A 230,686-nucleotide genomic window follows, 5' to 3' on the forward strand; every position below is an offset into this window, starting at 1 on the left:
GATCCAGATGTCCAGGTTGTTGACCAGCTGCTTCGTCGCGCCGTCCTGTGCGTAATTGCGCAGCAGACGCTCGGCGGACTCGACCGCCACCAGCGGCGGCACCCACTCGCGTGCGTGCTCCTGGGCATAGGCGAGCACGCCGGGCTTGGAGCCGTCCCGCGTCTTGCCGATGCGGATGGCGTAGACCGGGTGCGGGTCGCGGGAGACCGAATCCGGAGCGGACAGGCCGTCGGTGAGCGTGACCGAGCCCGGTGCCACGATGCCGGCGCCGGCGTTGCCGCGGTACGTGTACGCAGTGACGAGAGCGGATGCCTCGACCGATGCGTTGATCGCGGCGGCGACCTGCGCAGCAGTGCTCGTGACCGCGCCGCCTGCGCCGGTTGCGAGCGAGACCGCGACGGCCGAACCGGTCACCGCGACCGACAGGGGCTGGTCCGGGAGGCCGGCACTGGTCAGCGTGACCGTGATGCCGTTTCCGCCTTCGTGCCCCCACGCCGTCGAATCCACGCCGATGCGGTTCGCGTTCGCTGTACCGAGCACGCCCTGCGCGAGGCGCCGGTAGCCGTTCGTCAGGTACGGCAGCTGCACGATCTCCGAGATCTCCGGGAACTCTGCCGCGAGCGCGTGAATGCGGTCGTAGAGCTCGGTCGGGGTCAGATACGAGGTGATGAAGTCCGTCTGGTAATTCGGGCCGAACTCGCTGCCGTCTTCGTCGGTGGGCAGCCAGTCCGAGACCTTCGCCACGGCGACGTCGCCCGTCGGGCTGACGATGCGGACGGAGTCGGGTCGCGTGGTCACCACGGCGGCGCCGCGGTGGTAGAGGTAGACGCCGGCGTCGACGAAGCGGCTGATGCTCTGGGTGCCTCCGCTGCCGAGCTCCGTGCCCGGGCCGCTGTCGCGCTCGACGACGAGCGGTGCGCTGCTCGTCTGTCCGTTGGCCCACTTGGCCTCGACCGACAGGTAGGCGACGCCGAAGGACGTGTAGTAGTCGGCGCGGATGATCTTGACGTCCGAGACCGCCGATGCCTCCGCGGCGGCCGCGAACTCCTGGTTCTCGGCGACGGCGGCATTGCGGGTCGCCTCGCGTTCGGCGAGGACCTCGGTGGTGTCGCCCTCCTCGTGCACCGTGTCGCCGATGGTGAAACCGCGCGCTTGCAGTGCGGCGGCTTCGGTCGGGCTCACGACCGCGTGCGCGGTGAGCGTGCCGTCTTCGTTGACATGGGCGGCGTGGTCGAGGTCGACGCCGGTCGCCACCAGCCGATCGAGCGCGGTGTGGTCCTCGAGCGCGACTTCGACGACGCTGACGTCTTCGTCGGCCGAGCGATCGATGGGCGGAAGCGTGTCGGATCCGGCGGCGGGGCCGATCGGCGACAGCGCGGTGGCGAAGAGCCCGAGGATCACGGCGGTGACCGCTGCGCCTCCGAGGACTCTTCTTCGATGGTTGGACGGCATCTTTACCCCTTCGTCGGCGCGCAGGTGTGGTGCGCGGCGGTCCCCGGAGCGGTGCGGTGTGAAACGTTGCATCACTCCGACTGCGACGCCCCGGAGTTCGCGGTTGCGAGCGGGGACGGCGCGTGTCCACTGTCTAGCGTCTGCCGCGCGGCGCGGTCAAGGGAAATCTGGGAAGCGCTCACCGAACTGCCCACTCCGGACACGGTGGACCGCGCAGATTGTGTCGAGGAGGAGGGGCGTGACACGGCATCCTGTTGTGAAGATCTCGGTGCCGGCCGGGACTCAGGTGGTCGCCGTGGGATACGGGCCCCGTCTCCTCCCCAGGGCGGGTGGCGAGCTCCGGCATCCCCCGTTCGCGGCGCAACGCCCGCACTGTCGGCGACATCGGGCAGGGTGGAGACCGTGACAGCCACCACCACGACCCGCACCGAGGCCCTCGAGGTGCTGCGCGCGCTCGTCGGGCGTGACGACGCCGACTTCCACGACGGGCAGTACGAGGCGATCGAGGCCCTCGTCGACGACCGCCGGCGGGCACTCGTGGTGCAGCGCACCGGGTGGGGCAAGTCGGCGGTCTACTTCGTGGCGACGCTGCTGCTGCGTCGCCGCGGCGCCGGGCCCACGGTGCTCGTCTCGCCGCTGCTCGCGCTCATGCGCGATCAGATCGCGGCCGCCGCCCGGGCAGGGGTGCGCGCGGTGAAGATCGACTCCACCAACGCGCACGAGTGGAGCGACGTGCTCGCCCAGCTCGACCGGGACGAGGTGGATGTGCTGCTCGTGTCGCCCGAGCGGCTCAACAACCCGTCGTTCCGCGACGAGCAGCTGCCGCAGCTCGTCGCGCGGATCGGACTGCTCGTCGTCGACGAGGCCCACTGCATCAGCGACTGGGGCCACGACTTCCGCCCTGACTACCGGCGCCTGCGCGACCTCATCGCGCGCATGCCCGCCGGCGTACCGGTGCTCGCGACGACGGCGACGGCGAACAGCCGCGTCGTGTCGGACGTCGCCGAGCAGCTCGACGCCGGCAGCGCCGAAGGACGGGGGACGGATGCCGCGGCATCCGAAGTCCTCACCATCCGGGGGCCGCTCGCGCGAGCCTCGCTGCGGCTCGGGGTGCTGCGACTGCCGAATTCTCCGAGCAGGCTCGCATGGCTCATCAGCCACCTCGGCGACCTGCCCGGCTCGGGCATCATCTACACGCTGACGGTCGCCGCGGCCAACGACACCGCGCGCCTGCTCCGCGACCGCGGCTACGACGTGCGGGCCTACACCGGGCAGACCGACACCGACGAGCGCGAGGAGTCCGAGGCGCTCCTGAAAGACAACCGCGTCAAGGCGCTCGTGGCGACCAGCGCGCTCGGGATGGGGTTCGACAAGCCCGATCTCGGCTTCGTGGTGCACCTGGGGGCGCCGTCGTCGCCGGTGTCGTACTACCAGCAGGTCGGTCGCGCGGGGCGCGCCACCGCGTCGGCCGACGTGCTGCTGCTCCCCGGCGTCGAGGACCGCGACATCTGGCAGTACTTCGCCACGGCGTCCATGCCCGACCGTGAACGCGCGGAGCGCGTGCTCTCCGCGCTCGCCGCAGCGGGCGGGCCGATGTCGACGCCGGCGCTGGAAGCCGTGGTCGACATCCGCCGCACGCCGCTCGAGCTCCTGTTGAAGGTGCTCGACGTCGACGGTGCCGTCGCGCGCGTGCGCGGCGGGTGGATCGCGACCGGCGACCCGTGGACCTATGACGACGAGCGGTATCGCCGCATCGCGGCCGAGCGCGTCGCCGAGCAGCAGCACATGATCGAGTACGAAGAGACGTCGGGCTGCCGCATGGAGTTCCTGCAGCGCTCGCTCGACGACGACACGGCCGCGCCCTGCGGGCGGTGCGACAACTGCGCGGGCGCCTGGTTCCCGACCGAGATCGCCGCCGGAGCGACGGATGCTGCCACCGCCGCCCTCGACCGCGTCGGCGTGCCGATCGAGCCGCGGCGGCAGTGGCCGACCGGTGCCGATCGGCTGGGGGTGCCGGTCAAGGGCCGCATCTCCGCCGAGGAGCAGGCGGGCGAGGGCCGTGCGCTTGCGCGGCTCACGGACCTCGGCTGGGGCGGCGTGCTCCGGGAGCTGTTCGCCGCAGGTGCCGCCGACGCACTGGTGCCGCCGAATGTGCTGGCCGCGTGCGTGCGCGTGCTCGCAGAATGGGGCTGGGAGAGTCGGCCGGTCGCCGTCGTCGCGATGCCGTCCCGTGCGAAGCCGCAGCTAGTCGACTCCCTGGCGCGGGGCATCGCCCAGATCGGCCGACTGCCGTTCCTCGGTTCCCTCGACCCCGTCGACGGCGGGCCCACCGGCCAGCCGGGCGGCAACAGCGCGTTCCGGCTGGCCGGCGTGTGGGACCGGTTCTCGGCCGCGGGTCTCGACATCCCCGCCGGTCCGGTCCTCCTCGTGGACGACCGGGTCGACAGCGGCTGGACCCTCACGATCGCCGCGCGGGAGATCCGCCGCGCCGGGGCGGCCGCCGTGCTGCCGTTCGCCTTGGCGCTGCGCGGCTGACGCCGCGCGCTCAGGCGCCGGTCGGAGGCTTCGGCCGGGGCCGGCGCACGATGAGGTAGGTCACCGCCCCCGCGACGAGCAGCACCAGCAGCACGACCCACGGCACCCAGTCGATCGGCGACGCGGCGCTGTCGCCCGCGTCCGCGGTGGGCGACGGGGAGGCGGAAGTCGGCGACGGCGACGGCGAAGCGGTGGCGCTCGGCGTCGGTGCGGATGTCGCGGTGGGTTCCTGCCCGGGCGTCGTCGTGGGCTCGGGTACCACCGTGGGCGCAGGCTCCGCCACGGTGGGATCGGGGGTCGGCTCGGCCGTGGGCGCCGGCTCGGTGGTCGGCTCCGGTGCCGCGGTCGGCTCGGGCTCCGTCGTCGGCTCCGGCTCCGCAGTCGGCTCGGGCGTCGGCTCGGCGGTGGGGGCGGGGGAGCGTGTCGGCAGGATCGGCGTCCGCGTGGGAAGCGCCGTGGGCAGGCTCGTGGGCACGTCCGTCGGCAGCGCGGTCGGGAGAGGGATCCCGCCGTTGCCGCAGCCTGCCAAGACGGTGAGCGTCGCGGCGACGGCGATCGCCGCGAGCACTCGGGCGGTGCGGGCGCCCCTCGGCAGCCGCGATTCGCGTGTCCCACGGGGATGCGGCATCCGATTCCTCCACTGGTCTCCTGGCCGCATGCTAGGCCCGCGTGGCTGTGCCACCGGGCATTCGCACCGAGACACACCGAACGCCCCATCGAGGCTCGCCCGCCGGCATGGCTCGACCTCGTGTGACGTCGCGTGACGCCGTGTCGCGGCGTGTGTCGTCAGGGCGTTTCGCCGTTCGCGTGCGCCGACCAGCATGACCACATGCCTTCCCCACTCATCTCGCCGACCGAGCTGGCCGACCTCATCCGCAGCGGGACCCCGCCGCGGATCCTCGACGTGCGCTGGCGTCTCGACCGACCCGAGGGCCGCCCGGAGTACCTCGACGGGCATCTGCCGGGAGCGGTGTACGTCGACCTCGACCACGAGCTGGCCCGCCGAGGCGACCCCCGTGAGGGCCGGCACCCGCTGCCGTCGCGCACGCAGCTCGAGGCGGCGGCGCGGCGCTGGGGCATCCGCGACGGCGACACGGTCGTCGCCTATGACGACGTGCACTCGGTGGCCGCGGCGCGCGCGTGGTGGGTGCTCACCCGCTCCGGAGTGGCCGACGTGCGTGTGCTCGACGGAGGCCTGCGCGGCTGGCTCGCCGAACGGCTGCCGCTCGAAACGGGCGATGTGCTGCCGAGGCCGCCGGGCGACGTCGTGCTCGGGGAGGTCACCGACGGCATCGCCGACATCGACGGCGTGGAGGAGTGGCCCGACCACGGCCTGCTCCTCGACGTGCGCGCACCGGAACGGTATCGAGGAGACAGTGAGCCGCTCGATCCGGTGGGCGGTCACATCCCGGGTGCCGTCAACCTCCCGACCACCGTCCACCTGACGGCCGGCAGATTCCGCGCGCCGGATGAGATCCGCGCCGAATTCGCCGCCGCCGGCGTGGCGGACGGCGTGGCGGTCGCGGCCTACTGCGGCTCCGGCATCGCGGCGACGCACACCGCCCTGGCGGGTGCGCTCGCCGGCATCGACGTCGTCGTCTACCCGGGCTCGTGGAGCCAGTGGTCGCGCTCGCGCGGGCGTCTCGCCGCCGTCGGCCCGGCACCGTCGCTGGACGTGGTGCCGGTATGACCGAGCCGCTCATAGTCGGCGCCATGGTGCGCACCCTCGGCGCCTACCCGTCGGGCTGGCGCCACCCGGGAGCGCACAAGGATCCTCAGACGGATGCCGCGATCCTCCGCGAGGTCGCACGCCTGGCCGAAGACGCCGAGCTGGACTACCTGTTCTTCGGGGACTGGCTCGCGACCGGTCCCGACCTGGAGTTCCGCGACCCCTACCTGCTGGCGCGCATCGACCCGGTGAGCGCGGTGCTCTCCCTGGCGGCCGTCACCGAGCGCATCGGGCTCATCGCCACGGTGAACTCGACGTACGCCGACCCCTACGCCACCGCGCGGGCCACGGCATCCCTCGACCTCCTCAGCGGTGGTCGCGCGGGCGTGAATCTCGTCACCGGCGCCGAGCCGCGGGCGGCCGCCAACCACGGACGCGACGCGCACGCCGACAACGAGACGCGCTACGACCGCGCCGAGGAGTTCGTGCGGGCGCTCCGGCTGCTCTGGGAGTCCTGGGATGCCGATGCCTGGGTCGCCGACTCTGCCAGCGGTGAGCTCATCGATGCCCGTGGACTGCACCCGGCCAGCTTCGCCGGTACCCAGGTGCGCGTCGAGGGTCCGCTCAACGTCGCGCGTCCGCCGCAGTCGCACCCGCCGATCGTGCACGCCGGCACCTCGCCCCGCTCGCGTGCGCTCGCGGCGACCGAGGCCGACCTCGCGCTCATCGCGGCGGGCGACCCGGCGGTCGCTGCGGCGACCCGCGCCGAGCTGCGGGCGCTGGCGGCGGCGGCCGGCCGCGATCCCGACGACCTGAAGGTGATCGTGCCGGTGCTGCCGGTGGTGGCCGAGACGGATGCCGCAGCCCGCGCGATCGTCGACCGGCTCCTGCTGCTCGTGCCCATCGACGACGGGGTGTCTTCCCACGCCAGGCGTGCGGGGTTCCCGGCGAACCGCTCGCTGGCGTCGTTCCTCGACGTCGCCGGCATCGAGCCGGGCGACGGCGTGCGAGCGGCATCCGTCGACGACGCCGTGTCGCCGTCGACCGCCGCCCGCTTCGCCGAGCCCGCGGCGCGCACCCTCGAGACGGTGCGCGCCCGGACGGGGCGCGACCTCGGCGGCGCGCACCCGGTGACGTGGCGGCACCTCATCGCCGCCCATGCGGTGCCTGCGAACTTCGTCGTCGGCGGGCCCGCGACGGTCGCCGACCATTTCGAACTGTGGCGCGACGCGGGAGCCGCCGACGGCTTCAACGTGCTGTCGGCGTTCCAGCCGGCGCAGTTCGAAGCATTCACCGGGCTCGCCGTGCCGGAGCTGCGCCGCCGCGGGCTCATCGGCCGCACCGGCGCGACCCTGCGGGAGCGCCTGGGGCTGGCTGCCCCGCGGCTCCTCCGTGCCCCCGAGCCCGTCGCCTCCGGTCGCTGAGCGAGCGAGGATCCTCCACCGGTCGTTGAGCGAGCGAGGGACGAGCGAGACGAAACGCCTCGAGCCCTGCGGGAACCCCGAGGCGTTTCGTCTCGCTTCGCTCGCTCAACGACCGGGTGGGGCGTTTCTTCTCGCTTCGCTCGCTCAACGACCGGGGGCGTTTCGTCTCGCTCCTCCCGCTCGACGACCCGCGGGAAGCGGGCCCCTTGTTACCTCGTGTGAACGACCGTGACCCCCGCTTGCGTCCGGTGAACGGCCGTAACAGCCCGACCGTCGGGAGCTGGAGCCGGGTCCCTAGCGTGGCCAGCACCCCTTGACCGCACCCGAAGCCCACAGGAGAACCCATGTCCCTTCCCGCATCGCGAATCGCCGCCGGTGCCGCCGCACTGCTCGTCGCCGCGGCATCCCTCGTGGCCTGCGCCTCGTCGCAACCCGCCACCCAGGACGCGGCCGCCGCCTCCGGCGATCCGGTCACCGGGGGCGCTCTCACGTACCTCGAGCACCAGACCTACACGAATCTCTACCCGCCGCAGGCCGGCTTCTACCCGAACGGCGGCATCGTGAACAACATCGCCGCGCGCCTGACGTGGCAGAACCCCGAGACGCTCGAGATCGAGCCGTGGGTGGCCGACGAGTGGACGGTGAACGGCGACGCCACCGAGTACACCTTCGAGCTGCGCGACGGGGTCACCTTCTCTGACGGCACGCCGGTCGACGCGGCCGCCGTCGCCAAGAACTTCGACACCTACGGCCTCGGCAACCCCGCGCTCGGCCTGACGATCTCGGAGGCGATCAACAACTACGCCTCCAGCGAGGTCGTCGACGCCGACACCGTGACGTTCCGCTTCTCGGCTCCGGCTCCGGGGTTCCTGCAGGCGACGTCGACCATCAACTCCGGGCTGCTCTCGCCGGCGACGCTCGACCGCTCGCTCGAGGAGCTCGGCGCCGGCAACGCCGTCGACATCGTCGGCTCGGGTCCGTTCGTCATCACCGACGAGAAGCTCGGGACCGAGCTCACGCTCGAGGCCCGCGAGGACTACGACTGGGCGCCGCCGAGCTTCGAGCACCAGGGCCGCGCGTACCTCGACGAGATCCACCTCATCGTCACGCCCGAAGACAGCGTGCGCATCGGCTCGCTCCTGTCGGGTCAGGCCGACTACATCCGGTACGTGCAGGCGTTCGATGAGGCGAGGGTCGAGTCGTCGGGCTTCGACCTGTATGCGCCGCAGACCCGCGGGGTGAACAACGCACTGAGCCTGCGCTTCACGAACCCGCTGCTGAGCGACATCCGGGTGCGTCAGGCCCTCGTCGCCGGCGTCGACAGCCAGGAGGTCGTCGACACGATCTTCACCGAGAACTACCCGCGCGCCACCTCGGCGCTGAGCTCGACGGCCCTCGGCTACAAGGACGAGTCCGACTCGTTCGCGTACGATCCGGAGAAGGCCGAAGAGCTGCTCGACGACGCGGGCTGGGAGCCCGGCGCCGACGGCATCCGCGAGAAGGACGGCCAGCGCCTCTCGCTGGACGTCTACGAGGCCAAGCCGCAGCCCCTGTCGAAGCAGACGCTCGAGCTCGTCTCGCAGCAGCTGAAGAAGATCGGCGTCGAGCTGAACGTGAAGTCGGCGGATGCCGGCACCTACGCCGAAGACATCAAGGATCCGCTCAAGACCCCGCTGTACCACTCGATGGTCGGGCGCGCCGACCTCGACGTCATCAAGAGCCAGTACTACACGAAGAACCGCAACACGCTGCTGTCGGACGACGCCGAGCTCGACCGCCTGCTCGAGGCCGTCGCCTCGACGCCCGACCCCGACGAGCGCGTCGCGGCGTCGCAGGCCGTGCAGGACTATCTCGCCGAGCAGGCGTACGTCATCCCGCTGTTCGAGGAGCCGCAGGTGTACGGCGCTGCACCGCACGTGCAGGGCATCGAGTTCGAGTCGGTCGCGCGTCCGCTGTTCTACGACGTGTGGCTCGACGAGAAGCAGTAGGACGCAGGAGCCGAACCCATGAGCTACGCGCTCCGACGCGCCGGGCAGGCCGCGATCGTGCTGATCGCGGCCTTCACGGCCACCTTCATCCTGCTGCAGCTGCTGCCCGGCGACGCGATCCTGATCAAGTACGACAACCCCGAGCTCGGCCTCACGCCCGAGCAGATCGAGTCGATCCGCGTCGCCTACGGCGCCGACTCGCCGTGGTGGGAGCAGTACTGGGTGACCCTGACCGGTTACGCCCAGGGCGACCTCGGGTACTCGACGCAGTACGGCACGGGTGTGCTCCAGCTCATCGGCGAGGCTCTCCCGCCGACTGCGGCGCTGGCGACGCTCGGGTTCGCCCTCGCCGCGGTGATCGCCTTCGCGATCGCGTTCCTGTCCACGCTGTCGCCGTTCGCGTGGCTCCGGCAGGCGCTCCAGGCGCTGCCCGGAGTGTTCGTGGCGGTGCCGGTGTTCTGGCTCGGCATCCTGCTCATCCAGGTGTTCTCGTTCGGCCTCGGCTGGGTGCCCATCGTCGGGGCCGACCCCGTCGCGGGCCTGATCCTCCCGGTGATCACGCTCGCGGTGCCCATCTCGGCGCCGCTGGCGCAGATCCTGGTGCGGAGCATCGACGACGTGCAGCTCCAGCCGTTCGTGACCGTGGTGCGCGCCAAGGGCGCCTCGCCGTCATGGGTTCTGTGGCGGTCGGTCGCCCGCAACGCGCTGCTGCCGACGCTGACCATCGCCGGCGTGCTGTTCGGCGAGCTCATCGGCGGGGCGGTCGTCACCGAGACGGTGTTCGGGCGACCGGGGATCGGCCGGGTGACCGAGCAGGCCGTCGCGAACCAGGACATCCCGGTGCTCCAGGGCATCGTCGTGCTGGCCGCGCTGACGTTCGTCGTCGTGAACCTCGTGGTCGACCTGCTGTACCCGGTGCTCGACCCGCGGCTGCGCAGCGGCACGCGCACCAGCCGCACCGCATCCACCCCCGCGCTGCAGGAGGCGACCGCATGAGCACGCAGATCTCTCCTTCCCCGATTCCGGATGCCGCGACCGCCGCGATCGCGCGGGACGAGGCATCCGGTACCGTCATCGACCCGGTCGCCCGCGACGCGGGAGCACTGGACGCACTCCCGGAGCGGCGATCGTCGGCTGCCCGGCTGTTCGCCCGCGGACGGCGTCCGTCGTGGACGCTCGTCGCCGCGATCGCCGTCATCGCGATCGCGGTGCTGTGGGCGGTCGTGCCGTGGCTGTTCACGTCCTACGACCCCATCGACGGCGTCCCGGCCGAGAAGCTGCTGCCGCCGAGCGCCGCGCACTGGTTCGGCACCGACGCCATCGGGCGCGATCTCTACGCCCGCGTCGTCTACGGCGCGATCCACTCGCTCTCAGGAGCGCTCATCGCGGTCACCGTCGGGCTGGCGGCGGGCACCGTCATCGGCGTCCTCGCGGGATCGGTCGGCGGGTGGATCGACGACGTGCTGATGCGTCTCGTCGACGTGCTGCTGTCGATCCCGGGGCTTCTGCTGATGCTGTCGATCATCATCCTGCTGGGCTTCGGCACGGTCAACGCGGCCATCGCGGTCGGCGTCGTGAGCGTCGCGTCGTTCGCCCGGCTGTCGCGCTCGGAGGTGGTGCGCGTGCGGCGCACGGACTACGTCGAGGCGGCGTTCGGCAGCGGCGGCACTTTCGCCGCCGTGCTGGGCCGACACGTGCTGCCCAACTCGCTGACCGCCGTGGTCGGCCTCGCCGCCCTGCAGTTCGGCAGCGCGATCCTCGCGATCTCGACCCTGGGCTTCCTCGGGTACGGGGCGCCGCCTCCGACGCCCGAGTGGGGTCTGCTCATCGCCGAGGGGCGCAACTACGTCGCGACCGCGTGGTGGCTGACCACGCTGCCGGGACTCGTCGTGCTCGTGGTGGTGCTGAGCGCCAACCGCATCAGCCAGTCGATCGGAAGGGGAACGCGATGAGCGTGCTCGACGTGCAGGGCCTCCGGGTGTCCTACGAATCCCGCGCCGGCCGCCGAGAAGTCGTCCACGGCGTGGACGTCACGGTCGGCGAGGGCGAGGTCGTCGCACTCGTCGGCGAATCGGGCTCCGGCAAGTCGACGACCGCGCACGCCCTCATCGGCCTGCTGCCCGAGGGCGGTCGTGTCGACGGCGGCTCGGTCGCGATCGGCGGCGTCGAGATCACCGCGTGGGGCCAGAAGCGGCTGCGATCCGTGCGCGGGGCGCAGGTCGGCCTCGTGCCGCAGGATCCGGCGTCGTCCCTCGACCCGGTGCGTCCGATCGGCGTGCAGGTGGGCGAGATCCTGCGCCTTCATGGAACACGGGATGCCGCGACCCGCCGTGCCCGCGTGCTCGAGCTGCTCGACCGGGTCGGTCTCGACGACCCCGCCCTGCGGGCGAGGCAGTACCCGCACGAGCTCTCGGGCGGCATGCGCCAGCGGGTGCTCATCGCCACCGCGATCGCACTGCGACCGCGCCTCATCATCGCCGACGAGCCCACCAGCGCTCTCGACGTGACGGTGCAGCGGCGGATCCTCGACCTCATCGACGACCTGCGCCGCGAAGAGGGCACGTCGGTGCTCCTGGTCACCCACGACCTGGGCGTGGCGGCCGACCGCGCGCAGCGCATCGTCGTGCTCAACCAGGGCCGGGTCGTCGAGCAGGGGCCGAGCAGCGGCATCCTGTCGTCCCCGTCCGATCCGTACACGCGGCAGCTGCTGGCCGACGCGCCCGCCCTGGCGACGCAGGGCTTCCGACGGCCGGCGCCGCCGCTCTTCCTGCGGGATGCCGCGGCCGCCGCCGGCGAGAACCCCTATGCGATCGCCGCCGTGGGGCTCGTGAAGGAGTTCGCCGTGCATGGCCGAGGCAGGGAGGCGTTCCGGGCGGTGGACGACGTGTCGTTCCAGGTGCGCCGCGGCACGACGCACGCGCTGGTGGGGGAATCCGGGTCGGGCAAGACCACCACCGCGCGACTCGTCACGAGATTCCTGCAGCCGGACGCGGGACGCATCGAGCTCGCCGGCCCCACCGGGGAGCTCGCCGACATCGCGGGCCTCCGCGGCGAAGCCCTGCGCCGCCTGCGGCAGCGGATCCAGCTCGTCTACCAGAACCCGTTCTCGTCGCTCGATCCGCGGCAGAGCGTCGCGCAGATCGTGGCCGAGCCGCTGCAAAACTTCCGCGCGGGCAGCCGCGCCGCACGCACGGCGCGCGCCGCCGAGCTCATCGACCGGGTCGCCCTCCCCGCCGACGTGCTCGAGCGGTCGCCGCGCGAGCTTTCGGGCGGGCAGCGCCAGCGCGTCGCGATCGCCCGGGCGCTGGCCATCCGGCCCGACGTGGTCGTGCTCGACGAGGCGGTGTCGGCGCTCGACGTGACCGTGCAGGCGCGGATCCTCGAACTGCTCGAGTCGCTCCAGCACGAGCTGGGCCTCACGTACCTGTTCATCTCGCACGATCTCGCCGTGGTGCGCCGCATCAGCCATTCGGTGTCGGTCATGCGCCGCGGCCGGATCGTCGAGGCCGGCAGCACCGAGGACATCTTCACCGCCCCCACCCACGACTACACGCGCGAGCTGCTGGCAGCCGTGCCCGGACGATCGGAGGTCGCCGCATGAGCGTGCCGTCACTCGCCTTCTTCACCCGCCTGCTCGACGCCGCCGCGCCCGGCCTGATCGACGGGGCGCCCGCCGCCGAGAGGTACCGCCTCGCGACCGACCAGATCCGGCACGCCGAGCGGTTCGGCATCGGGCGCGCGTGGGTGGCGCAGCACCACTTCCGTGCTGCCGAGGGCGGGCTGCCGGCGCCGTTCGTCTTCCTCGCGCACGTGGCAGCGGCGACGAGTGAGATCCGCCTCGGCACCGGCGTCGTCACGCTGCCCCTCGAAGACCCGATCCGGGTCGCCGAAGACGCCGTCGTCGCCGACCTGCTCTCGGGCGGGCGCATCGACCTCGGTCTCGGCAGCGGCGGGACGCCGTCGTCGTTCGTGCCGTTCGGGCAGGATGTCGCCGCCAAGGCCGTCGTCTACGACGAGAAGCTGGACGTGCTGCTCGACGCGCTCGCCGGTCGCGAGATCGGCGGTGGCAACACGCTGTACCCCGATCCGTCGGAGGTGATCCCCACCGCCACGTCCCGCGCGCCGCTGGGTGCGCGCGTATGGCAGGCGACCTTCTCGCCGGCGGGCGGCACGCGGGCCGGACGCCACGGTCACGGCCTCCTGCTGTCGCGCACCCAGCCCCGATCCGCCGAGGCGCCGGACGCGACGCTCGCCGAGCTGCAGCATCCGATCATCGACGCCTACGTCGACGCGCTGCCGGCGGGCGTCGCACCCCGGGTCACGGCATCCCGCACCGTCTTCGTCGCCGACGACCGCGCCGACGCGCTGCGGTTCGCCGAGCGGGGACTGCGCCGGGCCGCCGAGGGCCTGCGCCGGTCGGGCCACCGCCTCCCGGACGACACGCTCGACGAGCTCATCGCCGCGACCGACACCCACCTCGGAACCCCCGAGGAGGTGGTGGCCTCGCTCGCCACCGACTCCACCCTCGCCCGCGCGACAGAGGTCGCGTTCCAGGTGCACTCGGTGGATGCCCCGCACGACTTCGTGCTGCGCTCCATCGAGCTCTTCGCCACGGACGTCGCGCCCGCACTCGGCTGGGGTGCGCGCGACCGCTCCTTCGAACCACTCGGCCGTCTCGGAAAGGAGACCCCATGACCACCGCGACCATCGACGTCGTCGACGAGCTCGTCGGCGTGCAGGAGGGCGACGCGCTCGACGAGCTGCGCCGCCGGCGCCCCGTCACCCGTGAGCAGCTGCAGGCGAGCCACGACGCGCTCTTCGCCCCGGTCGACGACACGGCGTTCCCCGTGGCGGACCGCCTGCTCGTCGCCGCGTTCGCGACCCGCTCGACCGCCGACGACGCCACGGCACGCTTCTACGCGGATGCCGCGCGCCGCGCCGACGCCGGAAGGGCCGCCGTCGTGCTGGCCGAGGCATCCGCCGCAGCGACCGCCGGACCCTTCGGCGCGTACCGCGAGGAGGGCCTGCGCGCGGAGAGCAGCGATGGCCGCCGCTACGCGCCGGGCGCCGACGTCCGCGACGCGCTGGGCGACCGCGTGACCGCCGCGCTCGTCCATGCGCACCTGCTCACCTTCCGGCCGCGGGAGGCGGACGACGCCGACCAGCACCGGCTGCTCGAAGCCGGCTGGAGTCCCGACGGCATCGTCACGCTGTCGCAGCTGGTGTCGTTCCTCGCCTTCCAGCAGCGCGTGGCCGCCGGGCTCCGCGCCATCCGCTCATCCCAGGAGGTCTCCGCATGACCGGCACGTCCACCGCAGCCGCCGTCCTCGTCCACGACGAGGCCCACCCGCACGGGTTCACGCGGGCGGAGGTGGGCTGGCTGCCATGGCTCGAGCCCCTGCCGGTCGACGAACTCACCGAGCGTCACTACGACGGGCTCGTCGACCGCCAGCGCGCCGGCAGCGACTACTTCCGGCTGCTGGCGCGCGATCCCGAGATCCTGCGCGCACGCACGCTCGTCGACAAGGACATCTTCTACAACACCGCCGAGGGCCTGCCGCGCGCGGAGCGCGAACTCGCCGCGACCGCGGCGTCCCGGGTGAACGGCTGCGTCTTCTGCGCCTCGGTGCACGCGCGCTTCGCGGCGCACCACTCGAAGGCGCCCGAGCAGGTCGATCTGCTCCTCGCGGACGGCGTCGGCGCCGAGCTCGGCGAGCGGTGGAACGCGATCGTGGCCGCCGCGGCCGCACTCACCGCGACGCCGCTCGCGTTCGACCCGGCCCATGTCGAGCGGCTGCGCGCTGCCGGCCTCGACGAGCTCGAGATCGCCGACGTCGTGCACGGCGCCGCCTTCTTCAACTGGGCGAACCGGCTCATGCTGTCGATCGGGCGGCCGGTCGCGCCGCCCCACGAAGGCGCGTGATGAGTCGTCCGCTGAGGGTCGTCGGCGTCTCGGGCTCTCTCCACGAGCCGAGCCGCACGACGGAGCTCGTGCGCGCGATCCTCGCCGAGGTCGGCTTCCGCATCGAGATCGAGTCGACGCTGATCGAGATCGCGGCGCTCGGGCCCGGCTTCGCCGGTGCGCTGCGCCGCGACCAGGTCGCTCCCGCGGTGGAGGAGGCGCTGCAGCTGATCGAGTCGGCCGACTTCCTCGTGGTGGCTTCGCCCGTCTACCGGGCGTCGTTCACCGGGCTGTTCAAGCACCTGTTCGACTTCGTGGGCCAGTACGACCTCGTGGGCACGCCGGTGCTGCTCGCCGCAACGGGCGGCGGCGAACGCCATGCGCTGATCATCGAACACCAGCTGCGACCGCTGTTCGGCTTCTTCCAGGCGCTCACGCTGCCGATCGGCGTGTACGCGTCGAGCAGCGACTTCGCGAACGACGGCGTGACCTCGCCCGAGATCAGCCGCCGCGTGGTGCAGGCCGTCGACCGGTCCCTGCCGCTCGTCGAGCACGCCACGCTCGTCCGCAGGTCGGAGTACGTCACGACCTGGTGACCGGGATGGCAGGCGGCGGCGTCGAGGACATTCCTCGACGCCGCCACGGTGAGCGTCTAGACTGGCGCCCGTGTTGACCTGTCGGTGTTGTCGCCCCTGCTGCTGAAGCGTTCGCTTCGCGCAGGCCCCCGCGACCCCGACAACCTCCGCGCTCCTGCGCGGCAACACCACAGGAACTCATCGTGCACTACGCCCAGAGCGTCGCCGACCTCGTCGGCAACACCCCCCTCGTCCAGCTGACCCGAGTCACCGAGGGCATCGCCGCGACGGTGCTCGCGAAGGTCGAGTACTTCAATCCCGGCGGTTCCGCCAAGGACCGCATCGCGCGCCGCATCATCGACGCCGCCGAGCGCGACGGGAAGCTCATGCCCGGCGGCACGATCGTCGAGCCCACGAGCGGCAACACCGGCGTGGGGCTCGCCCTCGTCGCGGTGCAGCGCGGGTATCGCATGATCTTCGTCGTGCCCGACAAGTTCGCGGGTGCGAAGGTCGACGTGCTGCGGGCCTACGGCGCCGAGGTCGTGGTGACCGACACGAGCGTGCCGCCCGAAGACCCCCGCTCGTACTACAGCGTCTCCGACCGGCTCGTCCGCGAGATTCCGGGGGCGTTCAAGCCGAACCAGTTCGCGAACCCGAACGGGCCGCTGAGCCACTACGAGACGACGGGGCCGGAGATCTGGCGCGACACCGACGGCCGGGTGACGCACTTCGTCGCGGGCATCGGCACCGGCGGCACGATCACCGGCACGGGCCGCTACCTGCACGAGGTGTCGGGCGGCGCGGTGCGCGTGATCGGCGCCGACCCCGAGGGGTCCATCTACTCGGGCGGTCCGCTGCACGGATACCTCGTCGAGGGCGTCGGCGAGGACTTCTGGCCCGACAGCTATGACCCGGAGGTGCCCGACGAGATCCACCGCGTCGGTGACGCGGAGACCTTCGAGATGAGCCGTCGCCTCGCGCGCGAAGAAGGCCTGCTGGTGGGCGGATCGAGCGGGATGGCGGTCGTCGCGGCGCTGCGGACGGCCCGCGATCTACCCGCCGACGCGGTGGTCGTCGTGCTGCTGCCCGACCATGGGCGCGGCTACCTCAACCGCTTCTACGACGACGACTGGATGCGTGACCACGGCTTCGAGGTGAGCCGCGCCGAACCTCCGGTCGTTGAGCGAGCGAGGAACGAGCGAGACGAAACGCCTGCACCCGGCGCACACTCCGGCGCCGAGGCTCCCGTGGAGGTCCCGGTCGTTGAGCGAGCGCCCTTCGACGGGCTCAGGGACCGCGAGCGAGACGAATCGCCTGCGCGCGGCGCACACCTGGGCCCCGAGGCATCCGGAACCATTCCCGACGAAGGAGCACCCGCATGACCGAGCCCACGCACGACCACGGTTTCGAGACCCGCGCGGTGCACGCCGGGCAGGCGTTCGACCCGACCACCGGGGCCGTGATCCCGCCGGTGCACTTTTCCACCACGTACGCGCAGGACGGCATCGGCGGGCTCCGCGAGGGCTACGAGTACGGCCGCAGCGGCAACCCGACCCGCACGGCGCTCGAGACGCAGCTCGCCGCGCTCGAGGGGGGTGCGCACGCGCTGTCGTTCGCGTCGGGACTCGCCGCCGAGGACGCACTGCTGCGCGCGGCGCTCGAGCCGGGCGACGAGGTGCTGCTCGGCAGCGACGTCTACGGCGGCACGTATCGCCTCATCGCCCGTGTGCTGGGCGGGTGGGGCATCGGCGTGCGCGTCGTCGACATGAGCGACCTCGACGCCGTGCGCGCGGCCCTCGAGGAGCGCCCGGCGCGCATCGTGTGGGTCGAGACGCCGAGCAACCCGCTGCTGCGCATCACCGACATCGCGGGCCTCGCGCGGCTCGGGCACGACGCCGGCGCGCTCGTCGTCGTCGACAACACGTTCGCGTCGCCCGCTCTGCAGCAGCCGCTCGCCTTCGGCGCCGACGTGGTGGTGCACTCGACGACCAAGTACCTCGGCGGGCATTCCGACGTCGTCGGCGGCGCCCTGGTGCTGAACGACGAGGCCCTCTACGGTGAGGCGAAGTTCCTGCAGTTCGCCGTCGGCGCAGTCTCGGGCCCGCTCGACGCGTGGCTGACGACGCGCGGCATCAAGACGCTCGCCCTTCGCATGCAGCGTCACAGCGAGAACGCCCAGGCCGTGGCGGAGTTCTTGTCCTCGCACGACCGCGTCGCCCGGGTGTACTACCCCGGCCTGCCGTCGCATCCCGGGCACGAGCTCGCCGCCGCGCAGATGAGCCGCTTCGGCGGGATCGTCTCGGTGGCGTTGGCGGATGCCGCAGCCGCTCGCCGCTTCGCCGAATCGACGCGGCTGTTCCAGCTCGCCGAGTCGCTCGGCGGGGTCGAGTCGCTCATGAACTACCCGGACGAGATGACGCACGCGTCGGTCCGCGGCACAGAGCTCGCCGTCCCGCCCGAGGTGGTGCGACTGTCGGTCGGCATCGAGTCGGCCGCCGACCTCCTCGCCGACCTCGACCAGGCCCTCGCCGGCCTCTGACCCACGGTCGCGCGCGGCACCCGCGGCGCCCGTAGCCACCCGTTCACTTGCGCTATATGTACGCGAAACGGCGGGCGCGGCGTACGTATAGCGCAAGTGAACACGAGGGGAGAGCCGCGCGGGGGCCGGTGGCACGCGGGGTCCTAGGCTCGGGGGCATGACCGCGAGCCCCGGCATCCGTTCGTCCGTCCTCGCGGAGCCGCTGCGCATCGGCGCGGTCACGGTGCCGAACCGCATCATGCAGACGGCGCACTCGAAGCAGTACTCCGACCGCGTCGAGTCCGACCGCGAGACGGCGTACTACGTGCGCCGGGTGCGCGGCGGGTGCGGGCTGTTCGTCGCCGGCAACCACTTCGTGCATCCGACCGGGTCGATCCGCGGATTCGAGGACGCCTACCGCGCCGAGGGCGTCGCCGCGTCGAAGCGGATGACGGATGCCGTGCACGAGGCGGGCGCGAAGATCTTCGTCCAGCTCAACCACCACGGCGCGCAGGCCCAGCCCGACGGGCCCGACGGTCCGCGTGCGGTGTACGCCCCGTCGCGCGTGCTCTCGCCGTCGACCGCGCACGCCACCCGCGAGATGGACCGCGCCGACATCGCGGCGCTCGTCGAGGGCTGGGCGCTGTCGGCCGAGAACGCGCGGAACGGCGGGTTCGACGGCGTCGAGATCCACATGGCGCACGGCTATCTGCTGCACCAGTTCCTCTCGCCGCTCTACAACGCCCGTACGGATGAATATGGCGCCGGCGAGGACGGCGGCGACCTCGAGGGACGCACGCGGTTCCCGCGCGAGGTGCTGCGCGCGGTGCGGGAGCGGGTGGGCGACGACTTCACCGTGGGTATCCGCATCGTCGCGAACGAATTCCACCCCGACGGCATCGACGGCGCCGGCATGCGCGAGATCATCGCGCGGCTGCGGGCCGAGGCGCGCATCGACTTCCTCGACCTCGCCGCCGGCGGCTACCACAACGTCCACTACATCTTCCCGTCCTCGCCGATGCCCTACGCGTGGCTCCGCGACGACGTGGCGGCGGTGAAGGCCGCGAACCCCGATGTGCCGGTGTTCGGCGTCGGCGCCGCGCGCTCGGTCGAAGAGGCGGAAGAGGTCGTCGCCTCGGGCATCGCCGACATGGTGGCGCTCACCCGTGCGCAGATCGCCGACCCCGACCTCGGCCGCAAGCTGATCGGGCTCGAGCCGGTCGACGGCGCCGAGCGCGGCATCCGTCACTGCATCCGGCTGAATCAGGGATGCCTCGGCCGGGGCAGTCGGGGACTCGCGATGTCGTGCACGGTGAACCCGCTCGCCGGACGCGAGCTCGAACGCGGCGAGCGGCCGCGCGCGGCGTCGTCGCAGCGGTGGATCGTGGTCGGGGGCGGACCGGCCGGCATGCGCGCCGCCGTCGAGCTCGCGACCGACGGCCACGCCGTGACCCTGATCGAACGGGCGCAGGAGCTCGGCGGCCAGCTGCGGCTCGCTCGCCGCGTGACGGGGCGCGAGAGCGTCGGCCTGCTCGTCGACGACCTCGCGCGGGACCTCGCCGCGGCGGGCGTCGAGGTGCGTCTCGGCGTCGATGTCACCGCCGAGACGCTGCGCAGCGAAGCGGCGGACGGCATCGTGGTCGCCACCGGCGCCGTGGCACCGGCGAGCACGTCGCTCGCGCTGGGCGGCGCGTACGCCGGCGGTTTCCCCGCCGCGGGCACCATCGACGCCTTCGCCGCGGTGTCGCCGGAGGCGGGCAGGGCGCCGCTCGGACGGCGGATCGCGATCGTGGATGCCGACGGCACGGCGTACGCCGCCGGGGTCGTGCTGACGCTCCTCGAGCGCGTCGACGAGCTCGAGCTCATCACGCCCTTCGAGACGGTGTTCCCGCACATCGGCGCCGGGTACGACCGTCCCCTGCTGCTCGAGCGCCTGGGGGCGCACGGCGGCTTCCGGCGACGCCCGGCACACCGGGTGGAGGCGATCGAGCCCGGCGCGGTGACGGTGCGCGACACGCTCACCGGTGCCGTCGAGATGATCCCGGGCGTCGACGCCGTGGTCGCGATCGAGCCGCGAGCGGCGGTCGGCATCCCGGGGCTCACGGCGGACACTCTCCCCGCGCCTCTTCCGGGCGTCGCCGGCGCTGCGCCTGGAGCCTCCGGGCGCGTCGGCGCAGCCGCGCCGCGGGTCGTCGTGATCGGCGACGCCTTCGCCCCCCGCACCATCGACGCGGCGATCTTCGAAGCGGTCGAGCTCGCCTACGACGTCGCAGGGCTGGCGGTCCTCCGCGGCTGATCTTCCGTGGCCTCCATTCGTTCTCACGCCTGCGAACTCCGAGGGGTTCACTTGCGCTGAACGTACACGGATCGCACCGGGGCGCGTACGTTCAGCGCAAGTGAAGCGATTCACCGCACGGCGGTCGGGAGGCGGCCTTGCCAAGGCGGCGCGCCGCGGAGGCGGAGCCGCGGAGGCGGAGCCGCGGAGGCGGAGCCGGAGGCGGCGTCGTGAGGGCGGTGGCTACGCTGGGGCCGTGGACCCCGTCACCGCAACACTCGTCATCCTGGTGCTGGCGGTGATCGCGTTCGTGAGCAACCGCGTGCCGATCGGGATCGTCGCCATCGGCGTCGCGCTGGCGCTCTACTTCACGGGCGTGCTGACGCTGCCCCAGGCGCTCGCGGGGTTCGGCGATCCGACCGTGGTGTTCATCGCCGCGCTGTTCGTGGTGAGCGAATCGCTGGATGCGACCGGCGTCACCGCGTGGGCAGGGCAGAAGGTGATCGGCCGCGCCGGCACGAAGCGCACCACGCTCGTCCTCGTGACCGCCCTGCTGGTGGCGGGGCTGACGGCGCTCATCAGCATCAACGGCGCCGTCGCGGCGCTGCTCCCGCTCGTCGTCGTGGTCGCAGCCCGTGCGGGCATCGCCTCGTCGAAACTGCTGATGCCGCTCGCCTTCGCGGCCTCCGCGGGCTCGCTCCTGCTGCTCACCGGAACCCCGGTCAACATCATCGTGTCGGAGTTCGCCGCCGGCGCCGGGGGACGGGAGTTCGGGTTCTTCGAGTTCGCGCTCGTCGGCATCCCGGTGCTGCTCGGCACCCTCGTGATCCTGCTGCTCGGCGGCCGGCTGGTGCCGGAGCGGAAGGGCGCGATCATGCCCGTCGACCTGGTGCGGCACGCGCGCATGCTGCGTCAGCAGTATTCGCTGACGCTCGACACCGGCATGCTCCTCGGCCCGAACACCGGAGTGACCGAGGTCGTGGTGGCGCCGCGCTCGCCGCTGATCGGCACGCGCGTCTGCGCGGGCATGACGACGCCCGACGGCGACCTCGTCGTGCTGGCGGCGCGGCGCGGCGACGAGCACCTCAAGGGCACCGAGTTCATCGTCCAGTCCGGCGATGCCCTGCTGCTCCAGGGAGCGTGGGATGACCTGACCCGGCGGACGCAGGACCCCTCGGTGCTGGTGGTCGACGACCCGGCACAGCTGCGTCGGTCGGTGCCCCTCGGGCGCGGCGCGAAGCGGGCGATCGGCATCCTGCTCGCGATGATCGTGCTGCTCGCCACGGGGCTCGTGCCGCCGGCGGTCGCCGCACTGCTCGCGGCGTGCGCCCTCGTCCTCTCCCGCACGGTCACGGTGACGGCGGCGTATCACGCGATCTCGTGGACGACCGTCGTGCTCATCGCGGGGATGATCCCGCTGTCGACGGCCTTCATCAGCACCGGCACGGCCGACCTCGTGGCCGACGGCATGCTGTCCATGCTCGGCGGCGCCGGTCCCCATGTCGCACTGCTCGCCCTGTGCGGGATCACCGTCGTGCTCGGCCAGCTGATCAGCAACACGGCGACGGTGCTCATCGTTGCGCCGATCGCCATCTCGGTCGCACGGGCACTCGATGTGTCGGTGCAGCCCTTCATGATGGCGCTCGCCGTCGCCGGTGCTGCTGCGTTCCTGACGCCGATCGCGACGCCCGCGAACCTCATGGTGATGGAGCCGGCGGGGTACCGGTTCGGCGACTACTGGAAGCTCGGGCTGCCGCTCGCGCTGTTCTTCCTCGCCGTCGCCGTCTTCTACGTTCCGCTCGTCTGGCCGTTCTGACCGGTACGTCCTGTCTTGCGGGGTGCCGTTCTCGGCGACTCGCCAAGACCCGCCATCACGAGGCGCACTCCATGGCGATTCGCCAGAACCCGTCGGCGAGGGCGGCGCGCCGGACGGAACGCTCGGCCGTGACAGTCGCCAAGGATCACCATTTCCCGGGCACATTTCTGGCGACTCGCCAAAAGGCGCGCGGGGTGGTGCGCGACGCCCCGGTGGTTCGGGTCCACCGGGGCGTCGCGGGTTCTCAGGCGGCCGACCAGCCGCCGTCGCTGGCGAGGTTCTGGCCGTTGACGTTGACGCCGTCGTCGCTCAGCAGGAACGTGATCGAGGCAGCGAGGCGATCCGGGGTCACCGGAGCCACCATGACCGCCATGCCGGTGCGCACGCGGTCGGCACCCAGCGGCGAGTTGAACTTCGCCTCGATGTTGGTGATCACCGCGCCGGGAGCGACGGCGTTGACACGGATGCCGCTCGGTCCGTACATGAAGGCGCTCGACTTCGTGAGGCCGACGACGGCGTGCTTCGATGCGGTGTACGCTGCCCCGGCGGCCGAGCCGCGGAGGGATGCCTCGGACGAGATGTTCACGATCGAGCCGCTGCCCTGCGCGAGCATCGCCGGGATGACGGCGCGCATGAGCTTCATCGTGCCGGTGACGTTCACGCGGAACACGCGATCCCAGACGGCGTCGGTGACATCGCCGACCGGGGTCATGTCGTCCATGATCCCGGCGATGTTGGCGAGGGCGTCGATCCTGTCGCCGGCCGCCTCGATGATGCGGGCGACGCCCTCATCGTCGGTGATGTCGGCGGTGAGCGCGACGACGTCCGCTCCGGCGTGCGCGGCGACGAACTCGTCGAGGCGCTCCTGGCTGACGTCGACCGCGATCACGCGACCGCCTTCCCGCGCCACGCGCGAGGCGGTGGCGCGGCCGATGCCGGAACCGGCGCCGGTGACGATGACGGTCTGACCCGTGAAGCGACCCGAGGTGATCTTCTCGACCCACTCCGTCTTCGGGGTCTCGTCGGCGGGCTCGGCCGCGACGGCGTCGGGGTTGACCTGTGCGATCAGCGCATCGAGGGCCGCCTGCGGGAAGGCGCCGCCGCTCATGGCGACGAGGTTCGCGAGGGGGAGCGAGGCGATCGGCGCGAGTGCGTCGGCGCTCTGACCGCCCTGGGCGAGGAGGCCGCGCAGTGCGGCGCCGCCGGCCGGGTCGTCGAGCCAGGTCTGGATGGTGGACGCTCCGGTGAGCGGAGCGGTGGTGGTGCTCATGGCGTGTTCATTCCCTTTCTTCATGCAGTGTGGGCGGGCTGCGGGTCCGGGGCGGAGGAACCTTCGGGGCGGCTCCTACCGGACGGCATTGTCCGGTACTAGGCTACACCCGTGCCCAGCACCGCATCCCCCCGTGCGCATCCCCGCCAGAATCGTGGCCCCGCCGCCGCGGCCGACAACCGTCGCGCGCTCATCGCCGCCGCCCGCGAGGTCTACGCCGAAGGCGGACTCGGCGCGCCGTTCAGCGCCGTCGCCAAGCGCGCCGGCGTCGGGCAGGGAAGCCTGTACCGCCACTTCCCCGACCGCACGGCCCTGGCCGTCGCCGTCTTCGAAGACAACGTCCGCGACCTGGAGGAGTACACCTCCGACCCCGAACGCACCATCGACGACCTGTTCGGCCGCCTGGTCGACCAGGCGGTCGTCTCGACGGCGTTCATCGAGCTCCTCACCGCCGATCTGACCGACCCGCGGGTGGCCGTCCTGGGTGCCCGCTTCCAGGCCCTGGTGGAGCGCCTCGTCACCCGCGACCGCGCATCGGGCCGCCTCGGATCCCACATCGAGACCGACGACGTCACGCTCGCGGCGGGCATGCTGGCGACCGAGCTCGCCCGCGCAGATCCCGCACAGCGCCCTGTCGTCGCACGGCGGGCCCGCGCGCTTTTCGCCGCGGCATTCGCGCCGCGATGATCCGGCAGTAGGCTCCTGCCATGGGACGGTTCATCTACGACACGAACGCGAACTCGGTCGACATCGACGACCGCACCCTGGCACATCTGCGCATCGTGGTGATGAACAAGCTCCGCCGCTCCGAGCCGTTCATGTTCGACGTCGAGATCGGCGACGGCAGCGGCCGGCGGAGCTTCTGGATCCACCCCTCGGTGCCGATCCAGTTCCACTTCTTCGGCAGCCGTCAGCCGCGCATCAACCGCAAGTGGGTCGAGGAGCTCATGCTCGCCGCCAGCGGGCCGAGCGGGCTCACGATCCTTCCCGAACCGACCGAGGACGAAGAGCCCGCCCCGCCGGAGACGTCGTAACGGCCGGGCCGGCGCCGAGCGGAGCTCTCGCCCCGGGAGGGTCCTCGGCCGCGACGGGAGGCCGCGGCGCAGCGACGGCTACCCGTTGACGTCGTCGGCCGTGACCTCGGTGCCGCCGACGGTGAGGCGGTCGACGTCGATGTGATCGACGTCGACCTTGCCGAGCGAGAGGTCTGCCCCGTCTCCGAGGCCGGCTGCGGCATCCGGCACCTCCACCGGGCCGGTGTCGAAGTGCTCGGCGACGAGCAGGATGCCGCCGGTCGAGCTGGCCGAGTTCGCGAGCTCCTCGATCCAGTCGCGGCTGAGCTGCGTGGGCTCGGGATCGTCGAAGACGAACCGGAGCGGAATCGACGGGTGCAGCCAGATCGTGCTGCGCCCGCGAGGCTGGTCGTCGGGGTGGGTCCACGAGACGGTGAAGCTCTCATCGCGTCGCAGCTTGGTCGCTATGACGACTTTGAGGTGCGCCAGCGCGCGGTCTTCGATGTGAATCGGCATCGCGCCGCCGCCGTAGTAGATCGTTCCCACGCGCCAACAATAACCCGCGGCGGCGCATGTTACCGCCTCAGAGTCGCGTCCACGCCTCCGTGAGCACGCTGCGGAGGATCTGCTCGATCTCGTCGAACTCCTTCGGCCCGATGGTGAGCGGCGGCGCGAGCTGGATCACGGGATCGCCGCGGTCGTCGGCGCGGCAGTACAGACCGGCGTCGAAGAGACCCTTCGACAGGAACCCGCGCAGGAGCCGTTCGGACTCGTCGTCGTCGAAGGTCTCCTTCGTCGCCTTGTCTTTGACGAGCTCGATCCCGAAGAAGTAGCCGTCGCCGCGCACGTCGCCGACGATCGGCAGGTCGTTGAGCTTCTCGAGGGTGGACCGGAACACCGGCGAGTACTCGCGCACCCGCTCGTTGAGCCCCTCCTCCTCGAAGATGTCGAGGTTCTCGAGCGCGACGGCGGCCGAGACCGGATGCCCGCCGAAGGTGTAGCCGTGGTAGAAAGCGCGGTCGCCGTGGGCGAAGGGCTCGTAGATGCGGTCGCTCACGATGGTCGCGCCGATCGGGGAGTACCCGCTGGTCATCGCCTTCGCGCAGGTGATCATGTCGGGCACGTACCCGTAGGCGTCGCACGCGAACATGTGGCCGACACGTCCGAACGCGCAGATGACCTCGTCCGACACGAGCAGCACGTCGTACTTGTCGCAGATCTGGCGGACCCGCTGGAAGTACCCCGGAGGCGGCGGGAAGCAGCCGCCGGAGTTCTGCACCGGCTCGAGGAAGACGGCTGCGACGGTGTCGGGCCCCTCGAACTGGATCATCTCCTCGATGCGGTCGGCCGCCCACACGCCGAAGGCCTCGAGGTCGGCCGAGGGGGCGCCCATGTCGGCGGCCCGGTAGAAGTTGGTGTTCGGCACCCGGAAGCCGCCGGGGGTGACCGGCTCGAACATCTCCTTCATCGCCGGGATGCCCGTGATCGCGAGGGCGCCCTGAGGGGTGCCGTGATACGCGACAGACCGCGAGATCACCTTGTGCTTGGTGGGCTTGCCCTGGATCCTCCAGTAGTACTTCGCGAGCTTGAACGCGGTCTCGACGGCTTCGCCGCCGCCGGTCGAGAAGAACACCTTGTTGAGGTCGCCGGGGGCGTAGTCGGCGAGGCGGTCGGCCAGCTCGATGGCCGCCGGGTGCGCGTACGACCAGATGGGGAAGAACGCCAGCTGCTCGGCCTGCTTGGCGGCCACCTCTGCCAGTCGCCGGCGACCGTGTCCCGCCGCGACGACGAACAGGCCCGACAGGCCGTCGATGTACTGCTTGCCCTGCGAGTCCCAGATGTGGTGCCCCTCGCCCTTGACGATGATCGGCACCCCCGGGCCTTCGGTCATCACCGACTGGCGGGCGAAGTGCATCCAGAGGTGGTCTTTCGCCATCTGCTGCAGCTCCGACTCACTCCTCGCGGCGCGGTCGCTCCGCGCGGGGCGATCGGCGGGAGCCTGGCTGGTGGTCACGGACTGCGCGGTGGTGGACATGGAGGGCCTTCCGTCGGACGTGCTCCCACGCTACTCGCGTGCCCTGCGCGCCCGGTCGCGACGTTTCGTCCGGTTCGGATGCCGCGGCCGCCGGTCCGTCCGGATCCCGTGGCCCCGCGGCATCCGCTCTTCTCTGTAGCTCCGAGGTCTTCACCCCGTCGCTCAACAGGTCAACCGCGACTCCACAGGAGGTTGGAACGGTTCAACCTCCTGCGGAAGCGCGGTTGACCTATCGGGATCGGGTCGGGCGCGGAATCCGGGGACGCCGGGAGCGCTCAGGTGGAGCCGCGGGCGATGAGCTGTGTCGGGAGGACGATCGGCGAGGGCGGCAGCGCGACCCCGGCGGCGGCGTCGGTGAGCGCGGTGACGGCGGCCGCCGCCATCTCGCGGATCGGCTGGCGGACGGTCGTGAGGGGAGGGGTGAGCCAGCGTGCGCCGCGCAGGTCGTCGAATCCGACGACGAGCACGTCGTCGGGAATGCGCCGCCCGGTGGCCGCGGCGGCGGCGTACACGCCCGCGGCCATCTCGTCGGAGCAGGCGAAGACGCCGAGCCGTTCGCCGGGACGCAGACCGCGCAGCATGGGCAGGGCGGCCTCGCGGGCCGAGGCTCCGCCCCAGTCGGCCTGCACCGCCGTCAGGTCGGCGTCCGGGCGGACGAGGCGCAGCGCCTCGCGGAAGCCGGTGTTGCGCGCGCGACCGTACCGATACGGCGGCGACCCGAGCACGACCGCGAATCGCGTGGCCCCGCGTTCGACGAGGTGCATCGCCGCGGCGGCGGCGCCCTCGCGGTCGGTCGTGCGCACGCTCGTGAGACCGCGCGACGTCTCGGCCTGCGGATCCATGAGCACCACCGGGATCTCGGCGTCGTTCAGCGCCGCCAGCTGCGACGCGGTCGGCGAGATGAGCCCGAGCACCACTCCCGCCGATCCGCGCCGGCGGATCCGCATGGGCCAGTCGTCGTCGGGGGTGTCGCGCTCCTCGGTCAGCACGAGGTCGTAGCCGGCGGCGGCCGCGGCGCTGCGCGCGCCCGCGGTCACCTCGTCGGAGTAGGCGTTGTGGAACCAGCCGAGCACCAGGTCGACCAGGCGCGCCGACCCCGGCGGGCGTCCGCCCACGGCGGGGTCGCGGGTGTACCCCAGCGCGCGGGCGGCGGCCAGCACCCGGCGCCGGGTCGCGGGCGCGAGGTCGCCCCGACCCGACAGCGCGCGCGACGCCGTCGCGACGCTGACGCCGGCCGCCATCGCGACCGCGGCGAGGCTCACGCGCGCAGACACGGCACCACCTTCGCGCAGCACGAGGTTTTGCGCAACATTCTCGCAACGCCGTGTCCGCGGTGGCATCGTCTGTGGCTGGAAAGGGCACACCCGATGACGACGACGACATCGCCGCTGCGGATCGCACTGATCGGCACCGGCTTCATGGGCCGCATGCACACCCACGCCTGGCGCACCGCGCCGCGCTTCTTCGACCTGCCGCTGTCGGCGCAGCCGGTGCTGCTCGTCGGCCACCGCGCCGACGCGACCGCCGAGGCGGCTGCGCGCGGGGAGTGGCCGGAGCACACCGTGGACTGGCGTGAGGCCGTCGAGCGCGACGACATCGACGCGATCGACATCTGCACCCCCGGCGACACGCACGCCGAGATCGCGCTCGCCGCGCTGGCCGCCGGCAAGCACGTCCTGTGCGAGAAGCCCCTCGCGAACACGGTCGCCGAGGCGCAGGAGATGACGGATGCCGCGGCCGCGGCATCCGCTCGCTCCGGCGTCGTGGCCATGTGCGGCTTCAGCTACCGCCGCACGCCCGCGCTCGCCCTCGCCCGCCGGCTCATCGAGGAGGGACGCGTCGGCGAGATCCGCCACGTGCGCGCGCAGTACCTGCAGGACTGGCTGAGCGACCCCGACGCGCCGCACACCTGGCGACTCGACCGCGACCGGGCGGGGTCCGGTGCGCTGGGCGACATCGGGGCGCACAGCATCGACACCGCGCAGTGGCTCACCGGCCAGGACATCTCGGCGGTCTCGGCCACCGTCCGCACCTTCGTCACGTCGCGGCCGCGCCGCTCGGCGGTGGAGGGGCTCGGGGGCGTCGCCGCCGACACCGCCGACCGGCTGCCGGTCACCGTCGACGACGCCGCCGCCTTCACCGCCCGCTTCGACGGCGGCGCCCTCGGCGTCTTCGAGGCCACCCGCATGGCGACCGGCCGGCGAAATGCGAACCGCATCGAGATCAACGGCGACCGGGGCGCGATCGCGTTCGACTTCGAGCGCATGAACGAGCTCGAGGTGTACGACGCCGCCGACGACGACGCGCAGGGCTTCCGGCGCGTGCAGGTCACCGAGGCGCGGCATCCGTATGCCGGAGCCTGGTGGCCCGCCGGGCACGGACTGGGCTACGAGCACCTCTTCACGCACCAGGCGGTCGACTTCGTCCGCGCCGTTGCCGGCGAGATCCCGGTCTCGCCCACGTTCGCCGATGCGACGCAGGTGCAGCGCGTGCTGGCCGCGGTCGAGCGGAGCGCCGCCCAGGACAGCGTCCTCACGACGGTCGCCGAGCCCGGTCGTTGAGCGAGCTCGCGAGTCGAAACGCAGACACGAAACGCGCCGCACGCTGCGTCGACGGAGAGTCCAGGGCGTTTCGTCTCGCTTCGCGCGCTCAACGACCGGAGACGGCCCCTCGCATCGAACCAGAACCACACCCCACCGAAGGGAACCCCTCATGACCCGCACCGCCCTCGTCGTCCGTGGCGGATGGGACGGCCATCACCCGGTCGAGGCGACCGAGCTGTTCCTGCCGTTCCTCCGCGAGAGCGGCTTCGACGTCACGATCGAAGACGACCCCCAGGTGTACGCCGACGCCGATCGCATGGCCGCCACCGACCTCGTGCTGCAGTCCGTCACGATGTCGCAGGCGTCGAACGAGGCCGTGCGCGGGCTCCGCGACGCCGTGGCCGCCGGCACCGGGCTCGCCGGCTGGCACGGCGGCATCGCCGACTCGTTCCGTGCCAGCTCGGACTACCTCCAGCTCGTCGGCGGCCAGTTCGCCACCCACCCGTCGAAGCACCCCGACGAGGTCCACGGCGACCAGTCCGACAACTACCTCGACTACACCGTCGAGCTCACCGACCTCGGCCGCACGCACGAGATCATGGCCGGCATCGACGACTTCCGGCTGACCACCGAGCAGTACTGGGTACTGCACGACGATCTCATCGACGTGCTCGCGACGACGACCCACCCGGTGCAGCCCTACCACCCGTGGCACCGCCCGATCGTCTCGCCCGCAGTGTGGACGCGCGAGTGGGGTCAGGGCCGCGTGTTCGTGTCGACGCCCGGGCACAGCCTCGACGTGCTGCAGGACCCGAACGTCCGCACCATCATCGAGCGCGGACTGCTGTGGGCAGCACGATGACGCGCGGCGAGATGACGCTCGGCACGGGGCGCGCCGGCACAGCGCGTGACGTGGGCATCGTCGGGCTCGGGCACATCTCGGGTCAGTACCTCGAGACGCTCCAGGCGGCCACGGGGGTGCGCATCGTGGCCGTGGCCGACCTCGACGCCTCGCGCGCGCGGGCTGCGGCCGAGCGCATCCCGGGATCCCGGGCGCTCACCACCGACGAGCTCCTCGCCGATCCCGGCGTCGGCACGGTCCTCAACCTCACCATCCCCGCCGCGCACGCCGAGGTGGCGCTCGCCGCCATCGCGCACGGCAAGGACGTCTACGGCGAGAAGCCACTGGCGGCGACGTTCGCGGACGCTGCGCGGGTGACGGATGCCGCAGCCGCCGCGGGCGTCCGCGTCGGGAGCGCGCCCGACACCGTGCTCGGCACCGGCGTGCAGACCGCACGCGCGGCGATCGACGACGGGCGGATCGGGCGGCCGGTGTCGGCATCCGCGATGTGGATCTCGGCGGGCCACGAGTCGTGGCATCCGCATCCCGACTTCTACTACCGCGAAGGCGGCGGACCGCTCCTCGACATGGGCCCGTACTACGTCACCTCGCTCGTGCAGCTGCTCGGGCCCGTCGAGGCGGTGTCGGGCGCCGCGTCACGCTCGCGCGACGTGCGCGTGATCGGCACCGGGCCGCGGGCGGGGGAGCGCATCGGCGTCGACGTCGACACCCACCTCACCGGCATCCTGCATCACGCATCCGGAGCGATCTCGACCGTGACCATGAGCTTCGACGGCGTCCGCTCGACCGCGGCGCCCATCGAGGTGCACGGCGTCGAGGGGTCGCTGATCGTGCCCGACCCCAACATGTTCGAGGGTGACGTGCAGCTGCACGGCACCGGCGGGAGCGGCGCGTGGGAGACCCTCGAGCCGTCGGCGGGCTACGCGGACTCCGGCCGCGGCATCGGCCTGCTCGACTTCGTCGCCGGTCACGGGCGGGCCAGCGGGGCGATCGCGCTGCACGTGCTCGAGATCATGACGGCGCTCTCGGACTCGGCCGCGTCCGGCGCCCGCGTTCCGCTGCGCACCACCGCTGAGCGCCCGTCGCTCGTAACTCTCATCCCCGCATCCGACTGGAGAAATCTGTGACCACGGCCCGCGCCGTCATCGACCTCGACGTCCCCGGTGACGTCATCAGCCGTCACCTCTACGGCCACTTCGCCGAGCACCTCGGCCGCTGCATCTACGGCGGCTTCTGGGTCGGCGAGGATTCCGAGATCCCGAACGTGCGCGGCATCCGCTCGGATGTCGTCGAGGCGCTGCGGGCGCTCGGCGTGCCGAACCTCCGCTGGCCGGGCGGCTGCTTCGCCGACGAGTACCACTGGCGCGACGGCATCGGCCCGCGCGAGAGCCGTCCGCAGATGATCAACTCGCACTGGGGCGACGTGGTCGAGAACAACCACTTCGGCACGCACGAGTTCATGGACCTGTGCGAGATGCTCGGCGCCGACGCCTACGTGAACGGCAACGTCGGCAGCGGCACCGTGCGTGAGATGAGCGAATGGGTCGAGTACCTGACGCGCGCCGGCGACAGCCCCATGGCACGCCTGCGCCGCGAGAACGGCCGCGACGAGCCGTGGAAGGTGCCGTTCTGGGGCATCGGCAACGAGGCGTGGGGCTGCGGCGGCAACATGACCGCCGAGCAGTACGCGCTCGAGGCGCGCCGCTACGGCACCTTCTGCCGCAATCACGGCGGCAACGAGCTCTACCGCATCGCCGCCGGCGCGTCCGACGACGACATCACGTGGACGCGCGCGCTCATGGAATCGCTCGGATGCCTCACCTGCGGCTCGCAGCCGGAGCCGGTGTTCCAGGGCGTCTCGTTCCACTACTACTCTCACGCCGGTGCGGGCATCAACACCGAGCCGGCCACGTCGTTCACCGCCGACCAGTACTACGGCACGATGCGCAAGGCGATCGACGTCGAGCGCGTCATCCGCCGGCACGAGGCCGTGATGGACTCGTACGACCCCGACCGCAAGGTGGGTCTCATCCTCGACGAGTGGGGCACCTGGTGGAACGTCGAGCCGGGCACCAACCCCGGCTTCCTGTTCCAGCAGAACACCGTGCGCGACGCGCTGGTCGCCGCCGTGCACTTCGACGCGTTCCACCGTCACGCCGGGCGTCTCAAGATGGCGAACATCGCGCAGACCCTCAACGTGCTGCAGGCGATGATCCTCACCGACGACGACGGCGCCATGGTGCTCACCCCGACCTACCACGTGTTCGAGATGAACCGCGGGCACCACGACGCGACCGCCCTGGCCGCGCACGTGCTGTCGTCGCCGGCCGCGGCGGACGGTGTGCCGGGCCTCTCGGTCTCGGCCTCGACCCGTGACGGGTCGGCGCTGCTGTCGCTGTCGAACCTGTCGCTGGATTCGGCGTTGGACGTGCGTGTGGACCTGCGCGGACGCTCGGCCTCGGTGCGTCGCGCCCGGGTGCTCACCGGTACGGATGCCGCAGCCCACAACACTCCCGAGACGCCCGACGCCGTCGCGCCCGCCTCGCTCGAGGCGTCCGTCGACGCCGGGGTGCTGACCGTGTCGCTGCCGCCGCACTCCTTCGCGACCGTGGAGCTCGACCTGGCGTAGCCGCCGGCTCCGAGGCGTTTCGTCTCGGTCGCTGGCGCTCCCTCGCTCAACGACCGGGACCTTCCTCCCGGTCGTTGAGCGAGCGAGGAACGAGCGAGACGAAACGCCTGCAGCGCGGCGACGTGGCCGGGTCCGGCCACGGCGGGCTCGGCGACCCCTGAGCTGAGGTGCCGCGCCGGGCCGCGGCATCCGCTCGTGCGCTTCCGCGTTCAACGGGTCAACCGCGCTTCCACAGGAGGTTGGATCGATTCAGCCTCCTGTGGAGGGCCGGTTGACCTGTTGAACAGCACGACGGCACGAAGAAGGCCCCGCGGCGCACTGCCGCGGGGCCTTCTTCGCATCCGGCTCAGTGCACGGGCACGGCGTCGACGCCGGTCCGCACCGTCGCCGTCGCCACCCTCGGGTCGGCTGCGGAGACGACATGGACGTCGCCGGTCAGCTCGACCTGTACCTCGTCGTCGCGCACGGCGCACGAGGGGCCGACCCACAGATCGATCGAGCCGGGCTCGACGATGCGGCGACCCTCGCGTCCGGTGAAGGCCAGGCGCGCGGCCGGCACGGCGAAGCTCACCGACACGGACTCGCCCGGCTCCAGCGACACCCGCTGATACGCCAGCAGCTGCGCGACCGGCCGCGTCACCGACGCCACCCGGTCCCGCGCGTACAGCTGCACGACGTCCGTTCCGGGCCGGTCGCCGGTGTTGGCGATGACGACCGTGACATCCAGGATGCCGTCGGTCGCGGCATCCGTCGCCGTCAGCGATCCGCGCTCGAACGTGGTGTACGTCAGACCATGCCCGAACGGCAGGGCGGGGGTGTTGTCGGCGCTCGTGATCTCGGTGGGTCCGCCGAGCACCGGGTGCAGGTACGTGTACGGCTGCGCGCCCGCCGACCGGGGGAGCGACACCGGCAGGCGGCCCGACGGCTGCGTGCGGCCGGACAGGATCCGCGCGATGGCCGGGCCGCCCTCCTCGCCGGGGAAGAAGGCCTGCACGACCGCGCTCGCCGCGCCCGGGCCCTCGAGCATCCAGCCGATCGCATACGGGCGACCTGAGACGACCACGACGGTCGTCGGCGTGCCGGTGGCGATGACCGCCTCGACGAGGCGGCGCTGGACGCCGGGCAGCTCGAGGTCGTCGACGTCGTTGCCCTCGCCGACGGTGCCGCGGCCGAACAGCCCGGCGCGGTCTCCGACCACGACGATCGCGACCTCGGCGGCGGCCGCCGCCTCGACCGCGGCGGCGATCCCGCTGGTGTCGGGATCCTCGACCTCGCACCCGTGCTCCACCACGATGTCCGCGCCGGCGAACTGCGCCCGCAGCGCCTCGGCGATGGTCGGCATCTCGAACCCGAGCGGCGTGCCCGGGTGGTGTGCGAGCACGTGGTTCGCGAACGAGTAGCACCCCATCAGCGATTCGGCCGAGTCGGCGTTGGGGCCGATCAGCGCGATCCGCGCGGGAGCCGCGAGCGGCAGCACGCCGTCGTTGGTCAGCAGGACGACCGACTCCTCGGCCGCGCGCCGGGCGAGCGCCCGCAGCGCGGGATCGTCGAGATCCACCTCGGTGGGCGGCGTCTCGAAGTCGGCGTCGAGCAGGCCGAGCCGCTCCTTCTGCGCGAGCACGCGCAGCACGGCGCGGTCGACGAGCTCCACCTCATCGGGATGCGCGGCGAGCCGGACGTGCAGCGGCGCCGCGAACGCGTCGGCGGTCGGCAGTTCGACGTCGATCCCCGCGCGGAGCGCCAGCACGGCCGCTTCGCCCAAGTCGCCGGCGACGCCGTGCAGCGAGTGCAGGAACGCCACCGAGAAGTAGTCGGCGACGACGGTGCCCTCGAACCCCCACTCCTCACGCAGCAGGTCGGTCAGCAGGGTCGGGTCGGAAGCCACCGGGACTCCGTCGATCTCGGCGTACGAGTTCATGACCGACTGCACCCCGCCGTCGCGGATCGCCATCTCGAACGGCGGCAGCACGACGTCCTGCAGCCGCCGCCGGCCCATCTGCACCGGCGCGTGGTTGCGGCCCGCCTGCGACGCCGAGTACCCGGCGAAGTGCTTGAGGGTCGCATCGACGCCGGCCGACTGCAGCCCGCGCACGTAGGCGGTGCCGATCGTGCCGACGACGTACGGATCCTCGGCGATGCACTCGTCGACGCGTCCCCAGCGGGCGTCGGTCACGACGTCGAGCACGGGAGCGAGCCCTTGATGGATGCCGAGCTCGGCCATCGACCGGCCGATCGCCGCGCCGATCTCCTCGGTGAGGTCCGGGTCGAAGGCCGCGCCCCAGGCCAGGGGCGTCGGGAACGTCGCGGCCTTCCACGCCGCCAGACCGGTCAGGCACTCCTCGTGCACGATCGCCGGGATGCCCAGCCGGGTCCCGGTGCGCAGGCGCCGCTGCTCGGTCCAGAGCCACTCCGCCCGCGCGATCGGCTCCACGGGGCGCGTGCCGTACACGCGGGTGAGGTGACCGAGCCCGTGGGCTGTCGCCTCCTCGTAGGGTCCGGAGTTGCCGCGCTCACCCGCCATCGGGGCGACGACCTCGCCGCCCTTGTCGACCCAGTAGCCGACCAGCTGCGCGATCTTCTCATCCAGCGTCATCTGCGCGTGGAGGGACTGCACCCGCGGCGAGACCGCGGGCATGACGACGTCGCTCATCCCTTGACCGCCCCCGTCAGGCCGCCCACGATACGCCGCTCGAACAGGCTGAAGAACACCAGTGCGGGCAGCATCGACAGGGACGTGAACGCGAGCACCTTCGCGGTGTCCACCGAGTATTGCGACGAGAACGCCTGGACACCCAGGGGGAGGGTGAACTGGGCCTCGTCGTTCAGGATGAACAGCGGCAGGAGATAGCCGTTCCAGCTTCCGATGAAGGCGAGGATGCCGACGGTGATGACACCGGGCACCGCGAGCGGGAGCACCATCCGCCAGAAGAACGACAGGCGGCCGCATCCGTCGATATAGGCGGCCTCCTGGATCTCGTCGGGGATCGCCCGCAGGAACGGGACGAGGATGATGATCGTCGTCGGCAGCGCGAAGGCGATCTGCGGCAGGATGACGCCGGGCAGGGTGTTCATCAGACCGAGGTTGCGCACCACGATGTACAGCGGCGTGATCGCGACCGTGATCGGGAACATCAGGCCCGCGGCGAACAGCGCGTACAGCGCCCCGCGGCCGGCGAAGCTGTAGCGGGCGATCACGTAGCTCGCCATGAGTCCGAGGGCGACCGCGCCGACGGTCGTCGCGAGCGCGACCATCGTCGAGTTCGCCACCTCGGTCCAGAACAGTCCGCTGGTGAGCACGTCGACGTAGTTCTGCGGGTTCCAGCTCACCGGAAGGCCCGACGGATCCACCGTGATCTCGGAGTTCGTGCGGAAGCCGCCGATGATGATGTAGAGCACCGGTCCGAGCATCAGCGCGATGATGACCAGCGCGATGAAATACACCGCCGGGCTCCCCCAGGGGAGCTTGTTGACATCGCGACGGCGCCCGGGCACCGTGTCGCGGAGCGTGATGGTCCGGGTGCTCATCGAGTCCGTGGTGCTCACTTGACGCCCCTCTCTGTGATGGCACCCGCGGTGTCACGGCGCAGGATCGTGCGCTGGTAGATCAGGGCGACCACCAGCGAGATGACGAAGATGACGACGGCGACGGCACTGCCGTACCCGAAGTTGCCGGAGTTGCGTCCGGTCGCGACCATGTAGATCGCCATCGTGTTGGTGCCCGCGACGGACGACACGTACTGACCCCAGATGATGTAGACGAGGTCGAAGAGCTGCAGCGCGCCGATGATCGACAGGAAGGCCCAGATGCGCAGGGTGGGACCCAGCAGGGGCAGGGTGATGGTCCTCTGGATCTGCCAGTACGACGCGCCGTCGATCGCGGCCGCCTCGTACAGCTCCTGAGGGATCCCCTGGAGTCCCGCGAGGAAGAGGATGACGGCGAACCCGATGTACTTCCACGTGAGGATCGCCATGAGCGTCCAGATCGCGATACTGGGGTCGGCGAGCCAGTCCTGGGCGAGCCAATCGAGCCCGACCTTCTCGAGGAAGCCGTTCACCGCCCCGTTCGTGGCCAGCATGAGGCTGAACCCGGTGCCGACGATCACCTCGGCGATCACGTAGGGGACGAAGATGAGGACGCGGATCACGGACTGACCGCGCATCCGGCGGTTGAGCAGCAGCGCCAGCAGGATCGCGACCGGGCCCTGGAGCACGAGGGACGCGACGACGATGAAGGCGTTGTGGCCCAGCGCCTGCTGGAAGATCGGGTCGGTGAAGATCGTGACGTAGTTCTGCAGGCCGATGAAGTCGGTCGCCGGACCGAAGCCGGACCAGCGGAAGAACCCGTAGTACGCGGCCATGATGACCGGGAAGATCACGAAGCCGACGAAGAAGATCAGGGCCGGCCCCACCAGGATCATGACCTCGAGGCGGCCGGCCCAGCCTAGGCCTCGGGGGCGCCGGCGGCCCTGCGGCACCGACGGGGGCGGCGTGATGCCGCCCCCGTCGTGCTGTGCAAGACCGCGAGCGTCAGAAGACATCTCGCGGGTAGACACGATCAGCCCTGCTTGCCTGCCGCGTTGACCGCGTCGACGAGCTTCTGCGGGTCGCTGTTGCCGGCGAGCATGTCGACGACCGCCACGTTGAGCGCGTTGCCGACGTTCTGGCCGAGCACGGTGTCGAGCCACTGCGAGACGAACGGGGCGTTGTTGTACGCCTCGAGGATCTGCTGCAGGTACGGCTCGGTGACGGCCTCCTGCGCCACGGTGTTGACCGGCGGCGAGTTGAAGGCCTTGTAGTACGCGGTCTGCTGGTCGGCGCTGGCGACGAAGTTGAGGAAGTCCGCGCACTCCTTCGGAGCATCGACCGAGCACGAGTACCCGTCGACGCCGCCCATCATCGAGCCGGGCTCGCCGTCGCCGCCCTCGATCTCGGGGAAGGGGAACCAGGCGAGGTCGGGAAGCGGCTTCTCGTCGGGCGTCAGCGAGGCGATCACGCCCGGGTCCCACGCGCCCATGAGCTCCATGGCGGCCTGGCGGTTGGCGATGAGGCCGGCCGAGCTGCCGGCACCCTGCTGGGGCTCGGTGGTGAGGAACCCGTCGTTGAACGGGTCGATCGCCGCGAAGTCCTCGAGGTCCTCGCCGGCGCGCAGCCAGCACTCGTCGCTGAAGTCCTTCGTGTCGCCCGTCGCCTCGATGACCTCGGGGCTGCACTCGCGGATCGCGAAGAAGTAGTACCAGTGCGCGGCGGGCCAGGCGGCCTTCGCACCGAGGGCGATCGGCTCGATCCCGGTGCCCTTCAGGCTCTCCACCGCGGCCTTGAGGTCGTCGATGGTCTCGGGGTTCTCGGTGATCCCGGCGTTGTCGAAGGCATCCTGGCTGTAGAAGAAGCCGCCCGGCAGCACCGAGAGCGGCATCGCCCACACCTTGTCCTGGTAGGTCTCCGCAGCGAACGAGCCCTCGGGGATCTCGCTCTTGATGTCGTCCGCGATCAGGTCTGTCAGATCCATCAGCTGGCCGGCGTTGACCATCGCGGTCATCTTGCCGCCGCCGCGCTGCAGGAAGATGTCCGGCGCGTCACCCGCGTTGAGGGCGGTCTGCAGCTTGCCGTCCATGTCCTCGTTCTGGACCGACTGCATCTTGATCGTGACGCCGGGGTTCTCGTCCTCGAATGCGGCGATCGCGTCCTTCCAGAACTGCTGGCCAGGACCGGTCGTCGAGTTCTGCCAGAGCGTCATCTCGACGTCGCCGTCGGCGTTCTCGCCCGAACCGCCGGCACTGCAGCCGGCGAGCGCGAGCGCGCCGACGACGAGTGCTGCGGAACCCGCGAGGATTCTCTTGCCCATCATGTGATTCCCGTTTCTCTTCATCGAGGAGCACCTCTGCTCCGGGGTGCGGTGGTCGGCGCGAAGAAATCGCGCACTGCTCGGCGCTGCGACCGAGCAAGCAAAAGTGTGCGTGCGCAACAAATAGTTTGTCAAACGTTTTCGAAAACGGTTTCCATGCCGTTACGCTATCGAGATCATGAAGCGTCGTCCCACCATCACGGATGTCGCCGCGGCTGCCGGCGTCTCCGTCGCGACCGTGTCGAAAGCGGTCAACGGCCGCTACGGCGTGGCCAGCGAGACGGCCGACCGCGTCCTCGCTGTCGTCGCCGAGCTGGGGTACGAGTCGAGCCTCATCGCGAGCAGCATGCGCTCGCGCACGACCGGGGTCATCGGCGTCCTCGTCGCGGACTTCGAGCCCTTCAGCGCCGAGATCCTCAAGGGCGTGGGGCAGGCGCTGCGCGATTCGCGCTACGACCTGCTGGCGTACTCGGGCTCGCACAGCACGGCCGAGGGCTGGGAGCGCCGCTCCCTGTCGCGCCTCAGCGGCACCCTCATCGACGGCGCGATCATGGTGACGCCCACGGTGGTCAACGTCGGCACCGAGGTGCCGGTCGTCGCCATCGACCCCCACACCGGCCCGGCCGACCTCCCGACGGTCGAGTCCGACAGCTACGGCGGCGCGCTGCAGGCGACCCGGCACCTGCTCGAGCTGGGGCACGTCCGCATCGGCTTCATCGCCGGCCGGCCCGATCTGCGCTCGTCGATCGCGCGTGACGCCGGCTACCGGCGGGCGTTGACGGATGCCGGCATCACGGTCGATCCCGTGCTGGTGGGCTCGGGCAGCTACCGTCAGGACGCCGTCCGCGTCGCCGCGCTCGAGATGCTCCGTCGCGGCGACCGGCCGACCGCGATCTTCGCGGCGAACGACATCTCGGCGATGGAGATCGTGAAGGTGGCAGCGGAGCTCGGCCTCGGCGTGCCGCGCGACCTCTCCGTCATCGGATTCGACGACATTCCCGAGGCCTCCAAGTCGGCCCCCGCCCTCTCGACGGTGCGTCAGCCCATGCAGACGCTGGGCGCTGAGGCGGCCCGCCTGCTGCTCACGCTCATGGACGGCGACGTCCCGGCGGCGACGCACGTGACGCTTCCCACCCGGCTCATTCCGCGGGGCACGACCGCTCCGCCGCTCTGAAGGCGGCGGCTGCAGCTCAGTTCAGCGAGACTCAGCTCAGCTCGACACCGGCCGGGTCGCGCAGCAGCTCCGCGAACGCGGCCTCGGCAGCGCCGATGAGCAGGCGATCCTCGGCGAGGGCCGCCGGCCGGATCTCGAGGTCTTCGCCGTTCGCCGGCATGGTCTGGGCGACGACGGCTTCCGTGAAGCCGTCCAGATCGTCGCCGGCGAGCATGGCCAGGAAGCCGCCGAGCACCACGACGGCCGGATTCAGCACGTTGACCGCATTGGCCAGTGCGGTCGACAGGATGCGGCGCTGCCGCGCGATCTCGTCACGGACCTCCGGCGCACTCGCCGCGCGCAGCATCTCGGCCAGGGCGGGCTCGTCGGCGTTGGCCCGGCCGAGCACGGCGAGAAGCCGGGCGCGGCTCACCTCGTCCTCGAGCACGCCGTTGTCGGCCCGCCGATCGGCGGTCGATGCGATGCCGGGGCGGTTCTGCCCGAACTCGCCGGAGTAGCCCGAGGCGCCGGCCACCGGCATCCCCTGCACGATCAAACCGCCGCCGATCCCGCTCGCGCCGCCGTTGAGGTAGACGACGTCGTCGATGCCGCGCGCGGCGCCGAAGAGGTGCTCGGCGAGGACGCCCAGCGTCGCGTCGTTGCCGACCACGGCGGGCAGGCCGGTCGCGGCTTCGATGAGCTCACGCAGCGCGGTGTCGGTCCACCGCAGGTGAGGGGCGTCGCGCACGAGTCCGTCCGAGGCGCGCACGAGGCCCGGCACGGCGACGCCGACCCCGGCGATCGCCGCGCCGGCGAGATCGTCGCTGCGCCATGCGGCGACGATCTCGCCGATGAGCCGGGCGGTGCCTTCAGGCCCGAGCAGGCCGGCCATCTCGATGCGCTCCCGCCGCCGCACGGCGCGATCCAGCCCGACCGCGGCGATCGTGAGGGCGTCGACCTCGGGGTTCACGGCGATGGCCACGACACGGGGGTGCGCCGCGACCAGAGGAGAGGGTCGCCCCACGCGTCGACTGGGGTCGGGCGCCCGCTCCTCCGCGACGCCGAGGGCGACGAGGTCTCCGACGAGGTCGGCGATCGTCGAGCGGTTGAGGCCGGTCGCACCGGTCAGGGTCGCACGCGAGACGGGGCCTTCGAGGTGGGCCAGGCGCAGCAGCCGCGACAGGTTCGCCTGGCGACTGCCGACCGGATCGTTCATCCCCTCACTGTAGAGGCGGACGCCAGCCGGCGATCAGCGACGGGTCGGCGCTGCGGGCTTCTTCCGCGTCCGGTTCCCGGCGGCGGCGGGGCGGATGGACTGCACGGCCGAGGCGAAGCCGAGTGTCTGGAGCACCTCGAGCGCGCGGTCGTAGGGCGATCCTTGCAGCGTGACGAACACCGCGCCGAGGACGTCGATGTACCGGACGGTGGCGCCGCACACCTCTCGCCGCGGATGCCGTCAGCCGTCAGGACGGATGCGGCGCCGTGCTCCCGCGCACCACGAGGTGCGTCGCCAGATCCATCCGCAGGGTCTCGGGCGTGGCGCCGTCGGCGAGGCGCAGCGCGAGGCGGGTCGCCTCCTCGCCCATGCGCCGCAGCGGCTGGTGGACGGTGGTGAGCTGCGGGCTCAGCCACCGTGCCAGCGCGATGTCGTCGTACCCCACGACAGACAGATCGTCGGGCACCCGCAGCCCCGCCGCCGAGCCCGCGGCGATCACCCCGAGTGCCTGCAGGTCGCTGCCGGCGAAGATCGCCGTGGGCGGGTCGGGCAGTGCCAGCAGCTCTCGCGCGTGGGCCTCGCCACCGCCCGGATGGAAGTCGCCGAACCGGACGAACGCGGGGTCGATGGGGAGCCCCGCCGCGTTCATCGCCGAACGATAGCCGTCCACGCGCGCCAACGAGCACATCATGTCCTGGGGACCGCTGATGGCCGCGATCCGGCGGTGCCCCAGCTCGATCAGATGGCGCGTCGCCATCAGACCGCCCGCCCAGTTGGCCGACCCGACAGACGGCACGTCGGGGGACGGGTCGCCGGCGGGGTCCACGATGACGAACGGGATGCCGCGTGAGCGGAGCTTCTCGCGGTAGCGGTCGGCGATATCGGAGAACACCAGCACCACACCCACGGGGCGGCGGCGCAGGACCCCGTCGATCCAATCCGCCGAGGGGGAGTGGCGGTCCCCGCTCACGGTGAGCACGACCGAGAGCCCGGCGGCGTGCGCGATGTCCTCGACCCCCTCGATGACCTCCATCGACCAGCTCGGCTCCAGTTCGTGGAACACCAGTTCGACGAACTCGCTGCGCGGGGTCTGACTGCGCCGGGTGTAGTCGTGCCGGGCGAGGTGCTCCTCGAGCCGCGCGCGCGTGGCAGGTGAGACGTCGGGCCGGCCGTTGAGCACTTTCGACATCGTCGCGAGTGAGACGCCCGCCTCGGCGGCGATCTCTGCGAGCGTCACGCGCTGCGGTGTCGACATGGGCGGATCCTTGCGTCGGGGTGCGCCTGTCCCGGGCGCCGTCGCCGGGAGCACGTTCAGGATGCCATACCGGGCTTCGCTGTCCGGGACGAGATCTTCCGGCTCGCTCACCAGTCGTGGATGGTGCCGTCGGCGAGGCGGTTGTAGGGGAGGTAGGCGCGGATGTAGGGGTACTTGCCGGCCTCGTCGGTGTCGAGGTCGACGCCGAGTCCGGGTTGGTCGCCGGGGTGGAGGAAGCCGTCGGTCCAGGTGAAGGACTGCTGGAACACGGCATCGGTCTTTGGACCGTGTCGCATGTATTCCTGAATGCCGAAGTTGTGGATGGCGAGCCCGAGGTGCATGGCGGCGGCCATGCCGACGGGGGAGATGTCGGTGGGGCCGTGCATGCCGGATTTGATCTGGTACTGCGCGGCGTAGTCGAGCACCTTCTTCAGGTGGGTGATGCCACCCGTGTGGGTGACGGCGGAGCGCACGTAGTCGATGAGCTGTTCGCGGATGATCTGCTGGTAGTCCCACACGGTGTTGAAGATCTCGCCGATGGCCAGCGGCGTGGTGGTGTGCTGACGGACCAGTCGCAGCGCCTCCTGGTTCTCGGCGGGGGTGCAGTCCTCGAGCCAGAACAGGTCGTAGGGTTCCAGCGACTTGCCCAGCTGCGCGGCCTGGATGGGCGACATGCGATGGTGGCCGTCGTGGAGCAGGGGCAGTTCGGGGCCGAACTCGTGGCGGACCGCCTCGAACACGGTCGGCACGTGCCGCAGGTAGGAGCGGGTGTCCCAGTCCTCCTCGTTGGGCAGGCCGCCGCGCTGAGCGGGTTCGTGGTCGTAGCGGACCCCGGTGTTGGCCTCGTAGGTCGCGTTGGAGGCGATGCCGTAGATCGATTTCAGGCCGGGCACGCCGGTCTGGATGCGGATCGCCTTGTAGCCCTGCTCCTCGTGTGCGCGCACGCTGTCGAACAGCTCTTCAGTGGTCACGCCCGACGCGTGCCCGTACGCGAGCAGGCCGGTGCGGGAGGCGCCGCCGAGCAGCTGGTACACCGGCATGCCGGCGGCCTTGCCCTTGATGTCCCACAGCGCCATGTCCACCGCGGCGATCGCGGCCATCGTGACCGGTCCTCGTCGCCAGTAGGCAGAGCGGTACAGGAACTGCCAGGTGTCCTCGATGCGGTGCGCGTCGCGGCCCAGCAGCAGCGGCACCACGTGTTCGCTGAGGTAGGCCACCACCGCCAGCTCCCGCCCGTTCAACGTCGCGTCACCGAGGCCTGTCAGTCCGTCGTCGGTGGTGAGCTTCAGTGTCACGAAGTTGCGGTCCGGGCTCGTGACGATGACTTCCGCCCTGTCGATGATCATGTCGGTCTCCTCTTTCGGTCTGTTCGTCGGGGTCAGTCGGCGACGATCACGGATGAGATGAACTCGCGATCGCCCGCGCTCGCCCCGGTCATCAGCCGGTCGAGCAATCCGCCGGCGTCTCCGGCGGGGAAGGCTCCGCGACGGGCGCCCTCGGCCCAGTCCCGGATGACGGCGAGAGCGCCGGCGGCGTCGCGGCCGGCACGACGCTCGGCGGCGAGGACGGGAAGGATCCGCAGTCGCACCTTCGTCGCGGTGTCCACGGCGATCTGGCCGAGGCGGTGCGCGATGCGGCCGTTCTCGAAGCGCTCGACGAGCTCGCGCCGATAGCCCGTGGTCTCGGCCTCCGCGCCGACCGTGCGTTCGGCTTCGTCCCAGAACCGGTCGAGCACCTCGCGGCAGGACGGATCGGCCATGGCGTCCGCGACCGTCTCGTGGCCGCGCAGCAGACCGCGGAACGCCAGCGCCAGGTGCCCCCCGTTGAGCACGAGGAGCTTGCGTCGCTCGAAGGGCGCGATGTCGTCGACGAATCGGGCGCCGGCGTCCTCCCACCGCGGCCGCCCGGCAGGGAAGTCGCCGGCGAGCACCCAGTCCGAGAAGGGCTCGGCCACCACGGCGGCGTCGTCGCGGAAGCCGGTCCACGCCTCGACTGCGCGCAGGTCGTCGTCGGTGGTGTGGGGCGTGATGCGGTCGACGCTCGTGGAGACGAACGAGACCGGCCAGGACGCGGCGTCCCACCCGGCCGCTGCGGCGATGTCCCGGACAGCGCGGCGCATCGTGGCGCCGTTGCCGGGGAGGTTGTCGCAGGGGACGACGGCGATGGGTCCGCCGCCACGAGCGGCCCGCGCGGCCAGGCCGTGTGTCAGCCGCGCGACCGGCGTGCGCACGCGCGCCGGATCGCCGTCCCGCAACGCGGCGAGGTCTGCGGCGAGGTCGGGATCCGCGCGGTCGATGAGGCCGTCGGCGCCGAGGTGGTAGCCCGCCTCCGTGATGGTGAGCGTGACGATCGCCGTCGCGGGGTGCGCCACCAGTTCGACGAACCGTGCGAGGTCGCTCGCGGGCCGGGCCTCGGCGATGCTGTCGACGAACGCGTACCGGTCGCCGTCGCCGCCCCGCTCGATGAGGGTGTAGACGCCGCCCTGGGCCTCCAGCTGATCGGCGACCCGCGGACTGCGGCCGGTGAATCCGGCGATCCCCCAGTCGGCGGCGTCGCCCGCACGCGAGGTGTGCCACGCCTGGTGCGTGCGGTGGAAGGCGCCGATGCCGAGGTGGACGATACGCACCGGCGCCGCAGGGCGGGCCAGCCCAGCGGCGACGAGCAGGTCGCGGTGCAGGCGGGGGAGGGGATCGGGCGTCATGACGTCGCCTCCGCAGCCACCGGCATCCGGTCGGGCCATCCGACGCGCTCTCGCAGCCATTCCGCTTGGCGCACCCAGTGCGCGCCCTCGCCGCCCTCGTGGCCGTTCCACGGATACGCGACGACCTCGGCGCCGGCCGCCCAGTGATTCGCGGCCGCGAAGACGCCGGAGGGCGGCGCGATGGTGTCCATCAGGCCGGCGCCGAAGAGCGCGGGAGCAGTCGCACGCCGAGCGAAGGCCACGCCGTCGAAGTGCGACAGCGTGTGGAACACCCGAGCGGCCGATTCGCGGTGCACCGAGAGGTACCGCGTGAGCTCGGCGTGCGGCTCGGCGTCGGTGAGCCCGACCACGCGGGGAAGGTCGCACAGGATCGGCGCCGAGGGGAGCGCGCCGGCGAGTCCGTCGGACAGGCCCGCGGCCGCGATCGCGATCGCTCCGCCCTGGCTGTTGCCGGTGACCGCGATGCGCTCGGGGTCGATCTCTGCCATCTCGCGCAGGGCGTCGACGGCGCGCACCGCGTCCGTGAACACGCGCCGGTAGTAGTACTCGCGCGGGTCGGCGATGCCGCGCGTGAGGAATCCCGCCGTCGCGGGCCCGGCCCCGTGCGGATCGGGCGTCTGCCCGCCGGTCCCCCAGGTCGCACCCTGGCCTCGCGTGTCGACGATGAGCTGCGCGAAACCCGCCGCCGGCCAGTGCAGCCGCTCGTGGGCGAGCCCACGACCCCGGCCGTAGCCGACGAACTCCGCGACCGCGGGGAGCGGCCTCCGGGCGTGTGCGGGAAGGACCAGCCACGCGCGCACAGGCTCCCCTCCGAATCCCGGGAAGACGACATCCTCGACGGTGACGAGATCGAGCGGCGACGGGGCCGGAGAGCGACGGATGCCGCGTCCGGCGGCTCGCGACGTCGCGAGCGTCTCGCGCCAGAAATCGTCGAATCCGGAGGGCTCGGAGACCTCCGGGCGGTAGGCCCGCAACTGCGGTTCGGGCAAGTCGAAGTGCGCCATCGGCGGGGTTTCTCCCTTCATCGCGAGACGCGCCCGACTCGGCGGCGCCTGTCCGGCAACGCCAAATGAAAACGTTGACATTGCCTTCCCCAAAGGCTACCGTCATCGTGTATCGAACGGGAAGTCGAAACTTTCTGAACGAATCAGGCCCCCTCCGAGGATGCCGACCACCCGCAAAGGAGCGCAGTGTCCGTCAACAGCAACGTCGTCATCGCCGACGCGATCGAGCTGCGCGAAGAGGCCGAGGACGAGCGGCAGAACGCCGGTCGCGGCGGGCGCTCCCGCCCGCCCAAGCAGCGAACGACATGGCGGAGAGCCCTCAGGAAGGACTGGCGGCTCTACTCGCTGCTGGTGCTGCCGATCCTCTTCCTGCTGATCTTCCGGTACGTGCCCATGGCGGGCAACATCATCGCCTTCCGCCGGTTCCGTCCGGGCGGCAGCATGTTCGGCGACGAGTGGGTGGGGCTCCGCTATGTCGAGCTCTTCATCAACGACCCGACCTTCTGGCGGGCGTTCTGGAACACCGCGATCCTCGGCGGTCTCACCCTCGCGATCGTGTTCCCGCTGCCGATCGTCCTCGCGCTCATGTTCAACGAGCTGCGGTCGCACCGCTTCAAGCGGGTCGCGCAGTCGATCTCCTACCTCCCGCACTTCATGTCGATCGTCATCGTCGCGGGCATGGTGCTCCAGCTCACGGCCCTGCGGGGATCCATCAACCAGGGGATCGAGTTCTTCGGCGGTGAGGCGATCCCGTTCATGCAGCTGCCGGAATGGTTCCGCACGATCTACGTCAGCTCCGAGATCTGGCAGACGGTGGGCTGGGGCACCATCCTCTATCTCGCGGCGCTCACGACCATCGACCCGCAGCTCTACGAAGCCGCCCGCATCGACGGCGCGAGCCGCTGGCGGCAGATCTGGCATGTGACCCTGCCCGGCATCCGGTCCACCATGATCGTGCTGCTCATCCTCAACATCGGCACGTTCATGGCCGTCGGGTTCGAGAAGGTGCTGCTGCTGTACAACCCCCTGCTGTACCCGACCGCCGACGTCATATCCACGTACCTCTATCGGGTGGGCATCATCTCCAGCAACTTCTCCTACGCCACGGCGATCGGGCTCTTCGAGGCGCTGATCGGCCTGACCCTGATCCTGACCGCGAACGCGATCTCGCGTCGAACCGTGGGGACGAGCCTGTGGTGACCTCCAGCATCCGTACGCCGGTGCGCCGCCGAGCCGACCGCATCTTCCGGCCGTCGACCCACGGCGGCATCAAGGACTCCCGCAGCTACACGGTGTTCCGGGTGGTCAACGGCGTCCTCATCGTGGCGATCTGCTTCATCACGCTGTACCCGTTCCTCAATGTCGTCGCGCAGGCGTTCAGCTCCGAGGCGTACATCAATTCGGGCCAGGTGAACCTGATCCCGATGGGGTTCAACGTCACGACGTTCGGCTACGTGATGAGCGACCCCCTCTTCTGGCGCAACTACGGCAACACCGTGGTCTACACGGTCGTCGCGACGGCGATCGCGATGGTGCTCACGACGTCGTTCGCGTACGCGCTGTCGAAGAAGCACCTGAAGGGGCGCGCCGTCTTCATCGGGATCGCCGTCTTCACCATGTTCTTCAACGGCGGGCTCATCCCCAACTACATCCTGATCAACACCCTGGGGTTCAAGAACACGATCTGGGCGATCGTCCTCCCCAACGCGATCAGCATCTTCAACCTGCTGGTGATGAAGGCGTTCTTCGAGGGCTTTCCCGAGGACCTCGAAGAGGCAGCCGCGATCGACGGGCTCACGACCTACGGCATCCTGCTGCGGATCGTGCTGCCGCTCAGCAAGGCGGTGATCGCGACGATGGTGCTCTTCTACGCCGTCTCGTTCTGGAACTCGTGGTTCTCGGCGTTCCTCTACATGGATCGATCCGACCTGTATCCGGTCACGGTGTATCTGCGCAATCTGCTCGCTGCGGCAACCGGCGGTGAGTCCCTGGGCGCGGGGATGGGCTCGGGCGAGTCGGCGCAGGTCGCCTCGAACGTCAAAGCCGTGACGATGCTCCTCACCGTGCTGCCCATCGTCTGCCTCTACCCGTTCATCCAGAAGTACTTCGTCTCCGGGGTCATGCTCGGCTCCGTCAAGCAGTGACCCGGGACCCATCCCGGACCCCCCAAGAAAGGAACCCCGATGACACAGCACATACGACCGAAGGGACGCGCGCGACGCGGCGCGACGCTCGCCGGTGCACTGCTCACCGCCGCCGCGCTGGCGCTGAGCGGCTGCAGCGCGCCGGACGACGGCGGAGCCGCCGAAGGCGCAGATTTCGACTTCGCGGGCAAGGATGTCGGAGCCATGGAGGACTACGGCGTCGGCGACACCTTCACGGCGACCGAGCCCGTCGAGTTCGGACTGTTCTACCGGGACCACCCCAATTACCCGATCGATGAGAACTGGCTCATCTTCGAGGAACTGGCGGCGAACCAGAACGTCACGTTCGACGTCGTCAGCGCGCCGCTGTCGGAATGGGACCAGCGCAAGTCACTCGTCATCGGCGCCGGAGACGCTCCCGACATCATCTCCGTGACGTATCCCGGCCAGGAGGTCTCGTTCGTCGCAGGCGGCGCCATCCTCCCCGCGAGCGACTTCGTCCAGTACATGCCGAACTTCATGGACAAAGTGGAGAAGTGGGACATGGAGGACGACCTCGGCCAGCTCCGCCAGGAGGACGGCAAGTACTACCTGTTCCCCGGCTTCCGTGAAGAGCCGCGCCCCGAGTACTCCTTCGCGGTGCGCACCGACATCTGGGAGGAGCTGGGCCTCAGCCTCGAGCCGGCGAGCTTCGACGAGTTCGCAGATCAGCTCCGCACCGTCAAGGAGGCCTACCCCGACCTGTACCCGATGACCGACCGGTGGTCGGCCAACGGGCCGATCGAGGGCACGCTCGGCTTCGTGGCCCCGAACTTCGGCACGACCGCCGGGTGGGGCTACGGTCAGGGCGTGTGGTGGAACGGCGACGAGTTCGAGTACACCGGCGCGTCGGACGGCTACCGCGACCTGGTCGAGTACTACGCCTCGCTCGTCGAGGAGGGTCTCCTCGACCCCGAGGCCATCACGCAGGACGACGACCAGGCGCTGCAGAAGTTCGCGTCGGGTCAGGCCATGGCGATGGGCACCAACGACCAGGAGATCGTGCGCTACCGCTCGACGATCGAGGAGCTCGGAACGGATGCCGAAATCGGCATGATCCGAGTGCCGGCGGGTCCTGCCGGTGACAACTTCCAGTACGGTCAGCGTCTCGTGAGCGGATTCATGCTCTCGTCGGAGGTCGCCGAGTCCGAGAACTTCCTCGCTCTCCTGCAGTTCCTCGACTGGCTCTACTACTCCGACGAGGGTCTCGAGTTCGCCAAGTGGGGCGTCGAGGGCGTCACCTACGACAAGGAGGGTGACGACACCTGGGTTCTCAACGAGAACATCACGGCGATGGGGCTGAACCCCGGCGCACCCGAGAACCTGCAGGCGGACTACGGCTTCTCCAACGGCGTGTTCACGCTCGTCCACGGGTCGACCCTCGCTCTCGACCGCTCGATGCTCCGTCCCGAGGCGCTCGAGTTCGTCGAGTCGATGTCGACCAAGACGGTCCTCGAGCTGCCGCCGCCCGCACCGCTGGATGAGATCGAGCGCGAGCAGGTGTCGCTGTACCAGTCGGCGCTCAAGGACCACGTCTGGCAGAACACCTCGTCCTTCATCCTGGGTCAGCGGTCGATGGACGAATGGGACGACTACGTCGCGGAGCTCGAGGGGATGAACATGACGGCATACCTCGACATCGTCAACGCCGCTCAGAAGCGGTACGCCGAGAACAACTGACCTCGGCGGGTGCGGCCCCGCGTCCTCCTCCGGACGCGGGGCCGTTCCTGCGAGTGATGCCGTCGCCCGGCGATCCTCTCCCTGCTGTCCGCCCGCCGATCCGCCACCAGGAGCAGAGCACGATGACTCTTCCAGCCATGAGCAAGTTTCCCTATGGAGGCGACTACAACCCCGAGCAATGGAGCGAGGAGGTGTGGGACGACGACCACCGCGCGTTCGACCTCGCGGGCATCGACCTGCTGACCGTCGGGGTGTTCTCCTGGTCGCTCTCGCAGCCGGATGAGGAGACCTACGACTTCTCGGTGCTGGACCGCATCATCGATCGGGCCCACGCCGAGGGGCGGAAGGTGTGCCTGGCCACGGGCACCGCCGCAGTGCCGCCGTGGCTCGCGACCGCGTACCCCGATGTGTGCCGCGTCGACTTCGAGGGGCGCCGCCACGTCTACGGCGTGCGGCACAACGCCTGCACGAGCTCGCCGAATTACCGCCGGCTCGCCACGGCGATGGCGGGCCGGATCGCCGAGAGGTACGCCGGTCATCCCGCGGTCGTGGCGTGGCACATCAACAACGAGTACGGCGGGCTGTGCTACTGCGGATCGTGCGCGGCGGAGTTCCGCCTCTGGCTGCGCGACCGGTACGGATCGCTCGACCGCCTCAACGACGCGTGGAACGCCGACTTCTGGTCGCACCGGTTCACGGACTGGGGTCAGATCGTGCCGCCGAACATCCTGTCCGAGCACTGGAAGAGCCCGGACCACACGGCGTTCCAGGGGATCACGCTGGACTATCACCGGTTCAACACCGACAACATCCTGCGCTCCTTCCGCGAGGAGAAGGCGGCGATCCGCGAGCACTCGGATCTTCCTGCCACCACCAACATGATGGCGATATACCGTCACCTCGACTACCACCGGTGGGCGGACGACCTGGACTTCGCCTCGTGGGACAACTACCCCACCGACGGGTCGCCGGTCTCGCGTCAGGCGCTCAGCCACGCGCTCATGCGCGGGATCAAGGGCGGCCAGCCGTTCTGGCTCATGGAGCAGACGCCGACCATGACGTCCACGCGCGACTACAACCCCGTCAAGCGGCCGGGCCAGATGAGGCTCTGGTCGTGGCAGGCCGTGGCCCACGGCTCGGACTCGGTGCTGTTCTTCCAGATGCGGCACAGCAAGGGTGCGTCCGAGAAGTATCACGGCGCGGTGCTGAACCACGCGGGCCGCACCGATACCCGGGCGTTCCGCGAGGTCGCCGAGCTCGGCGCCGAGCTCGCGGCGGTCGGAGACCGGCTGCTGGGGTCGCGGACGCCGGCGCGGGTCGCCGTGCTCTTCGACTGGGACTCGTGGTGGGCCCTCGAGATCTCGGACGGCCCCAGCCGGTTCGTCAAGTACGAGAAGCAGATGGTCCAGTATCACGAGGCCCTCTGGCAGGCCGGCGCGGTGCTCGACGTCGTGCCGGTCACCGCCGACCTGTCGGGGTACGACGTCGTGGTCGCGCCCTTCCTCCACATGGTGAAGGGCGACACGGCCGCCCGGCTCGAAGCGGTCGCACGGCGCGGTGGCACGGTGGTGACCACCGTGCTCTCCGGGCGTGTGGACGAGGACGACAACGCCTTCCTCCTCGACGTTCCCGGCCCCCTCGCCCGGATCGTCGGGGTGCGGGTCGACGAGACCGATTCGCTGCCGCCGGCGCAGACGAACACCGTGGTGCTCTCGCGCCCCGGCGAGCCCGAGGTGCCCAGCGAGGCCTCCCTCGTCTTCGATCTGGTGATTCCGCAGGGTGCCGAGCCGGTCGGGTCCTACACGCAGGACTTCTACGCGGGGACCCCCGCCGTCACCCGGAACGGGATCGGCGACGGCTCGGCCTGGTACGTCGGCGCCTGCCTGGACCAGCGCGGGGTCGACTGGGTGATCCGCCACGCCCTCGCCGAGCAGGGGCTGCTCGGCGTCTTCGCCGACGTCCAGGACCTCGAACACACGACGCGCCAGATCGGCGGGCGCCGGTACGAGTTCGTGCTCAACCACAGCGGGGTCGACGTGGAGGTCCACTCCCCGTTCACCGGGACGGACATCCTTTCGGGGCGCGCCGTGACCGCCGGGGAGCCGCTGCGGCTCGCGGTGAACGGCGTCGCCGTGATCGAGGCCGGCTGATGCCGGGTGCCGCGACGCCCGGCAGGATGGATGGTGTGACCACTCCCGCGTCGTCCTCGGATCCCCGCCAGGGCGCGTTCTGGCGCGCCACGACGGTGGTGTACTGGTTCGTCGTCGTCGAGTGCTGCTTCCTGCTCGCTGCCGCCCCGGGGCTCGCCGGCGTCCTTCTGCTCGAGCGTCATCCGAGCAACATCCCGCTCTACGCGCTGTGCCTCGTGCCGCTCGGCCCCGCGTTCGCGGCAGCCGTGTCGACGATGGCGGCACGGGCGTCGGCCGACGAGACGAACGTCTGGCCCCGGTACTGGCGGGCGTACGTCCGCAACCTCGTCGACGTGCTGTGGGTCTGGATCCCCGCCCTCGCGCTCGCGACGGTGCTCGGCACCACCGTGGCGTTCGGCGCGTCGGTGGGGGTGGACCTGTTCTTCGGAGGGGCTGCGATCGTGCTGCTGGTCGCCCTCGCGCTGTGGTCGTCGCACGCCCTGGTGATCGCGTCGTTCTTCCGCTTCCGAGCGCGCGACATCGCGCGCCTCGCGCTGTACTACCTCGCCGCCAAGCCGCTGGTGACGCTCGGCGCCGCCTCGTACCTCGTGCTGGCCATCGCGCTCGTGACGTTCGGATCGGACTGGATGCTCGCGCTCGCCGCCGTCGTCTTCGCGGCTCTCGCGGGCGCGAACGCGCGTCCGATGATCGCCGACGTCAGGGCGCGGTTCACCACCGACGCGGAGTGAGGCGGGGAACGGTCAGAAGATCGTTCGCCCGGCCTCGTCGGCGATGCCGGACTTGCGCCAGAAGTACGTGTTGATCTGATCGCGCCACTCGACCGCCGAACGCAGCTGCTCCGCGAAGCGCTCCCGCCCGCGGGCGTGGAGGTCGTCCGGCAGACGGCCCTCCAGCGCGTCCCACGCCGCCACCATCTCGCGCACGCGCTCGACGCCGGCGAAGTGGGTGTCGTAGATGTGCTGGATGACCGTCCGGCCGCTGTGGAGCCGGTGGGTGTAGGGCACGTGATGGAAGAAGAGGATCAGCTCGTCGGGCACCGTGTCGAGCGACTCGTACCGGCTGGCCCACGGCTCGGCGTACTGGCCTGCGTATCCGGTGCCGCCGGCGACCGTCCGGTCGACGCCGATGCCGTCGCGATCGGCGAAGTGATAGGTGCCCCACGCGGAGTACTCGTAGCCGTCGACGTCGGGGCCGTAGTGGCGGTTCAACGGGCTCACCATGAAGCACACGCCGAGGGGAGCGGTGTACGACTCGTACGTCCGCCAGGAGTCGTCGAGGATCGAGCGGATGCCGCGGCGCGCCGTCTCATCGTGACCGAAGGTGAGCGCGATCCACTCGTCCAGGATCGTCCCGGGCTCGAGCGCCGGATCCCAGGCCAGCCGCCCGTAGGCGTACAGGTTGGCCTGCGCGAGCGGGTGGCCCGTCCAGAACGCGTCGGCCCCGACGTTGGACACCGCTGCGATCCCGCCGGCGACGATCTCGGCGAGCATGGGCCCGTCGTCGCCGGTCGGCCGGAACGCGAGGATCTCGCTCCACTGCGGGCCCAGGTAGACCGCGTGCTGCTGCTGGCCGGTGTACTCCTGGGTCACCTGCAGCTCGAGGGCCACGCGCGTGCGGGTCATGGCCGGGATGACGGGGGAGACCGGCTCCCGCACCTGGAAGTCGAGCGGACCGTACTTCACCTGGAGTACGACGTTGTCGTCGAAGCGTCCGTCGAGGGGCGCGAAGGTGTCGTAGGCGGCGCGCGCCCGGTCGGTCGTGCGGTCGCGCCAGTCCTGGCGATGGTTGTAGACGAAGGCGCGCCAGTGCACGAGGCCGCCGTGCGACGCCAGTGCACGGGCGAGCATGTTCGCGCCGTCGGCGTGGTCGCGCCCGTACGCGTAGGGTCCCGGCTGTCCCTCCGAGTCGGCTTTCACCAGGAACCCGCCGAAGTCCGGGATCCGCGCGTAGACACGGGCGGCGGCATCCGTCCACCACCGCTGCACCGCGGGCTCGAGCGGATCCGAGGTGTCCAGGTCGCCCAGGGTCAGCGGTGAGGCGAAGTTGACCGACAGGTGCGTCCGTATACCCCACGGCCGGAAGATCGCGGCAAGACGCTCGACGCTGCCGAGATCGTCGGTGAGCAGGCGCGCTTCGCGTCGCCCGACGTTGACGTTGTTGATCGTGACGCGGTTGATGCCGATCGACGCGAGGAGCCGCGCATAGCGCTCGACGCGCGAGAGGTCGTCACGCAGCATCCCCTCCCGGTAGAAGATCGAGCCGTCGGCGTAGCCGCGCTCGACCTGACCCATGTGGGGGTGGACCGCGACGTTGTCCCAATGGTCGAGCATCCGCAGCTCGTGCAGCGGTTCGTGCCGCGTCGTGCCGTCGCCGCCGCCGAGTGCGAGGTGGCGCACGTGGTGGAACCAGCCGTAGAGCGCACCGCTCGGGCCGCCGTACGCGACCACAACCCGGCCCTCCCGCACATGGTGGACGAAGCCCTCCGCGCCGAGGTCGGCGGTCGGCAGATCGCCGAGGCCGTGGGCGGCCGCGTCGCCGGCGGACAGGATCAGGATGTCGGGAGTGGAGGCGGCCTGGGTCATGCCGGCCCGCGCCGCCTCGGCGCGGACGGTGTCGAGCACGTCCCCTTCGCCAAGGACCGAGACGGTGCGGCCGCCGAGCGCCGCGAAGCGATCGTCGGGCAGCCACATCGGATGCTCGCGCAGCGAACGGCTGGGTGCGGGTGCGTCGGAAGTCATGCGTTCCTCATCGTCGGTGGTGGGGGATGGATGCCGGGGCCTCAGGTCTCACCAGTCGTGCACGGTGCCGTCGACCAGCCTCGCCGCAGGCAGGAACGCGGGTTCGTAGCTGAAGCGCTCGGCGGCGGCGTCGTCGTAGTCGACGCCCAGACCCGGGGCGTCGCCCGGGTGCAGGAAGCCGTCCGCGAAGCGGTACGACGTGCGGAAGACCTCGTGGGTGAGCTCGTGGTGCGCCATGTGCTCCTGGATGCCGAAGTTGTGGATCGCGAGACCCACATGCAGGGCGGCCGACATCCCCACCGGCGAGATGTCGGTGGGACCGTGGCTTCCCGACTTGATCTGGTACTGCCCGGCGAAGTCGAACAGCCGCTTCAGGTGCGTGATGCCGCCCGTGTGGGTGACCGAGGCGCGGACGTAGTCGATGAGCTGCTCCTGGATGAGGGTCCGGAAGTCCCATACCGAGTTCAGCACCTCGCCGATCGCGAGTGGCGTCGTCGTGTGCCGGCGCACGAGCCGGAGCGACTCCTGGTTCTCGGCGGGGGTGCAGTCCTCCAGCCAGAACAGGTCGTACGGCTCGAGCGCCCGCCCGAGCCGCGCCGCCTCGATGGGAGTGAGGCGATGGTGGACGTCGTGCAGGAGCATCACCTCGGGTCCGAACTCAGCGCGTGCCCATTCGAAGAGCTCGGGGGCGTATCGCAGGTAGCGACGCGAGTCCCACCCCTCCTCGATGTGGAGCCCCGCGCGCTTCGCCGGCTCGTAGGTGTAGCGACCGCCGCTCGCGCGTGCGGAGGCGATGCCGTACCCGCCGCCCATCCCGGGCACCGCGACCTGGAGCCGGATCGCGCGGTACCCCTCGTCGAGGCGTGCGCGGACGGAGTCGCCGAGGTCCTCCAGGTCGGCGCCCGACGCGTGGGCGTAGGCGAGGCACCCGTCGCGGGACGCTCCGCCCAGCAGTTGGTGGACCGGCATGCCCGCGAGCCTGCCCTTGATGTCCCACAGCGCCATGTCGACCGCGGCGACGGCACTCATCGTGATCGGCCCGCGGCGCCAGTACGCGGAGCGGTAGAGGAACTGCCAGGTGTCTTCGATGCGGTGCGCGTCCCGCCCGATGAGGAGCGGCACGACGTGATCGCGCAGGTACGACGCGACGGCGAGCTCGCGGCCGTTGAGCGTGGCGTCGCCGAGGCCCACCACGCCGTCGTCGGTGGTGATGCGAAGGGTGACGAAGTTGCGCGACGGACTGGTGACCAGCACTTCCGCCGATCGGATGCGCGCGACCGCCGTCATGCGAGCGACCCGGACTCCGCGACGGCAGCCGCACCGGGTGCCGTCCGGGCCGCGCCGGCCCGTCGCGGCGCGGGATAGCTCTCACGGGGCAGGGTGTAGGCCAGCTCGACCGCCGCCTCGATCGCCTCATCGAGGTCGAGCCTGTGCTCGGCGACGAGCCGGGCGAGATGCCCGGCGTCGATGCGGCGCGACAGGTCGTGCCGGGCGGGGATGGAGCAGAACGCGCGGGTGTCGTCGACGAATCCGCTCGTGTTGCGCAGGCCCGCCGTGTCTCCGATCGCCTCACGGAAACGCCGCATGGCGTCGGGCGTGTCGAGGAACCACCATGGCGCGCCCAGGCGCAGCGCGGGGTAGACGCCGGCGAGCGGGGCGAGCTCGCGCGAGTAGACCGTCTCGTCGACGGTGAAGACGATGAGCCGGAAATCCTCGTGGTGGCCGAACGCCTCGAGCACGGGGCGCAGCGCGTGCGTGAACTCGGCGGCGACCGGGACGTCGTAGCCGATGTCGTGCCCGAAGCGCTCCGCGATGCCGCGGTCGTGGTCGCGCATGACACCGGGGTGCAGCTGCATCACCAGGCCGTCCTCGGTGGCCATCTCGGCCATCCGGAACAGCATGTGGCCGGTGAACGCGGACGCGGATGCGAGATCGATTCCGCCGTCTCGTGCCGCGGCGAACAGCCTGCGCGCCACAGCGGGTTCCAGCGGCGCCATGAGAGCGGAGCGGTGACCGTGATCGGAGGCTCGTGCCCCCGCGTCCGCGAACGCCCGCCGCCGGGCGCGGAGGGCGGCGAGGTAGCCGTCGTAGTCGTGCGCGTCGATCCCGGCGCTCTCGCTGAGGGCGTCGAGCTGCCGGGTCCAGTCGCCTCGCCCGGGCTCCAGGAGCGGATCGGGGCGGAACGTGGGGATGACCCGGCCTCCCCACCCGTCCGCCGCCAGCCGCCCGTGGGCGGCGAGGTCGGAGGTGGCCGGATCGGTCGTCGCGAGCAGCTCGATGCCGAAGCGCTCGAACAGCGCGCGCGGGCGGTACTCGGGCCGGCTGAGACGGTCCGCGATGTGGTCGTAGAGGGCATCCGCCGTCTCGGGCGAGGGGCGCTGCGGCGCTTCGAAGACCTCGGCGAGTACCTGCTCGAGCCAGAAGCGGGTGGGCGTACCGCGCAGCGCGGGCCAGCCGGCGCAGAATCGCCGCCAGATCGCGCGCGGGTCGGTCTCGACCGCGGCGCCGCGTGACGCGCCCGCGCCGAGGTCGGCGACCGAGCGCACCCCCGATTCCCGCACCGGACCGGGCGCGGTGGACTGGGAGACCAGCATGCGCACCAAGTAGTGGTCGGGGGTGACCAGCAGCGACGACGGGTCCGAGAAAGCCTCGTCGTCGGCGAGCATGTCGACATCGACGTGACCGTGCATAGAGACGATGGGAAGCGCCGCAGTCCGAGCCAGGATGCGGCGGGCCAGGGCCCGTACGCCGGGGTCTGCCGGCAGGGCGCGATCAGGATGCAGCGGCTGCTGCGCAGTGGGGGCGTCGTCGCCGCCGTGGACCGGCATAGGGGGGCTCCTCGGGAATGTAAACGTTATTATCCTAGTGTCCATCGCGCATTCCGTCACGGTGGTTGGGATGATGGAGCCCTGAACCGCGAGTGAGGTGTCCGTTCGACATGGTGACCGTCCATGACGTCGCAGCGCGATCGGGCGTCTCGATCGCCACCGTGTCGCGCACCCTCCGTGAGCCGCATCGGGTCTCCGACGACACCCGCGATCGCGTCCTCGCCGCGATCGACGAGCTGGGCTACCGGCCCAATCGCGCCGCGGCGAGTCTGCGCCGCGGCCGCACCGGGGTCATCGCGCTCGTCGTCCCCGACATCGAGAACCCGTACTTCTCGTCGATGACCAAGGGCGCCCAGGCCATGTCGCGCGAGCGCGGGTACGGCCTGGTCGTGGTGGACACGACCGAGCGCGCCGACGTCGAAGACGAGGAGATCCGTGCGCTGCGCTCGCAGATCGACGGGCTCATCCTCGCTTCGTCGCGGCTGGCGGACGAACGGCTGGCCGAGGTGGTCGCCGAGAACACGTGCGTCCTCATCAACCGCGATCTCGGCGACGACGGGCCGGACATCCCCTCCGTCACCATCGACGAGTCCGCGGCAGGTCGCGCCGCGATCGACCACCTCTACGGGCTGGGTCACCGCCGGGTCGTCTACGTCGGCGGGCCGGCGACGTCGTGGTCGCAGGCCCGGCGGTCGCGCGGGATCGCGGAAGCGGCGGCTGCGCTGCCCGACCTCACTCTGGTCGAGCTTCCCGATTCCACGCCGACGTCGGCGGGGGGCCGGGCGGTCGCAGCCCGCGCGCTGCAGACCGGCGCGACCGCGGTGATCGCCTACAACGACCTCGTCGCACTCGGAATGCTGGCGCAATGGTCCGAATCGGGAGTGCGCGTGCCCGACCAGATCAGCCTCATGGGATTCGACAACACCTTCGTGACGGACCTGGCCTCGCCGCCCCTCACGAGCGTCGGTGCCGACTTGCGCGAACTCGGGGATGCAGCGGTCGAACTGCTCCTCGAGCGCATCGACGCGCGCGGGGCGGCCCCCGAGGGCGACATCCACCGCTCGCTTCACCCGCGGCTCGCCATCCGCTCTTCCACTGCGCCGCCCCCGGCCTGAGCCACCGCGCCTGCGGGCGCAGGGGTCGGCGCCGTCGCAGGGCCACCCTCGCCAGGAGGCGCGTCGACGGCATCGGGCTGCGCTCCCGCCGCGACAGGGCCATCGGAGCCCACCGCCCGGGCCACCGCCTCGTCGATCCGACGCTGCACGCGCGCGGACGATCGCCGGCGCAGGCGCAGGATCAGCACGACCGCAGCGGAGACGACGGCGAGCAGGGCGATCTGCGACCACGGCACCGTCCAGACGGTGAACGACGTCGTCGAGGCGGCGACCGTCCCCGCGGGCACGTCCTCGCCGACCACCTCAGGCGCCACCTGCACTTCGCCGTGGCCGAGAAGAAGGGGCCAGACGTCGAACGTCGAGGAGGCCTGCACGGCGTCGCCGGGGAGGATCTCGCGGATCGTCGACGCGTGCGACGCGGGTGCGATGCCGAACGGTCCCGCGATCGTGGTGGTGGACGTCGCGCCGAGGCGGACGTTGCCGGAATTGCCGAGGGTGTAGTCGACGCGGACCGTGCCGGGTGAGAACGGGTTCCACGACGGCTCGTAGGCGACCGAGACGGCATCGACGGCCAGTGCGGTCACGACCGGGCCGTCGACCCGCAGATGCACGCGCACGCCGACGCGGCTCGCCATCTCGACGCCGGAGCCCTCGGCGGGCACGAACTGCGCCACGAGCCCGGCCGGGTGATCGCCCGGAGAGGCGTCCGTGGGCACGGCGATCCGCAGCGGGATGACCACGGTCTCGTCGGCGGGAACCTCGATCGTCATGGTCTCGCCCGCAGTGGGATCCTCGTCGCCGACGGCGCCGATGTCGATCCACGCGCCGCCGTCGACAGGATGCTCGCCGGGAGGCAGCAGGTCGAAGCTGCCGTCGGGCGTGACGATCCCGTCGCTCGCGTAGACCGCGAACGTCGCGGGGTGCGGGCTGAAGTTGGTGAGGGCCACCTGGTCGTCGGCCGTCTCGCCGGGCCCGATCACGTGGCGCAGAGAGACGCGGTCGTCGGTTCCGCCGTCGCCGTCCGTGCCGGCAGGGGAGAGCGACCAGGTCGTGCCGGGAGCGGTGTCATCGGCCAAGGCGCCGGAGGGCGCGGCGAGGATGAGGCCGACGAGGATCGCCGCGCCGGCACGGGGGAGCAGATGGGGGACATTCATCGCGGACTCCGATGTGTGGGCGGGGATGCGTCGATGGGCGACGCGGGAAGGGGCGCGGCCGACCGAGGGCGGCCGGCCGCGCCGATGTGGGTGCGTGCGTCAGTCCTCGGGGAAGAGGGTGACGGTCAGCACGCCTGTGTACCTGCCGGGTGGGGTGTCCACCGGCACCTCGAGGGCGAGGCCCGCGCTCAGGTCCGTCGAGCCGAACCGGCCTTCGGGCGACGCCCCCGCGAGCCGACTGGGGCCCGCCAGCCCCGTGCCGCCGTCGAGTATCGTCGGCACCGGGGCACCCGCGGTCACCCCCGTACGAGGGGTGAGCACCTCGGGCGACCACCCGAGATGGCCCGCATCCAGCACTGCTCCGCCCGCGTCGAAGTCGCTCGACTGGCCCGAGACCGACCAGCCGCCGTCTCCCGCCTGCTCGGCGTTGCGCGAATCGGTGACAGTCACGACGGGAAGCTCCCCCTCGAACCGGATCCGGTCACCGGCGTTCGCGCCCGCTTCGAGCACGACCCCCTCGCCGAAGTCGGCCACCGTCATCGACAGCGAACCGGGCTCACCGGGCTCGGCCACGGTCGCCTCGAGCGGGATTCCCTCCCCCTCCGGCTGCCGCGGCTCGACGACGAGCGTCACCAGCGACCGAGCAGGCAGCTCGAGGTCCGTCTTGCCGTCGGCGGTTGTGGCGATGCCCTCCGTCTCGACCAGCTGGTGGGTCTGGTCGTTCAGGTAGGCCGTGGGCTGGCTGTCGATGTCGATGTCGGTCGAGATCGGCAGAGTGCCGTTGTTCAGCAGCTGCACGACCCGCGTGCCGTCGGCGTTGTCGAACGCCGCCACCTTGAGGTCCGCAATGGCGTGCACCGCATCGAAACGCGCCGCCTCGGGGCGGATGAACCGGCTGAACGCGGCCATGCCGTAGAGGCGCGCACCCACGGTGTAGGTGTCGTTCTCGACGTCCACGACCATGAGCGACCCGGATCCGCCCTGGCTCACGCCGAGCCACCACAGGTAGCCGGTCGCGTTCGCACGGGTCAGGGTGTCCATCAGGTGATCCACCATCCGGATGCCGTCCGAGCCGGCGCCGGGGCTGCCGTCCCAGTTCGCGTTGAACTGCGTGAGGCCGGCCACTGAGGCGGCCCACTCCGACATCCAGAGCGGCTTCTCGGTCTCGAAGGTGGTGTCCGAGCGGCTGGCGTAGGAGTGAGCGGTGAGCACATCGACCCACTGCGCCGCCTCGGCATCCTCCTGGATCGCGCTGTGGTAGTTCTTGCCCTGATTCCAGCCGAACGACTCGCAGCACAGCAGGTCGTAGCCGGCCGCGTCGAAGACCGGTCCCGCCGTCTTGGTGAACTCGACCGCCTGCGCCGGAGTCAGCCGCATGGCCTCGTAGGTCGCGGTGTAGTCGGGCTCGTTCGCGAACGCGAGTCCGTCGATCTCGACGCCCTCCTGCTTGTAGAAGTCCGCCCAGGCGACGAGATAGTCGGCGTAGGCGTCCGTCCAGTCCCCGCTCTCGCAGGCTGCGCCGCTCAGACCGCACAACGTCCCGCCGCTCGTGGGCGAGTTGTTCGTCTTCATGTAGCCGGGCGCGGTCCAGGCGTTGCCGTAGATGTACTCGACGCCGGCGGCCTCGGCCTCCTGGGCGAACCAGACCTGGCCGTTGTCGTAGCCGTCCCACTGATAGTTCGGCTGGGCATCCGGGCCGCCCGGGTCGGTGGGCTGGATCGACTGCATCACGTCGTACGTGTTGATCGACTGCCCGCCGATGCCCAGCCGGAGGATGGACGGGTCGACGCCCGTGTCGCCGAGCAGGAGCTCGACGGCTTCGGCCTTCTTCTCGTCCGAGAGCATGTTGAGGCGGTGGGTGCGCTGGAAGGCGGCGGAGTAGCCGAAGCCGTCGATGGTCTGCTGCACACTTTCGGGCTGCAGGTCGATCTCCGTCGCGTCATCGGCTGTGGCAATGGTGGGAACAGCCAGCGCCGATCCCGTCAGTGCCACAGCGGCAACTAACGACATTGTCTTCTTCACAGTTCTCCTTCGAAACTGTCGGCGTGTAATGTAAACGTTAACTTAGCCATGCGATGGAGCGAGCGTCAACGACTTTTATCCCTTTGATCAGGCACTGAACGCGCGGACCGCGGTACGAGCTGCGGAGACTCTCCCGCTCGCTCCAGCGCCCGTTTCGCGAGGGAGAATCGACGGTGGGTTCGTCTCGATCGAGCGAACTGTGAAGGCGCAGACATGAAACTTTCGGACCCCGCCGCGCTCGAGAGGACCACGGCCGACGAGGTCGAGCGCTCCGTGCCGGCCGACGTTGCCACTGCCGACTCCGACATCGTCGAGACGCTCGTCGCGCGCATGTCGCTCGACGAGGAGCTGGCGCAGCTGTACGGCGTGTGGGTGGGGGCCTCGGACGAAGGCAACGACGTCGCGCCCCACCAGCACGACGTCGAGGATCCCGTCGACCTCGACGCGCTGCTTCCGTCGGGCCTCGGTCAGCTGACCAGGCCGTTCGGCACCAAGCCGGTCGACGCCGGCGTCGGCGCACTGTCGCTGATGCGCACGCAGGAACGGCTGCGCGCGGCATCCCGCTTCGGCATTCCTGCCCTGGCGCACGAGGAGTGTCTCGCAGGCTTCGCCGCCTGGGGGGCGACGGCCTACCCCGTACCGCTGAGCTGGGGGGCGACCTTCGACCCCGACCTCGTCCAGCGGATGGCCCGCCACATCGGCGACGACATGCGCTCCGTCGGAGTGCATCAGGGTCTCGCCCCCGTGCTCGACGTGGTCCGCGACGCGCGGTGGGGCCGGGTCGAGGAGACGATCGGTGAAGACCCGCACCTGGTGGCGACGATCGCGACCGCCTACGTGACCGGTCTCGAGTCCGCCGGCATCGTCGCGACCCTCAAGCACTTCGTCGGCTACTCGGCCTCGAAGGGCGGCCGCAACCTGGCGCCCGTGTCGGTCGGTGCGCGCGAGCTGCAGGACGTGCTGCTTCCGCCCTTCGAGATGGCGGTGCGAGACAGCGGCGTGCGCAGCGTCATGAACTCCTACGCCGACATCGACGGCGTGCCGACCGCCGCGGACAGGTCTCTGCTCACCGACCTGCTGCGGGACGAGTGGGGTTTCGAGGGGACGGTGGTCGCCGACTACTTCTCCATCGCCTTCCTCAGGCTCCTCCACGGGGTGGCGGATTCGTGGGCGGATGCCGCGGGCGCCGCGCTGGAGGCGGGCATCGATGTCGAGCTGCCGACCGTGAAGACCTTCGGCGAGCCGCTGCGACGCGCCGTCGAGGAGGGCGTCGTCGACCCGGCGCTCATCGATCGAGCCCTGCGCCGGGTGCTGCGTCAGAAGCAGCAGCTCGGACTCCTCGACGAGGCCTGGTCGGCCGTTCCGGACGCGCTCGCGGGGGCGGACCTGTCGTCACCCGAAGCGGTGCGCGGCATCGTCGACCTTGATCCGCCCCGCAACCGCGCGCTCGCGGCCCGACTTGCGGAGGAGGCGATCGTGCTCCTCCGCAACGACGGCACGCTGCCGCTCGCCCGGCCCGCGACGATCGCGGTCATCGGCCCCAACGCCGACGATCCCTACGCGATGCTCGGGTGCTATTCGTTCCCGACGCACGTCGTGACGCAGCATCCGGGAACCGACATGGGCATCCGCATCCCGACCCTCCTCGACGCGCTGCGCGAGGAGTTCCCGGGGGCGCGGATCATCCACGAGCGGGGCACGTCCGTCGACGGGGGCGAACGCGACAGCTTCGACGCCGCGATCGCCGCCGCCCGCGAAGCCGACGTCGCCGTGCTGGCGCTCGGCGACCGCGCCGGCCTCTTCGGGCGCGGGACGAGCGGCGAGGGATGCGACGCGCCGTCGCTGGACCTGCCCGGCGCGCAGCAGCAGCTGATCGACGCGGTGCTCGACACCGGGACCCCGGCCGTCGCCGTGCTGCTGGCCGGCCGCCCGTACGCGCTCGGACGCGCCGCGGGAGACGCCGCGGGCGTGATCGAGGCGTTCTTCGCGGGCGAAGAGGGCGCGGCGGCGATCGCCGGCGTGCTGAGCGGCCGCGTCAACCCGAGCGGGCGGCTGCCCGTCAGCGTGCCGTCGTCGCCTGGCAGCCAGCCCACGACATACCTCGCGGCCAAGCTGGCGCGCCGTACCGACGTCTCGAACATCGACCCGACGGCGGCATTCCCCTTCGGCCACGGGCTGTCGTACACGTCCTTCGCGTGGTCGCCGCTCGTCGGCGACGCCGTCGAGATCGCGACCGACGGCGAGCTGACCGTCGGCCTGCGCGTGACGAACGAGGGGGAGCGCGCCGGCGCCGATGTGGTGCAGCTGTACCTCCACGACCCGGTCGCGTCGGTGGCCCGGCCGCTGCAGAAGCTGATCGCGTACGCCCGGGTGTCTCTCGAGCCGGGTGAGGCCGTGGACGTCCGGTTACGGGTGCACGCCGACCTCACCGCGTACACCGGTGCGGCGGGGGAGCGCGTCGTCGACGCCGGCCGGATCGTGCTCTCGGCAGGCAGATCCAGCGGGGATCTCGTCTCGGCGCACGCCGTGGTGCTCGCGGGGCCCGAACGGCGGGTGGATCACCGCCGTCGGCTGCGGGCGGGGATCGAGGTCTCGCGGGTCGTCGGCGAGGCGTGATGCCGCTGGACGGGGCATCCATTCTGGTATAGGTTGTCGACAGCAACATTTATCGCAAAGGAGCGTCATGCCCACGCAGTCCACCGGACCGACCCCGACTCGCGCCGACAAGTTCTCGTTCGGTCTGTGGACCGTCGGCTACAACGGCACCGATCCCTTCGGCGGCCCGACCCGTCCGCCGCTCGACGTCGTGCACGCTGTCGAGAAGCTCGCCGAGCTCGGCGCCTACGGTCTCACCTTCCACGACGACGATCTGTTCGCCTTCGGCTCGACCGACGCCGAGCGCCAGAAGCAGATCGACCGCCTCAAGGGCGCCCTCGCCGACACCGGCCTCATCGTGCCGATGGTGACGACCAACCTGTTCTCGGCCCCCGTCTTCAAGGACGGCGGCTTCACCGCCAACGACCGCGACGTGCGCCGCTACGCGCTGCGCAAGGTCTTCCGCCAGCTCGACCTCGGTGCCGAGCTCGGCGCCAAGACCTTCGTCATGTGGGGCGGCCGCGAGGGCGCCGAGTACGACGCCGCCAAGGACATCCGCCAGGCGCTGGAGCGCTACCGCGAGGCCGTGAACCTGCTCGGCGACTACGTCACCGACAAGGGGTACGACATCCGCTTCGCCATCGAGCCGAAGCCCAACGAGCCCCGCGGCGACATCCTGCTGCCGACGCTCGGTCACGCGATCGCGTTCATCGACTCGCTCGAGCGTCCCGAGCTCTTCGGCCTCAACCCCGAGGTCGGCCACGAGCAGATGGCGGGCCTCAACTTCGCCGCCGGCATCGCCCAGGCGCTGTTCCACGGCAAGCTCTTCCACATCGACCTCAACGGCCAGCGCGGCATCAAGTACGACCAGGACCTCGTCTTCGGTCACGGCGACCTGCACAACGCGTTCGCGCTCGTCGACCTGCTCGAGAACGGCGGCCCCGGCGGTGTGCCCGCGTACGACGGTCCGCGCCACTTCGACTACAAGCCCTCGCGCACCGAGGACGAGACCGGCGTGTGGGACTCGGCCGCCGCGAACATGCGCACGTACCTGCTGCTCAAGGAGCGTGCCGCGGCCTTCCGCGCCGACCCCGAGGTGCAGGAGGCCCTCGAGGCGGCCAAGGTGTTCGAGCTGTCGACCCCGACGCTCAACCCCGGCGAGTCCTACGACGACTTCCTCGCCGACCGCTCGGCCTTCGAGGACTTCGACACCGACGCCTACCTCGGCGGCAAGGGCGGCGGCTTCGTCCGCCTCCAGCAACTCGCGACCGAGCACCTGCTCGGCGCCCGCGGCTGACCCGCGAACGGATGCTGTGGCCGACCGCGCGTCGGCCACAGCATCCGTCTTCCCGCCCGCCGGTTGAGCGTGTCCCACTTTCTGTCGGATACAGCGCCCCTACCGGCACAATTCGGGACATGAAGGACGGAACCCGGGACATGAAGGAAGGGCGGGCGCGATGACGCTGGTCATGGGCGTCGACTCGTCGACGCAGTCGTGCAAAGTGCTGGTGACGGATGCCGCGACCGGCAGTGTCGTGCGGCAGGGGCGTGCATCGCACCCGGACGGCACGTCGGTCGACCCCGAGGCGTGGTGGACGGCGCTGCAGGCGGCGATCGCCGACGCCGGCGGCCTCGACGACGTGAGCGCGTGGGCGATCGGCGGGCAGCAGCACGGCATGGTCGCACTGGATGCCGAGGGGCGGGTGATCCGCGATGCGCTGCTGTGGAACGACACCCGCTCGGCGCAGGCGGCCGTCGACCTCACGGCCGAGTTCGGCGCCGACGAGCTCGCGCGGCGGACGGGACTCGTGCCCGTGGCATCCTTCACCATCACGAAGCTCCGCTGGCTGCGCGATCACGAACCCGAGAACGCCGCTCGCGTGGCCGCCGTCGCCCTGCCGCACGACTGGCTGACGTGGCGACTGCGCGGCTTCGGCCCCGACGGCGCATCACCGCGCGGACCGGTGCTCGACGAGCTCGTCACCGACCGCTCGGACGCCTCGGGCACCGGGTACTGGAATCCCCAGACCGGCGGCTACGACCGTGAGCTGCTCGCCGCGGCGCTCGGTCACGATGCGGCGCTGCCGCGTGTGCTCGGACCCGAGGAATGGGTGACGGATGCCGCGGGCCGCCGTGTCGGCGGCGGTGCCGGCGACAACGCGGGCGCGGCCCTCGGGCTCGGTGCCGGTCCCGGAGACGTCGTGGTGTCGATCGGCACGAGTGGGACCGTCTTCGCGGTGAGCGAGGAGCGCACCATCGATCCGTCCGGCACGGTCGCCGGGTTCGCGGACTGCACGGGACGTTTCCTGCCGCTCGTCGCGACGCTCAACGCCGCGCGCGTCCTCGACGCGATCGCCCGCGTGCTCGGTGTCGACCACGCCGAACTCTCCCGGCTCGCCCTCGCGGCCCAGCCGGGCGCGTCGGGACTGCAGCTGGTGCCGTACTTCGAAGGTGAGCGGACGCCGAACCTGCCCGACGCCACGGCGTCGCTCACCGGCATGACGCTCGCCTCGACGACGCGTGAGAACCTCGCCCGCGCGGCCGTGGAGGGCATGCTGTCCGGGCTCGCCGCCGGCCTCGCCGCGCTGCGCGGGCTGGGCGTTCCGCTGGAGCGGGCTCTGCTCATCGGCGGTGGCGCGCAGTCCGAGGCGGTGCGCGAGATCGCGCCGCTGGTGCTGGGACTGCCGGTCGAGGTGCCCGAGCCCGGGGAGTACGTGGCGCTCGGCGCCGCGCGGCAGGCGGCATCCGTCCTCTCGGCCTGATCTCGTCGACCGAGCGGGGCCTCCGCGGCAGGCACCCCGTGCCCGCTGTCCGTGCCCTCGCCCACCCGGCCGGCCGTCCGTCCGTCGAGGATTCAGGAGAACCGCGGGAGCTGAGCGGGCGTGCGGGCCCCTGGACGGCGTGTCTCCTGAATCCTCGACGCAGCGAGGCGCGGGCGTCGCCGGTCTCCACCGTGTCGATGCGCACGCGCCGCGCCGCCCCTCGGCCCGAGCATCTCGTGCCCGGGCGTGCGTCCTCACCCCGCGGCAACGGCGGCGCGGCGGTACCATTCCCGCATGGCGGACACGATCGCCGGGCTCGAGCGGGCTCGGGCGGCATATCGGTCCGGTGACTGGGAGACGGCGCGGGACGGCTTCGCAGCGGCCCGGGATGGGGCGGCGGCCACCGGCGACGATCTGCGCGCCCTCGCGTCGTGCGAGTGGTGGCTCGGTCGCCAGGAGGCGGGGCTGGAGCACCTCGAATCCGCGTTCCGGGCGTTCTCGCGCGAGGGCGCCGAGATGGCCGCCGCCGAAGCGGCCCTCGTCATCGCGCTGGTGCGGCTCACCCGCGCCGAGCTGACAGTGGGCACCGCGTGGGCCCGGCGGGCGCACAAGATCCTCGCGGGCCTCCCCGACGGGCGGGGCCACGCCTACGACGTCTACCTGACCGCGAGCATGGACCTCGACGACACGGGAGCGCTCTGGCCCGCCGAGAGCGTCTCGCGCATGCAGCAGCTGGCCGACGAGCTGCGGGTTCCGGCGGTGTCGGCGCTGAGTGCCGTCGTGTCAGGGATGCACGCGATCCGCGCCGGACGCACCGCCGAGGGCTTCGCCCAGCTCGACGAGGCGATGCTGTGCGTCGTCTCGGACGATCTCGAGCCCGAGTGGGCGGGCGACGTGCTCTGCACGACCATCCACGTGTGCCATGAGCTGGCGGACTTCCAGCGCATGGCCGACTGGACGCGCGCGGCAGAAGCATGGTGCGCGTCGCGCGGTGCCCACGTCGTCTACGCCGGCGTGTGCCGTGTGCACCGGCTCGAGCTGCAGTCGGCGAGCGGGGAGTGGGATGCCGCGGAAGCGGCGCTGCAGCGCGCGTGCGACGACCTCGGATCCGACCATCCATGGGTCGCCGGCGAGGGCTGGCACCAGCTGGGCGAGATCCGCCGGCTGCGCGGCGACGGGGCGGGGGCACGCGCGGCGTATGGCCGGGCGCGATCGGCCGGCATCGATCCGGTCCCCGGCGAGGCGCTGCTCGTGCTCGCAGAAGGCGAGCCCGAGCGGGCCGCGGAGATGATCACGACGTCGCTCGAGCAGCGCGACCGCATGGGTCGGGCGCGGCTGCTGCGTCCGGGCGTCGAGATCGCGCTCGCCACCGGGCGGACCGAGTGGGCCCAGCAGCTGCTCGACGAGCTCGAGGCCGACGCCCGCGCCTTCGGCAGCGACGGATTCCAGGCGTGGGCAGCCCACGCCGGCGGGATGGCGATGCTCCACGCCGGCGACGCCGCAGGCGCGATCGGCCGCCTGCACGTTGCCCTCGACCTCTTCCGGCGGCTGCGTCAGCCCTGGGAGCAGGCGAACGTGCTGTACTGGCTGGCCTCCGCGCACGAGCGGCGTGGCGACGCCGCTCTCGCGGGGCAGCTGCGCGAGCAGGCGGGCGTCATCTTCGAGCAGCTGGGTGCGCCGCCCGTGGTCGTCCGCTCCGCTTCCACGCCGGCCGACGGCGGTCCGCTGACGGCCCGGGAGCGCGAGATCGTCGAGCTGGTCGCACAGGGCAAGGCGAATCGGCAGATCGCCGAAGAGCTTTACATCAGCGAGAAGACGGTGAGCCGGCACCTCGCCAACGTCTACGTCAAGCTCGACGTCGGCTCGCGCACGGCGGCCGCCGCGTGGTGGCACGAGCAGGCCGGCCCACGCGGCCGCTGATCCCGCGCCGGGGCCCGATGATCCCAGCCCACGCCGCTCGCGGTGCCTCTGCTCGTCGGACCCATTGATCGGCGTGGGCGCTGGTCCGTTGTGCGGGGCAGCGCATCGAGCGCGGGTCGATGCACCGAATGGTGCAGACCGCCCCGCCAAGTTGCGTAGTTCACCCGACGCGCCGGCGACCGGCTGCTCCGTAGCGTCGGAACCAGACATTCGAAGCACGCACGAAGGAGACGACGATGTCCACCACGACCATCACCGAAACAGCCGCCGAATCAGGAACTGACGCGACGGCGGAGTTCGCCGACCGGCTCATGGGCGCGACGCTCGGCTGGTTCGACATCATGGCCATCCACCTGGGCTCGCAGCTCGGATGGTACGCCGAGCTGTCGCGGAGCGACGGCCTCACGGCGAGCGAGCTCGCGACGCGCACGAGCTGTGACGCCCGCTACGCCCGCGAGTGGCTCGAGCAGCAGGCGGCGAGCGGCGTCCTGCTGGTCGACGGGGCGCCGACCCCCAACTCGTCCACCGGCGAGGGCGCGTACTCCGGCGCGGCATCCGCGGACGCCCGGCGCTTCCGTCTCGCGCCCGGCGTGGCCGAGGTGCTGCTCGACCGGGGCAGCCTGTCGTACCTCGAGCCGCTCGCGCGCATGGCGGCGGCTGTCTCGGGACAGCTCGAGGCTCTGCTGGAGGCCTACCGCACGGGCGGCGGCGTGAGCTGGGAGCAGCTTGGCAGGCATGCCCGCGAGGCCCAGGCCGACATGAACCGCCCGTGGTTCGACGAGCTGCCCTCGATCGTCGCGGGCAACGATCGCCTCGATGACGTGCTGCGGCGGCCGCAGGCGCGCATCGCCGACCTCGGCGCCGGGGGAGGCTGGTCGTCGATCGCCCTCGCGAAGGCGTATCCGCAGCTGCGCGTGGTCGGCTTCGACATCGACGAGGCGTCGGTCGAGATGGCGAGGCGGAACGCCGCCGAAGCCGGGGTCGCCGACCGCGTCGAGTTCCTGCTGTCCGACGCCGCGCTCGTCGCCGCGCAGGGCCGCTTCGACGCCGTCTTCGCGTTCGAGTGCCTGCATGACATGCCCCACCCCGTGGCAGTCCTCGCCGCGGCACGGGAGGCCGTGCGGGACGACGGCGTCGTGGTGATCATGGACGAGGCGACCGAGGAGCGCTTCACCCCCGACGCGAGCGAGCTCGAACGCCTGCTGTACGGCTTCAGCCTGTTCGTGTGCCTGCCCGACGGCAGGTCGCACCGCCCGAGCGCGGCCACCGGCACGGTGATGCGCCCGGACACCCTGCGCGGATACGCGCGGGCGGCGGGCTGGAGCGACATCCGCGTCCTCGTCCCCGAGTTCGGTCTCTGGCGCTTCTACGAGATCGTCTGAGCTCTCGCGCGGGCGCGGGCTCGGCATCCGTTCCCGCGCCTGACCCGCCGAGCACGACCCGGCAGAATCGCGAGAGGGTGGATCTCCGCACGCACCTCGCCCGCGGGGATCTACCCTTTCGCGATTCCCGGGGGCGAGAATGGGCGGATGCCGCAGCCCGACGCAGACGAGGAGCTCGACGCGATCGCGGCCGAGCTGTACATCCTGCCGCCGTCGGAGTTCACGGCAGCGCGCAACGCCCGCGCCGGCATGGCGGCCGGACCGCTCGCGAAGCAGATCAAGGCGCTGCGCAAGCCGACCGTCGCCGCGTGGGCCGTCAACCTGCTCGCTCAGGATGGGCAGCTCGCCGACGCGGTCGAGCTGTCGGCGGCGCTGCGCGAAGCCCAGGACGACCTCGACGCCGCCGAGCTCGGGCGCCTCGGCAAGCAGCGGCGCCAGCTCGTCGCGGCCCTCGCGAAGCAGGCGGTCGGTCTGGCCCAGGACGCCGGCGGCAACCTGAGCGCCGCCGCGCAGGAGGACGTCGCGAGCACCATCAACGCCGCGGTGATGGATGCCGCAGCCGCCGCCGCGGTGCTCACCGGGCGGCTCGTGACGGCGCTGGAGGCCGGGGACATCGAGCCCGGTGCGCTCGCCGAAGCGGTCGGAGGATCCGTCCCCGGGGTGGTTGCTCCACCTCCCCGTGACGACCTGGCCGAGCGCCGGGCGCGCAAGGCGGCCGAGAAGGCCGCCCGCGAAGCCGAGCGGCTCGCGAACGAGGCCGAGCGGGAACTCGCGCGCGTCGACGCCCGCCGTGCCAAGGCGCAGGAACGCGTCGACCACGTGCGCGAGCGGATCGACGACCTCCGCCGCGACCTCGCGGCGCTCGAGAACGACGAGGCGGGCGCCGTCGACAAGCTCGAGGCGATCGAGCGCGAGCGGGCGGATGCCGCGACGAAGGCCCGCGATGCCGCGAAGGAGTCCGAACGCGCCCAGGCCGCGCTCGATGACGCCTGACCGCGGCGCCCGACCGCTGCGCTGAGAGCCGCGCTGACCACCGCGCCCGACCGCTGCGCTGACCACCGCGCCTGACCGCCGCGCAGGGAAGAGGCATCCGTCTTTCACAGGAGTCTCGTAGGCCCGCCCCATACCGTCGATCGCATGGCGACTCCCGCACCGCTGGTGCCCGCGACGGCGTCCGATGAGGGTGAGATCACGGTCTCGCCGAGCGAGCTGAGGGAGCTGCGAGACGAGCTGCAGCGCTTCATGATGGAGTACCGCTTCGGCCTGCAGGAGGTCGAGACGAAGATCGGCATCCTGCGCGACGAGTTCCTGCTGACCCACGACTACAACCCGATCGAGCACGTCTCGAGTCGGGTCAAATCGCCCGACAGCCTCGTCGAGAAGGTGCAGCGCAAGGGCATCGACGGCGACTTCGCCTCGATCCGCAGCAGCATCACCGACATCGCGGGCATCCGCATCACGTGCAGCTTCACGGCCGACGTGTACCGCCTCTTCGACCTGCTGACCGCGCAGGACGATGTCCGCGTGCTGCAGGTCAAGGACTACATCGCCCAGCCCAAGCCCAACGGCTACAAGAGCCTGCACGCGATCCTCGAGGTGCCGGTGTTCCTGTCGACGGGGCGCATCGAGGTGCCCGTCGAGGTGCAGTTCCGCACCATCGCCATGGACTTCTGGGCGAGCCTCGAGCACAAGATCTACTACAAGTACGCCACGCAGGTGCCGGACGAGCTGCTCGAGAGCCTCAAGGACGCGGCCGACACCGCCGCCGAACTGGACGCCCGCATGGAGCGCCTTCACCGGCAGATCAAGGGCTCCAGCGCCGGGCAGGCGGCACCCGTCGCCGTGCGCGAGATCACGGGCGCTCCCGCTCCCGAGGCGGGCGACTCGGATGCCGCACACCGACGCCGCGACGACGGCGGGCTGCAGGCAGTCTGACGCCTCGGCGCGAACGCCGGAGCGTTCGGCGCGTTTCGTCTCGCTCGTTCCTCGCTCGCTCAACGACCAGCGAGAGAGGTATCGGTCCTTGAGCGAGGGAGCGCCGGCGACCGAGACGAAACGCCTCGGGCCCACGGGCGCGTTTCGTCTCGCCGGATCCCGCGAGCCGGCTCAGCTCGCGAGGACGGCGCTCGTGCCGGCGAGGTATTCGTCGACGTCGCGCGGGCCGAAGACGGCCGTGTTCGCGACATAGCCCTGCGCGAGGGCGACGATCGACCGTGCGGTGCGGGCGGCGAGAGTCTCGGCCTCGGCTGCATCCGCTGTCTGCGCGCGCGCCCACGGCCCGATCGCGTGAGTGAGGGCCGCCCTGAGACGCCCTGCCGTGCGGAGCATCTCGTCGTGCAGCCCCGGCTCGACCATCGCCTCACCCCAGAACTGCAGCACGAGCGAAGTCGACAGTCCGGCGTCGCTGAAGATCGACAGCATGCCGCGGACCACCTGCCGAGGGGTCAGGACCTCGCCGCGGGCGCCTGCGGCCTCCAGCGCGTCGAGCCGCGGCAGAAGGAAGCGCCCGACGACATAGCGGGCGAGTTCCGACTTGGTGGAGAAGTGCGAGTAGATCGCGCCGGTCGACAGGCCCGACTCCTCGACGATGTCGGCGATGGAGGTGTCGCGCACACCTTTGCGCTCGAGCACGCGCAGTGCGGCGCGACCGATCTCGTCGCGGCGGGCTTCGCGGTATTCCTCCGAGACTTTGGGCATGGAAACAGAATAGCGATTCTGTTATTCTCACAAACAGAATCACCATTCTCTTTTAAGCCCTCTTCGGAAGGAGGTCGCGATGTCTCTGCATCGCGCACACACCGACACTCCGGCGCGTCCCACCCGCTGGCCCGTCGCCGCGGCGTTCGGGCTCGTCGGCTCCGTCGTCGTCGCCATCATCGTGATGGCGTTCGTCTGGCCCGCCGCCACGTCACAGCCCCAGAACCTGCCGGTCGGCATCTCCGGACCGACGGATGCCGTCACCGCCGTCGAAGACAAGCTCGGCGAGCAGGACCCGGCGCCCTTCGACCTCCACGAGGTGGACTCGCGAGAGGACGCCGTGGCACAGATCGAATCCCGCGAGCTCTACGGCGCGGTCCTCCTCGGCGATGAGCCCGAGGTGCTGATCGCCACCGCCGCGAGCCCTGTCGCCGCGCAGGCGCTGCGCGGGGTGGCGACCCAGCTGCAGTCGCAGATCGACACCGCCGCCCAGACGGCGCTCACCGAACAGCTCACGGCGATCGTCGGCGCGCTGCAATCCGGCCAGAGGCCGCAGCTGCCGGAAGGCGCCGCGGGCGCCCCGCCGGAGATCCCGACCGTGACCGTCACCGACGTCGTGCCGCTCGCCGAGGGCGACAGCACGGGAGCCGGGCTGGCGGCATCCGTCTTCCCGCTCGTGCTGGGCGGCATGCTGGGCGGCATCCTGCTCACGCTCCTCGTGCAGGGCGTCGTGCGTCGTCTCATCGGACTCGTTGTCTTCGGCATCGCCGCGGGCGCGCTGATCACGCTGGTGATGCAGACGTGGTTCGGGATGCTGACGGGCGACTGGCTGCTGAACGCCACCGTCATCGGCCTCGGTGTGAGTGCGACCTCGGCCCTCATCATCGGCCTTGCGGCGCTGATGGGCCCTGCCGGCATCGGCGTGGGTGCGGTCATCACGATGTTCATCGCCAACCCCATCGCCGGTGCCGCGATGCCTCCGCAGTTCCTGCCCGAGCCGTGGGGCGCGATCGGCCAGTTCTTCGTGCCGGGCGCGTCGGCGACGCTGCTGCGGTCGGTGATGTACTTCCCGGATGCCTCGACCGCACCGCAGTGGATCATCCTGGGCTCCTGGCTGGTCGGCGGTGTCGTGCTGGCGCTCATCGGACATCAGCGCACCCGCGCCGAGCTCACGCCCCCTGCGCGTCAGCTCGAGCCGGCCGAGCCCACGGAGCCGGTGGCGCCGACGGCTTCACTCGAACCGGCAGAGCCGCTCGCCCGCTGACCGGCCGCACGGTTGCGCGTTCCGGCGCCGCCCCGACGGGCGGCGCCGGATCCAGCGCTCCCCGCGGGGTGCGTGCCCGCCGAGCGCGCCCATGCCGTCGACCGGTCCTGGCTAGTCTGTTCGCGTGGACGACCTCGAACCGACGCTGCTGGTGATCCCGATCCTGGCGGTGCTGGCGCCGCTGCTGGCGCGGGGGATCGGCCGGTGGATGCGGGTGCCCGTGGTGGTGTTCGAGCTCGTGCTCGGCATCCTGGTGGGTCCTGCCGTGCTCGGCTGGGCGGTGCCGAGCGAATTCGTCGACACACTGTCGGAGTTCGGGCTGGCGATGCTCTTCTTCGTCGCGGGCACCGAGATCGAGTTCGGCTCGTTCCGGGGCCGCCTCGGGCGCCGGGCGTCCCTCGGGTGGCTCATCAGCCTCGCCGCGGGGATCGCGGCGGGCTTCGTGCTCGCGTCGGGGGAGGCGGCGATCGTGATCGGCGTCGCGCTGTGCTCGACGGCGCTTGGAACCCTCCTCCCGATCCTCCGGGACGCCGGCGAACTGCCCACGCCGTTCGGCAAGGCCGTCGCCGCCATCGGCGCCGTCGGCGAGTTCGGCCCGCTCATCGCGATCTCGATCTTCCTCGGCGGCCGCGAGCCCGGCCTGTCGACCGTGGTGCTCGCCCTCTTCGCCGGATTCGCGGCGCTCGCCATCTGGCTCGCGTTCCGGGTCCCGCGCGGCGCGATGCACGCGTTCGTGAGCTCCACGCTGCACACCTCGGGGCAGTTCGCGATCCGGGTGGTCTTCGTCATCCTCGCGGCGCTCGTCGCACTCAGCATCGTCCTCGACCTCGACCTGCTGCTCGGCGCCTTCACCGCCGGCATCATCTGGCGCCTCCTCATGCGCGACGCGTCCGAGCCCGACCGCGAAGCGGTGGAGAGCAAGATCGAGGGCGTCGCGTTCGGGTTCCTGGTGCCCATCTTCTTCATCTACACCGGCGTGACCTTCGACCTCGCGGCGCTCCTCGAGGAGCCCGCCACGTTCCTGCTGGTGCCGGTGGTGCTCGTGGCGCTGCTGCTGGTGCGCGGTCTGCCGTCGACCCTCGCCGCGCCCGAGGGATCGTCGCGACGCGATCGGCTCTCCATCGCGCTGCTGGGTGCCACCGGGCTCCCGATCATCGTCGCGGTCACGCAGATCGGCGTCGACGAGAACATCCTGACGACCTCGCACCAGACCGTGCTCGTCGCCGGCGGCATGCTGTCGGTCCTGCTGTTCCCCCTCATCGGCATGGCTCTCCGCGGCGAGCGGGTGAAGGCCACGCCGGCGCTCGAGGACGACATGGCGTGAGCACCCTCGAGCTCTTCGACGCCGCCCGCGCGCGGCTCGCCGACGCCCCGCGCGAAGCGCTGGGCGAGCTCGTCGTTCCTCGGCGCATCCTCGGGGTCGCGCGCGCTCCGCGCGTCGAGCGCCGCGGTGCCGCGTGGCACCTGGGGGTGCTGCTGCTGACCGACGACGCCGTGCTCGCCACGGGGGACATCGTCCGCGCGCGCCAGGAGGCCCGGCGCGGCTACGCCGCCGAGTCCCAGCGGCAGCGTGCCGAGCTCGCCGCAGCCGCGCGGCGCGGCGGCTTCGCGGAGGGCGAGACGGTCCATCTCGGGTGGCGGGTGCTGCAGCCCGGCGCCGTCGACGCCGGCGGAGAGTCGGGCCCGCTCGCCGCGCTCGACGGCGTGGCGAGCGTGCGGTGGAGCGCGGCCGGCGGGCTCATGCCGCTCCAGGCGTACCTCACCGAGCGGGTCGCTCTGCTGCTGGACCCGCCGGGCGGCGCGTAGTCCGGGCGCTACCCGGCGGAGCGCGGACTGTCAATACGCTCAGCGGCGCCACGACGGCACCGTACGGTGTGGGCATGGCCGCTCGGGATCTCACGCGTCAGATCGTCGTCATCAGCGCGTTCTGCTTCATGATCATCGCCGCGATGGTCGGCACCGGGCTGTTCGGCGGCACGCCGGTGCAGGAGCTGCAGGACGGCGCCCTCGATGAGGACGGCTCCTATCTCGCCCCCGCGAGCCCGGCGTTCTCGATCTGGTCGGTGATCTACATCGGCCTCTTCGCCTACACGGTCTGGCAGGCTCTCCCGCGGCAGCGGGCGAGCGAGCGACAGCGCGCGGTGGGCTGGCTCATCGCGGGCACGATGGCGTTGAACGGCCTGTGGCTCGTGATCGCGCAGTTCGGCTCGCTCGCAATGACCGTGCTCGCCATCATCGTGCTGCTGGCGGTGCTGGGCGTCACCTTCCACCGCACGGTCATCGAGCCGCCGGACGGCTGGGCCGACAGGCTGCTCGTCGACGGCGTCACCGGTCTGCACCTCGGCTGGGTGACGCTCGCGACCGTCGCCAACATCACGGCGTGGCTGACGTCCATCGCGCCGCCGGAGTGGGGAGACGCCGCCGACCTGTGGGGCGTCATCGTCCTCATCGTCGTCGGGGTGGTGGGGCTCGGCATCGAGGCGGCGAGCCACTGGCGGCTGGCACCGGCTCTCGCCCTCGCGTGGGGCCTGAGCTGGCTCGCGGTGGCCAGGCTCACCGGCGAGCCGTCCAGCTCGGCGATCGGCGTGACGGCGCTCATCGTCGCGGGCCTGATCCTCGCCGCCGGAGTCATCGGCACCGTGCTGCGCGAGGCGACGGCCATGCGCAACGCCGAGGCGTGAGTCAGACCGACGAGAATCGGTCGGCGAACGCGCGCAGCAGGCGGGCAGGCTCCGTGACGGATGCCGCGAGCACGCGTCCGGCGATGGCGTCGTAGTCCGCAGAGTCGAAGTAGCCGTCGTCCCGGTACACGGCCATGCGCTCCGTGAACGCCTTCGTGGTCGGCTCGGGGTGGAACTGGGTCGCGTAGAGGCGATCGCCGACGCGGTACGCCTGGACGGGGCATCCGTCGTTCGATGCCAGCAGCACCGCTCCGTGGGGCAGTTCCTCCGTGCCCTCCTTGTGGGCGGTGAGCGCCGTGAAGCGCTCGGCGAGGCCGCCGAACACCGGGTCGGTGCGGGCGGCGTCGCCGAGCTCGACGGTGACGGGCCCGGTGTCTTCCGGGAAGGCCCGGCTCACGATGCCGCCGAGGGTGCGCGTCGCGATGCCGATGCCGTAACAGGTGAAGAGCGCGGCAGGTCCCATGCCCGAGGCGGTGTGCTCGGCGATGCGCGCGAGTTCTGCCTCGAGGCGGCGCTGCGCGTCGTGCTTCGTCGACTCCGGGTCGGTGACGTTGAAGGGGCTTCCGCCGATGAGAAAGCCCGCGTACCGCTCGAAGGCGTCGGTCGGCAGCGGTTCGCGGACGAGGTCGTGACGTGCGAGCCGGCTCTCGTCGAGGTGCATCGCCGCGCGGAACGACTCGTACTCGGCGGCCGCCGCGCCCACCTGCGGTCGCACGCAGACATAGAGCAGCGGCGCGGTCGTCATGCTCGAATTCTAGGTCGCCGGTCGTCGCGCGCGCGAAGGCGACGACATCCGCCGTATTCGCCCGGTATTCGTGTATCAAACCGGCACTATCGCGCTCGGGCATGGTGTGGACAGAATGGGCGCTATGACACAGGCTGGCGCCGAGCCATCCGTCGACTCTGCTGAGCCGGCGCGATGGGAGCGCGCCGCCGCACTCTTCGTGCGGTGGCGTGAGGGTGACAGCCGTGCGATGGACGAGCTCGTCCGCCTGATGACGCCGCCGTTGTGGCACGTCGTGCGGGCGTACGGAGTCGACCCTGCGCTGGCACAGGATGTCGTCCAGACGACCTGGCTGACGCTCGTACGCCGTCACGAGACCATCAACGACCCCCTCGCGGTGTCGGGGTGGCTCACGATGTGTGCGCGCCGCGAGGCGTGGCGGGTCGGCAAACAGCATCGGCGTGCCGATGCGACGGAGGCCGAGTCGCTCGAACCCCACCTTCCTGTCCACGAATCCGCCGAGCAGACCGCCGCACAGGACGACGAGACCCGTCGGCTCTGGACAGCGGTCGCCACGCTCAACGATCGATGCCAGCGTCTGCTGCGGATCGTCGCGTTCGAGGACCGCCCCGACTATGCCCGCATCGCCGAAGATCTCGCGATGCCCATCGGATCGATCGGACCGACCCGCCAGCGCTGCCTCGCAAAGCTCCGCGCCGTACTCGAGGGCGACGGATGGAGAGGTGACGACGATGGAAACTGAGGACTTCGCGGCCGACGCCGCGCTCTTCGCACGCATGCGCCGCATGTGGGAGGACGTCGATCCGGTGCCGGCCGGACTGGTCGACCGGATGGTGGCCGCCGTCGCCGTCGAGGACCTCTCGCGCGAGTATGCCCTGCTGACACTCGTCGAGGGCACCCTCGCGGCCGTACGGGGTGAGACCGACACCGCGACGCTGCAGTTCAGCGACGGCACGACCAGCGTGCTGCTGCACGTGACCGCCACCGAGGACGGCGGCAGGCGCGTGGACGGATGGGTGGATGCCACGGCCCTCGCCATCCGGCTGGTGCAGGGCGACCACGAGTGGTCGGCAGAACCGGGCGAGCACGGACGCTTCGCCTTCGACGAGGTCACGCCTGGGGTGGCGCGGCTTCGCCTGGTCGTGAAGGACGCCGACGGCGCTCTGCGCGACTTCCAGACCCCGCAGTTCGAAGTCTGAAAACAGCGAATCGGATGCCTCGGCTGAGGCATCCGATTTCCCATGCGCAGTGCAGTCACATGAAGGGGAATCATGCCTGATTCACAGGACCACAACCACACACCGAGATTGACTTGGCGGCAGCGAGAGGCGCGCCGTGTACGTGCTGCGCTTCTCGACCCCGACATCCTGCCGGTGGGGACCGGATTCGCTCCGACGGTCTACGAGCCCGACGTGCTCCTGCTCACACCGACGGGCAAGACTGTGCCGCGCAGTCTGGACAAGTCGCCCCTCGCCGCGGTAGCGGAGAGGCTCGGCTGGACCGTCGAGATCGAGGACCTCGAGAATCCCGAGCCGCAAGACGGCGTGGGGACCCGCTCGGCCGGGTCGTCGAAGGGCGCGGTTGCCCCCGGCTCCCGCCGACGCAAGGGCGTGGCGCGCACGAGGCGCGTACGCATCGGCGTCGCTCCCGACCCGAACACACAGCAGCCGCTCACCCGTCCCGATGCGGCCCGCCTGCTCGTTGAAGCTCGCCGCGCCGGGGTCACCGGCATCGGGCTCAACCACGTTCTCTCGACCGATTCGCTCGACGTGAATCCGTTCAAGGGCAACCCGTTCAAGGGCAATCCGTTCAAGGGCAACCCGTTCAAGGGCAATCCGTTCAAGGGCAACCCCTCAGGGATCGAGGGGTACGCCTATCCGGGCCTCGGGGGACGGCAGCCGGTGACATTCATCGGTGGAGACCTTCCCGAGCCGAAGCTTCCCCTCGAGGACCGGCCGGTGGTGGCGATCTTGGACACCGGACATGGCAGCCACCCGTGGCTCGACGAAGCCGTGATCGATCCGGTCGCAGAGTACGGCGGCGAGATCGGCATCGTCGACGGTCAAACGGACCCCGACCGATATCCGTCGATCGGCAGCCCCCTGGACGGCGTGGTCGACAGTGCTGCCGGGCACGGCACTTTCATCGCGGGCATCGTGCTGCAGGCGTGCCCGGAGGCCCGCATCCTTCCGGTCCGCATCGCAGATGGCGACGGGCTCATCCTGGAGAACGACCTGATCGCGGCGCTCGGCAGGCTCGTCGACATCGTGGAGGACACCGACGGCGGTGGCCGCATCGATGTCGTGAACCTCTCGTTCAGCTTCTACCACGAGACGCCCGAGCGGCAGTCCGTCGAGAGCGAGCTCTACGACCTGCTGGCGCGTCTGCGACGGGCCGGCACCGTGGTCGTGTGCTCAGCCGGCAACGACGCGACCGACCGGCCCGCCGCTCCTGCCTCGATGCACCACTGGGACGGTGCCGACTGCGGGATCGAGAAAGAGAAGGAAGCCGACCTGGTCCCGCTCGTGACCGTCGGTGCGCTCAACCCGTCCCGTCACACGGTGGCTCTGTTCTCGAACATCGGGGCATGGGTGCAGACCTATGTGCGCGGCGTGTCGGTGCTCTCGATCATCCCGGTCGACTTCGAGGGCGGAATCCAGTCGGACCTGCGCAGCGATGAGTACGGTCACCGGCGCGAGACGCTCGACCTCGACGACTTCCGGTCGGGGTTCGCCGTGTGGAGCGGCACCTCCTTCGCAGCGCCACTGGTGGCCGGCCGCATCGCGCAGCGGCTGGCGGAAGCGCGCGCGGGCTCGGCATCGGCGAAGTCCCAGCCGCTCGTCCAGCACGTGAGCGGGATCGTCCAGGAAGTGCTCGACGAACAGGTGGCGGAGAAGGAGGATCTGTCGGCGATCAAGCCGTCCGACTAGCCGCCGCACGTCCGACCTTCGTCGCATGCGCGGCGAATTCGCGCCATGCTGTGAGGATGACCTTGACGGCTGGGGAGCTGTATCGGCGTGGTCGTGCTCACCTCAATGCGGGTCGCAACGCGGCGGCACGCCGCGAGTTCGCGCGCGCCGCTGCACGGACGGACGATCCTGATCTCCAGGCACGCATCGCCGGTTCGATGGCGGCCGTGGTGATCCGGCAAGGTGACCCCGAAGCGGCTGTGCGCCTCTGCGAGGAAGCGCTCGCATATCCGCGGCTGTCCCGACAGACATCGGCGATGCTCCACGGCCAGCTGGGACTGCTGGCGCTGGAGCGAGGTGCACTCGATGAAGCGGTGAGCTGGCTGGACAAAGCGATCGACGGCATCGGGGACGAGGCAGAGCATCGGGCCCCGATGCTGCTCAACCGCAGCCTCGCGCACAGTCAGGCCGGGCGTTTCCGTGCAGCCAGGGCGGACCTCGAACGTGCCGCACCCGACTACGCGGCCACCGGCAACGATGTCGAGCGCGCCATGGCGGTCCACAACGCCGGGTACGTCGCCCTCCTGGAAGGCGACCTGATCGCGGCCCTGTCGACGATGGCGGCGGCGCGGGACGCGCTCGCCGCAGCCTCGGACGTCAACGCCGCGATCTGCGACCTCGACAGAGCCGAGGTTCTGCGCGACGCGGGCCTGGTCGTCGAAGCCGAGAACAGTCTGGTCCGGGTCGCCCAGACGTTCGGGGCGAACCGGATGCCACAGGCCCGCGGGGAGGCCGAATTCCACCTCGCCCGAGCCTTGCTCACACACGCTCCCGCCCGCGCGGAGCAGGTCGCGCGTCGTGCGGCGCAGCGGTTCCGCAGGGTGCACTCCGAGTGGTGGGCGCTCCGCGCCGACGGCATCCGGCTGCGAGCCGCTCTCCTGTCGTCGATTCCGGATGGCGGCGACCGCCGCAGCGCCGGCAGCGGCTCCGCGCGGCGCGTCGATCTCGGCGCGGTCGGCGAATTGTCCGACGCGCTCCGGAGTCACGGGCTCGAGGCGGAGGCGGAGGCGCTTCAGCTCACCGCAGACCTGTGGCGCGCGCGGGTCGGCATCGACGACCATCAGCACCACGGGGTGCGCGTCCGTTCGACCGCCCCGATCCAGCTCACCCTGCTCACCCGCCAGGTGCAGGCTGCCCGCGCTCTCGCGCAGGGACGTGAAGATCTGGTGCGCACTCGTGCGGCCGCCGGCCTCGACGCGCTCAGCGAATGGCAGGCGTCGTTCGGCAGCCTGGACCTCGCGACCTCGCTCGTGATGTACGGAGAGGGGCTGATCTACGCCGGGCTCCAGTCGGCCGTTCGTTCCATGCGGCCGGACGTGGTGTTCGAGTGGTCTGAACGCGCGCGATTCCTGAATCAGGAGGTCGTGCCGCTTCGCCCGCCGCCCGATCCCGAGTTGGCGGCGGATCTGACCGAGCTTCGCGCGCTGCGTGTCGAGGGCGGGCCCGATTGGCTCACGTCAGGCAGGGCGAGGGAACTGGGCGAACAGCTGCGTCAGCGGCAGTGGGCCACCTCGGGTGCGGCGGGACGACGTTCCCGCGCGTCGCTCGGCGAGCTGCAGGCGGGCTTGGACGACGAGACGGCCTCGGTCTCGTACGTGTTCGATCGCACGGGGATGGTGGCCGTCGCGGCGCGGCGGGATCATGCCCGGGTGGTGCAGATAGAGGCATGGCCGGAGGTGGCGCGAAGCGTGGCTGCGCTGCGGGCGGAGGCGGACGTGAGCGCAGCCGTCCGCGCCGGTCCGATGGCCGCTGTCGTGCAGCGCTCGCTCGATGAACGCGTCGCATCGCTGTCCGCAGCGCTGCTCGCTCCGGTGGCTGAGGTCGTCGGCGATCGGAAGCTGGTGCTCAGCGTCCCCGGCATCCTCGGCGGCATCCCGTGGGCGCTCCTGCCGGCCCTTCGCGGGCGGGTCTTCACCGTGGCCACGTCCGCGTCGCAGTGGCTTGCGACGAGGGAGCACGCCGACGGTCGGCGGGTCGCCTTCGCGGCAGGCCCCCGAGTCGAGCGTGCCGGTGAGGAAGTGGCTCGGGCAGCGGAGGCATGGCCCGATCCCATCGTGCTGCGCGATGAGGACGCGTCGGTCATGGCGCTCACCCGTGCCGCGTCCCACGTCGACATCCTCCACGTCGCCGCACATGGCCGCCATTCCGCGGAGCACCCGCTGTTCTCGGGTCTGCAACTCCACGACGGAACCCTGTTCGGCTACGACGTCGATCTGATCGAGAAAGTGCCGCACACCGTTGTGCTGTCGGCGTGCGAGGTCGGCCGGTCGTCGATCCGCTGGCACGAGGAGGCTGTCGGGATGACCCGCGTCTGGCTCCACGCTGGATCGCGCAGCGTCGTCGCGGCGCCTGTCGTGGTCGCCGACGACGCGGCGTGCGACCTCTTGGGAGCGATGCACGAAGGCCTGGCAGCGGGGGTCGCACCGTCGATCGCACTGGCGGAGGCGTCTCGGCGGACGGGGATCGTGGCCCCGTTCCAGGTGCACGGCGCCGGCTTCTGACCCAACGGGACCTCGACATCATCGACCCTCGCGGCATCACGAACCCGGTCATCGAGATCCCGCGCCGGCATGTATCAGAGCCGATGCCGCGTGCTCCTGGTCATCGGAACGGCTCGTGCACGCCGACCGGGGGGCCGGGTGCAGAGCAGAAGGCCACTCTGGGAAACGCAGGTCGGGCTGCGGGTCTTCGCGCCGATCCATGAGGGGCGCCGCACTGGGGACTGGGGTGGCGCCCCTCCTCCGTGCCCAGTGACGATTCCCCGGTTCAGCGTGCAGGCTCAGCCGCGGGAGGAGTTCGCGGTGCGCCCGCGCACGATGCCCACGAAGGTGTCGACCGCGGGCGTGGTGCGGTCCGCGGCCCACGCCAGCGCGACCGTGGACGCAGGGCCGTCCAGGAGCGGTCGGTACTCGACGTCCTTGCGCTGGTGAAGCCGCGCGAGCGACATCGGCACGATGACGATCCCCACCCCTGCGGCGACGGTCGCGATCGCCTCGGCCGTGTCGGCAGGGGGAGCGAAGCGCGGCTTCTCGGTGCCGGGGACATGGATGCCGAGCACGTCGTCCGCCGGAATGATGAGCACCTCCCCGGCGAGGTCGGCGGTGTCGAGTTCTTCGACGGCCGTCAGGTGCGAGTCCTTCGCGCAGACCACGACGGGAACCTCTTCGTAGAGCGGGATGACGTGCAGCCCGTCCTTGTCGATCGGCAGACGCACGAGCGCGGCGTCGACCTCGCCGTCGACGAGGGGCCGTCGCTGGTCGGCGAAGGCCAGTGGCACGAGTTCGAGGCTCGTGCGCGGCATCCGTTCCTTCCAGGTGTCGATCCACTTGCCGGGTGTGGCACCGGGGATCGCGCCGAGGAGGAACGTCGTCGGCACGGGCGGCTCGGCGGGAGGAGTGGGCGACGGCCCGGGCGACGGCTGCGGCCGGCGGGGCTTGACGGGCTGCGGCTTCGCGGGCTTCGCCTTCGGAGCGGAGCCGGATGCTGCGCCACGGCGCTTGCCCGCGGCATCCCGTCCCCGTCCGCCTGCGCGCGACCCGCCCTTCGCCATACCGTTCAGCGTAGCCCGGGCGCTATCGTTCGCTCATGGTGGCTATCCTCGCAACGGTCTTCGCAGCGCTGGCGGCGCTGCTGCACGTGTACATCTTCGTGATGGAGAGCGTGCAGTGGACGCAGCCCAAGGTCTGGAAACGCTTCGGCGTCGCCGACCAGGCGGCCGCCGACACGACGAAGCCGATGGCCTACAACCAGGGGTTCTACAACCTCTACCTCGCCATCGGCGTCGTGCTCGGCCTCGTGCTGATCTATGCGGGAGCGGATGCCGCACCCGTCCGCGCGGCGGGCCTCGCGCTCGTGCTGTTCAGCCTGGGCTCGATGATCGCGGCGGCGCTCGTGCTGCTCACCACGGGCATGCGGTATCTTCGCGCTGCGCTCATCCAGGGGACGCTGCCGCTCATCGGCTTCGTGCTGTTCCTGTTCGCCTGACGGCTCAGCCGCACGCGCCCCACTGGCCTGACCCCGACGCGGCGGCCGTCGTCTCGAGCGACCGGAGCAGGTCCTCGTGAGTGCGATTGGGTGAGTAGACCTCGACGCGGGCGTCGCCCTGCGCGACCAGCTCGCCGTTGACGAAGCGGCCGTCGGGCGTCCAGACATAGAGCAGCGTCCGGCCGTACTGGTCGTGCACCTCGGCGTCCGGCATCACCCAGATCGTCGATCCGGCGGGCACGAGTGCGCTGAGCTTCGCTGTCGCCTCCGCGCCCCAGCAGTCGGGCGGAGACGAGATCTCGGGGGTGTCGATGCCGAGCAGGCGCACCCGCGTCGACACCAGATCGGCGACGACGGCGTTCGGCGCTGCGACACGGGCGCGCAGGGTATCGCCGTCGTGCACGCTCTCGACCGTCATCTCGAACGCGTCAGCGGGGATCGCCGGCATGGTCGGCGCTGTGCCGGGGGTCGAGCCGGGCGACTCACCCGATCCGTCGCGCCCCGCCAACCACCAGATGGCCGCGCCCGCGATGGCGAGCACGAGGATTCCGAGGAGGACGCGTCTGAGCACGTCGCGAGCCTATGCGGTGCCCGCGACGCTGCGCGCCGGGCGTCAGGCCGCCAGTCGGAGTCCCCGCTGGTCGGTGGCGACGCGCTCGCCGTCGGCGATCGTCTGGTCGTCGCCGATGAGCGAGCCTCCGGCGACGCGGGCGTCGTGTCCCACGTGGGTGCGGACGCCGATCTTCGCCTTAGGACCGATCGCCGCGCGCGGACCGATGTGGGCGTGCGGCTCGATCACGGCGTCGGGGCCGATCACGGCATCCGACTCGACCCACACACCGCGGCCGACATGCGCGCCCGCCGCGATCTGCACGCCCGGTTCGACATACGACCCCGCTTCGACGACGGCGCTCGGGTGCACCTTCGCTCCATGCGCGATCAGACCACGGCCGTTGACATGCTTGCGGTAGCGCAGCGTCTCGCCCTGGTCGTTCTCGATGTCGATGTAGTTCTTGCCCACGGTCCCCTCCTGGAGCCAGCACAGAGTGCTGAGTACAGGAATAACGGAGGGCGCAGGGCATATATTCCCGCGCATCAGAACGATTCGGTCACCCCGAGAGAACGGCTCCGCATTCCCGAGAATGCGTAGCCGGCAGCCATCCGCTCAGTGCCCCACGAACTCGTCGGCGGCAGACAGCGCGCGGTCGATCACATCGAGACCGCGCACCAGCTCGTCCTCGGTGATCACGAGCGGCGGGGCGACGTGCACGCGGTTGAAGTGGGTGAACGGCCACACGCCCTCGCGCTTGCACGCCGCCGCGACGGCGACGACGGGTGCGGCATCCGCCCCGCTCGCGTTGAACGGGACGAGCTGCTCGCGGGTCTCGCGGTCCCTGACCAGCTCGATCGCCCAGAAGAGACCCATGCCGCGCACGTCGCCGACGGACGCATGCCGCGTCGCCATGTCGTTCAAGCGGGGCTCCACCACGCGCGCACCGAGGTCGCGGACGCGCTCGAGGATGCCGTCGCGCTCGAAGACCTCGAAGGTCGCCACGCCCGCCGCGCAGGCCAGCGGGTGCCCCGAGTACGTGAGTCCGCCGGGGAACGAGACGGTGTCGAAGTGCGCCGCGATGCGATCCGAGATGACAACGCCGCCGAGCGGCACGTAGCCCGAGTTCACGCCCTTCGCGAAGGTGATGAGGTCGGGCTGCACGTCGAAGGCCTGGAACGCGAACCACTCGCCCACCCGGCCGAAGCCGACCATCACCTCGTCGGCGATGTAGACGATGCCGAACCGGGTGCACAGCTCGCGGACGCCCGCGAGATAACCGGGCGGCGGCACCAGCACGCCGTTCGTGCCGACGATCGTCTCGATGACGACGGCGGCGATCGTCGAGGCGCCCTCGAGCACGATGGTCTGCTCGAGGTGCTCGAGCGCGCGCTGCGTCTCTTCCTCAGGGCTCGACGCGTGGAATGCCGAGCGGTAAGGGTAGGGCCCGAAGAACTTCGCCGTCGAGCCGTCGCCCGGCTCGTTCGGCCAGCGCCGCGGGTCGCCGGTCAGCGAGATCGCGGTGGTCGTGTTGCCGTGGTAGCTGCGGTACATCGACAGCACCTTGCGGCGACCGGTCACGAGACGCGCCATGCGTACGGCGTTCTCGTTCGCGTCGGCGCCGCCGTTCGTGAAGAACACCTTCTCGAAGCCGTCGCCCGCGACCGCGGCGATGCGCCGTGCGAGCTCGCCGCGCACATCGTTCGCCATGGACGGCTGGATGGTCGCGAGGCGGCCGGCCTGCCGCTGGATGGCCTCGACGAGATCCGGATGCTGGTGCCCGAGGTTGAGGTTCACCAGCTGCGAGCTGAAATCGAGATAGGCGTTGCCGCTGTAGTCCCAGAACGTCGCACCGTGGCCGGCCGCTACGGGGAGCGGGTCGATGAGCGCCTGCGCGCTCCAGGAGTGGAACACGTGACCGCGGTCGTCCGCGCGCACGCGCGCCTCGGCGTCGGAGTCGGGGAGCGGACGGCGGTCACCGGACAGGTCGGTGTACGCGGCGGCGGTGGCGAGCGTGTCGGTCATGGGGAGTCCTTGGGGTGTCGTCGTGTCCGGTCGTTGAGCGAGCGAAGCGAGACGAGACGGCGCTTGCTCGTGGGTTCGGCGCGTTTCGTCTCGCTCGTTCCTCGCTCGCTCAACGACCGGAATCTCGGTCGTTGAGCGAGCGAAGCGAGACGAAACGCGTCAGTTGTTCTGGGGGAAGCCGAGGTTGATGCCGGTGTGGCTGGACTGGGTGCGCGTGGCGGGGTCGAGCCAGCGGCTGGTGATGGCCTTCTCGCGGGTGAAGAAGTCGAAGCCGTGCACGCCGTATGCCTTGGCGTCGCCGAACAGCGACTGCTTCCAGCCGCCGAAGGAGTGGTAGGCGACGGGAACCGGGATGGGCACATTGATGCCGATCATGCCGACCTGCACCTCGTTCTGGAAGCGGCGGGCCGCTCCGCCGTCGTTGGTGAAGATCGCGGTGCCGTTGCCGAACTGACCCGAGTTGATCAGCTCGAGACCCTCGTCGTACGAGGCCACCCGGACGACGGAGAGGACCGGTCCGAAGATCTCCTCCTGGTAGGCGCGGCTGGTGGTGGGGATGTCGTCGATGAGCGTGGGGCCGAAGAAGAACCCGTCCTCGTGCCCCTCGACGGTGAAGCCCCGGCCGTCGACGACGATCTTCGCGCCGTCGGCCTCGGCGATGTCGACGTAGCTCGCGACCTTGTCGCGGTGCACGTCGGTGATCAGCGGGCCCATGTCGGGCTCGACGCCGTCGACGCCGGCACCGTTGCCGATGCGCAGTTTCGCGATCCGCTCCTGGATCTTCGCGATGAGGTCGTCGGCGACCGGCTCGACGGCCAGCACCACTGAGATCGCCATGCAGCGTTCCCCCGCCGCGCCGTAGCCGGCGTTGACGGCCTGGTCGGCGACCAGGTCGAGATCGGCATCCGGCAGCACCAGCATGTGGTTCTTCGCGCCGCCCAGCGCCTGCACCCGCTTGCCGTGCTTCGAGGCCGTCTCGTAGATGTACTGGGCGATCGGCGTCGAGCCGACGAACGAGATAGACTGCACGTCCGGGCTCTCCAGCAGTCCGTCGACCGCGAGCTTGTCGCCCTGCAGCACCGTGAACACCCCATCCGGCAGGCCCGCCTCCCGCCAGAGCGCCGCCAGCCACAGCGCCGCCGAGGGGTCCTTCTCGGAGGGCTTGAGCACGACGGCGTTGCCGGCGGCGATCGCGATCGGGAAGAACCACATCGGCACCATCGCCGGGAAGTTGAACGGGCTGATGATGCCGACGACCCCGAGCGGCTGCTTCAGCGAGTACACGTCGATGCCGCTCGAGGCGTTCTCGCTGAACGCGCCCTTGATGAAGTGCGGGAAGCCGGTCGCCAGCTCCACGACCTCCTGGCCGCGCAGGATCTCGCCCATGGCGTCCGAGACGACCTTGCCGTGCTCGGCCGTGATGATCTCGGCCAGCTCGCGCTTGCGGGCGTTCAGCAGCTCACGGAACGCGAACAGCACCGACTGCCGACGCGCGATCGAGAACTGCGACCACACCTGGTATCCGCGGACGGCCGACGCGATCGCCGCGTCGATCTCGGCCTGGTCGGCGAGAGCGACCCGGGCCGACACGCTGCCGGTCGCCGGGTTGTACACCGGGGCGGTGCGGCCGGACGACGAGGCCCGCTCGGCACCGTCGATCCAGTGCGAGATCATCCGCACATCGGCGTCCGTGGTCGCGGGGGCGACGGCGCTCTCGGCAATGCTCATGAGTGGTCCCTTTCGGCGTCGGACAGATCGTGTGGCGATCCCTTAGGCTTGACCCGTCCCAGCCTGTCAGAGAAGAAGAGGCGTTCACGGTGCCCGACCGTCGCGAAGATCGCACGAACCAAACGGATCGTCCGGCTGATCGAGCCGCAGATGAGACCTTGCCGACCGTGCGCGAGGTGATCGCTCTCGACGCCGTCGCGCACGGTGTCCCGGAGGTGCTCGCCGGCGGCGACGCGCTCGACGCGCGGGTGCGCTGGCTGCACGTCTCGGACAGCGCCGGCGTCGCCCGCCTGCTCGACGGCGGGGAGCTGCTGCTGTCGACCGGCTCGTCGTGGCCCGTCGAGCCTGCCGACCTGCGTCGGTTCGTCGACGAGCTCGCGGATGCCGGTCTTTCGGGCCTCGTGCTCGAGCTCGGCACGCACTACCGCTACGTTCCCGCGGTCGTCGTCGAGGCGGCCGCGGCTCGCGGTCTCGCGCTCATCGTGCTGCACCGCGAGGTGAAGTTCGTCACCGTCACCGAGGCGGTGCACAGCCGCATCATCACCGGGCAGACCGACGCGCTGCGCGCCCGCGACGAGGTGCGCGAGCGCTTCACCGCGCTCGTGCTGCGCGGGTCGCCCGCGGACTTCATCGTGCACCAGGTCGCGCAGACGCTGGGTGCGCCGATCGTGCTCGAGAACCTCGGCTACGAAGTCGTGGCGGCCGAGGTGCCGCTCGCGATGGAGGAGGAGCTGTTCACCGAGTGGGAGCTGCGCTCGCGTTCCGCGCACCGGCGCTCCGAGCAGCGCCGGCAGCGGGGCGCCGCGGCGAGTGCCGACGACTGGCTCATCGTTCCCGTCGAGGCACGGGGCATCCGCTGGGGCAACCTCATCGCCCTGCCCGGCCCTGAGCACGCGGCCGGGCGCATGGCGGTGCTCGAACAGGGCGCGATCGCCCTCGCCGTCGGGCGCCTGGCCGACGGCGACGCCGACGAATGGATGCGCATCGGCCGCCGCCGCCTCGTCGACGGACTGCTCGCGGGGCGCTTCGCGGGCGTCGGCGGGGCGGCCGCAAGACTCGAGGCGGCGGGTCTGCCCCTCCGCGGGGCGAAGCTGTACGGCCTGGTCGTGTCGGGCGCGCCCGTTGCGGTGGAGCGAGCGGATGCCGCGGCCCGCGCCCTGCGCGGGCGTGCGCTCGCGGGATCGGCGCCTTCCGGCGTCGCGGCGCCCGCGGCGACGATCCTGGTGTCGCTGCCGCCCGAGACCGTGTTCGACGACGCGGCGGTGGTGGCCTTCGTGCGCGCCCTCGTGGACGCCGCCGACGTGGAGCGGGTCACTGTCTCGGTCGGCCGCGGGGCCGAGGGCATCGACGCGGCCCTCGCCTCGGTGCACGAAGCCGTCGACCTCGCCGGCGGCCGGCGCCGCCGCACCGGCCGCGGACCGCACCTTCGACGTGCCGAGAACCGTCCGCTGGTGCAGCTGGTGGCGGCGCTCCGCGATGACCACCGCGTGCTTGAGCACGGCGAGCGCATGCTCTCACCCCTCATCGCGCACGACCTGGCACGCTCGGGCGATCTGCTCGACGTCCTCGAGGCGATGCTCGCGCACCCGGGCAACCGCACGGCGGCGGCCGGGGCATCCCATCTCTCCCGCTCGGTGTTCTACCAGCGCATCGCACTCATCGAGGAGCTGCTGGGCGCCGATCTCGACGACGGCGAGACCCAGACCGCGCTGCACCTCGCGCTGCTCGTGCGCAGGTCGGCGGGGCGCTGATCCGGGGCGCGGCGTCCGGCTGAACGGAAAGGGTCAGCCGAGGATGTAGACCTTGCGGAGCGTCTCGCGAACCGTCCACACCGTGCGCATGCCCGCGGTGAGGCGCGCGACCGCGCCGGCTCGCAGCTCGATCGGCTCGAGCGCAGGGTCGTCGAACGACACCGTCGCCGAGCCCGACAGCACCACGAACACCTCGTCCGCCTCGACGTCGGTCGAGACGCCGGGCGTGTGCTCCCAGACGCCGATCGTGTCGGTCAGCTCGGCGAAGCCGGTGCGGGGCGAGCCCTCGACCACCTGCTCGCCGGACAAGGGCTCGAGTGCGAGCGTGAGGGATGCGGCATCCGTCACGATTCCCGGTTTCACGAGTCGAACCCCAGCCCGACCGCGTCCAGGGTCTTGAGCAGCAGGTTGCGCTTGCCCTCGTTGTGGTCGGCGCGGTCCAGCGACCAGCGCGTGGCGTTGATGCCGATCGACGCCGCGGGTTCGGGCGGGAAGGGCAGCGGGCGCTTCTGCACCATCTCGAGCTCGGTGCGCTCGTTCGAGACCCCGTCGAGCAGGTCGAGCATGACGTCGCCGGCGAAGCGCGTCGACCCGACGCCGAGCCCGGTGAAGCCCGCGGCGTAGGCGACACGGCGCTCACGGGCGGTGCCGAAGAAGGCCGTGAACTGCGTCGAGGTGTCGATCGCACCCGCCCACTGGTGGGTGAAGCGCAGGCCCTCGAGCTGCGGGAACGTGGTGAAGAAGTGGCTCGCGAGCCGGGCCCACGTCTCGGGGCGCTCCTCGTAGGCGGGATCGACCTTGCGGCCGTAGTGGTAGATCGCGTCGTAGCCGCCGAACAGGATCCGGTTGTCCTTCGTGATCCGGTAATAGTGGAACTGGTTCGCCATGTCGCCGATGCCCTGGCGGTCCTGCCAGCCGATCGATGCGACCTGCGCGTCGGTGAGCGGCTCGGTCATCAGCACGTAGTCGTAGACGGGCACCGTCATGAGCCGGTTGCGCTTGATGAGCGACGGGAAGACGTTGGTGGCGAGCGCGGCACGGGATGCCTCGACCCGGCCGTCGGCGGTCGCCACGACGACTCCCGGACCTGTGGTGTCAAGGCCGGTCACGTGCGAGCGCTCGAAGATCTCGACACCGCGCTCCTCGCACACGCGCGCGAGCTCTGCCGCCATGCGGGCCGGGTGCACCATGCCGCACGCGTGCTTCTCCCAGACGGCGGCGAGATACGTGGGGGAGTGGACGGATGCCTGCGCCTCCGCCTGGTCGAGATAGACGACCCCCTCTTCGCCCTCGGCGGCCCACTCTTTGAGCCACTCGACCTGATGGGGCTCCACGGCGGGGGCGAACTGGCCGGTGCGCTCGAACTGGAAGTCCATGCCGTAGCGCGCCTCGGAGGCCTCGATCGCGTCGAGGTTCTCGCGCCCGAGCCGGTCGAGGACCGGCATCTCGTCGGGCCACCGGGCCATGCCGTTCTCGTGGCCGTGCGTGAGGCTCGCCTCGCAGAAGCCGCCGTTGCGGCCCGACGCCGCCCAGCCGACGCGCTGCGCCTCGACGATCACGACCTTCGCCGCTGGGTCGCGCTCTGTGGCGAGCAGTGCGGTCCACAGGCCGGTGTAGCCGCCGCCGACGACGACGAGGTCGGCACGGTGTGTGCCCACCAGCGACGGCCGGTCGGGGCGGAGGGCGTCAGGCAGATCGTCGCGCCAGAACACCGCGTGGCGGGTGTCGGCGAGGGAATGCTGGACGACGGATGCTGCCGGCCGCTGTCGTTCGAACACGGTCGTGCCCACGGGTATCAACTCCGATGCGGTGTCTGGTGCTCCCATCCTCGCCGGTTCGGGCCGGCGCCGCGGGCCCCGCCTGTCGGAACTTGACGGGCCGGTCGGACAGGTTGTCGCGCCCGGGTCCGGGCGCCGCGTCAGACCGCGGCGAGTTCCGCGGCGAGGGCGTCGACGTCGGCGACCCGCGCGTAGCTGCCGTCGAGCGCCGCCATGAACGCCAGGTGCACCTGGGCGCCGGGCACGGTCCTGCCGTCGTAGGCGAGGTCGGGCGCCGCGCAGGCGTCCTGCGCCACCGCGAGGCGGAAGCCGAGATCGGATGCCGCCCGCACGGTGGCATCGACGCACATGCTCGACATCATCCCGGCCACGACGATCTCATCGGGCGCCGCTGCGCGCAGCAGCGCCTCGAGTCCGGTGCCGAGGAAGGCGTTCGGCTCGTGCTTCACGATGACGTGCTCGGCGCCGTCCGGGGCGACACGCGGGTCGAACTCGATACCGGGCGTGCCGGGGGCGAAGAACGCGGCATCCGGACCGTCCCACACGTGCTGCACGTGCACGACCCGTTCGCCCGTCGCCCGGAAGGCGGCGAGAAGTCGCGCAGCGGCATCGGCGGCGGCATCCGGGTCGACGAGCGGATGCCGCCCTCCCGGGAAGTAGTCGCGCTGGATGTCGATGAGGAGCAGGAGTCGGGCCACCGCAACAGCATAGAGGCGTCGCGTCAGCGTCCCGTGCGGCGAATTCACCGGTCGTTGGGCGAGCGAGGGACGAGCGAGACGAAACGCGTGCACTCGACGCGATCGAGAGGTTCGAGGCGTTTCGTCTCGGTCGCTGGCGCTCCCTCGCTCAACGACCGAAGCTTGGTCCCGGTCGTTGAGCGAGCGAGGGACGAGCGAGACGAAACGCGTGCACCCGGCGCAATCGAGAGGTTCGAGGCGTTTCGTCTCGGTCGCTGGCGCTCCCTCGCTCAACGACCGAAGCTTGGTCCCGGTCGTTGAGCGAGCGAGGGACGAGCGAGACGAAACGCCTGGGCGCGGCGCAGAACGTGTCAGGCGTCCGGTGCGGCGAATTGGCCGGTCGTTGAGCGAGCGAGGAACGAGCGAGACGAAACGCGTGCACTCGACGCAGTCGAGAGGTTCGAGGCGTTTCGTCTCGGTCGCTGGCGCTCCCTCGCTCAACGACCGAAGCTTGGTCCCGGTCGTTGAGCGAGCGAGGGACGAGCGAGACGAAACGCCTGGGCGCGGCGCAGAACGTGTCAGGCGTCCGGTGCGGCGTAGACCCGCTCGCCCTGCACGAAGGTCTGCAGGGTGCGGGAGGCGCCGATCTGGTCGGCCGGGCCGGCGAAGGGATCGCGGTCGAGCACGGCCAGATCGGCGTACTTGCCGACCTCGATCGTGCCAGTGACGTCGTCGAGGTGGTTCACCCACGCCGACCCGGCGGTGTACGCGGTGAGCGACGTCGCCAGGTCGATCGACTGCTCCGGATAGAAGGGGTCGTACTCGCCCTCCTCCTGACCGGGCGCGGCCATGCGGTTGACCGCGGTGTGGATCGCGGCCATCGGATCGGGCGTCGACACCGACCAGTCGCTCCCCGCTGCGAGCACGGCGCCCGAGCGCAGCAGGTCGCCGAACGGGTACTGCCACGCGCTGCGCTGCTCGCCGAAGAACGGCAGGGTCAGCTCGACCATCTGCGGCTCGTACGTCGCCCACAGCGACTGCATGTTCGCGGCGACCCCGAGGTCGCGGAAGCGGCGGATGTCTTCGGGATGCACCACCTGGATGTGCGCGATGTGGTGGCGGTTGTCGCGGCGGCCGTTACGGGCGATCGCGTGCTCGACCGCGTCGAGGCACTCGCGCACGGCGCGGTCGCCGATCGCGTGGAAGTGCACCTGGAAGCCCGCGGCGTCGAGGAGGGGCACAGCCTCGTTGAGGACGGCAGGGTCGACGAACGATATCCCCGTGTTGTCGGTGAAATGGCCGTGGCCGTCGCAGTACGGCTCGAGCATCGAGGCGGTGAAGTTCTCGGCGACGCCGTCCTGCATCACCTTCACGGATGTCGCGGCGAAGCGTCCGCCGCGGTACCGCTCGCGCCGCTCGAGGATCGACGGGATCTGCTCGAGGCCCTTGGTGCGGTCCCACCAGATCGCTCCGACGACGCGCGCCGTCAGGGTGCCGTCGGCCGCTGCCGCGAGGTAGGCGGGGCCGGGGTCTCCGGCATCCCCGTACGAGCCGACGATGGCGTCCTGCCAGGCCGTGATGCCGAAGGAGTGCAGGTAGCGCTGGCCGAGCAGCAGCGCCTCGGTGAGCCGTGCGAGCGGCTCCTCGGGCAGCAGGCGGTTGACGAGGGCCATCGCGCCCTCGTGCAGCGTGCCCGACGGGGCGCCGTCGTCGTCCCGCTCGATGCGGCCGTCTGCCGGTTCAGGGGTGTCGCGGTCGATGCCCGCGCGCCGCAGCGCGGCGGAGTTCACCCACGCGCCGTGGCCGTCGCGGTTCGGGAAGAACGCCGGGCGGTCGCCGGTGACGGCGTCCAGCGCCGATGCCGTCGGCGTGCCGCCGGGAAACGCCGACATCTGCCACCCGCCACCGAGGATCCACTCGTCGTCGGAGTGCGCGCGGACGTAGTCGCCGATGGCGTCGAGGTACTGGGCGGCCGTGCTGAGTTCGGAGAGGTCGCAGCGGAGCATGTCGAGCCCGCCCCACACCGGATGCACGTGGGCGTCCTGGAACCCGGGGATCAGCATCCGCCCCGCGAGGTCCACGACCTCGGTCGACGGGCCGACGAGGTCGCCCAGGTCGCCGGGCGAGACGGCGACGATGCGCCCGTCCGCGACGGCGACGGAGCCGGCACGCGAACGCACGGTGTCGGCGGTGAACACGGGTCCGCCGGTGAAGACGAGGTCGGCGTAGGGCATGGGTCTCCTGGGGGTTCGGGGCGTTTCGTCTCGGTCGCTGGCGCTCCCTCGCTCAACGACCCGGGGGTGGTGTGGCGCTCCCTCGCTCAACGACCGGGGGTGGCGTGGCGCTCCCTCGCTCAACGACCGGGGGTGGTGTGGCGCTCCCTCGCTCAACGACCGGGAACTCCCGGGCGGGCGGGGAACTGACCTCTTCGGGATGAAGCGGGTCAGCCGCCGGTCATCGTGCGGGCGATCTGGGTCGCCGAGTCGCCGGCGCGCTTGAGCACCAGGGCGACCAGGGCGAGGGCGACGAGCGTGAGCAGCAGCATGATCGTCGACACGGCGGCGATCTCGGGGCGCAGGCCCGAGCGCAGCGCGCTCAGCACGTACACCGGCCACGGCGTGGTGCCCGACACCTGCACGAACGCCGCGACGATCGTGTTGTCGAGACTCAGCGTGAACGCCAGCAGGAAGCCGGCGAGCACCGCCGGCATGGCCAGCGCGAGCGTGATGCGGCGGAACGTGGTGAACGGCTTCGCGTACAGATCGGCGGACGCCTCTTCGAGGTTCATGTCCTGACCCACCAGACGGGCGCGCACGATGTACGACACCACGGCGGTGGCGAACAGCGAAGAGCCCACCGACAGGCGCACGATGCCGTCGTTGAAGAGCGAGATGCCCAGATCCTGGCCGAGGAACACCATCCAGGGGAGCAGCGCCACGGCGTCCACGATCTCGGGCGTCACCGACACCAGCAGCAGCAGTCCCAGGAACCACCACACCCACTTGCCGGGGTGGCGGGCCATCGCGATGCCGGCGAGGGTGCCCAGCACCGTCGCGATGACGGCGGCGATGAGCGCCGTGATGAGCGACACCCGCACCGCGCTCTGGATGGCGGGCTTCGCGAGGATCGTGCCGAAGGCGTCGAACCCGAAGCCCTCCCACGACACCAGCAGTCGTCCGGTGTTGAAGGAGTAGATCACGATCACGATGATCGGCAGGAAGAGGAAGAGCATCACGGCGACGCCCCACACCGCGAAGGCCACGTCCGACCATGACTTCCGTGCCCGTCGGCGCGGAGCGGAGGGCCGAACGGCCTCGCGGGCCCGGGACTGCAGAATCGTCTCGGTGTCGGTCTGGACATCCGTAGAGAGCGTCACCTCGTCACCTCCAGAGCGGCCGCAGGCGCGGCATCCGTCTTCGCCGTCTCGGCCACCGGCCCCAGCACGAGCCGACTGCGCGAGCGGAACGGCAGCGCGACGAGCCAGATGATCACCGCGGCCACGCCGATCGTCAGCATGATCACGAGCATGAGCAGCACCGCCATCGCCGAGCCGAGCGCCCAGTTCTGGGCGGTCTGGAACTGGCTGGCCACGAGCTGGCCGACCATGTTGCCCTTCGCGCCGCCGAGCACGGTCGCGGTGATGTAATCGCCCATCAGGGGGATGAAGACCAGCAGCACGCCCGCGATGATGCCCGGCTGCGACAGCGGCAGGGTCACCCGCAGGAACGTGGTGAGCTTGCCGGCGCCGAGGTCCTTCGACGCCTCGCGCAGCGCCGGGCCGACGCGGTCGAACGCGACGAACAGCGGCAGGATCATCAGGGGCAGGTAGTTGTACACGACGCCGATGATCACCGCGGTGCGGGTGTACATCAGATCGAGCGGACCGTCGAGCACGCCGATGCCCTGCAGCAGCGATGACAGCCAGCTCTCGGGGGCGAGGATCACCTGCCAGCCGATCGTGCGCACCAGGAAGTTGGTCCAGAACGGCACCAGCACCAGGGCGATGAGGATGCCGCGTCGTTCGGGCTTGACCTTGAACGCCATCCAGTACGCGACCGGGGCGCCGATCAGGAAGCAGAGCACGGTTCCGATCACACCGACCCAGAGGGTGTTCTGGAACGTCGCGAAGAACGTCGGCGAGAAGGCCTCGACGTAACGGTCGAACGACAGGATGTCGTTGGCGTGACTGCCGAAGACCCCGGGCTTGTAGCCGAAGCTGAACCACACCACCATCGCCACGGGAGCGACGAAGAAGAGCAGGAGCCACGCCCACGCCGGAACGGCGAGCGCGGCTCCTGCGGCACGACTACGCACCGGCGGCAGCCTTCACCTCGTTGTAGATCGAGACGCGGGTCGTCTGCGAGTCGTTGAGCTCCTGCTCGTGCATCGTCTCGAGCTGCTCGGGCGTGAAGAAGATCATGTCGGCGAGCTCGAGGCCGCTCTCCTCCGCCGCCGCCTCCATGTCCTTGCCGCCCACGTTGTACCCGATGTAGTCCAGGTTGAGCACGAGGTTCTCGGGCGCCATCGAGTAGTCGATGAACGCGTGGGCAGCCTCGGGGTGCGGCGCACCGGCGGCGATGGCCCAGTTGTCCATCCACAGCTCGGTCACCGGGCCGGGCAGCACCCACTGCCAGCGCTCCGGCTCGCTCGACTCCATGAGACCGAGCCGCGCGTCGCCGTTCCACGCCTGCATCAGCACCTGCGTGCCCTGCGGGATCGCGTTGGTGCCGGGGTAGGAGTCGAACGCCGAGATGTGCGGTGCGATCTCCTCGACGAGGAACTTGCGGCACGCCTCGAGCTCGTCGGGGTCCTCGGTGTTCCAGTCCAGGTCGTTGGCCCAGAAGTAGGAGCCGATGATCCCTGCGGGGTCGTCCGACATCGCCGTCTTGCCGCTCGCCTCGTTCTGGGCGGCGTCGAAGAAGTCGGCCCACGTGGTGAGCTCGCGCGTGATGACGGTCTTGTCGTAGACGTAGCCGGTCGTTCCCCAGGCCTTGCAGACCGAGTAGTCGTTGCCCGGGTCCCACGCGCGGCCGAGGAAGGCCGGGTCCATGTTGGACATGTTGGGCAGAAGCTCCTTGTTGAACTTCGTCAGCAGGCCATTCTCGATCATCTGCGGGATGAAGACGCCGGTCGGCACGACGATGTCGTAGCCCGAGGTGCCCTTCGCGGCGACCAGCTTCGCGATGAGCTCCTCGTTCGACGAGTAGGAGTCGAGCGTGACCTTCGGGCCGAGCTCGGCGGTGAAGCCCTCGACGACATCCGGCGAGTCGTAGTCGCCCCATGTGTACACCGAGACGTCGCCCTCGAGGTCGCCGCCGCTCGCCTGCGGAGCGGGCGAGCCGCTGCCGCCCGGCGCACATGCGGCGAGCACGGTGGCGCCGCCCGCGAGCGCGGCGAAGCTGAGGAAGCGGCGTCGCGAGAGCTCGCGCACGATCGCGGGCGCGGCAGCCTCGGGGGCGAGGATGCGGAGCGGGGTACGAGGCTGGGTCATCGGGTACTCCTGGTCGGGTCGAGAGCCGGGAAGGCGGATGCCGCGGCTGCAGGGCGTGCGTCGGGTGCGGTGCGTCGGGTCGGGCGTGTGGTGCGGGTCGGGTCGTGCTGTGCGGGGGGAACGTGCGTGTCAGGGAGCGGCGATCACGCCGTCGGGGGCGCGATGTAGCCGCCCTCCTCGGCGGCAGCGACGTCGGCGGCGGGGAACAGCAGCACGTGATGCGCCGCCCACGTGCAGACCACGGGGTCGCCGACGGAGAGCGCCGGCGCCTCGGGCGTCGGGCGCCGCACGATGAGGCTCTGGTCGGGCCCGAGTCGCACCAGGTACTGCATCGTGTCGCCGAGGTGCGAGACCCCGATCAGCTCTCCGCGGGCCGAGTTCGCCTCGGGCAGGCTCGCGCCTGCGCCTGCGCCTGTCCCGGTCCCTGAGCCTGTCGAAGGGTCCATCTCGATCCGGATGAACTCGGGCCGCACGGCGGCCTCGCCGAGGTTCGTGCGGGTGAGCACGGGGGAGGCGGCGCGCACCAGCGCGTGGGGCGAGGTGATCGCCGCGCCCGCCTCGGCGGCGGGGCCGCGGAAGAAGTTCTGCTGGCCGACGAAGGCCGCGACGTAGGCCGAGGCCGGGCGGGCGTACACGGTGTCGGCGTCGGCGAGCTGCTCGATGCGGCCCGCGCGCATGATCGCGATGCGGTCGCTCATCGACAGGGCCTCGCCCTGGTCGTGAGTCACGAAGACGAACGTGATGCCCAGGCGCGACTGCAGCAGCTTCAGTTCGAGCTGCATCTCTTCGCGCAGCTGGCGGTCGAGGGCTCCGAGCGGCTCGTCGAGCAGCAGCACCGCGGGGCGGTTCACCAGCGCCCGGGCCAGCGCGATGCGCTGCTGCTGACCACCTGAGAGCTGCGTGGGCTTGCGGTCGCCGAAGCGCCGCATCTGCACCATGTCGAGCGCCTGGGTGACGCGCTCGCGCACCTCGGACTTGGGCGTCCGGCGCTGCTGCAGCCCGTACGCGACGTTCTCGGCGACCGACAGATGGGGGAACAGGGCGTATGCCTGGAAGACCGTGTTGACGTCCCGCTTGTACGGCGGCGCGGCCAGCACCGAGCGTCCCGAGATGCGGATGTCACCGGCATCCGGCCGCTCGAAGCCCGCGATCATGCGCAGCGTCGTCGTCTTGCCGCAGCCGGACGGTCCCAGCAGCGAGATGAACTCGCCCGGCTGGATCGTCAGCGAGAGGTCGTCGACGGCGACCTGATCGCCGTAGTACTTGGTGATCCCCGACAGGACGACGGATCCGCGCGCGGCCTCGCTCTCGGTGGGAACCTGCTCCGCCGCTGCGGTAGCCGTGCCTGTGGACATCGTCACCTCGTGAGGGTCCTTCTGATAGCCGGCCGCGCAACGCTGCATGGCCGTTCGGGTGTGTCAGGTATTCAATATCGCGCCCCGGCGACCCGCAATGCGGCCCGGACCGAACCGGACGATTAGCGGTGCGGGCGGGGGGCGGCGCGACAGTTCGTCCGGACTTGTGTGACGGCCAGGGAACCGCGATGTTTCAACGATGGGCGCAGCGCGCGGGACGGATGCCTCAACCCGGCGCGACAATCCGTCCGCCGGGCATCGTGATGAAAGCGTGCTGCAAGCCGGCTCAGCGCTGGCAGACCGGGCACCAGAAGACGATCCGCTCGCGGGTGGGATCGGCGCCGAGGCTTCCGCCCCGGATGAGGGTCCCGCACCGTCGGCAGGGCCGGCCTTCGCGGCGGTAGACCCAGGTCGAACGCCCGGGGCGCTCGTCGCCGGTGAACGTGCGGCCCGACCGGTTGCGGTTGGCGCGGATCATGCGGGCGCCGAGATCCACGATGGCGGCGGCATCCGTCTCGTTCGCCGGTGTCGTGGGCAAGATGCCGCGGACGAAGAGGATCTCGTTGACGTACTCGTTGCCGAACCCCGCGATGCTGCGCTGGTCCTGGAGGGCGACGTGCACCGCGCGCGGGTCGGCGGCGAGCCGCTGGGCGGCCTCGACCGGGTCCCAAGAATCCGAGAGCGGATCGGGGCCGAGGTAGCCGACCAGGTCGTCCTCGTCGGCGGTCGGCACCACCTTGATGTCGGCGAGATCGAAGCCCACCGTCTCCCACTCGGTGCCGTCCGGCGCCGTGGCACCGATCACGGCGCGGGCGCGGAACCCCGGTGCCCGCCACCGGTCGCCGCGGCGGTAGACGTGCCATTCGCCCTCCATCTTGAGGTGCGTGTGCAGCGTCCACGCGCCGATGCGATGCAGCAGGTGCTTGCCGCGCGAGACGACGCCGTGCACGACCTCGCCGCGCAGGTCGACCGTGGCCGCCTGCGGGACGCGCAGCTCGAAGCGCGTGACGGTCGCGCCGGCCAGCGCGGCGTCGAGGCGCCGGGCGGTGCGGAAGACGGTGTCTCCCTCAGGCACAGGCCGCCTCCGACCGTCGCCGCGTGCACGGAATCGGAGGTTCTGCGCGACACGCCGGCGAGGTGACGTCGCGGGCTGCGCGTCGGCCACGTTCTCCGACGCTCTGCAGGGATTCAGGCACGCGCGCCCTCGCGTCCCGGTCCCTGAGCCTGTCGCAGGGCGTCGCCCGCGGTGAGCCGCCGCAGGGTGAGGCCGCGCGGAGACTCGACGAAACCGGCGTCTCTGAGCGTACGTCCGACGGCGGTGCCGTAGACGAACACACCATTGACCTGCTCGATCGTCAGGGTGTCGAGCCGTCGTACCCGGGCCGTCGCGGCGAGGTCGCGGGTGGCGGCGGCCAGCACCGCCTCTTCACCGGTGAAGGCGAGCGCCGACTTGCCGCCGCGCTCGAGGTACAGCGCGAGGGCACCGTCGACCAGCACGACGAGCGCGCCCGCCTTGCGTCCCGGGCGATGGGTGACACCTTCGAGCCCCGGCCATGCGAGCGCCGCACCGTACGGATTCGCGGGGTCGGTGGCGGCGAGCGTGACGGCGCGCAGCGGCGGCGGATCCGACAGCCCGGCGAACTCGCGCAGGCGGTCGACCGTCGCGGATGCCGCGAACTGCGCCGCGCCGAGCTTCTCGATGACGTAGCCGCGCCGGCAGTGCCCGGCCTCTTCGAAGCCGGCCAGCACGCGGTAGGTCTGCGCGAACCCGCCCGGCACGCCCTCGGACTGCACCGCGCCGCGCGTGACGACGCCGTAGCGGTCGAGCAGCAGGCTCGCCGAGGCGGTCGCCCGCAGAGCCGCATCAGGCTCGGCTGCCGGGAGCAGCGACCACCGCCCGCCGATCGCGGGGGGACGTGCCGGGACGGATGCCGCAACCGCGCGCCCCGCCGCCGACAGCGTTCCGGCGGCGCCGCGGTAGAGTCGCGTGCGAGGGGTGCGCCGGCTCACCCGGTGCGCCTGCGAACCGCCCGAGACGAGCGCGCGGACGGGGGCGAACGTGTCGTTCGTGATCCGCCCGGCCCAGGTGAGCCGCCACAGCGCATCGACGACCGATTGCTCGTTCTCGGCGCCCGTGGTCTGGCGCAGCTGGGCGGCGAAGTACGCACCGCCGCCTTCGAGCGCGGCGAGCAGCTGGGCGTCGAGGGATCCCGGCGCGATCTCTTCGGCATCGTCGGGCGGGGTCAGCGTGAGCGGCACGGCGTCCGCCGGATGCAGCGCGACCCAGCCGTCGCGGCCGGGCAGGCTGCCGTGGCCCGACCAGATCACCTCGCCGGTGGCGGTCAGCTCGTCGAGCATCCCCGGCGTGTAGTCGGCGACGCGTGCCGGCAGCACGAGCGACTCCCACGCGCTCGCCGGGATCGGCACGCCGGCGAGCTGCTCGACGACCGCCGCGACGCCGTCGATGCCCTCGAGCGGCCGGGTGACGTGCTGCCACACCGGCAGGAATCGGGCATAGGCATGCTGGGGCACCGGTTCGACGCTGCCCCGGATCGCGGCGAGCGACCGCATCCGCAGCCGGCGCAGCACCTCGGTGTCGCACCACTCCGCCTCGTCGCCGCGTGACTCGGCGGTCGCGGTCGCCGCCTCGGGCAGGAAGAACCCGCTCGTGACGCGGCCCTGCGACTCGAGGCGCTGCAGGGTGTGACGTGCCACGGCGACGCCGATGCCGAGCCGGTCGGCTGCGGCATCCGCCCGGAAAGGGCCGTGGGTGCGCGCGTACCGGGCGATCAGGTCGCCGAGCGGATCGGCGACGGGCTCGAGGAACGCCGTCGGGATGCCGACGGGCAGCGCCACGCCCAGGCCGTCGCGCAGGCGTCCGGCGTCTTCGATCGCGGCGACCCGCGTCGCCCCGGCGATCGTGACCGGGATCGCGCGACGCGATGTGACCAGCGCATCGAGCAGAGCGGATGCCGCGCCCTCGGTCATGTGCGCACCTCCGACGCCGTCGCCGTCGGCCTCCAGCCGCGCGGCGGCCTCGCTCGCATCGAGGGGGCCGAGCAGGCGCAGCAGGTCTGCGACGCCCTCGAGCCCGCGCGCGCGGCGCTCCGGATCGAGGCGCTGCGCGTCGCGCTCGAACTGCGCGATGATGTCGGGGTCGAGAAGCTCGCGCATCTCGACCTTGCCGAGCAGCTCCGACAGCAGCGCCGGATCGACGGACAGGGCGGCGGCCCGTCGCTCGGCGAGCGGAGAGTCGCCCTCGTACATGAAGGCGCCGACGTAGCCGAACAGCAGGTCGCGCGCGAAGGGCGAAGGCTGCGCCGGCTCGGTCTCGATCAGCCGGATGCGGCGTTCGCCGATGCCGCGCATGAGCCGCAGCAGAGCGGGCACGTCGTAGACGTCCTGCAGGACCTCGCGCAGCGTCTCGAGGATGATCGGGAACGTCGGGTAGCGGCGGGCCACCTCGAGCAGCTGCGCCGACCGCTGCCGCTGCTGCCACAGCGGGGTCCGCTTGCCGGGGTTGCGCCGAGGCATGAGCAGCGCGCGCGCCGCGCACTCGCGGAACCGAGAGGCGAACAGCGCCGAGCCCCCGACCTCCTCGGTCACGATCTGGTCGAGCTCATCGGGATCGAAGACGAAGAGGTCGGCGCCCGGAGGCTCGGCCGTGGCATCCGGGATCCGCGCGATGATGCCGTCGTCGCTCGCCACCGCCGAGCCGTCGACCCCCAGCCGCTCGCGGATGCGGGCGTTCACCGCCAGCGCCCATGGCGCGTGCACCTGCATGCCGTAGGGGGAGTGGAGGATGACGCGCCAGTCGCCGACCTCGTCGCGCCCGCGCTCGACGGTCAGCTGGCGATCGGTCGGCAGGGTGCCGGTGGCCTCGCGCTGCTCGGCGAGGTAGGCCAGCAGATTGTCCTGCGCGTACTCGTCCAGCCCGGCGTCGTGCAGGCGCGACTCGGCCTTCTCGGGCTTCGCCGTCGACACCTCGCGCGAGAACTTCCCGAGCGCCTCGCCGAGTTCGGCAGGGCGGCCGATGCCGTCGCCGTGCCAGAACGGCACCTTGCCGGGCTGCCCGAACGCCGGGACGACGTTGACGCGGTCGTGGGTGATCTCGACGATGCGCCAACTCGTCGTGCCGAGGGTGAACACGTCGTTGACCCGCGACTCGTAGACCATCTCCTCGTCGAGCTCTCCGACGCGGGCGTTCTGCGACTCGCCCGCGATGAAGACGCCGAACAGGCCACGGTCGGGGATCGTGCCGCCGCTGGTCACGGCGATGTGCTGCGCGCCCGGCCGCCCGCTGAGCACGCCGAGGTCGCGGTCCCAGATGACGCGGGGCCGCAGCTCGGCGAATTCGTCGGACGGGAACCGCCCGGCGATGAGGTCGAGCGTCGCCTCGTACGCCGAGCGGGGGAGCGACCGGAACGGGGCGCTGCGCTTGAGCGTCTCGTACCAGCCCTCGACGTCGACGGGGGCGACGGCCGCGGCGGCCACCGTCTGCTGCGCGAGGATGTCGAGCGGGTTCTGCGGGATCGTGATCGCCTCGATCTGCCCGGCGAGCATCCGCTCGGTGACGATCGCGGTGTGCAGCACGTCGCCACGGTGCTTGGGGAACAGCGCGGCACGGCTGACTTCGCCCACCTGATGGCCGGCGCGGCCGATGCGCTGCAGGCCGGATGCCGCGCTCGGCGGCGCCTCGACCTGGATGACGAGGTCGACGGCGCCCATGTCGATGCCGAGCTCGAGACTCGACGTGGCGACGACGCAGCGCAGGACGCCCGACTTGAGCTCTTCTTCGACCTGCGCTCGCTGCTCCTTCGACACGGAGCCGTGGTGCGCCTTGGCCAGCACGGGATCCGCACCTGCGGTGGCGCCGGCCTGCGCCATCATGGCGGCCGGCACGGTCTGGTCCGGCAGGTCGAGGCCGAGACGCTCGGAGTAGATCTCGTTGAGCCGCCCTGTCAGCCGCTCGGCGAGGCGGCGGGAATTGCAGAACACGATCGTCGAGCGGTGCAGGAGGATGCGATCGACGATCGCCTCTTCGACGTGCGGCCACACCGATCCGGTCATCTCGGTCTCGCCCGCTCCGGACGCACGCCCGTCACGCCTGGGGCCAGCCGACGTGCCGTCGGCGAACCAGTCCTCGTCGATCGTTTCGACAGGACCATCGACCGGTCCCTGAGCTTGGCGAAGGGCGGCGTCCGGATCCGCCCACGCCTCGGTGTCGGACGCGTACGGGCTCGGGGGCGGCGGCGGATTGAGCATGTCGCCGATCGGCACGACGACCTTCATGTCGAACGCCTTGGTCGCACGCGGCGCGACGATCTCGACCGGCTCCGCCCCGCCCAGGAACCGGGCGACCTCGTCGATCGGCCGCACCGTCGCCGACAGGCCGATGCGCTGCGCCGGAGGAGCGTCGGGCGCGAACGAGCGGCGCAGCGCATCGAGTCGCTCGAGACTCACCGCGAGGTGGGCGCCGCGCTTCGTGGCGGCGACGGCATGCACCTCGTCGACGATCACGGTGTGCACGTCGCGCAGCGTCTCGCCGGCCCGGCTCGTGAGCATGAGGTAGAGCGACTCGGGCGTGGTGATGAGGATGTCGGGCGGCCGCTGCACGAGCTTGCGCCGGTCGCCTGCGGGCGTGTCACCGGAGCGCACGCCCACCGTGACCTCGGGCACCGTGAGGCCGAGGCGCCGCGCGGACTGTCCGATCCCGACGAGCGGCGAACGGAGGTTGCGCTCGACGTCGACGCCCAGCGCCTTGAGCGGCGAGATGTAGAGGATCCGGGTGGCGGGGGCCGCGGCATCCGGGATCTTCTTCTTCCGTCCGGCGGGCGCCACGGACGCCGGAGCCGCCGCCTTGTCGTGGAACACGCGGTCGATCGCCCACAGGAACGCCGACAGCGTCTTGCCCGAACCGGTCGGTGCGACCACGAGAGCGTGCTTGCCGGCGGAGATCGCCTGCCACGCGCCCTTCTGAGCGTCGGTGGGAGCGTGGAAGGCGCCGCGGAACCAGTCCTGCGTGGCAGGACCGAACCGCTCGAGCACGTCGCCCATCACTCCATCTTCGTCGTGATCGCCGACATCCGGCCAGGTCGCGGGCGAGCCGGTCGCGTAAGATCGGTGCTCGCGTGTTCCCCCGCACGCGTGTGACCGCCCGAGGATCCCGATGGAGTCGACGCCCTCGAGCGTGCCGGACACCCCGGTGGCGCTCGACCCTACGGCCGCCCCCACAGCCGCCGATGCGTCCTGGGTGCGCTCGCGGCGGGTGCACACCTTCGCCCTCGGAGCGCTGGTGGGCGCCCTGGCACTCTCGCTCGTGGTCGTGGTCACGGCGGTGTTCGCGGCGGTGCAGGGTCAGCGGTCACCGCTGCCTGCGGACCCCGCACCGGTCGCCGAGACCCGGGTCACTCCCCGGCCCACCACGCCGGCCCCGACGCCGATGCTCAGCCCCAGTCCGACGGTCCCGCCGGCGGCCACCGAGACGGAACCCCCGGTCGACGAGCTCACCACCGAGCCCGTGGTCGAGCCGGTTCCTGTGCCGGCGCCGACGGTGCCTCCGCCGACCGAGGAGGCCGACGTCTCCGATGACCCCGGCAACAGCGGCACCGCCCCGGGCCGCACCAAGGAGCCCAAGCGGCCCTGACCAGGCCGTTCCGCTCCTCCAGGGCGCGTACCCGGGAGGTCAGGTCTACGAGGTCACCCACGGCATCACGATGACCGTCGAGGTCGCGCTCGACAGCGGTTGGGGCGCCGACGAACTGGCGGCGATCTTCGCGGAGGCTTTCGTCGCTCCCTGACCGACGTCAGCTCTCGTCCGGCATGAGGATCCACAGCAGCAGGTACATCAGGATCGATACGCCGAAGAACACGGTCGATGCGACCGTCAGCACGCGCACCGGTATCACGCTGCAGCCGAAGCGGTCCGCGATGCCCTGGCAGACCCCGGCGAGTATGCGTCCCCGTCGGGGACGAACCAGGCGATGCATGGGTTCATCATCGCGCGGCGAAGGTGAGCCCGCCAGGGGGAGGCGAAACGGGTGCTCGGTGTCAGCGCTCGGCCGGGACCAGGATCCAGAGCAGGATGTAGATCCACAGCGACAGGCCGAAGAAGACGACGGCGAGCGCGGTGAGGATGCGCACGAGCGTCACGTTCCAGCCGAAGCGGTTGGCGACGGCGGCGCAGACTCCGGCGATCCATCGGCCCTGCTGAGGTCTCACGAGTGCGTTCATGAGTCCATCATCGCGCCACCGGCCCGCCGGGCGCAGTGGTGCAGACCCCCGGTATCCGAGGGGCGCTGGCCCGCGGCATCCGTCCCCCTTGCCGGAGGAGGATGCCGCGAGCCGGCTCAGCGCTCGGTGCCTCGCGCGTCAGCGTTCCTGCAGACGGCCGTCGCGGTCGAGCTCGAGCACGAGGCCCACGCCGATGCGCTCGAGGAACGCGTCGTCGTGGCTCACCACGAGCACCGCGCCGCGGTAGGCGGCGATGGCCTCGACGAGCTGGTCGGCCGTGTCGAGGTCGAGGTTGTTCGTCGGCTCGTCGAACACGAGCAGCTGCGGCGGCGGATCGGCGAGCATGAGCCGGGCGAGGGCCACGCGGAAGCGCTCGCCGCCCGACAGTGTTCCCACCGGCCGGGTGACGGCCGCTCCTCGGATGAGGAACCGCGCCAGCCGGTTCCGCAGCTCGACGATCGTGACACCGGGGGCAGACGGAACGACGTTGTCGAGCACCGAGGCTGCGTCGTCGAGCCCGTCCACACGCTGTGGCAGGTACCCGACGCGGTCGGTGTGCAGCTCGGCGTGTGCAGAACTCCACCATCCATGCGCCGAATCGCCCGGTAGAGCGTCTTCTGGCGGATTCGCCCCGCGATCCGTGGAGTTCTGCAGGCCGGAACCCACCAGGCGCTCGAGCAGCGTCGTCTTGCCGGCGCCGTTCGGTCCGATCAGCGCGACCCGCTCTGGCCCCTGGATCACCCACGAGCGCTCGCCGTCGCCGAGGGTGGCGATGCGACGGCCCGCGGGCACGCCGGGGTCGGGCAGGTCGATCTTCACGATGTCGTCGTCGCGCACCCGGCGTTCGGCGACATCGAGGGCTTCGCGGGCGGATGCCTCGCGGTCGGCCTTCTCGCCGCGCAGCTTGCCCGCCGAGACCTGGGCCGCCATCCGGCGTCCGTTCGCGACGATCTTCGGCACGCGCTTCTCGTCGAACGCCTTCTGCCCCATCGCGGCGCGGCGCGAGATCGTCGTCTCGGCCTCGATGCGCTGGCGCTTCTCGCGCTTGACGGCTTGACGTGCTGCCCGCTCGGCGTCACGGGCGGCGCCCTGCTCGGCATCCAGCCATGCCCGCCACTGCGAGTACGGTCCGCCGAACACCGAGAGCTCGTTCGCATACAGCTCGGCCGTGTCGTCCATCAGCTCGAGCAGCGCGGTGTCGTGGCTGACCACGACCAGGGCGCCTCGCCACGCGCGCACCATGTCGTACAGGCGCGCTCGGGCGTCGCGATCGAGGTTGTTGGTGGGCTCGTCGAGCAGCGTGATCTCCGGCGACCGCAGACGGATGCCGGCGATCGCGGTGAGCACCGCCTCACCGCCCGACAGCTGCCCGACCCGGCGGTCGAGCATGTCGGGTGCGAGTCCGGCGTCGGCGAGCGCGGCATGCGCGCGCGCCTCGATGTCCCAGTCGGAGCCGACCGCGTCGAAGTGACGCGGATCGGGGTCTCCCGACTCGATGGCGCGCAGCGCGCGGAGTGTCTCGCCGACGCCGAGCAGGTCGGCGACGGGCCGGTCGACGTCGAGCGTCAGCCGTTGCGGCAGGTACGCGGCATCCGCTGTCCGTGCGATGTGGCCCGCGGAGGGGGTGAGATCCCCGGCGATCAGGCGCAGCAGCGTGGACTTGCCGGAGCCGTTGCGGCCGACGAGCCCGGTGCGGCCGGTGCCGAACGAGCCGGAGACATCGGCGAGGGCGACGGAGCCGTCGGCCCAGGCGAACGAGACCCGGTCGAGGACGATGACAGGTGTGAGAGTGGTTGCAGGCATGAGGCCTCCCGTGTCGGTCATGCGCTGACACCGAGGACCGCGGAATCCGCCCGGACGCCGGGGCCGCAGAAGGGGCCCGGGAACGGCGGGGAAGCGATGGTCGACGTGCAGCGCGGAATCTTCAGGCGCTGCCAGACGTCGAGGGTCGACGGAGCAGCGCGATTACAGCGCGGTTGCGTCGATCAGCTTCAAGGGAGTTCCTCACCGAGGGGACAAAGGCCGAGAGACACCATAGCGGACGATTCCGGCGGTCGCCAGAGAGTGCCGATCAGTCGACCGCGTCGAGCGCCGTCAGCTGCTTGTCGAGGAACGCCGCCACGTCGGCGATCTCCTGCTCCGAGACGCTGTGCGTGAGGCCCGGGTAGACGCGGCCGCTCAGGTCGGCGTGCGCGGGCAGCCACTCCGTCGTGTGCGCGATCACGAACTCCGGGATCACGTCGTCGTTCGTGCCGCGGCCCCAGAACACCGGCGGGCGCAGCTCGGCGAGCTCGGCATCGCCCGCCAGCTCGCCCGGCGTGGCGTAGCCCGACAGGTTGACGGCGTAGGCGAAGCGCCGCGGGTCGATGCGCATCGCCTGCAGCGAGACCGCACCGCCCTGCGAGAAGCCGAGAAGGCCGACGGATGCCGCGCCCGCCGCGTGCGCGTCGATCCACGCGATGACCGCCTCGGCGGCGCGGTTCACGTGCGAGGCGTCGCGCCCCTCGAGGCCCTCGATCGGATACCAGGAACGGCCGGGCGCCGGCCACGGCGGCGCGAGCGGGGCCGCCAGGCTCGCCACGGCGAACGCCTCGGGGAGGTACTGGCGGAGGGGATAGAGGTCGTGCTCGTCGGCCCCGTAGCCGTGGAGGAGCAGCAGAAGGTGCCGCCCGGCGGCGGCTGACCTGTCCGGGGCCGACCGGTCGGTCGACCACAGCACGGCGTCGGCGTCGAGGACGAGAGCTTCCGACATGCCGACATCCTGCCATCCGCGGCCGACACGGCGAAGGGCGAATCGGAGCGCCGCAGCCGGCGGCGCCCGTCGGACCGGTCAGATCTTGATGGGGAATGTCAGCAGGATGCCGATCCCGACGGTCATCACGACCAGTGCGAGCCCGAGCAGCACCCTGCCGATCCAGGTCCGCACATCGCGTTGCGACATCGCGGTCAGGAACAGCACGAGGGCGAACAGCACCGTCAGCAGTGAGTAGTTGTCGCCGCGCTGATTGCTCTCGAGGGCTTCGGCGAACTTGGCGTCCGCGCGCTCGTTGAGCTCCACCGCCTCCACCTCGCCCGGCGGCACGTATTCGTCGCGGGCGAAGGGAGCGTTCTCGATCATCCCGTCGGCCTGCCACGCGTCGAAGGCGACCGTGAACCACGGCTGGAAGCGGTCCTGGATGTACTGCGCCAGCTCGGTGTCGCCCTCGCCCTCGGCCAGCACCCACTGCGCGTAGACCGACAGGTCGAACTGCTGAGCCGCCCGCGCCTGGTTCTCGGCACTCGCGGCCTGGATGCGGGCGCCCGACGCCTCGCTGAACGCGATCGACATCTCGCCGCCCCACTTCGACGACTCGAAGCCGCACCACGCCGTGAGCACCGCGGTGATCGACAGCACGAAGACGCCGACGATGTCCTGGATGCGGCTGATGCGCGTCTGTGGCGGGTCCTCTGCCATGGCGTCCTCCCGGAGACGATGCCCTCAGACTATTGAGGAGTCGGCGTCGGCGGCGAGGACGCGCGGTGAAAACCGGAGGGAGCGGGTATACAGGAGGCATGTCCGTGCGCACTCCTGACCCCGAACCTGCGGGCGACGAGCCGTTCGGCCCGCCGGCGGGGAACATGTCCAATCCCGCGTGGCTGAGCGACATCGAACTCGAGGAGGCGCGCCGGCGGCTGCCGATGCTCTACGTCGAGGGCGTGCCGGTGCGCACCGACGGGATGGGTCAGGTCACGCAGGTCGGGATCCTGCTGCGAGCGAGTCCGGTCGGTGAGATCTCGCGCACGATCGTCTCGGGCAGGGTCCGCTACGGCGAGACCGTCCGCGACGCCCTCTTCCGCCACCTCGAGAACGACCTCGGTCCGATGGCGTTCCCGATGCTCCCCCCGCAGCCGACGCCGTTCACGGTGGCCGAGTACTTCCCGCTCCCGGGTGTGAGCGCGTACCACGACGACCGCCAGCACGCCGTGTCGCTCGCGTTCGTCGTGCCCGTCACGGGGACGTGCGAGCCGCGGCAGGACGCGCTCGAAGTCACCTGGCTGACACCCGAGGAGGCGGCATCCGATGCCCTCTCGGCCGAGATGGAAGGCGGACGCGGCACGCTCGTGCGGCTGGCGCTCGCCAGCGTGGGCGCGCTGCGCTGAGCTGTCGTCGCGACCGGGGAATTCCCTCGCGTACTGTCCGCGCCGCCCCATAGGCTCGCAGGGTGAGTCTCGAATCCCTGCCCTTCCCGTCCGACGCCGCCGGCTGGGTGGCCTTCGTCGACGAGCGCCCCGCCGCCCGGATCGCCCGCGTGAGCGAGATCGACGGTCGGCTCAAGGCCGAGTCCGCGCTCACGACCGCCGAGCGCCTCGAGCTGTGGAACGACGCCGACATCGCCCTGAGCGAGGCCCTCAGCGAGTCGTACGTGCTCAGCGAGGCACACCCCGATCCGTCGGTGCGCGATCGGGCCGAGGAGCAGGTGCAGACGGTCGAGTCGCTGTCGGCGGTCCGCCTGCTCGACCGTGACCTGTGGAGCGCGTTCGCCGACGCCGAGACGACCGATCTCGACGATGATCAGGCGCGACTGCTCGCCCACCTGCTGCGCGACTTCCGCCGCAGCGGCGTGGAGCTCGACGATGCCGATCGCGAGCGGGCCCGGCAGCTGGCCGACCGCGACACCGAGCTGTCGCTGGCGTTCTCGCGCAACATCCGCGACGGCCGTCGCGAGATCACCGTGCCCGCCGAGGGACTGGCAGGCATGCCGCAGGACTTCATCGACGCCCACCCCGCCGACGAGCACGGACGCGTGACGCTCTCGACCGACTATCCCGACCTCATGCCGGTGCGCGATTACGCCCACGACCGCGCGACGCGCGTCGCCCTCGTGAGCGCCTACAACGACCTCGCGTGGCCCGAGAACGACGCGATCCTTGCCGAACTGCTCGACGTCCGAGCGGAGCGGGCCCGGCTGCTCGGCTATCCCGACTGGGCGGACTACGAGACCGAGACCCGCATGATCGGCTCGGGCTCGGCCATCCCCACGTTCCTGTCGCGGCTCGACGACGCCTCGCGCCCGGCGGCCGAGGCGGAGTACCCGCTGCTGCTCGAGCGGCTGCGGCGCGACGTCCCCGACGCGGACGTCGTCTCCATCGCCGACTTCTGGTACCTGCTGGGGGCGATCAAGCGCGAGCAGTACGACGTCGACGCGCAGCTGGTCCGCTCGTACTTCCCGTTCGAGCGGGTGGTGGCGGGCGTGCTCGACGTCATCGGGCGCCTGCTCGATGTCGAGTACGTGCCGGTCGACGCGCCGGCGTGGCACGACGACGTCCAGTCGTTCGACGTGATCCGCGGCGGTGAGCGTCTCGGACGCATCCACCTCGACCTGCATCCCCGCGAGGGCAAGTTCAGCCACGCCGCGTGCTTCCCGCTGGCTCCGGGCGTCACGGGCCGTGTCCTTCCCGAGGCTGCGCTCCTGTGCAACTTCTCGCGCGGGCTCCTCGAGCACGACGAGGTGGTGACGTTCTTCCACGAGTTCGGTCACCTGGTGCACGACATCCTCGGCGGGCGCCAGCGCTTCGCGCGCTTCAGCGGCGTGGCGACCGAGTGGGACTTCGTCGAGGCGCCGAGCCAGCTGCTCGAGGAGTGGGCATGGGATGCCGGAGTCCTCGCCTCGTTCAGCGGCAACGCCGAGGGCGAGCCCATCCCCGCCGACCTGGTCGCGCGCATGCGCACCGCCGACGCCTTCGGTCGTGCCCTCGAGGTGCGGCGTCAGCTGGGGCACGGGAACGTGTCGTACCACCTGCACGTCGATCGGCCGGCCGACCTGCAGGCCGAGACCGAGCGGCTCTACGCTGCCGCGAGTCCCGTGCAGCCGCTGCCCGGCCTGCACTCCTACGCGGGCTTCGGTCACCTGACCGGCTACGGCGCGTGCTACTACACGTACCAGTGGAGCCTCGTGATCGCGCGCGATCTGCTCAGCGGCTTCGGCGACGGACTGATGGATGCCGCAGCCGCCGACCGCTACCGCACCGAGGTGCTCGAACGCGGCGGCTCACGCGACGCGCGTGACCTCGTGGAGGCGTTCCTCGGCCGCCCGTCGTCGTTCGACGCGTACCGGGAGTGGCTCGCCGGCGCTTGAGGTTCTCGACAGACAGCGGCGCGATGTAGGGTTCACCTACCCCCTGCGCAGCCACCTGCGACACAACCCCCCGGTGTCGTCGAGGACGGTGCGGCCACCGCTGCTCGCGCGCCCGGCGACACGTTCGCCGGCGCCCTGGCACGGCACGCACGCCTCCGCCGAGAGCACTCGCCGACACAGCAAGCCAGAAGCGGAGACACACCGATGTCCGATCACGCCGTGAGCGCCGGAAATCCGGGCCAGGACGACCCGACACCCTTCGACAACCTCATCGGCGGCGGCTCGTCCACGACGTCCTTCGGATCGGGTTTCACGACGACGTTCCGCGGGTACGACAAGGAAGAGGTCGACGCCGCGATCGCCGGACTCGACGCGCGGGTGCGTGCGGCGCACGACGAGGTCGCCCAGCTGAAGCAGCACCAGCGCCGGGCCGGTGCCGCCGTCGCGCAGAGCCGCGCCAAGGCCGAGCGCCTCGAAGCCGAGCTGCAGGCGGCGACTGAGAAGCGGCAGGCCGAGATCGACGCCGCGATCGCCGCACGCCAGGCCGAGATCGACGCCGCACTCACGGCGCGTCAGGCCGAGATCGAGCGTCTCGAGGCGGCGCTCGCCGAGGCGGAGGAGAGTCGCCGCGCCGAGATCGCACGGGTCGCGTCCGAGGCGTCCGCCGCCCGCGAAGAAGAGGGCGACGTCGTCGCGCGACTGCGGGGCGAGCTCGAGCTCGCGAACGCCAAGATCGCCGACGCAGAGCAGCGCGTGCAGACCCTCAGCGACGAGCTCGTCGGCGCGACCACCGAGTCGCCGAACCGCCAGCAGTTCGAAGAGGTGCTGCGCGTCGCCGAAGACCAGGCGAGCCTGCTCATCCGCAACGCGACGACGCAGGGCGACCGTCTGCTCGAGGCGGCGCGCGAAGAGATCGCGAACCGCCGGTCGTCGGCGCAGGCGGAGGCCGAGGCGATCATCTCGCAGGCGCAGCACGACGCCCAGCAGGTGCGGCTCAAGATCGACACCGAGCTGACCGCGCACGAGGCCCGGGTCGAGCGGGAGGCGGCGCACGCCGCCGAGAAGGTCTCGCAGGCCGAGCGCGAGGCCGCGGCCATCCGCTCGGAGGCAGAGAAGGGCGCGGCGATGCTGCGCTCCGCTGTCGCGCGTGAGACCGCGCGCGACCGGTCCGAGGCAGAGGAGGCGGTGCGCGAGCTGCGGCTGCGGGCGCTCGAGTTCGAGGCATCCCTCACCCGACGGCAGGACGATGCGCACCAGGAGTTCCTCGTGCTGCACAACCAGGCGGTCGCCCATGCCGAGCGCATCACGCAGGATGCCAACGAGCAGGTCGCGGCATCGCTCGAACACGCGCAGCGCGTGTCGGTGAAGGCCGAGGACTTCGAGCGCCTGATGCGCGCGCAGTCGCAGCAGATCGAGGCCGACGCGCAGCTGCGCGCCCGCGAGCACCTCGAGCGCGCCCATGTGAAGGCGGAGCGCATCATCGAACTGGTGACGACGCACTCGCAGGCCGTGCTCCGCGACGCCGAGGACCGCACCCGCCAGCTGCGTTGGCAGCAGCACCAGCTCATGAGCTTCATGGCGGAGGTCAAGGAGCTCATCCGCCCCGAGATGCCCCTCCCGTCCGGCGGCAGCGCCGACGACGAGGCGCCGGTCGTCGACGCTGACACGCAGGGGACGGATGCCGCGCCCGGCGAGCCGGTCGAGCACGAGTCCGTCGAGGCTGAGTCGGTCGATGTGGACGCCGACACCGGTGTTGCTGACGTTGAGCCCGCCGAGATGGAGCACGGCGACGCCGAGACTGCCGAGGAGTTCGTCGCGGCAGAGGATGTCGAGGCAGAGTCGAGCGAGAACGTTCCCGACGAGCAGGGCGACCACGCCGAGCACGCCGAGCACGCCGAGCAGAGCGACGAGTCGCGCGAGCACTGACCCCGGTCGTTGAGCGAAGGGCGCCCTGGCGCCCGAGACGAAACGCCCCGAACCCGGCTGATGCGCCGGGTGCGGGGCGTTTCGTCTCGCTCGTTCCTCGCTCGCTCAACGACCGAGGGCGGGGTGAGGGCGGGGTGCGGGGCGTTTCGTCTCGCTCGTTCCTCGCTCGCTCAACGACCGAGGCGGGGTGCGGGGCGTTTCGTCTTGCTCGTTCCTCGCTCGCTCAACGACCGGGGCGGGGTGCGGGGCGTTTCGTCTTGCTCGTTCCTCGCTCGCTCAACGACCGGGGCGGGGTGCGGGGCGTTTCGTCTTGCTCGTTCCTCGCTCGCTCAACGAGCGAGGGCGGGGTGCGGGGCGTTTCGTCTCGCTCGTTCCTCGCCGGCTCGAGACCGCGCGAGGGCGGGCAGGTCAGGCGGCGGTGGTCTCGCGTGCGATCGCTGCGATGAACGCGTCGATGTCGTTCTCGGACGTGTCGAACGCGCACATCCAGCGGACCTCGTTCTTCGCGGCATCCCAGTCGTAGAAGCGGAACGAGCCGCGCAGACGGTCGGCGACGCCGTCGGGCAGGGTGGCGAAGACGCCGTTCGCCTGCGTCGGCTGCGTGAACGCCACGCCGCGGATCGACCCGTCGGCGAGTCCCGCCTCGACGCCGGCGCGCAGGCGCTGGGCCATGGCGTTGGAGTGCGACGCGTTGCGGAGCCACAGATCGCCGTCGAGCAGGGCCACGAGCTGCGCCGACACGAAGCGCATCTTCGACGACAGCTGCATGTCGAGCTTGCGCAGGTAGGTGAGGCCCTGCGACGCCTCGGGGTTCAGCACGACGATGGCCTCGCCGAGCATCGCGCCGTTCTTCGTGCCGCCGAAGCTGAGCACGTCGACGCCCACGTCGCGCGTGATCGCACGCAGCGGGAGGCCGAGGGACGCCGCGGCGTTCGAGATGCGCGAGCCGTCCATGTGCAGGTGCATGCCGTGGCCGTGCACGTGATCGGCGATCGCACGCAGCTCGTCGACGGTGTACAGGGTGCCGAGCTCGGTCGACTGCGTGATCGAGACGACGAGCGGCTGAGCCCGGTGCTCGTCGCCCCAGCCCCAGGCCTCGCGGTCGATGAGCTCGGGCGTGAGCTTGCCGTCATCGGTCGGCACGTTGAGGATCTTGATGCCGCCGACGCGCTCGGGCGCTCCGCCCTCGTCGACGTTGATGTGCGCGGTGGTCGCGGCGATCACGGCGCCCCAGCGGGGGAGCATCGACTGCAGGCCGACGACGTTCGCTCCGGTGCCGTTGAACACCGGATACGCCTCGACGCCCTCGCCGAAGTGCTGCGCCATGACGGCCTGCAGCCGTTCGGTGTAGACGTCCTCGCCGTAGGCGACCTGGTGGCCGTCGTTGGCGGCGGCGACGGCCGCGAGCACTTCCGGATGGATGCCGGAGTAGTTGTCCGAGGCGAAGCCCCGCAGGTTCGTGTCGTGGATCGTGGTCACGGGTGTCCAATCTAGTTCGCGCGCGGCCGCGCGCGGCACCGCGGAGCCGGCGGGGGCTGCGGTCACAGCGAGGGGTCGGTGAGTTCGATGATCGTGTCGTTGGTCTCGTCGGCGGGGGTGGCCCAGAGGTCGGTGAATCTCTGTGCGAGCGCCTCTTCGAGTCCCGAGAGGCTCTTCACGCGGAAGACGACGGATGCCGCGGCCAGCGGCTTGCCGGCATCCCGGGCATCCTTCGCGAAGCCCTGTGCGACCGCGCGCGCCCACGCCTCGGTCGCGGCTTTGACCGCGGCGTAGTTCGCGCCGCCCGCGAGCGGACGCCCCACCGCGGTGGACGACACGACCGCGAGACGCCCGGCGGAGGATGCCCTCAGGTCGGCGTCGAAGGCTCGGCTGACGTGACGCAGCGCCGTCAACGAGCGCTCGAGGAAGCGGTAGTCCTCGTCGCTCTGCCCGGCGAGCCCGCCGCCGCCGCGCCACCCGCCGACCAGGTGCAGCACCCCGTCGACGGGGCCCTCAGTGGCGTGCACGCGCTCCGCGAGCGTCGTGACGGCAGCTTCGTCGGCGAGGTCGCACACCTCGGTGCGCAGCGCCTCCGAGTCCTGCGTCAGGATGCCGGCATCGGCTCGGGCGGCCTCCTCGAGTTCGCGCAGGCGGCCTTCGTCGCGCCCGACCGCCACGACGCGCGCACCGCCGGCGATCAGGGCGCGTGCGGCCGCGAGGCCCGACGCGCGGGTCGCGCCGGCGATCACCACGAGTCTGCCTTCGACGCTCATGCTCCTACCCTTCCACGTCGAGATCGTGCGGTCTCGCCGAACGACCATGTCCTACGCGCCGAGGGCCTGCGTTCTCGGCGAGATCGTGCGATCTCGCCGAGAAAGCGGCGTAAGGGACGGCGATTGTGAGCGGCTCAGCCGGTGATGCCGGCCGTCGACTCGATGACGGGCTTCATCTTCTTGTCGAGCGCCTCGAAGAACATCGACAGCGGGAACTCGTCGTCCAGGACGGCGTCGGTGTAGCCCTTCGGGGCGCCCGCGAGGATGTCGTCCGGCAGGCCGCGTGCCCATGCCGACGCCGGGTTCGGCGTCAGCGTGGCGCGCACGAGCTCGTAGGCCGCGAGCCAGTGGGCGGTCTTCGGCCGGTCGATCGAGCGCCAGTAGAGCTCGTCGATCGCCTCGCCCAGCGCGACGACCGCGGCGGGCACGTTCTCCCAGTCGAACGACAGGGCGGTGTCGGTCCAGTGCAGCACGCCCCGCTGGTGCAGCCAGGCGAACAGCAGCTGGCCGCCGAGGCCGTCGTAGTTGCGCACGCGGGTTCCGGTGATCGAGAAGCGGAAGATCCGGTCGAAGATCACCGCGTACTGCACGAGCTTCGCGTGCTCGAGCATCTCGGCCTCGGCGGGCGACAGTGCTTCGACAGGCTCGGCAACCGATCTGGCGGTCAGGCGCTCCTGGATCGCGACGCACTCGCGGAAAGCCGTGAGGTCGCACCGCAGCTCCTCCAGCGAATAGAGGAAGTACGGCATCCGCTGCTTGATCATGAAGGGGTCGAACGGCAGATCGCCGCGCATGTGCGTGCGGTCGTGGATGATGTCCCACATCACGAAGGTCTGCTCGGTGAGCGCCTGGTCGTCGAGCATGCGTGCGGCGTCGGCGGGCAGCTCCAGCCGCGTGATCTCGGCGGCCGCCTGCACGACGCGGCGGTAGCGCGCCGCTTCACGGTCCTGGAAGATCGCGCCCCACGTGAACTGCGGGATCTCGCGCATCGCGACCGTCTCGGGGAAGAGCACGGCGCTGTTGGTGTCGTAGCCCGGCGTGAAGTCCAGGAAGCGCAGCGAGACGAACAGCTTGTTGCCGTAGTCCCCGGCCTCGAGCTGAGCGATGAACTCCGGCCAGATCACCTCGACGAGCACGGCCTCGACATATCGGTTCGGCGAGCCGTTCTGGGTGTACATCGGGAACACGACGAGGTGACGGATGCCGTCGGCCCGGTGCTGCTGCGGCTGGAAGGCCTGGAGCGAATCCAGGAAGTCCGGGATGCCGAAGCCTTCGTCCGCCCAGCGCTCGAAGTCGCGCACCGATGCGGCGAAGTACTCGGCGTCGTGCGGCAGCGCGGGGGCGAGGGCGCGGATGCCGGCGATGATGCGGGCGACGTGGGCGTGCGCGTCGACGTGGGATGCGGCATCCGGAATCGAGCCGTCCTTGACCTGCAGGGCCTGGAGCGCGGTGGCCGCCGCCTTGAGCTGCAGCCACGCCTCGCTCGTCTCGGCCAGGCCGGCGTCCTCTACGACCTCGGGTTCGCCGACGATGACCTGCGCGGTGCGGGCGTGGATGGACATGTGAACCTCCGATCTGCGAGTCAGGACGATCTCGGCTCCGAGTCTACGGGATAGTTTCCTGTCAAACAGTCACTACGCAGGAAGACTTCCGGTCGCTACGAAGGCCCGCTGATAGTCTCGGAACATGAGCGAAGACGGTCCGGCGCGCCTCGACGACGACATCGACGAGGGGATCGTGCGCGAGGTCTCGCGCAACGCCCGTGCCACGCTGGCCGAGCTTTCGGCCGCCGTCGGCCTCTCGGTGTCGGCGGTGCAGACGCGGCTGCGGCGGCTCGAGGCTCGCGGTGTGATCACCGGCTATCGGGCGCTCGTCGATGCCGAAGCCGTCGGCAAGCCGCTCGCCGCGTTCGTCGAGATCACGCCCCTGGATCCGGGGCAGCCCGACAACGCTCCGGAGCTGCTCGAGCACCTGTCCGAGATCGAGGCGTGCCACTCGATCGCCGGCGACGCGAGCTACATGCTGCTCGTCAGGGTCGCATCGCCTCGTCACCTGGAGTCGCTCATCCGCGACATCCGCTCCGCGGCCTCGGTCAACACGCGGACGACGGTCGTGTTGCAGACCTTCTACGAGAACAGGCCGGTCCTCCCCGCCTGAGGGCGCCGGTAGCCTCAGGAGCATGCGCCCCTCACCCGAGCAGCCTGCGTTCGCCGACGGCAGCGGCGTGTTCATCGTGCGCAACGCGGCCTCCGGCACCGCCGTCGTGCGGGCGGACCCCGCCGACACGTTCGCCACGCGGCTGCCCGCGGCCATCGTCCACGAGCTCGCCGAGGGGGAGGACCTCGCCGAGGTCGTCGCCGGTGCGATGAGCTCCGACGCGCCCCCCGCCGTCCTGGGGGTCTACGGCGGCGACGGCTCGGTCTCGCGCATGGCAGGGCTCGCGCGCCAGCACGGGCGGCCGCTCCTCGTGATGCCCGGGGGCACCTTCAACCACTTCGCGCGCTCGGCGGACCTCGTCGACGTGGACGCGGCGATCGATGCGCTCCAGGCCGGCACGACGATCGAGGTCAGCGCCATCGAGGTGCGGGCCGACGAGGGCGAGCCGATCCTGGCGCTGAACGCGGTGTCGGTGGGCACCTATCCCGAGCTGATCGACGAGCGGGATCGCCGTCGGGCGGCGCTGGGCAAGTGGCTCGGCGGGATCGTCGCGGCGTGGCGGACGCTGCGCGGAGCGGAGTCGCTGACGATCGTCCGCGAGGGCCGGCGGGCGCAAGTGTGGTCGGTGTTCGTGGGGGTCGGCCGCAACGATCCCCAGCGGGTCGCGACGATGCAGCGCGAGACGCTGGGGGAGTCGACGCTGGACGTGCGCATCCACCACGCGCGCGGCTCGCGGGTGCGGGCGATGGCGTCGCTCGCGTTCGGCAAGCGCACGGCGGCCGTGCTGCGCGCCGTCGGGCTCATGCCGCCCCGCTCGGACGTCGAGCGCCTGGTCGTCGAGGAGTTCGAGATGACGGTGCGCCTCGAGGAGGGGCATCCGTCGGTCTTCGTCCATGACGGCGAGCTCGAGGAGCAGTCGCCCGGCGGCTTCACGCTGCGCTGCGTCGCCGTTCCCCGCGCGGTGACGGTGTTCGCGTCACCGCTGCCCGGTCGTTGAGCGAGCGAAGCGAGACGAAACGCGCTGAGCCGACGTCGCCCGTCGGCCTGGCGTTTCGTCTCGCTCGTGCCTCGCTCGCTCAACGACCGGACATCGCTCACTGAGCGAACGAAAGCGACGAAGCGCGCTCAGTCGTGCTGCGGGAAGCCCAGGTTGATCCCTCCGTGCGACGGGTCGAGCCAGCGTGACGTGACGGCCTTCTCGGCGGTGAAGAACTCGAAGGCGTGGGGGCCGTACGCCTTCGTGTCACCGAAGTGCGAGGCCTTCCAGCCGCCGAACGAGTGGTACGCCACGGGCACGGGGATCGGCACGTTGATGCCGATCATGCCCACCGTCGCCTCGTGCTGGAAGCGCCGGGCCGCGCCGCCGTCGTTCGTGAAGATGGCCGTGCCGTTGCCGTACGGGCTCGAGTTGATGATGTCGAGGCCGTCCTCGTAGCCCTCGACCCGCACCACGGACAGCACCGGTCCGAACACCTCATCCGCGTACACCGACGAGGTCGTCGGCACGTTGTCGATGAGCGTCGGGCCGAGCCAGAAGCCGTTCGGGTCGCCGTCGATGTCGACGTCGCGACCGTCGACGACCACCGACGCGCCGTCGGAGGCCGCCACATCGATGTACGAGGTCACCTTGTCGCGATGCTGCCCGGTGATGAGCGGCCCCATGTCGCATCCGCGCATGCCGTCTCCGGTGCGGAGCGTCTTCATCCGCTCCGACACCTTGGCCACGAACTCGTCGGCGACCGTGTCGACCGCCAGCACGACCGAGATCGCCATGCAGCGCTCGCCCGCCGAGCCGAAGCCCGCGTTCACGGCGGCGTCCGCGGCGAGGTCGAGGTCGGCATCCGGAAGCACCAGCATGTGGTTCTTCGCTCCGCCGAACGCCTGCACGCGCTTGCCGTGCGCCGTCGCCGTCTCGTAGACGTACTTGGCGATGGGCGTCGAGCCGACGAACGAGATCCCGCGCACGTCGGGGTGCTCGAGCAGCGCGTCGACGGCCTCCTTGTCGCCGTGGACGACGTTGAAGACGCCCTCTGGCAGCCCTGCCTCGGTCAGCAGCGCAGCCATCCAGTTCGCGGCGGTCGGGTCCTTCTCGCTCGGCTTCAGCACCACGGCGTTGCCGGCGGCGAGGGCCACGGAGAAGAACCACAGGGGAACCATCGCGGGGAAGTTGAAGGGGCTGATGATGCCCACGACGCCCAGCGGCTGGCGGAGCGTGTAGACGTCGATGCCGGTCGAGACGTTCTCGGAGTACGCGCCCTTGGTGAGGTGCCCCACCCCGCACGCGAACTCGACGACCTCCATGCCGCGGGCGATCTCACCCAGCGCGTCCGAGAGCACCTTGCCGTGCTCGGCGGTGAGGATCTCGGCGACCTCCTGCTTGCGCTGGTTGAGCAGCTCGCGGAAGTTGAACAGCACCGCCTGGCGCTTGGCGATCGACGCGTCGCGCCAGAGCGCCCACGCCGCCGACGCGGCGTCGACCGCTTCGCCCACATCGGCCCGCGAGGCGAACCGCACCTGCTTCTGCACGATGCCGAGTGCCGGGTTGAACACCTGTCCGGTGCGATCGGATGACCCCGCCCAGGGGGCGCCGTTCACCCAGTGATCCAGGACAGCCGTGTCGGCATCCACCGTCTCGGTGTGCTCCATCGTGTCCGTCATTGTCGTGTTCCTCCTTTGGAATCCGCCTGAGCGATTCGTGATCGCCCAGCAGTGCGGGATGCACGCGTCAGAAGAGGTCGTCTTCGACGCTCGTCAGGGCTTCATCGTAGATCGCGATCGCCTCCTGCACCTCCCCGTCGGTGACGACGCAGGGCGGCACGACGTGGATGCGGTTGTCGGCCGCGAACGGCAGCAGGCCCCGTGAGGTGAGCGCCTTCTTGAGCCGACCGATGACGTCGGCGCCCGCCGGCTCGCGCGTCCCGCGGTCCGAGACGAGCTCCAGCGCCCAGAAGACGCCCTCTCCCCGCACCTCGCCGATGAGCGGATGCCGTGCCGCGAGGTCGCGCAGCCCCGGACCGATCGCGTCCTCGCCCACGCGGCGGGCGTTGTCGACGATGCCCTCGGACTCCATCGCGTCGATGGAGGCGATGATGGATGCCGCCGCCAGCGGATGCCCGGAGTAGGTGAGCCCGCCGGGGAACACCCGGTCGTCGAACGTCGCCGAGATCGCCTCGGAGATGATCACGCCGCCCACCGGGACGTATCCCGAGTTCACGCCCTTCGCGAAGGTGATGAGATCGGGCACGACGTCGTAGCCCTGGAAGGCGAACCAGCGTCCGGTGCGGCCGAAACCGGCCATGACCTCGTCGAGGATGAGCACGATGCCGTACTTGTCGGCCAGCGCGCGCACACCGGCGAGATAGCCCGGCGGCGGGAGCAGGATCCCGGCGGTGCCCGGAACCGACTCGAGCAGCAGCGCGGCGATCGTCGAGGGCCCCTCCGACTGGATGACGCGCTCGAGGTGGTGCAGCGCCCGCTCGGACTCCTCCTCCGGGGTGCCCGCCCAGAACTCGGAGCGGTACAGGTAGGGGCCGAAGAAGTGCACGTGTCCGCGGGCGAACTGGTTCGGCATCCGTCGCCAGTCGCCGGTCGCGACGATCGCGGCGCCGGTGTTGCCGTGGTACGACCGGTACGTCGACAGGACGGTGTCGCGGCCGGTGTGAAGTCGGGCCATGCGGATGGCGTTCTCGATCGCGTCGGCGCCGCCGTTGGTGAAGAAGACCTTCGCGAAGCCGTCGGGCGCCTTGCCCAGGATGCGCTGCGCCGCGCGCCCGCGGGCGAGGTTGGCGGTCGCGGGGCCGATGGTGGCGAGCTCGTCGGCCTGCGCGCGGATGGCCGCGACGACGGCAGGATGCTGGTGCCCGATGTTGACGTTGACCAGCTGGCTGGAGAAGTCGAGCATGCGCCGGCCCGCGTGGTCCCACACCACCGTTCCGGAGCCGCCGGCGATGACGGGGAGGTCGAGCCCCGCCTGCGCGGACCAGGAGTGGAACACGTGCTCGCGGTCGAGCTCCTTCGCGAGGGCGTCGAGGTCTTCGGTCATGCGGCCACGCTTCCCTGTGTCCTCTCGTTGGTCAAGGGCGTTTCGTCTCGCTTCGCTCGCTCAACGACCGATACTCCGGTCGTTGAGCGAGCGAGGAACGAGCGAGACGAAACGCGTCGTGACCTACTGGCCGCCCTCGGTGAGGGTGACCTCGATCGGTGTGTATTCGCCGCCGACCTCGACGCCTTCCTCCTCGAGCTCGGCGAGGGCCTGCTCGATGTACTCGTTCGAGTAGGCGGAGTCGGCGGGCTCGGTGGTGATGAGCTCGAGGTCGTCCTGGTTCTTGGCCGACAGCGCACCCGCGACCGTCTTGTCCCACGCGGCCTCGTCGACCAGGCCGAAGTCGGCGCCCGTCCAGATGAGCTTGTTGACCTCGTTCATCTGCCACAGCTGGTGCACGGGACCCACGGGGAACGCGGCCTCGGCGTTGGAGGCGATGTCGTAGACGATCGTCGCGGCCTCTTCGGGGTTGTCGCGCGCGTAGATCCAGCCCTTGGTGACGGCCTTCAGGAACCGGACCGCCGCGTCGGCGTAGGCCTCGTCCTCCTCCAGGCGCTGCGTGTCCGCCCAGATGGCGTCCTGCAGCATCGCGCCCTCGGTCTCCTCGTACGAGATGACATCGAAGTCGTCGGGCTGGTAGAGCTCGCCGGTCTCGGGGTTCACGACCTCGAGGATCTGCGCCCACTCGTTGTAGGTCATCGCCTGAGCGGCGTCGACGTCGCGGTCGAGCAGAGCGTTCATCGAGAAGTCCTGCGTCGTGATCGACACCGTCGTGGCGTCGAGGTCCTCCGCCGCCATGGCCGCGAAGATCTCCCACTCGTTGCCGAAGCCCCACGAGCCGATCCGCTTGCCCTCGAAGTCGGCGACGGACGTGATGCCGTCGCCCTTCCACGACACCTGCAGAGTGCCCGACTCCTGGAAGACCTGAGCGATGTCGGTGAGCTCGACGCCGGTCGCCTCCAGGGTTCCGAGGACTTTGGGGACCCACGCGATGGCGAAGTCCACATCGCCGGCGACGAGGGCGTCCTGCGGGACGATGTCGCCTCCCGACGGGATGATCTCGACCTCGTCGAAGCCCTCCTCTTCGAAGTAGCCCTGCTCCTGGGCGACGTAGTAGCCGGCGAACTGCGCCTGCGGCAGCCACTGCAGCTGCAGCTTGATCGATGTGAGCGGCTCGAAGTCCTCACCGGTGTCGCCGCCGTCGTCGTCGCTCGCTCCGGAACAGGCTGCGAGCGCGAGGGCCGCGACTGTCGCGACGGATGCCGCGGCCAGCGCGCGTCGGATGCCCGGGCTGCGTGAGTTGCTGTGTCTCATTGCGTTCCTTTCGTGTGGTGCGTCTTTTCTTGGTGGTCGTGGTTCGACAGGCTTGCCAACCGGTGGTGCATCGCCGGTCAGCCCGGCGACCGCCTCGTCGCCAGCCGCTCGAGGAGCGAGGTCACGAGGAAGAACACGAGGCCGATGATGATGCCCCCGAGGACGTACGCCCAGGCGAGGGCGGCCCGCCCGGATTTGGCGTAGGTCGCGATGGCGGTGCCGATGCCGTCGGCGGGACCGCCGAAGTACTCGGCCACCAGCGCGGCGATCACGGCCAGCGAGCTCGCGATGCGCAGGCCCGTCATGAGGTAGGGGAGGGCAGTGGGCAGGGTGAGCACCCGGAACGTCTGGAAGCCGGATGCCGCGGACGAGCGCAGCACGTCGCGGTGCACGGGGCGGGTCTGGCGGAGGCCGCGGAGCACGTTGACGAACACCGGGATGAAGGCCGCGATCGTCGCGACCGCCTGGCGTCCGAATTGACTCGACGCGCCGAACATCGTGTTGAGGATCGGGGTGATGGCGACGATCGGAATGACCGCGAGGGCCGACACCAGAGGCGCCAGCATGCCGTCGATCGGCCGCGCGGCCGCGGCGAGCCCCGCGAAGACGAGGGCGAGGAGGGAACCCACGACCAGGCCGATGAGGGCGTTCGTGGCGGTGATGGACATGTCCTCGAGGATGATCGGGAACCGCCGGACGAATTCCTCGGCGATCGCGATCGGGCTCGGCAGCATGCGCGGGGCGGTGCCGAGCACGTCGACCCAGAAGATCCAGACGGCGAGGATCAGGATGCCGACCACGACGGGTGCCACCCATCGCAGCCAGCCCGGAAGCTCACGCTCGCCGGGCCCCGCCGCCGCGCCCGCCGGCGTGGTCGGGGCGGGCAGCATCGTGGTCGCGGCATCCGTCATGACTCACTCGCTCTCGCGACCGGGGAGCCGTGCAGCGCCTCGCGGACGGCGGTCACGCGGTCGAAGAACGCCGGGGACTCGCGCAGCGCCTCGTCGCGCCGATCGCCGAGACCCGTCTCGATGACGTCGGTGATGCGGCCGGGACGGGGGCTCATGACGACGACGCGGTCGGACAGGAAGACGGCCTCCGGGATCGAGTGCGTGACGAACACCACGGCGGCGGACGTCTCGCCCGCGATGCGCGTGAGCTCGGACTGCAGCCGCTCGCGGGTCATCTCGTCGAGCGCGCCGAACGGCTCGTCCATGAGCAGGAGCTTCGGTCGCGCGGCGAGTGCGCGCGCGATGGCGACGCGCTGCTGCATCCCGCCCGACAGCTGGTCGGGGTACCGATCGACGAAGTCCGAGAGACCGACCAGCTCGGCGAGCTCGGCGACGCGGGTCGCCCGCTCGGCCTTGCCGGTGCCGTGCAGCTCGAGCGGCAGTCCGATGTTGGCGGCCACCGTGCGCCACGGCAGGAGCCCTGACTGCTGGAAGGCGATGCCGTAGTCCTGGTCGATGCGGGCGCGCTTGGCGGGCTTGCCGAAGATCTCGAGGGTGCCGGTGGTGGCCTGGTCGAGGTCGGCGATCAGGCGCAGCAGCGTGGACTTGCCGCAGCCCGAGGGTCCGATGAGCGAGACGAACTCGCCCGCGGCGACCTCGAGCTCGACCTCGGTGAGCGCGACGACCTCCCCGGTCTTCGTCGGGAACACCTTCCCGACTCCGGCTGCGTGCACGGCCCACGTCGTATCCGGCCCCTGAGCTTGTCGAAGGGCAGCAACCGGTCTCGATGTCATGCGGTGGCCTCTCCTCTGCGGTAGTTGGCGAGTCCGAGGCCGATCAGCGCGACCGAGCCGGCGGCGATGAGGCCGAGGGCGATCGAGCCGAACGTCGGCCCCCACGGCGCGGCGGGGTCGCTCGAGGCCTGGCCGGCAAGCTGGATGAGCATGCGTCCGATGCCGCCGCGCATGCCGATCGAGACCTCGGCGACGACCGCGCCGAGCACGGCGTTCGCGGCGGCGAGCCGGAGCGCCGGCAGCAGGTGCGGCACCGCGGCGGGCAGCCGCAGGCGGAGAAGCGTCGGCCAGTAGCCCGCGGCGTAGCTGTTCATGAGGTCGAGATGGATGCGATCCGGCGAGGCGAGACCGCGGAGCACGCCGACGGCCACGGGGAAGAACGCGAGATACGACGCGATCACGGCGACCGACAGCCACTGCGGCCACGTGCCGCCGCCGCGGTCGATCTGATTGCCGATCGCGTTGACGACCGGGGCGAACGCGATGAGCGGCACGATCTGGCTGACCACGATCCAGGGGAGCAGGCCCCACTCCAGGAGGCGCCAGCGCTGCATCACGAGTCCGAGCACCGCACCGACGGCGACGCCGATCAGCCAGCCGACGGCCGCGATGCCGAGCGTCAGGAGCGCGGCACCGGCGACCGAGACCCACAGTGGCGGGGTGTCGCCGCCGCTCGTCGGTGCGAACAGGCGGGCGACCATGTCCCAGATGTGCGGCATCGCCCGGTCGTGGGCGCGCGGCAGGATCATGACGCCCGACCCCGACTCGCCCGCCACCGCCCCGACCACGAATCCGTCGCTCGGGCCCAGGAACTTGTACAGCTCCCACAGCACGAGCACGGCGAGCACGCCGAGAGCTCCCCAGCCCGCGGCGATCCAGCCGCGGAGCTCTCCCTGCCTTCGGGCCGACCAGCCGATCGGTCTCATGCCGCAGCCCTCACTTCTTCGCGGCCACGTGGGTCTGGAGCGCGGGGATCACGGTCTCGCCGTAGACGCGCAGCGTCTCCTCCTTGTTGTCGTGCTGCAGGTAGCCGGCGAACTGCGTGACGCCGAGCTCTCGCAGCTGCTCGAGCTTGGCGATGTGCTCGTCGGCGGTGCCGAGGATGCAGAAGCGCTCCACGATCTCGTCGGGCACGAAGTCCACGTGGTCGTTGTCGGCCTTGCCGTGGGTGTTGTAGTCGTACCCCTGGCGGCCCGCGATGTAGTCGGTCAGCGCCTCGGGAACGGCGCCATGCTCGCCGTACTTCGCGACGATGTCGGCGACGTGGTTGCCGACCATCCCGCCGAACCAGCGGCACTGGTCCCGCATGTGGTCGCGGTCGTCGCCGATGTACATCGGCGCCGCGACGCAGAAGGCCAGCGACTCGGGGTCGCGGCCGGCGGCGGCCGCGGCATCCTTCACGGTCTTGATCATCCAGGCGGCGATGTCCACGTCGGCGAGCTGCAGGATGAAGCCGTCGCCGACCTCGCCGGTGAGCTTCAGCGCCATCGGGCCGTAGGCCGCGACCCAGACGTCGAGCTCGGAGCCCCGGCTCCACGGGAACTGCAGCGTCGCACCCTTGTACTCGACCGCACGAGAGTTCGCGAGCTCGCGGATGACGTGGATCGACTCCCGCAGCTCGGCCATCGTCACCGGTTTGCCGTTGGTGACGCGCACCGCCGAGTCACCGCGGCCGATGCCGCAGATCGTGCGGTTGCCGTACATCTCGTTGAGCGTGGCGAAGACGGATGCCGTGACCGTCCAATCGCGCGTCGCGGGGTTCGTCACGAACGGCCCCACCGTGACCCGCTTGGTCTCGGCGAGGATCGCGGAGTGGATGACGTAGGGCTCCTGCCACAGCAGGTGCGAGTCGAACGTCCACACGTGGCTGAACCCGTGCGCCTCGGCGAGCTGGGCGAGCTGCACCGTGCGCGCAGCCGGCGGATTGGTCTGCAGAACGACTCCGAAGTCCATGGTCACTCCTAGGTTCGCGACGTTTCGTCTCGCTCGTTCCTCGCTCGCTCAACGACCGGGGGAGATGCCGGTCGTTGAGCGAGCGAAGCGAGACGAAACGCAGAGACGAAACGCGCCATGGTCAGATGAGGTACTGCGAGAGGCCGCGCTTGAGGAAGCGGCCGTCGCCCTTGGCGCCGAGGTACTGTCCGCCGTCGACCACGACCTTGCCGCGAGAGATCACGGTGTCGACGTGCCCGTCGATCTCGTAGCCCTCCCACGCCGAGTGGTCCATGTTCATGTGGTGGGATGCCGCGGAGATGCTGGTGTGCCCGTTCGGGTCGTAGACGACGACGTCGCCGTCCGCGCCCGGCTGGATCACGCCCTTGCGGCCGTAGAGGCCGAACATGCGGGCCGGGGTCGTCGAGGTGAGCTCCACCCACCGCTCCAGCGTGATCTTGCCTGTCACGACGCCCTGGTACATGAGGTCCATGCGGTGCTCGACCGAGCCGATGCCGTTGGGGATGGCGCGGAAATCGTCCTTGCCGAGCTCCTTCTGGCCCTTCATGCAGAACGGGCAGTGGTCGGTCGACACCATCTGGATGTCGTTGGTGCGCAGCGCCTGCCACATGTGGTGCTGGTGGCCCTCCTTGCTGCTGCGCAGCGGCGTCGAGCACACCCACTTGGCGCCCTCGAACTGCCCCCACTCCTCACTGAAGCCGCCGAGCTGCTCCTCGAGCGACAGGTAGAGGTACTGCGGGCACGTCTCGCCGAACACGTTCCAGCCCTGGTCGCGCGCCCACGCGATCTGATCGACCGCCTGCTTGGCGCTCACGTGCACCGTGTACAGCGGCGCGCCGGTGAGGTTCGCCAGCATGATCGCGCGGTGGGTGGCCTCTTCCTCCATCTGCCAGGCGCGTGCGATGCCGTGGTAGTACGGCGCCTTCTTGCCGGCTTCGGCCAGCTGCGCCGCCAGCACGTCGATCGCCGGGCCGTTCTCGGCATGCATCATCGTGAGCAGGCCGGTCTCGGCCGACACCTGCATGGCCTTCAGCACCTGCGCGTCGTCGGAGTAGAAGACGCCGGGGTAGGCCATGAAGAGCTTGAAGCTCGAGATGCCCTCGTCGAGGAGCCCGCGCATCGCGGCGAGCGAGTCGTCGTCGACGCCGCCGACGATCTGGTGGAACCCGTAGTCGATGGCGCAGTTGCCCGCGGCCTTCTCGTGCCAGGCCGCGAGCCCGTCCTGGACGCGCTCGCCGTAGCGCTGCACCGCGAAGTCGATGATCGACGTCGTGCCGCCCCAGGCCGCCGCCCGGGTGCCGGTCTCGAACGTGTCGGACGCGTTCGTGCCGCCGAACGGCAGCTCCATGTGCGTGTGCGCGTCGATGCCGCCGGGGATGACGTACTTGCCGCTCGCGTCGATGACGGTGTCGACGGATGCCGCGACATCCGTCCCGAGAAGCTGCGAGCCGGGCGCGAGCACGGCGGCGATGGTCTCGCCGTCGATGAGCACGTCGGCTTCGCCGCGCCCGGTCGCCGAGACGACGGTCCCGCCCTTGATCAATGTGGTGGTCATTGCATCTCCCTTGATCCCGGTCGTTGAGCGAGCGAAGCGAGACGAAACGCGTCATGCGTGCGCTCGGGGCGTTTCGTCTCGCTCGTTCCTCGCTCGCTCAACGACCGCATATCGGTCACGGCTTCGCGATCCGCGTGTACGAGTCGGGTCGGCGGTCGCGGTAGAACTGCCAGTCGTCGCGCATCTCCCTCACCATCTCGAGGTCGAGGTCGCGCACCAGCAGCTCCTCGTGGTCGCCGGAGCCGCGCTCGCCGACGAAGTCGCCCCGCGGGTCGATCACCTGGCTGGTGCCGTAGAAGTCGACCGCGAGGTCGCCGTACTCGTTGTCCTCGCGACCCACACGGTTGGGCTGCAGCACGAAGTAGCCGTTGGCGACGGCGGCCGCCGGACCCTCGACCTCCCACAGCCGGTTGGACAGCCCGGGCTTCGTGGCGTTGGGATTGAACACCATGTGCGCGTCGGCGAGGCCGAGCTCGCGCCATCCTTCGGGGAAGTGCCGGTCGTAGCAGATGTACATGCCGACGCGCCCGACGGCGGTCTCGAAGACGGGGTACCCGAGGTTGCCGGGGCGGAAGTAGAACTTCTCCCAGAACCGGTCGAGGTGCGGCAGGTGGTGCTTGCGGTAGCTGCCGAGGATCGTGCCGTCGGCATCCACCAGCACCGCGGTGTTGTAGTAGACGCCGGTCTCGGCCTCCTCGTAGATGGGGAGGACCATCACGATCCCGAGCTCCTTGGCCAGCGCCGCGAACCGCTGCACGATCGGGCCGTCGACCGGCTCGGCGAAGCGGTAGTACTTCTTGTCCTGGGTGATGCCGAAGTAGGGCCCGTAGAAGAGCTCCTGGAAGCACACCACCTGCGCACCCTGGGCTGCGGCATCCCGCGCGAACCCTTCGTGCTTGTCGAGCATCGACTCCTTGTCGCCCGTCCACGTGGTCTGTGAAATCGCCGCGCGTACCGTCGTCATCGTCTCTCCGTTCGTGAACCGGCGCGTGCCGTGTTCCTCGCCCCTCGGGTGGGACCGGCGGGGTCCGCTCCCGCGGCGACCCTGCACCCCGATCCTGTCGACCCGACGTTTCCCGTCGGTTTCGGCCTGTGACGCGACAGTAAAGCCTGACCCCGTGCGGCGCAATGGTTGGTTCGGCAGACCTTTCAATCGATCGCGGGACGGATGCCGCGGCATCCGTCGTACATCTCCGGGCGGATGCCGCCCCACAGGGCTTCCCGTAACGTGAAACGGTGTTCCGCCGCCTGAAGACGTACCAGCTCGTCGCCGACCTGTCCGTCGCGCTCGTCTTCCTGCTCATCGCCTGGCCGCTCGAGGCGGTCATGTCGACAGGCGCGTTCGGCGTGGAGTACGGATTCGGCTCGGAGGGGCACACCGTGTTCGGGCTGCTCGTCGCGGGCCTGTTCAGCGCGGCGCTGGCGCTCCGCCGACTGTCGCCGGGGCTCGCCCTCGGCATCGCGTGGATCGGCGCCCTGGTGCAGATGGGCCTCGGTCGTCCGCCGAGCTTCTCGGACGTCGCGATCTGCGCCGTGCTGTACGCCACGGCTGCGTACGGGTCGCGGCTGGTGTACTGGTCCGGCTTCGCGTCGGCGATCGTGGGCGCCCTGGTGATCACGGTCTACCTGTTCGCCGGACCGGTGTTCGCCGGGGGCGGTCTGTCGTGGGAGACGCTGCCTCTCGCTCTCGTGCTGCTCGTCGCGGCCGCCTTCGCCCTGGGGCTGTCGTGGACCGTGGGCGCCCTGGTGCGCACCGCGGTGAGGGCGCGGGAGAACCGCGAGGCGCAGCAGCGGGCTGAGGCCGAGACGGTCGCCGAGCAGGAGCGGGTGCGCATCGCGCGCGACATGCATGACGTGGTGGCGCATTCGCTCGCCGTCGTGATCGCCCAGGCCGACGGTGCGCGGTACGCGGCCGCGGCGGATCCCGCCGTCGCCACCGACGCGCTGGCCACGATCTCGGCCACCGCCCGTTCGGCGCTCGCGGACGTGCGCCTGCTGCTCGGTCAGCTGCGACACCGCCAGGGCGACGGGCCGCAGCCGACGATCGCCGACCTCGAGGAGCTCTACGCGCAGGTGCGCGCGGCCGGGGTGCAGCTGCGGGTCGACGTCGATCCCGCGCCGCGGCACGGGACGGCCGAGGGCACTTCGGCCGAGGGGGAGCCGGCGGCCGCCGTGCAGCTCGCCGTCTACCGCATCCTGCAGGAGGCGCTGACGAATGCCCTCCGCCATGGCGCGCCGGGAGGCCCGGTCGACGTGCGGCTCGCCTGGCTTCCGGATCGCGTCGAGCTCGATGTGCGCAACCCGATCGTGCCGGGCACCCAGCCGGGGAGGTTCGGCCACGGGCTCATCGGCATGCGAGAGCGTGCGCAGCTCGCCGGCGGCAGGCTCGATGCGGCCGACGAATTCGGCGCCTTCACCGTGCGGGCGCACATCCCGATCGGAGACCTCGCATGATCCGCGTCGCGCTCGTCGACGACCAGGCGCTGTTCCGTGCCGGCATCCGCATGCTCATCGACTCGCAGCCCGACCTCGAGGTCGTCGCCGAGGCCGCCGACGGCCGTGAGGGAATCGACGCGGTGCGCCGCTCGCGCCCGGACGTGGTGCTCATGGACATCCGCATGCCCGTCCTGGACGGCCTCGCGGCCACCTCGGAGCTCCTCGCCGACACCCCCGAACCGGGAGTCGCGTCCCCGCGCATCGTGATGCTCACGACCTTCGATCTCGACGAGGCCGCGGCCCGGGCCATCCGTCAGGGGGCGAGCGGGTTCCTGCTCAAGGACGCCGACCCCGAGTTCCTGCTCGCTGCGATCCGCACGGTGCATGCCGGATCCGCCGTGATCGCGGCATCCGCCACCCGCGAGCTCTTCGAGCGCTTCACGGATGCCGCGCCCCAGCCCGTGCCGCCGTCCTACGGCGACCTCACCGACCGTGAGCGGGAGATCTTCGCGCTCGCCGCGCGCGGGCTCTCGAACGCCGAGATCGCGGCGCGCGAGTTCCTCTCCGAGGCCACCGTGAAGACGCACATCAGCCGCATCCTCACGAAGCTCGGCCTGCGCGACCGCGTGCAGCTCGTCGTGTTCGCGTTCGAGCACGGCCTGGCGTAGCTCCCGCGCTCGGTGGCGCCGTCGCTGCCCGCCAGTTCACTTGCGCTATACGTACGTGGATGCGCGCATTCGGCGTACGTATAGCGCAAGTGAACCGAGTCAGGGGGCCCGGTGAGAGCGGGGTGGAGCGGCGCGGGGCCGGGCGCGCGGGGTCGGGTGCGGTCGGGTGCGGCTCGGGTGGGGCGGGTGGGGGCGCGGCTCGGATCATCCTTGCGATGTACACGGATGCCTCGCCGGGCCGACGCGCGGGACCCGGGGTCGTCCATACCGTCGTAGGCATGGAACTCTCATCGACCGACCTGGGCCTCGCCGCCCGGGTGCAGCAGCTCAGCAAGACCTATGGCACGGGCGAGAGCACGGTGCACGCGCTGGATGGGGTGAGCGTCGGCATCCGCCGCGGCGAGTTCACCGCCATCATGGGCCCGTCGGGCTCGGGCAAGTCCACGCTCATGCACATCATGGCCGGCCTCGACGCGCCCAGCTCCGGCCGCGCCTGGATCGGCGACACCGACATCACCGGGCTCTCCGACCTGGAGCTCACGATCCTTCGACGGCGTCGGGTCGGCTTCGTCTTCCAGGCGTTCAACCTCGTGCCGACTCTCGACGCCCTCGGCAACATCCTGCTGCCCTTCGACCTCGACGGGCGCCGGCCCACCACGCTCGAGCGGGCGCGCATCGACGGCCTGATCGAGCGTCTGGGCCTCACGAGCCGCCTCGGGCACCGGCCGCACCAGCTGTCGGGCGGGCAGCAGCAGCGCGTGGCGATCGCCCGCGCCCTCGCGACCGCACCCGACCTGGTGTTCGCCGACGAGCCGACCGGCAACCTCGACTCGCGCTCGGGACGCGAGGTGCTCGCCCTGCTCGCTGCCGCCACGCGCGAGCACGGGCAGTCGATCGCGATGGTCACGCACGACCCGGTCGCCGCCTCGCACGCCGACCGCGTGCTGTTCCTCGGTGACGGGCGCATCGTCGCCGACAAGCCGCGCCAGAGCGCCGAGGAGATCTCGGCGTACATGCTCGCGTCCGAACTGACCGCGGGGGCGCCGCTTCCCGCTTCGTCGGCCGTCGGCCACCGGGTCGCGGGGGTGACCTCGTGAGCTCCGTCGCCATGACGGAGCGCCCGCCGAGGCCTGCGGCATCCGTCACCTCCTCGTCACGCCCGGCCGCGCCGCTCGCCTGGCTGCGGGAGCGGGGCATGGGCGCGAGCATCCTGGTCGCCGCGATCTCGAGCGCGTTCGGCGCGATCCTGCTCAGCGCCACGGGGTTCATCGCCGCGCTGCTGCGGGCAGACCCGTACATCGGCGACAGCGGCACGCTCGCGGCGGTGCTCGCGATCATGAGCTTCCTGCTCATCGGGGTCGCCGTGTACGTCGCCGCCGTCGTCACCGCCAACACCTTCGCCACGGTCATCGCCGGACGCACGCGCCGCATCGCGCTGCTGCGCCTCATCGGCGCCTCCGCGCGCTCGCAGCGCTCCGAGGTGGCACGGCAGGGCCTCGGGGTGGGCGTGATCGGCGCCGTGCTGGGACTGGTCGGCGGCACGCTGGCCGCGTGGGCGGGTGTGCTGCTGGCGACGTGGGCGCTCGGCATCCAGGATGTCGACTACGCCGTCGTGCAGCCGGTGCTGCTGGTGCCGGCAGGCGTCGTCGCACTGACGACATGGGCGGCCGCGTGGGCGGGGTCGCGGCGCGTGCTGACGGTCACGCCGTTGCAGGCGCTCGGCGGCTCGGTCGAGGCATCCCACGACGCGCAGGTGCGCAGGGGGGCGCGCAACGGCGTCGCGATCGCCCTGTTCGCGATCGGCGGCGTGCTGCTCGCGGGCGGGATTCTGATCGGCCTCGTGTCGCCGCTGGGAGTGGTCGTGGCATTCTTCGGCGGCATCTTCTCCTTCACCGGCCTCGCGCTCGGCGCGACGCTCGTCATGCCGCCGGTGCTGCGGCTCGTCGGCAGGCTGTTCGGCCGCTCGGCGACGGCCCGGCTGGCGGCCGAGAACGCCCTGCGGTATCCCGAGCGCTCGAGCCGCATGGCCATCGGGGTCGTCATGGGCGTCACGCTGGTGACGATGTTCGCGGTCGCGCTCGAGACGCAGAAGGCCGTGTTCGCGGCATCCGCCGACGGTCCGCTGCCCTCCGACATGACGACGCTCATGGACACGTTCGCCGGCATCATGATGGGCCTCGTGGCCGTCTCGGCCGTGATCGCCGCGGTCGGTCTCGTCAATCTGCTGACCATCGGCGTCGTGCAGCGGCGTCGCGAGCTCGGACTGCTGCGCGCGCTGGGTGTGTCGACGGGCCAGGTGCGTCGCCTCGTGCTGCTGGAGGCCGCGCATATCACGATCACCGCCACCGTGACGGGGCTGGTGCTCGGCACGGCCTACGGCTGGGCCGGCGCGCAATCGCTCCTCGGCGCGGTGCCGATGCCCCCGTCGTTCTCGGCGCCGACGCTGGTCGCCCCGGCCGTGCCGTGGCTGCCCGTCGCGATCATCGTGGTGGCGACGGCGGTGCTCACGCTGGTTGCGGCCGTCGTGCCGACGCGGCTCGCGACGCGGGTCGCTCCGGTCGAGGCGCTCGCCGACTGAGGCCGGGGGTCGGATGCCGCGGCGCGGGCTTCGCGCCGCGGCAGGGCCGTCACTCCTGGGATGGGACGAGGCGGAACGGACCCCGGGCGGCATCCGTCACGAGTTCGAGGTACTCCTGCCCGCCGTCGAGGTCGTCGGTCGAATAGAGGTCGGCGACCTCGCGGAGCGCGTCCACGAGGCGCTGCTGGGGAACCGCGTTGTCGTTGGTGCCGTGGACACCCTGCCTCGTCGACATGACCGCCGCGAGCCGGGGGAGAGTAGCCGGGCGTGCGCCCCACAGCGCGTGCAGTGACCGCGGCGTCGCGTTGCGGCTGCCGTGGTGGCCAACCTTGTAGAGGTCGATCCTCGCCAGCCGTTCGCGGAGGCCCGCATCGTCGCCCAGCTGATCGAGCGTGTGACGCCAGTTCTCGATCTGCGCATCGCCGGAGAACAGCAGCGATACCCCGCCGACTTCCAGCAGCAGGATGACGCTGGTGTTGTTGAGCGCGTCGTCGAGGTCGCGCACCAGCCGCGCGGCCGAGTGGGATCGCTGATTCGCGAGCCGGTCGATGAGCCACCGGACCGGGCCAGGCCCGTGGGTGATCGGCGCCCGCGGGTCGGCCTCGGTGGTCGTCGCCACCAGACGCAGCGAGGCTCCCAGCGCGGTGAGCCAGTACTCAGGGTCGTTCTCACGCTGCTGGGCGACGCGGGGATCCTGATCGACGGTGGGAGGGCCAAGCACCGTCACGCCGACTCCCGGGACGACATCCTCGATGCCGGAGTCCATGCCCGCGTGCAGATAGCGACCCCGGCCGTCGCTCGAGAGCTCGTTCAGCAGCGAGACGGCTTCGGCATTCTTCAGCTGGTCCTCTGCCGCCGCCCTGACCTCGTCGTCCAGACCCACGAGAGTGGCGAGTCGGGCGACCTGCGCCTGCGCCTGCGAGAGCAGAGCCGCGTACCTCACGGAGGCCCGGCTGATGCCGGCCGCTTCGTCCGGCGCCCTCGCCGGTCCGTCCGCGTCCGCCGACAGTCGCGGGTCTTCCGTCCACGACCGCACCACGAGCCGGGGAGCGAGTCGCTTGAGGATGGCCGCGCCGGCGTCGACCTCGAATCCGCGGAGGTGGTCCCGGTGCCGGTGGGTCACCACGAGCACGTCGAGCTCGCCACCGGTGTGCTCCTCGAGGAGCGCCGCGACATCGCCCATGCGGCCGCGAGCCCTGCCCTCCCGGGGAGGATGGCTTGTACCGAAGTCGATGAGGATGTGGCGTACATCGCGGCCGTCCGGCAGCGGCGAGTCGTATTCGACCGACACCAGGAAGCAGTCGCCGAAGCCGACCTGGTACATGCGGACGCGGACGCGGATCGGAGTGCTCACCATGTCTCCCCGGAACTCTGCTGGGTGCGGTGCAGCTGGGCGAACGTCTGCCCGCGGGCTACGCCGTCCGAGAAACCGAGTCGCGCCGACGTATCGCGGCGCCCGGTCCTGTCGAGGTGGTCGAGCCGCCTCTGCTGTCGGCGCCAGTCGTCCAGTCGCTTGTGGATGTGCAGCTTGAGCCGGCCGAACTGGTCGAAGATCAGCGTGCCGCCGCCGTAAAGCTGCACGGGTGTGCGCGGGTCGATCCCCGCGGACAGCTGGAGGCCCGACTCGTCGGTGAACTCACCCGCGGTCATGTCGGCCATCTGCACGTACGTGGCAACCGACTCGGGCACGATGAGGCCGTCCGGACCGATCCTCTGCGTCGGCAGCACGGACTCGATCGCCGTGTAGTAGTCCGTCGACACGTCGAGCCGGCGCGCGTTCTGCCACAGGAACCGGAAGACCTCGTCGCGGTCGCTGCGGAGCCCGGCGAAGTTGATGCCGAGATAGCGGGGAGCGAGCTCAGCGTCGAGGACATCCGTCACCCGATCGGCCGATCGCTGGATGCCGGCCCTGGCGAAGCCGTCCATCAGCAGCTGCCGGTAGCCGAAGTCGTCATCCGGCACGACCTCGTTGTCGGCGAGCAGCACCGCGTTCAGCAGATCGCCGAAGTCGAACTCGACGGGCGGCAGGTAGTCCAGACCGCGGATGAGCATCGTGAGCAGCTGGGATGCCGCTCTCGCCCCCTCCTCCGCGGCGCGCGCGCGGTCGATCGTGATGCCCCGACCGCTCGCGGTCTCACCGTTCGGGCGGGAGAGGACGGCCTGCAGCCGCTTATGCCAGATCTCGATCAGCAGATCGAAGGCGATGGCGACCAGCACCTCGCCACGCCGGTGCGGTTCTAGGAACTCGGGCCGCTTCGCCCAGTCGGCGGGCGGCGGATTCAGCGCCGATTCGCGCAGCGCCCCGCGGCCCTGGGTCAGCACGCTGCCGACCTGCTCCGCAACGCGGGCGAGCATGCTGCTGCGGAGCGCGTCGGGCTGGATTCGGCCGCGCGGGATGCGCCCGCTTCGGTCGGGCCTGCCGAGGGCCTGCTCGATGACCGGACGGATCGAGAACACCGAGAGGAGCGCGACGATGTCGGCGAAGCCTTCGTGGAAGGCCGCCTGGTCGGGCAGGCTCGGCTCGAGGAACCGGCGGCGGAGCCCGTCGAGCACGGCGTGCGTCGTCTCGTGCACCACCACGTCGTGGCTGAGGCAGGTGTAGACGGCCTCGCCACGGGGGTCGACGGGCGGCACATACCCGAACAGCAGCGCGCGGTCCTCGAACGAGTAGTACGCGTTCGCCTCGGCGAACGCGTGCGGCACGAGGAAGAGCTGGTGACTGCCGAACCCCCAGGGCAGCCGCCGGCCGAGCGCCGTCTCGAACGTGGAAAGAGTCCGCGCCGCCGTGGCGTACACGTGCTGGGCGTGGAAGGCTGGGTCCGTACGCAGGACCTCGTCGTCGGCATCCGCGAACATGTCCTCCTTGCCCAGAGGCTCGTGCTTGATGTAGCGTCCGGTCGCCGAGTCGTAGTCGACGACGTGCAGCCGCGCTCCGCGCGGCCCGTCCTCCATTCGAGACCACGGCACTTTCACCCGCGCCGTCAGAATCCTGCCGTCGTCGCCGCTGACCGCGGGGTCCTGCGCGATCAGCCGCAGTGTCACGTGGGTGCGGGGCTCGTCGGCGGGCTCGGCGTACTCGACACCATCGGTCATGTCGCACCCCCAGGGTCCTCGGCTCCACCTTGCAGCGGTTTGCTCCGCTGCGATAGAGCGGTCGCGGCGCGCGGATGATACGCGGCCATGCTCAGGGCGGATACGGGCGTGCGGCCCGCCGGCGGCCGGGTGCAGGCTGAGGCCATGAAGATCGACATCGTGGAGCACGAACCGCCCTACCGCGTCGGCGTCATCGTCGGCAGTCTGTCACGCGAATCCATCAACCGGCGTCTGGCCACGGCGCTGCAGCGCCTTGCGCCACCCGAGCTCGAGTTCTTCGAGATCGGCTACGGCGATCTGCCGCTGTACAACCGCGACCTCGACAGCGACTACCCGCAGGAGGCGCTGGACTTCAAGGCGGCGGTGCGCTCAGCCGACGCGCTGCTGTTCGTGACGCCGGAGTACAACCGCTCGCTGCCCGGTCCGCTGAAGAACGCCATCGACTGGGGGAGCCGCCCCTGGGGTCAGAACGCGTGGTCCGACAAGCCGACCGCCGTGATCGGCGCGTCGGCCGGTCAGATCGGCACGGCCGTCGGCCAGCAGTCGCTGCGGAGCACGCTGAGCTTCCTCAATGCGCGGCAGATGACGAGCCCCGAGGCGTACATCCACTTCACGTCCGGGTTGGTCGAAGACAGCGGCGAGGTCACCGTGCCGGAGACCGAGGAGTTCCTCCGCACGTTCATGGTGAAGTTCCTCGAGTACACCGCGCGGGTGCTCACCGTGATCCCGCAGGCCTGACAGCCGCTGATCTACGGCAGCCCGCGGCATCCGTCCCTCGCCGCCGCCATTCGCCGAGAACAGGTGTTCTGGCGAGTGCAGGGCCGTCTGTCGCAACCGCGCCTGTGTACACCCGAACACCTGTTCCGGGCGAAAAGCGGCTCACCCGCTCAGGCGCCTGCGCCCGCGTCCGTGCCTGCGCCCGCGCCCGCGTCCGCCTCCGCGGTGCCGGGTTCGGGATCGTGCGCCCAGCCCGGGGCGAGCGCCTTCACACGTGCCGCGCGCCACTGCCAGATGCCCCACAGCACCGGCCACAGCAGCGGCGCGGTCGGGCCGCCGATGACCAGGCGGTCGCGCCACAGCGTCTTGCCGGGCTGCCCCGGCGCCGGTGACACGGCCATCTGGTGATCCCACACGTCGAGGCTCGCGAGCGGACCGGTCAGCGGGATCCCGCTGTCGCGGAAGACCCGCACGCGCCCGCCCGGCTCATCGACCGACCGCTCGCTGACGTGGATCAGCTGCCGCCCCATCGGCACCGAGCCGAACGCCGACAGCTGCACGGGCACGTCGTCGCCGGGAGTCCACGACGTCGGCAGGCCGCGGGGGACGAGCGGCGCGAGATCCATCACCGGCCCGTAGAGCTCGGCCACTGCACGCGGCGAGTGCACCGCCCGCCACGCGGCGTCGGGGTCGCAGTCGATCACGAACTTCAGCAGGATCCGCATGCTCCAGTGTCGCATCAGCCTCGGCGACGGTCACCGGCTCGGCGCAGCTTCCAGGGCCGGGCGCGGATCGCGGATGCCGCGGCCTACGCTGGACGGATGCCCGAGAGTCCCTTCGACCAGCGCCGCTATCAGGTCCGCCACGACTGGGGAGTCGAGGGCCTCCGGCGCCTCGCACCCGCCGATGTCGTCGTGATCGTCGACGTGCTGCGCTTCTCGACGACGGTGACGGATGCCGTCGCCCGGGGCGAGAGCGTGCCGCTCGACGCCTCGGCGCACGCGGTGTCCCTCAACGGCGCGGCGCTGGCGGATGCGGCCCGCGAATCCGGCGCGGTGGTGCTGCTCGGCTGCCTCCGCAACGCCTCGGCCGTGGCCGGTGCGGTGCTCGACCTCCAGCACCGGCGTGTCGCGCGGACGAGCATCGCGGTGATCGCCGCCGGCGAGCTGGCCGGTCGCGAGACCGGCGCGTCGCTGAGGTTCGCCGTCGAGGACCAGCTCGGTGCCGGCGCGGTCGTCGACGCCCTCGGCGCGCTCGGCATCGACCACACCTCGCCTGAAGCGGCCGCCGCGGGCGAGGCGTTCCGCGGGCTGCGCGGCGCCGTGCGCCACCTGCTCACCGCGAGCGGCTCGGGCCAGGAGCTGCTCGACCGCGGGTCGCGCGACGAGGTGCTGAACGCCGCTGCGGTGGATGCGGCATCCGTCGTACCCGTTCTCCGCGACGATTCGTTCGTCGCCTACTGAGGGCGACGCTACGGGCCGGACCGCGGGCGCAGGGCGCGGGCTCAGTCGCGCGGGGTCATCGCGGCGAGGCGCGTCGCGCGGGTGATCTCGCGCCGGGTCCAGGTGAACGCGTGGCGCTCGTCGAACCCCGGTGCGCACTTGGCGCACGACGTCGGCCTCGTCGCCTTGCGGTGCCGGTAGGCGACGTGCCCGGCGGGGCACACGCCGATCCACGGCGCGAGCTCGGTCGCCGTCTCGCCGTGGTGGGTCGTGCCGCCGACATAGCCGAGCTCCCGCGCGACCTCTTTCCAGCGCGGCCCGTGCCCGGCGCGCGGACCCGCCAGCGCGTGGGCCACCTCGTGCAGCAGCGTCTGGTGGTTGGTGTCGTCGTCGTACCGCGCCGCGAGGTAGCGCGACACGCTGATGCGCTTGTGCGTGTAGTCGCACAGCCCCGCACGACGCTTGGCGTTGTCGAACGCGAAGGTCCACGACGGATCGAGGTGGGCGGCGATGAGGGCGTCGGCCCAATGCCGCACGCGATGCAGTTCCGACATGACGCGAGACTAGAACATAACTCCGACACTCAGACCGACGGCATCCACCCTCAGCTGGCGACGGTGGCGGCGGTACGGCGCCGGTCGGCGGCGTCGATCGCGAGGAGCACGGACTCGAGCTGGTCCTGGGTGGCGCCGGACTCCTGACGCAGGAACAGTGCGCGCTTGAAGTCCTTGCGGGCGGCGTCGTAGTCGCCGGCGTCGAAGTGGACCTTGCCCCGATGCTGGTGCGCGAAGGCGGCGATGCCGGCCCATCCCTGTCCTTCGGCCTCGGCGGCGCAGGTCGTGAGCTCCTGCTCGGCGGCGGCGTAGGCGCCCCGCGCCTGCAGGACGGTGGCGTGCAGGATGCGGGCTCGGAGCAGGTCCTTGCGGGTGCCCGCCATGCGCGCGACGCGGACCGACTGCTCGGAGACCACCAGGGCGTCCTCGGGGCGGTCGAGCACCTTCAGCAGCCAGACGCGCTCCAGCAGCGCCGGTAGGCTGCGCTGCTCGCCGATCTCTTCGAGCCGCTCTCTGCACTCGCTGGGATTCACCCGTTCGCGGAGGGTATCGGGATCGTACCCGCTGATGTAGCTCACGTCTGACTCCCTTCGCCGAACCGGTGGCCCATCCAGTGTGCCTGGCAGGCTCGCGCTCGGCGGCGTGCCACGCCGGATCGCGTCAGCGTGAGAACACGGATGCCGAGGGCTTCGGCGACGGCGTGGCATCGGCGTCGGTGGCGACCCGCGCACCGCGCGCGAAGTCGTCGAGCTCGCGGCCCTCCGCGACCTTCGCCGGGTGAGGCCCGGCCGCCATGAGCCGCGGCAGCCACTCGGTCGGAAGCGGCGCCGGCGAGGCGGCGATCACGAGGTTGCCGAAGCGTCGCCCCTTGAGGGTCTGCACCTCGGCGAGCACGATGACGTGCTCGAGCACGGCCTGCACGGTCGCGACCTCGCGGCGGGCGAACGCGAGCCCCGCGCCGTCGGCGACGTTGACGAGCAGCACGCCGTCGGGGGCGAGGAAGCGGGCGGCCTCGGTGAAGAACTCGACGGTGGTGAGGTGCGCGGGCGTCTGCGCGCCGGAGTACACGTCCGACACGATGAGGTCGGCGGCGCCGACGAGTCCGGCGGGAAGGCGCCCGAGGGCTGCGCGCGCGTCGCCGATCCGCATGCGGATGGACGCGCCGCGGGGCAGCGGCAGGTTCTCGCGCACGAGGTCCCACAGCGCCGGCTCGAGCTCGACCACCTGCTGCCGGGAGCCCGGCCGCGTCGCCTCGACGTAGCGGGGGATCGTGAGGGCGCCGGCGCCCAGGTGGATGGCGGTGAGCGGCTGCCCCGGCATCCGCAGCCGGTCGATCACCGCTCCCATGCGCGCGATGTACTCGAAGTGCAGATGGGTCGGATCGTCGAGGTCGACGTGCGACTGCGGGGTGCCGTCGACGTCGAGCTCCCACCCGCCGCCGAACTGCGAGCGCACCACGCGGGCGAGGGTGCCGTCCGAGAGGCGCACGGAGGGGACGGATGCCTCTTCCCGCGCGCGTGCCATGGCTCCACGGTATCGGCGCCCGGCCCGCGCGTCCCGCTCAGGTGTCACGATCGGTGGGTTCCGCGGCGAGGTTGCGGCGTGTCGCGGCACCTGAAGCGTGCCCGGGCCTGTTCGGGTGTCACGAATGGCCGGCTCCCGCGCAGCGTTGCGGCGTGTCGTGACACCTCAACTCGCGCGCCGGAGCGGGCGCCGGGTGTTTGACACTTCTGCGCGACACCACCGCGGGTCGCTGCACATAACGCTGAGGGTGCGGCATCCGTCACCGCCGAAACCGAATCGAGACACAGGTGTAACCGACGAGGACGTCCGGCCCGGGTAGCGTCGGAGCATCACACCCCGCTGAGGGCTGCGCGCACCTCTGCTCCACGACGATGTGCAGCGGAGCCCACACGACATGGAAGGTGCACAGCACATGCTCCACACTGCGAGAAGGCGCTGGCTGACCGCCGCCGCCACGGTCGCCGTCGGTGCGGTCGTCCTGACCGCCTGCGCGAGCCAGCGCGAGGACGGCGGCGGCGACGACAACGCCTCGGGCGACGTCGACACGACGTTCGTGTTCGGCGCGTCCGGCGACCCGGCCAGCCTCGACCCCGCCTTCGCGAGCGACGGCGAGACGTTCCGCGTCGCGCGCCAGATGTTCGAGGGCCTCGTCGGCACCGAGCCCGGCACCGCCGACCCGGCCCCGCTCCTCGCGAAGAGCTGGGAGCAGCCCGACGACACGACCTACGTCTTCACGCTCGAAGAGGACGTGAAGTTCCACGACGGCACGGACTTCAACGCCGAGGCGGTCTGCTTCAACTTCGACCGCCAGAACGCCTTCACCGGCGTCGCGGCCTCGCAGAGCATGGCGTACTACTGGGGCGTCATCATGCGCGGCTTCGGCGAGGAGTCGATCTACGAGGGCTGCACGGCCGACGACGACTACCAGGTCACGATCACGCTGAGGCAGCCGTTCGCCGGCTTCATCCCCGCGCTCTCGCTGCCCTCGTTCTCCATCCAGAGCCCGGCCGCACTCGAGGAGTACGGCGCCGACGAGATCGGCGGCACCGAGGAGGCGCCCGTCCAGAGCGAGTACGGCCAGGGACACCCCACCGGCACCGGCCCGTTCGTGTTCGAGTCGATCTCACCCGGCGAGCAGACGGTGCTCACTGCGAACCCCGACTACTGGGGCGAGCAGGGCGTCGTCGAAGAGGTCATCTTCCGCGTCATCGGCGACACGACGGCTCGCCGTCAGGCGCTCGAGGCCGGCAGCATCGACGGCTACGACCTCGTCGCGCCCGCCGACCTGCAGTCGCTGGAGGACGCGGGCTTCTCGCTCGTCAACCGCGACCCGTTCAACGTGCTGTACCTCGGCATGAACCAGGCCGCACCCGGCCTGTCGGACCCGAAGGTGCGCCAGGCGATCGCCCACGCGGTCGACAAGGACGCGCTCATCACGCAGGTGCTCCCCGAGGGCACCGTCGCGGCGACGCAGTTCATGCCCGAGGCCGTCATCGGCTGGAACGAGGACGTCACGCAGTACGAGTACGACCCCGAGGCCGCCCAGGCGCTCCTGGCCGAGGCCGGCTACTCGGAGGCGAACCCGCTGACGATCACGTTCAACTACCCCGTGAACATCTCGCGGCCGTACATGCCCAACCCCGAGCAGATCTTCACCAACCTGCAGAGCCAGCTCGAGGCTGTCGGCATCGTGCTCAACCCGGTGACGAACGAGTGGGTCGAGTACCTCGACCTCATCCAGGGCGGCACGGAGCACGGCATCCACCTGCTCGGCTGGACCGGCGACTACAACGACCCCGACAACTTCGTGGGCACGTTCTTCGGTCTGCCGACCAACGAGTGGGGCTTCGACAACGCCGAGCTGTTCCAGGCGCTGACCGAGGCACGTGGTCTCGCGACCGAGGAGGAGCAGGAGTCCGCCTACGCCGCGATCAACGAGCAGATCATGGAGTTCCTGCCGGGCGTGCCCCTCGCGCACCCGGTGCCGACCCTCGCGTTCGACGCGCGTGTCACGTCCTACCCGGCCAGCCCGGTGCAGGACGAGGTGTACAACCTGGTGGAACTCAGCGAGTGACGCCGTGACCGGATGCCCCGCCCCGGCGACGCCCGCCGGGACGGGGCATCCGGTTCCCCCCGTCTGCTCGCCCGCGACCGTCGGTCGCCGTTCCCCGGAGATTCCCACGTGCTACGCACCATCGGCAGGCGCCTCCTCCTGCTCGTCCCGACCCTGTTCGGGCTGACCCTTCTGCTGTTCTTCTGGGTGCGCGCCCTGCCCGGTGGGCCCGCCGTCGCCCTCCTCGGCGAACGCGCGACGCCGGAGCGCGTCGCCGAGATCAACGAGCTGTACGGCTTCAACGAGCCGCTGATCGCCCAGTACTTCACCTGGCTCGGGCAGCTGCTGCAGGGAAACTTCGGCGTCTCGATCCAGACCCAGCGGCCCGTGACGGAGGAGTTCCTCCGCCGCTTCCCCGCGACGCTCGAGCTGACCTTCTTCGCGATCATCCTCGCCGTGGGCCTCGGCATCACGATCGGCTACTGGGCCGCACGCCGGCAGGGCAAGCCCGCCGATCACTTCGCCGTCTTCGCCAGCCTCATCGGCATCACGATCCCGGTGTTCTTCCTCGGCGTGATCCTCAAGTGGATCTTCGCGGTCCAGCTCGGATGGCTCCCGTCGGACGGTCGCCAGGATCCTCGGCTGGACGCCACCCACTACACGAACTTCTATGTCTTCGACGGCATCATCACGGGGGAATGGGATGCCGCGTGGGACGCATTCCTGCACCTCGTCCTCCCCGGCATCGCGCTGGCGACGATCCCCCTCGCGATCATCACGCGCATCACCCGCGCCTCGGTGCTGGAGGTCCAGAACTCGGACTACGTGCGGACCGGCATGGCGAAGGGCATCTCGCGCGGCACCATCCGGGGCCGGTTCATCCTGCGCAACTCCCTGCTGCCGGTCGTGACGACCATCGGCCTCCAGTTCGGTCTGCTGCTGTCGGGCGCGATCCTCACCGAGTCGGTGTTCGCGTACCCCGGCATCGGATCCTTCCTGTCGCGCGCGATCTTCACGCGCGACTACCCGGTGCTGCAGGGGTTCATCCTCTTCATCGCCGTCATCTACGCGCTCATCAACCTCGCGGTGGACGTGTCGTACAGCTTCATCGACCCGAGAGTGCGGGTGCAGTGATGGCGCCGGCACAGCTCATCAGCGACAGCCTCGGAGGTGCGGCATGACATCCGCGATGCTTCCCCCCGCCCCGAGCGGCGGACCCGTCGACGACACGGCCATCGAAGACAGGGAGCTGCTCGCCGCGAAGACCCGCGGCGGGGGCTTCTGGCGCGACGTCTTCCGGCGACTGCGCCGCAACCCGAGTGCCTGGGTCGGCGCCGTCATCATCGCGATCTTCGTGCTCGTCGCGATCTTCGCCCCGTGGCTGGCGCCCTACGGCCCCGAGGAGCTGCCGGGTCAGAAGTACATCACCCCGGGGCACATCCCCGGCCCGGGCGAGATCCCCGGCTTCCCCCTGGGTCTCGACCGCTTCGGCGGCGACATGCTCTCCAAGCTCATCTGGGGTGCGCGTGCATCCCTCGTCATCGGCATCGTGTCGACGCTCGTCGGTCTCGTCGGCGGCATGATCCTCGGACTGGTCGCCGCCACCTTCGGCGGCTGGGTCGACACGGCGATCATGCGCTTCGTCGACATCCTCCTGTCGGTGCCGTCGCTGCTGCTCGCGGTCTCGATCGCGGCGCTCATGGGCCAGACACCGCTCGCGATCATGATCGCCATCGGTGCGGCGCAGGTGCCGATCTTCGCGCGCCTGCTGCGCGCGTCGATGCTCCAGCAGAGATCGAGCGACTACGTGCTGTCGGCGGCGACGCTCGGCCTCGGCCGCGGGCGCATCACCATGAGCCACGTGCTCCCGAACGCCGTCGGCCCCGTCATCGTGCAGGCGACGCTGTCACTTGCGACGGCCGTCATCGAAGCCGCGGGCCTGTCATACCTCGGCCTCGGCGGCGGCGTGCCGCAGACCGCCGAATGGGGCCGCATGCTCACCTACGCGCAGCTGGAGCTGTCCGTCAATCCGTGGATCGCGATCCTCCCGGGCATCTGCATCACCATCACGGCGCTGGGCTTCACGCTGCTGGGCGAAGCCCTGCGCGAGGCGATGGACCCACGCACCCGCGCCCGCTGACCCTTCGGCCAGGCTCAGGGACCGGCGCACCCGGTCGCTGAGCCTGTCGAAACGCGCGGTCAGACGGCGATGTCGAGCTCGTTGCCGGGGATCGACGCCAGCAGGCGCCGCGTGTACGGGTCGCGGGCGTTGGTGAAGATCTCCTCGGAGGATGCCGCCTCCACGAGCTGCCCGTCCTTCATGACGCAGACGTAGTCGCTGATGAGGCGCACCACCGCGAGGTCGTGCGAGATGAAGAGGTAGCTCAGGCCGTACTCGCGCTGCAGGTCGCGCAGGAGCGTCAGCACCTGATCCTGCACCAGCACGTCGAGCGCCGACACCGGCTCGTCGCACACGATGAGGTCGGGTGAGAGCGCGAGGGCGCGCGCGATCGCGACGCGCTGGCGCTGACCGCCCGACAGCTCCGAGGGGTAGCGGCGCAGCATCGACTCCGGCAGCGCCACGTCGTCGAGCAGCTGGCGCACGCGCGCCGCGCGCTCCTTGGACGATCCGCGCTTGTAGAAGTCGAGCGGCTCGGAGATGATCCGCTCGATCGAGAACATGGGGTTCAGCGAGGAGTACGGGTCCTGGAAGATGGGCTGGACGCGCTGGCGGAACTGCTTGAGGTCCGCACCCTTGAGGGCCGCGACATCCTGCCCGTCGAAGCGGATGGACCCGCTCGTGGGCTCGTACACCCGGAGCATCATGCGCGCCGTGGTGGTCTTGCCCGATCCCGACTCGCCGACGATCGCGACCGTCTCACCGCGCGGGATGGCGAACGACACGTCCTGCACGGCGGCGAAGTCCTCCTTGCTGCCGCGCACCTTGAAGATCTTGGTCAGGCCCTCGACCTCCACGATGTGGTCGGGAGCGGATGCCTCGGCCTCAGGCCCTTCCGCAGCGGCGGTGTCACCCGGGCGCTCGGACGGCGTCGGTTCGACGATCTGCGCGGCGGGGGCGATGTCGGGCTGCGCCGTCGCCGGCGCTCCGGGACGGAAGACCTCGGGGCGCAGCCGCACCGCCGCGACCGACGGCGCCGCCTTCACCAGGGCCTGCGTGTACGGATGCTGCGGGTCCTCGAGGATCTGCCGCGCCGGCCCCTGCTCGACGATGCGTCCGCGGTTCATCACCACGACGCGCGACGCGCGCTCGGCGGCGAGCCCGAGGTCGTGCGTGATGAGCATGACCGCGGTGCCGCGCTCGCTCGTCATGCGGTCGAGCTGATCGAGGATGGTCTTCTGCACCGTCACGTCGAGGGCGCTCGTGGGCTCGTCGGCGATGAGCAGCTTCGGGTCGCACGCGAGCCCGATCGCGATGAGCGCGCGCTGGCGCATGCCGCCCGAGAACTCGTGCGGGTACTGCTTGGCCCGCTCCTCGGCGTTCGGAAGGCCCGCGGCGGCGAGGGTCTCGACGACCTTGCGGTCGACATCCCTGCGGGTGGCGAGGCCGTGCGCGAGGAGCGTCTCGGCGATCTGCGTGCCGATCTTGGCGACCGGGTTGAGGTTCGACATCGGGTCCTGCGGGACGAGGCCGATGGAGCGGCCGCGGATCGTGCGCAGCACGCTCTCCGGCGCGCCGACCAGGTCCTCGCCCTCGAACAGGATGCTGCCCCGGGTGACCTTGCCGTTGCCGGGCAGCAGCCCGATCACGGCCATCGCGGTGGTCGACTTGCCCGAGCCGGACTCGCCCACGATCGCCAGCGTCTCGCCTGCGACGAGGTCGAGGTCGACCGCTTCGACGGCGTGCACCGGACCGTCGATGGTCTGGAACTCGACGGCGACGTCTCGCACCTGAAGCAGCGGCGCCCCGGCCGCGGGACGTTCATGGGTTCGGGCCATGGGCTCCATCCTGCCTCGCGCCGTCTTCCGGCGCACCCGTCCCCGCCCAGCCTTTACTCATCCGTAACGCGTGGACGGGCGCGCGCCGGGCGTAGCGTGGGATCCGTGACGGCGATCGACCTCAACGCGGACCTCGGCGAGACCGTCGACGGGATGCCGACGGCCGACGACGAGGCGATGTTCGCGGTGATCTCGAGCGCGAGCATCGCGTGCGGCGGGCACGCGGGCGACGCGGCGTCGATGCGCGAAGCCGTGGACCGGGCCGAGCGATTCGGTGTCGCCATGGGTGCCCATCCGTCCTATCCCGATCGCGGGAGCTTCGGTCGGGTGGCGGTCGTGATGGAGGCGCCCGCTCTGGCCGAGACCGTCGGGCAGCAGCTCGACCGGCTTCATCTCGCGGGCGCCGACGTGCGCTACGTCAAGCCGCACGGCGCGCTCTACCACGCGGTGATCAGCGACCGGGAGCAGGCGGATGCCGTCGCCCGCGCCGTCGCCGGATTCTCGGAGAAGCTCGGCCGACCGTTGCCGATGCTGGGCCTTCCCGGCGAGATCGCGGCGGCGGCGGCATCCGTCGGTCTGCCGTTCGTGCACGAGGCGTTCCTGGACCGCGGCTACCTGCCCGACGGCTCGCTCGTGCCGCGCGGCCGGCCCGAGGCGCTGCTCGACGACCCGCAGCTCGTCGCCGCGCGAGCGGTGCGGCTCGCGCGAGAGGGTGTCGTCGAGGCGATCGACGGGACGCTCCTGCCGGCCGATGCCGCCTCGCTGTGCGTGCACGGCGACTCGCCCGCGGCCGTGGCGATGGCCCGCGCGGTGCGCGCGGCTCTCGACGACGCCCAGGTCGAGGTGCGGGCGCCGTGGTGAGCGTGCGGCGCCCGCTCCGTGGCGCGGGGAGCACGAGGCGGGCAGCGTGGTGAGTCCGCGCGTGCGGCCGATGGGGGAGCGGGCGTTCCTCCTCGAGGTCGGGGCGCTCGGTGAGGTGCTGCCGCTGCACGCCGCGCTCGCAGCCACCCGGCCCGACGGTGTGGTCGACATCGTCCCCGCGGCGCGGACCGTGCTGGTGCGCGTCGACACCCGGCGACTGCCGCTGGCCGCCGCCCGCGCGTGGGCCCTCGGCGCCGCGGAAGGCGCCGAGCCTGGGGGCGGTGACGCCGGCGCACTGGTCGAGCTCGACATCGCGTACGACGGAGCGGATCTCGCCGAGACCGCCGACCTGCTCGGCACCAGCGCCGAAGAGCTGGTGCGACGTCACGTCGTGGCGGAGTGGCGCGTGGCCTTCACCGGCTTCGCACCGGGCTTCGGTTACCTCGTGAGCGACGACTGGCCCTTCGACGTCCCTCGCCTGGACTCGCCCCGCACCCGCGTGCCGGCGGGCGCGGTGGGACTGGCCGGCGGCTTCTCGGGCGCCTACCCGCGCGAGACCCCGGGCGGCTGGCGGCTCATCGGCACGACCGCCGCGCGGCTGTTCGATCCGGATGCCGCGTCCCCGGCGCTGCTCGCACCCGGCACGCGCGTCCGCTTCCGTCCTGTGGCCGCGCGGCCGTCGGGCGATGTCGCCGGGGGAGGTGCGACGGCGCCGGACACCGGTGCGCCGGCGACGGCGGTCGACCTCGAGAGCGGGGCGGAACCGGCCCGCGGCATCCGCATCGTCGAACCGGGGCTCCTCGCCACGCTGCAGGATCTGGGGCGCGAGGGCGCGGCATCCGTCGGCGTCGCCGTGTCCGGGGCCCTCGACCGCGGCGCCCTGCGCACGGCGAACCGCCTGCTCGGCAACCCCGAGGGCGCGGCCGCCATCGAGGTGACGATGGGAGGCCTCCGGGCCGTCGCGCAGGACGACCTGTGGGTCGCGGTGACGGGTGCGTGGGGCGCGGTGCGCATCGACGGCCGCGACGCCGACCCCTATGCGGCGCACGCGTGGCCCGCGGGCGCCGAGCTGCAGCTGGACTGGTTCGCCCACGGCGCCCGCGCCTACGTCGCCGTGCGCGGCGGGCTCGACGGACCCCCGGCTCTCGGGTCGCGGGCGACCGACCTGCTCGCCGGCCTCGGACCGGCGGCGCTGCGCGCGGGCGACGTCGTCGGCATCCGCGACGACGTGGTCGAGCCGATCCCGGTCGCGCCGCCCGCGGCGTGGGGTGCGCCGCACGACGAGGAGCTCGAGCTCGAACTCGCCCCCGGACCGCGCGCCGACTGGTTCACACCGGCGGCGCTGACGACGCTGTACGACACCGTGTGGACCGTCTCGAACCATGCCGATCGTGTCGGCGCCCGACTCGAGGGGCCCTCCCTCACCCGTTCGCGCGACGGCGAGCTCGCCAGCGAGGGCATGGTCCCGGGCGCCCTGCAGGTGCCGCCCAGCGGCCGGCCCACGATCCTCCTCGCCGATGGACCGGTGACGGGCGGCTACCCCGTGATCGCGGTGGTGACGGATGCCGGGCTCGACCTGGTCGCGCAGGCCAGGCCGGGCACCCGCATCCGCTTCCGGCACGCCCGCGCGTCGGCGTGACGGCGCCCGGCACTCACTTCCCGCCGGCCTCCAGCAGGTCGGCCGTCGCGCGCAGGATCGCGACGATCGCCGCCGTGCGCAGCTCGCCGGGTGCGCGGTGGCCGTTCGTCTCCACCGCGACGGATGCCGCTGCGGGCAGCGCGTCGTGCACCGAGGTCAGCAGGCCCCGCGCACTGAGCTCGCCCGTCGCCGAGAGCATCGGCCGCTGTTCGTAGGTGTCGTCGATGATGTCGAACACCGCGCGGACGAAGTCGCCGTTGGTGAGCGCCGGCGTCTTCGCCAGGACGGTGAGGGCGGCGGACGTGAACACCCCGTGCCCGTTGGTCTCGAGCGCCACCTGATCGGGCTGGCAGGCGCTGAACAGCACCTCGCGACCGTCCACCCGCTGCGCGCGCTGCACCGCGGCACGGTTGGTCTCGACCTTGACGACCTCCTTCCAGGCCTCCAGGCGGAACTCGTCCTTCGGCGACGCCGCACGCTCCTTCCGGAACGCCGCCTCCTCGTCGGCATCGAGCACGGTCATGCGCGGTGTGGCGCCTGCCGGGATCGTGCGCGACTCGAACTCCTTCGGAGTGATCTGGCGGTTCGCCGAGCCGGAGTGGCACGAATCGAAGAAGAGGGTCACCGCGACGCCGTCGGGTATCGCGTCCCAGATGGCGCCGAGGTCGTCGTCGATGATGAGCTGGCCGTCACGGAAGTCGATCGGGCAGAGGGCCTCGTCCTTGGGCCCGAACTCGTCGGTCTCGTCGCCGTCCAGGTCGGGGGCGAAGGTGCCGTGACCGGCGAACTGGATCGCGACGATGTCGCCGTCCCGCGCCGACGAGACCTTGTCGAGCATCGCCCGCAGGATCCCGTCGCGGGTGGCATCGGCGTTGTGGATCGACTCCACTTTGAAGCCCGCGTCCCCCAGCGCGTCCGCCCAGGACGTGGCGTCTGCGACGCAGCCGCTCAGCGGGTCCCTCGGGTAGGCGTCGATGCCGATGCACAGCGCCAGCTTCCGAGGCGCCGCGCCGCGGGCCGCGGTCGGCTCGGGGCGCGGCGGCGGCGTGAACTCGCCGACCTCCCGCGTCCGTGACGGGAACACGGCGACGTGATCCGGCTCGTCGCTGTCGGGCACGCCGACGACCCGTCGCGCCAGGCTCATCATCGTCTGCTCGTCGTTGTCGAAGGCGCCGTGCGACGTCGCCTGCGTGCTGCTGAGGCGGCCGCGGGCGACGGGCCCGAGCACCAGCCGCTCCGAGGCGTCGTCGAGGTAGGCCATGATCCGCCCCGAGCGACGCAGGTGCTCCTCGAGGCCGAGGATCTCGGCATCCTTCTCGGCCTCGAACGCCCGGGAGACCAGGTACAGGAGCGATTTGCGGTACACCCCCGCCGTGTTGTCGCGCTTCTCCTGATCCTCGTTCATCGTGAAGATCGACAGGTTCTCGATCCGGCCGGTCTCGGCGAGCGGCAGCAGCGTCGCCTCGAAGGTGTCGACCCGCACCGCCGGCGCGAGGAAGGTCACGCTCTTCACGCTCTCGAGCTTGTCGTCGCCCTCGAAGAGCCGCGGCACGAAGTGCGAGTGGTAGATCGACCCGGCGCTGTGGCCCGCGATGTGCAGCTCGATCGCACCCGAGTTGGCCGCCATGTACGAGCGCAGTGCGGACGCCAGCACGAATGCGCCGCCGGGCGCGCCTTTCCCCACGGGGGGAAGGCAGGCGCCGGCCGAGTCGAGCTTCATGTCGTCCCAGAACTTGCGCCCGCCGAGCACCCGTGCGGCGGCCTCCACGGCGAGGTCGGTCACATCGGTGAAGCCGCGCTTGCCCGGCTTCGCGCGCAGGACGTCTTCGAGCGTGGTCTTGAACCCGCTCTCCCACACGAGATGGATGGGGTAGACGCCGTTCTTCTTCCACCATGCGACCTGGCGCTGCGCGGTCTGCAGCCCTGCGGCCTTGTCGGTGAGCCCGCCGTGCGCCCAGATCAGCACGGGCACCGGCGGTGGCACCTCGCCGGCGGGCGTCTTCTTGGCCTGCTGCGCGACGAAGGCGGCGAGATCGCCGTCGATCATGCGCTTCACATCGTCGGCGCTCGTGAGGAAGTCCTCGACGGTGCGTGGCTTGGCGCTCGCCGTCGGCGCGAGCCTGCCGTCGGCGGTGTGGACGACGTGCTTGCGCAGCGCGGTCAGCTCTGCCGGGCTGAGCGTCGCGCCGCGGGTGGTGGTGTCGGGCATGGTGTCACGGTCCTGTCTGCTGGTTCTGGCTGTCGTGATGGCGGTCTGCCGATGGTGGATGGAGGTCTCAGGAGTCGTCCCCGGCCGCAGGCGTGCCCGCGACGAGCTTGGCGCGGGGGTCGGCGAACACCGTGAAGGCCAGCGAGGTGAGGTCGCCGGCCTCCCGCGCCACCCGCCGCGCCGTGAGCACCGCCTCGCCGACGCTCGCGTGGTCGCCGAGGAGCTTCTCGTAGAAGGTGCGCACGAACGCCGACGTGACGTCGTCGCGCACCGCCCAGGAGCATCCGATGAACACGCCCACCCCGCCACGGAGGAAGACCTCGGCGAACCCGCCCAGGCCCGTCGCGCCGGAGCGGAGCCGACCGACGTCGCACGCGCTCAGGAACACGAACGGCGCGGACGCCCTCGCCGGAGGCCCCTCGAGCTCGGGAAGGTCGCGGCGCGCATCGGAGTCGGTGTACGAGCCGGAGCCGTCGTCGTGGTCCTCCGAGAACGTGGCGAAGGCGATCTCCTGCCCGAGGGGGTCGGCGTCGCGCCATCGGCCGTGACCGGCGAAGTGGAGTAGGTCGAAGCCGTCGGCGATCGCGTGACGGAGTTCGACGGGGTCGGCCGCCGAACGAGGACTCCGTGCCAGGAGCTGGCCGAGCGTCGTGACCTCCTCGCGGGCGCGGGGGAGCTCGTACTTCGGATTGACGTAGTCGGGCGCGATCGCGATGACGCGGCTCGCGTCGATGGGGATGACGGTCGGCCGCACCGTGCCGTACATCCACCGCGTGAGCCCGAGGTCGCCGAGGAAGAAGCGCTCCTTGTCGGGTCGCTGGGTGCCGACGGGTACGAGGTGCACCATCTCCCAGGGGATGTCGAGCTCTCCCGACGTCTGCAGCACGAGGTGCGATATGCGGCGGCGCCTGTTCCAGAGCAGCTTGTTGACCTCGTCCCCCAGCAGCTCCCGGGCGATTCGCGCGCCGAGGCTGCGCACTTCGCGGCGGACGGTGTCGGCCGCCTCCTCCGCCTCCTGCGGATCGTCCTGGACGGTCTTCAGATACAGCGACCGGATCCGGGCGAGCTCGGCGTAGATGCCCTGGATGTACTCGGCCTTCCTCTCGAGACGCACCGAGTTCTTGACGACCGTGCCGCCGACCTTCGCCGTGATGAGCAGATCGGAGGCGCCGCCGGCGATGGACTCGTCGATCACGAGCGTCGGGAGGTCCGCGATGCTCCGCGGCGGTGCGGCGACGGATGCCGCGACGACGCGTGGATCGCCGGGGTCGGGACCACCGGGGTCGGCGTCGGGCGGGAGGACCGGCGTGCTCAGTGCGAGCACGGCGAGCGGCGCCACGACGGGCGGCTGGGTGAAGGTGACGGTGATATGGCCGCGCCCCGGTTCTTCGGGGCGGAGGCGGAAGACCAGGCGCCGGGTCTCGTCCGGCGTGGCAGGCAGTGTCGTGGTGACCACCGGCAGCGTGCCGTCTGCGAACGCGAGGCCGCGCAGCTGGATGCCCACCTCGATCTCGCGGGCGGGGTCGAAGTGGGCGGTGGCCTTCTGACGCGCCGTGCCGCCGGTCGGGACGAGGTCTTTCCGCGACAGCCGCACGACGGCGTCGAACTCGACGCCGGCGACGAGGCGAGCGGGGATCTCGGCGTCGACGAACGCCGGTACGGGCGATGCGCCGTCGAGCCCACCTGCCGGGGCTCCCGGGGCCGGGGCGGCGCCTGCGGGCGGGGTCGCGGCTGCGGGCGGGGCGGCGGGGCCCGGCGCCGGTGAGGCCGCCGGGGGCGGGGCCGGGGGAGCGAGCCCGGGAGAGCGTCCGCCCACGCCCCCACCGCCGAGGACGACGTCGGGCGGGGGAGGCGGTGGCGGCGGCGGTGGCGGCGCGGCTTCCGCGGCCGACTCGGGGCCGCCGCCCATGCCCATGCCGCCGGCGGCGACCGTCGCCTCGAGCCACAGCATCCCGGTCTCGAAGTCGCTCGCGACCACCGTCAGATGCAGCACCTCGCCGGGCGCCACGGCGATGTCGGCCGCATAAAGGTCGTCGTCTTGCCGCTCCAGGTGAATGATCTCGGCGGAGTCGTCGCGCGCGACGATCGCGGCGTAGTGGAAATCGTCGGTCCCACGCACGACCAAGGTCGCGGTGCCGCCGGCGCGGCCGCGGATCATGACGTCGGCCAGCAGCGCGACGCCGTGCTCGTTGGGGCCGGCATCCTCGGCGGCGTGATCGATGCGCACCTCGAAGGCGTCGGCGTCTCCGTCGACGTCGACCATGCCGTGTGGCATGTCCGGAACGCGAGCCATCTCGACCCCCTCGCACCGATGCCCGCTTCCCCAGGGGCACCGTCACCTTCGAATTCGAGGAGCGCAGTCCGAGGCACAGCATACGAGCAGGCTCCTCACCGCACCAGAGTCCGGTGCGCGACCTGCTGATACGCGCTGAGGAAGGATGCTGCACCTCCTCGGGTATCCGTGCCTACCAGGCGCGGAACGAGTCGGCGACGGTCTCCCACTCGTGCTCGGGAAGCGCGAGCTGCACGGCCTCGGCGACCGTCAGCTCGGCGCCCGCGAGCTGACCCGCCTCGACGCTCGCCGCATCGTGGCCGCGCACGATCTCGAGGTGCGGCGTGTGGACCGTGAAGGCCTCGACGTCGAAGATGCCGATGCGCCGACGGATCTCGCCGGCGGCGACCGCCAGTGCCGCCGCCCGCCAGGCCTCGCCGTGCGCGGCTGCCACGGCGCAGACGCCCTCGAGTCCATACGCGATGCCCTCCTCGTAGTGCAGCCCGATCGACAGCATCAGGGTGTGGACGAACTCGCGCTCGGCCTCCTCGATGCGGCCCAGCTGGAAGTTCAGCCGTGCACGGAGGTTGCCGGCGACGGACGTGGTGAACAGGTCGTCCCGCGACTCGGCGACCGAGGTGGCGCGGTCGAAGTGCGCGAGGGCGTCGTCGGTGGCGCCCCTCACCCAGGCCAGTCGCCCGAGCGAGACCTCGGTGATGGCCTCCGCCCACGTGTTGCCGCGCGCGCTCAGCGTGACGACCGCCTCGCGCAGCTCCGCCTCCGCCCGGTCGGTGTCGAGGATGGAGAACTGCACGCGCGCGGTCGCACGCGCGGCGAGCGCCATCGCCGCGGCATCCTCGTCGCCGCTCTCGGTGAACAGCCGCACGCACTCGCCGAGCCCGGCGACCACCTGCTCGCTGGGGCGCTGCCACATCTCGCCCCAGAGGGCGAAGAACCATGCGATCGCCCGGGTGTGCGGCGTGATGGGCTGGTCGTGCTGCTTCTCGAGGAGCTCCAGCATCCACAGGCGCACCTCGGCGAAGAATCCGGAGATCCACCAGTAGATGAGGAGGCTCCACGCGAAGTCGCCGGCGTCGTCCAGGCGGTTCGTATGGACGAGGTGGCGCACGGCGGCGCGCAGATTCGGAAGCTCCAGGCCCAGCCGCACCACCGCGTCCGCCTGCCCGCTGCCGCCGAGGCCCGGTGCGATGCGCTGCACGAGCGCGCGGTAGTAGTCGGCGTGCGCGCGTCGCACCCGCACGGCGTCGCCCCGCTCCTTCAGGCGCCCCAGCGCGTACTCGCGCACCAGGGAGAGGAGCGAGAACACGCGCCGCCCGCCGACCTCGCTCTGCTTCACCAGCGAGCCGTCGATCAGAGCGGTCAGGGCGTCGATGGCGTGTTCGCCCCACGGGCGTCCCTCACCGAGCGCCTCGACGGCGTCGAGCGTGAACCTCGTGGCGAACACGCCGAGGTCCTCGAGCAGCTCGCGTTGCGAGTCGGGGAGCAGGCTCACGCTCCAGTCGATCGTCGCGCGCATCGTGCGGTGCCGTTCGGGAAGGTCGCGCACGGCGGCTGTCAGCAGCGGCAGGCTCCGCTCCAGGCGCTCGGCGATACCTGCGGGGCTGAGGATGCGCACCTTGGCCGCCGCAAGCTCGATCGCCAGCGGCAGACCCTCGAGCCGGCGGCAGATGTCGGCCAGGTCGCCGGCGTTCTCGCTGCTGACGTCGAAGTCGGCGTCGATCGCCCGCGCCCGGTCGACGAACAGCGTCACGGCAGCGGAGCGCGTCGCCCGATCGAGGCTCGCCGGTCCATCGCCGGCCGGCGTCGACAGCGGCGACACCTCGAATACGCGCTCGCCGCGGATGCGCAGCACGATGCGGCTCGTCACCAGGAACGTCGCCGTCGGCGCGACCGTATACAGCCGCACGAGAACGGGCGCGGCATCCACGATCTGCTCGAAGTTGTCGAGCACGATGAGCACCCGGCGATCGGCGAGGGCATGGGCGATGCGCTCCTCCAACGCGGCTTCGCCGTTGTCGCGGATGCCGAGGTAGTAGGCGATCGTCGGCAGCAGCAGTCCGGGCTCGAGCACGCCCTCGAGGAGCACGAAGTACACCCCGTCGGGGAACATGTCGCCGCACGCCAGCGCCGTCTCGATCGCGAGCCGGCTCTTGCCGATGCCGCCGGGGCCGATGAGGCTCACCACGCGGTCGGTGCCGCGTGCCAGGAGCGTCCTGACGGCGTCGATGTCGGCCTCGCGGCCGATCGTCGGCGTGTAGGGGACCGGCACCCGGCCGATCAGGGAGGGCATCGCCGGCTCCGGATCGGATGCCGCCGGCGCCCGCGATTCGTCGAAGCGTTCGGCGAGGAGCATGGCGAGGTCGCCGGCGACCTGGTCTTCGAGGTCGGCGGCGGAGCGGAAGTGGAGGTAGGCGGCGGTGTCGTCGGCCTGGATGCGGGCGATGAGCTGGGTGAGGCGCTCGTCGCGGGCGTCGGTGTCCTTGACGTAGATGAGCTTGGGCATCTCACGGGGTGCGAGGTTGTATTCGTCCTCGAGGCCGGAGATCTCCTCTCCGGGGGCGACCCATCCGTAGCTGGCGCCGTAGATGCCGATGAAGATGTCGCTCTGCGCAAGGTATGACCGGTAGAGGTCCCGCGGCGGGTGCGGGCGGGCGCCCAGCTCGAACATCACGGGCGCGAGCCGCAGGCGCTCGATGGCCGACCTCACCGCTTCACGTTCGTCCCCGAGCTCGCGCAGGGTCGAGCTCACGAACACCCGGATCCGCTGGTCGGGTGTGCGGATCACGGGGGATCGTCCCCCAGTCATGTGGACATCATGGACCCGCGAGGCCTGTTCCCGCCAGGTTTCCGTGCATCGGTGCATCGGAGCGGCCCGTCCTCGCCCGCCGAGCGTCCTTCCGTTGGGCTTCCGTCAGGAGTATGGTGCGGCGATGACGGCGCAGATGGGGACGCCGTCCGTCCGATCCGGGGGCTTCGGGCGTCATCCATGGGGAGGGGAATTCAATGAAGAAGGTCTTGGCGTGCGCGGTCGTGGCGATCGGCCTGGTGCTGGGCAGCGGCGGAGCAGCGATGGCGGGCGAGGTCAACGGCAACGGCGATGACATCGGCGCGCCCGAGAATGCGGCCTCGGAGTGCGTCTTCTCCGGGCTCGACACGGCGGACGACATCGAGGGGACCGGACCGGAAGGGCTCGGCGACGACGTCTTCGCGGAGCGCGGGAACCAGAAGCACGGCTATCACGGCGTGCAGAACTTCGGCATGTTCCGCAGCGACCCGGTCGCGAAGGAATTCGTCGCCGGATTCAACCCCGGCATGGCCTGCCGCGGCAACATGTAACCGACGGGAGAGCGACAGCGATCAACGCGAAGCGTCTCCGCGCCCCCGGCCGTCCTTCGGCCGGGGGCGCACTCGCGCCGCCGCGTCCGGGTTATACCGCAGCATCCAGAACTTTTCAAGAATCCGACTGGACACGGCGCGTCGTCCGACGTATAGTAGGTCTTTGCGCTCTTGGATTCCCCCTGCCCTCATATGGTGGTCGGCTGTGCCTGCGCCCCCCCGCGTTCACGCGAGGAGTGCCGCGCGGGTTTCGGGGAAGAGAGCACTCCACCTGACGACAAGGAAACGAGCCCTACGGGCCCACGGAGGTAATCCCCTTGGCTGCTGCGCGCAACGCATCCAACCCCACCACCCCCAAGAACGGACGCGGAGCTTCCCGCCTCTCGTTCGCCAAGATCTCCGACACGCTGACGGTCCCCGACCTTCTCGCGCTGCAGACCGAGTCGTTCGACTGGCTCGTCGGCAACGAGGCCTGGAAGGCCCGCGTCGCCCAGGCGAAGGCCGACGGTCGCACCGACGTGCCCGAGATCAGCGGCCTCGAGGAGATCTTCGAGGAGATCAGCCCGATCGAGGACCTGAGCGAGACCATGCAGCTCTCGTTCACGAACCCCTACCTCGAGCCTGAGAAGTACTCCATCGAGGAGTGCAAGGAGCGCGGCAAGACGTACGCGGCCCCGCTCTACGTCGAGGCCGAGTTCATGAACCACCAGACCGGTGAGATCAAGACCCAGACGGTCTTCATGGGCGACTTCCCGCTCCAGACCGGCAAGGGCACGTTCATCATCAACGGCACCGAGCGTGTCGTCGTGTCGCAGCTCGTCCGCTCGCCTGGCGTCTACTTCGACAAGACCGCCGACAAGACGTCCGACAAGGACATCGTCTCGGCGCGCGTCATCCCGAGCCGTGGCGCATGGCTCGAGTTCGAGATCGACAAGCGCGACCAGGTCGGCGTCCGCATCGACCGCAAGCGCAAGCAGTCGGTCACCGTCTTCCTCAAGGCGCTCGGCCTGACCAGCGAGGACATCCTCGCCGAGTTCGCCGGCTTCGACTCGATCGAAGAGACGCTGTCGAAGGACACGATCCTCACCAAGGAGGACGCGCTCCGCGACATCTACCGCAAGCTCCGTCCGGGCGAGCAGGTCGCCGCCGAGGCCGCCCGCGCGCTCCTGGACAACTTCTACTTCAACCCGAAGCGCTACGACCTCGCGAAGGTCGGCCGGTACAAGATCAACCACAAGCTCGGTCTCGACAAGCCGCTGTCGGACTCGGTCCTGACGGTCGACGACATCGTCGCCACGATCAAGTACCTCGTGCGCATCCACCGCGGCGACGTCACCTTCGACGGCGTGCGCGGCGGCAAGCCGGCCGAGATCCGTCTGGACGTCGACGACATCGACAACTTCGGCAACCGTCGCATCCGCGCGGTCGGCGAGCTCATCCAGAACCAGGTCCGCACCGGTCTGTCGCGCATGGAGCGCGTCGTCCGCGAGCGCATGACCACGCAGGACATCGAGGCGATCACGCCGCAGACCCTGATCAACGTCCGCCCCGTGGTGGCCGCGATCAAGGAGTTCTTCGGAACGTCGCAGCTGTCGCAGTTCATGGACCAGAACAACCCGCTCGCGGGTCTGACGCACAAGCGCCGCCTCTCGGCCCTCGGCCCCGGCGGCCTGTCGCGTGAGCGCGCCGGCGTCGAGGTCCGCGACGTCCACCCGTCGCACTACGGCCGCATGTGCCCCATCGAGACCCCGGAAGGCCCGAACATCGGCCTGATCGGCTCGCTCGCCTCATTCGCGCGGATCAACGCGTTCGGCTTCATCGAGACGCCGTACCGCCGCGTGGTCGACGGCAAGGTCACCGACCAGATCGACTACCTGACCGCCTCGGAAGAGAGCGACTACATCGTCGCCCAGGCCGGTGTCGAGCTGAAGGCCGACGGCCGCTTCGCCCAGGACCGCGTCCTCGCCCGTCGCGGCAACGGCGGCGAGGTCGACCTCTTCCACTCGGAGGAGATCGGCTACATGGACGTCTCGCCGCGCCAGATGGTGTCGGTCGCGACCTCGCTCATCCCGTTCCTCGAGCACGACGACGCGAACCGCGCCCTCATGGGCGCGAACATGCAGCGCCAGGCCGTGCCGCTTCTCCGTTCGGAGTCGCCGGTGGTCGGCACGGGCATGGAGGGCTTCGCCGCGATCGACGCCGGTGACGTCGTCACCGCCGACAAGGCCGGTGTCGTCGTCGAGGTGTCGGCCGACGTCGTGACCGTGCAGCTCGACGAGGGCGGCACGCAGGACTACTTCCTGCGCAAGTTCGACCGCTCCAACCAGGGCACGAGCTACAACCAGCGCGTCGTGGTCTCGGCCGGCGAGCGCGTCGAGGCCGGCGAGGTCATCGCCGACGGTCCCGCGACGGAGAACGGCGAGCTCGCGCTCGGCAAGAACCTCCTCGTCGCATTCATGACGTGGGAGGGTCACAACTTCGAGGACGCGATCATCCTGAGCCAGGACCTGGTGAAGGACGACACCCTCTCGTCGATCCACATCGAGGAGTACGAGGTCGACGCCCGCGACACGAAGCTCGGCAAGGAGGAGATCACCCGTGATCTCCCGAACGTGAGCCCGGACCTCCTGAAGGACCTCGACGAGCGCGGCATCATCCGCATCGGCGCCGAGGTCCGCCCCGGCGACATCCTCGTCGGCAAGGTCACGCCCAAGGGCGAGACCGAGCTGTCGGCCGAGGAGCGCCTGCTGCGCGCGATCTTCAACGAGAAGAGCCGCGAGGTCCGCGACACGTCGCTGAAGGTGCCCCACGGTGAGCAGGGCACGATCATCGCGGTCAAGGAGTTCAACGCCGAGGACGGCGACGACGAGCTCGGCTCGGGCGTCAACCGCCGCGTCGTGGTCTACATCGCCCAGAAGCGCAAGATCACCGAGGGTGACAAGCTCGCCGGCCGTCACGGCAACAAGGGCGTCATCGCGAAGATCCTCCCCGTCGAGGACATGCCGTTCCTCGCGGACGGCACGCCGGTCCAGGTCATCCTGAACCCGCTCGGCATCCCCGGTCGAATGAACTTCGGCCAGGTCCTCGAGCTGCACCTCGGCTGGATCGCACAGCAGGGCTGGAAGGTCGAGGGCACCCCCGAGTGGGCTGCCCGGCTGCCGCAGGAGGCGTTGGAGGCCCCCGCGGGCACCAAGGTCGCCACCCCGGTGTTCGACGGTGCCTTCGAGGCCGAGATCGCCGGTCTGCTCGACTCGACGATGCCCACGCGCGACGGCGACCGCCTGATCGACTCCACGGGCAAGACGCAGCTGTTCGACGGCCGCTCCGGCGAGCCGTTCCCGGCTCCGATCTCGGTCGGCTACATGTACATCCTGAAGCTGCACCACCTCGTGGACGACAAGATCCACGCGCGCTCGACGGGCCCGTACTCGATGATCACCCAGCAGCCGCTCGGTGGTAAGGCGCAGTTCGGCGGTCAGCGCTTCGGCGAGATGGAGGTGTGGGCCCTCGAGGCCTACGGCGCCGCGTACGCGCTCCAGGAGCTCCTCACGATCAAGTCCGACGACATCCTCGGCCGCGTCAAGGTGTACGAGGCGATCGTCAAGGGCGAGAACATCCAGGAGCCCGGCATCCCCGAGTCCTTCAAGGTGCTCATGAAGGAGATGCAGTCGCTCTGCCTGAACGTCGAGGTGCTCTCGGCCGACGGCACGGCGGTCAACCTCCGCGACACCGACGACGACGCCTTCCGTGCAGCGGAAGAGCTCGGCATCAACATCTCCAGCCGCTTCGAGTCGTCGTCGATCGACGAGATCTAAGCGCGCCAGGTAACGAACGAATTTCCGACACAGGAGAACCAGTGCTCGAATCAACCACTTTCGATCAGCTTCGCATCGGCCTGGCCACCGCTGACGACATCCGTCGTTGGTCCTACGGCGAGGTCAAGAAGCCCGAGACCATCAACTACCGCACACTGAAGCCCGAGAAGGACGGTCTGTTCGGCGAGCAGATCTTCGGACCCTCGCGCGACTGGGAGTGCGCGTGCGGCAAGTACAAGCGCGTCCGCTTCAAGGGCATCGTGTGCGAGCGCTGCGGCGTCGAGGTCACCAAGTCCTCGGTGCGCCGTGAGCGCATGGGCCACATCGAGCTCGCCGCGCCCGTCACGCACATCTGGTACTTCAAGGGCGTCCCGTCGCGCCTCGGGTACCTGCTGGACATGGCGCCGAAGGACCTCGAGAAGGTCATCTACTTCGCCGCCTACATGGTGATCTCCGTCGACGAGGAGGCTCGCCACCGCGACCTCTCGACGCAGGAGAACAACATCCGCCTCGAGCTCAAGACGCTCGCGGACCGCCGCGACGCGCGTGTCGCCGCTCGCCTCCAGAAGCTGGAGGAGGAGCTCGCCGCGCTCGAGGAGGAGGGTGCCAAGGCCGACCAGAAGAAGAAGGTCAAGGACGCCGCCGAGAAGGAGATGGCCGGTATCCGCAAGGGCACCGACGACCAGATCACGCGCCTCGAGAAGGTGTGGGAGGACTTCCGCACGCTCGAGGTCGGCCAGCTCAAGGGTGAAGACGAGATCTTCCACGAGCTGCAGGACCGCTTCGGTCAGTACTTCGAGGCACACATGGGCGCCGAGTCGATCAAGCGCCGCCTCGAGGCGTTCGACCTCGCCCAGGAGTCCGAGGACCTGCACCTGCAGATCTCCGAGGGCAAGGGCCAGCGCAAGATCCGCGCGATCAAGCGTCTGAAGGTCGTCAACTCGTTCCTGCAGACCGGCATGAGCCCGGCCTCGATGGTGCTCGACGTCGTCCCGGTGATCCCGCCGGAGCTGCGCCCGATGGTGCAGCTGGACGGCGGCCGCTTCGCGACCTCCGACCTGAACGACCTCTACCGTCGTGTGATCAACCGCAACAACCGCCTCCGTCGCCTGATCGACCTCGGTGCTCCCGAGATCATCGTCAACAACGAGAAGCGGATGCTGCAGGAGGCCGTCGACGCGCTGTTCGACAACGGCCGCCGCGGCCGTCCCGTCACGGGCACGGGCAACCGTGCGCTGAAGTCGCTGTCCGACATGCTCAAGGGCAAGCAGGGCCGGTTCCGTCAGAACCTGCTCGGCAAGCGCGTGGACTACTCGGGCCGTTCGGTCATCATCGTCGGCCCGCAGCTCAAGCTCCACCAGTGCGGTCTGCCCAAGCAGATGGCGCTCGAGCTGTTCAAGCCGTTCGTGATCAAGCGCCTGATCGACCTCGGTCACTCGCAGAACATCAAGGCGGCCAAGCGCGCCGTCGAGCGCACGCGTCCCGAGGTGTGGGACGTGCTCGAGGAGATCATCCGCGAGCGTCCGGTGCTCCTCAACCGCGCACCTACGCTGCACCGTCTCGGCATCCAGGCCTTCGAGCCTCAGCTCGTCGAGGGCAAGGCCATCCAGCTGCACCCGCTCGTCTGCGCCGCGTTCAACGCGGACTTCGACGGTGACCAGATGGCTGTGCACCTGCCGCTGTCGGTCGAGGCCCAGGCTGAGGCCCGCATCCTGATGCTGGCGTCGAACAACATCCTGAAGCCGTCGGACGGCCGCCCGGTGACCCTGCCCTCGCAGGACATGATCATCGGTCTGCACCACCTGACCACGGTCATCGAGGGCGCAGCCGGCGAGGGCCGCGTGTTCGGCTCGGTCGGCGAGGCGATCCTGGCCAAGGACGAGGGCACCCTCGACCTGCAGGCCAAGGTGCGCATCCGCGTCCCCGGACTGACGTTCCTCGAGGGCGAAGCGCCCGAGGGCTACGAGCGCCACGGCCTCGTGGACGCATCGCTCGGCCAGGCGATCTTCAACGACACGCTCCCCAAGGGCTACCCGTTCGTTCGCGAGCAGGCCGACAAGGGCAAGCTGTCGCAGATCGTCAACAAGCTGGCGGAGGAGTACCCGAAGGTGGAGGTCGCGGCTTCGCTCGACCGCATCAAGGACGCCGGCTTCTACTGGGCCACCCGTTCGGGTGTCACCGTGGCGCTCAGCGACATCCTCACGCCCCCGAACAAGGGCGAGATCGTCGCGGGCTACGAGAAGCAGGCCGCGAAGGTCCAGGCGCAGTTCGAGAAGGGTCTCACCACCGACGCCGAGCGTCGTCAGGAGCTCATCAAGATCTGGACCGAGGCGACCGACGAGGTCCAGAAGGCGATGCGGGACAACTTCCCGGCCGACAACACCATCAACCGGATGGTCTCGTCGGGTGCTCGTGGTAACTGGCTGCAGATCCGCAACATCGCGGGTATGCGAGGCCTGGTGAACAACCCCAAGGGTGAGATCATCCCGCGTCCGATCATCTCCTCGTACCGCGAGGGTCTGTCGGTGGCGGAGTACTTCATCGCGACGCACGGTGCCCGTAAGGGTCTGGCCGACACGGCCCTCCGTACGGCCGACTCGGGCTACCTGACCCGTCGTCTCGTGGACGTCTCGCAGGATGTCATCATCCGCGAGGAGGACTGCGGCACGACCAAGGGCCTCGAGTTCACCATCGCCGCCCCCGGCGCCGACGGTGAACTGGTGCGCGACGCGAACGTCGAGAACTCGGTGTTCGCCCGCACGCTCGCGGCCGACGCGGTCGACCCGAAGGGCGAGGTCGTCGCCTCCGCCGGTGAGGACGTCGGCGACGTGCTCATCGACAAGCTGGTGGCGGCGGGTGTCGAGTCGATCAAGGTCCGCTCGGTGCTCACCTGCGACTCGGCCGTCGGTGTCTGCGCGAAGTGCTACGGCCGTTCGCTCGCGACCGGAAAGATCGTCGACATCGGCGAGGCCGTCGGCATCATCGCGGCCCAGTCGATCGGTGAGCCCGGCACGCAGCTGACGATGCGTACCTTCCACACCGGTGGTTCGGCCTCGGCCGACGACATCACGCAGGGTCTTCCCCGCGTGCAGGAGCTGTTCGAGGCCCGCACCCCCAAGGGTGCGTCGCCGATCGCCGAGGCCGATGGCCGCATCACGATCGATGAGACCGAGAAGTCGAAGAAGGTCATCCTCACGCCCGACAACGGCGACGAGCCGCACGTCTACCCAGTCCTGAAGCGCGCGACGCTCCTGGTCGAGGACGGGCAGCGCGTCACGGTCGGTCAGCCCCTGCAGGTCGGCACGCTCGACCCCAAGGAGGTCATGCGTGTGCAGGGTGCCCGCGAGGTGCAGAAGTACCTCGTCAACGGCGTCCAGGGCGTGTACCGCTCGCAGGGTGTGCCGATCCACGACAAGCACATCGAGGTCATCGTCCGTCAGATGCTGCGGAAGGTCACCGTGGTCGACCACGGCGACACGACGCTGCTGCCGGGTGAGCTGGTCGACTTCAAGAAGTACCAGAACATCAACCGCGAGACCGTGGCCGAGGGCAAGCGCCCCGCGTCGGGTCGTCCCGAGCTGATGGGTATCACGAAGGCGTCGCTCGCGACCGAGTCGTGGCTGTCGGCCGCGTCGTTCCAGGAGACCACCCGCGTCCTGACGCAGGCGGCCATGGAGGGCAAGAGCGACCCGCTCGTCGGCCTCAAGGAGAACGTCATCATCGGAAAGCTCATCCCCGCCGGAACCGGCCTCGCGAAGTACCGCGATGTCACGGTCGAGGCGACGGAAGAGGCCAAGAGCGAGCGGTACCCCAACCGCATCTTCGCCTCGGACGGCGCGTACACCGACGCCGACCTGAGCTACGTCGACTTCGACAGCTTCTCGACGGACGGTTTCACCACCGACTACAACTGAGTCGACCGGGTCCCATCGGACCCGCATGTCGCAAGCGAAGGGCCCTGGCTTCTGCCAGGGCCCTTCGTCGTTGCGGGGGACGGATGCCGCGACTCAGTACTGCGTCGTCCGCCCCGTGTCACCCGTGGTGCCGGTGGTCCCCGTGGTCCCGGCGGTGCCGGTGGTCCCGGTCGTGCCGGTGCTGCCCGTCGAACCGCCGCTCGGGGCGACGTTCTCCTTGACCCGCTCGGCGGTGCTCTGCGCCTCCGACTTCACGGTCTCGGCGGATGCGGCGGCCGAATCCTTGACCTGGTTCACGGCGTCCTTCGCCGGCTCCTTGAGGTTCTGCGCCACGTCCTGCGCGGCATCCTTCGCCTTGTCCACCGCCTTGTCGACGAGCGGCTGCGCCTGGTCGCGGAGCTGGGTGCTCCAGCGCTTCTCAGCGTCCGTCGTGGGGATGAGGCTCGCGACGAGGAAGCCGACGCCCGCGGCGAGGAGGCCGACCACCAGGGGCGTGCCCTGAGTCTGCGCCTTCGCGCGGTTCGGCAGGTCCTTCACCGCGTCGCCCGCTGCACCGAGCTTGTCGCCCACCGTGTGGCCGGCCGAGGATGCCGAGCCGCCGACGTCGTCGGCGACGCCCATCACACGGCCCTTGACGTCGCCGAGCACCTGCCGGACACGCGTCTTCTGCCGTTCCATGATCTTCGGGGGCGAGACCTTGTCGGCGAGGGCGTCCACATCCCGGCCCAGTTCGTCGCGCGTCACCTCGATATCGGCGCGGATCTGATCTGCGTTGCTCATTATCGGTTCTCCTGATTTCTCTTGAGCGCGTCGGGGATCTCCTTGACGGTCTCGACCGTCTTCGGCGCCCCCTGGACGGTCTTCAGTCGCTTACGCCCGACGGCGTAGAGGATGGCGGCGATGATGGCCCAGATGACGGCCACGATCACGGCCGACCAGCCGAGGCTGTCGATGAGGTCGCCAAGACCCCACCACAGGGCGACGGACAGGAAGAAGACTGCCATCGCGCCGGCATATCCGGCGCCGCCGAGGAGCCCTGCGCCCGCGCCTGCGCGCTTGGCCGACTCCGAGAGCTCGGCCTTCGCAAGCTCGAGCTCCTTGCGCATGAGCTCCGACAGGTCGCGCGAGACCTCGCCGACCAGTTCGCCCAGCGATGTCTCGGCCGCCTTCTGCTGAGACGGCGTGGGCATGTCGGTCATCGTCGTGCCTCTCCTGTCGCGGACCACTCGTCTTCTGCTCCGGTGGTCGCACCCGGGGCGGCGCCGGTCGTCAGCGGGTCGCCCGAGAGGGCGTCGCCGATCGGGGTGTCACCCTCGTAGCCCGTCGTTCCGGCACCGGCCGCCGTGCCACCGAGGCCGGCGGTGGTCCCGCCTGCGACTGCCGGCGAGCCCGTGACGAGCGGCTGCTGGGTGCGGCCATAGGCATCGAGCGTTCGGTCCGTGGTCCGATCATTGTCGCGGGCGTCGGAGACGAGAGCCCGGGTGAGGCGGCCGGCGACGAGGCCGACTCCGACCGCGATGGCCAGGAAGGCTCCCGTGTGCCGGCGCGCGAAGGTCCGGACCTCGTACACCACGTCGGCGGGTTCTTTCTGCTCCAGCCAGTCGGCGACGCGGCGGGTCTGGTCGCCGACGGCGCGCACGGCTTTGGTCGCCGCGCCGGAGCCCGTAGCCGTGCCGTCAGCCAGCCCGGCGAGCTCGTCGCTCGTACTGCGCAGCGCACCGGCGGCGCGCCGCTGCTGGGTCGACGCCTGGTCCGACAGTTGCGCGCGGGTCTCGTAAAGGAAGCCGCGAGCGGCGTCCTTCGCGTCGTGGGCCACGTCCTTGGCCTCTTCGCCGGCGACGCCGGCGACGTACTTGGCACCCGCGTCCACCTCGGCGGCGGTCTCGACCGCACGCTCCTTGACGTCGCCTGAGCCTGTGCTCTGGCCTGAACCCGTGCTCTGGTTCGCATACGGATCGGTGTCGTAAGTCGACATGCTCCTCCTCCACTCTCACGTGCGGCGTCGTCCGGCGCTGTGCCGGACCTGGGGTTCCGCTTGTGGTCTAGATACCGTCCGTCATTCCGGGCCTTTGGGAGAGGGGGTCGAAGTCGGCGCGGCGGGAGTGTATATTGCCCTGCCCGGGAGCGGCCGCCGGGCATCGCGTTCGGTCGGTCTGCCGTCCATGCGCGGGGCCGTTCACGGCGTGTATCGGGGCCATCCGGTGGTTCCGGCTTACCGTGGAAGGCGGAGGTTGGGGGCCCCATGTCGCGGATCGGCGGTCGCAATGCCTGGATCGCCGTGCCCGCCGGGATGCTGTGCGCCGCCGTCGTCGGCACGCTCGTGTGGCTGTCGCTGCCGATGCTGCCCGTGACGGTGGCGTGGATCGGCGACACGCTGCGCAGCGCCACGGCGCCGCAGCCGAGTGCCACGCCCCGTCAGACGCCGGCGCAGACGGCGGCGGAAGGCGGCGCGATCGACTGTCGCACGCTGTACGCCGACGATCTGTGGAACGAGCTGATGTGGCGGCCGGGGTCGCTCCTCGGCCAGTCCCAGGCACCGCCCGCGACGACCGCGACGTCGTTCGCCGACGCGGCGGCGCCTGAGGTGCTGGTGACCTGCACGTGGCGGTTCGACAGGGGCGGCATCGTCACGACGCTCTCTAAGGTCGACGCGGATGCCACCGCGATCGCCGAGGCCGCGCTCGCGGGCGAGGGGTTCTCGTGCGAGGTCGATGGCGCGGCGACGGCGTGCGCACGCACGCGGGGCGCCGTGCGCGAAGAGCACACCCTGCGCGACGGGCTCTGGCTCGTGAGCGTCGAGACGCAGTGGCATCCCGACGATTTCGGAGCGCGACTCGATCGCACGATCTGGGGCTGACCCCGAGGGCTTCCTCAGCCGAAGATGCTCGCGACCACCGCGGCCGTGTACCCGGTCGGCGCGAGATTCGAGTACGCGGTATCGACGAGGATGTCGTCGCGCCAGAACAGCGTGCGGCCGTCGGTGACCGGGTAGGTCTCGTTCTGCCACGTCTTCTCGCAGCGCGTGCCGCCGTCCGGCGTGTAGCAGGTGTAGCCCTCGTCGGCGACCAGCTTGTTGAGCATCTCGAGCGCCGGGCCCCGCGACATGTAGCTGATGGTGGTGACGAGCCCCGTCGTATCGGTGGCGGGGTCGCGCCACACGCACACCAGGCCGCCGTCGGGCTGCGGACCCGACGAGCCGAAGGCGGGATCGTTGAGCGGCACCGCGTCGAGCTGCGCCAGCACATCGGCGGTGAGGATCGCACGGCAGTCGTCGGGGATGTCGGCGAGGGCGGTCGCCGACGGTGTCGGGGTGGGCGTCGCGGAGGCGTCCGCCGAAGGGGTCGGCGTGTAGGTGAACTCACCGCCCGCGGGGGCCTCGTCGGGGGCGCACGCCGTCAGGACGACGAGAGCGAGGAGGACGGATGCCGCGCCCGCGCCGCGCCACGGCGCTCGGGTGGGCGTGGGGGCGGGTGTGCGCGCGACGCTGCGCGGGCCGGCGGGGGCTGACACCGGGAGCCGGGTCGCTGGGGATGCCATGGGCCCAGGGTAGTGGGGCGGCACCCCGCGAGACGCCGCGCCGGGCGCCGGCCGTGGATTCTCCCGGCACGCCTCCGCGGCATGCGGGGACCTGCGGGCTACTCTGCCACTGCGGGGACTGGCCCTGCGTGAGGAGTGCCTGCGATGAGTGACCCCAAGTCGTCTTACGGCGAACCCGTCGAAGAGCCCAACGGCGTCGACGACGTCGTCGGCCGTGCGAACGAAGGTCTCGCCGACGCAGAGGCCGCCCGTCGTGACGCGGTCACCACCGACGCCGCCACCGCCGAGGCTCCGAGCTCCGCCGACCGATCCGATGACACCGTGGTGTCCGAGGGGAGCACCGTGTCCGACGACACCGCCTCGACCGTGACCGACGACGCCGCCGCCCGCCGCACCGCCGAGCCGGCAGAGGTCGCGAGCGACGAGGTCGTCGCACCGGCGACCGCCGCCCCGACCGACCCCGAGCCCGACCCGTGGGCATCACCCGAGGCGGCGTCTCTCGAGTACACGTCGACCGCGGCGCCCGTCGCACCGGCGGCTGCCGACGATGCGCCGACGATCGTGGCGGCACCGGTCGTGACGCCGAGCGAGCCGGTCGTCGCCGAGCCCGCGGTCGCCGCCGCCGCCGCTCCGCAGCCCATCTTCGTGCAGGCGCCCGAGGCGCCGCGGCCGCGCGGCAACCGCGCGGCAGCCGGCGCCATCGGCCTTCTCGCCGCCCTCGCGTTCGCGGTGCTCTATCTCGCCGTCTGGCTCGGCGTCGGCGCCATCGAGGGAGAGGTCACCGGCGAGAACGTCGGCACGACGGTCCTCGGGGCGCTGGCCACCTGGTCGCTGTGGGTGCCGGTTGTGGTCTTCTTCGTCGCATTCTGGCTGCTCGGCGCGATCATCAACCGCGGCCGCTGGGGCGCGTGGGTCATCCTCGGCATCCTCGTCGGCGTCGCCGCCTACGGCGGCCACATCCTCGGCGCGCTGTTCCAGGCGCCGTTCTGGGAGCTCACGGCGAGCGAGGGCGGCGACCTCGCCGAGGCCGAGCTGCTCACCCCGCTGGCGATCGCCGCGTTCGTCATCGGGCGCGAGCTCACCATCTGGTTCGGCGCCTGGGCCGCGGCCCGCGCGGCGCGCGTCACGGAGCTCAACATCGAGGCGCAGCGCGAGTACGAGCGCACGCTCGAGGCCGGGCCGCAGCTCGTCCGCGCGTAGCCGCACCCCGCCCGCGGAGCCGGTCCCGACGTAGGCTGGCGCCATGGCCGATGACGGGGCAGGACCACCGTCGGCCGGGCCGGTGCGCCCGCCGATCGCGCTCGCGTTCGCGACGATCGGCTTCGTCGCGCTGACCATCTTCGGACTCGGCATGACCAGCCTCCTCGTGGGTGAGGACGTCATCGCAGCGCCGGGCCTCGGGCAGATCCCGGGGATCGCCGGCGTGGTGTGCGCCACGCTGGCGTTCGCCGGCGGACTGTGGGCCGCGATCGCCCACGCCGGCAGCCCCGCGGATGCCGCGGCCCCCGGTGCCGAGCCGGCAACGGGAGTCGCGGGCGCCGGGTCGCCTGCCGGGGCAGGGACGAGGCATCCGTCGTACTGGGGTGCCGCATGGACGACAGCCGCCGCGTTCCTCGCCTACGTCGGCGGGGTGTGGTTCGGGGCCGTCTTCACCGGCGCCGACCTCGGCGTGGCGACGGCGGTCGCCGGGCGCCTGGCGACATCGTGGTTCGGTCTGGCCGTCGCGGCGGCCGCGTTCGTGTCGGCGTGGAGCGGGATCGCGCTCGTGCGCACGCGCGCGCATCGTCCGCGGTGGCCCTGGGAAGACGAGTTCGACGAGTGAGCGGCGCGCCGTCACCGCGGAAATCCGCGCTGATCCGGGCGGGAACGGATGCCGCGTACTAGCGTTGAGCGGGTGGAGCGGTCGCTCGAGACCCAGGTCAGCCAGGCGGTGGACGCCTGGCTCGCATGGTTGCCGCGGTGGGAGCCCGCGACGCACCGCGGCCGGACGGCTCCGTGCCGCCGATGCTTCGGGTCGCCGGTGCTGTCGGCTGCCGGTCTCGGAGCCGATGTCCCGCACGGCGTGCAGCACGGCCTCTCGACCCGGATCAAGACGATCGTCGACCGCTCCGTGGCCGAGTACACGGCGCTGAACCTGCCGATGCTGCAGGGCGAGCTCGATCAGCAGGCGGCCCGCAACCGCGCACGCAGCTATCGGCCAGGGGAAGGGCTCGATCCCGAGTTCGAGGGCCTGCCACTGGATCCCGACCCGGTGCCGGGCGCGCCGTTCCTCTTCACGATCGCCGGCCTCGCCGAAGAGGCCGATGCCCACGTGCCTGAGCTGCCGCCGCTCACCGACGAGGCGAAGGCGGCGCTCCGGCAGGAGGTCGGCCTGGCCGACGACTACGCCAACATGGTCGGCCGCGAGGTGTGCACCATCCTGCTGCACCACCGTCTGCGCATCCAGGCCGCCGTGAGCGAGTTCGTCGAGCCGCAGATCGAGGCCATGCTCGCCGATCTCACCAAGTCGCTCGACGCCCCTTTCGATCCGCACGACCCCGGAGACGCCCCCCGCCTGGAGTGAGCCGTCCACAGGGGGAGATGCCCGGCCTCGGCGGATTCCACAGCACCGGTTCGCGGCGCATGCTCGGAAGTGGTTTTGTTAGCATGGCCAGGTTTGTTGCCGCCAGCGCGGCACGGGTCGTGTCACGGTAGCGGACTGCGGGGAGGTGTGGTGGCCACACGGCTTCCCTCGGCGCCCCCGATCCTTCCCGGGCTGGCCTATATCCGCCCGCTCGGCTCCGGCGGATTCGCCGACGTCTTCCTGTACGAGCAGGACATGCCGCGCCGCAACGTCGCGGTCAAGGTCATGCCGAGCGACGTGCGCGACCCCGAGCTGAGGCGCATGTTCAACGCCGAGGCCGACGTGCTGGCGCACCTGTCGGCCCACCCCTCGATCGTGACGGTCTACCAGGCGAGCATCTCGGCCGATGGGCGCCCGTACATCGTGATGGAGTACTGCCCGGGCTCGCTCGCGCAGCGCTACCGGGTGGAGCGCATCCCCGTCGAGGAGGTGCTCGCGATCGGGGTGCGCATGTCGAGCGCGCTCGAGTCGGCGCACCGCGCCGGCCTCATCCATCGCGATGTGAAGCCCAGCAACATCCTCATCACGACCTTCGGCACCCCGGTGCTCGCCGACTTCGGCATCTCGGCCTCGCTGCAGCGCAAGAGCGGCGGGGAGGTGCTCGCGATGTCGATCCCGTGGAGCTCGCCGGAGGTCGTCGCCGAGCAGACCAGCGGCACGGTCACGAGCGAGGTGTGGAGTCTCGGTGCGACGGTCTACTCGCTGCTCGCGGGCCACAGTCCGTTCGAGCGGCGCGAGCGCGGCCAGAACACCAAGGATCTGCTGCGGCGACGCATCGCACGTGCCACCTACGTCGAGATCCCGCGCACCGACGTCCCTGCCTCGCTGCAGAGCGTGCTCGCCACCGCGATGAGCCGCGACCCCGGTCGCCGCCACGACTCCGCCCGGGCGTTCGGCGAGGCGCTGCGCGAGGTGCAGGCGGGCCTCGGCCTGTCGCCGACGCCGCTCGAGATCCCCGACGCGGAGTGGTCCCCGGCATCCGGGCCCGTCGACTTCGGCGACTCGGCGCTGCGCGGTCCGGCGCGTTCGCACATCGAGCGCGACCTCACCCGCAAGGCGCGCGCCGGCAGCGGGGTCGCAGCGCTCGCGCGCGACGAGGACACCGAGATCTCGGCGCCCGCACGGCGCGGACGCGGCGCCGTGCCCTGGATCGTCGGCATCGGCGCCGGAGTCGTCGTGGGCGCCGGTGCCGTCGTCGTCACCCTTCTGGCCGCGGGGGTTCTCTGATGGCCCGCGGCACCGGGCCGTCGGCACGCAGCACGACGCCGGTGCGTCGCAGCACGATCATGGGCTTCCTCGCCGCCGGGGCGGTCGTGGCCGCGGTCGTCGGGGTCAGCATCGTGTGGCCCGGCCTCGACGCGCAGGAGACGCCGGACGTCGACACCGCGGTGTGGGCCCTGCAGACCGGCGACGGCCGCCGCTACGCGCGGGTGAACACCTCCGTGGGCGAGCTCGACACCGTCCGCAGCATCAGCAACCCCGACCAGGTGGTGCAGACGGGGGATGCCGCGTACCTCTTCAGCGACAGCTTCAGCACGCTCACGCGCATCGACGCGGCGATGCCCGCCGACCTCGACGAAGAGGCGCTGCAGGCGTCCCAGAAGACCCCGCCCGGCACGACCGAGGTGGTGACGGCGGGCGACTACGTCGCGTATCTGACCGATTCGGGCGCCGTCTTCGCGGGCAGCCTGTCGAGCGGCACCTCTTCCCAGCTGGACCCGTTCCGCACCGACGACGACGACACCCCGCAGTACACCGCCGACGCGATCGCGGTCGACGACCGGGGCATGCTGTTCGCCTACTCGCGCGACGACGGCTCGGTGCTGCGCTACCACGTCGGTGACGGCGACGTGCGGGGCCGCGACGCGCTCGACGCCGAGGGGCTCGCCGTGCCGGCGATCACGGCCGCGGGCGACACGTGGGCCGTCGTCGACACGGAGGACGGCGACGTGTGGCTGCGGGGGCAGGATGCCGCGGCCCGGGCGCCGATCGCCGGCACCGTCGTGGTCGGCGCCCCGGCGTCCCGCGGCACCGACGTCTACCTCGCCGACGACACCACCCTGGTGCGCGTGCCGGCCGACGGCTCGGACATGACGACCGAGGTCGGGGGCGGGAACGGGCCGGTGCTCGGCACCCCGGCGCAGCCGATCACGCACGACGGCGAGACGTACGCCGCGTGGCTGGGCACCGGTGACGCCGGCGGGCAGCTGTGGCGCTCGAGCGGTGGGGACGTGGTGCTCGACTACGGCGCCGAGTCGCTCGCCGACGACGTCCGCCCGGTGTTCGTCGCGAGCGACTCCGCTGTGATCCTCAACGACACGCGTTCCGGGTGGGCATGGTCGGTGCCCGACGGCGCGCTGATCACCTCGAGTCAGGACTGGAGCCTCGACGACCGCACCGACCCCGATGCGGTGCCGAGCGGCGAGCAGCTCCAGGTCATGCTCGACCCGAAGCCCCCGATCGCCGAGCCGGACGCCTTCGGCGTGCGCGCCGGCGCGCTCGTCTCGCTGCCCGTGCTCATGAACGATCACGACCCCAACGAGGACGTCCTCACCATCGACCCGGAGTCGGTCACAGGGCTCGATCCGGCCTTCGGCACCGTGACGGTGACCGACGCCGACCAGCGGCTCGCGGTGCGCGTGCAGCCCGGTGTGACGGGCTCCGCCACCTTCTCGTACGCGGTCGCCGACGGCACGGCCGAGAACGGCCTCATGTCGGAGGCGACGACGGTCACCCTGACCGTGGCGGATGCCGCAGTCCGGTCTGCGCCGCAATGGTGCGGCGTCGAGCGCTGTCTCGTGGAGTGGCCCGAGCCCGAGGTCGCGCGCGGCGGCACGGTGACGGTCCCCGTGCTCCCGGGCTGGGTGGATCCGGAGGGCGACCCGCTGCTGCTGCTCTCGGTCGAGAACGTGACGGGCCCCGGAAGCGTCGCGGCGACGCCCGGCGGCGACGTCGTCTACCAGCACAGCGATGCCGGCGACGGCGGGGAAGAGCTCATCGAGCTCGCCGTGACCGTCGCCGACACCCAAGGACAGACGGCCGTGAAGACGCTGATCGTGAAGGTGTCGCCGCAGCCCCAGCTGGCCGCGCAGTCGTTCGCCGTCACCGACACGGTCGCGTCGGGCATCACGGTCGACGTGACCGACCACGTCACCGGCACCGCGGGCACGCTGTCGCTGGGCTCGGTGCGCGTGCTCGACGACGCCGCCGCCACGGCGACCGTGGTGGGCGGCTCGACGTCGTTCGACTTCACGGCGCAGCAGCCCGGTACGTTCCGCGTCGACTTCACGGTGTCGGACGGCGTCAGCGAGGCGACCGGCACCGCACGCATCACGCTCCTGCCCGCCGATGCGCCCGCGCAGCTCGCGACCTCGCCCGTGGTCGCCTTCGTGCACCCTCAGCAGGACGCCACACTGGAGGTCTTCGACGCCGTCTCGAATCCGACGCGCCGCGTGCTGCTGCTGAGCGACGTGGCCGCCCGCGCGGACGACGGCGCGACGCTGTCGGTCGATGCGGTGGGACAGAACCACCTCCGGGTCTCGGGCACGACCGCGGACGGCGCCGCCGGCCGGCTCGGCACCGTCTCGTACGTGGTGAGCGACGGCACCGAGGACGCCGGCGCGAGCGTGCAGGGCGAGGCGACGGTGTACCTGCTCCCGCCCGCGCCGGAGCTCGCCCCGATCGCCGTCCACGACACCGTCGTGGTGCGCGCGGGCGCGCAGATCGACATCCCGGTGCTCGCCAACGACATCTCCCCGTCGGGCGGCCTTCCCACGCTCAACCCGGCATCGGTGCGCTCGTCGTCCGACGACGCCCTCGCCTTCGCGTCGGGCGACCTGCTGCGCTACCTCGCGCCCGAGGAGCCCGGCGACTACGGCATCGAGTACTCCGTCTTCACCACCGGCGCGCCGGCGCTCGCCGACACGGCGGAGGTGCGCGTGCAGGTGATCGACGCCGACGCCAACCGCACTCCCACGGCCGACACCCTGGAAGGCCGCGTCCTGAGCGGTCAGTCCGCGCTCATCGAGTTCGACGACTTCGGCATGGATCCCGACGGCGACGTCGTGACGCTGGACCGCATCGTCGCGCAGCCCGAACGCGGTGCCGCGACGGTCACCGCGGATGGGGCGTCGATCATGTACACGAGCGTGCCGGGTGACAGTGGGCAGGTGTCGTTCCGCTACCGCGTCGTGGACGCGTTCGGCGAGACCGCCGAGGGCACGGTGCGGGTCGGCGTGCTCGACAGCGAGGCCAACCCGAGCCCGGTCACGTTCACCGACTACGTGCAGGTGCAGGCCGGCGAGGGGAACGCCGTCCGCGTCAGTCCGCTCTCGAACGACGTCGACCCGACCATGGGCGAGCTGCGCGTCACCGACATCCGTCCCGACGTGCCGGCCACCCTCGTCGACGGCAGTGACAACCCCGAGTACGAGCGCCTCCGCGAGCAGATCGTCGACGTCGACGACGCGACGGTGCGGATCGCGGCCGGCGACGAGCCGGCGACGATGTCGTTCCTCTACGACGTGGAGTCGTCGTCGGGCAACACGGGGCGCGGCCTCATCGTGGTGCGGGTGGTGCGCGAGAGCGTGCCCGATTACCCGGTCGTCGCCGATACCGCGCTGACCGTCGAGAGCCGCGAGGACTTCCCCCGCGGCGTCGACGTGCTGGCCGGGAAGGTCGCGTGGTCGGGCGGCGACGTCGGCGACCTGGAGCTCTCGCTGTGGGGCGACCCCGCGGGGGTGTCGGTGCAGGGCTCGCGTCTCCGCGGCGCACTGCCCGCCACCACGCGGCTCATCCCGTTCGCGGTGACCGGCGACGGCGCGTCGGGCGAGGTCACCTCTTACGGGTTCCTGCGCGTGCCGGGCGACGACGACCTGGCGCTGACGCTTCGCGCGGGTGCGGCATCCCCCGAGGTCGCCGAGCTCGAATCGACGACCTTCGACATGGCGAGCCTCGTGGCGCGGCCCCGCGGCACGTCGATCGAGATCGGCGACGAGGTGCGCGCCTCGGGCGCGCGCGGCGAGGCGGCCTGCGCCGTCGAGTCCGGTGCGGTCGTGCGCTACGACGCGGGTGCGGGCGCGCCGTGGGTGGACGCCTGCCAGGTGCCGGTGCGGCTGGCGGGAGACGAGGAGTGGACCTTCCTCTCGGTGCCGATCATCGTGCAGCCGCGTGATCCGCAACCCGAGCTGCGGCCCGGCTCGATCACCGTCGGACCCGGCGAGACCGCGACGTTCGACCTGCAGAACATGACCACCTGGCAGCTGCGCGAGGACTGGGACGGCATCGTCTATGCGACCGAGCACGCGGGCACGGCGTTCCAGGTGACGCAGGACGGCTCCAGCCTGACGGTGACGGGCGCCGATCGTGCCGTCCCCGGCTCGGAGGAGGTGGTGCTGGTGTCGGTCACCAGCCACCCCTCGGTGACGCCGGCACGCCTCATCCTCCGCGTCGGCGCCGCTCCGTCGACGCTGCCGCAGGGCGGCTCGGTCGTGCAGCAGTGCTCGCAGGCGGCCGGATCGTCGTGCACCATCCCGGTGATCGGCGCGGGCGGCGAGGTCAACCCGCTGCCGCGCACCCCGCTCGAGGTGGCCGACGTGCGGTCGACGGGGGCGTGCGCGGGCGTGGGCTTCCAGGTCGCCTCGGCGACGTCGATCACGGCGACGTGGACGACGGATGCCCCGGGGGCGACGTGCACCGCCACGTTCTCGGTCCGGGACGCGCAGGGCCGGGTCACGAACGCCGAGCGCGACGGCCGCGTGCTGCTGGATCTGCTGGGCTACCCGAAGCCGCCGGCGAGTATCACCCAGACGGCATATGCCGACGGCAGCGTCACGCTGCGGGTGGATCCGGGGGAGGCGCGGCTGGCGTATCCGGCGCTCACGGGGTTCGTCATCCGCTCCGGCGGCCAGGAGGTCGCCCGCTGCGGCGCGGACGGCGTCTGCCCGCCGCTCGCAGCCCCGAACGGCGAGCAGCGCACCTACGAGGCGTGGGCGGTGAACGGCGTGGGCGAGTCGAAGGGCAGCGTCCGCACGATGGCCTGGGCGTATGACGCGCCGCTCGCGCCGACGAGCGTCACGGCGGCGCCGGTGGTCACCGGCGACGGCGCCGGCGGCATCGTGTCGCTCGTCATCGACGGCATCGAGACCGGCGAGACCGGCAGCCTCGAGATCTCGAGCCCGGCCGGCGAGGTCGTGCGGGTGCCGGTGAACGGCAACCAGACGCGTGTCGAGGTGCCGGGTTACCGCGTCGGCAGCAACACGGCCTCGCTGGTCACCGTGACGCCCTACTCCCGATTCGAGCTGCCGCCCGGACTCGGCGGCAGTGCCTCGGGCGCCGCCGCGACGGTGCAGGCGAACGGCGTCGGCAGCCCGCTGTCGCCGCAGCTGACGCTCAGCTCGGTGTCGAACGGCGACGGGACGGCGACGATCACGGCGAACGCCTCCGCCGTGCTCAACGGCGACGGGTCGAGCCTGCGCTACGGCATCGTGCGGGACGGTGAGCGCTGCACGGTGGCCGAGACCGGCTCGACCGCGACGTTCTCGGTCGCGGACGGCGACGAGTACACCTACCGCGTGTGCGTCGAGTCGTACTGGGGTGACAGATCGTACGGCCGGGCCGAGGCGTCGGCCAGCGTGCGCGCGCAGCAGTCCGGCAGGGCGCCCCAGGGCTGGACGTTCGCGGTCGACGCCACCCCGAACGTCAACGGCCAGCGCGCCGACTGGATCATCCGCGCGGATCCCAGCACCACCGAGAGGATCCCCAACCGCAACCACCCCGAGTTCTCGGGCTGGAACGGCTCGACGTCCGTGGTCGGCCAGAACCCCGGCATCCAGGTCCGCTACGTCCACGACTGGTGGGGGACCGCCACGGGCTGGGCGACGGTGACGCCGCGCGCCGGAAGCGCGCCGTACCAGGTGCAGGCGATGTGGGAGGTCGCCTCGTGCGTCGGCGGGAGCGACCTGGCCTATCGCGGCCGCTCGTCCAACGCGCCGGACGGCTCGTCCGCTGCGTTCACGTTCGGCAACGCCGGGCTGCGGTACTACGACGCCCAGGAGAGGCTGCTGACCTCCGAGCCGGGGACGTGGACCGTGCCGATCGGCGCCGTGCGGGTCGAGGGGATCACCGTCTCGGTGAACTGGGACGCCCAGGGCTGGGGACTCGCGCCGGTGAGCACGACCTTCAAGGCCGACTGCCAGCCGAACAACGGCAACCCCCAACCCGGCCCGACGCCCTGACCGCGACCGCTCTTCCCGACATCCCCACGACAATCCCCCGCCACAGAGGACGAGACACGACATGACGATCACGCAGGAGCAGGCCGACTGGTTCGCGCAGACGTTCGGGCAGATCGCCGACAACGTCGAGCGTGCCGTGCTGGGCAAGCGCCACGTCGTCGAACTCGTGCTCACCGCGATGCTGAGCGACGGCCACGTGCTGCTCGAGGATGTGCCGGGCACCGGCAAGACGTCCCTCGCGCGCGCGATGGGGCAGTCCGTGCAGGGTTCGAACACCCGCATCCAATTCACCCCCGACCTGCTGCCGAGCGACATCACGGGGCTCAGCGTGTACGACCAGAAGGAGGGGGTGTTCGAGTTCCACGCCGGCCCCATCTTCGCCAACATCGTGCTCGCGGACGAGATCAACCGGGCGAGCCCCAAGACGCAGTCGGCACTGCTCGAGGTGATGGAGGAGGGCCGCGTCACGATCGACGGCGTCTCGCGTGAGGCCGGCGTGCCGTTCCTCGTGCTCGCGACACAGAACCCCGTCGAGCAGGCCGGCACCTACCGCCTGCCCGAGGCGCAGCTTGACCGCTTCATGATGCGCACCTCGCTCGGCTATCCCGACCATGCGGCGACCGTCCGCATCCTCGACGGCGCGGCCATCGCGACGGCGGACCTCACGCCGATCATCACGCCGCAGGCCCTCGTCGGCATGGCGGATCTCGCCGCCCAGGTGTACGTCGACGCGCTCGTGCTCGACTACATCGCACGGCTGGTGGACGGCACGCGCACCGCCGACGAGGTGCGTCTGGGCGTCAGCATCCGCGGCGCGCTCGCACTCACCCGCGCCGCTCGCACCCGTGCCGCCTCGCAGGGGCGCACCTATGCCACGCCCGATGACGTCAAGACCCTCGCGGTGCCCGTGCTCTCGCACCGGCTGATCCTGCACCCCGAGGCCGAGTTCGACGGCGTGACGCAGGAGACCGTTGTCGGCCAGGTGCTGCTCGACGTGGCCCCGCCCTCGAGACGCGAAGCGGTATGAGCGCCGACCGTCGAGGAGGTGCGTCGGGGGCTGGTGAGCGCCGGCGCGGCGGCACCGGCACCCTGGATCCGCGCATCACCCGCACCGTCTCGTCCACCGCGACGGAGGGTCGCACCCACCTCACCACCACCGCCACGGGCTCCGCGACCAGTGTGGCGCCGCGCCGCGGGCGCGCGTTGGTGCGCGCCGCCGTGTGGGGGACCGGCGCGTGGCGGGCGAGCGCGTCCGCCATCGGCGCAGCCGCCGTCTGGTCGGCGCGGACGATCCGGCCCGCCGGCGCCCTCGCCGCGCTGGCGGGGACGGCGGGGCTCGTCCTGGGCATCGCCTTCGGCTGGGTGGAGTTCATGGTCGCGGGCGCGGCATCCGTCCTCCTCCTGATCGCCGCCGTGCCGTTCCTCTTCGGCGCCCGCGCGTACGACGTCGACCTCACCCTCACCCACGAGCGCATCGTGGCGGGCGACGGCGTGAGCGGGCGCATCGTGGTGCGCAACGAGAGTCACCGCGTCGCCCTGCCGGGGCGCATCGACGTCGCGGTGGGTGCGGGGCTGGTGGAGTTCGGTGTGCCCCTGCTGCGCCCGGGTCACACCGTCGACCAGCCGCTCGACATCCCGGGCCTCCGCCGCGGCATCGTGACGGTCGGGCCGGCGACCACCGTCCGCAGCGACCCGGTCGGGCTCCTGCGCCGCGAGCACTCCTTCGCCGACGTGCACGACCTCTACGTCCACCCCCGCACGACCGCGCTGCCGTCGACGAGCGCGGGGCTGATCCGCGACCTCGAGGGCGCTCCGACGCGGCGGCTCGTCGACGCCGACATGTCGTTCCACGCCATCCGCGAGTACGTGCCGGGCGACTCGCGCCGGCAGATCCACTGGCGCTCGACGGCCAAGACCGGGCGGCTCATGGTGCGCCAGTACGAGGAGTCGCGGCGCTCGCGCATGGCGGTGGTGCTCGCGGTGGCCGAGGGCGAGTACGCGGATGCCGACGAGTTCGAGCTCGCCGTGTCGTGTGCCGCCTCGCTCGGCCTGCGCGCGGTGCACGACGCGCGCGACGTGCAGATCGTCACCGGCTCGGAGATCCCGCGGGTGGTCCGCGGGCGCCTCCGGGCCATCCGCCGCATCCCGGCTGCGGCGCTCCGCCCGATGCTCGACGGGTTCAGCGGCATCGACCTGATCGAGAGCACCATGCCGGTGGGCGAGGTGTGCCGGCTCACCGCCGAGTCGGGGGAGCACCTCTCGATCGCGTTCGTGGTCGTCGGCTCGCGCGTGCCGCTCAGTCGACTGCAGCAGGCGGCGCTCGCGTTTCCCGCCGACACGACGGTCGTCGGCCTCATCTGCGACGAGCGCGCCCACCCGCGTATGCAGTCGCTGTCGAGCATGACGGTGCTCACCGTCGGGACCCTGGACGACCTCGCCGGTCTCCTCCTGCGGGGAGCGACGTCGTGAGCGGGCCCATCGACGTGCCGGTGAGCACTCCAGCCGTCCCGCAGCCCGCCGCCGCAGCCGCCGCCGAAGCGCGCTCGCCGCGGCTGGTGCCGCGCATCTGGGTGGGCTTCGCGTTCGCGGTGCTGATCGCCGCGGTGGCCGCGGTCGCCGCCTGGCCCATCTACCGCTCCGGCGCGTTCGCGCTCCTGGTGGCTGTCGGAACCCTCGTGGGCGGGGGCATCGCGGCGGTGGCGTGGTGGCGGCGGTGGAGCGGCTGGATCGTCGCGGCGGCACTGGCCGCCGCCGTGCTCCTGCTCGGGGTGCCGCTGGCGGTGCCTTCGCGCCTCGGGGCGGCCGGCGACGTCCTGCGAGGGCTGGCCGAGGTGGCGACCGGGCTCGTGCTGGGGTGGAAGGACCTCGTCACCGTCGAGCTGCCCGTCGGCTCGTACCGCAACCTCCTGGTGCCGGCGCTCGTCGTCTTCCTCGTCGGCACGTGCCTCGTGCTGCTGCTGGCCTGGCGCGACGACCGCGCCGCCTACGCCGCGGTCCCGGTGGCGCTCGGCATGGTGACCTTCGGCCTGTTCTTCGGACGCACCACGGTGAGCGCGCCCCTGCAGCTCGGCCCCGTCACGCTGTACGCCCCCGTCGAGACGGCGGTCGGCATCGCCGGTCTCACCACCTGCCTGCTGTGGCTCGCGTGGCGCACGCACGACGAGCGGATGCGCGCGCTGCAGCGCGCCGCGGCCTCCAGTGGCGTGCGCATCTCGCGTCGGCCCACCGCAGCCGACCGCCGTCGCACGGCGCTCGGTGCCGGCATGGTGGTCGGCGCGCTCGTGCTCGCGGTGGCCGTCGTGCCGTTCGCCGCCCGCGGGGCCGACCGCGACGTGCTGCGCTCGGCGGTGGGCCCCGACATCGACCTGTCGGCCGAGGTGAGCCCGCTGGCGCAGTACCGGGCGCTGTTCACCGACGACCGCGCCGACGAGGTCCTCTTCACGGTGGAGCCCGTGGCGGACGGAGCCGCGGGCGCACTGCCGGAACGCGTGCGGATCGCGACCCTCGACGCCTACGACGGCCAGGTCTACCGCTCGGGCGGCGAGGGCGCCGTCGACGCGGGGCGGTTCGTGCGTGTGCCGTCGGCGCTCGACGCCGGCGAGGGCGAGGTCGTCGAGGCGCGCGTCGAGATCGGCGCGTGGGACGGGATCTGGATGCCGACAGCCGGCCGGCTCTCGGCCATCCGGTTCGCCGGCGACCGGTCGGCGTCGCTCGCCGATCGGTTCTACTACAACGCCGCCGCATCGGCCGGGGTGCAGACCGCCGGGGGAGGCCTCGAGGCGGGCGACAGCTACGTCGTGCGCGGAGTCGAGCCGCCCACCGCGGACCTCGCCGAGCTCGAGGCACCCGGCAGTCCGGGGGGCGTCGCCGCGCCGGACAACCTGCGGGCGTGGATGGACGAGCATGCGACGGGCTCGGGCGGCGCCGCCCTCGCCGGCCTGGTCTCGCTGCTCCGCGAGCGCGGCTACCTCAGCCACGGCCTGTCCCGCGGCGACCAGGAGCCGGCATGGGCCGCCGCGCTCCCCGACTACACGTTCCAGCCGAGCGCCTCCGGCCATTCGCTGGCTCGGGTCGACACCATGTTCGCGCGCCTGCTCGAGCGCGAGACCGACCCGCAGGGCGCGCGGAGCGACAATCTCGTCGCGGCGATCGGCGACGACGAGCAGTTCGCGGTCGCGGTGGCCCTCATGGCGCGCGAGCTCGGCTTCCCGTCGCGCGTCGTGCTCGGCGCCCGGCTGACGTCGGCCGAGCCGGGCCTCGCCACCTGTGACGACGGAGCATGCGGTGCACAGGACCTCACCGCGTGGACCGAGGTGCAGTCGGCCGGAGGGCAGTGGGTCGCCGTCGACGTGACGCCTCAGTACGCCGTGTCGCCGAGCCTGGATGTGACGGAGCAGCGCGATCCCGAGAACGTGACCGAGGTGCGGCCCGAGACCGTGGAGGAGGTCGTGCCGCCGGACCCCGCACAGGAGGACTCCGGCGAGGAGCGCACCCCCGAGGACGAGTCCGGCCTCGACCTCGCGTGGCTCTGGCCGACACTGCGGATCGCGGGCATCGCGCTGCTCGTGCTCGCCCTGGCGTTCGGGCCGTTCCTCATCGTGATCGGGACGAAGGCCGCTCGCCGCCGGTCCCGGCGACGTACGGGGACGCCGTCCGCCCGGATCGCCGGCGGCTGGGACGAATACGTCGACGCCGCCCTCGACACGGGGCACGCGGCATCCCGCACGCTCACCCGCACCGAGCTGGCCGCCGCCTTCGCGACCCCCGCCGGCGACGAGCTCGCGCACACCGCCGACCGCGCGGTGTTCTCGCACGCAGAGCTGACGGCGGACGAGGCCCGGCGATACTGGGACACGGTCGACGCAGAGCGGCGGACGCTGCGCCGCCAGAATGGGTTCTGGCGCGGAGCCCTGGCGACCGTATCGTTGAGATCGTTGCTCCGACCACTGGCGCCCGAGGCGGGCGTCCGCAGCCGATTCTCCGAGAGGGGGAGACGGCGGGCTCAGCCCGTGCGTCCCATGCCATGAACGCCACCGATGCCACCGCCGCCGTCTTCGGCACGCTGATCGGCCTGCTCCTGTTCGCCGGCGTCTACGTCTGGATGGCGCTCGCCCTCTCGGCGGTCTTCCGCAAGTCCGGCGTCGAGCCCTTCAAGGCCTGGGTGCCGATCCTCAACCTCGTCGTGCTGCTGCAGCTGGCGGGACTCTCGCCGTGGCTGGTGGTGCTCGCTTTCGTCCCGTTCGTGAACATCGCGTTCCTGGTGGTGTTCGCGATCGCGCTCTACCGCGTCAGCGTGGCGTTCGGATTCGGCGCCGGCATGGCCGTGGTCGGCGTCCTGCTCTTCCCTGTCTGGGCGTCCATCGTCGGATGGGGAAGTGCACGATGGGTCGGACGGGATGCCTCCTCCCGCGGCCCGCTCGGCGGCGGCGTCCGCCGGGCATCGACCGAGGCGCCCGGCCTTCCGCCGCTGCCGCCCTTCCCCGCTCCCGCCTCGCGCTCGGGTGAGCAGGCCGTGTTCCCGCCCGCGTCATCGGCGGCCGCCGGATTCGCCCCGGCCGCGTACGCGCCGCCGCCCCCCGCCGCCCCGACGCCCGGTGCACCGGCTGCGGCGGACGTCGTGCCGCCCGCGGGCGGCTGGACGCCTCCCCCGCTTCCGGGCCGTCCTGTCGCGACGAGTCCGGGTGGCTCCGGTCCGCTCTCCGCCACCCCCGCCGCCGCTCCTTCCGGCGCCTCCGGCGAAGAGTCCGCGCGGGCCGACGCCGGCGCGCCTCCCGACCCCTGGCAGGGTTTCGTCCTCGACACGACCGACCGCAGCGCCGAGGTGACCGGCGCGGTGCCCGGTGCTCCGGGACCCATCTCGGCCGTGCCGTCCGCACCCGCACCCGCGCCCGCCCCCGCCTCCGCGTCCACCTTCGCGCCCGCGTCCGGTGCGTTCGCGGCTCCCGAGGGGTCCACGACGGGTGAGCACCTCACGCGCCCGCCCGTGATGCGGGTGCCGGTCGCCGACCGTGCCGGCGGCGAGGAGTCCGAGCCGTGGGCGCCGGCGCGCTCGCCGATGAGCGAGACCGACGCGTTCCCCGAGGCGTCCGGTCCCGTGTCGGCGATCGCGGGCGCACCGGATGCCGGCGCGCCGCGCTCGGCGCGGACCTCGGTGTCGGCCTTCCACGGCAAGCCCGAGATCCCCGACGAGCAGGACGTGCTCGACGAGACGATCATCGCCCGCCGCAAGCGCACCGACTGGACGCTGGTCCCGCCGACCGGCGATCCCGTCGCCCTGTCGGCGGAGGTCGTGATCCTCGGCAGGCGGCCGGCGGGAGACCCCGACTTCCCGGGCGCGCAGCTGGTGTCGATCCACGACGGCACCGTCTCCAAGACCCACGCCCGGCTGACGCTGCGCGACGACCGCTGGTACGTCACCGACCTCGACTCCACCAACGGCGTGCTGTTCGCGACGGTGATGGGCACCGAGGTCGAGGCGCCCGCCGGCGAAGAGGTCGAGGCGGGCGACCGGTTCCTGCTGGGCGACGCGGAGGTCCGGCTGCGGCGGAGCGACGGGTGATCGATCCCGACGACGAGCGCACGGCCCTCTCGCAGCGCGCCACGGCGGCCGCGGGGCCGTCCGCCGACGACGCTCCGGACGACCGGACTCTTCCCCGCCGGCGGGCACGAGCGAGGACGACGGATGCCGGTGCCCCCGCGCCGTCCGACGCGGCCCGGCGCCGATCCACCGCGCTTCCGGCCGACGTCGACGTCACCGCCGTGTCGTCCCGCTCGGCGGGTCCGCAGGCCTCCGAGCTGACCACCCAGGCTGCGACCGCCTCCGGACCGGTCGGCCCGCGCCGCAGCGCACCCGCCGATGCGGGCGCCGCCGACGACCGTCCGGCAGGCCCGGCTCGCACCGGCGCGTCCTCGTGGCACGGCCGCGTCTCGTCGCCTCCGCAGGTGGACGGGGCCGTGTATCGCGCGCGCCCCCTGCCGGCGGCGAACGCGACGCGAGCCGAGCCGGGTCCACGCGCACCGCAGGCGTACATCGACACGGCCGCCGCCGAGGCCGCCCTGCGGCGCCGCCGGCGCCGTCGTGCGATCGTGGTCGTGGCTGCGGCATCCGTTCTCGCCGCCGTCGTCGCCGTGTCGCTCGTGGTTCTGCTGACCGTCGGCTGACGCGCCCAGCCGGGCCGATCTGGCACCCGGCGCGGCGTGTCGCGGCCCCGTTCGGCCCGCAACGTGCTTGCGCGTTTGCCCGACCCCCGAAACCCACGTATCATGGATCGGGTGTGCGCTCACGCGCGCCGTCAACTGTGCCTCGGTGCGGACGATGGTGTGGGCGCCGCATCTCAGGGAACGGCCTGCGAACAGGCCACCCCCACGGCATACCCACCAGCGAAAGCGCGTCAGTCATTCTGCCGCGTCGGTGGGTCCGCGTGAGCCCGCAGCGTCATGAATCGCAAGATCCGGATGCCGCGGGGGAGACCACGACGCTGTCACCGTGCAGCAGCTGCGCGCCACAACCGCGCAGACGACAAGGAGAGAACGTGCCAACCATTCAGCAGTTGGTTCGCAAGGGTCGCTCGCCCAAGGTCTCGAAGACCAAGGCGCCGGCGCTCAAGGCGAACCCGCAGCAGGCGGGTGTCTGCACCCGTGTGTACACCACCACCCCGAAGAAGCCGAACTCGGCGATGCGCAAGGTCGCCCGTGTCAAGCTCCGCAACGGCACCGAGGTCACCGCGTACATCCCCGGCGAGGGCCACAACCTGCAGGAGCACTCGCTGGTGCTCGTGCGTGGCGGTCGTGTGAAGGACCTCCCCGGTGTCCGCTACAAGATCGTCCGCGGTGCGCTCGACACCCAGGCAGTCAAGAACCGTAAGCAGGCTCGCAGCCGCTACGGCGCGAAGAAGGGCTAAGCAACATGCCTCGTAAGGGACCCGCCCCGAAGCGCCCCGTCGTCAACGACCCGGTATACGGCGCACCCATCGTCAGCCAGCTGGTGAACAAGATCCTCGTCGACGGCAAGAAGTCGATCGCCGAGTCGATCGTGTACACCGCCCTCAAGGGTGTCGAGGCGAAGAACGGCCAGGATGCCGTCGCCACGCTCAAGAAGGCGCTCGACAACGTGCGCCCGACCCTCGAGGTCAAGAGCCGCCGTGTCGGTGGCTCGACCTACCAGGTGCCGGTCGAGGTCAAGCCTCACCGCGCCAACACGCTGGCGCTGCGCTGGCTCGTGAGCTACGCGAAGGGTCGTCGTGAGAAGACGATGACCGAGCGTCTGCAGAACGAGATCTTGGACGCCTCGAACGGCCTGGGTGCCGCGGTCAAGCGCCGCGAAGACACCCACAAGATGGCCGAGTCGAACCGCGCCTTCGCGCACTACCGCTGGTAATCCACTTCGCGCGTTTCGTCTCGCTCGTACCTCGCTCGCTCAACGACCGGAGATCTCGGTCGTTGAGCGAGCGAAGCGAGACGAAACGCCCCAGACTCACTTTCAACCCGTAAGGACACCCCGTGGCACAAGAAGTGCTCACCGACCTCAACAAGGTCCGCAACATCGGCATCATGGCGCACATCGATGCCGGCAAGACGACGACGACCGAGCGCATCCTGTTCTACACGGGCGTCAACCACAAGATCGGCGAGACGCACGACGGCGCTGCCACCACCGACTGGATGGAGCAGGAGCAGGAGCGCGGCATCACGATCACGTCCGCCGCCGTGACGTGCTTCTGGGACAAGAACCAGATCAACATCATCGACACCCCCGGTCACGTGGACTTCACGGTCGAGGTGGAGCGCTCGCTTCGCGTCCTCGACGGTGCCGTCGCCGTCTTCGACGGCAAGGAGGGCGTCGAGCCCCAGTCCGAGACCGTGTGGCGTCAGGCCGACAAGTACGACGTCCCCCGCATCTGCTTCGTCAACAAGATGGACAAGCTGGGCGCCGATTTCTACTTCACGGTCGACACCATCGTCAACCGCCTGAAGGCCAAGCCGCTGGTCATCCAGCTGCCGATCGGCGCCGAGAACGACTTCGTCGGCGTCATCGACCTCGTCGAGATGCGCGCGCTGGTCTGGCCCGGCGACGCCAAGGGCGACGTGACCATGGGCGCCAAGTACGAGATCCAGGAGATCCCGGCCGAGCTCGCCGACAAGGCTGCCGAGTACCGCGAGAAGCTGCTCGAGACGGTCGCCGAGTCCGACGAGCACCTGCTCGAGAAGTACTTCGGCGGCGAGGGCCTCACCACCGCCGAGATCAAGGGCGCCATCCGCAAGCTCACCATCGCTTCGGAGCTCTACCCCGTGCTCTGCGGCTCGGCGTTCAAGAACCGCGGCGTGCAGCCCATGCTCGACGCGGTCGTCGACTACCTCCCGTCGCCTCTCGACGTCCCCGCCATCGAGGCGAAGGACCCGAAGAACGAAGAGGTCATCATCGAGCGTCACGCCGACCGCGACGAGCCGTTCGCGGCGCTCGCGTTCAAGATCGTGACGCACCCGTTCTTCGGTCGCCTCACCTACATCCGCGTCTACTCGGGTCACCTCGACTCCGGCGCCCAGGTCGTCAACGCGACCAAGGGCAAGAAGGAGCGCATCGGGAAGATCTTCCAGATGCACGCCAACAAGGAGATGCCGGTCGACTCGGTCACCGCCGGTCACATCTACGCGGTCATCGGCCTCAAGGACACCACCACCGGTGACACGCTGTCCGACAGCGCGAACCAGGTCGTCCTCGAGTCGATGACGTTCCCGGAGCCGGTCATCGAGGTCGCGATCGAGCCCAAGACGAAGGCCGACCAGGAGAAGCTGGGTCTCGCGATCCAGAAGCTCGCCGAGGAGGACCCGACGTTCCGCGTCGAGCAGAACTCCGAGACCGGTCAGACCGTCATCAAGGGCATGGGCGAGCTGCACCTCGACATCCTGGTCGACCGCATGAAGCGCGAGTTCAAGGTCGAGGCCAACGTCGGCAAGCCGCAGGTGGCGTACCGCGAGACGATCAAGAAGACCGTCGAGCGTCACGACTACACGCACAAGAAGCAGACCGGTGGTTCGGGTCAGTTCGCGAAGATCCAGTTCGCGCTCGAGCCCCTCGAGGTCACGGCCGACAAGACGTACGAGTTCGAGAACAAGGTCACCGGTGGCCGCATCCCGCGCGAGTACATCGAGCCGACCAACCAGGGCTTCCAGGACGCCATGAACGTCGGCGTGCTCGCCGGCTACCCCATGGTGGGCGTGAAGGCGATCCTCACGGACGGCGCGTCGCACGACGTCGACTCGTCCGAGATGGCGTTCAAGATCGCCGGCTCGATGGGCTTCAAGGAGGCCGTCCGCAAGGCGAACCCCGTCATCCTCGAGCCGCTCATGGCGGTCGAGGTGCGTACTCCCGAGGAGTACATGGGCGACGTCATCGGCGACCTGAACTCGCGTCGTGGCCAGATCCAGTCCATGGAGGACGCCCAGGGCGTCAAGGTCGTCCGTGCGCTGGTCCCGCTGTCCGAGATGTTCGGCTACATCGGCGACCTGCGCTCGAAGACCTCGGGCCGCGCCGTGTACTCGATGGAGTTCGACAGCTACGCCGAGGTTCCTCGCGCCGTGGCCGACGAGATCATCCAGAAGGTCAAGGGCGAGTAAGCCCTTTTCTCCCGGGATGCCTCGGTGACGAGGCATCCCGGGGGCACAACTTCACACAGAATCACCAGAACCGTCTCCACTAAGGTGGAGATATCCCCGTAGGCGACCGGCGCACACCAGCGTCCGGAAGTTCTACACGAACGTCCTGAGGAGGACCCAGTGGCTAAGGCCAAGTTCGAGCGCACCAAGCCGCACGTGAACATCGGAACGATCGGTCACGTCGACCACGGCAAGACCACGCTCACCGCAGCGATCTCGAAGGTGCTCGCCGACAAGTACCCGTCGGCCACCAACGTGCAGCGCGACTTCGCGTCGATCGACTCCGCTCCCGAGGAGCGCCAGCGCGGCATCACGATCAACATCTCGCACGTCGAGTACGAGACCCCGAAGCGTCACTACGCTCACGTCGACGCCCCGGGTCACGCCGACTACATCAAGAACATGATCACCGGTGCTGCTCAGATGGACGGCGCGATCCTCGTGGTCGCCGCCACCGACGGCCCGATGGCGCAGACGCGCGAGCACGTGCTGCTCGCCAAGCAGGTCGGCGTTCCCTACCTGCTGGTCGCGCTGAACAAGTCGGACATGGTCGACGACGAGGAGATCCTGGAGCTCGTCGAGCTCGAGGTTCGCGAGCTGCTGTCGTCGCAGGACTTCGACGGTGACAACGCTCCCGTCGTCCGCGTCTCGGGCCTGAAGGCTCTCGAGGGCGACGCCGAGTGGGTCGAGAAGATCGTCGAGCTCATGGACGCCGTCGACGAGTCGATCCCCGACCCGGTGCGTGACAAGGACAAGCCGTTCCTCATGCCCATCGAGGACGTCTTCACCATCACCGGCCGTGGCACGGTCGTCACGGGCCGCGCCGAGCGCGGTACCCTCGCGATCAACTCCGAGGTCGAGATCGTGGGTCTGCGCCCGACGCAGAAGACGATCGTCACCGGTATCGAGATGTTCCACAAGCAGCTCGACGAGGCCTGGGCCGGCGAGAACTGTGGTCTGCTCCTGCGCGGCACCAAGCGTGACGACGTCGAGCGCGGCCAGGTCGTCGTGAAGCCCGGTTCGGTCACCCCGCACACCAACTTCGAGGGCACGGCGTACATCCTGTCCAAGGAGGAGGGCGGCCGTCACAACCCGTTCTTCACGAACTACCGTCCGCAGTTCTACTTCCGCACCACCGACGTCACCGGCGTCATCACGCTGCCCGAGGGCACCGAGATGGTCATGCCCGGCGACACCACCGACATGACGGTCGAGCTGATCCAGCCGATCGCCATGGAGGAGGGCCTCGGCTACGCGATCCGTGAGGGTGGCCGCACCGTCGGCGCCGGCACGGTCACGAAGATCATCAAGTAAGTTCCTCGCAACTGCTGATCCCAGAGGGGGTCGGACCCGCAAGGGTCCGGCCCCCTCTGTCGTTCCCGCGTGGCGCGCCCGTGTGGCGGCGGTGGCGCGCCCAGGGCCCAGGGGTACCGCCGGGGCATCCGCGCCGCCAGGATGGTGCTGACGCCTCGCCGGGGGCGGCTGAGGAGTGAGCATGGGCGGTTTCGACGACCTCGTCAATCAGGGCAAAGGCCTGTACGAGCAGAACAAGGACAAGATCGGGGAGTTCCTGAAGTCCGAGCAGGCGGAGGGCATCAGCGACTCGGTGCTGGACGGCGCCTCCGGCCTCGCGAAGAAGGTCGTGCCGGAAGAGCACCACGACACGGTGGACGACATCCGCGGGAACGTCGACGGAGCCGTCGGCAACCAGTAGACCGCCGGGAGGAGAACGGCCCGGGCTCACGCCCGGGCCGTTTTCGCATCTGCCGCATTATTACGCGAGTTTCTATGATCGTTACCTTGTCGTGATCATTGGACCCATTGACGGCGCGAAGCGCACGCCGATAGCTTGACCGTGGGCTACGTGCGGCCGGTGCGACTGGGGAGTTAACACCGGAGGGAACGCACACTTGGGGAGTCCGACCGGGAAACTCGGGGTCCCCTTGAGCTGACATCAGCGAGAAGGGGAGCCTTGATGTCTGTGCACTGGGGAATCGACGGTTCGGCACGTTCGGGGATGCGGCGCAGGCTGCGGGAGGCGCGTGAGCGCGACCGCAGGCTGACGATGCGGCACCGGTGGTATGCCGGCGGCATCGCGACGCTGCTGTCGGGCGCGCTGATCTTCACGGGGGTGACCCCGGCGCTGGCCGAGGTGGTGCCGCCACCGGCGGACCAGACGACGGCGGAGTCCACGCCGCCCGCGGAGGACACCACGCCTCCCGCGGAGGAGACGCCGACCGAGCCCGCGCCGGTGCCCTCGGAGCCGGCGCCTGCCCCGGTGCCCTCAGAGCCGTCCACAGAGACGCCCCCGGCGGAGCCTCCGGTCGACGAGACGAAGGTCGACGAGCCCGAGGTCGGTCAGTCGCAGTCCCGCGTCGCCCCGCAGGCAGAGATCGCACCGCTGGCGGTGCTGCCCGGCTGCACCGGCAGCTGTCTGACGATCACGCGCAGCGTGACGATATCGGGCGGCGGCCCGGCGAGCGCCTCCGACTGGGAGTACCGCGCGACCACCGGCGCTGACTGGGCCGTGATCCCGAGCGCCGCGACCGGTGTCGACGTCGCGAACGGCTCCTACGCGGTGTCGGCCGTGCCGCTCAACGGCAACAGTGCCAACTACGTGACGTCTGTCTCGTGCAGCGACTCCGGCTCGGGCCTTTCGTGGGACGGCGGGCCGTCGACGCTGTCGTACACGTCGGGCAGCGATCGCGCGTCGGCGTGCACGTTCACGCACACGTTCCAGGCGCCTGCCACGATCACGATCCAGAAGGGCGGTCTGCGCACGGGTGCGCAGACGGTCGCCGGCCTCGCGGGAGCGACGTTCGCCGTCTACAAGGGCGGCGACGCCTCCGCGCCCGACCCGATCCCCGCCAACCAGGTGGGAACGTGTGTCACGGCAGCGAACGGCCAGTGCTCGGTGCCCGTCCCCGCGGGGCAGCAGTACTGGATCCTCGAGACCGCCGCGCCGTCGGGCTGGAGCTCCGTCGACCAGCTGTATGTCGGCGGCTCCTCCGGCAGCCAGACCAACACGCCGTACCGGTTCCGCACCAGCACCGTGACGGCCGGCTCGACCACGACGTACCCGCAGGTGGGCACGGGCAGTGGCGCGACCGCGTCGTCCGGCTACTGGGCGGACGTGCTCAGCAATCCGACCGCGCTCCAGGCCTGCGGCATCCGTGTCGGCCTTCTCATCGACCTGTCGAACTCGATCGACGGCGCGGAGCTGACGCAGCTGAAGACGGCCGCCACCGGATTCGTCGACGCCCTGCAGGGGACGCCGTCGTCGCTGGCCCTGTGGACCTTCGCGACGAGCGCTCCGGCGAGCGGCGGCGCCAACGGCAAGCTCAACCTGACGTCGGTGTCGACCGCGGGCGGCGCGACGACGGTCAAGAACAAGATCAACGGTCTGACGCAGCCCGGCGGCGACGCCGGCGCCACGAACTGGGACCAGGGCCTCTGGCAGGTCGCGAACGACGCCGCCAACAAGGTCGACGTCCTGCTGATGCTGACCGACGGCACGCCGACGGTCTACGGGCCCAGCGCCGACGGTCCCGGCGACTACTCGCGCTTCCGCGAGGTCGAGACCTCGGTGTTCTCGGCGAACGCCGTGAAGAACCTCGGCACGCGCGTCGTGCCCGTGGGCATCGGCGTCGGAAACGCGGAGGCCAACATCAAGGCCATCTCGGGGCCGGCGATCAACAGCGACTACTTCCTGGTCGCCAACTACGCGGCTCTCGCCACCTTCCTGCAGAACCTCGCGAAGGGTCAGTGCGAGAGCACGATCAACGTCACCAAGATGGTGGTGCCCGCCGGCGGGACGATCGCGAACGCGACGCCGACACCGGGCTGGGGCTTCAGCGCCACCAGCGGCAACACGGTGACGCCCGGGGCCGGTTCGACGAACGCGTCCGGCGCCATCAGCTTCAAGGTCGGCGGTCTGTCATCGGGCCAGAGTGCCGCGGTGACCATCACCGAGGAGGACCGCGAGGGCTACACGCTCCTCGAGCAGGCCGGCAAGAACGCGGTCTGCAAGAACGATCTCGACCAGAGCGTGACGGTCACGGATGTCGGCGCCCTCGGCTTCACCGCGAACGCCACCGGTGGGCGCATCGTCACGTGCACGGTGTACAACCAGGCGCCGAATCCGCAGGTGGAGCTGAAGGTGATCAAGAAGTGGGTCATCAACGGCACGGCCTACGACAACGACGCCCCCGGTCGGCCGTTCGGCTCCGCCCAGCTGAAGCTCGATGGACAGAACGCCGTCTTCGGCAACGAGTACACGTACAACGTGGGCACCGACGTCGCGATCAGCGAGACGGTGAGCGGTCTGCCGCCCTTCTGCACGAACGTGTCCAGCGGCACCGGCACGCACACCGTCACGGCGAGCCCGAGCCCCAACGTGGTGACGGTCACCAACACCGTCACCTGCACGACGAAGCTGACGCTGAGCAAGAAGGTCGTCGGCGGTGACGCGACCCCGAGCTCGTGGACACTGACGGGCACCGGCCCGGGCGGTGCGCTCACCGGTCCGACCGGCAGTGCGCCGACGAGCCTCACGAACGTCACACCGGGTGCGCGCTACGTGCTGAGCGAGACGGGCGGTGACCCGCGCTACACGCAGGAGGTCGTGCCGAACGCCGTGCCGGTGCCGGGCTCGACCGGCTCCTGGCACTGCTACATCCTCAACGCCGACGGCACACGCGGCAGCGAGGGTGCCGGCGGTCTGAACGGGTGGGTCGAGGTCCAGCTGGGGCAGCACGTCGACTGCGAGGCGATCAACCAGACGGCGAGCCTCGTGCTGCTGAAGCAGGTCGTCAACGACAACGGCGGAACGCAGCCGGCGTCGGCGTGGGACCTCACCGCGACGCCCGCGGTGCTCACCGGCCTGACGGCGACGACCGTCGACGGCTCGGCGACGGCCGGCCCCGCCAACACCATCCGGGTCCGTCCGGGCCACACCTACACCGTCTCCGAGACGGGGCCGGCCGGCTACGAGCAGGTGAAGCTGCAGCAGCTCGTGAACGGCGACTGGGTCGACGTCGCCGGATGGGACGTCGCCGTGCCGGCGAACGCCACGGGCATCTATCGCATCGTGAACGACGACGTGGCTCCGAAGCTGACGCTCGTCAAGCGTGTCACGAACGACAACGGCGGCACCGCGCTGAACACGGCGTGGACGCTGACCGCGACCTCCGCCGACGGACCGGACCTGAGCGGACCCACCGGAACCACCGGCGACGTCGAAGCGAGCGCGGTGTACACGCTCGCCGAGGCGAACGGGCCGGTCGGCTACGACTGGACGACGCTCTCGTGCACGGGATATCCGAACACGACGACGGCGGCACCGACCCTGACGCTCAAGCCGGGCGATGACGTCACCTGCACGTTCACCAACGACGACAAGCCGGGCAAGCTCACGCTCCTGAAGGTCGTGGACGGCAGCAACGGCGGCGACGCCGTGCCGACCGACTGGAACGGGATGCTGCAGGCCAAACGCGGCTCCGACGCCACCGTGTCGTTCGACCACAACCAGATGAAGGACGTGCCCGCCGGCGTGTACACGCTGAACGAGCTGCAGAACGTCGACGGCTACGAGTGGACCGGCCTGGCGTGCTCCACCGGCCAGACCTCGCTCGAGAACGAGACCGTCACCGTGGCCAACGGCGCGAACGTGACCTGTACGTTCACCAACCGCGCGATCAAGCCGACGCTGACGCTCGTCAAGATCGTCGACAACAAGAACGGCACCGGCACGGCGACCCCCGACCTGTGGACGCTCACCGCGGCGGCCGAGGGCCAGCCGTCGGTCACGGGTCAGGGAACGGCATCCGGAGCAGTCATGCCGGGAGCGGAATATGCCCTCTCCGAGAGCGAGAACGTCTCGGGCTACACGGCCGGTGACTGGAGCTGCTACGTCACGGGCACCAGCCCGCGCGTGGCGTTCCCGATCGATGACGACATCGTCGTCCCGGTCGTCGGCGACGACGTGACGTGTGAGATCACGAACACCGCGGTTCCGGCCGAGGGCGGGATCGTGAAGCAGGTACGGGCGGGGTCGCCCGTGCAGATCGCCACCGGGCCCGACGCGGGCAAGTGGCAGATCGTCTACGACATCACCGTCACCAACGAGTCGCGCACCTCGACGCTGTTCTACTCGCTGAGCGATGCGCTGCAGCTCGGCGCGGGAATCACCCCCTCGTCGGCGGGCTGGACCGGTCCGAACGCGACCAGTGGCGCATTCGCGCTTCCTGCGGGAACCGCCACGCTCGCCACCGACGTGCCGCTCGCGCCGCAGATCGATGACGACCAGCCCTTCTCGACGCACGTCTACACCGTGACCGTCGTGGCCGATGTCGCGGCGAGCGCGGCCGGCGCGGATTCGTCGGTCTGCACCTCGACGCAGCCGAAGCGCGCGTTCCTCAACACTGCGACGCTCACCGTCGACGGTGAGCCGACCACGGTGCAGGACTGCGCCCAGCCGGCGTTCCCGACCATCGTCAAGGTCGGCACGAACCCGGCGACGCAGAACCCGGATGCCTCGTGGAACGTGGTGTACACCGTCACGGTGGGCAACCCGAGCGCCACGACCGGGGTCCAGGCGACGCTCTCGGACGCCTTCCCGGCCGCTCCGGCAGGCTGGACGCTGAGCCCTAACAGCTGGACGGTGACCGCGGTCGGCGCGGCTCCGGCGCCGGTACCCTCGTCGTACGCCCCGGGATCGGCGACGATCTGGCAGGGCGCGCTCCCGGCGAACACGAGCTACTCGTACACCGTCACGGGCACGCTCGTGCCGTCGACGGCGGCGACGTCGATCGGCGACTGCGCAGCCCAGGCGGGCCTGAAGAACAAGGCGACCGTCACCTCAGGCCAGGTGGTGAAGGATGCCACGGGCTGTGTGACCGTGGTGCTGCCTCCGGTCACCGTCACCAAGACCGACGGCACGGCCACGCAGCTCGCAGACGGCGACTGGCAGATCGATTACACGGTGACGGTCGCGAACGCGAGCAGCTTCGCGACGGTGTACACGCTCACCGACGTGCCGGAGCTGGGTACCGGGTTCTCGGTGGTGAGCGGCGCCTGGCAGGGCACCGCACCGGCGCCGAACCAGGCCATCGCGGCGAACAGCTCGCAGCAGTTCGTCTACCGGGTGATCGCGTCGTTCGACCCCGAGGTGGAGGATCCTGAGCTCGAGTGCGTGCCGGGACAGGGGGGCGCGTTCTACAACGTCGCCTCGATCACCTTCCCGGGCGGCACGGACAGCGATGACGGCTGCGCCGAGCCGGGTGCGCCGACGGTCACCAAGACCGCCGCCGCTCCGGCACCCGGCGTGGGCGGCTCGTGGACGATCTCGTACACCGTGCAGGTGCAGAACACGAGCGGCATGACGCTCGCCTATGCGCTGGATGACGAGCCCATCGCGCTGCCCGCCGGCGTCGACCTCACCACCCCGTGGGCGGTCACCGGTCCGGCGAAGGCCCCGGCCGATGCGGGCACGGCTGTGCTGACAGCCGGCTGGAACGGCACGTCACAGGTCCAGGTCGCGACGGGCACGCTGCCGACGGGCGCGACGCACACCTACACGGTGACCGCGGGCGTGACACTGACGGTGAACGCCGACCCCGACGACCTCGAATGCGGTGAGACTCCGACCGAGAACGAGGGCATCTGGAACACGACGGTGGTCTCCAACGGCGTGTTCGAGGATGACGCCGAGGACTGCGTCGAGATCCTCCCGGTGCCTGTCGAAGTCGCCAAGTCGAACGGCGTCGCCTCGCAGGGTCCGGCGGGACTCTGGACGATCGCATACCAGGTGACGGTGTCGAACCCGAACCCGCTGCCGAGCGTCTACACGCTGACCGACACTCCGCAGTTCGACGCGACGAGCTTCGAGATCGTCGCGCAGGGCTGGGTCGGCTCGCCCGACACCACCGACGTGCCGATCGCGGCGAACGCCACCGGTGCGGGCGCTCACGTCTACACCTACCTGGTGACGGCGAGGTCCAAGGTCGACCCGGTTCCCGCCTCGGGCTTGCAGTGCACCGAGAACGGCGGCGGCTTCTTCAACGTCGCCACCGTGACCTTCCCCGGCGGCACCGACACCGACAGCGGCTGCGCCGTCCCGGCAAAGCCCTCCGTCAACAAGATCGCGCTGCCCTCGACGCAGGACCCGGTGACCGGCGCCTGGACGCTCCGCTACGCGGTGTCCGTCACCAACGCCAGCGGCATCGACCTCTGGTACTCCGCGACCGACACGCCGACGCCGTTGCCGGCAGGTGCCGTCGGCGGCGTGTGGCAGGTTCTCGCTCCGGCTCTGTCCGGCGGCGGCACAGCGGTCGTCAACCCGCTGTGGAACGGTGGGGCGATCCTGGACCTGGCGACCGGTCAGATCCCGAACGGGGCCACGCACACCTACACGGTCACGCGGACGGTGCAGATCCCGGCATCCGTCGATGAAGATCTCCTCGACTGCGTGGGGGAGGATGGCGGGCTCTGGAACGCCACCGTCGTCACCAACGGCATCGGCGGCAACGAGGCCGAGGCCTGCGCCCAGGTCGACCCGCCGAGCGTCACGATCGACAAGAGCGTGACGGACACATCACAGCGCGAGGACGGCACGTGGGACATCACCTACGAGGTCGTCGTCACGAACGAGTCCACCGAGCTGGCCGCCGTCTACAACCTCGACGACGCGCTGCGCTACGGCGGTGACATCGAGATCCTGGATGCCTCGTGGACGGGTCCCACCGGAGGAGCGGCGTTCGCCGCGCCGACGTGGAGCGCGACGCTCGCGACCAACCGGGCGCTGGCGGCCCGTGTCGGCGACGCCGGTGTCGACACGTACACCGTGACGGTGCACGCGGATGTCGACGCCGCCGCCTGGGCGGGCGACACGCTCGAGTGCCAGGACGGCGAGACGCCGGGTGCGGGCGGGTTCCTCAACACGGCGACCGTCACGGTGAACGGCGAGCCGATCACCGACGACGCGTGCGTGGAGCCGAAGCTGCCGACGTTCCAGAAGGTCGGCACCGCGGCGACGCAGGATCCGGACGACGCGACGAAGTGGCTCGTGAGTTACGAGCTGCGCGCCACGACCGGCGGATTCGACACGTCCTACTCGCTGTCGGACACGCCGCTGTTCGCCCCGGGAATCACGCCGCTGTCGGCGACGGCCCAGCGCACCGACACCGACCCGGACGGGCCGGTCCTTCCGGTGACGGCCGGTGCCGACTTCGTCACGAACGTGGCGCTCGGCGCCGCGGACGCGCCGCACGTCTACACGATCACGTGGCTCGTCGACATCACCGGCACGTTCGAGCCCGACACCGCAGCCTGCGATGGCGAGGGATCAGGGTTCTTCAACACCGCGCTGCTGTCGATCGGCGAGATGGAGATCCCGGGCGACGCGTGCATCCCCGTCGAGGACGCCGTCTATCCGGTGCCGGCCAAGACGGTGACGTCGACGACGCAGGACCCGGAGACGGGTGACTGGACGATCGTCTACGACATCGACGTGACGCTGGCGCCGGAAGGCCCCGAGAATCCCGAGGGGCTGTCGGCCGAGTACGACCTGACCGACACGCTCGAGTTCGGCGGCGACATCGAGATCGGGAGCGCCTCGTGGGAGTTCGAGGGCACCTCGAACGACTTCGCCGGACCGAACGATCCGGCCACGCTCGCGAACGACCGGACGATCGACGCGGGGGAGACCCACACCTACACGGTCACCGTCGTGGCGGCGGTCACCGAGCAGGCGATCGACGACGGCACGACCGAGTGCCCGTCGGGCGAGGAGACGGCGGGCGGGTTCCTCAACACCGCGCTGCTGACCTCGGGTCAGCAGGAGACCCCGGTCGACGCCTGCGCCGAGCCGGTGTTCCCCGAGATCGAGAAGCACGGCGGCGTGACCATCGACAACGGCGACGGGACGTTCGACATCGAGTACTTCGTCACCGTCACCTACCCGGAGTCGGACCTGGAACCCCTTCCCGAGTCGGTGGCCTACGACCTGACCGACGCTCCGGTGCTGCCGGCAGGCGTCGAGCTGGACGGCGACTGGACCGCAGAAGCCGCCGACGATGCGACGCCGGACCCGACCGACCCGACCTGGGACGGCACCGGAACGTGGACCGTCGTCGACGACGGCGAGCTCACGCCCGAGGACGACGTGCACACCTACCGGGTGTTCGCGACGGTCGCGGTCACCGCGCCGCCGACCGGCGAGCCGCAGACCTGCGACGAGACCGAGGGCCAGGGCATCGTGATCCTCAATGTCGGCACGGTCACCTCCGGTGACTACGTGGCGGATGACGACGGCTGCCAGATCGTCCACTTCGACGACGTGGGCATCGAGAAGACCGCGGTGCTCGCCGAGGGCGAGGAGTCGGTGGAGCCGGGCGACGAGTACAGCTACGAGCTGACCGTCACCAACTACGGCACGCGCCCCGCGGTCAATGTCCGCGTGACCGATGACGACCTCAACGACCGGCTCGACATCCTCGGGCTCACCGTGTCGCCCGCCGAGGTCACCTGGCACACCGCACCCGGCTGGACCGAGAACGGCGCGGACCAGACGAACGACGTGGTCGACCTCACCCTCGATGTGCTGGGCGTCGGCGAGTCGGCCGTGATCACCATCGACGTGGAATTCCTGGCCTACGAGCAGGAGCCGGTGCTCTACGACCACGACGGCGACCCCGAGACCCCCGAAATCGAGGGCCTCCCGCCGCTGGTCGGCGACGAGGGGCTGCCCGAGATCCCCGAGCCGATCGACGTGCTCGAGAACACGGCGTGCGTCTCTCTCGAGGGAGCGGACCCGCAGTTCGCCGCCCTCGCGGAAGCCGTGGCACTCGCAGGCGACGGCAACCCCGAGAACGACTGCGACTCGGCCGAAGTGCCGGCCCGCGACGTCGTCGCTCTCGTCTACACGCGCTGCGTGAACGATGCGCCGTTCCTCGGGTGGGCGGTCACCCGGTCGGCTCTCCTGCAGAACACGCCGATCGACTTCCGGTGGGAGCCGAACAACGCGGACGTGACGCCCGAGACGACGCCGCCGTTCGTGGCCGATCAGTTCACCGGCACGGGTGTCTGGGCGGAGGAGATCTCCTGGCCGGGCTCGGTGTTCACACCGCCGCCGTCGAGCATCTCGATCGACTATCCCGGATGGCGTGCCATCGAGGCATCCGACATCGTCCCGGGCTCGATCCCGACGCAGTACTACCTGCCCGGCACCGCCGTCGTGATGACACCGGCGCAGCAGGCGGACTACGTGTTCAACGGGTTGATCCTCGACCCGAGCGAGCTCGACTTCGCCTGGCGCGGTGTCACCGACATCACGTTCACCGTGAATCCGACGCTCGAGTTCTCGACGGCGTACCCGCCGGCGACACCCGCCTGCTTCGTCGCCCGCCACACCGAGCTCGAGGTGGAGAAGACGGCGAGCGTCGAGCGGACGGAGCCGGGCGCGTCGTTCAGCTACACGCTGGACGTGGCGAACGTGAGCGAAGACTCGGCCGCCGAGGGCGTGGTCGTGACCGACGCCATCCCGGCCGACGTCAAGATCACCCAGGTGAACTGGACGGGCAAGGGCGACGCCGACGTGTTCCCGAACTGGCAGTCCTGCGAGGTGACGGGCCAGAACAGCGCCGGCTACGGCGGCACGCTCGAGTGCGTGCTGTACGGTCCGCTGCAGCCGATCAACTCCGACAACGGCGGCGCGTCCGTCGCTCCGAGGATCACTCTGTCGGCCACGGTGAACCCGCAGTCGAGCGCGAACACGATCACGAACGTCGCGGTCGTGGACTACTACACGTTCGGCGACCCGGACGATCCGGGCCGGGACTCCGACGACGCGACCATCCTCCTGTCGACGCTGCCGGCCACGGGCGGCGGCCCCCTGGTGCCGCTGCTGATGCTCGGCTTCCTGGCGCTGCTCGCCGGCGTCACGGCCGTGGTCGTGACACGGCGCCGGCGCGGAGAGATCAAGCCCACCCTGTGATCCTCTGGAGAGGGCGGGCGTCCCAAGGGCCCGCCCTCTCCTCAGGATCGGGCGCGCCCGCCCGCGCAGTCAGAGAGCAGAGGCGATGACCGCTCGCAGCCGGCTGCCGAACGCGTCGGGGGAGAACCGCGCCGCATTCCCCTGGACCGCGGCCGGATTCCAGTCATCCGGGAAGGCGCCGACCGCTCGGGTGATCGCCTCCACGGACTCGTTCTCGATGAACGCGCCGGAGACCCCCTCCTCGGTGGAATCCAGGAACCCGCCCGCTCGCAGCAGAAGGGCAGGCGTGCCCAAGGCCCCCGCCTCGACCGGGGTCAGCCCGAAGTCCTCTCGCGAGACCGAGATCAGCGCGCGGGAGCCGGCGTACAGCCACCGCAACTGAGAGTCCGAGACCTGCCCCACCGCGACCACATTCGCAGGCAGATCGGATGCCGCAGGCATGCCGACGATGACGAGCCGCTGCCGCGGCATCCCTGCGAACGCGGCGATGAGTCGCTGCGTCCCCTTGTAGCCGCGCGCGCGGCTCACCGTGAGAAACGCGCCCGGCGACACGCCCGCAACCGGCTCCTGCGGTCCGCCGACGTCGATCGTCACGGGCGGGTGGATCACCTCGGCGTCGATGCCGTAGACCCGGTGCACCCGCGCCGCCACCGACGTCGAGTTCGCGATGTAGACGTCGGCCGTCGCAGCAGCGCGCTGGTCCCACCGTCGCAGCGACGGCGAGAGCCCCTGCAGGGCCAGGCGGACCGCAGGCGGATGCCCCTGCACGTAATCGTCGCGCTGATACAGCCACCGCGCGGGGTTGTGGCAGTAGACCACTTTCAGCGTGCCGGCCGTGGTCCGGACGCCGTGGGCCCAGCCTGACGAACTGCAGACGACCACATCGGCACTGATCGGGGGGAGGCGCGACCATGCGCCTGCCAGGAACGGCAGCGCACGCCGCATGTCCCCGTTCAGGCGATGCAGCGCGCGGGACCGGCTCTCATGCACCTCGAAGCCTGCGAAGCCGTCGAAAGTGCGTTCCGGTGCGTACACCGAGGTCACCACGTCGCGTGCGGCGAACGTGCGCGCGACCTCGAGTGCGACGCGCTCGGCACCGCCGCGCTGCGTCAGATAGTCGTGCGCGACGACGGCGTCGAGCGCGCGTGCGGATGAAGCTGACACGGCGTCAGTAGGCGGTGTCACCCGGCCGGAAGACGGCCTTCACGGTGCGGAGCAGGATCGCCAGGTCACCGATGAGCGAGTAGTTCTCGATGTACGAGAGATCGAGGCGGACGCTGTCTTCCCAAGAGAGGCTGGAGCGCCCGCTCACCTGCCAGATGCCCGTGATGCCCGGCTTCATGAGGAAGCGGCGGTGCACGTGGTCGTGATACTGATCCACCTCCTGGCGCAGCGGCGGGCGGGGGCCGACCAGCGACATGTTGCCCGTGAGGACGTTGACCAGCTGCGGCAGCTCATCGAGGCTGTGGCGACGCATGAAGCGTCCGATCGCCGTGACACGCGGATCCTCGCGCAGCTTGAAGAGCACCTCGTTGCCGATGCCGGTCGTGCCCGCGGCGGGGAGGGCGACCAGGCGGGCCTCGGCATCGTCGACCATGGTGCGGAACTTGAGCATGTGGAAGGTGCGGCCGTGCAGGCCCACGCGCTCCTGCCGGAAAAGGGCAGGTCCAGGGCTCGATGCGCGTACGAGAAGCGCCAGCGCCAGCAGCAGAGGCGAGAGCAGGAGCAGCCCGAGCGCCGCGCCGACCGCGTCGCTTGCCCGCTTTATGATGCGCTGGCCGGCGCTGAGTCGCGGGATCTCGACGTGGATCAGTGGCAGGCCTGCCACCGGCACCGCATGGATCCGCGGGCCGGCGACATCCACGATGCCGGGAGCGAGGACGAGGTGCTGCTGGCCTGACTCGAGGTTCCACGAGATGCGCTTGACCTTGGCCGGCGGCAGATCGTCCGTGCTGGTCACGCCCACCGTGTCGGCGGCCGATGTCTCGAGCGCCCACTCGACGTCGTCGACGTTGCCGAGGATAGGGATGTCGGTGCCCTCGAGGTGGGAGCCGGCGACTCCGCCGGGCACGCAGGCGCCGACCACCGTGTAGCCCGCGTCGGGGGTGCGCATCAGCTCACGGCTGAGATCGGCGACGGAGCGCTCCGAGCCGACGAGCAGGGTCCGGGCGGTGAAACGACCCGCACGCCGCTCTCGCAGGAGCCAGCCCCGCCACAGAACCCGGGAGCCCAGAAGGAGCGCGAGGCCCAGCGGAAGCGACACCAGCAGGTACCCCCGTGCGACGTCCACCCGGAGCACGAAGGCGATGATCGCCACGAGACCGAACACTCGCAGACTGGCGTCGGCGACACGGCGGTACTCCGGGATGCCCGACCCCAAGACGCGAGCCGTGCGGGAGTCGTTGAGGGCCAGTGCCCACATCCAGGTCGTGACCAGGACGAGACCCATCGCGGTGTAGGAGAACGGTGAGACGGTGCTCTCGGGTCGGATGACAACGGTCTCGCTGAATCCCTCGAACCAGACGAGTTGGGCGCCGAAGACCGCGAGTGTCGCGGCGATCAGATCGGTCAGCCAGATGCGTCGACCGAGCCGCCGTCGCCAGTCGGGAGTGCGCGCGTTCGCCAGCGCTGTGTCCCTTGCAGAGATCGACAGCGACCCATAGCCCAAAGATGCCGCCACCTGCAGAGCCCTCCCCGACCTGCACCCAGAAATCCGTCCTAGGGGCGGGCATCGGGTAGGTGCCTCGCGATTCACCGGTCCCAACCGGCGATCCAGACGACGGATTCAGAGGGAGCGTACCACCCGTATTGACGAACGTCACCGGGTCAGTCCTTTTGCGGCGGCCGCGCGGTGCCCACGACCGCCCGAACGCGATGGGGAGAATCACCCATGCGCCGGTTTCGCACGACAGGATGCCGCACGATAGCCTGCTTCCGACGGTTCAATGTCCCGCCTGCCCATCCGTACGGGGTCGGCGGAACTCGTTCTCCCCCAAGTTGTACGGGTGATCCGAACGACGTGCCCCCGCGCGTCGTGAGATGTCGGCGTGCCCCCGCGCGTCGCAGAGAAGTACCGGCGTGCCCCCGCACGTCGCAGAGAAGTACCGGCGTGCCCCCGCACGTCGCTGGGAAGTACGGCGTGCTCTCTGCGCGCCGCTGGGAAAGACGGCGCGCTCTGCGCGCCGCTGGGACGACGCTCCACGTCGATTAGGGGATGCAGTGCGCAAGAGAACTTTGAAAGCTTTGGCTGGGGCGTTGGTCGCCGCGGCCCTGGTCGTGGCTCCGCTGGTGACCGCCGGCGCGACCGCAGCCGATGTGGACTGGCCGGCGGACACCGTCGGCGTCAAGGGTGAGCTCGTGTCGGCCGATGGCATGAATCAGACCGGGGACTGGGAAGATTTCACGGATCACGAGGCCACCTGTTACGAGGGTGGCGGCTCGCATGGGACGGTGACGAACAACGGCCTGACGGTCACCCTCAAACCGTTCGGTGAGAACTGGGACGGAGACCACTGGGAACTCCTCGCCATCAAGGCGGGCAACGTGTGGAACAACGTCATCGTTCACCCGGAGGTCGGCGTCGCCTACGCCTCGCCTCCCAACAAGAGCGGCAATCAGGCCGCGGTCTCTCACTGGATCGTCTGCAAGGGCACGACGCCGGACGAAGAGCCTGACCCCGAGGTCATCACACCGACCCTCAGCTGGACGCCGCCGTCGTGCGTCGCAGCGGGAACCCTTACCAAGGGCCTGCGCGTGACGTGGTCCTCCGTGGACAACGGGGACGGCACCACGACCTGGACCGCTTCGCCTGAGGAGGGAACGGTCTTCGCCGACGACGCGCAGATCAGCTGGGTCGTTCCGAACCTCAGCATCCGCACGAACTGCGAGGTGCCCCCACCGCTCGTCGAACCCGGTGAATGGGAAGACGGCGTCTGGGCCTGCGGCGACACCGTCGTGACGCAGACGCGCGAGATCAGCACCACCACCTACACGCGCGACGGCGAGGGCGTCCTCGTCCCGTCGACCGCGAAGAACACCGAGACCCAGACGCGTCCCCTCACGCAGGCCGAGCTCGCAGAATGCCCGCTCGTCCCCGGTGAGATCCAGTCGGTGTGCGTCGGCGACGTGCCGTACCTCGGCTACCAGGTGACGCTGCCGGAGGGCTTCGTGGCCGACAGCGCCAATCCCGTCACGATCACGTTCGTGAACCCGGACGGCGAGGACTACGTCGTCGAGGACCAGCCCCTGAGCGGCGCGCTGCTCTGGCCCGGTGCGTCCGACGGCGACCCGAAGATGTGGCCGGGCTGGGATCTCGTCGACGGCGAGTACGTCCAGACCGACGGCAACTTCGCGTGGACCCGCGCGGGCGTCACGGTCGAGTTCGCGGTCAACCCGACGTACACGACCGAGGTCGAGTACCCGCAGGCGACCGCGCTGTGCGCCAACCCGCCCGTGAGCGACGGCGACGACCCCACCACCGGCACCCCGACGTCGACCGACGCCGAGGCGCTGGCCGTGACCGGCGGCGGCATCAACCCGATCGTCGTGGCAGCGGGCGGAACGGCGCTCCTCGCCGGCATCGCGGTCGTGGCGACCGCGGCCTACCGTCGCCGTCACGCGAGCATGCAGTAGCACCGACGGATAGTCGAGAGGGCGGTCGCGCACAGCGCGGCCGCCCTCTCCGTTGCCGCGCGGCATCCGCCGTCTGGGAAACGGCCGAGCATACTCGCGACGCGACACGCCCGAGTTTGCGACACGCCCGGGCTGCACGTAGACTAGTGAGGTTCCACATTCCGGCGCCCCTCTTGGCGTGCGTCGGATCACTGTCAGGGCAGTGCATAGGCAGGCGCAACGCGCAGGGTCCTAGGCCGCGGGCAGCAGAACCACCACATCTCGAATCCATCCACAGCGGAGCCATGCTTCGCGCGCAGACGGAGAACGGATGCCGGGAGCAGCGCTTCGGCGCGACGCCCGGATTGACAGCAGAACAGCGGTGCAGCATCCCTCGACAAGCTCGGGAACCGAGCGGCCGCGAGGAGTAAGTGCCATGGCGCCCCGTGCGCCACGTGCGTCCAATGCCACTGGGGTATGACGCGAGAAAGAGAGTGAGCAGACAATGGCGGGACAGAAGATCCGCATTCGCCTGAAGTCGTACGACCACGAGGTCATCGACTCGTCGGCACGAAAGATCGTCGACACCGTGACCCGTGCGGGCGCGACGGTCGTGGGCCCCGTGCCCCTCCCGACGGAGAAGAACGTGATCGCCGTGATCCGTTCTCCCCACAAGTACAAGGACAGCCGCGAGCACTTCGAGATGCGCACCCACAAGCGTCTGATCGACATCGTCGACCCGACGCCCAAGGCTGTCGACTCGCTCATGCGTCTCGACCTCCCGGCCGATGTCAACATCGAGATCAAGCTCTGAGGTTCGACATGGCTGACATCAACTCAAAGGTTTCCAAGGGCCTGCTCGGCACCAAGCTCGGCATGACCCAGGTGTGGGACGAGAACGGCAAGCTCGTTCCCGTCACCGTCATCGAGATCGCACCGAACGTGGTCACGCAGGTGCGTACGCCCGAGAAGGACGGCTACAAGGCCGTCCAGATCGCGTACGGCCAGATCGACCCCCGCAAGGTGAACCAGCCCCTCACGGCCCACTTCGAGGCCGCGGGTGTCACCCCGCGCCGTCACCTCACCGAGGTCCGCACCGCGGACGCTGCTGACTACTCGCTCGGTCAGGAGCTCACGGTGGACGGCACGTTCGAGGCCGGCCAGCTGGTCGACGTCGTCGGCACCAGCAAGGGCAAGGGCACCGCGGGTGTCATGAAGCGCCACAACTTCAAGGGCGTCTCCGCTTCGCACGGTGCCCACCGCAACCACCGCAAGCCCGGTTCGATCGGCGCCTCGTCGACGCCGAGCCGCGTCTTCAAGGGCATGCGCATGGCCGGCCGTATGGGTGGCGAGCGCGTGACCGTCCTCAACCTCAAGGTGCACGCCGTCGACGCCGAGAAGGGTCTGCTGCTCGTCAAGGGCGCCGTCCCCGGTGCTCGTGGCCGCATCGTCTACGTCCGCAACGCAGTGAAGGGTGCCTGATCTCATGGCTGACACCACTCTCGCGCTCGACGTCCTGAAGGCAGACGGCACGGCGGCTGGTTCCGTCGAACTGCCGGCTTCGATCTTCGACGTCAAGACGAACATCCCGCTCATCCACCAGGTCGTCGTCGCGCAGCTCGCGGCGGCTCGCCAGGGCACCCACTCGACCAAGCGTCGCGGTGAGGTCTCGGGCGCCGGCCGCAAGCCCTTCAAGCAGAAGGGCACGGGTAACGCCCGTCAGGGCTCCATCCGCGCGCCTCAGATGACCGGCGGTGGCATCGTGCACGGCCCCAAGCCGCGCGACTACTCGCAGCGCACCCCCAAGAAGATGATCGCGGCCGCCCTTCTGGGCGCGCTCAGCGACCGTGCTCGTGGTGAGCGCCTGCACGTCGTCGAGACGTTCGGCATCGAGGGCGCGCCCTCGACCAAGACCGCAGCAGCGGTCTTCGCCAGCGTCAACGCGACCAAGAACGTGCTCGTCGTCGTGGACCGCGATGACGACGTCACCGTGCTGAGCGTGCGCAACATCTCGTTCGCCCACGTGCTGCCGTTCGACCAGCTCAACGCGTACGACGTGATCGTCTCGGACGACATCGTCTTCACCAAGGCTGCCCTCGACGCGTTCATCGCGTCGAAGAGCGCCGTCACCGAGGAGGCCTCGGCATGACCGCCGTTTACAAGGACCCGCGCGACATCATCCTGAAGCCGGTCGTTTCGGAGAAGAGCTACGGGCTCATCGACGAGGGCAAGTACACCTTCCTCGTCGACCCCCGCGCTTCGAAGACCGAGATCAAGCTCGCGATCGAGAAGATCTTCGGCGTCAAGGTCGCAGCGGTCAACACGCTCAACCGCACGGGCAAGGCCCGTCGTACCCGCTTCGGCACCGGCAAGCGCAAGGACACCAAGCGCGCCATCGTGACCCTGAAGTCGGGCACCATCGACATCTTCACGGCAGTCGGCTGACGGTCGGGATAGAGGACTAGAGATATGGCTATTCGCAAGTACAAGCCCACGACCCCGGGTCGCCGCGGCTCGTCGGTGGCCGACTTCGCCGAGATCACCCGATCGACGCCCGAGAAGTCGCTCCTCCGCCCGCTCAGCAAGACCGGTGGCCGCAACAACCAGGGCCGCATCACCACGCGTCACATCGGTGGTGGCCACAAGCGTCAGTACCGCGTCATCGACTTCCGTCGCAATGACAAGGACGGCGTCAACGCCAAGGTCGCTCACATCGAGTACGACCCCAACCGCACCGCGCGCATCGCGCTCCTGCACTACTTCGACGGCGAGAAGCGCTACATCCTCGCGCCGAACAAGCTGTCGCAGGGCGACATCGTGGAGTCGGGCGCCTCGGCTGACATCAAGCCGGGCAACAACCTGCCGCTGAAGAACATCCCCACCGGTACCGTGATCCACGCCATCGAGCTCCGCCCCGGCGGCGGCGCGAAGCTGGCGCGCTCGGCCGGCACGTCGGTTCGCCTCGTGGCGAAGGACGGCCCCTACGCCCAGCTGCGTCTGCCCTCGGGCGAGATCCGCAACGTCGACGCGCGCTGCCGCGCGACCGTCGGCGAGGTCGGCAACGCCGAGCAGTCGAACATCAACTGGGGCAAGGCCGGCCGCAACCGCTGGAAGGGCATCCGCCCGACCGTCCGCGGTGTCGCGATGAACCCGGTCGACCACCCCCACGGTGGTGGTGAGGGTAAGACCTCCGGTGGTCGTCACCCGGTTTCGCCGTGGGGTCAGTCCGAAGGACGCACCCGTCACGCGAACAAGGAAAGCGACAAGTACATCGTCCGTCGTCGCAACGCCGGCAAGAAGCGGAAGTAGGAGTAGAGGAAGATGCCTCGCAGCCTTAAGAAGGGCCCCTTCGTCGACGAGCACCTGCTTCGCAAGGTCGTCGTCCAGAACGAAGCCGGCACCAAGAACGTCATCAAGACCTGGTCGCGCCGTTCGATGATCATCCCGGCCATGCTGGGTCACACCATCGCCGTGCACGACGGACGCAAGCACATCCCCGTGTTCGTGTCCGAGACCATGGTCGGCCACAAACTGGGCGAGTTCGCGCCCACCCGCACCTTCCGCGGCCACGTGAAGGACGACAAGAAGGGCCGCCGCCGCTGACGCGGGGGCAGAGGAGAGAGAAATGGTGGAGTCCATCGCACGCGTGCGACACATCCGCGTGACCCCTCAGAAGGCTCGTCGTGTCGTCGCGCTCATCAAGGGCAAGCAGGCTGAGGAGGCCCTGGCCATCCTCAAGTTCGCGCCGCAGGGTGCGAGCGAGCCGATCTACAAGCTCGTCGCCGCCGGAATCGCGAACGCTCGCGTGAAGGCAGACAAGGACGGCGAGTACCTGGACGAGCAGGACCTGTACGTGGCCAACGCGTACGTCGACGAGGGCGCGACGCTCAAGCGTTTCCGCCCCCGCGCGCAGGGTCGTGCCTTCCAGATCAAGAAGCGCACCAGCCACATCACCGTCGTGCTGTCGACCCCCGAGGTCACCGACACGACGCCGGCTGCCAAGACCAAGAAGGCGAGCAAGTAATGGGACAGAAAGTCCACCCCTACGGCTTCCGCCTCGGCATCACGACCGACCACGTGTCGCGCTGGTTCTCGGACTCGACGAAGCCCGGTCAGCGTTACGCCGACTACGTCGCCGAGGACATCAAGATCCGCAAGCTCCTGCAGACCCAGCTCGACCGGGCCGGCGTGAGCAACATCGAGATCGAGCGCACCCGTGACCGCGTCCGCGTCGACATCCACACCGCCCGCCCGGGCATCGTGATCGGTCGTCGCGGCGCCGAGGCCGAGCGCATCCGCGCCGACCTCGAGAAGCTCACCGGCAAGCAGATCCAGCTGAACATCCTCGAGGTCAAGAACCCCGAGGCCGACGCTCAGCTCGTCGCGCAGGGCATCGCCGAGCAGCTCACCGCTCGCGTGGCGTTCCGCCGCGCGATGCGCAAGGGCCTGCAGGGCGCCCAGCGCGCCGGCGCCAAGGGCGTCCGCATCCAGGTCTCCGGCCGCCTCGGCGGCGCCGAGATGAGCCGTTCGGAGTTCTACCGCGAGGGTCGTGTGCCGCTGCACACGCTGCGCGCGAACATCGACTACGGCTTCTACGAGGCGAAGACCACCTTCGGCCGCATCGGCGTGAAGGTCTGGATCTACAAGGGCGACCTCACCAACAAGGAGCTCGCTCGCGAGCAGGCGAACCAGAAGCCGGCCCGCGACCGCGGCGACCGTCGCGGCCCCCGCGACCGTGGCGACCGTGGCGATCGCCGCAACGAGGCCCCCGTGGCAGAAGGAGCATCGGCGTAATGCTTATTCCCCGCAAGGTCAAGTACCGCAAGCAGCACCACCCGGGTCGCTCCGGCCAGGCCACCGGCGGCACGAAGGTCTCCTTCGGCGAGTTCGGCATCCAGGCCCTCACGCCCGCGTATGTGACGAACCGTCAGATCGAGTCCGCTCGTATCGCGATGACCCGTCACATCAAGCGTGGCGGCAAGGTGTGGATCAACATCTACCCCGACCGTCCGCTCACCAAGAAGCCGGCCGAAACCCGCATGGGTTCCGGTAAGGGTTCGCCCGAGTGGTGGGTCGCAAACGTCAAGCCGGGTCGCGTCCTCTTCGAGGTCGCCGGCGTCAACGAGGAACTCGCTCGTGAGGCCCTGACCCGCGCTATCCACAAGCTGCCCCTGAAGGCACGCATCATCAAGCGCGAGGAGGGCGACGCGTAATGGCGATCGGCACCAAGACGCTCGCTCCGAGCGAGCTCGACACGTTCGAAGACCAGCGCCTCGTCGAGGAGCTGCGCAAGGCCAAGGAAGAGCTGTTCAACCTGCGCTTCCAGTCGGCCACCGGCCAGCTCGAGAGCCACGGCCGCATCCGTGCGGTCAAGCGCGACATCGCGCGGCTCTACACCGTGATCCGTGAGCGCGAGCTCGGCATCCGTGCCACTCCCGCTCCGCTGGAGACGGCGACGAAGGCGAAGAAGACGAAGGCCAAGAAGGCGGATGCCGCTGACAAGGCCGCGAAGGAAGAGGCCGAGTAATGGCTGACACGAAGAAGGCCGCCGACGCGGTCGAGACCAAGGGTCACGAGTCGTCCGAGCACGATGTGCGCGACGTCGACGCCCGCGGCTACCGCAAGGCCCGCCGCGGCTACGTCGTCAGCGACAAGATGGACAAGACCATCGTCGTCGAGGTCGAGGACCGCGTGAAGCACCCGCTCTACGGCAAGGTCATCCGCCGCACCTCCAAGGTGAAGGCGCACGACGAAGGCAACACGGCCGGCATCGGCGACCTGGTGCTCATCAACGAGACCCGCCCGCTCAGCGCCACGAAGCGCTGGCGTCTGGTCGAGATCCTGGAGAAGGCCAAGTGATTCAGAACGAGTCCCGCCTCAAGGTCGCCGACAACACGGGCGCCAAGGAGCTGCTCACCATCCGCGTTCTCGGCGGCTCGAACCGCCGTTACGCGGGCGTGGGTGACATCATCGTGGCCACCGTCAAGGACGCGATCCCGGGCGGCAACGTCAAGAAGGGCGATGTGGTCAAGGCCGTCATCGTCCGTACCGTCAAGCAGACCCGTCGTAGCGACGGCTCTTACATCAAGTTCGACGAGAACGCCGCCGTGATCCTGAAGAGCGACGGGGAGCCCCGCGGCACCCGCATCTTCGGCCCGGTCGGCCGTGAGCTTCGCGACAAGAAGTTCATGAAGATCGTCTCGCTCGCACCGGAGGTGATCTGACCACATGGCCAAGATCAAGAAGGGTGACCTGGTTCAGGTCCTCAACGGCAAGAAGCAGGACAAGGGCGGCGACCGCGGCAAGCAGGGCAAGGTCCTCGAGGTCCTCGCCGACCAGAACCGCGTCATCGTCGAGGGCGTCAACTTCGTCACGAAGCACAACCGCGTCGGTCAGTCGCAGCGCGGCACCAAGACGGGCGGCATCGAGACGATGGAAGCCCCGATCCACATCTCCAACGTCGCCGTCGTCGACCCCTCGACCAAGAAGCCGACCCGTGTCGGCCACCGGGTCGAGGAGCAGACCAAGGACGGCGTGAAGCGCACCGTCCGCGTGCGCTACGCGAAGAAGTCAGGCAAGGACCTCTGATGAGCACCGCAACTGCCGCGCCGGCTGGCAAGATCCAGCCGCGCCTGAAGCAGAAGTACAACACCGAGATCAAGAAGGCTCTGCAGGACGAGTTCGGCTACGCCAACGTCATGCAGACGCCCGGCCTGGTCAAGGTCGTCGTGAACACCGGTGTCGGCGAGGCAGCTCGCGACAGCAAGGTGATCGATGGCGCGGTCGACGACCTCACCAAGATCACCGGCCAGAAGCCGGTCGTGACCAAGGCCCGCAAGTCCATCGCACAGTTCAAGCTGCGCGAGGGTCAGGCCATCGGCGCGCACGTCACCCTCCGGGGCGACCGCGCGTGGGAGTTCATCGACCGTCTCGTCAACCTCGCCCTGCCCCGCATCCGCGACTTCCGCGGCCTGTCGGGTGCGCAGTTCGACGGCAACGGCAACTACACGTTCGGTCTCCAGGAGCAGTCCGTGTTCCACGAGATCAACCAGGACAAGATCGACCGCGTCCGCGGCTTCGACATCACCATCGTGACGACGGCCAAGACGGATGCCGAGGGTCGCGCGCTTCTGCGCCACCTGGGCTTCCCGTTCAAGTCGGACGACGCGCAGGCGTAACTCCTGAAACGGATGCCGCGGCCGGCGCGCGAGCGGCGGTCGCGGCATCCGATCACATAACTGAATACGGCAATCATGGAAGGTCGTCTGGCGTGTAACGGCAGCCGATACCTCGTGAACAAAGGAATCAACAAATGACAATGACAGACCCGGTCGCAGATATGCTGACCCGTCTGCGCAACGCGAACTCGGCGCACCACGACTCGGTGTCCCTGCCGAATTCCAAGCTCAAGACCCACATCGCCGAGATCCTCAAGCAGGAGGGCTACATCTCCGCGTGGGAGATCAGCGACGCTCGCGTCGGCCAGACCCTCACGCTGACGCTCAAGTACGGCCCGAACCGCGAGCGGTCGATCGCCGGCATCAAGCGCGTCTCCAAGCCCGGCCTCCGCGTCTACGCGAAGTCCACCGAGATCCCGCGCGTCCTCGGCGGCCTCGGCGTCGCGATCCTGTCCACCTCCTCCGGTCTTCTCACCGACCGCCAGGCAGAGCAGAAGGGCGTGGGTGGGGAAGTCCTCGCCTACGTGTGGTGATCTGACATGTCGCGAATCGGTCGTCTTCCGATCGACATCCCCGCCGGCGTGACCATTTCGGTCGAGGGCCAGGATGTCGCCGTCAAGGGCCCCAAGGGCGAGCTCGCGCTCACCGTGGCCCGTCCCATCGAAGTCAAGGTCGAAGAGGGCCAGGTCATCGTGACCCGTCCCGACGACGAGCGCGAGTCGCGCTCGCTGCACGGCCTGACCCGCACGCTCATCAACAACAACATCATCGGTGTCACCCAGGGCTATTCCAAGGGCCTTGAGGTCGTCGGCACGGGTTACCGCGTGGCGCAGAAGGGCAGCTCGATCGAGTTCGCCCTCGGCTTCTCGCACCCGGTCCTGATCGACCCGCCCGCCGGCATCACCCTGACCGTCGAGGGCAACAACAAGGTCACCGTGAGCGGCATCGACAAGCAGGCGGTCGGCGAGGCCGCGGCCAACATCCGCAAGATCCGCAAGCCCGAGCCGTACAAGGGCAAGGGCGTGCGGTATGCGGGCGAGGTCGTCCGCCGCAAGGCCGGAAAGAGTGGTAAGTAACCATGGCTGTCAAGACAAAGACTCAGGCGCGTTCGCGCCGTCATGCCCGCCTTCGCAAGAAGGTCGTCGGCACCCCCGAGCGTCCGCGCCTGGTCGTCACGCGCTCGGCCCGCCACGTCTTCGTGCAGATCGTAGACGACAGCAAGGGCCACACACTGGCCTCCGCCTCGACGCTCGAGACCGACCTGCGCGCGTCCGACGTTGACAAGACCGCCAAGGCCCGCAAGGTCGGCGAGCTCCTCGCGGAGCGCGCGAAGGCCGCCGGTGTCTCGGATGTCGTGTTCGACCGTGGCGGCAACCGCTACGCGGGCCGTGTCGCGGCGATCGCCGACGGCGCCCGCGAGGGAGGTCTGAACCTGTGAGTGACAACAAGGAGAACATCGTGACCGAGCAGGCAGCTGCCGAGGCTCCGGCCGAGGCCGCCGCGACGGCGCCCGCCGAGCGCGAGCGCGAGCCGCGCCGCGGTGGACGCGAGCGCAACCAGACCCGTGGTGACCGTGGCGGTCGTGACCGCAACGAGAGCCAGTTCCTGGAGCGCGTCGTCACCATCAACCGCGTGTCGAAGGTCGTCAAGGGTGGTCGTCGCTTCAGCTTCACCGCGCTCGTCGTCGTCGGCGACGGCAACGGTGTGGTCGGCGTCGGCTACGGCAAGGCCCGTGAGGTGCCGCTGGCGATCTCGAAGGGCGTCGAAGAGGCCAAGCGCAACTTCTTCCGCGTGCCGCGCGTCGGCTCGACCATCCCGCACCCCGTGCAGGGTGAGGCCGCTGCCGGTGTGGTGCTGCTGCGCCCGGCCGCTGCCGGTACCGGTGTCATCGCCGGTGGTCCGGTGCGTGCCGTGCTCGAGTGCGCCGGCATCCACGACGTGCTGTCGAAGTCGCTCGGCTCGTCGAACACGATCAACATCGTCCACGCGACGGTGGAGGCCCTGAAGCAGCTCGAGGAGCCCCGTGCGGTCGCCGCGCGTCGCGGTCTCGACTTCGACCAGGTCGCCCCCGCCCGTCTCGTCCGTGCCGAGGCTGAGGCCGCGGCCGCTGCGAAGGCAGGTGTCTGATGGCTGCGCGTCTGAAGGTCACGCAGGTCAAGTCCAAGGTGAGCGAGAAGCAGAACCAGCGCGACACGCTGCGTTCGCTCGGTCTGAAGCGGATCGGCGACTCGGTCGTCCGTCCCGACGACGCGCAGACGCGCGGCTACGTCCGGACCGTCGCTCACCTCGTAAAGGTTGAGGAGATCGACTGATGGCTGAGAAGGCCCAGAAGAACGAAGCCGTCGAGGCTGAGAAGGCGCCCAAGAAGGCTCCTGCCAAGAAGGCTGCTGCCCCCAAGGCTGCGGCCGACAAGGCGCCGGCCAAGAAGGCTGCCGCCCCCAAGAAGGCTGCGCCCAAGAAGGACGTCCCGGCTGCACGCCCGGGCGTGCTGAAGGTGCACCACCTGCGTCCGGTCCCCGGATCCAACACCCCGAAGACCCGCGTGGGTCGTGGTGAGGGTTCGAAGGGCAAGACCGCCGGCCGTGGCACCAAGGGCCAGAAGGCCCGCTACCAGGTCAAGGTGGGCTTCGAGGGTGGCCAGATGCCGCTGCACATGCGCACCCCGAAGCTGCGCGGCTTCAAGAACCCGTTCCGCGTCGAGTACCAGGTCGTGAACCTGGACAAGCTCGCGGAGCTGTACCCGGCCGGTGGCGACGTCACCGTCGGCGACCTGGTCGCCAAGGGTGCAGTGCGCAAGAACGAGAAGGTCAAGGTGCTCGGCACCGGCGACATCTCGGTGAAGCTGACCGTGTCGGTCGACAAGGTCTCGGGTTCTGCCGAGCAGAAGATCGTCGCCGCGGGCGGAACCGTCAAGTAATACGCGCACAGTGGGGGCCGGAGCTTGCTCCGGCCCCCACTGGGTTACCCTGGACGTCGGCACGTCTGCGTGCCGACGCCCCCCTCTGGAGGAATCCTCTTGTTCAGCGCCATCGCGCGGATCTTCCGCACACCCGACCTGCGTCGGAAGATCGCATTCACCCTGGCGATCATCGCCCTGTACCGCTTCGGTGCGCACATCCCGGCGCCGTTCGTCAACTTCCCGAACGTGCAGACGTGTCTGCGGGCCTCCGAGGGCACCGAGGGACTGCTGTCGCTGGTCAACCTGTTCTCGGGTGGCGCACTGCTGCAGCTGTCGATTTTCGCGCTGGGCGTGATGCCGTACATCACGGCGACGATCATCGTGCAGCTGCTGCGCGTCGTCATCCCGCACTTCGAGACCCTCTACAAAGAGGGCCAGTCGGGCCAGGCCCGCCTGACGCAGTACACGCGCTACCTCACGATCGCGCTGGCGCTGCTGCAGTCGACCACCCTGGTCACCGTGGCCCGCAGCGGCCAGCTCTTCGGGACCACCGGTGTTCCCGAGTGCCAGCAGCTCCTCACCAACGACGTGTGGTGGGCGCAGCTCCTGATGATCATCACGATGACCGCCGGCACCGGCCTCATCATGTGGTTCGCCGAGCTCGTCACCGAGCGCGGCATCGGCAACGGCATGTCGCTGCTGATCTTCACGTCGATCGCCGCCGCGTTCCCCGCCTCGATGTGGGCCATCGCGCAGTCCAAGGGCTTCGAGGTCTTCCTCCTCGTGCTGGCCGTCGGCATCGTCGTCGTCGCGCTGGTGGTCTACGTCGAACAGTCGCAGCGCCGCATCCCGGTGCAGTACGCCAAGCGCATGGTGGGTCGCCGCACCTACGGCGGCACCAACACGTACATCCCGATCAAGGTGAACATGGCCGGCGTCGTGCCCGTCATCTTCGCCTCGTCGCTGCTGTACATCCCGGCGCTCATCGCACAGTTCAACCAGCCACAGGCCGGTGAAGAGGTGCCCGCCTGGGTCGCGTGGATCCAGCTGTACCTGGTGCGCGGCGACCACCCGCTGTACATGGCGCTGTACTTCCTGCTCATCGTCGGGTTCACGTACTTCTACGTCGCGATCACGTTCAACCCGGTCGAGGTCGCCGACAACATGAAGAAGTACGGCGGCTTCATCCCCGGCATCCGTGCGGGTCGCCCGACGGCCGAGTACCTCGACTACGTGCTGACGCGCATCACGCTGCCGGGCTCGATCTACCTGGGTCTGATCGCACTGCTGCCCCTGATCGCACTCGCCACGGTCGGCGCCAACCAGAACTTCCCGTTCGGCGGCGCCTCGATCCTCATCATCGTCGGCGTCGGCCTCGAGACGGTGAAGCAGATCGACGCACAGCTCCAGCAGCGTCACTACGAAGGGCTTCTCCGATGACTCGTCTTCTCATCGTCGGACCGCAGGGCTCGGGCAAGGGCACGCAGGGCGTCCGCATCGCGGAGACGTTCGGTGTTCCCGCCGTCTCGACCGGCGATGTCTTCCGCGGCGCCGTCGCGGCGGGCACCGACCTCGGCCGGCAGGTGAAGGCCATCATCGAGGCCGGCGATCTGGTGCCCGACGAGCTCACGAGCGCGGTCGTGCGCGATCGCCTGTCGCAGCAGGATGCCGCAGAGGGCTTCCTCCTCGACGGCTACCCGCGCAACGTCGCCCAAGTCATGCACCTCGACGAGTTCCTCGAGGGACGCGACGAGCAGCTGGACGCGGTCATCGAGCTCGTGGTGCCGCGTGACGAGAGCATCGCCCGCATCTCGCTGCGGGCCGCGGAGCAGGGTCGCAGCGACGACACCGAAGAGGTCATCGCCAACCGTCTCGCGATCTACGAGCGCGAGACGGCGCCGATCCTCGAGGTGTACCGCACGCGCGGGATCGTCGACCGCATCGACGGCGTGGGCTCGCTCGACGAGATCACCGCCCGCATCATCGCGGCGCTCGAGGCGCGCGGTCTCAACCGCGCCGCCGCCGCCTGATCCCGTGTCGTTGCGCCGTTCGATCTACAAGTCGCCCGCCCAGCTACGGGCGATGGTCGAGCCCGGGCTCATCACGGCCGCGGCGCTCGACGCCGCACGCCGCCTGATCGCTCCGGGCGTGACGACGGCGGAGCTGGATGCCGCGGCATCCGCTCTCATCACCGCTCGAGGTGCGAAGTCCAACTTCCAGATGGTGCGCGGGTACCGCCACACCATCTGCGCCTCGGTCAACGAAGAGGTCGTGCACGGCATCCCCGGCGAGCGCGTGCTCGAGGCCGGTGACATCCTGTCGATCGATGCGGGCGCCGAGTTCAAGGGGTGGAACGGCGACTCGGCGTTCACCTTCGTGCTGCCCGACGAGTCCCGGCCCGAGATCGTGGCGGAGCGTCAGCGGCTGTCGGATGTGACCGAGGGCTCGCTCTGGGCCGGCATCGCCGCGATGGCGTCGGCCAAGCACATCGGCGAGATCGGCACGGCGGTTCAGGAGTACATCGAGGCCCACTCTCCGGAGTCCGGGACGTACGGCATCCTGCGTGAGTACGTCGGGCACGGCATCGGCCGCAAGATGCACGAGTCGCCCTCGGTCTTCAACTACCGCGTCCCGGATCCGGGACCGGAGGTGCGCCCGGGTCTCGTGCTCGCGATCGAGCCGATGGTCGTCATCGGCGACCACGCCACGTTCATCGAGGACGACGGCTGGACGGTCTCGACGCTCGACGGCACCGCCGGCTCCCACTGGGAGCACAGCGTGGCCGTGCACGAAGACGGAATCTGGGTGCTCACGGCACCCGACGGCGGTGCCGCGGGCCTGGCTCCCTTCGGTGTGACCCCGCGCGAGATCGCCTAGGAGGCCCGACATGGCACAGACCGCACGCAAGACCAACTGGTTCGCGATCTGGGTGACGGCCGGCGTCGTCGTGGCGCTCGTGCTCGTCGTCGTCCTCGTGGTGACGCTGAACAACGCGGCCACGCCCAAGCCGCTGCCGACCGAGGTCAACACCCCGTCCGCGTCGAACATCGACGGTGAGACCGGTGCGATCCTCGTCGGTGACGGCGAGGACCGCCTCGACACCTACATCGACTTCATGTGCCCGGTCTGCAACCAGTTCGAGCAGGTCTACGGCGCCGAGATCGAAAGCATGGTCGACGCCGGCGACATCACCCTCGGCATCCACCCGATCTCGATCCTCGACGATCAGTCGGACGGGACGCAGTTCTCCACGCGTGCGGCGAACGCCGCCTACTGCGTCGCCGTGGAGGATGCCGACGCGTCGCTGCCGTTCCTGCAGGCGATGTTCGAGGGCCAGCCCGCCGAGGGGACCTCGGGCCTGACGAACAACGAGATCCTCGAGATCGCGTCGGGCGTCGGCGTGACCGGGATCGACTCGTGCGTGAACGACGGCACCTACGCCGGCTTCGTGACCGCGATGACGCCGGAGACCCCGGTTCAGCCCGGGGCCGGCGGGATCGGCACCCCGACGATCGCCGTCAACGGCCAGGTCATCGCGAACTCGACCCTGCCCCCGGCGGGCGAGCTCGCGACGCTCTTCGAGTAAGCCTGCGGACGGCGCATGCCGCGGCCTACGGCATCCGTCGGTGATTTGCCGAGGTCTCCACTATCACGTATGCTTGATCTTTGGTGCGTTGCGCCTTCATTGGCGTGTCGTAGCACCGAATCCCATCCACCGCAGATCGACCGGTCTGCAGAACTGTTAGCGAGCGTATGGCGAAGAAAGACGGTGTCATCGAAATCGAGGGCGTGATCTCCGAGGCGCTGCCCAACGCGATGTTCCGCGTTGAGCTGAGCAACGGACACAAGGTCCTCGCGACGATCTCCGGCAAGATGCGGCAGAACTACATCCGCATCATCCCCGAGGACCGTGTCGTCGTGGAGCTCTCGCCCTACGACCTCACCCGCGGGCGCATCGTCTACCGCTACCGCTAGACCGGTCGAGAAGTAACGCCCCAGTGCTTCGACAGGCTCAGCAACCGAGCCGCGAAGCCTGCCCGGCGAAGACAGCGAAACAGGAAAGAACATGAAGGTCAACCCCTCCGTCAAGCCCATCTGCGACCACTGCAAGGTCATCCGTCGCCACGGTCGCGTCATGGTCATCTGCAAGTCGAACCCGCGTCACAAGCAGCGCCAGGGTTGATTCGGGTCGGGTCAATGCGAGCGCCAGCGAGCGTTGATGCGATCCCGAATCAAGGTTGAGCGAGCGAAGCGAGTCGAAACCCCGCGACGCACGACGGTCTCCACAACTGAACACATCACAGGCAGGGTCAGAACCTCTTCGGAGGGGACACCTCGGGCGGAGGCCCGGGCACCGATTCTGCTCCACACCTCCACTCACTCCATAGGAGAAACCGCATGGCACGTCTTGCCGGCGTTGACATCCCGCGCGACAAGCGCGTGGTGATCGCCCTCACGTACATCTACGGCGTGGGCCGTACCCGCTCGAACGAGATCCTCGCAGCAACGGAGATCGACGAGAACATCCGCGTCAAGGACCTCAGCGACGACCAGCTCATCGCACTCCGCGACCACATCGAAGGCAACTACAAGGTCGAGGGCGATCTTCGCCGCGAGGTCGCCGCCGACATCCGCCGCAAGGTCGAGATCGGTTCCTACGAGGGTATCCGCCACCGTCGCGGCCTCCCGGTGCGCGGTCAGCGCACGAAGACGAACGCCCGTACCCGCAAGGGCCCGAAGCGCACCGTCGCCGGCAAGAAGAAGGCGCGCTAAGGCGCGGCCCCCAGGGTTTAGGAGAGAACGCACATGGCACAGGCCAAGTCCGCCGCGCGCAAGCCGCGCCGCAAGGAGAAGAAGAACATCGCGTTGGGCCAGGCCCACATCAAGTCGACGTTCAACAACACGATCGTCTCGATCACCGACCCGTCGGGCGCTGTCATCAGCTGGGCGTCGTCGGGTGGCGTGGGCTTCAAGGGCTCGCGCAAGTCGACGCCGTACGCCGCCGGCATGGCCGCGGAGTCCGCTGCCCGCCAGGCGCAGGAGCACGGCGTCAAGAAGGTCGACGTCTTCGTCAAGGGCCCGGGTTCGGGCCGCGAGACCGCGATCCGCTCGCTGACGGCCGCCGGCCTCGAGGTCGGCTCGATCCAGGACGTGACGCCGCAGGCGCACAACGGCTGCCGCCCGCCGAAGCGCCGCCGCGTCTGATATTCCGGAGCCGGGGCACCGTCATGGTGCCCCGGCTACCGCACGCTTGGCGGATGCCTCGCTCTGAGGCATCCCGCGAACAAAACTCAACACCTCACCCACCGCACGTGTCATATAGCGGGCACGTGATCGAAAGGAACACATAGTGCTCATCGCACAGCGTCCCACTCTGACCGAGGAGAAGATCGGGGAGTTCCGCAGCCGTTTCGTCATCGAGCCGCTGGAGCCCGGCTTCGGTTACACGATCGGCAACGCGCTGCGTCGCAGCCTCCTGTCGTCCATCCCCGGTGCCGCAGTGACGTCGATCCGCATCGACGGCGTCCTCCACGAGTTCAGCACCATCCCGGGTGTGAAGGAGGATGTCACCGAGATCATCCTCAACATCAAGCAGCTGGTCGTCTCCAGCGAGCGCGACGAGCCCATCACCGCGTACCTGCGCAAGACCGGCGCCGGTGAGGTCACCGCCGCCGACATCTCCGCGCCGGCCGGTGTCGAGGTGCACAACCCCGAGCTCGTCATCGCGACGCTGAACGACACCGCCAAGTTCGAGCTCGAGCTCACGATCGAGCGTGGCCGCGGCTACGTCTCGGCGACGCAGAACCGCAACGAGTACGCCGAGGCCGGTCAGATCCCGATCGACTCGATCTACTCGCCGGTGCTCAAGGTCTCGTACCGCGTCGACGCGACGCGTGCCGGTGAGCGCACCGACTTCGACAAGCTCGTCCTGGACGTCGAGTCGAAGTCGTCGATCGCCCCGCGCGACGCCGTCGCTTCGGCCGGCCGCACCCTGACGGAGCTCTTCGGCCTGGCCCGCGAGCTCAACGTCGAGGCCGAGGGCATCGAGATCGGCCCGGCGCCGGTCGAGACCGTCCTGTCGAACGAGCTGTCGATGCCGATCGAGGACCTCGACCTGTCGGTGCGTTCGTACAACTGCCTCAAGCGCGAGGGCATCAACACCGTGTCGGAGCTCGTCGCCCTCTCGGAGACGCAGCTCATGAACATCCGCAACTTCGGACAGAAGTCGGTCGACGAGGTGCGCGACAAGCTCGTCTCGCTCGGCCTGTCGCTGAAGGACTCGGTCCCCGGGTTCGACGGCGCGCACTTCTACGGCGGCTACGACGACGAGACCGTCTGAGTTCCGGTCCCCCCGAATCTGATCCTGGAGTAACAAAGAATGCCCAAGCCCACCAAGGGTCCCCGCCTCGGAGGCGGCCCCGCCCACGAGCGTCTGCTGCTTGCGAACCTGGCCGCTGCGCTGTTCACCCACAAGTCGATCAAGACGACCGAGACCAAGGCCAAGCGCCTGCGTCCGCTCGCCGAGCGCCTCATCACGTTCGCGAAGCGCGGCGACCTGCACGCGCGTCGTCGCGTGCTGTCGGTCATCGGCGACAAGTCGGTCGTCCACGAGCTCTTCACCGAGATCGCCCCTCTGGTGGCGGACCGTGAGGGCGGCTACACCCGCATCACGAAGGTCGGCAACCGCAAGGGCGACAACGCCCCCATGGCCGTCATCGAGCTCGTTCTCGAGCCCGTGACGAAGAAGCCGTCGGCGAAGAAGGCCGCTGCCGCCAAGGCTGCTCCGGCCGCCGAGGCTCCCGCCGACGAGACGCCCGCTGCTGAGGAGGCTCCCGCCGCCGACGAGGCCGCCGAGGCCGGCGCCGAGTCGCCGGAGGAGGGCGCCGCCGCCGAGGCTGCTGCCGAGGACGCCGTGGAGGCTCCCGCCGAGGAGAAGTCCGCGTAGTCCGGACCCCCTTGCACCGAGAGACCCGCGCCCGTGAGGGTGGCGGGTCTCTCTGCATGTGCGGTCCGGGTGGCGCGGGGGATAGCTGCGGTCGTCCGGCGCCGCCCCAATAGGGTGGGGTGGTGCGCATCCGCCTCGACATCGCCTACGACGGCACGCATTTTCGCGGATGGGCGCGTCAGCCCGGCCTGCGCACCGTGCAGGAGACCCTCGAGTCCTCGCTCGCCCGCGTGCTGGGCGGCGACCCGCGGCTGGTGGTCGCCGGTCGCACCGACGCCGGCGTCCATGCCGCCGGCCAGGTCGCGCACGTGGATCTCGACGAGGCACAGGTGCAGCGCCTGCTCGCGCGGCAAGCCCGCCCGGGCGGCGCAACGCCGACGCTCGACGATCGTGCGGCCGCGCTCGCCGCGCGCATGACGGGCGTGGTGGGCGCCTACTCGGATGTGGCTGTGCGCGCCTCGCGCGTCGCCCCGACCGGCTTCGACGCCCGGTTCTCGGCGGTGTGGCGCCGCTACGAGTACCGCATCGGCGACGCGGTCACCGGCTACGACCCGCTCGAGCGCCATCGCACCACCTCGGTGCGCTCAGCCCTCGATGTGGAGGCGATGGATGCCGCAGCCCGCGCCCTCATCGGGCTGCACGACTTCGCCGCCTACTGCAAGCCGCGCGACGAGGCGACGACGATCCGCACGCTGCTGGAGTTCGACTGGCACCGTGACGACCTGGGCGTGCTGGTCGCGAACGTCAAGGCGGACGCCTTCTGCCACAGCATGGTGCGCGCCCTCGTCGGAGCGTGTGTGGCCGTCGGCGATGGGCGCCTCGCCGTCGACGACGTCGTGGAGATCCGCGACGAGCAGGAGCGCGTCCCCGAGGTGAAGGTGCTCGCCGCGCGCGGGCTCACGCTCACCGAGGTGGGCTATCCCGCCGACGACCTGCTGGCGCAGCGCGCCGAGCAGACACGGGCTCGCCGCGACCGCGAGTGACCTCCCTCGCGACGGCGCCTCAGGCCGTGCGGGGACGCGTGTTGCGCAGTCGCACCGCGGGCGCCGCGCGCCGGGCAGCCGCGACCGGTGCGCGACCGCGGGTGGAGCCCGAACGCGAGCCGACGAGCTCGAGCAGTGCGGCCGCCAGCGGGCTGGCCGACGCCGCCTCGGTCTCGAACGCCTCGGCCACGACAATCGCGGCGCGCTCGAACTCCCGCGCCTTGTCGACCGCGGCGCGGCGCTCGGCCACCACGCGGTCCGCGGCGGCGTGTTCCGCACGCAGCCGCACGCGTTCGGCCTCGTCGACACCTCGCCGGCCGGCGGTACGCTCGAGGGCGTCACCGGCGCGGGAGCGGAGGGCGATGCTGCGGCGCAGCTCGCGCTCCGCGGCTTCGCGCGTGGCTCGGCTGGCGTCGAGGGCGCCCGCGAGCTCAGCTCGGACGGCGGGGGTGGATGCGGCGGCCATGGGGTCCTCCTGGGTCGGTGGTGTCGGCTCAACGATCGGGATGCCGCACAGCGGCACATCACTCCAGAGCAGTCCGCCCGCGTTTTCGTACATCGACGGTCGATCGTCCCTGTGAGGTCCCGTTGTGGATTCCGCAAGGCCATCCGTCGGCAACGTCATCGGCATAAGCTGGCCTGGACATGAAGGTCATCTCTTACAACCTGCGCAAGCACCGGGCGGCCGGCGAACTAGCCCACCTGGTAGAGCGCCACGGTGCAGATGCGCTGTGTCTGCAGGAGGCCGACACCAGCGACATCCCGGACGAGATCTCGGGACTGCGGCTGGCCAAGTCCACGCAGCGCAACCGGCTGGGCCTCGCCGTCTACTACCGCGAGAACACCTACCGCGCGGTCGACGTGCGGGCCATCGCCCTCAAGAAGTCGCTCCACGACCGGGTGCTCAAGCCCGCGGAGGAGCGGATGCTGGGGGTCCGGCTCCACGACATCGACGAGAACATCGACATCATCGTGGCGTCGTTCCATGCCGCTCCACTCACTGCGCTCAACTCACTGCGGCGCCACCAGATCCGGACGGCGCTGGGCGAGCTGCAGCAGCTCGGCGAAGGGCTGCCGGCGCTCATGGTCGGCGACTACAACTACCCCGTGTTCAAGGAGCGGCTCGGCCAGCACGTACGCGAGCAGGGGTACGAGCTCAATCTCAGCGATTCCCGCACCTACACCCGCTACCGCTTCTTCCGCGGCCACTACGACTTCGCGACGTCCGTCGGCTTCGAGATCGACCGGGTGCGCACATTGCCGCAGGGGCTCAGCGACCACTTGCCTATCCTCGTGACCGCCCACCCCGCCGCGGGCGTACGACGCGTCGTCGAGGTCGTGGAGGAGACGGGCGTCGCCTGACCCCGTCAGGCCACGAGCGTCGGGTCGGGCTCAGCCCACTTCTCTATGCCCTGCACCACCCAGAACGCGAAGAACAGCGCCAGGGCGACCGCCTCGACGATGAGGACGATCGGGATGCCGGAGCCGTCGGCCTGCGGCAGCAGGATGACGTACGCGATGAGCGTGACGGCCAGCCCCACCGCGATCACCGTGTAGAGCACGCGGAACACCGGTGTCGGCTGCGGGCCCCGCCGGGGGAAGGCGTTGCGCACCGCGACCGCCGCGAACAGGGCGAAGAAGGCCGTCGTGGCGACGAAGTGCGCCTGCTGCAGGAAGACGTCCCGCGCGAATGCCCACGTCAGTCCGGTGACGGCGAGCACGACGACCGCGATCAGGAGCGACGGCCACACGGCCGCGAGCGACACCTGACCGAGAGCCGCGAGCACGAGGGCGACCAGGAGCGTGAGCGCGCCGAGCACGAGGTACGTGCCGACGCCGTTGGCGACATCCGCTTCGAAGGCGGGCGGGAAGCAGCGCTGGGTGTCGTCGAGGCCGCAGCTGGGCACCTCGACGCCGGGCACGCCATCGGGCAGGAGTGTCGTCGGCACGAGTGCGACGAGGGGAGCGAACAGCGCGGCCGCGTCGAGCAGCGCGCGTTCGGCGCCGCGGCCCGACAACGCGAAGAGGGCAAGGGATGCCGCGATCAGCGCTCCCACGAACACGTTGCGCGCGGGCGTGTAGAAGTAGTCGCTCACCGAGGTGAGCCACCCGTAGGTCGTCACGGCCTGCGCGATCGCGACGAAGATCGCGACGACGGTGCCGGCGATGCCGATCCGCAGGTATCGGTAGGTGCGCTCGAGCGAGGTCGAGACGGATGCGGCGGTCACGGGGTCACCCTATCCGTCGTAGAATCGGCGCAGCATTGCGCGGCATCGGCGCGGCGCCCGAACGGGGGAGGCCGTCGCATGTCCGCTGCGAGGAGGGTGCGGTTCGGCATCCCGCTGCTCATCCTTTACGGGGTCGCCCTTGCGCTGATCGCCTTCTGGCCGGTGCCCGTCGACCGGGAGATGACGGGCCTGCTGCGCGCCCTCGCGCGGGCGGTGCCTCTTCTCAGCTACGACGTGGTGGAGTTCGGCGCCAACGTGCTCCTGTTCGTTCCGCTGGGGATCCTGCTCGCGCTGGCGATGCCGCGTCATCGCCCGCTCGTCGTCCCCGTCGCCCTCGTCGTGACCGGGGCGATCGAAGCGGGACAGGCGCTCTTCCTCGATGAACGGACCGCGAGCCTGCGCGACGTGCTCGCGAACACCCTTGGCGCGGCCGCCGGCCTGCTCATCGTGGTGATCGCCGAGCGGAACTCGTCACGCGCCGTAGCGGTACCGGACAGCGCTCCGCGACGCGACGACGGCGACGGCGTAGAACGCCGGTGGTAGGCAGACCGCCACGATCGTCCCCGCTGCGGTCCGTACGAGCGCAGAAGTCGCGGCGTTCTCCCATCCTCCGACCGTTAGCATGGCCACGTGCACTCCGAAGACGCGATCGTAGGTAATCAGCCGCCGCTGCGGCGCCGCGCCCGCGTGGGGGATCCTGCGGATTCTGCACCGGACCCTGCCGCCGACCCGTTCGCAGACCTCTACGAGCGCGAGAGCGAGAGCGATACACCTCGCCGCAAGCGCCGTGTATGGCTGTGGGTCGTTCTTGCGATCGTCGTACTGCTCCTCGTCGTCGGCGCGATCGCGGGAGTGCTGGCGATCCAGTTCCTCGGCGAGGTGAAGACCGCGCGCTCCGCGCTCGAGAAGGCCAAATCCGGCATTGCCACGCTCAGCTCCCAGTTCGGCTCGGCCGACCAGGCGCAGCTGCAGTCGACTGCCGACGCGATCACCGCAAACGTCGCCGTCGCCGCCGAAACGGTGGACGGGCCCCTGTGGGACATCGCAGCTCAGGTTCCATTCGTCGGTCAGAACGTCGACGCAGTGCAACGCGTGACACGTGCGGTGGACGTCCTCGTGGTGCGCGCTCTCCCGCCCGGCATGCAGTTCATGTCCACCGTCGATCTCGACAAGCTCACCGTCGAGGGCGGGGGTATCAACCTCGAGCCGTTCCGGCAGGTGCAGGGATCCATCCCAGAGATCTCCGGTGCGTTCTCGGAAGCAGAGGCCCTCGTCGCCCCGATCGACACGGCCGCCCTGCTGCCTGAGGTGGGGGAGCCGATCGCCGGCATCCTCGATGTCATCGAGGGCGCAGCCCCCGCACTGGCTGTCGCCGACAAGTACCTCCCGACGCTGCTGAACATCGCAGGGTCGGGCGGGACGAAGACCTACCTGCTCGTCTTTCAGAACAACGCCGAGATCCGCGCGACCGGCGGCAACCCGGCGTCGAGCATGATCGTCACGATGACCGACGGCAAGCTCGGCTACGCCGACCAGGCCACCTCCGCGACGTTCTACGAGGCGGGAACCCAGGGAAACGAGTACATCTCGCTCCCGGGTGAGACGACGAAGATCTACCTGCCGACCCTCACACGGCACTCGCAGGACTACAACTTCACCCCGGACTTCCCCACCACGGCTCAGCTGTTCCAGGCGATCTTCGCCGACACGACGGGCGCACAGTTCGACGGCGTGATCTCGATCGACCCCGTCGTGCTGTCGAACATGCTGTCCGTCGCCGGGCCGCTGACTCTTGGAACGGGCGAGCAGATGACGGCGGAGAACGCCGTGAAGATGCTCTTGAGCGACTCGTACGAGATCTACCCCGACGGGGCGAGCTCGGACGCGTTCTTCACCGACACCGCGAAGCGGGTGTTCGACCACCTCACCTCCTCTTCGTGGGATCCGCTGAAGATGCTCGACGCGCTGAAGCTCTCAGCCGAGGAACAGCGCGTATACCTCGCGTTCACCGATCCCGCGGCGCAGGCCCTCGCGACGGAGTTCGGTGTCGACGGTGCGCTCCCGGCGGACAACGCCGCACAGACGCAGGTCGGCATCTACCTCAATGACTCTTCGGTCGGAAAGCTGGAGTACCACCTGAGTTCGCGCGTCACCGCGACGTGCGACGCGAACGCCCGCACGATCACCACGACGATGGACCTGCACAACGGCATCACCGACGACATCAAGTCGGAGTACACGCTCGGGTGGCGCAACGACAACTACGGGTTGCCGCGCACGACGATGATGCTCGATGTGCTCTACTTCGCGCCGCCGGGGGCGCACATCACGTCCACAGACCCCGCGCGCGGTCAGGTCGCCGGCTGGGAGCGCAACGGTGTCGAGAAGGGCAATACAGCCCTGAGCAAGACCGTGTTCGTGCCCAAGGACGAGACGGTGTCGGTGTCGTACACCGTGGCGCTGCCGCAGGGCGACCTCGGCCCGCTCAATCTGCGACACACTCCGACGGCCAACGCCAC

At 70.6% G+C, this 230,686-nt stretch carries 189 protein-coding genes and 1 pseudogene (2 of these 190 running past the window's edge); 117 read left to right on the forward strand and 73 right to left on the reverse strand.

Features of this window, described 5'->3' with window-relative positions; genetic code table 11:
* Window positions 1-1,452, reverse strand: the 5' portion of a protein-coding gene (locus tag ABG085_RS02775) for a M14 family metallopeptidase (RefSeq protein WP_347977923.1). Its footprint begins 984 nt before the window's first position; only the first 1,452 of its 2,436 coding nucleotides appear in the window; its start codon is at window positions 1,450-1,452; the stop codon falls past the left edge of the window.
* A 402-nt stretch (window positions 1,453-1,854) separates the two neighbouring features.
* Between ABG085_RS02775 and ABG085_RS02780 the strand changes: the two genes are divergently transcribed.
* Window positions 1,855-3,987: a DEAD/DEAH box helicase gene (locus ABG085_RS02780; protein ID WP_347977924.1), complete on the forward strand. Its 2,133-nt coding sequence runs from the start codon at window positions 1,855-1,857 to the stop codon at window positions 3,985-3,987.
* 10 nt (window positions 3,988-3,997) lie between these two features.
* Here ABG085_RS02780 and ABG085_RS02785 read toward each other — a convergent pair whose 3' ends face one another.
* A complete protein-coding gene (locus tag ABG085_RS02785) occupies window positions 3,998-4,615 on the reverse strand; it encodes a hypothetical protein (protein WP_347977925.1) in 618 nt (205 codons plus the stop codon).
* Between the two features lie 201 nt (window positions 4,616-4,816).
* Between ABG085_RS02785 and ABG085_RS02790 the strand changes: the two genes are divergently transcribed.
* The 14 genes from ABG085_RS02790 to ABG085_RS02855 all read left to right on the forward strand — a co-directional run bounded on the left by ABG085_RS02790 (window position 4,817) and on the right by ABG085_RS02855 (window position 22,154).
* Window positions 4,817-5,677 carry a sulfurtransferase gene (locus tag ABG085_RS02790; protein WP_347977926.1) on the forward strand — a complete coding sequence of 287 codons (861 nt, stop codon included), beginning with the start codon at window positions 4,817-4,819 and terminating at the stop codon, window positions 5,675-5,677.
* A 23-nt stretch (window positions 5,678-5,700) separates the two neighbouring features.
* On the forward strand, window positions 5,701-7,080 hold the full coding sequence (locus tag ABG085_RS02795; RefSeq protein WP_347977927.1) for an NtaA/DmoA family FMN-dependent monooxygenase: 1,380 nt from the start codon (window positions 5,701-5,703) through the stop codon (window positions 7,078-7,080).
* A gap of 344 nt (window positions 7,081-7,424) precedes the next feature.
* A complete protein-coding gene (locus tag ABG085_RS02800; protein WP_347977928.1) occupies window positions 7,425-9,068 on the forward strand; it encodes a TIGR04028 family ABC transporter substrate-binding protein in 1,644 nt (547 codons plus the stop codon).
* 18 nt (window positions 9,069-9,086) lie between these two features.
* A complete protein-coding gene (locus tag ABG085_RS02805) occupies window positions 9,087-10,064 on the forward strand; it encodes an ABC transporter permease (RefSeq protein WP_347977929.1) in 978 nt (325 codons plus the stop codon).
* Entirely contained in the window at window positions 10,061-11,020 is a 960-nt protein-coding gene (locus ABG085_RS02810) for an ABC transporter permease (protein WP_347977930.1), read from the forward strand. The genes ABG085_RS02805 and ABG085_RS02810 overlap by 4 nt, the downstream gene beginning before the upstream one ends.
* Window positions 11,017-12,669 carry an ABC transporter ATP-binding protein gene (locus tag ABG085_RS02815; RefSeq protein ID WP_347977931.1) on the forward strand — a complete coding sequence of 551 codons (1,653 nt, stop codon included), beginning with the start codon at window positions 11,017-11,019 and terminating at the stop codon, window positions 12,667-12,669. The genes ABG085_RS02810 and ABG085_RS02815 overlap by 4 nt, the downstream gene beginning before the upstream one ends.
* Complete coding sequence (locus ABG085_RS02820; RefSeq protein WP_347977932.1) at window positions 12,666-13,763, forward strand: putative FMN-dependent luciferase-like monooxygenase; 1,098 nt, start codon at window positions 12,666-12,668, stop codon at window positions 13,761-13,763. The genes ABG085_RS02815 and ABG085_RS02820 overlap by 4 nt, the downstream gene beginning before the upstream one ends.
* Window positions 13,760-14,368, forward strand: a complete 609-nt coding sequence (locus tag ABG085_RS02825) for a CMD domain protein (protein ID WP_347977933.1) — start codon at window positions 13,760-13,762, stop codon at window positions 14,366-14,368. Before ABG085_RS02820 ends, ABG085_RS02825 begins: the two co-directional genes overlap by 4 nt.
* On the forward strand, window positions 14,365-14,991 hold the full coding sequence (locus ABG085_RS02830) for an alkylhydroperoxidase domain protein (RefSeq protein ID WP_347977934.1): 627 nt from the start codon (window positions 14,365-14,367) through the stop codon (window positions 14,989-14,991). Before ABG085_RS02825 ends, ABG085_RS02830 begins: the two co-directional genes overlap by 4 nt.
* A complete protein-coding gene (gene msuE / locus ABG085_RS02835; protein WP_347977935.1) occupies window positions 14,991-15,566 on the forward strand; it encodes an FMN reductase in 576 nt (191 codons plus the stop codon). The genes ABG085_RS02830 and msuE overlap by 1 nt, the downstream gene beginning before the upstream one ends.
* A gap of 182 nt (window positions 15,567-15,748) precedes the next feature.
* Window positions 15,749-16,927, forward strand: a complete 1,179-nt coding sequence (locus ABG085_RS02840; RefSeq protein ID WP_347977936.1) for a pyridoxal-phosphate dependent enzyme — start codon at window positions 15,749-15,751, stop codon at window positions 16,925-16,927.
* Window positions 16,924-18,084, forward strand: a complete 1,161-nt coding sequence (locus tag ABG085_RS02845) for a cystathionine gamma-synthase (RefSeq protein ID WP_347977937.1) — start codon at window positions 16,924-16,926, stop codon at window positions 18,082-18,084. The genes ABG085_RS02840 and ABG085_RS02845 overlap by 4 nt, the downstream gene beginning before the upstream one ends.
* Before the next feature lie 157 nt (window positions 18,085-18,241).
* Entirely contained in the window at window positions 18,242-20,359 is a 2,118-nt protein-coding gene (locus tag ABG085_RS02850) for an NAD(P)-binding protein (protein ID WP_347977938.1), read from the forward strand.
* 235 nt (window positions 20,360-20,594) lie between these two features.
* Complete coding sequence (locus ABG085_RS02855; RefSeq protein WP_347977939.1) at window positions 20,595-22,154, forward strand: SLC13 family permease; 1,560 nt, start codon at window positions 20,595-20,597, stop codon at window positions 22,152-22,154.
* A 244-nt stretch (window positions 22,155-22,398) separates the two neighbouring features.
* On the opposite strand, the gene ABG085_RS02860 is transcribed toward ABG085_RS02855, so the two are convergent.
* Window positions 22,399-23,424, reverse strand: a complete 1,026-nt coding sequence (locus ABG085_RS02860; RefSeq protein WP_347977940.1) for an SDR family NAD(P)-dependent oxidoreductase — start codon at window positions 23,422-23,424, stop codon at window positions 22,399-22,401.
* Between the two features lie 111 nt (window positions 23,425-23,535).
* Between ABG085_RS02860 and ABG085_RS02865 the strand changes: the two genes are divergently transcribed.
* Entirely contained in the window at window positions 23,536-24,111 is a 576-nt protein-coding gene (locus ABG085_RS02865; RefSeq protein WP_347977941.1) for a helix-turn-helix domain-containing protein, read from the forward strand.
* Window positions 24,112-24,131: 20 nt separating this feature from the next.
* Complete coding sequence (locus ABG085_RS02870; RefSeq protein ID WP_347977942.1) at window positions 24,132-24,458, forward strand: ATP-dependent DNA ligase; 327 nt, start codon at window positions 24,132-24,134, stop codon at window positions 24,456-24,458.
* Window positions 24,459-24,692: 234 nt separating this feature from the next.
* Here the strand turns inward: ABG085_RS02870 and ABG085_RS02875 are convergent.
* From ABG085_RS02875 to ABG085_RS02885, 3 genes and pseudogenes are all read right to left on the reverse strand, one after another.
* Window positions 24,693-24,983: pseudogene (locus tag ABG085_RS02875) on the reverse strand (hypothetical protein); the annotation flags it as partial.
* 37 nt (window positions 24,984-25,020) lie between these two features.
* The gene (locus ABG085_RS02880) at window positions 25,021-26,472 is read right to left on the reverse strand and encodes an aspartate aminotransferase family protein (protein ID WP_347977943.1); all 1,452 of its coding nucleotides are present in this window, start codon (window positions 26,470-26,472) and stop codon (window positions 25,021-25,023) included.
* Between the two features lie 275 nt (window positions 26,473-26,747).
* Window positions 26,748-27,746 carry a substrate-binding domain-containing protein gene (locus tag ABG085_RS02885; RefSeq protein WP_347977944.1) on the reverse strand — a complete coding sequence of 333 codons (999 nt, stop codon included), beginning with the start codon at window positions 27,744-27,746 and terminating at the stop codon, window positions 26,748-26,750.
* A 93-nt stretch (window positions 27,747-27,839) separates the two neighbouring features.
* Here ABG085_RS02885 and ABG085_RS02890 point away from each other — a divergent pair, with 93 nt between their 5' ends.
* The 4 genes from ABG085_RS02890 to ABG085_RS02905 all read left to right on the forward strand — a co-directional run bounded on the left by ABG085_RS02890 (window position 27,840) and on the right by ABG085_RS02905 (window position 32,506).
* Window positions 27,840-29,033: a Gfo/Idh/MocA family oxidoreductase gene (locus ABG085_RS02890; protein WP_347977945.1), complete on the forward strand. Its 1,194-nt coding sequence runs from the start codon at window positions 27,840-27,842 to the stop codon at window positions 29,031-29,033.
* Between the two features lie 151 nt (window positions 29,034-29,184).
* Window positions 29,185-29,877: a ThuA domain-containing protein gene (locus tag ABG085_RS02895; RefSeq protein WP_347977946.1), complete on the forward strand. Its 693-nt coding sequence runs from the start codon at window positions 29,185-29,187 to the stop codon at window positions 29,875-29,877.
* Window positions 29,874-31,004, forward strand: coding sequence for a Gfo/Idh/MocA family oxidoreductase (locus ABG085_RS02900; protein WP_347977947.1), 1,131 nt, complete (start codon window positions 29,874-29,876; stop codon window positions 31,002-31,004). The genes ABG085_RS02895 and ABG085_RS02900 overlap by 4 nt, the downstream gene beginning before the upstream one ends.
* Window positions 31,001-32,506, forward strand: coding sequence for an alpha-L-arabinofuranosidase C-terminal domain-containing protein (locus ABG085_RS02905; RefSeq protein WP_347977948.1), 1,506 nt, complete (start codon window positions 31,001-31,003; stop codon window positions 32,504-32,506). Before ABG085_RS02900 ends, ABG085_RS02905 begins: the two co-directional genes overlap by 4 nt.
* A 346-nt stretch (window positions 32,507-32,852) precedes the next feature.
* On the opposite strand, the gene ABG085_RS02910 is transcribed toward ABG085_RS02905, so the two are convergent.
* Genes ABG085_RS02910 through ABG085_RS02925 form a run of 4 tightly spaced genes read right to left on the reverse strand, consistent with a single transcriptional unit; the run spans window position 32,853 to window position 38,351 of the window.
* The gene (locus ABG085_RS02910) at window positions 32,853-35,156 is read right to left on the reverse strand and encodes a glycoside hydrolase family 3 N-terminal domain-containing protein (RefSeq protein ID WP_347977949.1); all 2,304 of its coding nucleotides are present in this window, start codon (window positions 35,154-35,156) and stop codon (window positions 32,853-32,855) included.
* Window positions 35,153-36,031, reverse strand: a complete 879-nt coding sequence (locus ABG085_RS02915) for a carbohydrate ABC transporter permease (protein WP_347979268.1) — start codon at window positions 36,029-36,031, stop codon at window positions 35,153-35,155. The genes ABG085_RS02910 and ABG085_RS02915 overlap by 4 nt, the downstream gene beginning before the upstream one ends.
* 14 nt (window positions 36,032-36,045) lie before the next feature.
* Window positions 36,046-37,044, reverse strand: a complete 999-nt coding sequence (locus tag ABG085_RS02920) for a sugar ABC transporter permease (RefSeq protein WP_347977950.1) — start codon at window positions 37,042-37,044, stop codon at window positions 36,046-36,048.
* Window positions 37,045-37,061: 17 nt separating this feature from the next.
* Window positions 37,062-38,351: an extracellular solute-binding protein gene (locus ABG085_RS02925; RefSeq protein WP_347977951.1), complete on the reverse strand. Its 1,290-nt coding sequence runs from the start codon at window positions 38,349-38,351 to the stop codon at window positions 37,062-37,064.
* A gap of 175 nt (window positions 38,352-38,526) precedes the next feature.
* Here ABG085_RS02925 and ABG085_RS02930 point away from each other — a divergent pair, with 175 nt between their 5' ends.
* Complete coding sequence (locus ABG085_RS02930) at window positions 38,527-39,522, forward strand: LacI family DNA-binding transcriptional regulator (RefSeq protein WP_347977952.1); 996 nt, start codon at window positions 38,527-38,529, stop codon at window positions 39,520-39,522.
* A 31-nt stretch (window positions 39,523-39,553) separates the two neighbouring features.
* On the opposite strand, the gene ABG085_RS02935 is transcribed toward ABG085_RS02930, so the two are convergent.
* The 6 genes from ABG085_RS02935 to ABG085_RS02960 all read right to left on the reverse strand — a co-directional run bounded on the left by ABG085_RS02935 (window position 39,554) and on the right by ABG085_RS02960 (window position 45,677).
* Window positions 39,554-40,717, reverse strand: a complete 1,164-nt coding sequence (locus ABG085_RS02935) for an ROK family protein (RefSeq protein ID WP_347977953.1) — start codon at window positions 40,715-40,717, stop codon at window positions 39,554-39,556.
* Window positions 40,718-40,750: 33 nt separating this feature from the next.
* Complete coding sequence (locus tag ABG085_RS02940) at window positions 40,751-40,939, reverse strand: hypothetical protein (RefSeq protein ID WP_347977954.1); 189 nt, start codon at window positions 40,937-40,939, stop codon at window positions 40,751-40,753.
* 25 nt (window positions 40,940-40,964) lie between these two features.
* Entirely contained in the window at window positions 40,965-41,972 is a 1,008-nt protein-coding gene (locus tag ABG085_RS02945; protein ID WP_347977955.1) for a LacI family DNA-binding transcriptional regulator, read from the reverse strand.
* Between the two features lie 107 nt (window positions 41,973-42,079).
* Complete coding sequence (gene manD / locus ABG085_RS02950; protein ID WP_347977956.1) at window positions 42,080-43,318, reverse strand: D-mannonate dehydratase ManD; 1,239 nt, start codon at window positions 43,316-43,318, stop codon at window positions 42,080-42,082.
* A 32-nt stretch (window positions 43,319-43,350) separates the two neighbouring features.
* Complete coding sequence (locus ABG085_RS02955) at window positions 43,351-44,673, reverse strand: mannitol dehydrogenase family protein (protein ID WP_347977957.1); 1,323 nt, start codon at window positions 44,671-44,673, stop codon at window positions 43,351-43,353.
* Entirely contained in the window at window positions 44,670-45,677 is a 1,008-nt protein-coding gene (locus tag ABG085_RS02960) for an acetylxylan esterase (protein WP_347977958.1), read from the reverse strand. Before ABG085_RS02960 ends, ABG085_RS02955 begins: the two co-directional genes overlap by 4 nt.
* Before the next feature lie 228 nt (window positions 45,678-45,905).
* On the opposite strand from ABG085_RS02960, the gene ABG085_RS02965 reads away from it, so the two are divergent.
* From ABG085_RS02965 to ABG085_RS02985, 5 genes are all read left to right on the forward strand, one after another.
* Window positions 45,906-46,877 carry an ABC transporter permease subunit gene (locus tag ABG085_RS02965; RefSeq protein ID WP_347979269.1) on the forward strand — a complete coding sequence of 324 codons (972 nt, stop codon included), beginning with the start codon at window positions 45,906-45,908 and terminating at the stop codon, window positions 46,875-46,877.
* A 41-nt stretch (window positions 46,878-46,918) separates the two neighbouring features.
* Complete coding sequence (locus ABG085_RS02970) at window positions 46,919-47,821, forward strand: carbohydrate ABC transporter permease (RefSeq protein ID WP_347979270.1); 903 nt, start codon at window positions 46,919-46,921, stop codon at window positions 47,819-47,821.
* Window positions 47,822-47,860: 39 nt separating this feature from the next.
* On the forward strand, window positions 47,861-49,540 hold the full coding sequence (locus tag ABG085_RS02975; protein ID WP_347977959.1) for an extracellular solute-binding protein: 1,680 nt from the start codon (window positions 47,861-47,863) through the stop codon (window positions 49,538-49,540).
* A 137-nt stretch (window positions 49,541-49,677) separates the two neighbouring features.
* Window positions 49,678-51,690, forward strand: a complete 2,013-nt coding sequence (locus ABG085_RS02980; protein ID WP_347977960.1) for a beta-galactosidase — start codon at window positions 49,678-49,680, stop codon at window positions 51,688-51,690.
* Window positions 51,691-51,725: 35 nt separating this feature from the next.
* Window positions 51,726-52,418, forward strand: coding sequence for a DUF624 domain-containing protein (locus ABG085_RS02985; RefSeq protein WP_347977961.1), 693 nt, complete (start codon window positions 51,726-51,728; stop codon window positions 52,416-52,418).
* A 12-nt stretch (window positions 52,419-52,430) separates the two neighbouring features.
* On the opposite strand, the gene ABG085_RS02990 is transcribed toward ABG085_RS02985, so the two are convergent.
* Genes ABG085_RS02990 through uxaC form a run of 3 tightly spaced genes read right to left on the reverse strand, consistent with a single transcriptional unit; the run spans window position 52,431 to window position 57,256 of the window.
* On the reverse strand, window positions 52,431-54,428 hold the full coding sequence (locus tag ABG085_RS02990) for an alpha-glucuronidase (RefSeq protein WP_347977962.1): 1,998 nt from the start codon (window positions 54,426-54,428) through the stop codon (window positions 52,431-52,433).
* A gap of 48 nt (window positions 54,429-54,476) precedes the next feature.
* Window positions 54,477-55,715, reverse strand: coding sequence for a D-mannonate dehydratase ManD (manD, locus tag ABG085_RS02995; RefSeq protein WP_347977963.1), 1,239 nt, complete (start codon window positions 55,713-55,715; stop codon window positions 54,477-54,479).
* The gene (gene uxaC, locus ABG085_RS03000) at window positions 55,712-57,256 is read right to left on the reverse strand and encodes a glucuronate isomerase (protein ID WP_347977964.1); all 1,545 of its coding nucleotides are present in this window, start codon (window positions 57,254-57,256) and stop codon (window positions 55,712-55,714) included. Before uxaC ends, manD (ABG085_RS02995) begins: the two co-directional genes overlap by 4 nt.
* Window positions 57,257-57,366: 110 nt before the next feature.
* On the opposite strand from uxaC, the gene ABG085_RS03005 reads away from it, so the two are divergent.
* Entirely contained in the window at window positions 57,367-58,371 is a 1,005-nt protein-coding gene (locus ABG085_RS03005) for a LacI family DNA-binding transcriptional regulator (RefSeq protein ID WP_347977965.1), read from the forward strand.
* Here ABG085_RS03005 and ABG085_RS03010 read toward each other — a convergent pair.
* Window positions 58,323-59,525, reverse strand: a complete 1,203-nt coding sequence (locus ABG085_RS03010) for a hypothetical protein (RefSeq protein WP_347977966.1) — start codon at window positions 59,523-59,525, stop codon at window positions 58,323-58,325. The two genes, ABG085_RS03005 and ABG085_RS03010, sit on opposite strands and share 49 nt — an antisense overlap.
* Window positions 59,526-59,624: 99 nt before the next feature.
* Window positions 59,625-61,517: a glycoside hydrolase gene (locus tag ABG085_RS03015; RefSeq protein WP_347977967.1), complete on the reverse strand. Its 1,893-nt coding sequence runs from the start codon at window positions 61,515-61,517 to the stop codon at window positions 59,625-59,627.
* Between the two features lie 243 nt (window positions 61,518-61,760).
* Between ABG085_RS03015 and ABG085_RS03020 the strand changes: the two genes are divergently transcribed.
* The 7 genes from ABG085_RS03020 to ABG085_RS03050 all read left to right on the forward strand — a co-directional run bounded on the left by ABG085_RS03020 (window position 61,761) and on the right by ABG085_RS03050 (window position 72,141).
* Window positions 61,761-64,163, forward strand: a complete 2,403-nt coding sequence (locus ABG085_RS03020; protein WP_347977968.1) for a glycoside hydrolase family 3 N-terminal domain-containing protein — start codon at window positions 61,761-61,763, stop codon at window positions 64,161-64,163.
* A gap of 67 nt (window positions 64,164-64,230) precedes the next feature.
* Window positions 64,231-65,439, forward strand: a complete 1,209-nt coding sequence (xylA, locus tag ABG085_RS03025) for a xylose isomerase (RefSeq protein ID WP_347977969.1) — start codon at window positions 64,231-64,233, stop codon at window positions 65,437-65,439.
* A gap of 160 nt (window positions 65,440-65,599) precedes the next feature.
* Complete coding sequence (xylB, locus tag ABG085_RS03030) at window positions 65,600-66,904, forward strand: xylulokinase (RefSeq protein ID WP_347977970.1); 1,305 nt, start codon at window positions 65,600-65,602, stop codon at window positions 66,902-66,904.
* Between the two features lie 294 nt (window positions 66,905-67,198).
* Complete coding sequence (locus ABG085_RS03035) at window positions 67,199-68,824, forward strand: LuxR C-terminal-related transcriptional regulator (protein ID WP_347977971.1); 1,626 nt, start codon at window positions 67,199-67,201, stop codon at window positions 68,822-68,824.
* Window positions 68,825-69,060: 236 nt separating this feature from the next.
* A complete protein-coding gene (locus tag ABG085_RS03040) occupies window positions 69,061-70,206 on the forward strand; it encodes a methyltransferase domain-containing protein (protein WP_347977972.1) in 1,146 nt (381 codons plus the stop codon).
* Between the two features lie 147 nt (window positions 70,207-70,353).
* Complete coding sequence (locus tag ABG085_RS03045) at window positions 70,354-71,199, forward strand: transposase (RefSeq protein WP_347977973.1); 846 nt, start codon at window positions 70,354-70,356, stop codon at window positions 71,197-71,199.
* A gap of 144 nt (window positions 71,200-71,343) precedes the next feature.
* Window positions 71,344-72,141 (forward strand): GTP pyrophosphokinase family protein, encoded by a 798-nt coding sequence (locus ABG085_RS03050; RefSeq protein ID WP_347977974.1) that lies wholly within the window; start codon window positions 71,344-71,346, stop codon window positions 72,139-72,141.
* A gap of 171 nt (window positions 72,142-72,312) precedes the next feature.
* Here the strand turns inward: ABG085_RS03050 and ABG085_RS03055 are convergent, their stop codons facing one another.
* On the reverse strand, window positions 72,313-72,903 hold the full coding sequence (locus tag ABG085_RS03055) for a TetR family transcriptional regulator (protein ID WP_347977975.1): 591 nt from the start codon (window positions 72,901-72,903) through the stop codon (window positions 72,313-72,315).
* 79 nt (window positions 72,904-72,982) lie between these two features.
* Between ABG085_RS03055 and ABG085_RS03060 the strand changes: the two genes are divergently transcribed.
* The 4 genes from ABG085_RS03060 to ABG085_RS03075 all read left to right on the forward strand — a co-directional run bounded on the left by ABG085_RS03060 (window position 72,983) and on the right by ABG085_RS03075 (window position 76,848).
* A complete protein-coding gene (locus ABG085_RS03060) occupies window positions 72,983-74,167 on the forward strand; it encodes an ABC transporter permease (protein WP_347977976.1) in 1,185 nt (394 codons plus the stop codon).
* 124 nt (window positions 74,168-74,291) lie between these two features.
* Window positions 74,292-75,491 carry a cation:proton antiporter gene (locus tag ABG085_RS03065; protein WP_347977977.1) on the forward strand — a complete coding sequence of 400 codons (1,200 nt, stop codon included), beginning with the start codon at window positions 74,292-74,294 and terminating at the stop codon, window positions 75,489-75,491.
* On the forward strand, window positions 75,488-75,973 hold the full coding sequence (locus ABG085_RS03070; RefSeq protein ID WP_347977978.1) for a glutaminase: 486 nt from the start codon (window positions 75,488-75,490) through the stop codon (window positions 75,971-75,973). Before ABG085_RS03065 ends, ABG085_RS03070 begins: the two co-directional genes overlap by 4 nt.
* A 74-nt stretch (window positions 75,974-76,047) precedes the next feature.
* On the forward strand, window positions 76,048-76,848 hold the full coding sequence (locus ABG085_RS03075; protein WP_347977979.1) for a TspO/MBR family protein: 801 nt from the start codon (window positions 76,048-76,050) through the stop codon (window positions 76,846-76,848).
* Window position 76,849: 1 nt separating this feature from the next.
* Here ABG085_RS03075 and ABG085_RS03080 read toward each other — a convergent pair whose 3' ends face one another.
* Window positions 76,850-77,593 carry a GMP synthase gene (locus tag ABG085_RS03080; RefSeq protein WP_347977980.1) on the reverse strand — a complete coding sequence of 248 codons (744 nt, stop codon included), beginning with the start codon at window positions 77,591-77,593 and terminating at the stop codon, window positions 76,850-76,852.
* 124 nt (window positions 77,594-77,717) lie between these two features.
* Here ABG085_RS03080 and ABG085_RS03085 point away from each other — a divergent pair, with 124 nt between their 5' ends.
* The 4 genes from ABG085_RS03085 (at window position 77,718) to ABG085_RS03100 (ending at window position 83,063) form a co-directional block, all read left to right on the forward strand.
* Entirely contained in the window at window positions 77,718-78,335 is a 618-nt protein-coding gene (locus ABG085_RS03085; RefSeq protein WP_163617665.1) for a sigma-70 family RNA polymerase sigma factor, read from the forward strand.
* Entirely contained in the window at window positions 78,325-78,792 is a 468-nt protein-coding gene (locus ABG085_RS03090; protein ID WP_347977981.1) for a hypothetical protein, read from the forward strand. The genes ABG085_RS03085 and ABG085_RS03090 overlap by 11 nt, the downstream gene beginning before the upstream one ends.
* Before the next feature lie 72 nt (window positions 78,793-78,864).
* Window positions 78,865-80,523 carry a S8/S53 family peptidase gene (locus tag ABG085_RS03095; protein WP_347977982.1) on the forward strand — a complete coding sequence of 553 codons (1,659 nt, stop codon included), beginning with the start codon at window positions 78,865-78,867 and terminating at the stop codon, window positions 80,521-80,523.
* A 296-nt stretch (window positions 80,524-80,819) separates the two neighbouring features.
* Window positions 80,820-83,063, forward strand: coding sequence for a CHAT domain-containing protein (locus tag ABG085_RS03100; protein WP_347977983.1), 2,244 nt, complete (start codon window positions 80,820-80,822; stop codon window positions 83,061-83,063).
* A 278-nt stretch (window positions 83,064-83,341) separates the two neighbouring features.
* On the opposite strand, the gene ABG085_RS03105 is transcribed toward ABG085_RS03100, so the two are convergent.
* The gene (locus ABG085_RS03105) at window positions 83,342-84,112 is read right to left on the reverse strand and encodes a LysR family substrate-binding domain-containing protein (protein ID WP_347977984.1); all 771 of its coding nucleotides are present in this window, start codon (window positions 84,110-84,112) and stop codon (window positions 83,342-83,344) included.
* A gap of 35 nt (window positions 84,113-84,147) precedes the next feature.
* Between ABG085_RS03105 and ABG085_RS03110 the strand changes: the two genes are divergently transcribed.
* Entirely contained in the window at window positions 84,148-84,546 is a 399-nt protein-coding gene (locus tag ABG085_RS03110; protein ID WP_347977985.1) for a DUF1304 domain-containing protein, read from the forward strand.
* Window positions 84,547-84,550: 4 nt separating this feature from the next.
* Here the strand turns inward: ABG085_RS03110 and ABG085_RS03115 are convergent, their stop codons facing one another.
* The 4 genes from ABG085_RS03115 to ABG085_RS03130 form a co-directional block, all read right to left on the reverse strand.
* A complete protein-coding gene (locus ABG085_RS03115; protein WP_347977986.1) occupies window positions 84,551-85,117 on the reverse strand; it encodes a thermonuclease family protein in 567 nt (188 codons plus the stop codon).
* Window positions 85,118-85,159: 42 nt separating this feature from the next.
* On the reverse strand, window positions 85,160-85,567 hold the full coding sequence (locus ABG085_RS03120) for a transferase (protein ID WP_163617671.1): 408 nt from the start codon (window positions 85,565-85,567) through the stop codon (window positions 85,160-85,162).
* A gap of 144 nt (window positions 85,568-85,711) precedes the next feature.
* Window positions 85,712-87,121, reverse strand: a complete 1,410-nt coding sequence (locus ABG085_RS03125) for an aspartate aminotransferase family protein (RefSeq protein ID WP_347977987.1) — start codon at window positions 87,119-87,121, stop codon at window positions 85,712-85,714.
* Window positions 87,122-87,280: 159 nt separating this feature from the next.
* A complete protein-coding gene (locus tag ABG085_RS03130; protein WP_347977988.1) occupies window positions 87,281-88,849 on the reverse strand; it encodes a CoA-acylating methylmalonate-semialdehyde dehydrogenase in 1,569 nt (522 codons plus the stop codon).
* A gap of 167 nt (window positions 88,850-89,016) precedes the next feature.
* Between ABG085_RS03130 and ABG085_RS03135 the strand changes: the two genes are divergently transcribed.
* Window positions 89,017-90,600: a PucR family transcriptional regulator gene (locus tag ABG085_RS03135; protein WP_347977989.1), complete on the forward strand. Its 1,584-nt coding sequence runs from the start codon at window positions 89,017-89,019 to the stop codon at window positions 90,598-90,600.
* A gap of 33 nt (window positions 90,601-90,633) precedes the next feature.
* Here the strand turns inward: ABG085_RS03135 and ABG085_RS03140 are convergent, their stop codons facing one another.
* The 10 genes from ABG085_RS03140 to ABG085_RS03185 form a co-directional block, all read right to left on the reverse strand.
* A complete protein-coding gene (locus ABG085_RS03140) occupies window positions 90,634-90,963 on the reverse strand; it encodes a cupin domain-containing protein (RefSeq protein ID WP_347977990.1) in 330 nt (109 codons plus the stop codon).
* The gene (locus tag ABG085_RS03145) at window positions 90,960-92,390 is read right to left on the reverse strand and encodes an FAD-dependent oxidoreductase (protein ID WP_347977991.1); all 1,431 of its coding nucleotides are present in this window, start codon (window positions 92,388-92,390) and stop codon (window positions 90,960-90,962) included. The genes ABG085_RS03140 and ABG085_RS03145 overlap by 4 nt, the downstream gene beginning before the upstream one ends.
* Before the next feature lie 128 nt (window positions 92,391-92,518).
* Window positions 92,519-93,076 carry a cysteine hydrolase family protein gene (locus ABG085_RS03150; protein ID WP_347977992.1) on the reverse strand — a complete coding sequence of 186 codons (558 nt, stop codon included), beginning with the start codon at window positions 93,074-93,076 and terminating at the stop codon, window positions 92,519-92,521.
* Between the two features lie 557 nt (window positions 93,077-93,633).
* Window positions 93,634-95,289: an amidohydrolase gene (locus ABG085_RS03155; protein ID WP_347977993.1), complete on the reverse strand. Its 1,656-nt coding sequence runs from the start codon at window positions 95,287-95,289 to the stop codon at window positions 93,634-93,636.
* Window positions 95,290-95,498: 209 nt separating this feature from the next.
* On the reverse strand, window positions 95,499-96,317 hold the full coding sequence (locus ABG085_RS03160) for an ABC transporter permease (RefSeq protein ID WP_347977994.1): 819 nt from the start codon (window positions 96,315-96,317) through the stop codon (window positions 95,499-95,501).
* 110 nt (window positions 96,318-96,427) lie between these two features.
* Window positions 96,428-97,369, reverse strand: coding sequence for an ABC transporter permease (locus tag ABG085_RS03165; protein WP_347977995.1), 942 nt, complete (start codon window positions 97,367-97,369; stop codon window positions 96,428-96,430).
* The gene (locus ABG085_RS03170) at window positions 97,362-98,546 is read right to left on the reverse strand and encodes an extracellular solute-binding protein (protein ID WP_347977996.1); all 1,185 of its coding nucleotides are present in this window, start codon (window positions 98,544-98,546) and stop codon (window positions 97,362-97,364) included. The genes ABG085_RS03165 and ABG085_RS03170 overlap by 8 nt, the downstream gene beginning before the upstream one ends.
* Window positions 98,547-98,689: 143 nt before the next feature.
* Entirely contained in the window at window positions 98,690-99,901 is a 1,212-nt protein-coding gene (locus ABG085_RS03175; protein WP_347979271.1) for an ABC transporter ATP-binding protein, read from the reverse strand.
* A 286-nt stretch (window positions 99,902-100,187) separates the two neighbouring features.
* Window positions 100,188-100,976: a DNA-formamidopyrimidine glycosylase family protein gene (locus tag ABG085_RS03180; RefSeq protein ID WP_347977997.1), complete on the reverse strand. Its 789-nt coding sequence runs from the start codon at window positions 100,974-100,976 to the stop codon at window positions 100,188-100,190.
* A gap of 113 nt (window positions 100,977-101,089) precedes the next feature.
* Window positions 101,090-105,958, reverse strand: coding sequence for a crosslink repair DNA glycosylase YcaQ family protein (locus ABG085_RS03185; RefSeq protein WP_347977998.1), 4,869 nt, complete (start codon window positions 105,956-105,958; stop codon window positions 101,090-101,092).
* A 112-nt stretch (window positions 105,959-106,070) separates the two neighbouring features.
* Here ABG085_RS03185 and ABG085_RS03190 point away from each other — a divergent pair, with 112 nt between their 5' ends.
* The gene (locus tag ABG085_RS03190; protein WP_347977999.1) at window positions 106,071-106,547 is read left to right on the forward strand and encodes a hypothetical protein; all 477 of its coding nucleotides are present in this window, start codon (window positions 106,071-106,073) and stop codon (window positions 106,545-106,547) included.
* A gap of 160 nt (window positions 106,548-106,707) precedes the next feature.
* Here ABG085_RS03190 and ABG085_RS03195 read toward each other — a convergent pair whose 3' ends face one another.
* The 5 genes from ABG085_RS03195 to ABG085_RS03215 form a co-directional block, all read right to left on the reverse strand.
* Window positions 106,708-106,890, reverse strand: a complete 183-nt coding sequence (locus ABG085_RS03195) for a PspC domain-containing protein (RefSeq protein ID WP_347978000.1) — start codon at window positions 106,888-106,890, stop codon at window positions 106,708-106,710.
* A gap of 61 nt (window positions 106,891-106,951) precedes the next feature.
* Window positions 106,952-107,134 (reverse strand): PspC domain-containing protein, encoded by a 183-nt coding sequence (locus ABG085_RS03200; protein ID WP_347978001.1) that lies wholly within the window; start codon window positions 107,132-107,134, stop codon window positions 106,952-106,954.
* Window positions 107,135-107,272: 138 nt separating this feature from the next.
* Window positions 107,273-108,937, reverse strand: a complete 1,665-nt coding sequence (locus ABG085_RS03205) for an ATP-binding cassette domain-containing protein (protein ID WP_347978002.1) — start codon at window positions 108,935-108,937, stop codon at window positions 107,273-107,275.
* 268 nt (window positions 108,938-109,205) lie between these two features.
* Window positions 109,206-109,886: an alpha/beta hydrolase-fold protein gene (locus ABG085_RS03210; RefSeq protein WP_347978003.1), complete on the reverse strand. Its 681-nt coding sequence runs from the start codon at window positions 109,884-109,886 to the stop codon at window positions 109,206-109,208.
* 78 nt (window positions 109,887-109,964) lie between these two features.
* Entirely contained in the window at window positions 109,965-110,588 is a 624-nt protein-coding gene (locus tag ABG085_RS03215; protein ID WP_347978004.1) for a hypothetical protein, read from the reverse strand.
* A gap of 98 nt (window positions 110,589-110,686) precedes the next feature.
* Between ABG085_RS03215 and ABG085_RS03220 the strand changes: the two genes are divergently transcribed.
* The 3 genes from ABG085_RS03220 (at window position 110,687) to ABG085_RS03230 (ending at window position 115,176) form a co-directional block, all read left to right on the forward strand.
* On the forward strand, window positions 110,687-111,274 hold the full coding sequence (locus ABG085_RS03220) for an NUDIX hydrolase family protein (RefSeq protein WP_347978005.1): 588 nt from the start codon (window positions 110,687-110,689) through the stop codon (window positions 111,272-111,274).
* Between the two features lie 62 nt (window positions 111,275-111,336).
* Window positions 111,337-113,250 carry a M3 family metallopeptidase gene (locus ABG085_RS03225; protein WP_347978006.1) on the forward strand — a complete coding sequence of 638 codons (1,914 nt, stop codon included), beginning with the start codon at window positions 111,337-111,339 and terminating at the stop codon, window positions 113,248-113,250.
* A gap of 204 nt (window positions 113,251-113,454) precedes the next feature.
* On the forward strand, window positions 113,455-115,176 hold the full coding sequence (locus tag ABG085_RS03230) for a hypothetical protein (RefSeq protein WP_347978007.1): 1,722 nt from the start codon (window positions 113,455-113,457) through the stop codon (window positions 115,174-115,176).
* 408 nt (window positions 115,177-115,584) lie between these two features.
* Here ABG085_RS03230 and ABG085_RS03235 read toward each other — a convergent pair whose 3' ends face one another.
* From ABG085_RS03235 to ABG085_RS03245, 3 genes are all read right to left on the reverse strand, one after another.
* Window positions 115,585-116,655 carry a low specificity L-threonine aldolase gene (locus ABG085_RS03235; protein ID WP_347978008.1) on the reverse strand — a complete coding sequence of 357 codons (1,071 nt, stop codon included), beginning with the start codon at window positions 116,653-116,655 and terminating at the stop codon, window positions 115,585-115,587.
* Between the two features lie 62 nt (window positions 116,656-116,717).
* A complete protein-coding gene (locus ABG085_RS03240; RefSeq protein WP_347978009.1) occupies window positions 116,718-117,428 on the reverse strand; it encodes an SDR family oxidoreductase in 711 nt (236 codons plus the stop codon).
* A 134-nt stretch (window positions 117,429-117,562) separates the two neighbouring features.
* Window positions 117,563-118,990: a DUF6421 family protein gene (locus tag ABG085_RS03245; protein ID WP_347978010.1), complete on the reverse strand. Its 1,428-nt coding sequence runs from the start codon at window positions 118,988-118,990 to the stop codon at window positions 117,563-117,565.
* Window positions 118,991-119,114: 124 nt separating this feature from the next.
* Between ABG085_RS03245 and ABG085_RS03250 the strand changes: the two genes are divergently transcribed.
* The gene (locus tag ABG085_RS03250; RefSeq protein ID WP_163618798.1) at window positions 119,115-119,585 is read left to right on the forward strand and encodes an Lrp/AsnC family transcriptional regulator; all 471 of its coding nucleotides are present in this window, start codon (window positions 119,115-119,117) and stop codon (window positions 119,583-119,585) included.
* Between the two features lie 22 nt (window positions 119,586-119,607).
* Entirely contained in the window at window positions 119,608-120,582 is a 975-nt protein-coding gene (locus ABG085_RS03255; RefSeq protein WP_347978011.1) for a diacylglycerol kinase family protein, read from the forward strand.
* 128 nt (window positions 120,583-120,710) lie between these two features.
* Here the strand turns inward: ABG085_RS03255 and ABG085_RS03260 are convergent, their stop codons facing one another.
* The 9 genes from ABG085_RS03260 to ABG085_RS03300 form a co-directional block, all read right to left on the reverse strand.
* Window positions 120,711-122,243, reverse strand: coding sequence for a CoA-acylating methylmalonate-semialdehyde dehydrogenase (locus tag ABG085_RS03260; protein WP_347978012.1), 1,533 nt, complete (start codon window positions 122,241-122,243; stop codon window positions 120,711-120,713).
* A 67-nt stretch (window positions 122,244-122,310) separates the two neighbouring features.
* Window positions 122,311-123,627, reverse strand: a complete 1,317-nt coding sequence (locus tag ABG085_RS03265; RefSeq protein WP_347978013.1) for an aspartate aminotransferase family protein — start codon at window positions 123,625-123,627, stop codon at window positions 122,311-122,313.
* A gap of 123 nt (window positions 123,628-123,750) precedes the next feature.
* Window positions 123,751-124,941: an ABC transporter substrate-binding protein gene (locus tag ABG085_RS03270; RefSeq protein ID WP_347978014.1), complete on the reverse strand. Its 1,191-nt coding sequence runs from the start codon at window positions 124,939-124,941 to the stop codon at window positions 123,751-123,753.
* 77 nt (window positions 124,942-125,018) lie between these two features.
* Window positions 125,019-125,852: an ABC transporter permease subunit gene (locus tag ABG085_RS03275; protein ID WP_347978015.1), complete on the reverse strand. Its 834-nt coding sequence runs from the start codon at window positions 125,850-125,852 to the stop codon at window positions 125,019-125,021.
* Complete coding sequence (locus tag ABG085_RS03280; RefSeq protein WP_347978016.1) at window positions 125,849-126,625, reverse strand: ABC transporter ATP-binding protein; 777 nt, start codon at window positions 126,623-126,625, stop codon at window positions 125,849-125,851. Before ABG085_RS03280 ends, ABG085_RS03275 begins: the two co-directional genes overlap by 4 nt.
* A 56-nt stretch (window positions 126,626-126,681) precedes the next feature.
* On the reverse strand, window positions 126,682-127,611 hold the full coding sequence (locus ABG085_RS03285) for an ABC transporter permease subunit (protein ID WP_347978017.1): 930 nt from the start codon (window positions 127,609-127,611) through the stop codon (window positions 126,682-126,684).
* Between the two features lie 10 nt (window positions 127,612-127,621).
* Window positions 127,622-128,638: a TIGR03842 family LLM class F420-dependent oxidoreductase gene (locus ABG085_RS03290; protein WP_347978018.1), complete on the reverse strand. Its 1,017-nt coding sequence runs from the start codon at window positions 128,636-128,638 to the stop codon at window positions 127,622-127,624.
* A 121-nt stretch (window positions 128,639-128,759) separates the two neighbouring features.
* Window positions 128,760-130,193: a dihydropyrimidinase gene (hydA, locus tag ABG085_RS03295; protein WP_347978019.1), complete on the reverse strand. Its 1,434-nt coding sequence runs from the start codon at window positions 130,191-130,193 to the stop codon at window positions 128,760-128,762.
* 115 nt (window positions 130,194-130,308) lie between these two features.
* Window positions 130,309-131,157, reverse strand: a complete 849-nt coding sequence (locus ABG085_RS03300; RefSeq protein WP_347978020.1) for a nitrilase-related carbon-nitrogen hydrolase — start codon at window positions 131,155-131,157, stop codon at window positions 130,309-130,311.
* A 272-nt stretch (window positions 131,158-131,429) separates the two neighbouring features.
* Here ABG085_RS03300 and ABG085_RS03305 point away from each other — a divergent pair, with 272 nt between their 5' ends.
* The 4 genes from ABG085_RS03305 to ABG085_RS03320 all read left to right on the forward strand — a co-directional run bounded on the left by ABG085_RS03305 (window position 131,430) and on the right by ABG085_RS03320 (window position 135,875).
* Window positions 131,430-132,647, forward strand: coding sequence for a histidine kinase (locus tag ABG085_RS03305; RefSeq protein ID WP_347978021.1), 1,218 nt, complete (start codon window positions 131,430-131,432; stop codon window positions 132,645-132,647).
* Window positions 132,644-133,297, forward strand: a complete 654-nt coding sequence (locus ABG085_RS03310; protein WP_347978022.1) for a response regulator transcription factor — start codon at window positions 132,644-132,646, stop codon at window positions 133,295-133,297. Before ABG085_RS03305 ends, ABG085_RS03310 begins: the two co-directional genes overlap by 4 nt.
* Before the next feature lie 278 nt (window positions 133,298-133,575).
* Entirely contained in the window at window positions 133,576-134,394 is an 819-nt protein-coding gene (locus tag ABG085_RS03315) for an ABC transporter ATP-binding protein (RefSeq protein ID WP_347978023.1), read from the forward strand.
* Between the two features lie 98 nt (window positions 134,395-134,492).
* A complete protein-coding gene (locus tag ABG085_RS03320; protein ID WP_347979272.1) occupies window positions 134,493-135,875 on the forward strand; it encodes an FtsX-like permease family protein in 1,383 nt (460 codons plus the stop codon).
* Between the two features lie 49 nt (window positions 135,876-135,924).
* Here the strand turns inward: ABG085_RS03320 and ABG085_RS03325 are convergent, their stop codons facing one another.
* The gene (locus ABG085_RS03325; protein WP_347978024.1) at window positions 135,925-137,229 is read right to left on the reverse strand and encodes a hypothetical protein; all 1,305 of its coding nucleotides are present in this window, start codon (window positions 137,227-137,229) and stop codon (window positions 135,925-135,927) included.
* On the reverse strand, window positions 137,226-138,968 hold the full coding sequence (locus ABG085_RS03330; protein ID WP_347978025.1) for a hypothetical protein: 1,743 nt from the start codon (window positions 138,966-138,968) through the stop codon (window positions 137,226-137,228). The genes ABG085_RS03325 and ABG085_RS03330 overlap by 4 nt, the downstream gene beginning before the upstream one ends.
* 144 nt (window positions 138,969-139,112) lie before the next feature.
* Between ABG085_RS03330 and ABG085_RS03335 the strand changes: the two genes are divergently transcribed.
* Entirely contained in the window at window positions 139,113-139,706 is a 594-nt protein-coding gene (locus ABG085_RS03335; protein WP_347978026.1) for an NADPH-dependent FMN reductase, read from the forward strand.
* 149 nt (window positions 139,707-139,855) lie between these two features.
* Here the strand turns inward: ABG085_RS03335 and ABG085_RS03340 are convergent, their stop codons facing one another.
* Entirely contained in the window at window positions 139,856-140,425 is a 570-nt protein-coding gene (locus tag ABG085_RS03340; RefSeq protein WP_347978027.1) for a hypothetical protein, read from the reverse strand.
* An 81-nt stretch (window positions 140,426-140,506) separates the two neighbouring features.
* Between ABG085_RS03340 and ABG085_RS03345 the strand changes: the two genes are divergently transcribed.
* Window positions 140,507-141,148 (forward strand): 2-phosphosulfolactate phosphatase, encoded by a 642-nt coding sequence (locus tag ABG085_RS03345; RefSeq protein WP_347978028.1) that lies wholly within the window; start codon window positions 140,507-140,509, stop codon window positions 141,146-141,148.
* A gap of 41 nt (window positions 141,149-141,189) precedes the next feature.
* Here the strand turns inward: ABG085_RS03345 and ABG085_RS03350 are convergent, their stop codons facing one another.
* From ABG085_RS03350 to ABG085_RS03360, 3 genes are all read right to left on the reverse strand, one after another.
* A complete protein-coding gene (locus ABG085_RS03350; protein ID WP_163618815.1) occupies window positions 141,190-141,681 on the reverse strand; it encodes a SprT-like domain-containing protein in 492 nt (163 codons plus the stop codon).
* A 50-nt stretch (window positions 141,682-141,731) separates the two neighbouring features.
* A complete protein-coding gene (locus tag ABG085_RS03355; RefSeq protein WP_347978029.1) occupies window positions 141,732-142,259 on the reverse strand; it encodes a tetratricopeptide repeat protein in 528 nt (175 codons plus the stop codon).
* Window positions 142,260-142,341: 82 nt separating this feature from the next.
* Window positions 142,342-143,205 carry a fused MFS/spermidine synthase gene (locus ABG085_RS03360; protein ID WP_347978030.1) on the reverse strand — a complete coding sequence of 288 codons (864 nt, stop codon included), beginning with the start codon at window positions 143,203-143,205 and terminating at the stop codon, window positions 142,342-142,344.
* Between the two features lie 412 nt (window positions 143,206-143,617).
* Here ABG085_RS03360 and ABG085_RS03365 point away from each other — a divergent pair, with 412 nt between their 5' ends.
* The 3 genes from ABG085_RS03365 to ABG085_RS03375 all read left to right on the forward strand — a co-directional run bounded on the left by ABG085_RS03365 (window position 143,618) and on the right by ABG085_RS03375 (window position 147,398).
* Window positions 143,618-145,279 carry an ABC transporter substrate-binding protein gene (locus tag ABG085_RS03365; RefSeq protein ID WP_347978031.1) on the forward strand — a complete coding sequence of 554 codons (1,662 nt, stop codon included), beginning with the start codon at window positions 143,618-143,620 and terminating at the stop codon, window positions 145,277-145,279.
* 108 nt (window positions 145,280-145,387) lie between these two features.
* A complete protein-coding gene (locus ABG085_RS03370) occupies window positions 145,388-146,392 on the forward strand; it encodes an ABC transporter permease (RefSeq protein ID WP_347978032.1) in 1,005 nt (334 codons plus the stop codon).
* Window positions 146,393-146,435: 43 nt separating this feature from the next.
* Window positions 146,436-147,398, forward strand: a complete 963-nt coding sequence (locus ABG085_RS03375; protein ID WP_347978033.1) for an ABC transporter permease — start codon at window positions 146,436-146,438, stop codon at window positions 147,396-147,398.
* Window positions 147,399-147,457: 59 nt separating this feature from the next.
* Here ABG085_RS03375 and ABG085_RS03380 read toward each other — a convergent pair whose 3' ends face one another.
* Window positions 147,458-149,215: an ABC transporter ATP-binding protein gene (locus ABG085_RS03380; RefSeq protein ID WP_347978034.1), complete on the reverse strand. Its 1,758-nt coding sequence runs from the start codon at window positions 149,213-149,215 to the stop codon at window positions 147,458-147,460.
* A 105-nt stretch (window positions 149,216-149,320) separates the two neighbouring features.
* On the opposite strand from ABG085_RS03380, the gene ABG085_RS03385 reads away from it, so the two are divergent.
* Both ABG085_RS03385 and ABG085_RS03390 read left to right on the forward strand, forming a co-directional pair.
* A complete protein-coding gene (locus ABG085_RS03385; protein WP_347978035.1) occupies window positions 149,321-150,076 on the forward strand; it encodes a 5-oxoprolinase subunit PxpA in 756 nt (251 codons plus the stop codon).
* A 46-nt stretch (window positions 150,077-150,122) separates the two neighbouring features.
* The gene (locus tag ABG085_RS03390; protein ID WP_347978036.1) at window positions 150,123-151,715 is read left to right on the forward strand and encodes an urea amidolyase family protein; all 1,593 of its coding nucleotides are present in this window, start codon (window positions 150,123-150,125) and stop codon (window positions 151,713-151,715) included.
* Window positions 151,716-151,728: 13 nt separating this feature from the next.
* Here the strand turns inward: ABG085_RS03390 and ABG085_RS03395 are convergent, their stop codons facing one another.
* The 3 genes from ABG085_RS03395 to ABG085_RS03405 all read right to left on the reverse strand — a co-directional run bounded on the left by ABG085_RS03395 (window position 151,729) and on the right by ABG085_RS03405 (window position 159,002).
* Complete coding sequence (locus ABG085_RS03395) at window positions 151,729-153,924, reverse strand: caspase family protein (RefSeq protein ID WP_347978037.1); 2,196 nt, start codon at window positions 153,922-153,924, stop codon at window positions 151,729-151,731.
* Between the two features lie 67 nt (window positions 153,925-153,991).
* Complete coding sequence (locus ABG085_RS03400; RefSeq protein WP_347978038.1) at window positions 153,992-156,217, reverse strand: CHAT domain-containing protein; 2,226 nt, start codon at window positions 156,215-156,217, stop codon at window positions 153,992-153,994.
* Window positions 156,218-156,389: 172 nt separating this feature from the next.
* Window positions 156,390-159,002, reverse strand: coding sequence for a DUF4062 domain-containing protein (locus ABG085_RS03405; protein ID WP_347978039.1), 2,613 nt, complete (start codon window positions 159,000-159,002; stop codon window positions 156,390-156,392).
* Window positions 159,003-159,220: 218 nt separating this feature from the next.
* Between ABG085_RS03405 and ABG085_RS03410 the strand changes: the two genes are divergently transcribed.
* The 3 genes from ABG085_RS03410 to rpoC all read left to right on the forward strand — a co-directional run bounded on the left by ABG085_RS03410 (window position 159,221) and on the right by rpoC (window position 167,282).
* The gene (locus tag ABG085_RS03410; RefSeq protein WP_347978040.1) at window positions 159,221-159,553 is read left to right on the forward strand and encodes a hypothetical protein; all 333 of its coding nucleotides are present in this window, start codon (window positions 159,221-159,223) and stop codon (window positions 159,551-159,553) included.
* Between the two features lie 317 nt (window positions 159,554-159,870).
* The gene (locus ABG085_RS03415) at window positions 159,871-163,368 is read left to right on the forward strand and encodes a DNA-directed RNA polymerase subunit beta (protein WP_347978041.1); all 3,498 of its coding nucleotides are present in this window, start codon (window positions 159,871-159,873) and stop codon (window positions 163,366-163,368) included.
* A 41-nt stretch (window positions 163,369-163,409) separates the two neighbouring features.
* On the forward strand, window positions 163,410-167,282 hold the full coding sequence (gene rpoC, locus ABG085_RS03420; RefSeq protein ID WP_163618828.1) for a DNA-directed RNA polymerase subunit beta': 3,873 nt from the start codon (window positions 163,410-163,412) through the stop codon (window positions 167,280-167,282).
* Window positions 167,283-167,375: 93 nt separating this feature from the next.
* Here rpoC and ABG085_RS03425 read toward each other — a convergent pair whose 3' ends face one another.
* The 3 genes from ABG085_RS03425 to ABG085_RS03435 are packed head-to-tail and all read right to left on the reverse strand — an operon-like array spanning window position 167,376 to window position 169,257.
* Window positions 167,376-168,062 (reverse strand): DUF3618 domain-containing protein, encoded by a 687-nt coding sequence (locus tag ABG085_RS03425; protein ID WP_347978042.1) that lies wholly within the window; start codon window positions 168,060-168,062, stop codon window positions 167,376-167,378.
* On the reverse strand, window positions 168,062-168,481 hold the full coding sequence (locus ABG085_RS03430; protein ID WP_347978043.1) for a phage holin family protein: 420 nt from the start codon (window positions 168,479-168,481) through the stop codon (window positions 168,062-168,064). Before ABG085_RS03430 ends, ABG085_RS03425 begins: the two co-directional genes overlap by 1 nt.
* Complete coding sequence (locus ABG085_RS03435; RefSeq protein WP_347978044.1) at window positions 168,478-169,257, reverse strand: hypothetical protein; 780 nt, start codon at window positions 169,255-169,257, stop codon at window positions 168,478-168,480. Before ABG085_RS03435 ends, ABG085_RS03430 begins: the two co-directional genes overlap by 4 nt.
* Window positions 169,258-169,524: 267 nt before the next feature.
* Between ABG085_RS03435 and ABG085_RS03440 the strand changes: the two genes are divergently transcribed.
* A complete protein-coding gene (locus ABG085_RS03440) occupies window positions 169,525-170,139 on the forward strand; it encodes a hypothetical protein (protein WP_347978045.1) in 615 nt (204 codons plus the stop codon).
* Between the two features lie 14 nt (window positions 170,140-170,153).
* Here the strand turns inward: ABG085_RS03440 and ABG085_RS03445 are convergent, their stop codons facing one another.
* Window positions 170,154-170,819: a hypothetical protein gene (locus ABG085_RS03445; RefSeq protein ID WP_347978046.1), complete on the reverse strand. Its 666-nt coding sequence runs from the start codon at window positions 170,817-170,819 to the stop codon at window positions 170,154-170,156.
* A gap of 144 nt (window positions 170,820-170,963) precedes the next feature.
* Between ABG085_RS03445 and ABG085_RS03450 the strand changes: the two genes are divergently transcribed.
* The 16 genes from ABG085_RS03450 to ABG085_RS03525 all read left to right on the forward strand — a co-directional run bounded on the left by ABG085_RS03450 (window position 170,964) and on the right by ABG085_RS03525 (window position 203,322).
* The gene (locus tag ABG085_RS03450) at window positions 170,964-172,019 is read left to right on the forward strand and encodes an ABC transporter (RefSeq protein ID WP_347978047.1); all 1,056 of its coding nucleotides are present in this window, start codon (window positions 170,964-170,966) and stop codon (window positions 172,017-172,019) included.
* Window positions 172,020-172,062: 43 nt separating this feature from the next.
* Window positions 172,063-172,641 carry a hypothetical protein gene (locus tag ABG085_RS03455; RefSeq protein WP_347978048.1) on the forward strand — a complete coding sequence of 193 codons (579 nt, stop codon included), beginning with the start codon at window positions 172,063-172,065 and terminating at the stop codon, window positions 172,639-172,641.
* Window positions 172,642-172,713: 72 nt separating this feature from the next.
* Window positions 172,714-173,382, forward strand: coding sequence for a spermidine/putrescine ABC transporter substrate-binding protein (locus tag ABG085_RS03460; RefSeq protein ID WP_347978049.1), 669 nt, complete (start codon window positions 172,714-172,716; stop codon window positions 173,380-173,382).
* Between the two features lie 150 nt (window positions 173,383-173,532).
* On the forward strand, window positions 173,533-174,669 hold the full coding sequence (locus ABG085_RS03465) for a serine/threonine-protein kinase (RefSeq protein WP_347978050.1): 1,137 nt from the start codon (window positions 173,533-173,535) through the stop codon (window positions 174,667-174,669).
* Window positions 174,669-180,677, forward strand: coding sequence for an Ig-like domain-containing protein (locus ABG085_RS03470; protein ID WP_347978051.1), 6,009 nt, complete (start codon window positions 174,669-174,671; stop codon window positions 180,675-180,677). The genes ABG085_RS03465 and ABG085_RS03470 overlap by 1 nt, the downstream gene beginning before the upstream one ends.
* Window positions 180,678-180,738: 61 nt before the next feature.
* On the forward strand, window positions 180,739-181,704 hold the full coding sequence (locus ABG085_RS03475) for a MoxR family ATPase (protein WP_347978052.1): 966 nt from the start codon (window positions 180,739-180,741) through the stop codon (window positions 181,702-181,704).
* Window positions 181,701-183,146: a DUF58 domain-containing protein gene (locus tag ABG085_RS03480; RefSeq protein WP_347978053.1), complete on the forward strand. Its 1,446-nt coding sequence runs from the start codon at window positions 181,701-181,703 to the stop codon at window positions 183,144-183,146. Before ABG085_RS03475 ends, ABG085_RS03480 begins: the two co-directional genes overlap by 4 nt.
* Complete coding sequence (locus ABG085_RS03485; RefSeq protein ID WP_347978054.1) at window positions 183,143-185,704, forward strand: transglutaminaseTgpA domain-containing protein; 2,562 nt, start codon at window positions 183,143-183,145, stop codon at window positions 185,702-185,704. Before ABG085_RS03480 ends, ABG085_RS03485 begins: the two co-directional genes overlap by 4 nt.
* Window positions 185,701-187,236, forward strand: coding sequence for a DUF5684 domain-containing protein (locus tag ABG085_RS03490; RefSeq protein WP_347978055.1), 1,536 nt, complete (start codon window positions 185,701-185,703; stop codon window positions 187,234-187,236). The genes ABG085_RS03485 and ABG085_RS03490 overlap by 4 nt, the downstream gene beginning before the upstream one ends.
* Window positions 187,233-187,838 (forward strand): hypothetical protein, encoded by a 606-nt coding sequence (locus ABG085_RS03495; RefSeq protein WP_347978056.1) that lies wholly within the window; start codon window positions 187,233-187,235, stop codon window positions 187,836-187,838. The genes ABG085_RS03490 and ABG085_RS03495 overlap by 4 nt, the downstream gene beginning before the upstream one ends.
* A gap of 371 nt (window positions 187,839-188,209) precedes the next feature.
* The gene (rpsL, locus tag ABG085_RS03500; RefSeq protein WP_018171438.1) at window positions 188,210-188,578 is read left to right on the forward strand and encodes a 30S ribosomal protein S12; all 369 of its coding nucleotides are present in this window, start codon (window positions 188,210-188,212) and stop codon (window positions 188,576-188,578) included.
* A 5-nt stretch (window positions 188,579-188,583) separates the two neighbouring features.
* Window positions 188,584-189,054, forward strand: coding sequence for a 30S ribosomal protein S7 (gene rpsG / locus ABG085_RS03505; protein WP_055962856.1), 471 nt, complete (start codon window positions 188,584-188,586; stop codon window positions 189,052-189,054).
* A 122-nt stretch (window positions 189,055-189,176) separates the two neighbouring features.
* Window positions 189,177-191,291: an elongation factor G gene (gene fusA, locus ABG085_RS03510; RefSeq protein ID WP_347978057.1), complete on the forward strand. Its 2,115-nt coding sequence runs from the start codon at window positions 189,177-189,179 to the stop codon at window positions 191,289-191,291.
* A gap of 159 nt (window positions 191,292-191,450) precedes the next feature.
* On the forward strand, window positions 191,451-192,644 hold the full coding sequence (gene tuf / locus ABG085_RS03515; protein ID WP_347978058.1) for an elongation factor Tu: 1,194 nt from the start codon (window positions 191,451-191,453) through the stop codon (window positions 192,642-192,644).
* A 181-nt stretch (window positions 192,645-192,825) separates the two neighbouring features.
* On the forward strand, window positions 192,826-193,044 hold the full coding sequence (locus tag ABG085_RS03520; protein WP_347978059.1) for a hypothetical protein: 219 nt from the start codon (window positions 192,826-192,828) through the stop codon (window positions 193,042-193,044).
* Window positions 193,045-193,305: 261 nt separating this feature from the next.
* The gene (locus tag ABG085_RS03525; protein WP_347978060.1) at window positions 193,306-203,322 is read left to right on the forward strand and encodes a SpaA isopeptide-forming pilin-related protein; all 10,017 of its coding nucleotides are present in this window, start codon (window positions 193,306-193,308) and stop codon (window positions 203,320-203,322) included.
* Window positions 203,323-203,391: 69 nt separating this feature from the next.
* Here ABG085_RS03525 and ABG085_RS03530 read toward each other — a convergent pair whose 3' ends face one another.
* Window positions 203,392-204,486, reverse strand: a complete 1,095-nt coding sequence (locus tag ABG085_RS03530; RefSeq protein WP_347978061.1) for a glycosyltransferase — start codon at window positions 204,484-204,486, stop codon at window positions 203,392-203,394.
* A 4-nt stretch (window positions 204,487-204,490) separates the two neighbouring features.
* The gene (locus ABG085_RS03535) at window positions 204,491-206,002 is read right to left on the reverse strand and encodes a sugar transferase (protein WP_347978062.1); all 1,512 of its coding nucleotides are present in this window, start codon (window positions 206,000-206,002) and stop codon (window positions 204,491-204,493) included.
* 575 nt (window positions 206,003-206,577) lie between these two features.
* Between ABG085_RS03535 and ABG085_RS03540 the strand changes: the two genes are divergently transcribed.
* The 32 genes from ABG085_RS03540 to truA all read left to right on the forward strand — a co-directional run bounded on the left by ABG085_RS03540 (window position 206,578) and on the right by truA (window position 225,939).
* A complete protein-coding gene (locus tag ABG085_RS03540) occupies window positions 206,578-207,954 on the forward strand; it encodes a hypothetical protein (protein ID WP_347978063.1) in 1,377 nt (458 codons plus the stop codon).
* Between the two features lie 484 nt (window positions 207,955-208,438).
* Window positions 208,439-208,747, forward strand: coding sequence for a 30S ribosomal protein S10 (rpsJ, locus tag ABG085_RS03545; protein ID WP_106816553.1), 309 nt, complete (start codon window positions 208,439-208,441; stop codon window positions 208,745-208,747).
* Between the two features lie 8 nt (window positions 208,748-208,755).
* The gene (gene rplC, locus ABG085_RS03550; RefSeq protein WP_163618847.1) at window positions 208,756-209,415 is read left to right on the forward strand and encodes a 50S ribosomal protein L3; all 660 of its coding nucleotides are present in this window, start codon (window positions 208,756-208,758) and stop codon (window positions 209,413-209,415) included.
* A 4-nt stretch (window positions 209,416-209,419) separates the two neighbouring features.
* Window positions 209,420-210,082, forward strand: coding sequence for a 50S ribosomal protein L4 (gene rplD / locus ABG085_RS03555; protein WP_347978064.1), 663 nt, complete (start codon window positions 209,420-209,422; stop codon window positions 210,080-210,082).
* Entirely contained in the window at window positions 210,079-210,378 is a 300-nt protein-coding gene (rplW, locus tag ABG085_RS03560) for a 50S ribosomal protein L23 (RefSeq protein WP_163618849.1), read from the forward strand. Before rplD ends, rplW begins: the two co-directional genes overlap by 4 nt.
* 24 nt (window positions 210,379-210,402) lie before the next feature.
* Window positions 210,403-211,242, forward strand: coding sequence for a 50S ribosomal protein L2 (rplB, locus tag ABG085_RS03565; protein ID WP_019181725.1), 840 nt, complete (start codon window positions 210,403-210,405; stop codon window positions 211,240-211,242).
* 12 nt (window positions 211,243-211,254) lie between these two features.
* Window positions 211,255-211,536, forward strand: a complete 282-nt coding sequence (gene rpsS, locus ABG085_RS03570) for a 30S ribosomal protein S19 (protein WP_045275479.1) — start codon at window positions 211,255-211,257, stop codon at window positions 211,534-211,536.
* 22 nt (window positions 211,537-211,558) lie between these two features.
* Window positions 211,559-211,957: a 50S ribosomal protein L22 gene (rplV, locus tag ABG085_RS03575; RefSeq protein ID WP_347978065.1), complete on the forward strand. Its 399-nt coding sequence runs from the start codon at window positions 211,559-211,561 to the stop codon at window positions 211,955-211,957.
* Window positions 211,957-212,727 carry a 30S ribosomal protein S3 gene (rpsC, locus tag ABG085_RS03580; RefSeq protein WP_163618852.1) on the forward strand — a complete coding sequence of 257 codons (771 nt, stop codon included), beginning with the start codon at window positions 211,957-211,959 and terminating at the stop codon, window positions 212,725-212,727. Before rplV ends, rpsC begins: the two co-directional genes overlap by 1 nt.
* Window positions 212,727-213,146 (forward strand): 50S ribosomal protein L16, encoded by a 420-nt coding sequence (rplP, locus tag ABG085_RS03585; protein ID WP_018171451.1) that lies wholly within the window; start codon window positions 212,727-212,729, stop codon window positions 213,144-213,146. Before rpsC ends, rplP begins: the two co-directional genes overlap by 1 nt.
* Window positions 213,146-213,460 (forward strand): 50S ribosomal protein L29, encoded by a 315-nt coding sequence (gene rpmC / locus ABG085_RS03590; RefSeq protein ID WP_347978066.1) that lies wholly within the window; start codon window positions 213,146-213,148, stop codon window positions 213,458-213,460. The genes rplP and rpmC overlap by 1 nt, the downstream gene beginning before the upstream one ends.
* Window positions 213,460-213,792 carry a 30S ribosomal protein S17 gene (rpsQ, locus tag ABG085_RS03595; protein WP_163618853.1) on the forward strand — a complete coding sequence of 111 codons (333 nt, stop codon included), beginning with the start codon at window positions 213,460-213,462 and terminating at the stop codon, window positions 213,790-213,792. Before rpmC ends, rpsQ begins: the two co-directional genes overlap by 1 nt.
* Window positions 213,789-214,157 carry a 50S ribosomal protein L14 gene (rplN, locus tag ABG085_RS03600; RefSeq protein WP_194414500.1) on the forward strand — a complete coding sequence of 123 codons (369 nt, stop codon included), beginning with the start codon at window positions 213,789-213,791 and terminating at the stop codon, window positions 214,155-214,157. The genes rpsQ and rplN overlap by 4 nt, the downstream gene beginning before the upstream one ends.
* 4 nt (window positions 214,158-214,161) lie before the next feature.
* Window positions 214,162-214,521, forward strand: coding sequence for a 50S ribosomal protein L24 (rplX, locus tag ABG085_RS03605; protein ID WP_347978067.1), 360 nt, complete (start codon window positions 214,162-214,164; stop codon window positions 214,519-214,521).
* Window positions 214,521-215,111, forward strand: coding sequence for a 50S ribosomal protein L5 (gene rplE / locus ABG085_RS03610; RefSeq protein ID WP_163618856.1), 591 nt, complete (start codon window positions 214,521-214,523; stop codon window positions 215,109-215,111). The genes rplX and rplE overlap by 1 nt, the downstream gene beginning before the upstream one ends.
* Before the next feature lie 134 nt (window positions 215,112-215,245).
* Window positions 215,246-215,644 (forward strand): 30S ribosomal protein S8, encoded by a 399-nt coding sequence (gene rpsH / locus ABG085_RS03615; RefSeq protein WP_347978068.1) that lies wholly within the window; start codon window positions 215,246-215,248, stop codon window positions 215,642-215,644.
* A 6-nt stretch (window positions 215,645-215,650) separates the two neighbouring features.
* Window positions 215,651-216,187, forward strand: coding sequence for a 50S ribosomal protein L6 (rplF, locus tag ABG085_RS03620; protein WP_347978069.1), 537 nt, complete (start codon window positions 215,651-215,653; stop codon window positions 216,185-216,187).
* Window positions 216,188-216,189: 2 nt separating this feature from the next.
* The gene (rplR, locus tag ABG085_RS03625; RefSeq protein ID WP_347978070.1) at window positions 216,190-216,549 is read left to right on the forward strand and encodes a 50S ribosomal protein L18; all 360 of its coding nucleotides are present in this window, start codon (window positions 216,190-216,192) and stop codon (window positions 216,547-216,549) included.
* The gene (rpsE, locus tag ABG085_RS03630; protein ID WP_194414495.1) at window positions 216,546-217,238 is read left to right on the forward strand and encodes a 30S ribosomal protein S5; all 693 of its coding nucleotides are present in this window, start codon (window positions 216,546-216,548) and stop codon (window positions 217,236-217,238) included. The genes rplR and rpsE overlap by 4 nt, the downstream gene beginning before the upstream one ends.
* Window positions 217,238-217,423: a 50S ribosomal protein L30 gene (gene rpmD / locus ABG085_RS03635; protein WP_018171461.1), complete on the forward strand. Its 186-nt coding sequence runs from the start codon at window positions 217,238-217,240 to the stop codon at window positions 217,421-217,423. Before rpsE ends, rpmD begins: the two co-directional genes overlap by 1 nt.
* Window positions 217,423-218,028 (forward strand): 50S ribosomal protein L15, encoded by a 606-nt coding sequence (rplO, locus tag ABG085_RS03640; protein ID WP_163618861.1) that lies wholly within the window; start codon window positions 217,423-217,425, stop codon window positions 218,026-218,028. Before rpmD ends, rplO begins: the two co-directional genes overlap by 1 nt.
* Before the next feature lie 99 nt (window positions 218,029-218,127).
* Window positions 218,128-219,450 carry a preprotein translocase subunit SecY gene (gene secY / locus ABG085_RS03645; protein ID WP_347978071.1) on the forward strand — a complete coding sequence of 441 codons (1,323 nt, stop codon included), beginning with the start codon at window positions 218,128-218,130 and terminating at the stop codon, window positions 219,448-219,450.
* The gene (locus ABG085_RS03650) at window positions 219,447-220,040 is read left to right on the forward strand and encodes an adenylate kinase (RefSeq protein WP_347978072.1); all 594 of its coding nucleotides are present in this window, start codon (window positions 219,447-219,449) and stop codon (window positions 220,038-220,040) included. Before secY ends, ABG085_RS03650 begins: the two co-directional genes overlap by 4 nt.
* 4 nt (window positions 220,041-220,044) lie before the next feature.
* Window positions 220,045-220,887, forward strand: a complete 843-nt coding sequence (gene map / locus ABG085_RS03655) for a type I methionyl aminopeptidase (RefSeq protein WP_347978073.1) — start codon at window positions 220,045-220,047, stop codon at window positions 220,885-220,887.
* A 10-nt stretch (window positions 220,888-220,897) separates the two neighbouring features.
* Entirely contained in the window at window positions 220,898-221,596 is a 699-nt protein-coding gene (locus ABG085_RS03660) for a thioredoxin domain-containing protein (protein ID WP_347978074.1), read from the forward strand.
* A 167-nt stretch (window positions 221,597-221,763) separates the two neighbouring features.
* Complete coding sequence (gene infA, locus ABG085_RS03665) at window positions 221,764-221,985, forward strand: translation initiation factor IF-1 (protein ID WP_017201569.1); 222 nt, start codon at window positions 221,764-221,766, stop codon at window positions 221,983-221,985.
* 91 nt (window positions 221,986-222,076) lie between these two features.
* Entirely contained in the window at window positions 222,077-222,193 is a 117-nt protein-coding gene (rpmJ, locus tag ABG085_RS03670) for a 50S ribosomal protein L36 (RefSeq protein WP_005050492.1), read from the forward strand.
* Between the two features lie 215 nt (window positions 222,194-222,408).
* A complete protein-coding gene (rpsM, locus tag ABG085_RS03675) occupies window positions 222,409-222,783 on the forward strand; it encodes a 30S ribosomal protein S13 (protein ID WP_163618869.1) in 375 nt (124 codons plus the stop codon).
* A 33-nt stretch (window positions 222,784-222,816) separates the two neighbouring features.
* On the forward strand, window positions 222,817-223,215 hold the full coding sequence (gene rpsK, locus ABG085_RS03680; RefSeq protein ID WP_018171470.1) for a 30S ribosomal protein S11: 399 nt from the start codon (window positions 222,817-222,819) through the stop codon (window positions 223,213-223,215).
* Between the two features lie 145 nt (window positions 223,216-223,360).
* Window positions 223,361-224,350 carry a DNA-directed RNA polymerase subunit alpha gene (locus ABG085_RS03685; protein ID WP_163618871.1) on the forward strand — a complete coding sequence of 330 codons (990 nt, stop codon included), beginning with the start codon at window positions 223,361-223,363 and terminating at the stop codon, window positions 224,348-224,350.
* Window positions 224,351-224,389: 39 nt separating this feature from the next.
* Window positions 224,390-224,956 (forward strand): 50S ribosomal protein L17, encoded by a 567-nt coding sequence (rplQ, locus tag ABG085_RS03690; protein WP_347978075.1) that lies wholly within the window; start codon window positions 224,390-224,392, stop codon window positions 224,954-224,956.
* A gap of 122 nt (window positions 224,957-225,078) precedes the next feature.
* Entirely contained in the window at window positions 225,079-225,939 is an 861-nt protein-coding gene (gene truA / locus ABG085_RS03695) for a tRNA pseudouridine(38-40) synthase TruA (protein WP_347978076.1), read from the forward strand.
* A gap of 19 nt (window positions 225,940-225,958) precedes the next feature.
* Here truA and ABG085_RS03700 read toward each other — a convergent pair whose 3' ends face one another.
* Window positions 225,959-226,405, reverse strand: a complete 447-nt coding sequence (locus ABG085_RS03700; RefSeq protein WP_347978077.1) for a hypothetical protein — start codon at window positions 226,403-226,405, stop codon at window positions 225,959-225,961.
* Between the two features lie 179 nt (window positions 226,406-226,584).
* Between ABG085_RS03700 and ABG085_RS03705 the strand changes: the two genes are divergently transcribed.
* Window positions 226,585-227,301 carry an endonuclease/exonuclease/phosphatase family protein gene (locus ABG085_RS03705; protein WP_347978078.1) on the forward strand — a complete coding sequence of 239 codons (717 nt, stop codon included), beginning with the start codon at window positions 226,585-226,587 and terminating at the stop codon, window positions 227,299-227,301.
* A 5-nt stretch (window positions 227,302-227,306) separates the two neighbouring features.
* Here the strand turns inward: ABG085_RS03705 and ABG085_RS03710 are convergent, their stop codons facing one another.
* Window positions 227,307-228,167 carry a hypothetical protein gene (locus tag ABG085_RS03710; RefSeq protein WP_347978079.1) on the reverse strand — a complete coding sequence of 287 codons (861 nt, stop codon included), beginning with the start codon at window positions 228,165-228,167 and terminating at the stop codon, window positions 227,307-227,309.
* Window positions 228,168-228,245: 78 nt separating this feature from the next.
* Here ABG085_RS03710 and ABG085_RS03715 point away from each other — a divergent pair, with 78 nt between their 5' ends.
* Together ABG085_RS03715 and ABG085_RS03720 are read left to right on the forward strand one after the other, a co-directional pair.
* A complete protein-coding gene (locus ABG085_RS03715) occupies window positions 228,246-228,710 on the forward strand; it encodes a VanZ family protein (protein WP_347978080.1) in 465 nt (154 codons plus the stop codon).
* Between the two features lie 87 nt (window positions 228,711-228,797).
* Window positions 228,798-230,686: the 5' portion of a DUF4012 domain-containing protein gene (locus ABG085_RS03720; RefSeq protein WP_347978081.1), read on the forward strand. The gene runs 76 nt beyond the window's last position; the window shows 1,889 of its 1,965 coding nt (coding positions 1-1,889); it begins with the start codon at window positions 228,798-228,800; its stop codon lies beyond the right edge, outside the window.

The sequence above is a fragment of the Microbacterium sp. ProA8 genome, assembly GCF_039905635.1.
Taxonomy (GTDB): Bacteria; Actinomycetota; Actinomycetes; order Actinomycetales; family Microbacteriaceae; genus Microbacterium; species Microbacterium chionoecetis.

Coding starts and splice junctions, on each gene's coding strand:
- ABG085_RS03425 (WP_347978042.1), bottom strand. CDS start 168,062: ATGAGCAACGCAGATCAGATCCGCGCCGATATCGAGGTGACGCGCGAC.
- ABG085_RS02845 (WP_347977937.1), top strand. CDS start 16,924: ATGACCGAGCCCACGCACGACCACGGTTTCGAGACCCGCGCGGTGCAC.
- ABG085_RS03175 (WP_347979271.1), bottom strand. CDS start 99,901: ATGTCCACAGGCACGGCTACCGCAGCGGCGGAGCAGGTTCCCACCGAG.
- manD (WP_347977956.1), bottom strand. CDS start 43,318: ATGATCATCGACAGGGCGGAAGTCATCGTCACGAGCCCGGACCGCAAC.
- rpmJ (WP_005050492.1), top strand. CDS start 222,077: ATGAAGGTCAACCCCTCCGTCAAGCCCATCTGCGACCACTGCAAGGTC.
- ABG085_RS02980 (WP_347977960.1), top strand. CDS start 49,678: ATGAGCAAGTTTCCCTATGGAGGCGACTACAACCCCGAGCAATGGAGC.
- ABG085_RS03195 (WP_347978000.1), bottom strand. CDS start 106,890: ATGCATCGCCTGGTTCGTCCCCGACGGGGACGCATACTCGCCGGGGTC.
- ABG085_RS03275 (WP_347978015.1), bottom strand. CDS start 125,852: ATGACGGATGCCGCGACCACGATGCTGCCCGCCCCGACCACGCCGGCG.
- ABG085_RS03445 (WP_347978046.1), bottom strand. CDS start 170,819: ATGGCATCCCCAGCGACCCGGCTCCCGGTGTCAGCCCCCGCCGGCCCG.
- ABG085_RS03310 (WP_347978022.1), top strand. CDS start 132,644: ATGATCCGCGTCGCGCTCGTCGACGACCAGGCGCTGTTCCGTGCCGGC.
- rplW (WP_163618849.1), top strand. CDS start 210,079: ATGACCGCCGTTTACAAGGACCCGCGCGACATCATCCTGAAGCCGGTC.
- ABG085_RS03205 (WP_347978002.1), bottom strand. CDS start 108,937: ATGCCTGCAACCACTCTCACACCTGTCATCGTCCTCGACCGGGTCTCG.
- ABG085_RS03335 (WP_347978026.1), top strand. CDS start 139,113: ATGAAGATCGACATCGTGGAGCACGAACCGCCCTACCGCGTCGGCGTC.
- ABG085_RS03005 (WP_347977965.1), top strand. CDS start 57,367: ATGGTGACCGTCCATGACGTCGCAGCGCGATCGGGCGTCTCGATCGCC.
- ABG085_RS02910 (WP_347977949.1), bottom strand. CDS start 35,156: ATGAGCGACGTCGTCATGCCCGCGGTCTCGCCGCGGGTGCAGTCCCTC.
- ABG085_RS03660 (WP_347978074.1), top strand. CDS start 220,898: ATGGCACAGACCGCACGCAAGACCAACTGGTTCGCGATCTGGGTGACG.
- ABG085_RS02925 (WP_347977951.1), bottom strand. CDS start 38,351: ATGATGGGCAAGAGAATCCTCGCGGGTTCCGCAGCACTCGTCGTCGGC.
- ABG085_RS02790 (WP_347977926.1), top strand. CDS start 4,817: ATGCCTTCCCCACTCATCTCGCCGACCGAGCTGGCCGACCTCATCCGC.
- ABG085_RS03705 (WP_347978078.1), top strand. CDS start 226,585: ATGAAGGTCATCTCTTACAACCTGCGCAAGCACCGGGCGGCCGGCGAA.
- ABG085_RS03260 (WP_347978012.1), bottom strand. CDS start 122,243: ATGACGGACACGATGGAGCACACCGAGACGGTGGATGCCGACACGGCT.
- ABG085_RS03650 (WP_347978072.1), top strand. CDS start 219,447: ATGACTCGTCTTCTCATCGTCGGACCGCAGGGCTCGGGCAAGGGCACG.
- ABG085_RS03400 (WP_347978038.1), bottom strand. CDS start 156,217: ATGGCTCGCGTTCCGGACATGCCACACGGCATGGTCGACGTCGACGGA.
- rpsJ (WP_106816553.1), top strand. CDS start 208,439: ATGGCGGGACAGAAGATCCGCATTCGCCTGAAGTCGTACGACCACGAG.
- rpmD (WP_018171461.1), top strand. CDS start 217,238: ATGGCTGCGCGTCTGAAGGTCACGCAGGTCAAGTCCAAGGTGAGCGAG.
- ABG085_RS02825 (WP_347977933.1), top strand. CDS start 13,760: ATGACCACCGCGACCATCGACGTCGTCGACGAGCTCGTCGGCGTGCAG.
- ABG085_RS03440 (WP_347978045.1), top strand. CDS start 169,525: ATGTCGCGGATCGGCGGTCGCAATGCCTGGATCGCCGTGCCCGCCGGG.
- ABG085_RS03215 (WP_347978004.1), bottom strand. CDS start 110,588: ATGGCAGAGGACCCGCCACAGACGCGCATCAGCCGCATCCAGGACATC.
- ABG085_RS02900 (WP_347977947.1), top strand. CDS start 29,874: ATGACGCGCGGCGAGATGACGCTCGGCACGGGGCGCGCCGGCACAGCG.
- ABG085_RS03050 (WP_347977974.1), top strand. CDS start 71,344: ATGGCGACTCCCGCACCGCTGGTGCCCGCGACGGCGTCCGATGAGGGT.
- ABG085_RS03475 (WP_347978052.1), top strand. CDS start 180,739: ATGACGATCACGCAGGAGCAGGCCGACTGGTTCGCGCAGACGTTCGGG.
- xylA (WP_347977969.1), top strand. CDS start 64,231: ATGCCCACGCAGTCCACCGGACCGACCCCGACTCGCGCCGACAAGTTC.
- ABG085_RS03455 (WP_347978048.1), top strand. CDS start 172,063: ATGGCCGATGACGGGGCAGGACCACCGTCGGCCGGGCCGGTGCGCCCG.
- hydA (WP_347978019.1), bottom strand. CDS start 130,193: ATGACCACCACATTGATCAAGGGCGGGACCGTCGTCTCGGCGACCGGG.
- ABG085_RS03255 (WP_347978011.1), top strand. CDS start 119,608: ATGCGCCCCTCACCCGAGCAGCCTGCGTTCGCCGACGGCAGCGGCGTG.
- ABG085_RS03360 (WP_347978030.1), bottom strand. CDS start 143,205: ATGGCACGCGCGCGGGAAGAGGCATCCGTCCCCTCCGTGCGCCTCTCG.
- ABG085_RS03200 (WP_347978001.1), bottom strand. CDS start 107,134: ATGAACGCACTCGTGAGACCTCAGCAGGGCCGATGGATCGCCGGAGTC.
- ABG085_RS03125 (WP_347977987.1), bottom strand. CDS start 87,121: ATGACCGACACGCTCGCCACCGCCGCCGCGTACACCGACCTGTCCGGT.
- rpsS (WP_045275479.1), top strand. CDS start 211,255: ATGCCTCGCAGCCTTAAGAAGGGCCCCTTCGTCGACGAGCACCTGCTT.
- ABG085_RS03340 (WP_347978027.1), bottom strand. CDS start 140,425: ATGCGACACTGGAGCATGCGGATCCTGCTGAAGTTCGTGATCGACTGC.
- ABG085_RS03190 (WP_347977999.1), top strand. CDS start 106,071: ATGGAGTCGACGCCCTCGAGCGTGCCGGACACCCCGGTGGCGCTCGAC.
- rplV (WP_347978065.1), top strand. CDS start 211,559: ATGGTGGAGTCCATCGCACGCGTGCGACACATCCGCGTGACCCCTCAG.
- ABG085_RS02975 (WP_347977959.1), top strand. CDS start 47,861: ATGACACAGCACATACGACCGAAGGGACGCGCGCGACGCGGCGCGACG.
- ABG085_RS03380 (WP_347978034.1), bottom strand. CDS start 149,215: ATGGCCCGAACCCATGAACGTCCCGCGGCCGGGGCGCCGCTGCTTCAG.
- rpsC (WP_163618852.1), top strand. CDS start 211,957: ATGGGACAGAAAGTCCACCCCTACGGCTTCCGCCTCGGCATCACGACC.
- ABG085_RS02955 (WP_347977957.1), bottom strand. CDS start 44,673: ATGACGCCCGATCCCCTCCCCCGCCTGCACCGCGACCTGCTCGTCGCC.
- ABG085_RS02880 (WP_347977943.1), bottom strand. CDS start 26,472: ATGTCCACCACCGCGCAGTCCGTGACCACCAGCCAGGCTCCCGCCGAT.
- ABG085_RS02990 (WP_347977962.1), bottom strand. CDS start 54,428: ATGACTTCCGACGCACCCGCACCCAGCCGTTCGCTGCGCGAGCATCCG.
- ABG085_RS03410 (WP_347978040.1), top strand. CDS start 159,221: ATGAAGAAGGTCTTGGCGTGCGCGGTCGTGGCGATCGGCCTGGTGCTG.
- ABG085_RS03470 (WP_347978051.1), top strand. CDS start 174,669: ATGGCCCGCGGCACCGGGCCGTCGGCACGCAGCACGACGCCGGTGCGT.
- ABG085_RS03290 (WP_347978018.1), bottom strand. CDS start 128,638: ATGGACTTCGGAGTCGTTCTGCAGACCAATCCGCCGGCTGCGCGCACG.
- rplO (WP_163618861.1), top strand. CDS start 217,423: ATGGCTGAGAAGGCCCAGAAGAACGAAGCCGTCGAGGCTGAGAAGGCG.
- ABG085_RS03285 (WP_347978017.1), bottom strand. CDS start 127,611: ATGAGACCGATCGGCTGGTCGGCCCGAAGGCAGGGAGAGCTCCGCGGC.
- rpsG (WP_055962856.1), top strand. CDS start 188,584: ATGCCTCGTAAGGGACCCGCCCCGAAGCGCCCCGTCGTCAACGACCCG.
- ABG085_RS02890 (WP_347977945.1), top strand. CDS start 27,840: ATGACGACGACGACATCGCCGCTGCGGATCGCACTGATCGGCACCGGC.
- ABG085_RS03520 (WP_347978059.1), top strand. CDS start 192,826: ATGGGCGGTTTCGACGACCTCGTCAATCAGGGCAAAGGCCTGTACGAG.
- ABG085_RS03045 (WP_347977973.1), top strand. CDS start 70,354: ATGCCGCAGCCCGACGCAGACGAGGAGCTCGACGCGATCGCGGCCGAG.
- ABG085_RS03450 (WP_347978047.1), top strand. CDS start 170,964: ATGAGTGACCCCAAGTCGTCTTACGGCGAACCCGTCGAAGAGCCCAAC.
- ABG085_RS03055 (WP_347977975.1), bottom strand. CDS start 72,903: ATGCCCAAAGTCTCGGAGGAATACCGCGAAGCCCGCCGCGACGAGATC.
- ABG085_RS03490 (WP_347978055.1), top strand. CDS start 185,701: ATGAACGCCACCGATGCCACCGCCGCCGTCTTCGGCACGCTGATCGGC.
- ABG085_RS02810 (WP_347977930.1), top strand. CDS start 10,061: ATGAGCACGCAGATCTCTCCTTCCCCGATTCCGGATGCCGCGACCGCC.
- ABG085_RS02815 (WP_347977931.1), top strand. CDS start 11,017: ATGAGCGTGCTCGACGTGCAGGGCCTCCGGGTGTCCTACGAATCCCGC.
- ABG085_RS02960 (WP_347977958.1), bottom strand. CDS start 45,677: ATGGCGCACTTCGACTTGCCCGAACCGCAGTTGCGGGCCTACCGCCCG.
- ABG085_RS03240 (WP_347978009.1), bottom strand. CDS start 117,428: ATGAGCGTCGAAGGCAGACTCGTGGTGATCGCCGGCGCGACCCGCGCG.
- ABG085_RS03185 (WP_347977998.1), bottom strand. CDS start 105,958: ATGGGCGACGTGCTCGAGCGGTTCGGTCCTGCCACGCAGGACTGGTTC.
- ABG085_RS03110 (WP_347977985.1), top strand. CDS start 84,148: ATGGTGGCTATCCTCGCAACGGTCTTCGCAGCGCTGGCGGCGCTGCTG.
- ABG085_RS02915 (WP_347979268.1), bottom strand. CDS start 36,031: ATGAGCACCCGGACCATCACGCTCCGCGACACGGTGCCCGGGCGCCGT.
- ABG085_RS02895 (WP_347977946.1), top strand. CDS start 29,185: ATGACCCGCACCGCCCTCGTCGTCCGTGGCGGATGGGACGGCCATCAC.
- ABG085_RS03350 (WP_163618815.1), bottom strand. CDS start 141,681: ATGTCGGAACTGCATCGCGTGCGGCATTGGGCCGACGCCCTCATCGCC.
- manD (WP_347977963.1), bottom strand. CDS start 55,715: ATGACGGCGGTCGCGCGCATCCGATCGGCGGAAGTGCTGGTCACCAGT.
- ABG085_RS03040 (WP_347977972.1), top strand. CDS start 69,061: ATGTCCACCACGACCATCACCGAAACAGCCGCCGAATCAGGAACTGAC.
- ABG085_RS02800 (WP_347977928.1), top strand. CDS start 7,425: ATGTCCCTTCCCGCATCGCGAATCGCCGCCGGTGCCGCCGCACTGCTC.
- ABG085_RS03320 (WP_347979272.1), top strand. CDS start 134,493: ATGGGCGCGAGCATCCTGGTCGCCGCGATCTCGAGCGCGTTCGGCGCG.
- ABG085_RS02820 (WP_347977932.1), top strand. CDS start 12,666: ATGAGCGTGCCGTCACTCGCCTTCTTCACCCGCCTGCTCGACGCCGCC.
- ABG085_RS03265 (WP_347978013.1), bottom strand. CDS start 123,627: ATGACCGAAGACCTCGACGCCCTCGCGAAGGAGCTCGACCGCGAGCAC.
- rplR (WP_347978070.1), top strand. CDS start 216,190: ATGGCTGTCAAGACAAAGACTCAGGCGCGTTCGCGCCGTCATGCCCGC.
- ABG085_RS03105 (WP_347977984.1), bottom strand. CDS start 84,112: ATGGCGAAGGGCGGGTCGCGCGCAGGCGGACGGGGACGGGATGCCGCG.
- rplX (WP_347978067.1), top strand. CDS start 214,162: ATGGCCAAGATCAAGAAGGGTGACCTGGTTCAGGTCCTCAACGGCAAG.
- ABG085_RS03130 (WP_347977988.1), bottom strand. CDS start 88,849: ATGAGCATTGCCGAGAGCGCCGTCGCCCCCGCGACCACGGACGCCGAT.
- ABG085_RS03085 (WP_163617665.1), top strand. CDS start 77,718: ATGACACAGGCTGGCGCCGAGCCATCCGTCGACTCTGCTGAGCCGGCG.
- rpmC (WP_347978066.1), top strand. CDS start 213,146: ATGGCGATCGGCACCAAGACGCTCGCTCCGAGCGAGCTCGACACGTTC.
- ABG085_RS03060 (WP_347977976.1), top strand. CDS start 72,983: ATGTCTCTGCATCGCGCACACACCGACACTCCGGCGCGTCCCACCCGC.
- ABG085_RS03430 (WP_347978043.1), bottom strand. CDS start 168,481: ATGACCGACATGCCCACGCCGTCTCAGCAGAAGGCGGCCGAGACATCG.
- ABG085_RS03155 (WP_347977993.1), bottom strand. CDS start 95,289: ATGCCCTACGCCGACCTCGTCTTCACCGGCGGACCCGTGTTCACCGCC.
- ABG085_RS03395 (WP_347978037.1), bottom strand. CDS start 153,924: ATGCCCGACACCACCACCCGCGGCGCGACGCTCAGCCCGGCAGAGCTG.
- ABG085_RS02795 (WP_347977927.1), top strand. CDS start 5,701: ATGGTGCGCACCCTCGGCGCCTACCCGTCGGGCTGGCGCCACCCGGGA.
- ABG085_RS03020 (WP_347977968.1), top strand. CDS start 61,761: ATGAAACTTTCGGACCCCGCCGCGCTCGAGAGGACCACGGCCGACGAG.
- rpsM (WP_163618869.1), top strand. CDS start 222,409: ATGGCACGTCTTGCCGGCGTTGACATCCCGCGCGACAAGCGCGTGGTG.
- ABG085_RS03480 (WP_347978053.1), top strand. CDS start 181,701: ATGAGCGCCGACCGTCGAGGAGGTGCGTCGGGGGCTGGTGAGCGCCGG.
- ABG085_RS02870 (WP_347977942.1), top strand. CDS start 24,132: ATGGGACGGTTCATCTACGACACGAACGCGAACTCGGTCGACATCGAC.
- ABG085_RS03210 (WP_347978003.1), bottom strand. CDS start 109,886: ATGTCGGAAGCTCTCGTCCTCGACGCCGACGCCGTGCTGTGGTCGACC.
- ABG085_RS02945 (WP_347977955.1), bottom strand. CDS start 41,972: ATGTCGACACCGCAGCGCGTGACGCTCGCAGAGATCGCCGCCGAGGCG.
- ABG085_RS03095 (WP_347977982.1), top strand. CDS start 78,865: ATGCCTGATTCACAGGACCACAACCACACACCGAGATTGACTTGGCGG.
- uxaC (WP_347977964.1), bottom strand. CDS start 57,256: ATGCCGGTCCACGGCGGCGACGACGCCCCCACTGCGCAGCAGCCGCTG.
- xylB (WP_347977970.1), top strand. CDS start 65,600: ATGACGCTGGTCATGGGCGTCGACTCGTCGACGCAGTCGTGCAAAGTG.
- rplF (WP_347978069.1), top strand. CDS start 215,651: ATGTCGCGAATCGGTCGTCTTCCGATCGACATCCCCGCCGGCGTGACC.
- msuE (WP_347977935.1), top strand. CDS start 14,991: ATGAGTCGTCCGCTGAGGGTCGTCGGCGTCTCGGGCTCTCTCCACGAG.
- ABG085_RS03700 (WP_347978077.1), bottom strand. CDS start 226,405: ATGGCCGCCGCATCCACCCCCGCCGTCCGAGCTGAGCTCGCGGGCGCC.
- ABG085_RS03170 (WP_347977996.1), bottom strand. CDS start 98,546: ATGACCCAGCCTCGTACCCCGCTCCGCATCCTCGCCCCCGAGGCTGCC.
- ABG085_RS03075 (WP_347977979.1), top strand. CDS start 76,048: ATGGCCGCTCGGGATCTCACGCGTCAGATCGTCGTCATCAGCGCGTTC.
- ABG085_RS03270 (WP_347978014.1), bottom strand. CDS start 124,941: ATGAGACACAGCAACTCACGCAGCCCGGGCATCCGACGCGCGCTGGCC.
- ABG085_RS03330 (WP_347978025.1), bottom strand. CDS start 138,968: ATGACCGATGGTGTCGAGTACGCCGAGCCCGCCGACGAGCCCCGCACC.
- rplD (WP_347978064.1), top strand. CDS start 209,420: ATGGCTGACACCACTCTCGCGCTCGACGTCCTGAAGGCAGACGGCACG.
- ABG085_RS03715 (WP_347978080.1), top strand. CDS start 228,246: ATGTCCGCTGCGAGGAGGGTGCGGTTCGGCATCCCGCTGCTCATCCTT.
- ABG085_RS02920 (WP_347977950.1), bottom strand. CDS start 37,044: ATGTCTTCTGACGCTCGCGGTCTTGCACAGCACGACGGGGGCGGCATC.
- ABG085_RS03250 (WP_163618798.1), top strand. CDS start 119,115: ATGAGCGAAGACGGTCCGGCGCGCCTCGACGACGACATCGACGAGGGG.
- ABG085_RS03245 (WP_347978010.1), bottom strand. CDS start 118,990: ATGTCCATCCACGCCCGCACCGCGCAGGTCATCGTCGGCGAACCCGAG.
- ABG085_RS03525 (WP_347978060.1), top strand. CDS start 193,306: ATGTCTGTGCACTGGGGAATCGACGGTTCGGCACGTTCGGGGATGCGG.
- ABG085_RS02830 (WP_347977934.1), top strand. CDS start 14,365: ATGACCGGCACGTCCACCGCAGCCGCCGTCCTCGTCCACGACGAGGCC.
- infA (WP_017201569.1), top strand. CDS start 221,764: ATGGCGAAGAAAGACGGTGTCATCGAAATCGAGGGCGTGATCTCCGAG.
- ABG085_RS02935 (WP_347977953.1), bottom strand. CDS start 40,717: ATGAACGATCCGGTCGGCAGTCGCCAGGCGAACCTGTCGCGGCTGCTG.
- rplB (WP_019181725.1), top strand. CDS start 210,403: ATGGCTATTCGCAAGTACAAGCCCACGACCCCGGGTCGCCGCGGCTCG.
- ABG085_RS03315 (WP_347978023.1), top strand. CDS start 133,576: ATGGAACTCTCATCGACCGACCTGGGCCTCGCCGCCCGGGTGCAGCAG.
- ABG085_RS03300 (WP_347978020.1), bottom strand. CDS start 131,157: ATGACGACGGTACGCGCGGCGATTTCACAGACCACGTGGACGGGCGAC.
- rplC (WP_163618847.1), top strand. CDS start 208,756: ATGGCTGACATCAACTCAAAGGTTTCCAAGGGCCTGCTCGGCACCAAG.
- ABG085_RS03080 (WP_347977980.1), bottom strand. CDS start 77,593: ATGACGACCGCGCCGCTGCTCTATGTCTGCGTGCGACCGCAGGTGGGC.
- ABG085_RS03220 (WP_347978005.1), top strand. CDS start 110,687: ATGTCCGTGCGCACTCCTGACCCCGAACCTGCGGGCGACGAGCCGTTC.
- ABG085_RS02785 (WP_347977925.1), bottom strand. CDS start 4,615: ATGCCGCATCCCCGTGGGACACGCGAATCGCGGCTGCCGAGGGGCGCC.
- ABG085_RS03435 (WP_347978044.1), bottom strand. CDS start 169,257: ATGTCGACTTACGACACCGATCCGTATGCGAACCAGAGCACGGGTTCA.
- rplP (WP_018171451.1), top strand. CDS start 212,727: ATGCTTATTCCCCGCAAGGTCAAGTACCGCAAGCAGCACCACCCGGGT.
- ABG085_RS02930 (WP_347977952.1), top strand. CDS start 38,527: ATGAAGCGTCGTCCCACCATCACGGATGTCGCCGCGGCTGCCGGCGTC.
- ABG085_RS02850 (WP_347977938.1), top strand. CDS start 18,242: ATGACCGCGAGCCCCGGCATCCGTTCGTCCGTCCTCGCGGAGCCGCTG.
- ABG085_RS02860 (WP_347977940.1), bottom strand. CDS start 23,424: ATGAGCACCACCACCGCTCCGCTCACCGGAGCGTCCACCATCCAGACC.
- ABG085_RS03365 (WP_347978031.1), top strand. CDS start 143,618: ATGCTCCACACTGCGAGAAGGCGCTGGCTGACCGCCGCCGCCACGGTC.
- ABG085_RS03345 (WP_347978028.1), top strand. CDS start 140,507: ATGCCCGAGAGTCCCTTCGACCAGCGCCGCTATCAGGTCCGCCACGAC.
- ABG085_RS02805 (WP_347977929.1), top strand. CDS start 9,087: ATGAGCTACGCGCTCCGACGCGCCGGGCAGGCCGCGATCGTGCTGATC.
- ABG085_RS03230 (WP_347978007.1), top strand. CDS start 113,455: ATGTCCGATCACGCCGTGAGCGCCGGAAATCCGGGCCAGGACGACCCG.
- ABG085_RS03100 (WP_347977983.1), top strand. CDS start 80,820: ATGCTCCACGGCCAGCTGGGACTGCTGGCGCTGGAGCGAGGTGCACTC.
- rplQ (WP_347978075.1), top strand. CDS start 224,390: ATGCCCAAGCCCACCAAGGGTCCCCGCCTCGGAGGCGGCCCCGCCCAC.
- rpsK (WP_018171470.1), top strand. CDS start 222,817: ATGGCACAGGCCAAGTCCGCCGCGCGCAAGCCGCGCCGCAAGGAGAAG.
- rplE (WP_163618856.1), top strand. CDS start 214,521: ATGAGCACCGCAACTGCCGCGCCGGCTGGCAAGATCCAGCCGCGCCTG.
- rpsQ (WP_163618853.1), top strand. CDS start 213,460: ATGGCTGACACGAAGAAGGCCGCCGACGCGGTCGAGACCAAGGGTCAC.
- ABG085_RS03375 (WP_347978033.1), top strand. CDS start 146,436: ATGACATCCGCGATGCTTCCCCCCGCCCCGAGCGGCGGACCCGTCGAC.
- ABG085_RS03035 (WP_347977971.1), top strand. CDS start 67,199: ATGGCGGACACGATCGCCGGGCTCGAGCGGGCTCGGGCGGCATATCGG.
- rpsH (WP_347978068.1), top strand. CDS start 215,246: ATGACAATGACAGACCCGGTCGCAGATATGCTGACCCGTCTGCGCAAC.
- ABG085_RS03090 (WP_347977981.1), top strand. CDS start 78,325: ATGGAAACTGAGGACTTCGCGGCCGACGCCGCGCTCTTCGCACGCATG.
- ABG085_RS03010 (WP_347977966.1), bottom strand. CDS start 59,525: ATGAATGTCCCCCATCTGCTCCCCCGTGCCGGCGCGGCGATCCTCGTC.